This window comes from Tepidimonas ignava (assembly GCF_004342625.1).
Taxonomy (GTDB): domain Bacteria; phylum Pseudomonadota; class Gammaproteobacteria; order Burkholderiales; family Burkholderiaceae_C; genus Tepidimonas; species Tepidimonas ignava.
Genome location: NZ_SMAH01000002.1, coordinates 114,985 through 280,217 on the forward strand (window position 1 = coordinate 114,985; position 165,233 = coordinate 280,217).

The 165,233-nt window shown below is 69.9% G+C and carries 143 protein-coding genes and 2 tRNA genes (1 of these 145 running past the window's edge); 57 read left to right on the forward strand and 88 right to left on the reverse strand.

All coding sequences use genetic code 11. The annotated features are described in order from the left end of the window. From pyrH to rpsB, 3 genes are all read right to left on the reverse strand, one after another. Positions 1 to 396 carry the 5' portion of a UMP kinase gene (gene pyrH, locus EDC36_RS01900; protein ID WP_132961570.1) on the reverse strand. The gene continues 315 nt to the left of window position 1, outside the view, so the window shows 396 of its 711 coding nt (coding positions 1-396); its start codon is at positions 394 to 396; the stop codon falls past the left edge of the window. A 110-nt stretch (positions 397 to 506) separates the two neighbouring features. After that, entirely contained in the window at positions 507 to 1,403 is an 897-nt protein-coding gene (gene tsf / locus EDC36_RS01905) for a translation elongation factor Ts (RefSeq protein WP_132961571.1), read from the reverse strand. Positions 1,404 to 1,579: 176 nt separating this feature from the next. Then, complete coding sequence (gene rpsB / locus EDC36_RS01910) at positions 1,580 to 2,320, reverse strand: 30S ribosomal protein S2 (RefSeq protein ID WP_132961572.1); 741 nt, start codon at positions 2,318 to 2,320, stop codon at positions 1,580 to 1,582. A gap of 173 nt (positions 2,321 to 2,493) precedes the next feature. Between rpsB and EDC36_RS01915 the strand changes: the two genes are divergently transcribed. Then, positions 2,494 to 4,032 carry an NAD(P)H-hydrate epimerase gene (locus EDC36_RS01915; protein WP_132961573.1) on the forward strand — a complete coding sequence of 513 codons (1,539 nt, stop codon included), beginning with the start codon at positions 2,494 to 2,496 and terminating at the stop codon, positions 4,030 to 4,032. A 26-nt stretch (positions 4,033 to 4,058) separates the two neighbouring features. Then, positions 4,059 to 5,714 carry an acyl-CoA synthetase gene (locus tag EDC36_RS01920; protein WP_132961574.1) on the forward strand — a complete coding sequence of 552 codons (1,656 nt, stop codon included), beginning with the start codon at positions 4,059 to 4,061 and terminating at the stop codon, positions 5,712 to 5,714. Here EDC36_RS01920 and EDC36_RS01925 read toward each other — a convergent pair. After that, positions 5,626 to 6,240 (reverse strand): thermonuclease family protein, encoded by a 615-nt coding sequence (locus EDC36_RS01925; RefSeq protein ID WP_132961575.1) that lies wholly within the window; start codon positions 6,238 to 6,240, stop codon positions 5,626 to 5,628. The genes EDC36_RS01920 and EDC36_RS01925 overlap by 89 nt on opposite strands. A gap of 8 nt (positions 6,241 to 6,248) precedes the next feature. After that, entirely contained in the window at positions 6,249 to 7,097 is an 849-nt protein-coding gene (locus tag EDC36_RS01930; RefSeq protein ID WP_132961576.1) for an IclR family transcriptional regulator domain-containing protein, read from the reverse strand. Positions 7,098 to 7,294: 197 nt separating this feature from the next. Here EDC36_RS01930 and pobA point away from each other — a divergent pair, with 197 nt between their 5' ends. Next, positions 7,295 to 8,485 (forward strand): 4-hydroxybenzoate 3-monooxygenase, encoded by a 1,191-nt coding sequence (gene pobA / locus EDC36_RS01935; protein WP_132961577.1) that lies wholly within the window; start codon positions 7,295 to 7,297, stop codon positions 8,483 to 8,485. Here the strand turns inward: pobA and EDC36_RS01940 are convergent. The 6 genes from EDC36_RS01940 to EDC36_RS01965 form a co-directional block, all read right to left on the reverse strand. Next, positions 8,446 to 10,770 carry a YgiQ family radical SAM protein gene (locus EDC36_RS01940; protein ID WP_132961578.1) on the reverse strand — a complete coding sequence of 775 codons (2,325 nt, stop codon included), beginning with the start codon at positions 10,768 to 10,770 and terminating at the stop codon, positions 8,446 to 8,448. The genes pobA and EDC36_RS01940 overlap by 40 nt on opposite strands. A gap of 154 nt (positions 10,771 to 10,924) precedes the next feature. Beyond that, positions 10,925 to 11,413 (reverse strand): MaoC family dehydratase, encoded by a 489-nt coding sequence (locus EDC36_RS01945; RefSeq protein WP_132961579.1) that lies wholly within the window; start codon positions 11,411 to 11,413, stop codon positions 10,925 to 10,927. 48 nt (positions 11,414 to 11,461) lie between these two features. Further along, positions 11,462 to 11,674 carry a DUF2783 domain-containing protein gene (locus EDC36_RS01950; protein WP_132961580.1) on the reverse strand — a complete coding sequence of 71 codons (213 nt, stop codon included), beginning with the start codon at positions 11,672 to 11,674 and terminating at the stop codon, positions 11,462 to 11,464. Between the two features lie 38 nt (positions 11,675 to 11,712). Further along, complete coding sequence (locus EDC36_RS01955) at positions 11,713 to 13,407, reverse strand: FAD-dependent monooxygenase (protein WP_132961581.1); 1,695 nt, start codon at positions 13,405 to 13,407, stop codon at positions 11,713 to 11,715. 106 nt (positions 13,408 to 13,513) lie between these two features. Further along, on the reverse strand, positions 13,514 to 14,368 hold the full coding sequence (locus tag EDC36_RS01960; protein WP_132961582.1) for a helix-turn-helix transcriptional regulator: 855 nt from the start codon (positions 14,366 to 14,368) through the stop codon (positions 13,514 to 13,516). Further along, positions 14,365 to 15,330: an alpha/beta hydrolase gene (locus tag EDC36_RS01965; RefSeq protein WP_243646431.1), complete on the reverse strand. Its 966-nt coding sequence runs from the start codon at positions 15,328 to 15,330 to the stop codon at positions 14,365 to 14,367. The genes EDC36_RS01960 and EDC36_RS01965 overlap by 4 nt, the downstream gene beginning before the upstream one ends. 111 nt (positions 15,331 to 15,441) lie before the next feature. Between EDC36_RS01965 and EDC36_RS01970 the strand changes: the two genes are divergently transcribed. Then, positions 15,442 to 16,581: an iron-containing alcohol dehydrogenase gene (locus EDC36_RS01970; RefSeq protein ID WP_132961583.1), complete on the forward strand. Its 1,140-nt coding sequence runs from the start codon at positions 15,442 to 15,444 to the stop codon at positions 16,579 to 16,581. 30 nt (positions 16,582 to 16,611) lie between these two features. Here EDC36_RS01970 and EDC36_RS01975 read toward each other — a convergent pair whose 3' ends face one another. From EDC36_RS01975 to EDC36_RS01990, 4 genes are read right to left on the reverse strand one after another with little or no spacing between them, the layout of a single operon-like run. Then, the gene (locus tag EDC36_RS01975; RefSeq protein WP_132961584.1) at positions 16,612 to 17,697 is read right to left on the reverse strand and encodes a patatin-like phospholipase family protein; all 1,086 of its coding nucleotides are present in this window, start codon (positions 17,695 to 17,697) and stop codon (positions 16,612 to 16,614) included. Further along, a complete protein-coding gene (locus EDC36_RS01980; protein WP_132961585.1) occupies positions 17,697 to 18,503 on the reverse strand; it encodes an HDOD domain-containing protein in 807 nt (268 codons plus the stop codon). Before EDC36_RS01980 ends, EDC36_RS01975 begins: the two co-directional genes overlap by 1 nt. A 9-nt stretch (positions 18,504 to 18,512) precedes the next feature. Then, positions 18,513 to 19,340, reverse strand: coding sequence for an HDOD domain-containing protein (locus EDC36_RS01985; RefSeq protein WP_132961586.1), 828 nt, complete (start codon positions 19,338 to 19,340; stop codon positions 18,513 to 18,515). Positions 19,341 to 19,375: 35 nt separating this feature from the next. Further along, on the reverse strand, positions 19,376 to 21,730 hold the full coding sequence (locus EDC36_RS01990) for a Tex family protein (RefSeq protein ID WP_132961587.1): 2,355 nt from the start codon (positions 21,728 to 21,730) through the stop codon (positions 19,376 to 19,378). Positions 21,731 to 21,831: 101 nt separating this feature from the next. Here EDC36_RS01990 and EDC36_RS01995 point away from each other — a divergent pair, with 101 nt between their 5' ends. After that, complete coding sequence (locus EDC36_RS01995) at positions 21,832 to 24,345, forward strand: chemotaxis protein CheW (protein ID WP_132961588.1); 2,514 nt, start codon at positions 21,832 to 21,834, stop codon at positions 24,343 to 24,345. On the opposite strand, the gene EDC36_RS02000 is transcribed toward EDC36_RS01995, so the two are convergent. The 13 genes from EDC36_RS02000 to EDC36_RS02060 form a co-directional block, all read right to left on the reverse strand. After that, positions 24,326 to 25,264 carry an SDR family oxidoreductase gene (locus EDC36_RS02000; protein WP_132961589.1) on the reverse strand — a complete coding sequence of 313 codons (939 nt, stop codon included), beginning with the start codon at positions 25,262 to 25,264 and terminating at the stop codon, positions 24,326 to 24,328. The two genes, EDC36_RS01995 and EDC36_RS02000, sit on opposite strands and share 20 nt — an antisense overlap. Positions 25,265 to 25,280: 16 nt before the next feature. Then, positions 25,281 to 26,303, reverse strand: a complete 1,023-nt coding sequence (locus EDC36_RS02005) for an NADP-dependent oxidoreductase (protein WP_132961590.1) — start codon at positions 26,301 to 26,303, stop codon at positions 25,281 to 25,283. A 12-nt stretch (positions 26,304 to 26,315) separates the two neighbouring features. After that, positions 26,316 to 26,804, reverse strand: a complete 489-nt coding sequence (locus EDC36_RS02010) for a PaaI family thioesterase (RefSeq protein ID WP_243646432.1) — start codon at positions 26,802 to 26,804, stop codon at positions 26,316 to 26,318. Then, positions 26,785 to 27,576 (reverse strand): SDR family oxidoreductase, encoded by a 792-nt coding sequence (locus EDC36_RS02015; protein ID WP_132961592.1) that lies wholly within the window; start codon positions 27,574 to 27,576, stop codon positions 26,785 to 26,787. Before EDC36_RS02015 ends, EDC36_RS02010 begins: the two co-directional genes overlap by 20 nt. 26 nt (positions 27,577 to 27,602) lie before the next feature. Next, on the reverse strand, positions 27,603 to 29,447 hold the full coding sequence (locus EDC36_RS02020; protein ID WP_132961593.1) for an acyl-CoA dehydrogenase: 1,845 nt from the start codon (positions 29,445 to 29,447) through the stop codon (positions 27,603 to 27,605). A gap of 1 nt (position 29,448) precedes the next feature. Then, positions 29,449 to 30,624, reverse strand: a complete 1,176-nt coding sequence (locus EDC36_RS02025) for an acetyl-CoA C-acyltransferase (protein ID WP_132961594.1) — start codon at positions 30,622 to 30,624, stop codon at positions 29,449 to 29,451. A gap of 33 nt (positions 30,625 to 30,657) precedes the next feature. Then, complete coding sequence (locus tag EDC36_RS02030; protein WP_132961595.1) at positions 30,658 to 32,775, reverse strand: 3-hydroxyacyl-CoA dehydrogenase NAD-binding domain-containing protein; 2,118 nt, start codon at positions 32,773 to 32,775, stop codon at positions 30,658 to 30,660. Positions 32,776 to 32,896: 121 nt separating this feature from the next. Then, positions 32,897 to 33,595, reverse strand: a complete 699-nt coding sequence (locus EDC36_RS02035; protein ID WP_132961596.1) for an ABC transporter ATP-binding protein — start codon at positions 33,593 to 33,595, stop codon at positions 32,897 to 32,899. 25 nt (positions 33,596 to 33,620) lie between these two features. Continuing rightward, entirely contained in the window at positions 33,621 to 34,427 is an 807-nt protein-coding gene (locus EDC36_RS02040) for an ABC transporter ATP-binding protein (RefSeq protein WP_132961597.1), read from the reverse strand. Beyond that, positions 34,424 to 35,719 (reverse strand): branched-chain amino acid ABC transporter permease, encoded by a 1,296-nt coding sequence (locus EDC36_RS02045; protein ID WP_132961598.1) that lies wholly within the window; start codon positions 35,717 to 35,719, stop codon positions 34,424 to 34,426. The genes EDC36_RS02040 and EDC36_RS02045 overlap by 4 nt, the downstream gene beginning before the upstream one ends. Before the next feature lie 25 nt (positions 35,720 to 35,744). Continuing rightward, positions 35,745 to 36,761, reverse strand: a complete 1,017-nt coding sequence (locus tag EDC36_RS02050) for a branched-chain amino acid ABC transporter permease (protein WP_132961599.1) — start codon at positions 36,759 to 36,761, stop codon at positions 35,745 to 35,747. Positions 36,762 to 36,905: 144 nt separating this feature from the next. Beyond that, positions 36,906 to 38,207, reverse strand: coding sequence for a branched-chain amino acid ABC transporter substrate-binding protein (locus tag EDC36_RS02055; RefSeq protein WP_243646433.1), 1,302 nt, complete (start codon positions 38,205 to 38,207; stop codon positions 36,906 to 36,908). A gap of 139 nt (positions 38,208 to 38,346) precedes the next feature. Further along, the gene (locus EDC36_RS02060) at positions 38,347 to 39,984 is read right to left on the reverse strand and encodes a 3-(methylthio)propionyl-CoA ligase (RefSeq protein WP_132961600.1); all 1,638 of its coding nucleotides are present in this window, start codon (positions 39,982 to 39,984) and stop codon (positions 38,347 to 38,349) included. 170 nt (positions 39,985 to 40,154) lie between these two features. On the opposite strand from EDC36_RS02060, the gene EDC36_RS02065 reads away from it, so the two are divergent. Genes EDC36_RS02065 through EDC36_RS02085 form a run of 5 tightly spaced genes read left to right on the forward strand, consistent with a single transcriptional unit; the run spans position 40,155 to position 42,989 of the window. Next, a complete protein-coding gene (locus EDC36_RS02065; RefSeq protein ID WP_132961601.1) occupies positions 40,155 to 40,877 on the forward strand; it encodes a Crp/Fnr family transcriptional regulator in 723 nt (240 codons plus the stop codon). Then, a complete protein-coding gene (gene msrB / locus EDC36_RS02070; protein ID WP_132961602.1) occupies positions 40,874 to 41,344 on the forward strand; it encodes a peptide-methionine (R)-S-oxide reductase MsrB in 471 nt (156 codons plus the stop codon). The genes EDC36_RS02065 and msrB overlap by 4 nt, the downstream gene beginning before the upstream one ends. 8 nt (positions 41,345 to 41,352) lie before the next feature. After that, positions 41,353 to 41,886, forward strand: a complete 534-nt coding sequence (locus EDC36_RS02075) for a septation protein A (RefSeq protein ID WP_132961603.1) — start codon at positions 41,353 to 41,355, stop codon at positions 41,884 to 41,886. Next, the gene (locus EDC36_RS02080; protein ID WP_132961604.1) at positions 41,883 to 42,185 is read left to right on the forward strand and encodes a BolA family protein; all 303 of its coding nucleotides are present in this window, start codon (positions 41,883 to 41,885) and stop codon (positions 42,183 to 42,185) included. The genes EDC36_RS02075 and EDC36_RS02080 overlap by 4 nt, the downstream gene beginning before the upstream one ends. A gap of 27 nt (positions 42,186 to 42,212) precedes the next feature. Then, positions 42,213 to 42,989 carry a peptidylprolyl isomerase gene (locus tag EDC36_RS02085; RefSeq protein ID WP_132961605.1) on the forward strand — a complete coding sequence of 259 codons (777 nt, stop codon included), beginning with the start codon at positions 42,213 to 42,215 and terminating at the stop codon, positions 42,987 to 42,989. A gap of 6 nt (positions 42,990 to 42,995) precedes the next feature. Here the strand turns inward: EDC36_RS02085 and EDC36_RS02090 are convergent, their stop codons facing one another. Next, positions 42,996 to 43,955 carry a lysylphosphatidylglycerol synthase transmembrane domain-containing protein gene (locus EDC36_RS02090; protein WP_132961606.1) on the reverse strand — a complete coding sequence of 320 codons (960 nt, stop codon included), beginning with the start codon at positions 43,953 to 43,955 and terminating at the stop codon, positions 42,996 to 42,998. Next, positions 43,922 to 44,965, reverse strand: a complete 1,044-nt coding sequence (locus EDC36_RS02095) for a glycosyltransferase family 2 protein (RefSeq protein WP_243646434.1) — start codon at positions 44,963 to 44,965, stop codon at positions 43,922 to 43,924. The genes EDC36_RS02090 and EDC36_RS02095 overlap by 34 nt, the downstream gene beginning before the upstream one ends. 125 nt (positions 44,966 to 45,090) lie before the next feature. On the opposite strand from EDC36_RS02095, the gene EDC36_RS02100 reads away from it, so the two are divergent. Continuing rightward, a complete protein-coding gene (locus EDC36_RS02100) occupies positions 45,091 to 46,317 on the forward strand; it encodes a nucleotide sugar dehydrogenase (RefSeq protein WP_132961607.1) in 1,227 nt (408 codons plus the stop codon). Then, complete coding sequence (locus EDC36_RS02105) at positions 46,317 to 47,342, forward strand: NAD-dependent epimerase/dehydratase family protein (RefSeq protein ID WP_132961608.1); 1,026 nt, start codon at positions 46,317 to 46,319, stop codon at positions 47,340 to 47,342. Before EDC36_RS02100 ends, EDC36_RS02105 begins: the two co-directional genes overlap by 1 nt. A 52-nt stretch (positions 47,343 to 47,394) precedes the next feature. Here the strand turns inward: EDC36_RS02105 and clpB are convergent, their stop codons facing one another. The 7 genes from clpB to EDC36_RS02140 form a co-directional block, all read right to left on the reverse strand. Then, entirely contained in the window at positions 47,395 to 49,998 is a 2,604-nt protein-coding gene (gene clpB / locus EDC36_RS02110; protein ID WP_132961609.1) for an ATP-dependent chaperone ClpB, read from the reverse strand. Positions 49,999 to 50,125: 127 nt separating this feature from the next. Further along, positions 50,126 to 50,623 (reverse strand): molybdenum cofactor biosynthesis protein MoaE, encoded by a 498-nt coding sequence (locus EDC36_RS02115; RefSeq protein WP_132961610.1) that lies wholly within the window; start codon positions 50,621 to 50,623, stop codon positions 50,126 to 50,128. A gap of 5 nt (positions 50,624 to 50,628) precedes the next feature. Beyond that, positions 50,629 to 50,886, reverse strand: coding sequence for a MoaD/ThiS family protein (locus EDC36_RS02120; RefSeq protein ID WP_132961611.1), 258 nt, complete (start codon positions 50,884 to 50,886; stop codon positions 50,629 to 50,631). Between the two features lie 24 nt (positions 50,887 to 50,910). Further along, positions 50,911 to 52,227: a molybdopterin molybdotransferase MoeA gene (locus EDC36_RS02125; protein ID WP_132961612.1), complete on the reverse strand. Its 1,317-nt coding sequence runs from the start codon at positions 52,225 to 52,227 to the stop codon at positions 50,911 to 50,913. A 7-nt stretch (positions 52,228 to 52,234) separates the two neighbouring features. After that, a complete protein-coding gene (gene thrC, locus EDC36_RS02130) occupies positions 52,235 to 53,668 on the reverse strand; it encodes a threonine synthase (protein ID WP_132961613.1) in 1,434 nt (477 codons plus the stop codon). Next, a complete protein-coding gene (locus EDC36_RS02135) occupies positions 53,668 to 54,999 on the reverse strand; it encodes a homoserine dehydrogenase (RefSeq protein ID WP_132961614.1) in 1,332 nt (443 codons plus the stop codon). Before EDC36_RS02135 ends, thrC begins: the two co-directional genes overlap by 1 nt. Before the next feature lie 58 nt (positions 55,000 to 55,057). Next, positions 55,058 to 56,290 carry a pyridoxal phosphate-dependent aminotransferase gene (locus tag EDC36_RS02140; RefSeq protein ID WP_390616908.1) on the reverse strand — a complete coding sequence of 411 codons (1,233 nt, stop codon included), beginning with the start codon at positions 56,288 to 56,290 and terminating at the stop codon, positions 55,058 to 55,060. Between the two features lie 49 nt (positions 56,291 to 56,339). On the opposite strand from EDC36_RS02140, the gene EDC36_RS02145 reads away from it, so the two are divergent. The 3 genes from EDC36_RS02145 (at position 56,340) to EDC36_RS02155 (ending at position 59,107) form a co-directional block, all read left to right on the forward strand. Further along, positions 56,340 to 56,720 carry an Mth938-like domain-containing protein gene (locus EDC36_RS02145; RefSeq protein WP_132961615.1) on the forward strand — a complete coding sequence of 127 codons (381 nt, stop codon included), beginning with the start codon at positions 56,340 to 56,342 and terminating at the stop codon, positions 56,718 to 56,720. A gap of 85 nt (positions 56,721 to 56,805) precedes the next feature. Then, positions 56,806 to 57,285, forward strand: coding sequence for a peroxiredoxin (locus tag EDC36_RS02150; RefSeq protein WP_132961616.1), 480 nt, complete (start codon positions 56,806 to 56,808; stop codon positions 57,283 to 57,285). Between the two features lie 100 nt (positions 57,286 to 57,385). Beyond that, the gene (locus EDC36_RS02155; protein WP_132961617.1) at positions 57,386 to 59,107 is read left to right on the forward strand and encodes a PhoH family protein; all 1,722 of its coding nucleotides are present in this window, start codon (positions 57,386 to 57,388) and stop codon (positions 59,105 to 59,107) included. 84 nt (positions 59,108 to 59,191) lie between these two features. Here EDC36_RS02155 and EDC36_RS02160 read toward each other — a convergent pair whose 3' ends face one another. The 11 genes from EDC36_RS02160 to queG form a co-directional block, all read right to left on the reverse strand. Then, positions 59,192 to 59,464: a Txe/YoeB family addiction module toxin gene (locus EDC36_RS02160; RefSeq protein WP_132961618.1), complete on the reverse strand. Its 273-nt coding sequence runs from the start codon at positions 59,462 to 59,464 to the stop codon at positions 59,192 to 59,194. Continuing rightward, a complete protein-coding gene (locus EDC36_RS02165) occupies positions 59,454 to 59,735 on the reverse strand; it encodes a type II toxin-antitoxin system Phd/YefM family antitoxin (protein WP_132961619.1) in 282 nt (93 codons plus the stop codon). The genes EDC36_RS02160 and EDC36_RS02165 overlap by 11 nt, the downstream gene beginning before the upstream one ends. 137 nt (positions 59,736 to 59,872) lie before the next feature. After that, positions 59,873 to 62,953, reverse strand: coding sequence for an efflux RND transporter permease subunit (locus tag EDC36_RS02170; RefSeq protein WP_132961620.1), 3,081 nt, complete (start codon positions 62,951 to 62,953; stop codon positions 59,873 to 59,875). A 27-nt stretch (positions 62,954 to 62,980) separates the two neighbouring features. Beyond that, positions 62,981 to 64,234, reverse strand: a complete 1,254-nt coding sequence (locus EDC36_RS02175) for an efflux RND transporter periplasmic adaptor subunit (RefSeq protein WP_132961621.1) — start codon at positions 64,232 to 64,234, stop codon at positions 62,981 to 62,983. 115 nt (positions 64,235 to 64,349) lie between these two features. After that, positions 64,350 to 64,787: a ribonuclease HI gene (gene rnhA, locus EDC36_RS02180; RefSeq protein WP_132961622.1), complete on the reverse strand. Its 438-nt coding sequence runs from the start codon at positions 64,785 to 64,787 to the stop codon at positions 64,350 to 64,352. After that, positions 64,784 to 65,566, reverse strand: coding sequence for a class I SAM-dependent methyltransferase (locus EDC36_RS02185; protein ID WP_132961709.1), 783 nt, complete (start codon positions 65,564 to 65,566; stop codon positions 64,784 to 64,786). Before EDC36_RS02185 ends, rnhA begins: the two co-directional genes overlap by 4 nt. A 72-nt stretch (positions 65,567 to 65,638) precedes the next feature. Then, positions 65,639 to 66,550, reverse strand: a complete 912-nt coding sequence (locus EDC36_RS02190; protein ID WP_132961623.1) for an alpha-amylase family protein — start codon at positions 66,548 to 66,550, stop codon at positions 65,639 to 65,641. A 118-nt stretch (positions 66,551 to 66,668) separates the two neighbouring features. After that, positions 66,669 to 67,430 carry a hypothetical protein gene (locus tag EDC36_RS02195; RefSeq protein ID WP_165902790.1) on the reverse strand — a complete coding sequence of 254 codons (762 nt, stop codon included), beginning with the start codon at positions 67,428 to 67,430 and terminating at the stop codon, positions 66,669 to 66,671. Further along, positions 67,427 to 68,428, reverse strand: coding sequence for an MlaD family protein (locus EDC36_RS02200; RefSeq protein WP_132961625.1), 1,002 nt, complete (start codon positions 68,426 to 68,428; stop codon positions 67,427 to 67,429). Before EDC36_RS02200 ends, EDC36_RS02195 begins: the two co-directional genes overlap by 4 nt. Positions 68,429 to 68,449: 21 nt before the next feature. After that, complete coding sequence (locus tag EDC36_RS02205; protein WP_132961626.1) at positions 68,450 to 69,217, reverse strand: ABC transporter permease; 768 nt, start codon at positions 69,215 to 69,217, stop codon at positions 68,450 to 68,452. A 9-nt stretch (positions 69,218 to 69,226) separates the two neighbouring features. Then, entirely contained in the window at positions 69,227 to 70,363 is a 1,137-nt protein-coding gene (gene queG / locus EDC36_RS02210) for a tRNA epoxyqueuosine(34) reductase QueG (protein ID WP_132961627.1), read from the reverse strand. Between the two features lie 23 nt (positions 70,364 to 70,386). Between queG and tsaE the strand changes: the two genes are divergently transcribed. The 5 genes from tsaE to miaA are packed head-to-tail and all read left to right on the forward strand — an operon-like array spanning position 70,387 to position 76,559. Then, positions 70,387 to 70,908, forward strand: coding sequence for a tRNA (adenosine(37)-N6)-threonylcarbamoyltransferase complex ATPase subunit type 1 TsaE (tsaE, locus tag EDC36_RS02215; RefSeq protein WP_132961628.1), 522 nt, complete (start codon positions 70,387 to 70,389; stop codon positions 70,906 to 70,908). A 2-nt stretch (positions 70,909 to 70,910) separates the two neighbouring features. Then, positions 70,911 to 72,311 (forward strand): N-acetylmuramoyl-L-alanine amidase, encoded by a 1,401-nt coding sequence (locus EDC36_RS02220; RefSeq protein ID WP_132961710.1) that lies wholly within the window; start codon positions 70,911 to 70,913, stop codon positions 72,309 to 72,311. 13 nt (positions 72,312 to 72,324) lie between these two features. Next, entirely contained in the window at positions 72,325 to 74,223 is a 1,899-nt protein-coding gene (mutL, locus tag EDC36_RS02225; RefSeq protein ID WP_132961629.1) for a DNA mismatch repair endonuclease MutL, read from the forward strand. A gap of 49 nt (positions 74,224 to 74,272) precedes the next feature. Then, positions 74,273 to 75,520 (forward strand): Bcr/CflA family efflux MFS transporter, encoded by a 1,248-nt coding sequence (locus EDC36_RS02230; RefSeq protein WP_207895021.1) that lies wholly within the window; start codon positions 74,273 to 74,275, stop codon positions 75,518 to 75,520. A gap of 10 nt (positions 75,521 to 75,530) precedes the next feature. After that, positions 75,531 to 76,559, forward strand: a complete 1,029-nt coding sequence (gene miaA, locus EDC36_RS02235; protein WP_132961630.1) for a tRNA (adenosine(37)-N6)-dimethylallyltransferase MiaA — start codon at positions 75,531 to 75,533, stop codon at positions 76,557 to 76,559. 48 nt (positions 76,560 to 76,607) lie between these two features. Here the strand turns inward: miaA and EDC36_RS02240 are convergent, their stop codons facing one another. From EDC36_RS02240 to EDC36_RS02270, 7 genes are all read right to left on the reverse strand, one after another. Further along, positions 76,608 to 77,564 (reverse strand): NAD(P)H-dependent flavin oxidoreductase, encoded by a 957-nt coding sequence (locus EDC36_RS02240; protein WP_132961631.1) that lies wholly within the window; start codon positions 77,562 to 77,564, stop codon positions 76,608 to 76,610. Between the two features lie 31 nt (positions 77,565 to 77,595). Continuing rightward, positions 77,596 to 79,386 carry an acyl-CoA dehydrogenase gene (locus tag EDC36_RS02245; protein WP_132961632.1) on the reverse strand — a complete coding sequence of 597 codons (1,791 nt, stop codon included), beginning with the start codon at positions 79,384 to 79,386 and terminating at the stop codon, positions 77,596 to 77,598. Positions 79,387 to 79,459: 73 nt separating this feature from the next. Continuing rightward, on the reverse strand, positions 79,460 to 80,404 hold the full coding sequence (locus EDC36_RS02250; RefSeq protein ID WP_132961633.1) for an electron transfer flavoprotein subunit alpha/FixB family protein: 945 nt from the start codon (positions 80,402 to 80,404) through the stop codon (positions 79,460 to 79,462). A gap of 17 nt (positions 80,405 to 80,421) precedes the next feature. Beyond that, the gene (locus tag EDC36_RS02255; RefSeq protein ID WP_132961634.1) at positions 80,422 to 81,171 is read right to left on the reverse strand and encodes an electron transfer flavoprotein subunit beta/FixA family protein; all 750 of its coding nucleotides are present in this window, start codon (positions 81,169 to 81,171) and stop codon (positions 80,422 to 80,424) included. A gap of 164 nt (positions 81,172 to 81,335) precedes the next feature. After that, the gene (locus EDC36_RS02260; RefSeq protein WP_132961635.1) at positions 81,336 to 82,649 is read right to left on the reverse strand and encodes a mechanosensitive ion channel family protein; all 1,314 of its coding nucleotides are present in this window, start codon (positions 82,647 to 82,649) and stop codon (positions 81,336 to 81,338) included. Beyond that, a complete protein-coding gene (locus EDC36_RS02265; protein ID WP_132961636.1) occupies positions 82,649 to 83,449 on the reverse strand; it encodes an enoyl-CoA hydratase in 801 nt (266 codons plus the stop codon). The genes EDC36_RS02260 and EDC36_RS02265 overlap by 1 nt, the downstream gene beginning before the upstream one ends. A gap of 33 nt (positions 83,450 to 83,482) precedes the next feature. Further along, the gene (locus EDC36_RS02270) at positions 83,483 to 84,433 is read right to left on the reverse strand and encodes a histone deacetylase family protein (RefSeq protein WP_132961637.1); all 951 of its coding nucleotides are present in this window, start codon (positions 84,431 to 84,433) and stop codon (positions 83,483 to 83,485) included. Between the two features lie 60 nt (positions 84,434 to 84,493). Between EDC36_RS02270 and EDC36_RS02275 the strand changes: the two genes are divergently transcribed. From EDC36_RS02275 to EDC36_RS02305, 7 genes are all read left to right on the forward strand, one after another. Beyond that, entirely contained in the window at positions 84,494 to 85,411 is a 918-nt protein-coding gene (locus tag EDC36_RS02275; protein WP_132961638.1) for an AAA family ATPase, read from the forward strand. After that, positions 85,408 to 86,370, forward strand: coding sequence for a DUF58 domain-containing protein (locus tag EDC36_RS02280; RefSeq protein ID WP_132961639.1), 963 nt, complete (start codon positions 85,408 to 85,410; stop codon positions 86,368 to 86,370). The genes EDC36_RS02275 and EDC36_RS02280 overlap by 4 nt, the downstream gene beginning before the upstream one ends. Further along, positions 86,361 to 89,501 carry a transglutaminaseTgpA domain-containing protein gene (locus EDC36_RS02285; RefSeq protein ID WP_185971214.1) on the forward strand — a complete coding sequence of 1,047 codons (3,141 nt, stop codon included), beginning with the start codon at positions 86,361 to 86,363 and terminating at the stop codon, positions 89,499 to 89,501. The genes EDC36_RS02280 and EDC36_RS02285 overlap by 10 nt, the downstream gene beginning before the upstream one ends. Positions 89,502 to 89,622: 121 nt before the next feature. Further along, positions 89,623 to 90,582, forward strand: a complete 960-nt coding sequence (locus tag EDC36_RS02290; protein WP_132961640.1) for a TAXI family TRAP transporter solute-binding subunit — start codon at positions 89,623 to 89,625, stop codon at positions 90,580 to 90,582. A 10-nt stretch (positions 90,583 to 90,592) separates the two neighbouring features. Continuing rightward, positions 90,593 to 92,653, forward strand: coding sequence for a TRAP transporter permease (locus EDC36_RS02295; RefSeq protein WP_132961641.1), 2,061 nt, complete (start codon positions 90,593 to 90,595; stop codon positions 92,651 to 92,653). Positions 92,654 to 92,661: 8 nt separating this feature from the next. After that, positions 92,662 to 93,111, forward strand: coding sequence for a DUF1850 domain-containing protein (locus EDC36_RS02300; RefSeq protein ID WP_132961642.1), 450 nt, complete (start codon positions 92,662 to 92,664; stop codon positions 93,109 to 93,111). A gap of 129 nt (positions 93,112 to 93,240) precedes the next feature. Beyond that, positions 93,241 to 95,031 (forward strand): phosphodiesterase, encoded by a 1,791-nt coding sequence (locus EDC36_RS02305; protein ID WP_260680232.1) that lies wholly within the window; start codon positions 93,241 to 93,243, stop codon positions 95,029 to 95,031. Here EDC36_RS02305 and EDC36_RS02310 read toward each other — a convergent pair. Then, positions 94,971 to 97,391: a DNA internalization-related competence protein ComEC/Rec2 gene (locus EDC36_RS02310; RefSeq protein WP_165902791.1), complete on the reverse strand. Its 2,421-nt coding sequence runs from the start codon at positions 97,389 to 97,391 to the stop codon at positions 94,971 to 94,973. The genes EDC36_RS02305 and EDC36_RS02310 overlap by 61 nt on opposite strands. Positions 97,392 to 97,525: 134 nt before the next feature. Here EDC36_RS02310 and EDC36_RS02315 point away from each other — a divergent pair, with 134 nt between their 5' ends. Next, on the forward strand, positions 97,526 to 97,996 hold the full coding sequence (locus EDC36_RS02315) for a RidA family protein (protein ID WP_132961645.1): 471 nt from the start codon (positions 97,526 to 97,528) through the stop codon (positions 97,994 to 97,996). 28 nt (positions 97,997 to 98,024) lie between these two features. On the opposite strand, the gene parC is transcribed toward EDC36_RS02315, so the two are convergent. Then, on the reverse strand, positions 98,025 to 100,430 hold the full coding sequence (gene parC / locus EDC36_RS02320; protein ID WP_132961646.1) for a DNA topoisomerase IV subunit A: 2,406 nt from the start codon (positions 100,428 to 100,430) through the stop codon (positions 98,025 to 98,027). A gap of 94 nt (positions 100,431 to 100,524) precedes the next feature. Between parC and EDC36_RS02325 the strand changes: the two genes are divergently transcribed. Next, positions 100,525 to 100,911, forward strand: a complete 387-nt coding sequence (locus EDC36_RS02325) for a diacylglycerol kinase (RefSeq protein WP_132961647.1) — start codon at positions 100,525 to 100,527, stop codon at positions 100,909 to 100,911. Between the two features lie 46 nt (positions 100,912 to 100,957). Here the strand turns inward: EDC36_RS02325 and EDC36_RS02330 are convergent, their stop codons facing one another. The 3 genes from EDC36_RS02330 to EDC36_RS02340 are packed head-to-tail and all read right to left on the reverse strand — an operon-like array spanning position 100,958 to position 104,660. Then, positions 100,958 to 102,625, reverse strand: a complete 1,668-nt coding sequence (locus EDC36_RS02330; RefSeq protein ID WP_132961648.1) for a phosphoethanolamine transferase — start codon at positions 102,623 to 102,625, stop codon at positions 100,958 to 100,960. A gap of 35 nt (positions 102,626 to 102,660) precedes the next feature. After that, positions 102,661 to 103,995 (reverse strand): sensor histidine kinase, encoded by a 1,335-nt coding sequence (locus EDC36_RS02335; protein ID WP_132961649.1) that lies wholly within the window; start codon positions 103,993 to 103,995, stop codon positions 102,661 to 102,663. Further along, positions 103,992 to 104,660, reverse strand: coding sequence for a winged helix-turn-helix domain-containing protein (locus EDC36_RS02340; protein ID WP_132961650.1), 669 nt, complete (start codon positions 104,658 to 104,660; stop codon positions 103,992 to 103,994). Before EDC36_RS02340 ends, EDC36_RS02335 begins: the two co-directional genes overlap by 4 nt. A 54-nt stretch (positions 104,661 to 104,714) precedes the next feature. Here EDC36_RS02340 and EDC36_RS02345 point away from each other — a divergent pair, with 54 nt between their 5' ends. Further along, positions 104,715 to 105,440 carry a phosphatase PAP2 family protein gene (locus EDC36_RS02345; RefSeq protein ID WP_132961651.1) on the forward strand — a complete coding sequence of 242 codons (726 nt, stop codon included), beginning with the start codon at positions 104,715 to 104,717 and terminating at the stop codon, positions 105,438 to 105,440. Here the strand turns inward: EDC36_RS02345 and EDC36_RS02350 are convergent. After that, positions 105,410 to 107,386, reverse strand: coding sequence for a DNA topoisomerase IV subunit B (locus tag EDC36_RS02350; protein WP_132961652.1), 1,977 nt, complete (start codon positions 107,384 to 107,386; stop codon positions 105,410 to 105,412). The two genes, EDC36_RS02345 and EDC36_RS02350, sit on opposite strands and share 31 nt — an antisense overlap. A 435-nt stretch (positions 107,387 to 107,821) precedes the next feature. On the opposite strand from EDC36_RS02350, the gene EDC36_RS02355 reads away from it, so the two are divergent. The 5 genes from EDC36_RS02355 to bamC are packed head-to-tail and all read left to right on the forward strand — an operon-like array spanning position 107,822 to position 111,901. Further along, positions 107,822 to 109,045: an MFS transporter gene (locus EDC36_RS02355; RefSeq protein WP_132961653.1), complete on the forward strand. Its 1,224-nt coding sequence runs from the start codon at positions 107,822 to 107,824 to the stop codon at positions 109,043 to 109,045. Positions 109,046 to 109,057: 12 nt separating this feature from the next. Further along, on the forward strand, positions 109,058 to 109,222 hold the full coding sequence (locus EDC36_RS13140; RefSeq protein WP_165902786.1) for a hypothetical protein: 165 nt from the start codon (positions 109,058 to 109,060) through the stop codon (positions 109,220 to 109,222). Next, on the forward strand, positions 109,207 to 109,827 hold the full coding sequence (locus EDC36_RS02360; RefSeq protein ID WP_243646436.1) for a class I SAM-dependent methyltransferase: 621 nt from the start codon (positions 109,207 to 109,209) through the stop codon (positions 109,825 to 109,827). Before EDC36_RS13140 ends, EDC36_RS02360 begins: the two co-directional genes overlap by 16 nt. A 33-nt stretch (positions 109,828 to 109,860) precedes the next feature. Next, entirely contained in the window at positions 109,861 to 110,745 is an 885-nt protein-coding gene (gene dapA, locus EDC36_RS02365; RefSeq protein WP_132961654.1) for a 4-hydroxy-tetrahydrodipicolinate synthase, read from the forward strand. A 31-nt stretch (positions 110,746 to 110,776) separates the two neighbouring features. Next, complete coding sequence (gene bamC / locus EDC36_RS02370; protein ID WP_132961655.1) at positions 110,777 to 111,901, forward strand: outer membrane protein assembly factor BamC; 1,125 nt, start codon at positions 110,777 to 110,779, stop codon at positions 111,899 to 111,901. 112 nt (positions 111,902 to 112,013) lie between these two features. On the opposite strand, the gene ahpF is transcribed toward bamC, so the two are convergent. Together ahpF and ahpC are read right to left on the reverse strand one after the other, a co-directional pair. Continuing rightward, positions 112,014 to 113,603 carry an alkyl hydroperoxide reductase subunit F gene (gene ahpF / locus EDC36_RS02375; protein WP_132961656.1) on the reverse strand — a complete coding sequence of 530 codons (1,590 nt, stop codon included), beginning with the start codon at positions 113,601 to 113,603 and terminating at the stop codon, positions 112,014 to 112,016. A 155-nt stretch (positions 113,604 to 113,758) separates the two neighbouring features. After that, entirely contained in the window at positions 113,759 to 114,322 is a 564-nt protein-coding gene (ahpC, locus tag EDC36_RS02380) for an alkyl hydroperoxide reductase subunit C (RefSeq protein WP_132961657.1), read from the reverse strand. 217 nt (positions 114,323 to 114,539) lie between these two features. On the opposite strand from ahpC, the gene EDC36_RS02385 reads away from it, so the two are divergent. From EDC36_RS02385 to EDC36_RS13215, 8 genes are all read left to right on the forward strand, one after another. Further along, the gene (locus tag EDC36_RS02385; RefSeq protein WP_243646437.1) at positions 114,540 to 116,795 is read left to right on the forward strand and encodes a TonB-dependent receptor; all 2,256 of its coding nucleotides are present in this window, start codon (positions 114,540 to 114,542) and stop codon (positions 116,793 to 116,795) included. Positions 116,796 to 116,823: 28 nt separating this feature from the next. Continuing rightward, on the forward strand, positions 116,824 to 117,513 hold the full coding sequence (locus EDC36_RS02390) for a Fe2+-dependent dioxygenase (RefSeq protein ID WP_132961658.1): 690 nt from the start codon (positions 116,824 to 116,826) through the stop codon (positions 117,511 to 117,513). Next, on the forward strand, positions 117,510 to 118,634 hold the full coding sequence (locus EDC36_RS02395) for an alpha-hydroxy acid oxidase (protein WP_132961659.1): 1,125 nt from the start codon (positions 117,510 to 117,512) through the stop codon (positions 118,632 to 118,634). Before EDC36_RS02390 ends, EDC36_RS02395 begins: the two co-directional genes overlap by 4 nt. A 64-nt stretch (positions 118,635 to 118,698) precedes the next feature. Then, positions 118,699 to 119,487 carry an energy transducer TonB gene (locus EDC36_RS13445; RefSeq protein WP_132961660.1) on the forward strand — a complete coding sequence of 263 codons (789 nt, stop codon included), beginning with the start codon at positions 118,699 to 118,701 and terminating at the stop codon, positions 119,485 to 119,487. Between the two features lie 52 nt (positions 119,488 to 119,539). After that, entirely contained in the window at positions 119,540 to 120,298 is a 759-nt protein-coding gene (locus EDC36_RS02405) for a MotA/TolQ/ExbB proton channel family protein (protein WP_132961661.1), read from the forward strand. A 22-nt stretch (positions 120,299 to 120,320) separates the two neighbouring features. Then, a complete protein-coding gene (locus EDC36_RS02410) occupies positions 120,321 to 120,734 on the forward strand; it encodes an ExbD/TolR family protein (protein ID WP_132961662.1) in 414 nt (137 codons plus the stop codon). Between the two features lie 214 nt (positions 120,735 to 120,948). Continuing rightward, positions 120,949 to 121,644, forward strand: coding sequence for a Bax inhibitor-1 family protein (locus EDC36_RS02415; RefSeq protein WP_132961663.1), 696 nt, complete (start codon positions 120,949 to 120,951; stop codon positions 121,642 to 121,644). Positions 121,645 to 121,776: 132 nt separating this feature from the next. After that, positions 121,777 to 122,322 (forward strand): hypothetical protein, encoded by a 546-nt coding sequence (locus EDC36_RS13215; RefSeq protein WP_207895022.1) that lies wholly within the window; start codon positions 121,777 to 121,779, stop codon positions 122,320 to 122,322. A 43-nt stretch (positions 122,323 to 122,365) separates the two neighbouring features. Here the strand turns inward: EDC36_RS13215 and rlmD are convergent, their stop codons facing one another. The 4 genes from rlmD to surE are packed head-to-tail and all read right to left on the reverse strand — an operon-like array spanning position 122,366 to position 126,438. Continuing rightward, complete coding sequence (gene rlmD / locus EDC36_RS02425) at positions 122,366 to 123,853, reverse strand: 23S rRNA (uracil(1939)-C(5))-methyltransferase RlmD (protein ID WP_409785645.1); 1,488 nt, start codon at positions 123,851 to 123,853, stop codon at positions 122,366 to 122,368. Then, positions 123,853 to 124,800: a peptidoglycan DD-metalloendopeptidase family protein gene (locus EDC36_RS02430; protein WP_132961664.1), complete on the reverse strand. Its 948-nt coding sequence runs from the start codon at positions 124,798 to 124,800 to the stop codon at positions 123,853 to 123,855. The genes rlmD and EDC36_RS02430 overlap by 1 nt, the downstream gene beginning before the upstream one ends. A 25-nt stretch (positions 124,801 to 124,825) precedes the next feature. Next, positions 124,826 to 125,629 carry a protein-L-isoaspartate(D-aspartate) O-methyltransferase gene (locus EDC36_RS02435; RefSeq protein ID WP_132961665.1) on the reverse strand — a complete coding sequence of 268 codons (804 nt, stop codon included), beginning with the start codon at positions 125,627 to 125,629 and terminating at the stop codon, positions 124,826 to 124,828. Next, positions 125,626 to 126,438, reverse strand: a complete 813-nt coding sequence (surE, locus tag EDC36_RS02440) for a 5'/3'-nucleotidase SurE (protein ID WP_132961666.1) — start codon at positions 126,436 to 126,438, stop codon at positions 125,626 to 125,628. The genes EDC36_RS02435 and surE overlap by 4 nt, the downstream gene beginning before the upstream one ends. 102 nt (positions 126,439 to 126,540) lie before the next feature. Between surE and EDC36_RS02445 the strand changes: the two genes are divergently transcribed. After that, positions 126,541 to 127,536, forward strand: a complete 996-nt coding sequence (locus EDC36_RS02445; protein ID WP_132961667.1) for an NADPH:quinone oxidoreductase family protein — start codon at positions 126,541 to 126,543, stop codon at positions 127,534 to 127,536. A gap of 156 nt (positions 127,537 to 127,692) precedes the next feature. Beyond that, positions 127,693 to 129,108: a sodium:solute symporter family transporter gene (locus EDC36_RS02450; protein ID WP_185971239.1), complete on the forward strand. Its 1,416-nt coding sequence runs from the start codon at positions 127,693 to 127,695 to the stop codon at positions 129,106 to 129,108. On the opposite strand, the gene EDC36_RS02455 is transcribed toward EDC36_RS02450, so the two are convergent. From EDC36_RS02455 to uvrC, 9 genes are all read right to left on the reverse strand, one after another. Next, positions 129,057 to 130,148, reverse strand: coding sequence for a nucleotidyltransferase family protein (locus tag EDC36_RS02455; RefSeq protein ID WP_165902792.1), 1,092 nt, complete (start codon positions 130,146 to 130,148; stop codon positions 129,057 to 129,059). The two genes, EDC36_RS02450 and EDC36_RS02455, sit on opposite strands and share 52 nt — an antisense overlap. 73 nt (positions 130,149 to 130,221) lie before the next feature. After that, positions 130,222 to 130,297: transfer RNA gene (locus tag EDC36_RS02460), tRNA-His, on the reverse strand. Between the two features lie 28 nt (positions 130,298 to 130,325). After that, positions 130,326 to 132,251: a SurA N-terminal domain-containing protein gene (locus tag EDC36_RS02465; RefSeq protein WP_132961669.1), complete on the reverse strand. Its 1,926-nt coding sequence runs from the start codon at positions 132,249 to 132,251 to the stop codon at positions 130,326 to 130,328. Positions 132,252 to 132,354: 103 nt separating this feature from the next. After that, positions 132,355 to 132,430: transfer RNA gene (locus EDC36_RS02470), tRNA-Val, on the reverse strand. Between the two features lie 14 nt (positions 132,431 to 132,444). After that, positions 132,445 to 132,720 carry an HU family DNA-binding protein gene (locus tag EDC36_RS02475; RefSeq protein WP_132961670.1) on the reverse strand — a complete coding sequence of 92 codons (276 nt, stop codon included), beginning with the start codon at positions 132,718 to 132,720 and terminating at the stop codon, positions 132,445 to 132,447. 68 nt (positions 132,721 to 132,788) lie between these two features. Then, a complete protein-coding gene (locus EDC36_RS02480; RefSeq protein WP_132961671.1) occupies positions 132,789 to 133,895 on the reverse strand; it encodes a tartrate dehydrogenase in 1,107 nt (368 codons plus the stop codon). Positions 133,896 to 133,934: 39 nt separating this feature from the next. After that, positions 133,935 to 134,825 carry a DMT family transporter gene (locus tag EDC36_RS02485; protein WP_132961672.1) on the reverse strand — a complete coding sequence of 297 codons (891 nt, stop codon included), beginning with the start codon at positions 134,823 to 134,825 and terminating at the stop codon, positions 133,935 to 133,937. A gap of 8 nt (positions 134,826 to 134,833) precedes the next feature. Then, entirely contained in the window at positions 134,834 to 135,400 is a 567-nt protein-coding gene (gene pgsA, locus EDC36_RS02490; protein WP_132961673.1) for a CDP-diacylglycerol--glycerol-3-phosphate 3-phosphatidyltransferase, read from the reverse strand. Between the two features lie 50 nt (positions 135,401 to 135,450). Next, on the reverse strand, positions 135,451 to 137,397 hold the full coding sequence (gene uvrC / locus EDC36_RS02495) for an excinuclease ABC subunit UvrC (protein ID WP_132961674.1): 1,947 nt from the start codon (positions 137,395 to 137,397) through the stop codon (positions 135,451 to 135,453). On the opposite strand from uvrC, the gene earP reads away from it, so the two are divergent. The 3 genes from earP (at position 137,396) to EDC36_RS02510 (ending at position 140,165) form a co-directional block, all read left to right on the forward strand. Further along, positions 137,396 to 138,526 carry an elongation factor P maturation arginine rhamnosyltransferase EarP gene (earP, locus tag EDC36_RS02500; RefSeq protein ID WP_132961675.1) on the forward strand — a complete coding sequence of 377 codons (1,131 nt, stop codon included), beginning with the start codon at positions 137,396 to 137,398 and terminating at the stop codon, positions 138,524 to 138,526. The two genes, uvrC and earP, sit on opposite strands and share 2 nt — an antisense overlap. Before the next feature lie 63 nt (positions 138,527 to 138,589). Then, positions 138,590 to 139,144, forward strand: a complete 555-nt coding sequence (gene efp / locus EDC36_RS02505; protein WP_132961676.1) for an elongation factor P — start codon at positions 138,590 to 138,592, stop codon at positions 139,142 to 139,144. Positions 139,145 to 139,253: 109 nt separating this feature from the next. Continuing rightward, positions 139,254 to 140,165: an LOG family protein gene (locus tag EDC36_RS02510; RefSeq protein ID WP_132961677.1), complete on the forward strand. Its 912-nt coding sequence runs from the start codon at positions 139,254 to 139,256 to the stop codon at positions 140,163 to 140,165. Here the strand turns inward: EDC36_RS02510 and EDC36_RS02515 are convergent. The 11 genes from EDC36_RS02515 to EDC36_RS02565 form a co-directional block, all read right to left on the reverse strand. Further along, on the reverse strand, positions 140,123 to 140,530 hold the full coding sequence (locus tag EDC36_RS02515; RefSeq protein WP_243646438.1) for a Na+/H+ antiporter subunit G: 408 nt from the start codon (positions 140,528 to 140,530) through the stop codon (positions 140,123 to 140,125). The two genes, EDC36_RS02510 and EDC36_RS02515, sit on opposite strands and share 43 nt — an antisense overlap. Beyond that, the gene (locus tag EDC36_RS02520) at positions 140,514 to 140,792 is read right to left on the reverse strand and encodes a K+/H+ antiporter subunit F (RefSeq protein ID WP_132961678.1); all 279 of its coding nucleotides are present in this window, start codon (positions 140,790 to 140,792) and stop codon (positions 140,514 to 140,516) included. Before EDC36_RS02520 ends, EDC36_RS02515 begins: the two co-directional genes overlap by 17 nt. Next, the gene (locus tag EDC36_RS02525) at positions 140,789 to 141,358 is read right to left on the reverse strand and encodes a Na+/H+ antiporter subunit E (RefSeq protein WP_132961679.1); all 570 of its coding nucleotides are present in this window, start codon (positions 141,356 to 141,358) and stop codon (positions 140,789 to 140,791) included. The genes EDC36_RS02520 and EDC36_RS02525 overlap by 4 nt, the downstream gene beginning before the upstream one ends. Further along, complete coding sequence (locus EDC36_RS02530) at positions 141,355 to 142,986, reverse strand: monovalent cation/H+ antiporter subunit D (RefSeq protein ID WP_132961680.1); 1,632 nt, start codon at positions 142,984 to 142,986, stop codon at positions 141,355 to 141,357. The genes EDC36_RS02525 and EDC36_RS02530 overlap by 4 nt, the downstream gene beginning before the upstream one ends. Further along, the gene (locus tag EDC36_RS02535) at positions 142,986 to 143,360 is read right to left on the reverse strand and encodes a Na+/H+ antiporter subunit C (RefSeq protein WP_207895023.1); all 375 of its coding nucleotides are present in this window, start codon (positions 143,358 to 143,360) and stop codon (positions 142,986 to 142,988) included. The genes EDC36_RS02530 and EDC36_RS02535 overlap by 1 nt, the downstream gene beginning before the upstream one ends. A gap of 5 nt (positions 143,361 to 143,365) precedes the next feature. Beyond that, on the reverse strand, positions 143,366 to 146,194 hold the full coding sequence (locus EDC36_RS02540) for a monovalent cation/H+ antiporter subunit A (RefSeq protein WP_165902793.1): 2,829 nt from the start codon (positions 146,192 to 146,194) through the stop codon (positions 143,366 to 143,368). A 126-nt stretch (positions 146,195 to 146,320) separates the two neighbouring features. After that, positions 146,321 to 147,580, reverse strand: coding sequence for a putative Na+/H+ antiporter (locus tag EDC36_RS02545; RefSeq protein ID WP_132961682.1), 1,260 nt, complete (start codon positions 147,578 to 147,580; stop codon positions 146,321 to 146,323). Positions 147,581 to 147,661: 81 nt separating this feature from the next. After that, entirely contained in the window at positions 147,662 to 148,666 is a 1,005-nt protein-coding gene (locus EDC36_RS02550; RefSeq protein WP_132961683.1) for a 2-hydroxyacid dehydrogenase, read from the reverse strand. A gap of 4 nt (positions 148,667 to 148,670) precedes the next feature. Next, on the reverse strand, positions 148,671 to 149,477 hold the full coding sequence (locus tag EDC36_RS02555) for a nitroreductase (RefSeq protein WP_132961684.1): 807 nt from the start codon (positions 149,475 to 149,477) through the stop codon (positions 148,671 to 148,673). Beyond that, a complete protein-coding gene (locus EDC36_RS02560) occupies positions 149,474 to 149,923 on the reverse strand; it encodes an acyl-CoA thioesterase (protein ID WP_132961685.1) in 450 nt (149 codons plus the stop codon). The genes EDC36_RS02555 and EDC36_RS02560 overlap by 4 nt, the downstream gene beginning before the upstream one ends. Positions 149,924 to 149,935: 12 nt before the next feature. Then, a complete protein-coding gene (locus EDC36_RS02565; protein WP_185971238.1) occupies positions 149,936 to 150,892 on the reverse strand; it encodes a histone deacetylase family protein in 957 nt (318 codons plus the stop codon). Positions 150,893 to 151,013: 121 nt separating this feature from the next. Between EDC36_RS02565 and EDC36_RS02570 the strand changes: the two genes are divergently transcribed. Further along, complete coding sequence (locus EDC36_RS02570) at positions 151,014 to 151,598, forward strand: phasin family protein (RefSeq protein ID WP_132961686.1); 585 nt, start codon at positions 151,014 to 151,016, stop codon at positions 151,596 to 151,598. Between the two features lie 108 nt (positions 151,599 to 151,706). Here EDC36_RS02570 and EDC36_RS02575 read toward each other — a convergent pair whose 3' ends face one another. Continuing rightward, on the reverse strand, positions 151,707 to 152,690 hold the full coding sequence (locus EDC36_RS02575; RefSeq protein ID WP_243646439.1) for a patatin-like phospholipase family protein: 984 nt from the start codon (positions 152,688 to 152,690) through the stop codon (positions 151,707 to 151,709). Between the two features lie 118 nt (positions 152,691 to 152,808). Between EDC36_RS02575 and EDC36_RS02580 the strand changes: the two genes are divergently transcribed. The 8 genes from EDC36_RS02580 to EDC36_RS02615 all read left to right on the forward strand — a co-directional run. Next, positions 152,809 to 153,885, forward strand: coding sequence for an extracellular solute-binding protein (locus EDC36_RS02580; protein ID WP_132961687.1), 1,077 nt, complete (start codon positions 152,809 to 152,811; stop codon positions 153,883 to 153,885). A gap of 161 nt (positions 153,886 to 154,046) precedes the next feature. After that, a complete protein-coding gene (locus EDC36_RS02585) occupies positions 154,047 to 154,805 on the forward strand; it encodes a 3-hydroxyacyl-CoA dehydrogenase (protein ID WP_132961688.1) in 759 nt (252 codons plus the stop codon). A gap of 139 nt (positions 154,806 to 154,944) precedes the next feature. After that, complete coding sequence (locus EDC36_RS02590) at positions 154,945 to 156,525, forward strand: GGDEF domain-containing protein (protein WP_132961689.1); 1,581 nt, start codon at positions 154,945 to 154,947, stop codon at positions 156,523 to 156,525. A 2-nt stretch (positions 156,526 to 156,527) separates the two neighbouring features. Continuing rightward, positions 156,528 to 157,520, forward strand: coding sequence for an ABC transporter substrate-binding protein (locus EDC36_RS02595; protein WP_132961690.1), 993 nt, complete (start codon positions 156,528 to 156,530; stop codon positions 157,518 to 157,520). Further along, positions 157,517 to 160,309 (forward strand): EAL domain-containing protein, encoded by a 2,793-nt coding sequence (locus EDC36_RS02600; RefSeq protein WP_132961691.1) that lies wholly within the window; start codon positions 157,517 to 157,519, stop codon positions 160,307 to 160,309. Before EDC36_RS02595 ends, EDC36_RS02600 begins: the two co-directional genes overlap by 4 nt. 46 nt (positions 160,310 to 160,355) lie before the next feature. Continuing rightward, positions 160,356 to 162,284, forward strand: a complete 1,929-nt coding sequence (gene dnaG, locus EDC36_RS02605; protein ID WP_132961692.1) for a DNA primase — start codon at positions 160,356 to 160,358, stop codon at positions 162,282 to 162,284. A gap of 324 nt (positions 162,285 to 162,608) precedes the next feature. After that, positions 162,609 to 164,903: an RNA polymerase sigma factor RpoD gene (gene rpoD / locus EDC36_RS02610; protein ID WP_132961693.1), complete on the forward strand. Its 2,295-nt coding sequence runs from the start codon at positions 162,609 to 162,611 to the stop codon at positions 164,901 to 164,903. A 30-nt stretch (positions 164,904 to 164,933) separates the two neighbouring features. Then, positions 164,934 to 165,233, forward strand: a 300-nt coding sequence (locus EDC36_RS02615; RefSeq protein WP_243646440.1) for an AAA family ATPase, incomplete at its 3' end; no start/stop codon positions are given.

A 165,233-nucleotide genomic window follows, 5' to 3' on the forward strand; every position in this document is an offset into this window, starting at 1 on the left:
GCCCGCCGCGAACACCACGACCTTGCCTTCTTCCAGGTACTGCAGCGCCTTGGGGCGCACGTACGGCTCAACGACCTGGTCGATGGCGATGGCCGACATCACCCGCGCGCGCACACCGGCGCGCTCCAGCGCGTCACCCAGGGCCAGCGCGTTCATCACGGTGGCCAACATGCCCATGTAGTCCGCCGTGGCGCGGTCCATCCCGACGGCACCCCCGGCCACGCCGCGAAACAGGTTGCCGCCACCGATGACGATGGCCACCTGCACACCCAGGTGGGCGACCTCGGCCACCTCGGCCACGATGCGCTCGATGGTGCCGCGGTGAATGCCAAACGCTTCGTCGCCCATCAGGGCTTCACCAGACAATTTAAGGAGGATGCGCTGCAGTGCGGGCATGGGTGCAATCCGGATGTGGGGCGATTGTACGGGGCTTGGTGCGGGTGCGGGTTGCAAAAAGGGCCGGCCTCCAACCCGAGGAGCCGGCCCTTACGGCGCTGGGGGCGCGGTCAGGCTTTTTGCGCCGCGGCCACTTGGGCAGCCACTTCAGCGGCAAAGTCGTCCTGCTTTTTCTCGATGCCTTCACCAACCACGAACAGCGTGAACGACTGCACCGCGGTGTTGGCGCCCTTCAGGTACTGACCCACGGTCTGCTTGCCGTCGGCGGCCTTGACGAACACCTGGTCCAGCAGCGAGACCTCCTTGAGGTACTTCTGCACCGCACCCTCGACCATCTTGGCCACGATGTCGGCGGGCTTGCCCGATTCGGCCGCCTTTTGTTCGGCGATCGAACGCTCCTTGGCCACGAGTTCGGCCGGCACGTCAGCGCCGGACAGCGCCACCGGCTTCATCGCTGCGATGTGCATGGCCACGTCCTTGGCCGCCGTCGCGTCGCCCTGGTACTGCACCAGCACCCCGATGCGCACGCCGTGCAGGTACACCGCCAGGTTGCCGCCGTCGCTGTAGCGCTTGAAGCGGCGAATCGTCATGTTCTCGCCGATCTTACCGATCAGCCCCTTGCGCACGTCTTCGACGGTGGGACCAAAGCCCTCCATGCTCAGCGGCAGCGCGGCCAACGCGGCCACATCGGCCGGGTTGTGCTCGGCCACCAGGCGCGCCAGCGCCTGGCCGAAGTTGCCAAACAGTTCGTTCTTCGACACGAAGTCGGTTTCGCAGTTGACTTCGACCAACGCGCCGGTGCTGCCGTCCACGTACGCCGCCACGATGCCTTCGGCGGTGACGCGGCTGGCGGCCTTGCTGGCCTTGTTGCCCAGCTTGACACGCAGGATTTCCTCGGCCTTTTCCATGTTGCCGTCGGCCTCGGTCAGGGCCTTCTTGCACTCCATCATGGGGGCGTCGGTCTTGGCGCGGAGTTCCGCGACCATGCTGGCGGTGATGGCTGCCATCGTGATGCTCCTGTTGACGGGTGGCCGCCGTGGCCACCCTCAAATCATTGACGCTGTGTTCGACAACCCGATGACACGCTGAGCGCGACCCAAGCGCGCGCCGGCGGCGTCATCGGGCCAAGATACGAAAAAGGGGCTGCTGCGCCCCCATCGAAAGCGGCCGCGTGGGCGCGCTCTCAGCCCTCCTGCACCTCGACGAACTCGTCGTCGGCGCGCACGGCTTCGACCACCGCGTTGAGCGCGGCGTTGCGGCCTTCCAGCACCGCGTCGGCGATGCCGCGGGCGTAGATGGCCACGGCCTTGGCCGAGTCGTCGTTGCCGGGGATGATGTAGTCGATGCCCTCAGGCGAGTGGTTGGTGTCGACAACACCGATGACCGGGATGCCCAGCTTGTTGGCTTCGGCCACCGCGATCTTGTGGTAGCCGACGTCGACCACGAACATCGCGTCGGGCAGCGCGTTCATGTCCTGGATGCCGCCGATGTCGCGCTCGAGCTTGGCCAGTTCACGCAGGAACAGCAGTTGCTCTTTTTTGGACATGTTGTCCAGGCCGGCGTCGCGCTGGGCCTGCATGTCCTTGAGGCGCTTGATCGACGTCTTGACCGTCTTGAAGTTGGTCAACATACCGCCCAGCCAGCGCTGCTCCACGTACGGCACGCCCGCACGCTGCGCTTCCGCGGCGATGATGTCGCGCGACTGGCGCTTGGTGCCCACCATCAGCAAGGTGCCACCGTTGGCGGTGAGCTGGCGCACGAACTTGCACGCCGCCTCGAACATCGGCACCGTTTTTTCGAGGTTGATGATGTGGATCTTGTTGCGATGGCCGAAAATGTACGGGGCCATCTTGGGGTTCCAGAAGCGCGTCTGGTGCCCGAAGTGGACACCGGCTTCCAGCATTTCGCGCATGGACACGGGCATGATATGGACTTTCCAAAGGTTGGGCCTAAAGCCGGCCAACGACCGCCACCCGCGCACGGGCGACGGCACCCGGAAGGGGCCGGCTCGCGATTGCTTTGCCACACAGGACCGCCCAACACAGGCGCTCCATCCAGCAAAACTTTGAGATTGTACCACGCAGCGCCACGCCCACCATGCAGCGCATCGTCCCCTGCCCCAAGGCCAGCACGCCACTCCGCCCGTTGCACGACCGCGACGCCAGCCGCCAACTCGAGCAGCGCCTGGCCGCCACGCTGCCACCCCACACGCTGATGCGGCGTGCGGGCCTGGCGGTGGCCCGTCTGGCGATGGCGTGGCAGCCCCACGCCCAGCGCATCGTGGTGCTGGCCGGTGGCGGCAACAACGGCGGCGACGGGCTGGTGGCGGCCGCCCGGCTGGCGCAGGACTGGCCTGAGCGCGACGTGGCGGTGTGGTGGCTGGGAGACCCTGAGCGCCTGCCCGACGACGCCCGCTGGGCCTGGCAGCACGCGCGCGCCGCCAACCTGACGTGGTTGCAAGCCGCGCCCGACTCCCCCCCCGACCTGGTGATCGACGCGCTGCTGGGCCTGGGGTTGGACCGCCCCGTGCAAGGCACGACGCTGGCTGCCCTGCGCTGGCTGCAAGCCTGCCCCGCGCCGACGCTGTGCGTCGATTTGCCCAGCGGACTGGACCCCAACACCGGCCACTGGTGGGCCGACACGCCTGCCCAACCCGTCGCCGCGCGCGCCACGCTGTCGCTGCTGACGCTCAAGCCCGGCCTGTTCACGGGACTGGGGCGGGCGGTGGCCGGCGAAACGATCTGGTTCGACGACCTTGGCGCCCAGGCCGACCCGACCACCGCGGCCGCGTGGCTCGTCACCTCGGCCGGCTGGCCCGACGCGGCCGCGCTGCGTGCGGACCACGCCAGCCACAAGGGCAGCCGCGGTGACGTGCTGGTGCTCGGGGGCGCCCTGCCCGCCGCGCACGCGGGCGTGGGCATGGGCGGCGCGGCGCTGCTGGCGGCACGGGCGGCCCTGCGTGCGGGCGCTGGCCGGGTGTATGTGGCGCTGGTGGGCGAAGCGAACCAGATTCCGCCATGGGACGCGGGCCAGCCCGCGCTGATGCTGCGCAGCGCCGCGGCGGCGTTGGACAGCGACCTGCCCGAGCGCGCCACCGTGGTGGCCGGCTGCGGCGGCGGCCCCGGGATGGCGACGCTGCTGGACACCGTGTTGGCCCGCAGTCCACGGCTGGTGCTGGACGCCGACGCGCTCAATGCCCTGGCGGGCCGAACCGACCCCGACCCGCTGGCGCAGCGCCGCGCGCGCCGCTGGTGGACCGTGCTGACACCCCATCCGCTGGAGGCCGCCCGGCTGCTGCGCACCGACACCGCCAGCGTGCAGCGCGATCGGCTGGCAGCCGCCCGCACGTTGGCCGAGCGGTGGCACGCCGTCGTGGTGCTCAAAGGCAGCGGCAGCGTCGTGGCCGCGCCCGGCCTCACGCCGCGCGTCGTGGCCAGCGGCAGCGGTTGGCTGGCCACCGCCGGCAGCGGCGACACGCTGGCCGGGTTGCTGGGCGCGCGCCTGAGCGCGCTGCCTTGGCCCGCCCCGCCCGAGGATCTGCTGGCCGCGGTGGCCGACACCGTGGCCCTGCACGGCACCTTGCCCGAACACTGGCCGCACCGCTGGCCGCCCACCGCCAGCGACCTGCTGCCCTGACCACCACCCCCTGCAGGAGACGACCGATGCCGATCGCCGACCACGATCTGCCGCGCTGCGCCGCCAACCATGCGCCGCTGACGCCCTTGGATTTTTTACGCCGCACCGCCGAGGTGCACCCGCAGCTGCCGGCCATCGTGCACGGCACCGGCGCGCACGCGGCGAGCCAGACTTGGGGCGAGACCGCCCAACGCTGCCGCCGCATGGCCAGCGCGCTGCGGCGCGCCGGGGTGCAGCGCGGGGACGTCGTGGCCACCTTGCTGCCCAACACCCCGCCGATGGTCGAGGCCCACTTTGGCGTGCCGCTGGCGGGCGCGGTGCTCAATGCCCTCAACACCCGGCTGGAGCCGGCGTCCATCGCCTACATGCTGGACCACGGCGAAGCCCGGGTTATCCTGGTCGACCCGGAGTTCAGCGCGCTGCTGGCGCAAGCCCTGCCGCTGCGCACGCGGCGCGAGCCGCTGCTGGTGGTGCAAACCCAGGATCCATGGTTCGGCGCCCCCACCGCCACGCTGGACGCGGTGGACTACGAGGACTGGCTGCGCCAAGGCGACCCAGACTTCCCCTGGGAGGGGCCACCCGACGAGTGGGACGCGATCGCCCTCAACTACACCAGCGGTACCACCGGTCATCCCAAGGGGGTGGTTTACCACCACCGTGGCGCGGCCCTCAACGCCGTGTCCAACATCCTCGAGTGGGACATGCCCAAGCACCCCGTGTACCTGTGGACGTTGCCGATGTTCCACTGCAACGGCTGGTGCTTCCCCTGGACCTTGGCGGCGCGCGCTGGGCTCAACGTCTGCTTGCGCAAGGTGGATGCGGCCACCGTGCTGGGGTTGATGCGCGCCTGGCGCGTCACCCACTACTGCGGAGCGCCGATCGTGCACGCGATGCTGGCCAACGCCCCGGATGAGCTCAAAGCCGGCCTGCACCCGGGCATACGGGGCATGGTGGCGGCCTCGGCGCCCCCGGCGGCGCTGCTGGAGGCGATGGCACGCATGGGCATCGAGCTGACGCACGTGTACGGCCTGACCGAGGTGTACGGGCCGGCCACGGTGTGCGCCCCCCAGCCTGGCTGGCGTGACCTGCCGCTGCAGGAGCAAGCCCGCTTGCACGCGCGCCAGGGCGTGCGGTACCACCTGCAACAAGACGCGCAGGTGCTGGACCCGGCCACGCTGCGGCCGGTGCCGTGGGACGGCGAAACGATCGGCGAGGTGATGTTTCGCGGCAACATCGTGATGAAGGGCTACTTGAAAAACCCCGAGGCGACCGCGCAAGCGCTGGCCGGCGGCTGGTTCCACACCGGCGACCTGGCGGTGCAACACCCGGACGGCTACATCAAGATCAAGGACCGCAGCAAGGACATCATCATCTCGGGCGGCGAGAACATCTCGTCGATCGAAATCGAAGACGTGCTGTACCGTCACCCTGCCGTGCAAGCGGCGGCGGTGGTGGCCAAACCCGACCCGCGCTGGGGCGAGACCCCGTGCGCGTTCATCGAACTCAAGCCTGGCGCGCACGCCAGCGTCGAGGACATCATCGCGCACTGCCGCGCCCATCTGGCGGGGTTCAAAATCCCGCGGGCGGTGGTGTTCACCGAATTGCCCAAGACCAGCACCGGCAAGATTCAGAAATTTGAGCTGCGGCGCCTGGCGGGGTCGGTGCAGGCGATCGACGTGTAGCGCGGCGCCACTCCCACGGGGGCAGCGCCTCGCCCTGCCCCCACAAACCACGCCCTGCCGCACGGGCAGCGAGCTCGGCAGCGCGGTAGTGCCACCGCTCCAGCCAGGGTTGCTGGTGAGCGTGACGGGCGTCGTGCCACGCCCAGCCTTGCTGCAGCAAGGCCAGGTTGACATCCTGCACGGCCCGTTCGTCCTCGGGCGATGGCCCTCGGACCACCGCCAGCCAACGTCCGTAACGGTCCACCCCACGGTCGTCCAGACGCACCGCGCGGCCCAGCACCCACGCGCGCAGCGCGTCGCGCGCCTGCGCGCCCGCGGGCTGATCCAGCTCCGGGGCATCGATGCCCGCCAGACGCACGGTGCGCAGCCGCGCGTCGGGGCCGCGCACGCGCAGCGTGTCACCGTCGTGCACCGCCACCACCACCCAGTCGGCCTGCGCCAGGGAGTGACCGCCGCCCAGGCACCCGGTCAGGCCGACCAGCAGCGCCAACAGCGCAAACCTGGCGATCCACACCGCGCGGCCCATGACGCGCCTCACAGCAGCGGCCGCAGCTCTCGCGCGGCCTCTTGCAACAGCGGCAGCAGTTCGTGCTGCACGGCCCCGGCCTGCAAGCGCTGCTGCGACAGCACGGCGTTGATCGCCGCCACCGTGCGGCCCTGCATGTCGCGCAGGGGCACCGCCACGGCGTGCACGCCCAGCTCATGCTCCTCACTGCAGATGCAGTGGTCGGCCTGGCGCACCTGCTGCAGGATGCGCCGCAGCGCCGCGGGGTCGGTGACGGTGTAGGGTGTCAGACGCGGCAAGCCAGCCCCGGAGGCGCAGCGGGCGGCCAGCCAGAGCCGCAACTGCTTGACGGGCAACGCAGCCAGCAGCACCCGGCCGGTGGAGGTGGCGTGCGCGGGCAGCCGCGCCCCCAAGTGCAAGCCATAGGCCAACCGCTGCGGCCGCGCCGGCCACGCCCCGCCCGGGGCGCCAAGCGAGCCCCCTTGCCAATCCACACTGGGCTCGTGCGCTGCGGGCGGCACGCTGCGCGCCACCACGACCACCGCCTCGTCGTCCAGCACCGCCACCGAAAACGGTTCGCGCACGCGCGCGGCCAGCCGGTCCAGCACCGGCTGCACCGTGCGCGGCAAGCGCGCCGAGGCCAGGTAGCGCCCCGCCAGACGCAGCACCTTGGGCGCCAGCCAGTAATCGTGTCCGTCGGTTTCCAGGTAGCCCAGGTGCGCCAGCGTCAACAGGTGGCGCCGCGCCGCCGCGCGCGACAGCCCTGTGCGCTGGGCCGCCAGCGTGGCGTTGAGGCGCTGGCGCTCGGTGTCGAAGCTCTCCAGCACGGCCAGCCCTTTGACCAGCCCGGCGATGGTGTCGGCGGCAGCGAGATCCATGGCGACAACGATAGCGCATCCCCGCGCCCGTGGACAACGGCCCTACGTGTTTGCGCGATATTCGCACACGCTGCGCGCTATTCGCACAACAGACCACGGCCAGGTGCGTCCTTCGACCAGCACGGCGCCTACGATCCCGCCATCGCGCCGCGCCCCGGGCGGCGGCTTCCCTACCCACCTCACGAGGAGACATAGCCATGCGCACCCAAGTCGTCATCGTTGGCGCCGGCCCGTCGGGCCTGCTGCTGGGCCAACTGCTGCACAAAGCCGGTATCGACAACATCATCCTGGAGCGGCAAAGCGCTGCCTACGTGCTGGGGCGCATCCGCGCCGGCGTGCTGGAGCAAGTCGCGGTGGACGTGCTGGACGAGGCCGGCGTGGGCCAGCGCATGCACCGCGAGGGGCTGGTGCACGAGGGCTTCGACCTGCTGTTCAAGGGTGAGCGCCACCGGGTGGACCTCAAGGGTCTGACCGGGGGCAAAACGGTCCTGGTGTACGGTCAAACCGAGATCACGCGCGACCTGATGGACGCGCGCCAGGCCAGCGGCCAGACCACGGTCTACGAGGCCGGCCACGTGGCCATCCACGGCTTCGACGGCGCGCGGCCGTGGGTGACCTACGAAAAGGATGGCGTCACCCACCGCATCGACGCCGACTTCATCGCCGGCTGCGACGGCTTCCACGGCGTGTGCCGCGCCAGCGTGCCGCGCAGCGCCATCACCGAGTACGAGAAGGTGTACCCGTTTGGCTGGCTCGGGTTGCTGTCCGACACGCCGCCGGTGCACGAGGAGCTGATCTACGTCAACAGCCCGCGCGGCTTTGCGCTGTGTTCGATGCGCAGCCGCACCCGCAGCCGCTACTACCTGCAGGTGCCGCTGTCCGACACCGTGGACAGTTGGAGCGACCAGGCGTTTTGGGACGAGCTGCGCCGCCGCCTGGACCCGGCCGCGGCCGAGGCGCTGGTCACCGGCCCCTCGATCGAAAAAAGCATCGCGCCGCTGCGCAGCTTTGTCAGCGAGCCGATGCGTTTTGGGCGGCTGTTGCTGGCGGGTGACGCCGCGCACATCGTGCCGCCCACCGGCGCCAAAGGGCTCAACCTGGCCGCCACCGACGTCAAATACCTGGCCGACGCGCTCATCGAGCACTACCACGAGCGCAGCGACGCCGGCATCGACCACTACTCGCAGCGCTGCCTGCGCCGCGTGTGGCGCGCCGAGCGCTTTTCGTGGTGGTTCACGAGCCTGATGCACCGCTTCCCCGGCGAAGGGGAGATCGCGCAGAAATTCCAGGAAGCCGAGCTCGACTACCTGATGCACAGCGAGGCGGGCGCGCGCACGATCGCCGAAAACTACGTCGGCCTGCCGCTCGATTTTGGCTTGCGGCGTTGAGGCGTGGGTGGGGCCGGCTCGGCCCCCGTGACGCGCGGCGGCAGCCCCGTGTGCTGCGTCAACACACGGCCCTTGGGCGGCTGAGCCGGCTTGGCCGGGCCGGCGCTGGCGCGCGAGCGGGCCGCCGGCGGGGTGGAGTTGGCGCGCCGCGGCGCGCGGTAGCTGCCGTCGGTCAGCGGCTGGTAGGTCGGCACCAGGTGGTGCTTGCCGTTGCCGATCAGGTCCGCGCGCCCCATGGCCTTGAGCGCCTCGCGCAGCAGCGGCCAGTTGTTGGGGTCGTGGTAGCGCAAAAACGCCTTGTGCAGGCGGCGTCGGCGCTCGCCCTTGACGACATCGACGCGCTCGGTGCGCTCGTCGCGGTGGATGCCCTTGAGCGGGTTGAGGCCCGTGTGGTACATGGCCGTGGCGGTGGCCATGGGGCTTGGGTAAAAGGTTTGCACCTGGTCGGCGCGAAAGCCGTTGCGCTTGAGCCACAACGCCAGGTTGAGCATGTCCTCGTCCGTTGTGCCCGGGTGGGCGGCGATGAAGTACGGGATCAGGTACTGCTCTTTGCCCGCCTCGCGTGAGTAGCGGTCGAACATCGCCTTGAAGCGGTCGTAGGTGCCGATGCCCGGCTTCATCATCTTGGACAATGGACCGGGCTCGGTGTGCTCAGGAGCGATCTTGAGGTAGCCGCCGACGTGGTGCTGCACCAGCTCGCGCACGTACTCAGGGTCACGCACGGCCAGGTCGTAGCGCAGTCCGGAGCCGATCAGGATTTTTTTGATGCCCCTGAGCGCGCGGGCGCGGCGGTACAGCCGCACCAGCGGCCCGTGGTCGGTGCGCAGGTTGGCGCAGATGTCCGGGTACACGCAACTGGGTTTGCGGCAGGCGGCCTCGATCGTGGGGCTTTTGCAGCCCAGCCGGTACATGTTGGCGGTGGGGCCGCCCAGGTCGGAGATGACGCCCGTGAAACCTGACACCTTGTCGCGGATGTCCTCGATCTCGCGGATGATCGAGTCCTCCGAGCGGCTTTGGATGATGCGCCCTTCGTGCTCGGTGATCGAGCAAAACGTGCAGCCGCCAAAGCACCCGCGCATGATGTTGACCGAGAAGCGGATCATCTCCCAGGCGGGGATTTTGGTCGGCCCGTCGTGGCGACCGCGTTCATCGGCGTAGGCCGGGTGCGGGCTGCGCGCGTAGGGCAAGCCAAACACCCAATCCATTTCTTCGGTGCTCAGCGGCAACGGCGGCGGGTTGACCCACACGTCCTGCGCGGCCGGCCCCTCGCCGTGGCGCTGCACCAGCGCGCGCGCGTTGTAAGGGTTGGTCTCCAGGTGCAGCACACGGTTGGCGTGCGCGTACAGCACCGGGTCGGCCTTGACCTGCTCGTAGCTGGGCAGGCGGATGACCGTGCGCTCGCGCGGCGCGCGCAGGGCCGCCGCCCGCGGCACCAGGCGCACCGGCGCAGCCCCGCCATCGCCGCTGGCGCTGGCGCAGCCGCCGTCGGCGGACTCGGCCGGCATTTGGTAGGGGTTGACGTGCGCCTCCACCCGCCCGGGCCGATCGACGTCGGTGGAGTCGATCTCAACCCAGTCGGGCGCGGGTGTGCGGCGCACGAAGGCGGCGCCGCGCACGTCGGTGATCGAATCGACCGGCTCGCCGCGCGCCAGCCGGTGCGCAACCTCCACCAGCGCGCGCTCGGCGTTGCCGTACAGCAGCAAATCGGCCTTGGCGTCCAGCAGGATCGAGCGGCGCACCGTCTCGCTCCAATAGTCGTAGTGCGCGATGCGGCGCAGGCTGGCTTCGATGCCACCCAGAATGATGGGCACGTCTTTGTACGCCTCGCGGCAACGCTGCGCGTAGACGATGCTGGCACGGTCCGGGCGCCGGCCCCCCACGCCGCCCGGGGTGTAGGCGTCGTCGGAGCGGATTTTGCGGTCCGCCGTGTAGCGGTTGATCATCGAGTCCATGTTGCCTGCGGTCACGCCCCAAAACAGGCGTGGCCGGCCCAGCGCCTTGAACGGCTCGGCGCTGTGCCAATCGGGCTGGGCGATGATGCCGACGCGAAACCCCTGAGCCTCCAACACGCGGCCGATGACCGCCATGCCAAAACTGGGGTGGTCGACGTAGGCGTCGCCGGTGACCAGGATGACGTCGCACGCATCCCACCCCAGCGCGTCCATCTCGGCGCGGCTCATCGGCAAAAACGGCGCCACACCAAAGCGCTTGGCCCAATAGGGTTTGTAGCGCATCAGCGGTTTGGGCGCCGGGGTGACGTGGGCGGGGTGCAGCGGGGCGTTCATGGCGCGTAGGAGGATTCTCGGGGCCCAACGACGACGGCCAGCCGCAGCGGGCTGGCCAGCGCAGGGCTGCGCATTGTAGGGGCGATGGCCGCAGCGCACCACCCCGACACCCACGATCCCCTACCCCCACCGTGGGCGCATGCCGCGGCAGGATTTACCCGTGACCCGGTAAGCGGCGCCGGAACATGCCCCAGCCTTCCATCTGCAGCACCTGCTCACCACGTTGGTTGAACATTTGCCACACGGTGCGCACCAGGCCCACGTCGGGGCGTTTGTTCATCGGTCGCTTGTCGACAATGCTGTGCCGCAGGGTCAGCGTGTCGCCGGGAAACACCGGCTTGAGCCACTTCAGGCTCTCCAGTCCGGGCGATCCCAGGCTGGACGATTCGTGCAAAAAGTTCGTCACCATCAGCCGCATGGCCAGCGCACAGGTGTGCCAGCCGCTGGCGCACAAGCCACCGAACACCGAGTGGCGCGCGGCTTCGTGGTCGAGGTGAAACGGCTGCGGATCGAACTGGCGCGCAAAGGCAATGATGTCGTCTTCGGTGACGGTCACGCTGCCCAAGTCGCGCGTGTCGCCCACGGCGAGGTCTTCCCACCACAGGCGGATGTGGGGGCTGGATACGGGGTCGATGGCGGTCATGGTGTGTGCTCCCGCCGCCAGCATAGCGGTTGGGCGCGGCGGCGGTCGTCACAGATCGGACAAGGCGATCTGCACCTGTTGCTCAAAAAACGCCGCATCCCCCAAGGCATGCGCGCAAAGCAGGGCGAGCTTGACCAGAAAAAGCTCCGAACGCTCGGGACCGGCGCGGTCGATGGCCGCCGCCAGGGTGTCGTACACGGATTCCAGCCCGGCGATGTCCAGGCGGGCGGCGGGCTGCGCGGTGGGGGTCGAGGGGACCATCGTGGACTCCTGCAAGGCCGGTTGGGCTGTGGACCGATTCAATAGGTCGGTAGCGCCTGCTGCAACGCGGCGTGCAGGCGGGGGGCGTCGAGCGTGATCCAGCGTGCGCAGACGTGCTGGTCGGGCCGCAGCAGGTACGCCGAGCCCGACGTGGACACGCCGTAGCGCGCCCAGGCCCGACCTTCGGGGTCAGGCACCGTCCGGTCAGCCCCGTGGACCGGGTCGGCGCAGCCCACCGCGGTCACACGCAGCGCCACGCCCCGCTGCCGCCAGGCCTGAACCACGTCGATCACGGCTTGGGGCAGGTGCGCGCCGGTGGTGAAATAAAGCAGGTCGAACCCGCCGCCCAGATCGTCCAGCAGGTACGCATCCGGCCCCAGGCGCACGTTGCGCGGTGGCGCGCCGTGCGCCGGCCCGGCCGGGAACAGCGCGTCGTCGTCGCCCGGGCTGTTGAGGGCCGAGTGCGTGTATTCGTGCGGGCGGGAGGTGCGCCAGTGGTACAGCGGGCGCACGAAATCCTGGGTCAGCGACAAGGACAGCACCGCGTCGCGCAGCAGGCGAAACCCCCGCGTGGGCGGCGTCATGAAACGGGTGCTCTTGCCGGCCTCGGCGATGATCTCGCGCGCGGCCCCCACCCGCTCGGCGCTGTAGTTGGCCATCAGGCTGGGGCCCGCCAGCCCCTTGACGGTGTAGGCCAGGTGCCAGCCCAGCGACTGCGCATCCTGGAACGCCGTGTTGGCGCCACGCACGCCAAAGATAGGCAGCAGGTGCGCCGCATCGCCGACGAACACCACACGCCCGTGCACGTAGTTCGGCAGCGTGAGCGTGCGCGCCGAGTACACCGAGCACCAGTCCAGTTGCCATGGTGTGCCACCGAAGCCGATCATCGCGAGCTGGGCGTCGATGCGCGCCTTGAGCGACTCGGGCCGCAACGCCTCCTCGGGCGACTCCCCCGCCGGCAGTTGATAGTCCACCCGCCAGATGCCCTGGGATTGGCGGTGCATCAGGACGGTGTTGCCCGGGTTCCAGTCCGGGTCGAAGTACGCGCGGCGCTCGGTGGGCAGCGGCAGGTCGATCTGGATGTCCGCGATCACGAACAGCCCCTCGTACGACGTGCCCTCCATCGGCAGGCCGAGCTGGCTGCGGATGCCCGAGCGCCCCCCATCGGCGGCCACCAGCCAGTCGGCCTCCAGCACGTACTCGCCCTCCGAGGTGTCCACGGTGGCGCGCACACCGGCGTCCTCAAGCGCCACGTGCGTGACCTTGTTGCCCCAACGAAAGTCGACCCAAGGGCTGGCGACGCAGGCCTCGTACAGAAACTGCTCCAGGTACTGCTGCTGCAGGTTGAGCAGCGGGTAAAACCGGTCGTCGGGATCGTGCGGCGCCTCCATGCGAAACACGTGCTGCCCGCGGTAAAACGAGTTGCCGAACCGCCAGGGCAGCCCATGCGCGGTCATGCGATCCGCCACCCCGACCTGCTGCAGAATTTCCAGGCTGCGGCGGGTGAACACGATCGCCCGACTGCCTTGCGACAACTGCACATCGGCCTGACACACCACGCTGGGCACACCGTGACGCGCCAGTTCCAGCGCCGTGACCATGCCCGCCGGGCCGCCCCCTGCGATGACCACGGGCGTGCGTCCGTCGCGAGGGTGCTGCGAGGGCAGCCAAGCATCGTGCACACGGTAGGGGTAGTAGAGGGACGGTCGCGGCGTCGTGTCGGGGCGGTGCATGGGGCCTCCTCGTCGGTTGGCGGCAGTGTAGGCGGACGCGAGCCGCATGATGTCCCCATAAGGGGACAACGCGGCCATGCCATGCGTGTGGCCGGATCGGATCGTTTCAGTCTGTGCGGCCACCCTGGATCAGCAGCCCCATCAGCTCGCGCTGCCCGTCCACGCCCAGTTTGCGGTACACACGCTTGACGTAGGTTTGGGCGCTGGACAAGGTCAGCCCCAAGCGCTGCGCGAGCTCGGCGTTGCCCAGGCCATGCAGCACGCCACGCAGGACGTCGAGATCGCGCTTGCTCAGCCGTGGGTGCTGCCGGTGCAGACGCGCCAGCAGCCATTCGGCCAAGTCCGTGTCGAACAGTTGGCCGGCGTAGTGCAACCGCACCGCGTGCACCACGAGCGGCGCGAGCGCCTCCAGCGCGCGCAGGTCGCCTGGCGTCAAGGGGCCGTGCTCCTCGCCACGGTAGAAGTTCACCGACAGCCAGCGCCATCCGTCGTACAGGGAAAGCATGGCGATGCGCTCCGCGATGCGGGGCAACGCGTAGCAGACACGGCGGTAGTCAGGGTGCGCCACGTCCTGTGGCCGCTGCCGGTGCAGCACGATGTGCGGTTGCGCCGCGCTGGCGCGGCGCGCCGCCTGCAACTCCGCGCGCATGGCGTCGCGGCATCCATCCAGCGGGTGGTAGCGGGTCACATAGTCCTGCGCGATGCGTCGCAGCGCCGCCGTGCGCGAACGGTCACCGATGGCCACGGTGCGCGGGGCCGACTCGCCCTCGAACGAGAAGATCGTGCACTGCGCCATGGGCACCCGTGCGCTGACGATGCGCAACAGGTCTTCCGCCACTTCGTGCCGGCCGGACACCCCGAGCTTTTGCAGCAGGGCCGTCACCTGGGCCAGCGAAACGGCGGGGTCATCGCCGGCTGCCGCCGCCGGCGTCAGTGCCCACCACGGCCGCGCGGCGGTCATGCGCCGGCTTCCCCCAGCGCCCGCCGCAGGGCGCGTGCGGCGTCTTGATGCGCCCGCAGCGCTTCGGGGATCACGCGGCCCATTTTGATGAATTCGTGCGTGACGCCGTGGTAGATCTCCAGCGCCACCGGCACACCGGCCAGCCGCAACGCGTCGGCCAGTTGCACGCCCTCGTCCAGCAGTGGGTCGCACTCGGCCAGGCCGATCCACGCTGGCGCCACGCCATCGAAGTCGGGCGCCAGCAGCGGCGCAAAACGCCAATCCTCGCGCTGCGCGTCGTCGACGTAATGACGGAAAAACCACTGGATCGTGTCGGCCTCGAGCACGAAGCCGTGCGCGAAACGGCGGTGCGAGGGCGTGTCTTGCCAGGCGCTGCAGCCGGGGTAGAACAGCAGTTGCAGCGCCAGCGGCCAGCCCGCGTCACGCGCCTGCAGCGCGGTCACCACGGCCAGCGTGCCGCCGGCGCTGTCGCCGCCCACCGCGATGCGCTGGGCGTCCAGCCCCAGGGCGGCCGCGTGCGCGCGCAGCCACGCCAGGGCGTCGAAAGCGTCGTGCACGGCGGTGGGGAAACGGTGTTCCGGCGCCAGGCGGTACTCCACCGACAGCACCGCCACGCCACTGAGGCGCGCCAAGTGTCGACACAACGCCGCGTGCGTGCGCACGCTGCCCACGACGAAGCCGCCGCCGTGGAAGTACAGCAGCACCGGCAGCGCCTGCGCCGCTTCGTGCGGAACCACGAGCTCGGCCGGCAGCGTCGCACCGTCGCGCGCGGGGATGTCCAGCGCGCGCACCCTCGCCACGCGCGGTGGCGGCAGGTCCAGCACGTTGGCGCCGGCTTCGTAAAAAGCACGCGCTTGCGCGGGCGTCATGGCATGCATGGGGGGACGCCCGGCGCGTGCCATGCGGTCGATCACCCCCCGCATCGCGGGGGTCAGCAGGTGGCGAGGGTTGGGGTGATGCATGCGACACCGATTGTCGTGCAAGCGCAGCGCGCCTGGACTGCCACTTTGGCGTCAGGCGCGCCACACGGCCCATGCTAGGCTTGAACCGTTTGGCTCGAGGAGACCACGACGATGGCCGAAATCCGCTACCTGACCACGATCCAAATCGAACCCGGGGCGTTGCGCCTGCTGCCCGCCGAGTGCGCGCGGGTGGGGATCCGGCGGCCGCTGATCGTGACCGACGCCGGGGTGCGTGGCGCCGGCCTGTTGCAGCGGGTGCTGGACACGCTGGGCGCTGGAGCGGCGCTGGCCGTGTTCGACGGCACCCCGTCCAACCCCACCGAGGCGGCGGTGCGCAGCGCGGCCGCGCTGTACCACGAGGCGGGCTGCGACGGTTTGATCGCGCTGGGGGGTGGCAGCCCGATCGACTGCGCCAAGGGCGTGGCGATCGCCGTCACCCACGACGGGCCGCTCAAGACCTACGCCACGATCGAAGGTGGCTCGCCCCGCATCACCGAGCGTGTGCCGCCGCTGATCGCGATCCCCACCACGGCCGGCACCGGCAGCGAGGTGGCGCGCGGCGCCATCCTCATCGTCGACGACGGCCGCAAACTCGGCTTTCACAGCTGGCATTTGTTGCCCAAAGCCGCGATTTTGGACCCCGAGCTGACCGTGGGCCTGCCGCCGCGGCTGACCGCGGCCACCGGCATGGACGCGATCGCGCACTGCATCGAGACGTTCTTGGCGCCGGCGTTCAACCCGCCCGCCGACGGCATCGCGCTGGATGGTCTGCAGCGTGGCTGGGCGCACATCGAGCGCGCGGTGCGCGACGGCCACGACCTGCAGGCGCGCCTGAACATGCTCAGCGCCAGCATGCAGGGGGCCATGGCGTTCCAAAAGGGGTTGGGCTGCGTGCACTCGCTCAGCCACAGCTTGGGCGGGCTCAACCCGGCCCTGCACCACGGCACGCTCAACGCCATCTTTTTGCCGGCGGTCATCGAGTTCAACGCCCAGGCCGACAGCGTGCGGCGCGAGCAGCGGTTGCAGCGGCTGGCGCAGGCGATGGGGCTGGCCGATGGGCACGAGGTGGCCCCGGCCATTCGGTCGATGACCGCGCGGCTGGGGTTGCCGACGGGTCTGGGCGAGCTCGGGGTGACGCGCGCGATGTTCCCCCGCATCATCGAAGGTGCCCTGGCCGACCACTGCCACCGAACCAACCCGCGCCTGGCCACGGCCGAGGATTACGAGGCGATGCTCGAAGCGTCGCTGTGAAGGCGGCCACGCCCCCAGCGCCACGGCTGATCACAGCGGTTCGACGACCGAAGGGTCCGGGCGTTGCAACCAGGCCTGGAACTCGTCGGCCAGGCGCTGGGCCTCGCGCACCGCGGTGGTCCACGCGCGCACACGCGCCGCCAGGTCCTTGCCGTAGTGCGGAAAATCGCTGCGGTCGGGCAGCTTGCCGTTGGGCAGCGTGCGCACCCACTGCGGGTCGGGCGCCAAGACGATGGTGTGGTCCAGGGCGTCGGTGGCGCGGTGGCGCCAGGGCAGCGCCTTGTCCAGCCAACCCGGCACGATCTGGCGCTGAAAATGCGGGTACAGCACCAGCCCGAGTTGGGGCCGCCAGCGCAGGTGCAGGTGGTAGTCGGTGATGCCGCCGTCCCAGTACGCGCCGGGCGGCGCACCAGGGATGTCATGCACCGCTTGCAGCACGAACGGGATCGAGCAACTGGCCTGCAGCGCGGGCATGAAGTTGTCGACGCTGAGCGTGACAGCGCGGGTGCGGTAGTCGCGCGTGTCGAACGGTAGCCCGGGCGGCGCTGCGTTGGGGGCCACGCTGCTGAACACCACCCGCTCCAGCCACGCTTGCAGCGCCCGCCGATGCACGGCGTTGCTCAGGTACGCCGCGGCGTAGCCCAGCGGCGTGCGCCAGCGTCCCTCGCGTGCCAGCACGTGACGTCCCCGCGCGGTGACGATGTGCACGCGCCAGTGGGGGTGCTGCAGCACCTCGTGCACACGGCCGCCAAAAAACAGCCGCAGGTTGTGCGCAAACGCCGCGCTGACGTGCTGTGGCGTGGGCCGTGTGCGGCCGGGTTCAACGACGTAGTCCTGCGCGATGTAGTCGCGCTCCAGCCGCTCGAACGCCGCGACCGCGTCGTGCAAGCAGGCCGTGGCCATGCGCCACGCCCCGATCGAGGCCCCGACCAGGTGCACCGTGCGCTGGGCCTGGGCAAGCCAGTGCCCAAACAACCACCGGTCCAGCGGACCCAGGATCAGGCCCTTGGGCCCGCCGGCCGCGCCGGGCACGACGCCGATGTCGTGCGGGCGCAGCCCGTGCTGGTGCAGGTGCGCCCGGGCCGCCGCTCCGGCGTAGATGCGCAGCGCCCGCATCACGCCCCCTGCCCCGCCGGCACGACGTCCGGGTTGACCAGCAGGTCGGGGTCGAGCTGCAGCAGTTCGCCCACCGCGTCAGGGTAGCTGTGGATCAGCGTGTCGCGCGCGTTGTCCGTCATCCACACCCGGGCGCGCCACGCCACCATGTGCACCACCGCGGCCAACGGGTCGGGGGGATCGTGGCGCAGCGGCTGCACGTGCTGCGCGATGGCGCGCACCAGCGTGTCCGGCAGCCGCCAGTGCGCCGCCAGCGCCGCCCCGACGTCGGCGTAGGTGTAGCCCAACGTTTGTTGCTCGGCCAGCGGTCGTTGCAGCGACCACCACGGCACTTGGGCCTGCAGCGCCAGCATCGGTGTGGGCATGACCTGGTGCATGACCAGCGTGCCCACCCCGTGCAGCAGCGCGGCGGTCAGCGCCACCGCATCATCGAGCTGGCGCGGCGCGCACACCGTGCGCGCCAGGGCCGCCGCGGCCAGGCTGTAGTCCCAAAACCGCTCCAGTTCGATACCGGCCGGCGCCGGGAAGCGGCTTTGCACCGCCGCAGCCAACACCAGCGCGCGCAGCCGCGTCAGGCCCAGCACCCACACGGCGTCGCGCACGCTGTGCACAGGGCGCAGCAACCGTAACAAGGCCGAATTGGCCTGACGCAGCACCCGCGCCGACAACGCGGGGTCTTGCTCCAGCGTCTGCGCAACGTCGTTGAGATCGACCTCCGTCTGGCCAAAGGTGGCGATCAAGCGCGCCGCCACGTCCGGCACCACCGGCAGGGCTTCGGGTCGTTGCAGCAGCTCGTCCAGGCGCATCGTCAACGCTCAGTGCAAAAAAGCGGCCAGCTCGCCCGCCGAGGTCCATTGTTCGGGGTCTTTGTCCAGCACGGTGTCCAGGCTCAGGCCCAGCAAGGTGGCCACGACGTCGGGGAAGGTCGCCCGCATCGCCTCGCGGTCCAGCCCCATTTCCTGCGCGCGCGCGCGCCACGCCGCCATGTGCACCACGCCCGCCAGCGGCTCGTAAATATCGCCTTCGAACGGCACCAACTGGTGCTTGAGCGCGGTCACGATCGCCTCGGGGAAGTCCCAGCGCTGGGCAAACGCCGCGCTGACGTCGGCGTAGGTGTAGCCCAGCACCGAGCGCTCGACCTCCGCGCGGGTGAGGTCAAACGGCGACACGCGCCAGTCGATTTTGGCCACGACGTCAGGCATGCCGATGTGCATGACCAGGTCACCCACCGCGTGCACCAGGCCGGCGGTGAACGCGGCGCCGTCGGGCAGCTTGAGGCTGCGCGCCAGCGGCCGGCAGATTTTGGCGGTGTTGAGGCTGTAGCGCCAGAACTGCTCCAGGTTGACGCCGGGCACGGTTTTGAAGCTGGTGCCCAGCGCCACCGCCTGCACCAGCGTGCGCAGGTGGTTGAGCCCCAGCACCTGGATGGCTTCGTCGACCGAGTCGATCTGCCGCGTCAGCCCGAAAAAGGCCGAGTTGGCCAGCTTCAACAGCCGTGCGGTCAACCCCGGGTCGGTGGCGATGAGCTCACTCAGACGGCGCGGATCGGGGTCGTCCCGGTCCAACTCGGTCAGAACTTCGGACACCACCCGCGGGATGCTGGGGATTGCCTTGGCCTGTTGCAGCAGTTCGTCCAACGTCATGGCAGTGCCGATGATAGCCCGAGGCTGGGCCGTGCTCAGCGCCGCCCGGCCTGCACGCGGGCAAACGCCGCGGCCAGCGCGGTGGGGGCGGCGGCCTGCGGCTCGCGTGTGGGGTGACGCGGCCGCTGGCCCGCGCCGCCACGTGCGCCCCCGCTGGCGCCGGCTGGGGTGGAGCCCGCCGCGTCAGCGTCCAGGCGCAGGCTCAGCGCGATGCGACGCCGGGCCACGTCCACCTCCAGCACCCTGACACGCACCACGTCGCCCACCTTGACGACGCTGCGCGCATCGGCCACGTACCGGTTGGCCAGTTGGCTGACGTGCACCAGTCCATCTTGATGCACACCGATGTCGACGAAGGCGCCAAACTGCGCCACGTTGGTGACCGTGCCCTCCAGCACCATGCCTGCTTTGAGGTCGGTGATGTCGTGCACCGCATCGTCAAACCGCGCGACGCGAAATTCCGGACGCGGGTCGCGGCCGGGCTTTTCCAGCTCGGCCAAGATGTCGCGCACCGTCGGCAGGCCAAAGCGCTCGTCGGTGAAGCGCTCGGGCGCCAACCCCCGCAGCACGTCGCGCCGGCCCAGCACGGCCTCGATGGGCTGCCCGGCCGCAGCCAGAATGCGCTGCACCACCGGGTAGGCTTCCGGGTGCACGCCGGTCATGTCCAGCGGCTCCTCACCGCCGCGGATGCGCAAAAAGCCCGCGCACTGCTCGAAGGTCTTGGGCCCGATGCCGGTGACTTGCAGCAACTGCTGCCGGCGGCGAAACGCCCCGTGCGCGTCGCGCCAGCGCACCACGGCGCGCGCGGTGGCCGGCGTCAGCCCCGACACGCGCGCCAGCAGCGCGGCGCTGGCGGTGTTGAGGTCCACCCCCACGGCGTTGACGCAATCCTCCACCACCGCGTCCAGCGTGCGGGCCAGCGCCGCCTGATCCACGTCGTGCTGGTACTGGCCGACGCCCACGCTTTTGGGGTCGATTTTGACCAACTCGGCCAGCGGGTCCTGCAGCCGGCGCGCGATGCTGACCGCACCGCGCAGGCTGACGTCCAGGTCGGGCAGCTCCTGCGCCGCCAGCTCGCTGGCGCTGTAGACCGACGCGCCGGCTTCGCTGACCATCACCTTGGTGGGCGGCGGCTGGACACCCTGCGCGCGCAGCCGTTGCAGCAGCTCGGCGGCCAGGCGGTCGGTTTCGCGGCTGGCGGTGCCGTTGCCGATGGCGATCAGCTCGACACGGTGGCGCTGCACCAGCGCCGCAAGGGTCGCCAGCGTCCCTTCGAGGTCGCGGCGTGGCTCGAACGGGTAGACGGTGGCGGTGTCCACCACCTTGCCGGTGGCGTCGACCACCGCGACCTTGACACCGGTGCGGATGCCGGGGTCCAGCCCCATCGTCGGGCGTGCGCCGGCCGGCGCCGCCAACAGCAGGTCGCGCAGGTTGGCGCCAAAGACCTGGATGGCCACCGCTTCGGCCTGCTCGCGCAGGCGGGCCAGCAAATCGCGCTCAATGGCCAGGCTCAGCTTGACCCGCCAGGTCCAGGCCACGCAGCGGCGCAACCAATCGTCGGCGGCGCGGCCCTGGTGTTGCCAGCCCAGCAAACGCGCCAAGCGCTGCTCGGCCTGCGAAGGCTGCCCTGGCAGCGGCTCGTCGGGCTGCGCCAGCCGCACGTCCAGCACCTGCTGGGCACGCCCACGCAGCATCGCCAGCGCCCGGTGCGACGGCACCCGCGCGATCGGCTCGTCGTGCTCAAAGTAGTCACGAAACTTGGCCACCTCGGGGTCCTCAGGGTTGGTCGTGTCGACGCGGCGGCTGCGCAGCAGCCCCTCATCCCACAGCCATGCCCGCAACGGTTGCACGATCGCAGCATCCTCGGCCCAGCGCTCGGCCAGAATGTCGCGCGCACCGTCGAGCACCGCCGCCACCGTGGTGAAGTCGCTGCCGTCGTCCCCCACGGCGGCCTTGACGTAGGCCTGCGCCGCCACCGCCGGGTCCAGCGTCGGGTCGGCCCACAGCGCATCGGCCAGCGGCGTCAGACCCGCCTCGCGCGCGATCTGCGCTTTGGTGCGCCGCTTGGGCTTGTACGGCAGGTACAGGTCTTCCAGCTCCTGCTTGGTGGCGGCCGCCGCCAGCGCGGCGCGCAGCGCCGGCGTGAGCTTGCCCTGCTCCTCGATGCTGCGCAGCACCGCGGCACGGCGCTCCTCGAGCTCGCGCAGGTAGTCCAGCCGCTGCTGCAACAGCCGTAGCTGGGTGTCGTCCAACCCGCCTGTGGCTTCCTTGCGGTAGCGGGCGATGAAGGGTACGGTGGCACCACCGTCCAGCAGGTCCACGGCGGCCTGCACCTGCACAGGGCGCACGCCCAGCTCGGCGGCGATGCGCTCGACGATCGTTGCTTGCATGGGATTCGCGGTCACTCGAAGAGCGCGGAAGTGTGCCACAGACGCTTCGGCACGCCGTTTGCTATCCAGCGGGCAATTGCTGTTTCCTTCGTGCTGCTTCCATGGCCCATCCCGCCCTTGCCGTTGACAACTACCTACCCTACATGCCCGATGTGGTGCGCTGCGAGACGTCGCTGCGCGAGCTCAACGTGATGTGGCGACTGATCGAGTCGACCGCCCGCATGGTTTGCCCGACCGAGGCGCAGGCGATCCTGCCGACCATCGCCGCCACCCGCTCCGGCTTCGACCGGCTGGAAAGCGAGCTGGTGCGCAGCCTGGTGTCGGAAAAGATCGACAACGTCATGTCGGCCATCGCGACACGGGCGGGCTACATCATCGACATCGTGGTGCGCAACCTGTACGAGCGCACGGCCGACGTGGGCTTCTTGGCCATCGACCGGGTGCTGTGCGAGTTCGTCGCCGGCCAGGTGCGCGACGTCGACGCGGTACGTGCACGGCTGCGGTCGTACCGGCGCAAGTACACCGTGTACGACGAGATTTTTCTGCTGGACACCGAGGGCAACGTGCTCGTGCAGACCGACCCGGCGTACGCGGTCGAGGGCACCCAAGACCCGCTGCTGGCCCAGGCCTTGCAGACCGACGGGTACGTGCAGGTGTTTCGCCCCACGGACCTGCGGCCCGGGTTGGGTCCCAGCCTGATGTACGCCCAGCGGATGTTGCACCCGTCGACCCATGAGCCGGTGGGTGTGCTGTGCTTGGTGTTTGGCTTCGAGACCGAAATGGCGGGCATTTTTCGGTCGCATCGCGATCCGCGCGGCCGCTCCATCATGTTGCTGCTCGATGGCGACGGCACGGTGCTGGCCAGCGCCGACGAGCATTGGATCCCTCGCGGCGTGCGCGTGCCCACCAACCCCGACGACAACCCGCGTTTGCTGCTGTTCGCCGGCCGCGAGTACCTGGTGGCCACCCGCTACGCCGAGGGCTACCAGGGCTACCGCGGCCCCGAGGGGTGGCAGGGCCAGGTAATGATCCCGATCGATTTGGCGTTCCAACGCGACGACAGCAGCGTGCTCGACGCGCTTGACCCGATGATTGCGGCGGGGTTGCTGTCGCATGCGCGCAATTTCAGCCCGCCCTTGTACGAGGTCATCCGGGCCACCGAGTCGATTCGGCGCGTGGTGTGGAATGGGCAGGTGGTGACCGCGGGCCGCAACATGGATCGGCAACGGCTCAAGACCATCCTGGATCAAATCAGCGAAACCGGCGCGCGCAGCAACACGTTGTTTTCGCACTCGGTGCGCGACTTGTACGAGACCGTGTTGTCGTCCAGCCTGCAGCAGATCGGGCTGGTGGCCCATTTGGCGGTGGACCTGCTGGACCGCAACCTGTACGAGCGGGCCGATGACTGCCGTTGGTGGGCGCTGACACCGGAGTTTCGCACCATATTGGCGCAAGACTCGCCCGATCCTGGTGCATTCGAGACGATCCGTGGCATCCTGCGCTACATCCATTCGCTGTACACGGTGTACTCCCGACTGTTTGTGTACGACCGGCAAGGCCGCATCGTGGCCCAGTCGCACGCTGGGGGCGACGACAGCGCCTCGGCGTCCTCGGTGGACGCCGAGACCCTGCAGGCGGTGCTGGCACTTGACGATGAGCAACGCTACCACGTCAGCCCGTTCCGCGTGGACCCGTTGTCGGACGGTCAGGCCACCTACACCTACCACGCAGCCATCCGCCACCCCGATGACGAGCGCCGCGTGGTGGGCGGCATCGGCATCGTGTTCAATGCACGGCGCGAATTTCTGGCCATGTTGCAGGGCGCCATCGGCGGACGTCGCAACGCCCAAGCCCATTTGACCGACCGTCAAGGCCGGTTGATCGCCACCACCCATCCCGAGCTGCCCATCGGCGAGCCCCTGCCGGCCGCCATGCCGTGGCTGGGTCTGCCCAACGGTGAAACGGTCAGCCGCATCGTCGAGCATGAGGGCCGCTACGCCGTTTTGGGTGCGTCCGCGTCGGCCGGCTACCGCGAGTTCAAAACCACCGATGGCTACCGTGACGACGTGATCGCCATCGTCATCGAACCGCTGGGTGACGTCCGGGAGGGGTTGGCCGGCGCCACACGTGAACACGACGATTGGTGGACGCAGGCCAGCGCACGCGGCGGTCACGAATACGCGACGTTCTACCTGGGTGGCGACTTGTTGGCCATCGACGCGGCCTGCGTGCGCGAAGCGGTGCCGGCCGACCAGATGACGTCCGCGCCGGCCACCGGACACCCGGCGTTGGTGGGCCTGATCCCCCCCACCGCCAACACCGCCATCAACCACTTCATCTGGGTGTACGACCTGGCTCGGCTGTTGAACCCCGCGGCACCCGCGCGCTCCACCGAAGGGCGCCAAATCATCGTGCTCGAGCGCGGGGCGCAGGTCTGCGGCATCTTGGTCGACGAGCTGCACGCCGTGCCCGAGTTCGAGGCCAGCGAAATCATCGACGCGCCTTTCGGCGGCAGCGGCCGGCGTCTGATCGACCGCCTGATACGTGCCCGCGGGGGACAGGTGCTGATCGCCGTGTTGGACAACGACCGCTTGTTCACCGCGATGCGCGGTTGAGGGCGTCGACGCCGTCCATGCCGCGCAGCGCCGCGCGCAGCTGCGCCCCCACCTCGGGCCGCTCGGCGAACGGGTCGGGCGGGTTGGTGCCGGCGACGATGGCCTGCAGACGCTCGCGCACCCCGCCCAGCGCGTGGGGGTGGCTGTAAATGTAAAAGCGGTCGTGCTCCACGGCGTCGAGCACGGCACGCGCGACATCCGCCGCACTGACCTTGCCGCTGGCCACCGCCTTTTGGCTCATCGCCTGACCGATGAGCTGGCTGCGCGTCGGCACGCCGCCCGCCAGCGCGGCAGGGCGGTTGCGCTCGCTGTGCGCGATGCCCGTGGGCACAAAATAGGGGCACAGCACGCTGGCGCTCACCTGGTCGGTCACCAGCCTGAGGTCCTGGTACAGCGTTTCGGTCAACGCCACCACCGCGTGCTTGCTGACGTTGTACACCCCCATGTTGGGCGGCGTCAGCAAGCCGGCCATGCTGGCGGTGTTGACGATATGCCCGCGCCACGTGGGATCGGCGCGGGCGGCTTGCAGCATCATCGGCGTGAACAGGCGCACCCCGTGGATGACCCCCCACAGGTTGACGCCCAGCACCCACTGCCAATCGGCGACGGTGTTTTCCCACACCAGACCGCCCGCGGCCACACCGGCGTTGTTGAACACCAGATGCGGCGCGCCGAGGTGCGCGCGCACCTCCGCCGCCAGCGCTTCCATCTGGGCGGCGTCGGCCACGTCGACGCGGCGCGCCAGCAACGCCGGCACCTGGGGCTGCAGTTCCTGCGCCGCGCGCTGCAAAGCGTCGTCCTGCACGTCCACCAGCACCAGGCGCATGCCACGCGCCGCGCACAACCGCGCCAACGCCAGCCCGAACCCTGATCCCGCACCGGTGATGACCGCGGTGCGCCCGCTCCATGGGTCCAACATGGCGCTGCCCTCCGCCTCAATCGTCCACCAGCTTGACCAGTTGCTTGCCGAAGTTGCGCCCTTTGAGCATGCCCAAAAACGCCTCCGGCGCCGCCGCAAGCCCCTGCGCCACGCTCTCACGCGGGCGAAAACGCCCACTGCCGACGAGCTCACCCAGCTCGGCCAGCGCCTCGGGCCAGACCTCCATGTGCTCGCTGACGATGAAGCCCTCGATGCGCATGCGGTTGATGAGGATCAGCGCCGGGTTGAGCATCGGCAACGGCTGCCCGTCGTAGCCGGCGATCATGCCGCACAGCGCCACGCGCGCGAAGGCGTTGGCGCGCAGCATCACGGCGTCCAGCACCGTGCCGCCGACGTTTTCGAAGTGCCCGTCGATGCCATCCGGGCAGGTGGCCTTGAGCGCGCCCGCCAGCGCGCGCAGGTCGGGGTGCTGCTTGTAGTCGATGCAGTCGTCAAAGCCCAGCTCGTCGCGCACGTAGGCGCACTTGTCCGGCCCACCGGCAATGCCAACGACGCGGCAGCCGCGCTGCTTGGCCAGCACCCCGACGGCGCTGCCCACCGCGCCCGCGGCGGCGCTGACCGTGATGGTCTGTCCGGGCTTGGGCTCGATGATCTTGACCAGGCCGTACCAGGCGGTCACGCCCGGCATGCCCACCGCCCCCAGGTAGTGGCTCGGCGGAATGCGCGACACATCGACCTTGCGCAGCACGCCTGGCTGGTTGGCATCGACCACGCTGTACAACTGCCAGCCCCCCATGCCGACGACCCAGTCGCCCGGCGCGTAGCGTGGGTGGCGGCTTTCGACCACCCGGCCCACCGTGCCGCCGATCATCACCTCGCCCAGCGGTTGGGGCGCCGCGTAGCTCTTGCCCTCGTTCATGCGCCCGCGCATGTACGGGTCCAGGCTCAGGTAGTGGTGGCGCACCAGCACGTGGCCGTCGGCCAGCGGCGGCGTGTCGCACTCCACCAGGCGAAAGTTGTCCACCGAGGCTTGGCCCTGCGGGCGGCTGACGAGCAGGATTTGTTGGTTACGGGGCATCGTGCGATCCTTTCATGAACATGGCGCAGCGGGGGCGTCGGACACGGCGTCGGGCGCCACCGCCTTGGTTTGCAGGGGGTGCACCGTGCGGTCGGCGGCGGGCAGCCGACGCACGTAGCGAAACGTGCCACTGGCGTGCGCGCACAGCCGTCCCTGGGCGTCACGCACCTCGCCCTCGGTGAACGCCAGCGTCGCGGTGCGGTGCAGCAGCCGCCCATGGGCGCGCAGCGGGCCCTTGGCCGCTTGCATGAAGGTGGTTTTCATCTCGATCGTGACCACGCCCACGTCGCGCTGCACACTGCGCGCGGCGTGCGCCATGGCCACGTCCAACAGCGTCATGCTCACCCCGCCGTGCACCACGCCAAAGGAGTTGAGGTGCTGCCCGGTGGGGTCCAGCGCGATCTCCGCCACCCCCTCGTCCCAACGGCACAGGCGCAAGCCCAGCAGCTCGACGAACGGGATGTGCACGCTGAACGGCAGGTCAGCCTCCGGTGACGGCACTGACGCCTCCGTCCACCGCCAGCCACTGCCCGGTGATGTGCTTGCCCGCGTCGGACGCGAACAGCACCGCGGTGCCCTTAAGGTCCTCGTCATCGCCCAGGCGGTTCAGCGGCGCGTGCGCCGCCAGCCGCTCCTGCCCCAGGGCTTCGAGCGTGCCGCGCGTCATCTTGCTGGGGAAAAAGCCCGGGCAGATGGCGTTGACGCGAATGCCGTAACGCCCCCACTCCGCCGCCAGCGCACGGGTGAAGTTGATCACCGCGCCCTTGGAGGTGTTGTACGCGATGGTTTTGAGGTCGGGCGGGTTGCCCCCCAAGCCGGCGATGGAGGCCACGTTGATGATGCTGCCGCGGCGACGCGGGATCATGCTGTGCTTGCCGACGTACTGACTGAGGATGAAGTAGCCCCGGATGTTGAGGTTCATCACCTTGTCCCACGCGGCCAACGGGTGCTCTTCGGCCGGCGCGCCCCAGGCGGCGCCCGCGTTGTTGACCAGGATGTCGATGTCGCCCAGCCGTTGCAGGGTTTCGCTGCCCAACCGGTGCAGGTCGTCGGGGTCGGCGCAGTCGGCCGCGATCCAACGCGCGTCGATGCCACGCGCCTGCAGCTCGGCGGTGGCCTGCTCCAGCTCGTCGGCTTTGCGCGCCGCCAGCATCACTTTGGCGCCGGCTTCGCCCAAGGCTTGGGCGATCTGCAAGCCCAGCCCGCGCGAGCCGCCGGTGACCAGCGCCACGCGGCCGCGCAGGTCAAAAAGTTCGTGGATGGTTCGGGTCATGGTGTCTCCTTGCGGGGGTGGTCGTGTCAAAACGCGGCTTCCGGCATCTCGGCGCAGGTCAGGTCGCGCGTGCGCACCACCTGCAGCCAGGCCGCGATCTTGGGCAGCTCGTAGTGGAAAAAATACCGGCAAGCTTGGCGTCGCCCGCGCTGGGCGGCGTCGCCCGCGTCTGCGGCGGCCAGCGCCACGTCGAGCCAGATCCAGGCCAGCACCGTGTGGCCAAAGGCCTGCAGGTACGGCACCGCGTTGGCCAGCGCCGCCGCGGCGTCGTCGTCCACCCACGCGGCGCGGGTGGCGTCCAGCACCTCCTGCCATGCACGTTGCAGCGCGTGCGCGTGCGCCTGCAACGCAGCGTCGCCCTGCGCACGCGCCACCGTGGCGGCGATGCGCTGGCCCAGCAGTTGCAGGCCACGACCGGCCTCCATGCGCACCTTGCGCCCCAGCAGGTCCAGCGCCTGGATGCCGTGCGTGCCCTCGTGGATCATGTTGAGGCGGTTGTCGCGCCAGTACTGCTCGACCGGGAAGTCGCGCGTGTAGCCGTAGCCACCGTGCACCTGGATGGCCAGGCTGTTGGCCTCCAGGCACCACTCGCTCGGCCAGCTCTTGGCGATGGGTGTCAGCACCTCCAGCAGCAGGCGGGCCTCGTCCGCGGCGGCAGGGTCACCGGTGCGCTGCTCGTCCACCAGCCGCGCGCAGTACAGCTCCAGCGCCAGCGCCCCTTCGCAATAGGCTTTTTGCGCCAGCAGCATGCGCTTGACGTCGGCGTGCTGGATGATCGGCACCGGCGGTTGCGTGGGGTCTTTGCCGGCCGGGCCCAGCGGCCGCCCCTGCAGCCGGGTGCGCGCGTAATCCAGGCTGGCCAGGTAGCCCGCCATGCCCAGCATCGTCGCGGCCATGCCCACGCCGATGCGCGCCTCGTTCATCATGTGGAACATGCAGCGCAGGCCCTGCCCCGCCGCCCCCACCCGGTAACCGATGGCCCCGGCACCCTGCCCGTCCAGCCCCGGCGGGCGCACCGGGTAGCGGCCCTCGCCAAAGTTGAGCAGCGTGTTGGTGGTGCCACGCCAGCCGCACTTGTGGTTGAGGCCGGCCAACGCCACGTCGTTGCGCTCGCCGGTCAACTGGCCGTCCGCATCCACCAGTTTTTTCGGCACGATGAACAGCGAAATCCCCTGCACGCCGGGCACCAAGCGCCCATCCGGCCCGGGAATCTTGGCCAGCACCAGGTGCACGATGTTGTCGGTGAGTTCGTGCTCGCCGGCGCTGATCCACATTTTGTTGCCGCGCAAGCGGTAGCGTGGCCCGAGCGCATCGGACTCGAAGTCAGGCCCATCCGGCACGGCGCGCGTGGTGATATCGCTCAGGCTGGAGCCGGCCTGCGGCTCGCTCAGGCACATCGTGCCGGAAAAGCGCCCGGCCAACTGCGGCAGCGCAAAGGCGCGCTGCTGCGCGGGGGTGCCGTGCGCCAGCAGCAGGTTGGCGTTGCCCACGGTCAGCATGCCGGCCCCGATGCTTACCGAGGCCGCCGCGAAAAACGCGTTGCCCGCCGCTTCCACGGTGTACGGCAGTTGCATGCCGCCCAGCTCGTAGTCCTGGGCCGCCGCCAGCATGCCGCTGGCGGCGTAGGCTTGCCAGGCGTCGTGCGTGGCGCGCGGCAGGATCACGCGCTCGCCGTCGAAGCGCGGCTCCTCGGTGTCGACCAGCCGGTTGTACGGCGCGTAGCGCTCGCGCGCGATGCGCTCGCAGGTGTCCAGCACGGCATCGAACGTCTCGCGCGAGTGCTCGGCGTAGCGTGGCCGGGCGGTCAGGGTTTGCACCTGCAACCACCCGTACAACAAGAAGTCGATGGCTGCGCGCAAACCCTGGGCCATGTCACAACACCTCGAACACGCCGGCCGCGCCCATGCCGCCACCGATGCACATCGTCACGCACACCCGTTTGGCGCCACGGCGCTTGCCCTCGATCAGGGCGTGGCCGGTCAGGCGTTGCCCGGACATGCCGTAAGGGTGGCCGATGGCGATGGCGCCCCCGTTGACGTTGAGCCGCTCGGCGGGAATGCCCAGGCGGTCGCGGCAGTACAGCACCTGGACGGCAAACGCCTCGTTGAGCTCCCACAGGTCGATGTCGTCCACCGTCAGGCCCAGGCGCTGCAGCACCTTGGGCACGGCAAACACCGGGCCAATGCCCATTTCATCGGGCTCGCAGCCGGCCACCGCGAACCCCAGGAAGCGCCCCAGCGGCTGCAGGCCCTTGCGCTCGGCCACCTTCTCGTCCATCACCACGCACGCGCCGGCGCCGTCGGAAAACTGGCTGGCGTTGCCCGCCGCGATCGTGCCACCGGGCAGCGCCGGTTTGATGCCCGCGATGGCTTCTTTGGTGGTGCCCTCCCGCAGGCCTTCGTCGCGCGTCACGGTCACCTCTTTCGTGATGAGGCCGCGCACCTTGTCGTACACGCCGGCCGTCACCGTGATGGGCACGATCTCATCGTCAAACTTGCCAGCCGCGGCCGCGGCACAGGCTTTTTGCTGGCTGGCCGCGCCGTACTCGTCCATGGCGTCGCGGCTGATGCCGTAGCGCTTGGCCACCTGCTCGGCGGTTTGCAGCATGCTCCAGTAAATCTCGGGCTTGCGCGCCAGCAGCGCGGGGTCGGCCATCATGTGCTTGTTCATCTCGTTTTGCACGCACGAGATGCTCTCCACCCCGCCCGCCACGTAGATCTCGCCCTCGCCGCTGATGATGCGCTGCGCCGCCAACGCGATCGTTTGCAGGCCCGACGAACAAAAGCGGTTGACCGTCATGCCACTGACGGTGACGGGACAGCCCGCGGCCAGCGCGATCTGGCGCGCGATGTTCCAACCGGTGGCGCCCTCGGGGTTGGCGCAACCCATGATGACGTCCTCGACCTCGGCCGGGTCCAGGCGCGCGCGCTCGATGGCCGCGCGCACCACGTGACCACCCAAGGTGGCGCCGTGCGTCATGTTGAACGAACCCTTCCAGCTCTTGCCCAGCGGGGTGCGGGCGGTGGAAACGATGACAGCGTTGCTCATGTCGGTATTCCTTGTCTGCTTCGGGGGACGCCTTTAGACGGCGGCAAAGCCCTTGCCCTCGGCCACCAGGCGCTGGATCAGCGGCGCGGGCTGCCAGAACTGGGCGTCGTCGTGCGGGTTGCGCGCAAAGCGCTTCATCGCCTGCATCACGTTGAACAGCCCGTACTGCTCGGCGTAGTGCATGGGGCCACCGCGCCACACCGGAAAGCCGTAGCCCGTCAGGTACACCATGTCGATGTCGCTGGCCCGCGCCGCGATTTTTTCTTCCAGGATGTGCGCCCCTTCGTTGACCAGCGCAAACACCAGCCGCTGCACGATCTCCTCGTCGCTGATCTTGCGCGGGGTGATGCCCAGCTCGTTGCGGTACTCCTCAATCATCTGGTTGACCACCGGGCTGGGGATGGCGTCGCGCTTACCCGGCGCGTAGTCGTACCAGCCGGCGCCGGTCTTTTGCCCGAAGCGCCCCATTTCGCACAGCCGGTCGGCCACCTTGCTGTAGCGCATGTGGGGCTTTTCGACGTAGCGGCGCTTGCGGATGTACCAACCCACGTCGTTGCCGGCCAGGTCCCCCATGCGGAACGGCCCCATCGCGAAGCCGAACTTTTCGATCGCCTTGTCCACCTGCTCGGGCGTGCACCCCTCTTCCAGCAAGAACCCGGCTTGACGGCTGTACTGTTCGATCATGCGGTTGCCGATGAAGCCGTCGCACACGCCGCTGACCACGCAGGTCTTCTTGATTTTTTTGCCCAGCGCCATCACGGTGGCCAGCACGTCCTTGGCGGTGGCCGCGCCGCGCACCACCTCCAGCAGCTTCATCACGTTGGCGGGGCTGAAAAAGTGCGTGCCCACCACGTCCTGCGGCCGTTGGGTGAACGACGCGATCTTGTTGACGTCCAGCGTCGAGGTGTTGGTGGCCAAAATGGCGCCGGGCTTCATCACGGCGTCAAGCCGCTCGAACACCTGGCGCTTGACCTCGATGTCTTCGAACACCGCTTCGATGACCATGTCGGCGTCGCGGATGTCGTCGTAGGTCAGCGTCGTGCGCAGCAGCGCCAGGCGCTGCTCGGCCTGCTCGGGCTTGAGCTTGCCCTTCTTGACCTGCCCCTCGTACACCGAGCGGATGTGCGCCACGCCGCGGTCCAGCGCCTCTTGCTTGGTCTCCAACAGCGTCACCGGCAGCCCGATGTTGAGGAAGTTGATCGCGATGCCGCTGCCCATCGTGCCCGCGCCGATGATGGCCAGGCTGCGCACCTCGCGCAGCGGGGTGTCTTCGGGCACGTCGGCGATCTTGCCAGCCGCGCGTTCGGCCATGAACACATGACGCAGCGCGATGCTGACGGGATCGGTCATCAGGTTGAGGAAGGTCTGCCGCTCCTGCGCCAGCCCCTCGTCAAACGGCTTGGTGGTGGCGGCCTGCACCGCGTCGATGCATTTCAACGGCGCCGGGTAGTGCTTGGCCTGGGCACCCACCATGTTGCGCGCGAACTGGAAGTACGCCTCGGCCTGCGGGTGCTTGCACGGCAGGTCGCGCACGCGCGGCAGCGGCGTCCCCTGGGCGTGGCGGTCGGCCGCTTCGCGCGCCAACGCCAACGCCTCGTCCAGCAACGTGTCGGCGCTGGCGGCGATTTTGTCGAACAGCTTTTGGCCGGGCAACTGCGCCAACAGCTCCGCGTTGACGGGCTCGCCGCTGACGATCATGTTGAGCGCGGGCTCCACGCCCAACACACGCGGCAGCCGCTGCGTGCCACCGGCGCCGGGGATCAAGCCCAGCTTGACCTCCGGCAGCGCCACCTTGGTGCCCGGCGCGGCGATGCGGTAGTGGGCGCCCAGCGCCAGCTCCAAACCACCGCCCATGCACACGCTGTGCACGGCGGCCACCACGGGCTTGCGGGCATGGTCCAGCGTCAGGATCAGGCTGAGCAAGTTCGGATCTTGGTACGCCTTGGGCGAGCCAAACTCCTTGATGTCGGCGCCGCCTGAAAAGGCCTTGCCCGCCCCGGTGATGACGATGGCGCGCACCGCCGTGTCGTCATGGGCGCGGTCCAGCCCCTGGGCGATGGCCTGCCGGGTGGACAGCCCCAACCCGTTGACGGGCGGGTTGTCCAGCGTGATCACGGCCACGTCGCCGCGGACCTCGTAATGAGCGGTCATGATGCCTCCTGCACAAGCGATGACAAGCAAAACTGAACGATCGTTCGGTTTTGGATGGATTCTAGGGGGCGCCCCGGCGCTCGGCCAGCGCCGACTGTCGCGCAGTTGTCTGCCGGGGGCGTCAGCCCACCTCCAGCCACTCCCGGCGCACGTACGGGTTGGCGCGCAGCTCGTCGGGCGTGCCCTCGAACACGATGCTGCCGTGCCCCATCACCAGCACCCGGTCGGAAATCTCCAGCGCGATGGTGAGCTTTTGCTCGATCAGCAGCACCGAAATGCCGCGCGCCTTGAGCGCGCGCAGGTACTGCGCCACCTGCTCGACGATCTTGGGCGCCAACCCCTCGGTGGGCTCATCGATGATGATCAGGTCAGGGTCGCCCATCAGCGAGCGGCACAGCGTGAGCATCTGCTGCTCACCGCCGGACAACACGCCGGCTTCGGTGTGTTGGCGCTCTTTGAGGCGCGGAAAGAGCGCGTACATGTCCTCGTAGCTCCAGCGCGAGCCCTTGCCGCTGCCCTTGATGCCCAGCGTCAGGTTCTGGTGCACCGTCAGCTTGGGGAAAATGTCGCGGCTTTCGGGCACGTAGCCAATGCCTCGGTACGCCACCTCGAACGGCTTGAGCCCGGTGATGCGCTCGCCCTTGAAGCGCACGTCGCCCTCGGCATCGACCAGGCCCATGATGGCTTTGGCGGTGGTCGAGCGCCCCGAGCCGTTGCGCCCCAGCAGCGCCACGATCTCACCCTCGCCGACGCGGAAGTGCACCCCGTGCAGCACGTGGCTTTTGCCGTAAAAGGCGTGCAAATTGTCGATCTGCAGCATCGTTGAACCTTTGCGTTGGCGCGCCTCAGTGCACCGCTTCGGCGGCCTGTTGCTCGGCCAGCACGGAGCCCAGGTAGGCCTCCTGCACGCGCGCGTTGGCCTTGACCGCTTCGGGCGTGTCAAACGCGATCACCTCGCCGTACACCACCACCGCGATGCGGTCGGCCAGCCCGAACACCACCCCCATGTCGTGCTCCACCGTCAGCAGCGTTTTGCCCTCGGTGACTTCGCGGATGAAGTCGATGAAGCGGCGCGTCTCGCTCTTGCTCATGCCGGCGGTGGGCTCGTCCAGCAAAATCACCTCGGCGCCGCCGGCGATCGTGATGCCGATCTCCAGCGCACGCTGCTCGGCGTAGGTGAGGTTCATGGCCAGCGTGTCGCGTTTTTTATGCAGCCCGATGCGATCCAGCAACTGCTCGGCACGCTCGTTGGCGTCGTCCAGGTCGGCCAAAAATTTGAAAAACGTGTAGCGATACCCCAGGCTCCACAGCACCGCGCAGCGCAGGTTTTCAAACACGCTCAGCTTGGGAAAGATGTTGGTGATCTGAAAGCTGCGGCTCAGGCCCATGCGGTTGATCTCGAACGGCTTTTTGCCATCGATGCGGCGTCCGTTGAGCAGAATTTCGCCGCTGGTGGGGGCAAAGCGGCCGCTGATCAAGTTGAACAGTGTGGACTTGCCCGCGCCGTTGGGCCCGATGACCGCCACGCGCTCGCCTTGGCGCACCTGCAAATCGACACCGCGGATGATTTCGGTCTTGCCAAAGCGCTTGGTCACGCCGCGCAGCTCCAGCACGGGCGGCTGCGCGCCCGCTGGGGTGTGAAGGGTGCTCATGCCGCCAACTCCCGCCGCTTGATCTCTTTTTCGATGTCGACCTGGATCTCGTTCCAGTGCGCGCGGAAGTGCCGCCGCGCCACCTCGAACAACCCTGCCCCGGTCAGCATCACAAACACCGAACCGAACCAGCTCTGCGCCGAGGTCACGTTGAGCACCACACCCAGGTAGCGCAACTCGGCCCCCAGCGTCGCCCCCAGTTGCAGGTGGTACACCATCTCGACGATCGCCCCGGCCCCGGCCAGCGCCACGAGCCCCGTGCCGGCCAGCGCCAGGTAGCTGACCCACAGCTCACGCAGCCGGCCAAACGAGGCCACCCGCAGGTTCATCATGATCAAGCTGGCGATGCCGCCCGGCGCGTACATGACCATGAACAGGAACACCAGCCCCAGGTACAGCAGCCATGCCTTGGTCAGCTCCGACAGCAGCACCAGCGCCAGCACCATCAACACGCCACCGATGATGGGGCCGAAGAAAAAGGTCGCCCCACCCAGAAACGTGAACAGCAGGTAAGCCCCCGAGCGCAGCGGCCCCACCACCTCGGCGGTGACGATTTCGAACTGCAGCGCCGCCAGGCCACCCGAGATGCCAGCAAAAAAGCCCGACACCAAGAACGCGAGGTAGCGCACCACCTGCGTGTCGTAGCCGATGAACTCGACGCGCTCCGGGTTGTCGCGCACCGCGTTGAGGATACGGCCCAGCGGCGTGCGGGTGAACGCAAACATCGCCGCCACGCACACGAAGGTGTACACCGCGATCAGGTAGTACACCTGCACCGCCGGCCCGAACGTGATGCCCAGCACCGGCTCACCCACCACGCGGTTGGCGCTGATGCCGGCCTCGCCGCCGAAGAAGTCCGAAAACATCAGCGACAGCGCAAACACCAGCTCGCCCACGCCCAGCGTGATCATGGCAAACGCCGTGCCGGACTTGCGCGTGGTCACCCAGCCAAACAGCGCCGCGAACAACAGCCCCGCCAGCCCCCCGACCAACGGGATCAGCGACACGGGCAGCCACAGCGTGCCTGCGGCCACCTTCAGCAACGTGTGGATCGCCACGTACGACCCCAGCCCCGAGTACACCGCGTGCCCGAAGCTGAGCATGCCCCCCTGCCCCAGCAGCATGTTGTACGACAGGCAGGCGATGATGGCGATGCCCATCTGCGCCAGCATGCTGATCGACAGGTTGCTGGTGAACACCAGCGGCGCCAGCGCCAGCAGCAGCGCGAACAGCGACCAGACGACCCAGCGCCCGACGTTGTACGGTTGAAAAGCGTAGTAAGCCTTGCTCATCTCGATGCGGCCCCGTGCGCGGTGGTCAGTGGTCGCGCGTGCCCAGCAGCCCCTTGGGCCGGAAAATCAGAATCAGCACCAGCAGCAGGTACGGCAGCACCGGCGCCACCTGCGACAGCGTCAAGCGCAAAAAGTCCTTGCTGCGCAACGCCTCGCTCAGCGGCAGCCCCAGGCTGGCCAACAGCGAGCCGATCGAGTGGTCGATGGCCACGGCAAACGTCTGGATGATGCCGATCAGCAGCGACGCCACGAAGGCGCCGGGCAGCGAACCCAGGCCACCGATCACCACCACCGCGAACACCAGCGAGCCCAGGGTCGCGGCCATGGCCGGCTCGGTCACAAAGGTGCTGCCGCCGATCACCCCCGCCAGGCCCGCCAGCGCGCAGCCAGCGCCGAACACGAGCATGAACACCCGGGGCACGTTGTGCCCCAGCGCCTCGACCATCTGCGGGTGTGTGAGCGCCGCCTGGATCACCAACCCCACCCGGGTGCGGGTGATCAAAAGCCACAACGCCACCAACATACCCACCGCCACCAGCATCATGAACGCACGCGTGGCCGGAAACGGCGTGCACGCGGCTCGGGCGCACAGCTCGGTCGCGGCCTGCCCCCACACGAAGCCCATCGCGTCGTCCGCGTGGTGAATCAGCGTGAACGCCGGCCCCTGCAACAGCTCGGGCGGCCGAAACGGCACCGCCGTGCGCCCCCACACCAGTTGCACCAGCTCCAGGATCACGTACGACAGGCCGAACGTGATCAGCAGCTCGGGCACGTGGCCGTAGGCGTGCACCTTGCGCAGGCTGTAACGCTCGAACAGCGCGCCGGCCAGCCCCACCAGCAGCGGCGCCACCAGCAACGCCACCCAAAAGCCCACCACGCCACTGAGCGCGTAGGCGAAATACGCCCCCAGCATGTAAAAGCTCGCGTGCGCAAAGTTGAGCACGCCCATCATCGAAAAGATCAGCGTCAAGCCGGAGCTGAGCATGAACAGCAGCAGCCCGTAACTCACACCGTTGAGCAGCGAGACGAGGACGAATTCCATGGCTTGGGATGGCAAAACGTGGTGCCCTGGGGGCTGAGCCGGCGCAACCCCGCCCGCCCACCCGCAACAGGCGGGTGGGGCGGCGGCCAACGTCGCACGGTCACGCGTGCGCGCGGGCCACGGCGGCGAGGCAGCCCCCAGCGATCAGTTGGGACGCTGCATGTTGCAGCTGGTGGGCGTGCTCGACACGTAAGCTGGAAACTCCTTGACCAGCGCAAACGTCATGCCGGTGTTTTCCACGCTGTAGGGGAACTTGGCGTCGGTCTTTTGCCAGCGTGTCAGGTACAGCGGCTGCTGCATCTGGTGGTCGGTCTTGCGCATTTCCACCTCGCCGTTGAAGCTGGTGAATTTGAGCCCTTCGAGCTCCTTGGCCACTTTGACCGGGTCGGTCGATTTGGCGCGCGCCATCGCTTCGGACAGGCTGCGGTAAATGTGGATCACGGAGCCGGTGTAGAAGTCGGCGTTGAACTTCTTCTTGAACTCATCTTGCCACTGCGACATGTCGCCGCCCATGTGGTAGTGGTTGTACGACACCTGGTACACCTTGCCCTCGGACGTTTGCCCCAGCGCCGTGGGCGTGCCCGTCACACCCGCGTAGTAGGTGAAGAATTTGCCGTTGTAGCCACCCTCGACCGCCGCCTTGACCAACAGCGCCAGGTCCGAGCCCCAGTTGCCGGTGATCACCGCGTCGGCGCCCGAAGCCTTGATCTTGGCGATGTAGGGCGCAAAGTCGCGCACCTGCGCCAGCGGGTGCAGGTCTTCGCCCACGATCTGGATGTCCGGACGCTTGCGCGCCAACAGCTCTTTGGCGTACTTGGCCACCTGGTGGCCGTGCGAGTAGTTCTGGTTGAGCAGGTAGATCTTTTTGACGTCGGGCTGGTCCTTGATGAAGGTGGTCAGCGCCTCCATCTTCATCGAGGTGTCGGCATCGAAACGGAAGTGCCAGTAGTTGCACTTGCTGTTGGTGAAGTCCGGGTCCACCGCCGAGTGGTTGAGGAAGATGACCTCCTTGCCCGGGTTGCGCGCGTTGTGGCGCGCCACCGCCTCGATCAGCGCCCCCGCCACCGACGAGCCGTTGCCCTGGGTGATGTAGCGGATCCCTTGGTCGATGGCCGACTGCAGCGCCGTGAGGCTCTCCGCGGGGCTCAGTTTGTTGTCAAACGGCACCACCTCCCACTTGACGCCAGCGGGGTTGTACTTGTTGGGGCCGCTGAACTTCTCCGCAAAGAACTGAAAGCTGCGCACCTGATTTTGCCCCACCGGCGCCATCAGGCCCGACAGCGGGTCGATCCAGGCGATTTTGACGGTTTGCCCGGCCAACGGCGCGGCGCTGGCCGCCTGGGCCTGCTCGCGTTTGGCCTGACGCGCGCTTTGCGCCTGCGCGGTGGCGCTCAGCGCCAGCCCCAGCATGGCCGCCACAACGATCGGTCGAATGGTCAGTTGCATGGTTGTCTCCTTGGTGGGTGGGGTTGCAGGTTCGCAGCTTACGCCGCATGTTGCGCCGCAACGATCAGGGAAAGCCCGCAGGCCTATCACCTTGGCGACTGTCGCGCCAACGACAGTCGCCAGTCGTCGCCGCAGGCCGTCAGGTGCCCGGCAGCCGGTAGTCGGCCAACATTTCGCGCAGCTTCATCTTTTGCATCTTGCCCGTCGCCCCGAGCGGGATGCTGTCGACAAACACCACGTCGTCCGGAATCTGCCACTTGGCCAGCTTGCCTTCGTAAAACGCCAACAGCGCTTCCCGGGTGACCTCGGCGCCGGGCTTTTTGACCACCACGACGATCGGCCGTTCGTCCCACTTGGGGTGCTTGACGCCGATGCACGCCGCCATCAGCACCGCGGGGTGGGCCATCGCGATGTTTTCGACGTCGATCGAACTGATCCACTCGCCGCCGGACTTGATGACGTCCTTGCTTCGGTCGGTGATCTGCATGTAGCCATCGGGGTCGATGGTGGCGACATCGCCGGTGGGGAACCACCCATCCACCAACGGGCTGGGCTGACCGCTGCGGTAGTAATCCCGAATGACCCACGGGCCACGCACCAGCAGGTCGCCCTGGGTTTTGCCGTCCCAGGGCAGCTCCTGCCCTTGGGCGTCGACGATTTTCATGTCGATGCCAAAGATGGCGCGCCCCTGCTTGAGGCGGATTTTCATCTGCTCCTCTTCGGGCAGCTGCAGGTGCTTGTTTTTCAGCGTGCACAGCGTGCCCAGCGGACTGAGCTCGGTCATACCCCAGGCGTGCAGCACCTCCACGCCGTACTGTTCGCGAAACGCCTGGATCATCGCCGGCGGGCAGGCCGAGCCACCGATCACGGTGCGCTGCAGGTGCGGCAGCTTGAGGCCGTTGGCGCCCATGTGCGCCAGCAGCATCTGCCACACCGTTGGCACCCCCGCGGCCATCGTCACGCGCTCGGCGTCCAGCAGCTCGTACACCGACTTGCCGTCCAGTTGCGCCCCCGGCAACACCAGCTTGCAGCCCACCGCCGCCGCCGAGTACGGAATGCCCCAGGCGTTGACGTGAAACATCGGCACCACAGGCAACACACAGTCGCGCGCGCTCAGGCCCATCACGTCCGGCAGCGCAGCCGCGTAGGCGTGCAGGATCGTGCTTTTGTGGCTGTACAGCGCCGCCTTCGGGTGGCCGGTGGTGCCGCTGGTGTAGCACATGCTGCTGGCGGTGTCGTCGGGGAACACCGGCCACGTGTACTGCGCCGGATGCGGTTCGATCCACGCTTCGTACGACACCAGGTTGGGGATGCTGCCATCGGCGGTCAGGCGCGCCAGGTGTTCATCGTCGCACAGCGCCACCCAACGCTGCACGGTGGGGCATTTGCCGTGGATGGCCTTGACGATGGGCCAAAACGTCATGTCAAACGCCAGCACCCGATCTTCGGCGTGGTTGACGATCCAGGCGATTTGCTCGGGCAACAAGCGCGGGTTGATGGTGTGCAACACGCGCCCGGAGCCGCTGACGCCGTAGTACATCTCGAAGTGGCGGTAGCCGTTCCAGGCCAGCGTGGCCACCCGCTCCCCTTGCGGCAGCCCCATGGCGTCGAGCGCATGGGCCAGCCGCCGGGCACGCTGCGCCACTTCGGCGTAGGTGGTGCGGTGGATGTCCCCCTCCACCCGGCGCGACACGATCTCCACGTCGCCATGGTGGCGCGCGGCGTGCTCGATCAAATCGGCAATCAACAGGGGGCGGTCTTGCATCAATCCCAGCATGGTCTCCGACTCCTCATCAGGTGGATGGCGGGGCGCTTGGGCAGGCGCCCCTGGTTTTGATCTTCCGCTAAGCTTACGACGATGGCCAACCGCCCTGAAGCGGGCAAGCCACCGAACCCGTCCGTGCAACCCCCTCAGTTGTCGCGTACCCGACATTCCCGCACCACGCCATGACGCTCGACCCCCGCCACCCCGTGCGCATCTTTTTGTCGCAGCAGCCGTGGTTTCACGACTTGGAGGCAACAACGCAGCACGAGCTGGTGCACGCCATGCTGCTGCAGCGCGCGGCGCGCGGCGAGCTGCTGGTGCGCCGCGGCACCGAGGTCGTGGCCTGGTGGGCCGTGCTGGCCGGCATGGCCAAGCTGCAGACCGAGGGGCCGCACGGCCGCGTGTCAGCGTTTTTGGGCGTGCCGGCAGGCGAATGGTTTGGCGAAGGCACCGTGCTCAAGGGTGGCCCGTGGCGCTACGACGTCGTGGCCGTGCGCGACACCACGCTGGTGGGCATGCCGCTGGCCTGGTTTCGGCGCCTGCACGCCACCCATTTGCCGTTCAATCACTTTTTGATCGACCGGCTCAACGAGCGCCTGGGGCAGGCCATGACGGCCATCGAAGCGGGCCGGCTGCGCACGCCGCAGGAGCGGGTGGCGCAAATCCTGCTGATGTTTTGCAGCGCCGGCGTGCCGCGCATCACCCTGTCGCAGGAGGATCTGGGCCACCTGGCAGGGCTGTCGCGCCAGACGATCAACCGGGTGCTCAAGCAGTTCGAAGCGCGCGGCTGGGTGACGCTCGATTTCAGCCGGGTGGAGGTGTGTTGCAGCGCCTCGCTGCACGCGCTGCTGCGTCACCCAGGTACGCTGACGCCCCCCACCCCCGCCCCGACCACCGCGCCATGACCGACCCCGACACCACCGCTTTTCCCCACCGTCCCAGCGACGACGCCTGGCAGGCGCGGCTGCGCGAGCGCGTACAGCGCGGCGAAGCCGAACCGCTGGCGTGGGCCGTGACACGCCACGCCGCCACCGAGCCTCCGTTCAGCGGCCGCTACGAAGCGTGGTGGCGCCCCGGGCGCTACCACTGCATCGTGTGCGACCGGCACCTGTTCAACAGCGACCACAAATTCGACGCCGGCTGCGGCTGGCCCAGCTTTTGGGCCGCGCAGCCAGGGGCCATCGCCGAGCGGCTCGACCGCAGCCACGGCATGGTGCGCACCGAAATCCTGTGCGCCGGCTGTGGCGCGCACCTGGGGCATGTGTTCGACGATGGCCCGCCGCCCACCGGCTTGCGCTACTGCCTCAATTCGGCCGCGCTGCGCTGGACCGATGGCCACAACACCCCCACGGGTGGTGGCCCCCGCGCATAATCGCGCCCATGCGTTGGTTGCTCGATTTCGCGCCGCTGGTGGCGTTCTTTGTCGCGTACCGCTGGGACGGCATTTACACCGCCACGGCGGTGCTGATGGCGGCCACCACCGTGCAAATGGCCATCATCTACGCGCTGGACCGGCGGCTGCAGGCGCTGCACAAAATCACCTGGGCGCTGATCTGCGTGTTCGGCGCGCTGACGTTGGCGCTGCACGACGAACGCTTCATCAAATGGAAGCCCACCGTGCTGTACGGCGCGTTGGCGCTGACGCTGGCCGCGGCCCTGTGGGGCTGGCGGCGCAACGTGCTGCAACTGTTGCTGGGCAGCCAGCTGCCCTTGCCCGCCACCGTGTGGCATCGCTTGACGCTGGCCTGGATCGTCTACTGCGTCCTCATGGCCGTGCTCAACGGTGTCGTCGCGACGTGGTGGTCCACCGACGCCTGGGTCGATTTCAAGCTCTGGGGCTACGTCTTCCCCTTGGCCTTCATCGTCGGCCAGGGGTTGTACGTCGCCCGTCACCTCAAGGACGACACCGCATGACCCCCAGCACCCCCCGCAGCCAGCCCAGCGCCGAATTGCTGGCCGCGTTGTTGCGGCAACGCTTGCAGCCACGGCAGCTGGAAGTGATCGACGAAAGCGCGGCCCACGCCGGCCACATGGAGGCCAGCGCCAGCGGTCGCGGCACCCACTTTCGGGTGCGTATCGCCGCCGACGTGCTCGACGGCCTCAGCCGCGTGGCGGCCCATCGCCTTGTGTATGATGCGTTGCGCCCGGCGTTCGACGCCGGCGTGCACGCGCTGGCGTTGGAAATCGAACGTTCACCCGCGCCCGCCGTGTGATCCACCCCTTTGCATCCTGACGTCCTGATGAAACACACCCTCACCCGCGCCGTGCTGGCCATGGCGTTGGCCAGCGCTGGCGCTGCCCATGCGCAAAACCTGGCCATCGTCAACGGCAAGCCCGTGCCCAGCGCACGCCTCAAGGCCTTGGAGCAGCAAGTCGCCCGCTCGGGCCGCCCGGTCGACGACCAGGTGCGCGCCCAACTGAAAGAAGAAGCCATCCTGCGCGAAATCTTCATGCAGGAAGCCGAGCGCCGCGGCCTGCGCGCGTCGCCGGAGGTCAAAGCGCAACTGGAGCTGGCCACGCAGACCGTGCTGATCCGCGAGCTGTTCGCCGACGAGCAGCGCCGCCACCCGGTCACCGACGCCGAGCTGCGCGCCGAGTACGACCGCATCGCCCAGGCCATGGGGCAGGAATACCGTGCGCGCCACATCCTGGTCGACAGCGAAGACGAGGCCAAAGCGGTGCTGGCCGAGCTGGCCAAAGGCGCCAAGTTCGAGGACCTCGCTCGACAACGATCCAAAGACAAAGGCTCGGGCGCCAACGGTGGCGACCTGGATTGGGCCACCCCCGACGTGTTCGTGCCGGAGTTCGGTCAAGCCATGGCCCAACTGGGCAAGGGCCAAACCACGGCCGCCCCGGTCAAGACCCAGTTCGGCTGGCACATCATCCGCGTCGACGACGTGCGCAAGGCCCAACTGCCTGACTTCGAAACCGTCAAGCCGCAGCTGCAGCAACAGTTGCAGCAGCAAAAGCTGGCCAAGTTCCAAGACGAACTGCGCGCCAAAGCCAAGGTGCAGTGAGCGGCCTCACGCGCTGCCGGGCTGGCGCGGCAGCGGCAGCAGCCCCAGCGGCGCCTGCAGCAGCGCGTAGGCGCCAAACAACAACGACATCCCCACCGCTTGGGCCGGCGGCACGTCCAGCAGGGCCAGCACCGCGGCGCTGGCGGCTTCGCGCGTGCCCCAGCCGCCCATGCCGACGGGCAGCGCCGCCGCCACGAAGATGGGAACGGCGGCCGGGGCCAGCCACCACCACGCCAGCGACAAGCCCACCGCCTGCCCGGCGGCCCACAGCGCGGCCACGGTCACGGCCTGCGCCCCGACCGACGCCAGCAACTGCTGCCGCCAGTGGCGCGCGGGTTCGTGCTGGGCCAGCGTGGCCCACCAGCCCCACCACCGATGGCGCCCCCCCGTCGGCGCTACCCCGCCGCGCAGCAGTGCGCGCGGCAACCACGCCAGCGCCACCACGGCCACGCCCAGCGCGGCGGCCCACGGGCCCGGCGTCCCGCCGGGTTGCACCCCACGCAGCGCCGCAGCGTCGGCCAGCAGCGCCGCCACGGCACACCCACCGCCCAGCAGCGCCAGTCCCCACAAGCCGCTGAGGCGGTCCAGTACCACGCTGGCGCTGGCGTGCGGCCAGTCCAGCCCAGTGCGTTGCAAGGCCCAGGCGCGCCATACATCGCCGCCCACCGTGGCCCCCGGCAGCACGGCGTTGAGCGCCACGCCGCGCAGGTAGGCCACCCACGCCCATGGCCAAGGAACCTCGTGCCGCAGCCAACGCACCAGCGCACGCCACCGCCACGCGCATGCGGTGTTGGCCAACAAGGCCAACGCGCCCCCCAGCGCCGCCCAAGCCGGGTCGGCCCCGGTGAGCGTGCGCCCCACGTTCGACCACCCAACGGCGTGCATCAGCGCCGCCAGCAGCGCCAGCGACACCACCGACCGCAGCAGCAGCTTCACTCCACGCGTGCGCGGTGTTGTCCAGCGCATGCGCCGTCCCCCGGGCCGGGCAGCGGCCGGGTGTGGTACTGCGGTCGGGCCGCCCCCTCGTGGTAGATGCGGATCAGCAACTCTCCCGTCAACCCCGCCACGACGAGCTGCGCCCCCATCAGCACCATCATCACGCCCGCCATCAACAGCGGCCTGCTGCCGATGTCTTCACCCATCAACTTGACACCGAGCAGGTACGCCAGAATCAACAACCCCGGGGTGAGCAGCCACAGCCCCAGGCCACCGAAGGCGTGCAACGGACGCTGGCGGTAGCGCAAAAAAAAGACGATCAGCACCAAGTCCAGAATCACGCGGAACGTGCGGTCGATGCCGTACTTCGACCGACCGCGCGTGCGCGGATGATGTCGCACCGGCACTTCAACGATGCGCGCACCGGCCTCGCGCGCCAACGAGGGAATGAACCGGTGCAGCTCACCATACAGCCGGATGCGCTCGATGATCTCGCGCCGGTACGCCTTCAGCGCGCAGCCGTAGTCGTGCAGCGGCACCCGCGTGGCCCACGAGATCAGCCGGTTGGCCAACACCGAGGGCAGTTTGCGTGACAGCGCTTTGTCCTGCCGCTGGTGCCGCCAGCCGGAGATCACGTCCACCTCGGGGTCACGCTCCAGGCGTTCGATCAGCGCCGGGATATCGTCCGGATCGTTTTGCAAATCCCCGTCCAGCGTGACGATGTAGCGCCCACGTGCGCGCTCGAATCCCGCTTGCAGCGCCGTGGACTGCCCGTAGTTGCGCGCCAACACCACCGGGTGCAGCCACGCGTGCCGCTGGGCCAGTTGCGCCAACAGGGCGGCGCTGTCGTCGGTGGAACCGTCGTCCACGCAAATCAATTCGAACGACCACGGCGTCGGTCCCAGCGCCTGCTGCACACGCTCAACCAACTCGCGCAAGTTGTCGCGTTCGTGGTAAACCGGCACCACGATCGACACGTCGGGGACGCCCTGAGCAGTGCTCGGGGGCGGGTTGGCGTTGGGCATCACTTCAGAAGGCATGGTGTGCAAACCTCGTGCAAACGAAGGTCAGGCGCGAGGCCGGGGTGCGGCGGCATTGTAGTGGGCCGCTGCCGTATACTGCGCCGCGCCTGACCCCGGCGCATCGGCCGTCGCCCAGCCACCCCATGACCGCACCCAGCCTGCTTCCGACCTCACCCCGCATCACCGTCGCCGGCGCCGGCTACGTCGGCCTGGCCAATGCCTTGCTGCTGGCGCAGCACCACGATGTGACGGTGCTGGACATCAACCCCGAGCGGGTGGCCGCGCTGCGCCAGCGTCGCCCCCCGGTGCATGACGCGCTGGCGGCCCAGTGGCTGGCCGAGCGCGCCGAGCTGCGCCTGCACGCCACCACCGACGCCGCGCAGGCGCTGGCGCAGGCCGACCTCGTCATCGTCGCCACCCCGACCGACTACGACCCCAACACCAATGCCTTCGACACCAGCAGCGTCGATGCCGTCGTCGCGCAGGCGCTGCAGGTGCACCCCAGCAGCACCATCGTCATCAAGTCCACCGTACCGGTGGGCTACACCGCCGCGGCGCGCCAGCGCCACGGCACCGAGCGCATCGTCTTTTCGCCGGAGTTCTTGCGCGAAGGCCTGGCGCTGCACGACAACCTGCACCCCAGCCGCATCGTCGTGGGGGACCGCGGCGCGCGTGGCCAGTGGGTGGCCGAGCTGCTGCGCCGCGGAGCCCTCCGCCGCGATGCCCCGGTGCTGCTGACCGACCCCACCGAAGCCGAGGCCATCAAGCTCTTTGCCAACACCTACCTGGCCATGCGCGTGGCGTTTTTCAACGAGCTCGACACCTACGCCGCCACCCACGGCCTGGACACGCGCCAAATCATCGACGGCGTGTGCCTGGACCCACGCATCGGCCCCGGCTACAACAACCCAAGCTTTGGCTACGGTGACTACTGTCTGCCCAAAGACACCAAGCAGCTGTTGGCCAACTACCAGCAGGTGCCGCAAAACCTCATCGGCGCCATCGTGGCGGCCAACGCCACGCGTAAAGACTTCATCGCCGAGGACGTGCTGCGCCGCCTGGCCACGCTGCCGCGTGGGGCGCAGCCGCCGGTGGTGGGCGTGTACCGCCTGGTCATGAAGGCCGGCAGCGACAACTTTCGCGCCTCGGCCATCCAGGGCGTCATGAAGCGGCTCAAGGCCAAAGGTGTCTCGATCATCGTCTACGAGCCCGCGCTGCACGCGCCGCACTTTTTCCACTCGCTGGTGCTGCACGACCTGGACACCTTCAAACGCCAAGCCGACCTGATCCTCGCCAACCGCCACCACCCCGATTTGGCCGACGTCGAGCACAAGGTCTACACGCGCGACTTGTTCGGGGGGGATGCGTGATGCGTGTCTTCATCACCGGCAGCGCCGGCTTCATCGGGTTTCATCTGGCGCGGCTGTTGCTGCAACAAGGCCACAGCGTGCACGGCTTCGATGGCCTGACCGACTACTACGACGTGCGCTTGAAGCAACGGCGCCACGCGCTGCTGCGCGAGCACCCCAACTTCACCGCCACCGAAGCCATGCTGGAAGACGCCCCCGCCCTGCAAAAGGCGGCGCAGGCGGCGCAGCCCGACGTCATCGTGCACCTGGCTGCACAGGCCGGCGTGCGCTACAGCCTGGAAAACCCCCGCGCCTACATCGACGCCAACCTGGTGGGCACGTTCAACGTGCTGGAGGTGGCCCGAGCGCTCAAGCCGCGCCACCTGCTGATGGCCTCCACCAGCAGCGTCTACGGCGCCAACTCGGAGATGCCCTTTGGCGAGCAGCAAAAGACCGACTGGCCGCTGACGCTGTACGCCGCCACCAAGAAAGCCAACGAGGCAATGAGCCACGCCTGGGCGCACATCCACGGCGTGCCCACCACGATGTTTCGCTTCTTCACCGTCTATGGCCCGTGGGGGCGGCCGGACATGGCGCTGTTCAAATTCACCCGCGGCATCCTGGAGGGCACGCCGATCGACATCTACAACCACGGCGACATGTGGCGTGACTTCACCTACGTGGACGACCTGGTGCGCGCGATCGGGTTGCTCATCGATGCGGTGCCGCCCGCGCCCGGCGAGCGCACGCCCGAGCACGGCTGGCAGCCCATCGAGGGCGACACACTGAGCCCCGCAGCGCCGTGGCGGGTGGTCAACATCGGCAACTCCGACAAGGTGCGGCTGCTGGACTTTGTCGAGGCCATTGAAGCCGAAGTGGGCCAGCGCGCCGTGCGCAAGTTGCTGCCGCTGCAAACGGGCGACGTGCCGGCCACGTGGGCCGACTGCTCGCTGCTGCAGCGCCTGACCGGCTACCGGCCGCACACACCGTTTCGGCAAGGCGTGGCGGCGTTCGTGCGCTGGTATCGCGACTACCACGGCGTGTAGGCCGCCGCTGCCCGAATGGCGGGAAGCGGGCCGAGCCGAGGCCCGCGCCGCCTCAATGCACCGTGCGGCCAAAGATGAACTGCCCAGGGGCGCGGACCGGGTCGACATCGACCGGGATCTCGCTCTTGGGCGGGAAGCGCCCTTCCAAGATCAGCTTGGACAGCGGGTTTTCGATGCGCTGCTGGATCGCCCGCTTCAGCGGCCGCGCCCCGAACACCGGGTCGTAGCCCACCTTGGCAAGCTCCTCCAGCGCCGCGTCGGTGAACGTCAGCGTCAGGTCCAGCTTGGCCAGCCGCTCTTGCAGCGTGCGCAGCTGGATGCGCGCGATGTTCTTGATGTGCTCGTTGGACAGCGGGTGGAACACCACGGTCTCGTCGATGCGGTTGAGGAACTCCGGCCGGAAGTGGGCTTTGAGCTCCTCCCACACCGCTTCCTTGATGTCCTCCATGTCGTGCCCCTGCGCGGCCAACTGCTGGATGCGCTGCGAGCCGATGTTGGAGGTCATCACGATGACGGTGTTTTTGAAGTCCACCGTGCGGCCCTGCCCGTCGGTCAGGCGGCCATCGTCGAGCACCTGCAGCAGCACGTTGAACACGTCCGGGTGGGCTTTTTCCACCTCGTCCAGCAGCACCACGCTGTAGGGCTTGCGCCGCACCGCCTCGGTCAGGTAGCCGCCCTCCTCGTACCCCACGTAGCCCGGCGGCGCGCCAATGAGGCGACTGACCGAGTGCTTCTCCATGAACTCACTCATGTCGATGCGGATCATGTGCTGCTCGCTGTCGAACAAAAAGCTCGCCAGCGCCTTGCACAGCTCGGTTTTGCCCACCCCGGTGGGCCCAAGGAACAGGAACGACCCAAGCGGCCGGTTCGGATCCGACAGCCCTGCGCGTGCACGCCGGATGGCGTTGGACACCGCGGCGATCGCCTCGTCCTGACCGACGACGCGCTCGTGCAGCTTATCTTCCATCTGTAGCAGCTTTTCACGCTCGCCCTGCATCAGCTTGGACACCGGGATACCGGTGGCGCGCGACACCACCTCGGCGATCTCTTCGGCCCCTACCTGCGTGCGCAGCAGCTTGAAGCCCTTGGCGCCGTCCTCGCCGGCTTCACGCGCCTGCGCTTCCTGCAAGCGGCGCTCCAGCTCCGGCAGCCGGCCGTACTGCAGCTCGGCCACCTTGTTGAAGTCGCCCTTGCGCTTGAGCTCTTCGATCTGAAAGCGGATGCGGTCGATCTCCTCCTTGATCTGCGCCGAACCCTGCACCTGGGCTTTTTCGGCTTTCCAGATCTCTTCGAGATCGGCGTACTCCCGCTCCAGCTTGGCGATTTCTTCCTCGATCAGCTCCAGGCGCTTGCGCGAGGCCTCGTCGGTCTCTTTGCGCACCGCCTCGCGCTCGATCTTGAGCTGGATCAGCCGGCGCTCGAGCTTGTCCATCGCCTCCGGCTTGGAGTCGATCTCCATCTTGATGCGCGCCGCTGCCTCGTCGATGAGGTCGATGGCCTTGTCCGGCAAGAAGCGGTCGGTGATGTAGCGGTGGCTGAGCTCCGCCGCGGCGACGATGGCCGGGTCGGTGATCTCGACGCCGTGGTGCAACTCGTACTTCTCCTGCAGTCCGCGCAGGATGGCGATGGTGGCCTCAACGCTGGGTTCGTCGACCAACACCTTCTGGAAGCGCCGCTCCAGCGCCGCGTCCTTTTCGATGTACTTGCGGTATTCGTCCAGCGTGGTGGCACCAATGCAGTGCAGCTCGCCGCGGGCCAGGGCGGGCTTGAGCATGTTGCCGGCGTCCATCGCGCCTTCGGCCTTGCCGGCGCCCACCATCGTGTGGATTTCGTCGATGAACAGGATGATGCGCCCTTCCTCGGCGGCGATTTCCTTCAGCACCGCCTTGAGGCGCTCCTCGAACTCGCCGCGGTACTTGGCGCCGGCCAGCAGCCCCGCCATGTCCAGCGCCAGCACGCGCTTGTCCTTGAGCGTCTCGGGCACTTCGCCGTTGACGATGCGCTGCGCCAGACCCTCGACGATCGCCGTCTTGCCCACGCCCGGCTCGCCAATGAGCACCGGGTTGTTTTTGCTGCGCCGCTGCAAAATCTGGATCGTGCGGCGGATTTCGTCGTCACGGCCGATGACCGGGTCGAGCTTGCCCTGCCGGGCCCGCTCGGTCAGGTCCAACGTGTATTTTTTCAGCGCCTCGCGCTGGTTTTCGGCTTCGGGGTTGGTCACAGCTTGCCCTCCTCGCACGGCGTCGATGGCCGCTTCCAGTGCTTTGCGGTTCAGCCCCGCGGCACGGGCCGCGTCGGCCAGCATGATCTTGCTGTCGGCCAGCGCCAGCAAAAACAGCTCGCTGGCGATGTATTGGTCACCGCGCTTGAGCGCCTCTTTTTCGGCCGCCTGCAACAGCGTCACGGTGTCGCGCCCCACCTGCACCTGCTCCTGCCCTTGAACCTGAGGCAGGCGCTGCACCGCGTCCTCAGCCGCTTTTTTGAGCTGCGCCACGTTGACCCCGGCGCGCTGCAGCAACGCCCGCGGCCCGTCCTGCGCCAACATGGCCGCCAGCACGTGCGCCGGCTCGATGTACGCGTGGTCCTTGGCCAACGCCATCGATTGGGCCTCGGCCAGTGCTTCTTGGAATTGGGTGGTGAGTTTGTCGATGCGCATGGAAACAGCTCCAATGATGAACTGATTCCCACATGGGGCGCAGCGTCCCCCGTTTCAAGGGCACGCGCGTTGCGCTGGATCAAACGTCGTGCGCCCTCGGTGGCCCCACGCGCGGGCGGCGCCCACCTCAGCCGGCCACGGAACCCGCGTTGCGCGCCTCAATGCCCCAGCGCGCCAGCGCCGCATCGTCGCTGACGCGCGCATCAACCCAACGCGCCCCGCTGGGGGTGTGCTCTTTTTTCCAAAACGGCGCCTGGGTTTTGAGGTAATCCATCAAAAATTCGCACGCGGCAAACGCCTGCCCACGGTGCGCCGACGTGACCGCCACCAGCACGATCTGGTCTTGCGGTTGCAGCGGGCCCACGCGGTGGATGACGCGCACACCGCGGATGTCGAAGCGGCGCGCAGCCTCGTCGATCATGGCGTCGATGGCGCGTTCGGTCATGCCGGGGTAGTGCTCGAGTTCCATTGTCGCCACCGCCACGCCTTCGCTGACATCGCGCACCGTGCCCACGAACGCGCACACCGCCCCCACCCCCGGATCGCCCGAACGCAGCGCGGCCACCTCGGCGCCAAGGTCGAAGTCGGCGGTTTGGATCGTGACGCTGCGCCGCTGCAACGCCATGGCCTTCAGCCTCCGGTGACGGGGGGAAAAAACGCCACCTCGGCCCCGTCGGGCAGCGCCGTTTCCTCGGCCGCCATGGCCTGGTTGAGCGCGACACGCACCGGACGGTGGCGACCCAGCGCCTCGGCCCACGCACCCCCACGGGCGATCAGCTCGTCGCGCAGCGCCCCCAGTGTGGCGGCCGCGGTGGTGTGCGCCAGCTCGGCGGTGCCCAAAGCCTCGCGCAGGCTGGCAAACAGGCGAATGCGGATGCGTTTGTCCATGACGTCAAGGCCCGATCGTACGCGCTAATCCCACCAACCGTCCAGCGCACGGTAGGCCACCCATTGGCCACGCGCCACGGTGGTGCCGGCGGGAATGTCGACCAGCCCGTCGGCCCACGCCACCGAGGTCAACACCGACGAGTTTTGGTTTGGAAACAAGTCGACCCCACCGTCCGCGTTGCGGCGCACGCGCACAAACTCGCGCCGTCGGTCGGGGCGCGGCCAATCGAAGTCGGCCCGCACCCACAGCGCCGGCGGCAGCTGCGCCGCCACCGTGGCCCCGGCCAGCCGCAGCAGCGCGGCACGCGCCAGCAACGCCAACGTGACCACGCTGGACACGGGGTTGCCCGGCAACCCCAGCACGTGGCAACGCCCCTGCCCACCCAGGCGAGCGCGGTCGATCCAGCCGTGCATGAAGGGCTTGCCCGGCTTCATCGACACCTGCCACAAATCCAGCGCGCCCAGCGCCTGCACCGCGGGCTTGACGTGGTCGGCCTCCCCCACCGACACGCCGCCGGTGGTGACGATGGCATCGTGCCGCAGCGCCGCGGCGGCCAACGCTTGCTCGGTGGCCTCGCGGTCGTCAGGCAGCACCGGCAACACGGTCACTTCGAAGCCCAGCCGTTGCAGCAGCGGCACCAGCACGTAGCGGCTGGAGTTGTACAGCGCCCCCGGCGGCAAGTCCGCCGGCGCCACGGTACCGGGCTGCACGAGTTCGTCGCCGGTGGGCGCCAGCGCCACGCGCAGGCGCGTCCACACCGGCACGCTGGCCATGCCCAACGACGCCGCCACCCCCAGATCCGCCGCGCGCAGCCGCTGCCCGGCCCGCAGCACGACCTGGCCGCGCGCCACGTCCTCGCCGCGGCGGCGCACCCACTGGCCGGGCTGCGGCGCGCGCTCCACGCGAATCCAGCCCAACGGCGCCTGGGGCGCGTCCGCCGGCGCCTCGGCGGGCTGGGCGTCCTCCTGCATGACCACCGCGTCGGCGCCGGCGGGCAGCGGCGCGCCGGTGAAGATGCGCGCCACGGTGCCCGGCGCCAACTCGACGCCGAAGTGCCCGGCCGCGATGCGCTGCGCCACCGGCAGCGGCCGACCTTGTTCGAGGGCGCGCGCCACGTCGGCGCAGCGCACGGCGTAGCCGTCCATCTGGCTGTTGTCGAACCCCGGCACATCGAGCCCAGCCACCACGTCCTGCGCCAAAACGCGCCCGTCGGCCTGTTCCAGTGGCACCTGCTGCACCGTCTGCACCGCGGGCGCCAGACCCTCCAACAAACGCTGCAGCGCTTCTTCGACGCTGAGCAGCGCAGCACGCGGGCTTGCGGGATGGGGGCGGTCGGTCATGGCACGGTCAACCTGCTTGGCACACCGCGGCGATGTGGTCTTTGACACGCTGGGCGTCGGCCGGCATGACCAGCACGCGCTTGGGCAACTGCTCAATCCCCTGCAGATGCGCCGGGCGCGGCGGCTCTTGCCCAATGGCCTCGACGATGGTGGCGGCGAACTTGATGGGCAGCGCGGTTTCCAGCACGATCATCGGCACGCCGGGCTGCAGGTGCTCGCGCGCCACCTTGACGCCGTCGGCCGTGTGAGGGTCGATCAGCACGCCATGGCGCTGCCACGTGGTGCGGATGGTCTCGATACGGTTGGCGTGGGTGCTGCGGCCGCTGACAAAGCCATAGCGCTGCCGCACCTGGGCAAACGCCGGGTGCTGCGACAGGTCGAAGCGGCCGTGGCGCGCCAGCGCCTCGGCAAACAACGCACGCGTGGCCGCCGCGTCGCGCCCGAGCAGGTCGAACACGAAGCGCTCGAAGTTGCTCGCCTTGCTGATGTCCATCGACGGGCTGGACGTTTCGTAGGTGTCGGCGCTGCCGCGCACGCGGTACACCCCGGTGCGGAAAAACTCGTCCAGCACATCGTTTTCGTTGGTGGCCACGACCAGCCGCTCGATCGGCAGCCCCATCATGCGCGCGATGTGGCCGGCGCAGACGTTGCCAAAGTTGCCGCTGGGCACGGCGAAGCTGACGCGCTGGTCGTCGCGCTCGGTGGCCTGGATCCAGCCCGCGACGTAGTACACCACCTGCGCCAGCAGCCGCGCCCAGTTGATCGAGTTGACCGTGCCGATGCGGTACTGCCGCTTGAAGGCGAGGTCGGCGCTGACCGCCTTGACGATGTCCTGGCAGTCGTCGAACACGCCCTCGATGGCGATGTTGTGGATGTTGGGGTCTTGCAGGCTGTACATCTGCGCCTGCTGAAACGGGCTCATGCGCCCGTGCGGGCTGAGCATGAAGACCCGGATGCCGCGCTTGCCGCGCATCGCGTACTCGGCGGCGCTGCCGGTGTCGCCGCTGGTGGCCCCCAGAATGTTGAGGGTTTCGCCGCGGCGCGCCAGCTCGTACTCGAACAGGTGGCCCAGCAACTGCATCGCCATGTCCTTGAAGGCCAGCGTCGGGCCGTTGGACAGGGCCTCCAGCCACAGGCCGTCTTCCAGGTGGCGCAGCGGCACGATCTCGCCGGTGCCAAACACCTCGGCCGTGTAGGTGCGGCGCAGCAGCGCGCGCAGGTCGTCGGGCGGGATGTCGTCGATGTACAGCGACAGGATCTCGAAGGCCAGCTCGGCGTAGCCCTGCTCGTGGTAGATGCGCCGCCAACGCGCCAGCGTCGCGGCGTCCACCTGCGGGTAGTGTTCGGGCAGGTACAGGCCGCCGTCGGGCGCGAGACCCTCCAGCAAGATGTCGCTGAAGCGGCGCCGCGCGGGGTCGCCGCGGGTCGAGAGGTAGCGCATCAGGCCAGTTCCTCCTTACGGATGCGCACGATCGGCGCCAGCACCGTCGGCAGCGCCTGCATGGCCGCCAGCGCCGCGTCCATCGTGCCCTCGGCGGTGTCGTGCGTCAGGATGATCAGGTCGGTTTGCGTGCTGCCTTCGCCGCCGACCTCGTCGGCCTCGCGCTGCAGCACGGCGTCGATGCTGATGCCGGCGCGCGCCAGGATGCCGGTGACCTCGGCCAGCACGCCGGCCTGATCGGCCACGCGCAGCCGCAGGTAGTAGCCGGTGACCACCTGCGCCATCGGGACGATGGCCAGGTCGCTCATGGCGTGCGGCTGGAACGCCAGGTGGGGCACGCGGTGCTGCGGGTCGGCGGTGTGCAGGCGCGTCACGTCCACGAGGTCGGCAATCACCGCGCTGGCGGTCGGCTCGCTGCCTGCGCCCTTGCCGTAGTACAGCGTCGTGCCCACGGCGTCGCCTTGCACCACCACCGCGTTCATCGCCCCCTCGACGTTGGCGATCAAGCGCTTGGCCGGCACCAGCGTCGGGTGCACGCGCAGCTCCACCCCGCCGGCCACGCGCTTGGTGATGCCCAGCAGCTTGATGCGGTAGCCCAGTTGCTCGGCGTAGCGGATGTCGGCCGCCTGCAGCTTCGTGATGCCTTCGACATAGGCCTTGTCGAACTGCACCGGGATGCCAAACGCCAGCGCGCTCATCAGCGTGGCCTTGTGGGCGGCGTCGATGCCCTCGATGTCGAACGTGGGGTCGGCCTCGGCGTAGCCCAGGCGCTGCGCCTCCTTGAGCACGACGTCGAAGTCCAGCCCCTTGTCGCGCATTTCGGACAGGATGAAGTTGGTGGTGCCGTTGATGATGCCGGCCACCCACTGGATACGGTTGGCGGTCAACCCTTCGCGCAGGGCCTTGATGATGGGGATGCCACCGGCCACGGCCGCCTCGAACGCCACCATCACCCCCTTGGCCTGTGCGGCGGCAAAAATCTCGGTGCCGTGCACCGCCAGCAGCGCCTTGTTGGCGGTGACGACGTGCTTGCCCGCGGCGATGGCTTCCAGCACCAGTTGACGGGCGATCCCGTAGCCGCCGATGAGCTCGACGACGATGTCGATGTCGGGGTTGGCGATCACCGCGCGGGCGTCGGCCACCACCTGCGCCGCATCCCCCACGATACCGCGTGCGCGCTCGGTGTCGAGGTCGGCCACCATCGTGATGGCGATGCCACGACCGGCGCGGCGACGGATCTCCTCCTGGTTGCGTTGCAGCACGCGAAACACGCCGCTGCCCACGGTACCGATGCCCAGCAGGCCCACTTGGATGGGGGGAAGTTGACTCATGTTCGTTCGGGTTGTTCGTCGTAACGCGGTGGATAAAACACAACGATCGCGACGGGCGTCAGTCGGTGCCGTAGCGGCGCCGCAGGTGGCCCAGGAAGCGCGCGATGCGTCCGATCGCCTCGGCCAGGTCGTCCTCGTGCGGCAAAAACACCAGGCGGAAGTGGTCCGGCGTCGGGTAGTTGAAGCCCGTGCCCTGCACGATCAGCACCTTTTCCTCGGCCAGCAGGTCGTAGGCGAACTGCTGGTCGTCCTCGATCGGGTAAACCTTGGGGTCCAGGCGCGGGAACATGTACAGCGCCGCCTTAGGCTTGACGCAGGTCACGCCGGGGATGTCGGTCAGCAGCCGGTGCGCCAAATCGCGCTGGCGGCACAACCGCCCGCCGGGCGCTACCAGGTCGTTGATGCTTTGGTAGCCGCCCAGCGCGGTCTGGATGGCCAACTGGCCCGGCGTGTTGGCGCACAGCCGCATCGACGCCAGCATGTTGAGGCCCTCGATGTAGTCGCGCGCGCGCCGCTTGTCGCCCGAGACGATCATCCAGCCCGCGCGGTAGCCGCACGAGCGGTAGTTTTTGCTCAGGCCATTGAAGGTGACAAACAGCAGGTCATCGGCCAGCGACGCGATCGAGGTGTGTACGTGGCCGTCGTAGAGCACCTTGTCGTAAATCTCGTCAGCGAAGATGATCAGGCCGTGCTTGCGCGCCAGCGCCACGATCGCCTGCAGCACCTCCACCGGGTACAGCGCGCCGGTGGGGTTGTTGGGGTTGATGACGACGATGCCTTTGGTGGCCGGCGTGATCTTGCGCGCCATGTCGTCCAGGTCGGGGATCCAGCCGTTGGACTCGTCGCACAGGTAGTGCACCGGCGTGCCGCCCGACAGCGAAACGGAGGCCGTCCACAGCGGGTAGTCCGGCGCCGGCACCAGGATCTCGTCGCCCGCGTTGAGCAACGCGTTCATGCTCATCGTGATGAGCTCGCTGGCGCCATTGCCCAGGTACACGTCGTCCACCGTGACGCCGGCGATGCCCTTTTGCTGCGTGTAGTGCACGATCGCCTTGCGCGGCGCGAACAGGCCCTTGCTGTCGGTGTAGCCGGCCGCCTGCGGCAGGTTGCGGATCATGTCCTGCACGATCTCGTCGGGCGGCTCCAGCCCGAACACCGCCAGGTTGCCGATGTTGAGCTTGATGATCTTGTGCCCGTCTTCCTCCATCTGACGGGCCTTTTCGAGCACGGGGCCGCGGATGTCGTAGCAGACGTTGGCGAGTTTGGCGGATTTGTGGATGGTGGGCAGCATGGCGGGCATAATTTCACCACAGAATACCCGCTGCACCACGGCGCCGCCCATGAAGATCCAGCCCGACCGCATCGACACCCTGGCCATCCAGGCCCACGGTCCGGGCTGGCTGCACGCGGGCGGCCAGCGCTACGAGCACAGCGTCGTGATCGCCGCCAGCGGCGTGCTGCGGGCATGGGACTGCGCGCGCTTCGAGGCGTTGACGGTCGAGCACTTCGCGCAGCTGGCCGAGCTGGCGCCCGAAGTGGTGCTGTTTGGCAGCGGTCCGCGGCTGCGCTTTGTGCCGCCGGCGCTGCTGCGTCCGTTGATCGAACGCGGCATCGGCGTCGAGACGATGGACACGATGGCTGCGGCGCGCACCTACAACATCTTGGCCGGCGAAGGCCGCCGCGTCGTGGCGGCGTTGCTGATCGAATCGGGCCCCGGCTGACCCCGCCAGGCGGCGGCGCGACCGCGGGTTGCCGCGCGGCGATGTGTTACAATTGGCAAGTTGCTGTTATAAGGGGACTTGCTGCATGGCCGTCGTCGTCAACAAACCCATACCCGAATTCGAAGCCCAAGCGACCGGCGGCATCAAAGTCACCCACCAGTCCCACCTCGGCCAGATCCTGGTGCTGTATTTTTACCCCAAGGATCACACACCGGGCTGCACCACCGAGGCCATGCAGTTCCGCGACCACTACGCGGAGTTCGTCAAGGCAGGGGCGCAGGTGTTCGGGGTGTCGCGCGACAACCTCAAGTCGCACGAAGATTTCAAAGCCAAGCTGGAACTGCCGTTCGAGCTGATCGCCGACACCGAAGAAAAAATGTGCCACATGTTCGGGGTGGTCAAAAACAAAATCATGTACGGCAAAAAGGTCAAAGGCATCGAGCGCAGCACGTTTCTGATCAGCCCTGAGGGCATCCTGCTGCAAGAGTGGCGCGGCATCAAGGTACCGGGTCATGTGGACGAGGTGCTGAAGGCCGTCAAAATGCTGAGCAAAAAGGCCGCGTGACCCCGTGCCGCCCCGCATGACGCGCGCGCTCATGCTCGGTTGAACCCCTGTACGCGCCGCCCCGTGTGGGCGGCGTTGTCTTTTCTGGCATCATCCCGCCATGCCGTTACCGCCCCCTCCACGCCGCAAAGGCGATCGCGTCCAAGCCGACGCCACCGTCCGCCGCAGCGCCACCCCCGCCGCTGCCGCCCCCGAGCCCACGACGCCGCCGACCACGCCGGCGTCCACGCTGGCCACGTCAGCCCCGGGGCCCTCGGCCAGCCCCGCGCCGGCGCCACGCCGCGCGCGGCGCGCTGCCGTTGCCCCCACTGACACGGTCAGCGCCGCCGCCCCGGCGGGCGCTGCCGAAGGACAGCCGTCGGCCCCGACGGCCGCGCCCCGCGACGAGCAGCCCCTTGCGGCCACGGGCCGCACGCCCCGGCCCAACGGCGGGCCGCGCAAGCTGTTCGTGCTGGACACCAACGTGCTGATGCACGACCCCATTTGCCTGTTCCGCTTCGAGGAGCACGACATCTACCTGCCGATGGTCGTGCTGGAGGAGCTGGACAACAACAAAAAAGGCATGAGCGAGGTGGCGCGCAACGCGCGCCAGGCCAGCCGCACGCTCGACGCGCTGGCCGCCACGGTGCGCGGCGACATCCGCAACGGCGTGCCGCTGACGGCGCTGGGCCACCGCGAAGCCACCGGCACCTTGCTGTTTCAGACCGAGGTGTTCCACCACCCGCTGCCGGACGGCATCGCGCAAGGCAAGGCCGACAACCAGATCCTGGTCGTGGTGCAAGCGCTCAAGCAGCGTCACCCCGAGCGCGACGTGGTGCTGGTGTCCAAAGACATCAACATGCGCATCAAAGCGCGGGCGCTGGGCCTGGCGGCGGAGGATTACGAAAACGACAAAACCATCGACGACGTCGAGCTGCTGTACACCGGCATGTTGGCGTTGCCGACGGACTTTTGGGCGCGCCAAGGCAAAAAAGTGGAGAGCTGGCAGCAAGGCGGCCACACTTTTTACCGGATCAGCGGCCCGGTGGTGCAGCAGATGCTGCTCAACCAGTTCGTTTACCACGAAGCCCCGGGCGAGCCGCCGCTGTACGCGCGCGTGGTGGAACTGCGCGGCAAGACCGCGGTGCTGCGCACGCTCAAAGACTACACGCACCTGAAAAACGCCGTCTGGGGCGTGACCGCGCGCAACCGGGAACAAAACTTCGCGCTCAACCTGCTGATGGACCCGGACATCGACTTCGTCACCTTGGCGGGCACCGCCGGCACCGGCAAAACGCTGATGGCGCTGGCCGCGGGGTTGACGCAGGTGCTGGACGAGCGCCGCTACACCGAGATCATCATGACCCGCGCCACCGTCAGCGTGGGCGAGGACATTGGCTTTTTGCCCGGCACCGAGGAAGAAAAAATGGGGCCGTGGATGGGCGCGCTGGACGACAACCTGGAGTTTTTGGCCAAGGGCGGACAAAACCCGGCCGGCGAGTGGGGGCGCGCCGCGACGCAGGATCTCATCCGCAGCCGCGTCAAGATCAAGAGCATGAACTTCATGCGCGGGCGCACCTTCCTCAACAAATACGTCATCATCGACGAGGCGCAAAACCTCACGCCCAAGCAGATGAAGACGCTCATCACCCGCGCGGGGCCGGGCACCAAACTCGTGTGCATGGGCAACCTGGCGCAAATCGACACCCCCTACCTGACGGAGGGGTCGTCGGGGCTGACCTACGTCGTGGACCGCTTCAAAGGCTGGCCGCACGGCGGCCACGTCACGCTGGCGCGTGGCGAACGCTCGCGTCTGGCGGACTTTGCCAGCGAGGTTCTGTGAAGTCGCGCTTGGGGACCGAAGGGCACCCTCAGGCCGATTGCACCCCTCTTCACCGCACAACGCAGCCGCTTGTCGTGCCTACGGTCAATAGTGGTAGCGCCCCTGCAGGAATTCGACCCGGTCGGCTTTGACGAGGTAGACGCAGCGGTGTTCCTGCGTGATGCGGCGCGACCAGACGTCCGCCCCAAGGTATTTCAGGGGCTCGGGCTTACCAATGCCGTCGAAGGGATCACGCAGCACCGCTTCGACGATGTCGAGCAAACGCTGGGCGGTGCGCCGGTCGGTCTCGACCCAGTGGCGCAGGTCCTCCAGGAACTCAGGATGGCACACCGCAAGCCGGATGGACTCACGGCTCAAGGCCCACGTCCTTCCTGAGTTGGTTCAGCGTCGTGGGCTTCAGATGACCCAGGCGCGCCCGGTTGAGTGCCGTCAACAGGCGCTCGGCGTTTTTGGATGACCGCAGCAGGTGGGCTGTCTCCAACAGACCCTCGAGCTCATCGGCGGCAATCATCGCCACAGCGCCGCCCGAGCGGCGGCGGACCACGATGACCTCGCGATCGTCCACCGCGCGATCCATCAGCACCTTGAGCTGTTCGCGCGCCTGACTGTAGGTGGTCTCGATGGTCATAGCGGCATCCTCGTTGTTGTACAAGCACATTGTACAAGTGATGAGAAACCACCGCTCAGCAAGACCGGCCCACCGCTTCAGCCTCCGCGCATCGATCCGTTGGCTGCCACCGTGCTGCGAGCCGTGGGGTGTTGCACTCAGCCGTGCGCGCGCTCGGCCTGCGCCGGCACCGGCGTGCGGTCGGCGCCGGGCACCCGCTGACGCGCCAGCAGCAGGTACACCGTGGGCACGACGAAAATGGTCAGCAACGTGCCCACGCTCATGCCGCCAACGATGACCCAGCCGATCTGCTGACGGCTCTCGGCGCCGGCCCCTGTGGCCAACGCCAGCGGGATCGCCCCCAGCACCATCGCGCCGGTGGTCATCAAAATCGGGCGCAGGCGCAGCTCCGCGGCGCGGCGCACCGCGTCCAGCAGGCCCAGCCCCTGCTGGCGCAGCTGGTTGGCAAACTCGACGATCAGGATGCCGTGCTTGGTGATCAAGCCCACCAGCGTCACCAGCCCGATCTGGCTGAACACATTGAGCGTGCCACCGCTCCACTTCAGCGCCGCCAGCGCCCCCAGCATCGACAGCGGCACCGACAGCATGATGACGAAGGGGTCGACGAAGCTTTCGAACTGCGCGGCCAGCACCAGGTAGATGAACAGCAGCGCCAGCACGAACACCACCGCCAACGACCCGGCCGCGGCGCGAAACTCGCGGCTGGAGCCGTTGAGGTCGGTGGCGTAGCCCTCGGGCAGCACCTCGCGCGCGATCGTGTCCATGACCTGCAGCGCCTCGCCCAACGCGAAATCCGGGCTGAGGTTGGCGGTGATCGAGGCGCTGCGCCGCTGGGCAAAGTGGTTGAGCTCGCGCGGGGCGACAACCTCTTGCACCTTGACCAGCGCGGCCAACGGCACCATCGCACCGTTGCGGCCACGCACGTACAGACGCTCGATGTCCTGCGGCGCGCTGCGTTGCACCGCTTCGGTCTGCACGATGACGTCGTACTGCTCACCCTCCCGCTTGTAGCGGCCCACGGTGCGCCCGCCAAGCATGGTCTCCACGGCGCGCGCCACGGCATCGACACTCACACCCAACGCCGCCGCACGCTCGCGGTCCACCTCCAGGCGCAGCTCGGGTTTGTTCATGCGCAGGTCGGTGTCCACCTGCAAAAAACCCGGGTACTGCGCCATGCGGCGCTGAAACTCCGCCACCACGCGCGCCAGGTTGGCGTAGCTGTCGTTGGTGGTGATGACAAAGTTGACCGGACGCTCGCGAAACCCTTGCCCGAGCGAAGGTGGCGTGATCGGAAACGCCGTCACGCCAGGCAGACTGGCGATTTTGGGCGCCATTTCGCGCGCCAGCTCCAGCGTGGAGCGTTGGCGCTCCTCCCACGGCTTGGCGCGGAAAAACACCGTCGCCTGCGACACCGTCGGGTTGCCGACGAGGGCAAAGATGCGATCGAACTCGGGGTACTGCTGACCGATGCGCTCGATGGCCGCGGCGTAGCGCGACGTGTACGCGGCGGTGGCCCCATCGGGGGCGTTGACGATGTTGAGGATGACGCCGCGGTCTTCCAGCGGGGCCAGTTCCTGCTTGGTGGTCTTGAACAACCAGGCGCTGGCCGCCGCGCACGCCACCATCAGCAGCACCACGGCCCAGCGTGCGCGCAGCGCCCATCCCAGGGCCCACCCGTAGCCGCGCGTGACCGCGGCCAAGCCCCGCTCCATCGCGCGGTCGAACCACGAGGGCTTGGCCTGATGCCGCAGCAGCCGCGCGCACATCATCGGCGACAGCGTCAACGCCACAAAGCCCGACACCAGCACCGCCCCGGCCAGCGCCAGCGCAAATTCGGCAAACAACCGCCCGGTGCGCCCGGGCGTGAACGCCAGCGGCGCGTACACCGCCGCCAGCGTCAGCGTCATGGCCACCACCGCGAAGGCGATTTCACGCGAACCCTTGATCGCGGCGGCCAGCGGCGTCATGCCCTCCTCGATGTGGCGGTGGATGTTTTCCAACACCACGATGGCGTCGTCGACCACGAGGCCGATGGCCAGCACCAACGCCAGCAGCGTCAGGGTGTTGATCGTGAACCCGAACAACGCCATCAGCGCAAAAGCGCCCACGAGGCTGACGGGGATGGTCACCAGCGGGATGATGGAGGCGCGGGCGGTGCGCAAAAACAGCACGATGACCAGCGTGACCAGCACCACCGCTTCGAGGATGGTCTGGTACACCGCCTTGATCGAGCGGTCGATGAACACCGAGTTGTCGTTGGCCACCTGCACGTCGATGCCGGGGGGCAGGTCGGCCTGCACCTTGGCCAGCAGCGCGCGCACGCTGGCCGACAGCTCCAGCGGGTTGGCCGTGGCCTGCCGGATCACGCCCAGCGACACGGTGTCGCGGCCGTTGAGGCGCACCGAGGTGCGCTCGTCCGCCGCGCCCTGCTCGACACGGGCCACGTCGCGCAGCCGCACCGGCAGGCCACTGGCCGCGGTGCGGATGACCACCTCCTCAAACTGCTGCGGGGTTCGAAGGTCGGTGGCCGCGGTGACGTTGAACTCACGCTGCAGGCTCTCGACCCGGCCGGCCGGCACCTCCAGGTTGGCGCGGCGCAGCGCGTCTTCAACGTCCTGCACGGTCAGGCCGTAGGCGGCCAGCCGGTCGGGGTCCAGCCACACCCGCATGGCAAAACGGCGCTCGCCATAGATGCGCACCTCGGCCACACCGGTGGCCGTTTGCAGCACCGGCTTGGCGATGCGGTTGGCCAGGTCGGTCAGTTGCAGCGGCGAGTAGCGCTCGGAGCTCAGCGCGATCCAGATGACGGGGAAGGCGTCGGCTTCGACCTTGGCCACCACCGGCTCGTCGACCGTCTGCGGCAGGCGTCCGCGCACGCGCGCGACCTTGTCGCGCACCTCGGCTGCGGCGGCGTCGGGGTCGCGCTCGAGCCGGAAACGCACCGAGATCTGGCTTTGCTCGGGCCGGCTGATCGAGGTGATGACGTCCACCCCTTCGATGCCGGCCAGCGAATCCTCCAGCACTTTGGTGACGGTCGATTCGATGACCTCGCTGGACGCGCCAGCCAGCCGGGTGGTGACGGTGACCACCGGCTCGTCGATCTTGGGGTACTCGCGCACCGAGAGATTCTCGAACGACACCCAGCCCACCAACACGATGAGCAGCGACAGCACGGTGGCAAACACCGGGCGTCGGATGGCGATTTCGGGCAGTTGCATGGCCGACCTCTGCGCGCTTGTCGGAACTCAGCCGCCTTGGCCGGCCTGTGGCGCACGGTCCGCACCGGCGGGCGGGCGCTGCCCCGGAGCGGCGGGGCCTGCGGGGCCGCTGGCCGGGCCGCCCTGCCCGGCTTGCACGATGCGCACCGGCGTGCCGTCGCGCTGCAGGCGCTGTTGCCCCGCCACGACCACGGTGTCGCCTTCACGCAAGCCCTGCACGATGTGCACTTGGCCACCGCGGCGTGCGCCGGGCTGCACCGCCACGCGCTCGACCTCGGGCGGCTGCTCGCCCTGCGCCTGCCGCACACGCCAGACCCAAAACTGCTGCCCCTGCGGCTGGATGGATTCCTCGGGCACCCACAGCGCAGCCGGTTCACGGCCCAGCACCAGCGCCACGCGCACGAACATGCCAGGCTGCAACCCGTGGCGAGCGCCTTGCAGCGCGGCGCGCACGATGAGGGCGCGGCCGTCGGCGTCCAGCGCTGGGTCGATGGCCTGCACCTTGGCCTCCCACACCGCTTGCGGGCGCGCGTCCGCCGTCAGGCGCAACGTCTGCCCCACCGCCACGCGCGGCTGCAGCCGCTCCGGCAAGCGGAAATCCACCACCAACTGCGACGTGTCTTCCACGTGCACGAGCTCGGTGCCATCCTTGACGTACTCGCCGACGTGCACCTGGCGGATGCCTGCCACGCCGTCGAACGGCGCCACGATGCGCATGCGCGTCAGCCGTGCCTGCGCCAGCTCGACTTGCGCCTGGGCCACCTGCACGGCGGCACGGCTCTCATCCAGCACGCGCTGCGCCACAAAGCCTTGCGCCACCAGCTCCTCGTTGCGACGCAGGTTGGCTTGCTGCACCGCCAACTGGGCCTGGGCTTGGGCCAGCTCGGCTTTTTGCAGGGTGTCGTCGAGTTGGAACAACAACTGCCCTTTGCGCACCGGGGCACCATCGGCAAACCCGATGGCGACGATGCGGCCCGCCACCTCGGGCCGCACCACGACGCGCTGGCGCGCCACCAACGTGCCAACGGCCTGCGCTTCGTCCACCAGCGGCGCAAGCTGCACCGACGCCACTTCCACCGCGGGCGGCCCGCCGCGCCCCGGCCCCGCGGGGCCGCCCGCGCCGGGTCCGGGCGCGCGCGCCGTGGGGGCCGGCGCGGGCGCCGCGGCCGCCGGCGGTTGCGCGGGCGTGGCGGGGCGGCGCTGCCACCACCAAGCGGCGGCGGCCAGCGCGATCAAGGCCAACACGGCCAACGGCATCACGGCGCGACGGGGCATCGGCATGGGCACTCCTGCGAATGGTGGGCCACGTGGTCATTGCGTGGCCACTGTAACCGAGACGCGTTGCTGTTGTGTAAACGAGGGTGACGTACCCCCACGGCGCGCCGGCGGCACGCCCTCAAGCGCCGGGCACGCCGCGGTTGGCCAGGGCGTCAGCACGTTCGTTGCCGGGGTCGCCGCTGTGGCCGCGCACCCAGTGCCAGTGGATCTCGTGCCCGCGGCCGTGCACCAGCTCGTCCAGGCGCTGCCACAGGTCGGCGTTTTTGACCGGCTGACGGTCGGCGGTGCGCCAGCCACGCGCTTTCCAGCCGGGCAGCCACTCGGTGATGCCCTTGCGCACGTACTCGCTGTCCAGGTACAGGTGCACGCGGCACGGGCGCTTGAGCGCCGCCAGCGCCTCGATGACCGCGGTCAGCTCCATGCGGTTGTTGGTCGTGCGGGCTTCGCCGCCCCACAGCTCTTTTTCGGCGTGGCCGGCGCGCAGCAGCGCACCCCAGCCGCCCGGGCCGGGGTTGCCTTTGCAGGCCCCGTCGGTGTAGATGATGACGTCGGTCATGGGGGGGTGGGTTGTCCGTCGCGTCGTGCCACCACGGCCGGCGCGGCCGCGGCCCGCGTGGGTCGCCAAGCCGGCCCCAGCAGGCGCATGCCACGCACGCGCTTGACGGCCACGATGAAATACACCGCGCCCAGCGGCGGCCACAACAGCGCGCCCCAGCGGTCCATCCAAGCCCAGCGCCGCAGCCAGCGCTCGCTGCGCACGGCGGGTCGGTAGCAGCCGCGCTCGATGCGCTCGGCCTCCAGGCTGAGCAAGCGCAACCAGTCAAGCAAGCGGCCCAGGCCGATGAACGCCCCCGCCTCGGGCAGGTAGGGGCGTGCCCAGCGGCTGCTGGCCCAGCCCGCCCGGGCCCACAGGTGGGCGCGCGCCTGCCGCAACCCCCACAGGCTCAGCGGGTTGAGGCCGCTGATGACCACGCGGCCGTTGGGCACCAGCACGCGCTCAACCTCACGCAGCACCGCATGGGGGTCGGCACTGAGCTCCAACGTGTGCGGCAACACCACCAGGTCCAGACTGTCGGCCGGGAACGGCAACGCCGCCGCGTGCGCGACCAGATCGACCGGGCGCTGCGGCGGCTGGGCCGCAACCAGGTCGGGTTGTACCTCTTCGGGCGCCGCCAGCCAACGGTGGGGCATCCGGTTGGCGGCCAGCGCGTCGAGCTGCGGCATGCCCAGCTGCAGCGCATGGTAGCCAAACGCATCGGCCACCGCATCGGCGAAGTGACGCGCTTCCCATGCCAGCAGGTAGCGCCCCGGCGGGGTGCAAAACCAAGCCGCCAAGGCCTGCCCCGCACCGTGCTCGGGGGCCGCTGGGGCACGGGGGCGATCCGCGCTCACGGCAGGGTACGCGGCTCAGTCTTGCGCCACGGGCAGCGCTTCGGGCGCGGGCGCTTCGGGGGCGGCGGCCTCGCCCAGCACGATGTGGCGCACCATGTCGCGCATCAGGCGCTTTTCGGCAAAGCTGAGGTTGCGGCCCAGCTCGCGGCGCACCTGCATCAGGATGCTGCGGTCCGCTTCCGCCGGCACACCTTGCTGCACCCGCATCGCCGCGGCCAGGTCCAGGCGTTCGTCTTCGGTCTGCGCCGACCACCACTGGTCGAGGATGCGCGCCACTTCGGCACGCCAGTGTTCGTCGGGCTGGTCGGCGTCGCGCCCCGCGTCGCTGCTTTCGCCCCCCGCCGGTTGGGTCAGGGCCTCCCACGCCGCCGGCGACAACGCCACGCGGCGATCGGCCTGCAGCAGCAGGCGCGCCCAGCTCGGGTCGTCGGCGCTGAGGCGGGCGAAATCGTGCACGCCGTCGTCGGCCACCAGCACCACACGCGCGCCGCGCCACTGCGCCTCGTCGATGTAGGGGATGAGGCGCTCGTCGTCGCTGGCCACGATCAGCGTCACGCCCGGCTGGTGGCGGGACAACTGGGCCAGCTCGCCGCCCAGCGCACGCACCAGGCTCAGGCCGCCGTCGCTGGCGTGCGCGGGGACGGTGCGGATGACGACGTCGTCGTACAGTTCGGTGCAGGTCTGGTCGGTGAACAGCACGGTGCGCAGCAACCCACCCTCCGCGCCGCCGGCGCGTGCGAGCTGGGCCATGACGCCGTGCAGCGCGCCACGCTGCAAGGTTCGCACGGGCGTGCTGACCGTTTGCCCGGCCAGCCAGATCAAGTAGCGCTCATCAACCAGGGCGACGGCGGGGCCGGTCGAGGCGGAGGGGGCGGTGGCGCGGCGGTGCGGGGCACGCACGCTGCCGGGGTAGCGAGGCTTGATCATCGAATAAAACAAAGGCGAAGGCAGGGCACTGCGACTAAGCATGCGCCCCGCCCGGCCCTGCGGTTAGACGGCTGGGGCGCCCAGCCCGGATTGTGCCCCAAGCGGCGCGAGGCCGCCGTCACCGCGGGGCGGAGTCCACCGGTTGCGGGGCCGCGCCCGCGGACGACGGGCCCGATGCGGGCGCCACCGCCGGGTGCAGCAGCCAATCCAAGCGGCGCTGCGCCAGCGCCGCGGTGGCGGTGTCGCCGGCGCGCTCGGCCAAGCGCTGCTGCACCGCCAGCCACGCCGCCAGCGGCCGGCGCCAACCTTGGCCGCTGGCGGTGTCGACCAGCACCGCCACGGCCGCCCCATCCAGCCCCACGGCATGCCACAGCCACCCTCCCACCACAAGACGGGTCAGCGGGTCGTCCAGCGCGCCCAGCCAACGGGCCAGGTCGGCCGCCGGCGGCGCGGGCCACGCTTGCGCCAGCGCGCGCGCGGCGCTCGGGAGGGTTGCGGCGTCTGGGCGGCCGGGCCCCTCCCAGGGCCGCGCGGGCCAGCCGGCCAGCCAAGCAGCGTAGGTTTGCTCGGCCGCGGTGGCATCAGCCAGGTACGGTGCGGCCGCGGCACACCCCTGGCCCTGCAGCGCCGCCAGTTGCGCGGCACAGTGCGCCAGCGCCTGGCGCGCCAACGCCGTGGCCTGGGCGCTTTGGGCGGCCGCCTGCTGCGCGCGCTGGGCGTGCACGCTGGCCACGCGGTCATGGCCTTGCAGGTACGCCAGCGTGCCCTGCTCGACCGCCTGCCGCAGGTCCAGCCGCCACCCCGGCACCGGTGGCTGCGCGGCGCATCCAACCAGCAGCGCCGCGGCCAGCGCCGCCCCACCCCAGCGCACCACGTTCATGGCAGCCGCACCTCCGTCTCACGCGCAAACGGCCAACGCCGCTGCAAGTCCAGCATCAGCGCGTCGACGCGACGCAGCGTCACTTCGACCTCGGCGCGCAAAGCGTCCAGGTCGACGCTGGCCGCGCGCGCGTTGCGCGCCACGCCCTGCACGTCCTCCAAAATGGCATCGACGCGTTGCAGCGTGGCCTTGGCCTCGGCCAAACGGGCGGCGGCCTCGCGCAGCGCGGATTGCACATCGTCCACCACACCCCCCGGCCCCAGCACGCGCGCGTCGGCACGCTGCACCAGCGTGTCGCTGCGCTGCAGCAACTGGCGCGCTGCCGTCACGGTGGCCTCGACCTCGCGCAACGTGGCGCTCAGGCGGGCCCGGTCGGCTTGGCCCAACGCGGCGTGCAAGGCACCGTCGGGCCCGGTAGCGCGCTGCAACAGCGCGTACAGCTCGCGCAGCGCGAGGTTGACAGGGGCGTCGGCCGCCGTCATCGCGCGCAGGTGCTCCACCACCTCGCGCGCGGTGTTGAGCACGCGCGGCAGGTCGGCCAGCGCATCGCCACGCAGCACGGGCCGCACGGCGCCGTCGGGCAGCGGCGGGCTGTCGATCACGCCGGTGTAGGCGCGCAGCCGGGTCCCGCCCACCAGGCCCCGCTCCAGCGTGAAGACGCTGGACTCGCGCAGCCAGCGCGCGTCGCGCTTGGGCACATCCACTTGCAGGTGCACGCTGCCGTCGTCGGCCAGGTCGATGCGGCGTACGCGCCCGATGGCGAAGCCGGAAAACGTCAGGTCCATGCCCACGGTCACGCCCTCGGCGTCATCGGTAACCAGCGTTAAGTGCTGGGTTGGCTCGAACACACCCCGCGCCACCATCAGGTACAGCGCCACGCCCAGCAGCAGCGCGGCCAACAACGCCAGCAGGGCACGCGCGCGCCGCTCCAGCGCCCGGGTCGCTGCGGCAGCGGACCTGTCGGTGGACGGGGCAGCGGAAGGTTGGTCGGTTGCCATGTTCTCGTGCGTCGCCAGGGTTCACCAATAGTTGCCGACCAGCGCCAACAGTTCCACCGCCAACAGCACGCTGGCGGTGCGCACCAGCGCGCGCACGTCGCTCGGGCGGCGCTCGTCGAACATGGCGCTCAGCGGCACCAAGGCCACGGCCAGCGCAAAGCCCAGGGTTTTGAGGGCGAAGATCAACGACACCACCGGATCGAAGATGTGCCCGACGGCCCGCGTGTACACCGCCAGCGCCCACGGCGAAAAACCGTACAAATTGAGGTACGCCAACACACACGCCACCACGCTGCTGACCACGGTCAACAACACGGTGGCGAACGCCCCGCCCAGCGCCACCGGCAGCACACGGTCACGCCACGGGTTGCCGCCCGCGGCCACCAGCGCGGCCCAGCGATCCTGGCGCCAGGCGCGGCGCAGCTCGGCGGCGTGCGCCATCATCACCCGCAACAGCACGAACAGCGCCGCGGCCAGCGGCAGCAGCTCCAGCACCAGCACGCGCACCACCATCTCGACGGCGTACTGGCTCAGCCCATAGCCTTGGGCGGTGACGACGACGATGCGGATCAGCACCTGCCCCGCCAGCGCCGACAGCACCGTGTACCACCACAGCGCCGGCAGCGCCGCGTGCACCAGGTGGCGCGCCACCACCGGCCAGCGCGGGCCGCGGTAACTGTCCGGCTGCAACGCCAACGCCAGCACCCGCCCGGTCAGGCGCAGCAGCTCGCGCCACACGGCCCAAGCGGAGCGCAGCGGTGCGTCGGGGTGGGAGGGGGATGCCGCCATACGCGCATGTTAGCCCAGCGCCCAAGCGATGTGCTCGCGCACCAGCGGATCGTCATCGCCTTGCGCCAGCGCTTGCTGCAGCGCCTGCTGCACGGCCTGGGCGTGCCCGGTGTCGCCGCGGGCCAACGCGGCGCGACGCGCGTTGCCCAGCGCCACCGCCAGGTTGCGCCGCCAGCGTGCGTAGCCGATGCGCCGTATCGGCGAACCTTCGGTGTGGCGCTCGAAGGCGGCGGCGTCCCACGCCCACAGCTGCAGCAGCGTGGCGTCGGCCAGCGCCGGGCGCGGCTCGAAGTCCGGCAGCGGGCTGCGGCGGGCGTATTTGTTCCATGGGCACACAAGCTGGCAGTCGTCGCAGCCGTAGATGCGGTTGCCCAGCGCTGGGCGCAGTTCGACGGGAATGGCGCCCGCGTGTTCGATCGTCAGGTACGACAGGCAGCGCCGTGCATCCAGGCGGTACGGCGCCACGATGGCCCCGGTGGGACACACGTCCAAGCAGGCACGGCAGCGTCCACAATGGCCGTCGGTGGGCGCGGTGCGCGGCAACCAGCGGTCGATGAAGATTTCCCCGAGGAAAAACATCGACCCCGCCTGCCGCGACAGCAGCAGCGTGTGCTTGCCGCGCCAGCCCAGCCCGCTGCGGCGGGCCAGCTCCACCTCCAGCACCGGCGCCGAGTCGGTGAAGACCCGGTACGCCAGCGCCGCTTGGTCGGGGTACGCCGCGGCCCACGCCTGCTGCAACCGCTGCGCCAGCCGCTGCAGGCGCTGGCGCAGCACCTTGTGGTAGTCACGCCCACGGGCGTACAGCGAGACGCACGCTTGACGCGCGTCGTGCAAGCGCGCCCATTCGGCCGCGCGCCAGTCGTCGCGGCCGCCGGGCGGCAGGTAGTCCATGCAGGCGGTGATGACGCTGACCGTGCCGGGCACCAGCTCGGCGGGGCGGGCACGCTTGAGCCCGTGGCGCGCCATGTAGGCCATCGTGCCGTGGTGGCCGGCCGCCAGCCACGCCAGCAACCCCGGCTCGGCGCTGGACAGGTCGACGTCGGCCACACCGATCTGGGAAAATCCCAGCTCGCGCGCCCAAGCCCCGAGACGGGCCAGCCAGTCGGGCGCCGCGTCGGCGGGCGGCGTCGGTGCGGCGCGGTCCATGGCATGCCATTGTAAAGAACGCGATGCACGACGACGATCAACCCCCACGGGCCCAACACACCTGGCACCACCTGGATGAGGAGGCCCTGGCGACGCTGGCGCAGCGCCTGGCCGCCTGGCTGCGCGCCGACCCTGGCCGCGCCAACCTGCGGCTGACGTTGCATGGCGAGCTCGGCGCCGGCAAGACCACGTGGACACGTCACCTGCTACGAGCGCTGGGTGTGCAGGGGCGCATCCAGAGCCCCACGTACGCGCTGGTGGAACCTTACGAGGTGACGCTGGGCACCACCGCGGTGACGGTGATGCACGCCGACCTGTACCGGCTGAGCGACCCCCGTGAATGGCTGGACGCGGGGTTGGCGGAACTGATGGACGCGCCTGGACTCAAGCTGGTCGAATGGCCCGAACGCGCGGGGCGCCTGCTGGGCACGGTGGACGTGGCGCTGCACCTGCAGCACGACGACGACCACCACCGCCACCTGACGTGGCAGGCGCGCACCGCGGCCGGCGAGGCCGCGCTGCTGGCGCTGCGGTCAACCCCATGACGATGCACCACCCCACCGTTGCCAACCGCCGTCGGCTGCTGACCCGTGCGTTGGGCGCGTGGCTGGCGGCCCTGACCGGCGCGCTGCCCACCGTCGGCTGGGCGGCGCGCATCGTCGGCATCCGCGTCTGGCCGGCGCGGGATTACACGCGCGTCACCATCGAAGCCGACCAGGCGTTGCAGGCCACGCCGCAGTACGTGGCCGACCCACCCCGGCTGGCGGTGGACATCCGCGGCGCGGATTTGCTGCCGCAACTGCAGGCCCTGGTGCAGCGCATCACGCCGGACGATCCGTACGTGGCGCGGGTGCGGGTGGGGCTGTTCGACCCCGACACGGTGCGGCTGGTGCTGGACCTCAAGGCGCCCGTGGCACCGCAAGTGTTTCAGCTGGAGCCGGTGGCGGCGTACCAGCACCGCCTGGTGCTGGACCTGCACCCGCAGCAACCGATCGACCCGCTGGAGGCGCTGATCGCGCGCCACAGCGCCGCATCCGCGCCGCCAGCGCCCTCCTCCGCCCCTGCCGCGGCCCCGGCCGCAAGCGCGCACGATCCGCTGGGCGAATGGCTGGCCCGGCACCACGCCCAAGCCGACGCCCCTGCCCCTGTGGCGTCGGGGCGCACCGGGGCGGCCGCGCCGGCGGCGCGCGCCCCGCAACCCGCCGCCCGTAGCGTACCGGCCACCCAACGCCTCATCATCGTCGCGCTCGACCCCGGGCACGGAGGTGAAGACCCGGGCGCCATCGGCCCCAACGGCACACGCGAAAAAGACGTCGTGCTGGCCATTGCACGGCTGCTGCGCGACGAGCTCGACGGCACCGAGGTGCGCGGCAACCCCGTGCGCGTGTTCATGACGCGCGACGACGACTATTTCGTGCCGCTGCACACGCGCGTGGCCAAAGCGCGGCAGGTGCAGGCCGACTTGCTGGTCAGCCTGCACGCCGATGCGTTTTTTTCGCCGCGGCCGCGCGGCGCCAGCGTCTACGCCCTCAGCGAGCGGGGGGCTTCCAGCGCCGCCGCGCGTTGGATGGCCAACAAGGAAAACGCCGCCGACCGCGTCGGCGGCCTGCCGGTCCAGGTGGGTGATGCGCACGTGCAACGCGCGCTGCTGGACATGAGCATGACGGCGCAGATCAACGACAGCCTCAAGCTCGGCGACACGTTGCTGGGCCTGTTGCGCAGCGTCGGGCCGCTGCACAAACCGCGCGTCGAGCAAGCGGGCTTTGCCGTGCTGCGCGCGCCCGACATCCCCAGCGTGCTGGTCGAAACCGCCTTCATCAGCAACCCCGACGAGGAACAACGGCTGCGCGACCCGGCGTTCCAACGCCGCCTGGCGCGCGCGCTGGCGCAGGGCATCCGGCGTTATTTCGAACGCAACCCACCCCTGGCGCGCAGCCGCCGCACCTGAGGTGCGGCCTACAATGGCGGCCGTGACCGACGCCTTTTACGCCGCCGCGCCCGTGGCGCGCCGCCCGATCCAGCCGCTGCCCGACGAATTGATCAGCCAGATTGCCGCTGGCGAGGTGGTGGAACGTCCGGCCTCGGTGGTGCGCGAGCTGGTCGACAACGCGCTGGACGCCGGCGCGCGCAGCATCACCGTGCGGTTGGTGGCCGGGGGCATCCGCGCCATCGTGGTCGAAGACGACGGCTGCGGCATCCCGCGCGCCGAGCTGCCGCTGGCGCTGCAGCGCCACGCCACCAGCAAAATCCGCGACCTGCAGGAGCTGGAAGCGGTCACGACGATGGGCTTTCGGGGCGAAGCGTTGGCCGCCATCGCCTCGGTGGCGGACGTGACGCTGACGTCGCGCAGCGCCGACGATGCGCAGGGCTGCGCTTGGACCCTGCACGCCCGCAGCGGCGAGCTGCAACCCGCCGCGCGCCCCGTAGGCACCACCGTCGAGGTGCGCGAGCTGTTTTTCGCCACCCCGGCGCGGCGCAAATTCCTCAAAAGCCCCGCCACCGAGCTGGCGCACTGCATCGAAGCGGTGCGCCGCCACGCGCTGGCGCGCCCCGACGTGGGTTTTGCCATCTGGCACGAGGGGCGGCTCGTGCAGCAGTGGCGTGCCGTGGCCGCGCTGACGCCCCAGCTCGCCTGGCAGCAGCGGGTGGCCAGCGCCATCGGCGACGACTTTTTGGCCGAGGCGTTGCCGGTGCAGGCGCAGGCCGGCCCGCTGCGCCTGCATGGCTGGGTGGTGCGCCCGGACGCCGCACGGGCGCGCAGCGACCGCCAGTTTGCCTACGTCAACGGGCGCTACGTGCGTGACAAGGTGCTCACCCACGCCGTGCGCAGCGCCTACGACGACGTGCTGCACGGCCAGCGCCAGCCAGCCTGGATCCTGTGGCTGGACATCGACCCGCGTGCGGTGGACGTCAACGTCCACCCCACCAAAATCGAGGTGCGCTTTCGCGACAGTGGCGCGGTGCATCAGGCGGTGCAGCGCGCCGTCGAGGCGGCGCTGGCCACCCCGCGAGCAGCGGGCCCCGCCGAAGTGGCACCGTCACCACCCGACAGCGCGGCGGCCGCCCCCGCCGCGCCACCGGCCAGTCCCAACGACGCGCCCAGGCCGGACTGGGACACCACGCGCTACCGCAGCGCCCCAGCGCTGGCCCTGGGCGCGCGCGAACCCGCCCCGCGCTGGGCGGGTTGGCCCAACGCACCCGCGCCCTCGCCGGACACCGACACCGCCACCCAAGCCCCGGTGGCGCACGCCGACGAGCCGCACGAGGTGGTCTGGCCGCTGGGGCGGGCACTGGCGCAGCTGCACGGCGTGTACATCCTGGCTGAAAACGCCCACGGGCTGGTGCTGGTGGACATGCACGCCGCGCACGAGCGCATCGTGTACGAACGGCTCAAGGCCCAACTGACGGGGCCCCAGGCCCAACTGCCCAGCCAGCCCCTGCTGGTGCCGGTGACGTTCCAGGCCACCCCGCTGGACATGGCGGCGGCCGACGATCACGCGTCGACGCTGCAGCAGCTGGGGTTGGACGTGGCGCCGCTGTCCGCCCAGACGCTGGCCGTGCGCAGTGTGCCCACCCTGCTGGCGCAAGCCGACCCCGTGGCGCTGGCGCGCGCGGTGCTGGCCGAGTTGCAGCAACACGGCGGCGCCCACGTGCTGCAACGCGCCCAACACGAACTGCTGGCCACGATGGCCTGCCACGGCGCGGTGCGCGCCAACCGCCGCCTGACGCTGGAGGAGATGAACGCGCTGCTGCGCCAGATGGAAGCCACCGCGCGCAGCGACCAGTGCAACCACGGGCGTCCGACGTGGCGCCAACTGACGCTGCGTGAGCTGGACGCGTTGTTTTTGCGCGGACGCTGAGTCGCCTGCAGGCGGCCCGTGATCACGTTTGTTGTTACCATCCATAACCATGTCAACCGCCACCGTCCACCCACGCATGAGCGCTGGCTGGGTCGTCGTGCTGCTGTCGCTGCTGCTGGGGGTGCAGCCGCTGGCCACCGACCTGTACCTGCCCGCGCTGCCGTCGATCGCCACCGCGTTTCAGGCGCCGATGGCCCAGGTGCAGGCCACGCTGTCGGCCCTGCTGCTGGCGTTTGGCACCGCCCAACTGCTTTGGGGGCCGCTGTCCGACCGCTGGGGACGCCGTCCGGTGCTGCTGGCTGGGCTGGCCGCTTACGCGCTGGCGGCGGTGGCGTGCGCGCTGGCCACCAGCATCGAGCAGTTGATCCTGGGGCGCATCGTGCAAGGGGCGGCGATGGGCGCGGCGGTGATGGGCGCGCGCGCCATCGTGCGTGACCTGTACGCCCCCACCGAGGGCGCGCGCGTGATGTCCAAGGGCTTGAGCGGCCTGGGGTTGTTTGCCGTCATCAGCGGCCCGCTTGGGGGCTGGCTGACCGAATGGCTGGGCTGGCGTGCGACGATGGCGGCGCTGGCTGTCTTCGGCGCCGCGGGGCTGGCGCTGGTGGCCTGGCGCTTCGAGGAAACGCTGCCCCAGCGCAACCCCCATGCGCTGCGTCCACGCGAAATGCTGCGCATCTGGGCGCGCATCGCGCAGCACCCGACGTTTTGGGCCTGGGCGCTGCTGGCGGCAACGTCGTACGGCGGCCTGTTCACGTTTTTGGCCACGTCGTCGTTCGTCTTCATCAACGTGCTGGGACACAGCAAAACCGGCTATGGCTTGCTGATGCTGTCGATGTCGGTGGTGTACATCAGCGGCACCTTCATGTGCCGTCGGCTGATCCCGCGTCTGGGTGTGCGCCGCACGGTGGCCGTGGCCGCGGCGCTCACGCTGACCGGCGGCACGTTGTGCGGTGTGCTGGCGCTGGCCGGCTTGCACACCACCTGGGCCATCATGGGGCCGTACTACCTGTTCATTCTGGCGCACGGCGTGCACCAGCCGTGCGGCCAAAGCGGCGCGGTGGCGCCGTTCCCGCAAGCGGCGGGGGCGGCCTCGGCGTTGGCAGGATTCATCATGATGGTGACCGCCTTCGCGATGGGCACCTGGCTGGGCCACCGCATGGCCGACGGCGCGGCCGCCGGAGTGTACCCGCTGACCAACGGCTTGTGGTTCTGGGCCGCGGCGATCGCCACCGTCGCGTGGACGCTGGTGCAGCGCCACGGCGAGGCGCGCCCGGCGCCGGTGGCCACCGCCCGTTGACGGAGGCGCGATGACCCCGACGCCGACGTCGGCCAACCGCGTCGCCTGGTTGGCGCTGGCCGGCCCCACCGCCAGCGGTAAAACGGCGCTCGCGCTGGCCCTGGCGCAGGATTGGCCGCTGGAGATCATCAGCGTGGACTCGGCGCTGGTGTACCGCGGCATGGACATCGGCACCGCCAAGCCCAGCGCCACCGAACGCGCGCAAGTGCCGCACCATCTGATCGACATCCGCGACCCCAGCGAACCCTACAGCGCCGCCGAGTTCGTGCGCGACGCCACGGCGCTGCTGCACGCCATCCGCGCGCGTGGCCGTTGGCCGCTGCTGGTGGGCGGCACGATGCTGTATTTCAAAGCCCTGCTGGAGGGGTTGGATGAGCTGCCGCCAGCGCAGCCCGAGCTGCGTGCGGCCATCGAGGCCGAAGCGCGCGCGCGCGGCTGGCCCGCGCTGCATGCGGACCTGGCGCGGGTCGATCCGGTCACGGCCGCGCGCCTGCCCCCGCACGACGCCCAGCGCATCGGCCGGGCGTTGGAGGTGTGGCGCGCCACCGGGCAGCCCCTGTCGGCGTTGCAGCGCCGCTGGCGCGGTGCGCCCGCCATACCCGCGGCCCCCACCGTCGACGGGCTGAGCGGGTGTCTGTTGAGCCTGGAGCCGAGCCAGCGCGACTGGCTGCGCGCGCGCATCGACGCGCGGCTGCGGGCGATGTGGGACGGCGGCCTGGTGGACGAGGTGCGGCGCTTGCGCGCGCGCGCTGAGCTGCACCTGGGCCTGCCGGCCCTGCGCTGCGTGGGCTACCGCCAGGTGTGGGAAGCGCTGGACGCCGCCGGCGACGCTGCGTTGGACGCCGCCGCGCACGCCCTGTTGCACGAGCGCACCGCCGCCGCGACACGCCAGTTGGCCAAACGCCAGCTCACCTGGCTGCGCTCGATGCCGCAACGGGTGGTGCTGCCTGCCGATGCCCCCGAGGCCGAGCTGCGCCGCGCGCTGTGGCGGCAGGTCAGCGCGGCCTGGGGCCCGCCGGGCGGCGCGCCCGCCGCCTGACCCCCGCTTGGCCCGCCGCGCCGGCGCGGGCGCGGGGGAACGCCACGGTCAGGCCGCGCACAGGCGCTGGCGGGCCTGGGCGTACTCGCGCTTGAGCCGCTCGATCACCTCGGCCGCCGGGCGCACCGCATCGACCACGCCGATGCCCTGCCCGCAACCCCAGATGTCCTTCCAGGCTTTGGCCGCGCCGCCACCAAAATTCATCTTGCTCGGGTCGCTCTCGGGCAGGTGATCCGGGTCCAGCCCGGCGGCGCGGATCGACGGCTTGAGGTAGTTGCCGTGCACGCCGGTGAACAGGTTGGTGTAGACGATGTCGTCCGACGTGCACTCGACGATGCACTGCTTGTAGGCGTCGCTGGCGCGCGCCTCGTGCGTCGCGATGAACAACGAGCCGATGTACGCAAAGTCCGCCCCCATGGCCTGCGCCGCCAGCACCGCGCCACCGGTGGCGATGGAGCCCGACAACGCCAGCGGGCCGTCGAACCACTGGCGGATTTCCTGGATCAGCGCAAAGGGGCTTTTGGTGCCCGCGTGCCCCCCGGCGCCGGCCGCCACCGCGATCAGGCCGTCGGCGCCCTTGTCGATGGCCTTGTGCGCAAAGGTGTTGTTGATGATGTCGTGCAGCACCACCCCGCCCCAGCCATGCACGGCCTGGTTGACGTCTTCGCGCGCCCCGAGGCTCGTGATGATGATGGGCACCTTGTACTTTTCGCACAGCGCCATGTCGTGCTCCAGGCGGTCGTTGCTCTTGTGCACGATCTGGTTGATGGCAAACGGCGCCGCCGGCCGGTCCGGGTGCGCGGTGTTGTGCGCCGCCAGGGCTTCGGTGATTTCGGCCAGCCACTCGTCGAGCTGCGACGCCGGGCGGGCGTTGAGCGCCGGCATCGAGCCGACGATACCGGCCTTGCACTGCTCGATGACGAGTTTGGGGTTGCTGATGATGAACAGCGGCGAGCCGATCACCGGCAGCGCCAGCCCTTGCAGCGCGGGGGGAATGCGTGACATGCGGAGCCCTTGTGGTCGAGAAGGTGTTGTTTTAGAACGCGTCCAGCGGCATCGCCTTGAGGCTGTCGGCGCCGTGCACGATGGCGTCGCGCGCCGCCAGCGCGCGCGGCAGGATGTGCTCGGCGTAAAAGCGCGCGGTGGCGATCTTGGCGCGCATGAACGCCTCGTCGCGCCCAGCCGCCAGCTCCTGTTGCGCGGCCAGCAGCGCGCGCGCCATTTGCCAGCCGGCCATCACGTTGCCCGCCAGCATCAGGTACGGCACGCTGCCGGCGTAGGCGGCCACCGGGTCGCCCTTGGCCTGCGCGGCGATGTACGCCACCACCTGCTCGTAGGCCTCGCGCGCGGCCTGCAGGCGCACCTGCACGGCGCGCGCCGCTTCCGTGCCGCTGGCCGCCAGCGCCGCTTCGGTGGCCTGCACCTGGCGCGCCACCGCCAGCGCCGTGGCGCCACCGTCGCGCGCCGTCTTGCGACCGACCAAATCGTTGGCCTGGATCGCGGTGGTGCCCTCGTAGATGGTCAGGATCTTGGCGTCGCGGTAGTGCTGCGCGGCCCCCGTTTCCTCGATGAAGCCCATGCCGCCGTGCACCTGCACGCCCAGGCTGGTGACTTCGTGGCTGATCTCGGTGCTGTAGCCCTTGACCAGCGGCACCATGAATTCGTAAAAGGCCTGGTTGTGCTTGCGCGCTTCGGGGTCCGGGTGGTGGTGCGCGGCGTCGTACGCGGCCGCCGCCACGCTGGCCATCGCGCGGCAGCCTTCGGTCAGCGCCCGCATCGTCATCAACATGCGCCGCACGTCGGGGTGGTGGATGATGGGCGCGGCCCCGGCCACGCTGCCGTCCACGGGGCGGCTCTGGATGCGCTCGCGCGCGTATTGCACCGCCTTTTGGTAGGCGCGCTCGCTCAGCCCGATGCCCTGCAGGCCCACGGCGTAACGCGCCGCGTTCATCATGATGAACATGTACTCCAGGCCACGGTTTTCCTCGCCAACCAGGTAGCCCACCGCCCCGCCGTGGTCGCCAAACTGCAGCACGCACGTGGGGCTGGCCTTGATGCCGAGCTTGTGCTCGATGCTGACGCAGTGCACATCGTTGCGCGCGCCCAGGCTGCCGTCGGGGTTAACCAGGAACTTGGGCACGATGAACAGGCTGATGCCCTTGACCCCTTCGGGGGCGCCGGGGACGCGCGCCAGCACCAGGTGGACGATGTTGTCCGCCATGTCGTGCTCGCCGTAGGTGATGAAAATCTTGGTGCCGAACAGCTTGTAGGTGCCGTCACCCTGCGGCTCGGCGCGCGTGCGCACCAGCGACAGGTCGCTGCCCGCCTGCGGCTCGGTCAGGTTCATCGTGCCGGTCCAGCGGCCCTCGATCATCGGCGGGATGTAGAGCTGCTTTTGCGCCTCACTGCCGGCGGTCAGCAGCGCCTCGATGGCGCCGTCGGTCAGCAACGGGCATAACGCGAAGCTGAGGTTGGCGGCGTTGAGGATTTCGGTGCACGCGGCCCCGATCGTCTTGGGCAAGCCCTGGCCGCCGAACGCCACCGGGTGCTGCAAGCCCTGCCAGCCGCCTTCGGCGTACTGGCGAAACGCCTCTTTGAACCCCGGCGTGGTCAGCACCTGCCCGTCGCGCCACGACGAAGGGTTGCGGTCGCCTTCCCAGTTCAGCGGCGCCACCACCTCCTCGTTGAGGCGGGCGCATTCCTCCAGCACCGCCTGCGCGGTCTCAAGGTTGGCCTCCTCGAAGCCGGGGAGGCGGGCGATCTCGTCCAGACGCGCCAGGTGGCGCATCGTGAACAGCATATCCTGCACGGGGGCCTTGAAGGTCATGGGGTGTCTCCGGTCGGCAAAAAAAGGGGCATGCAGCGACGCGCTGAATGCCCTGGGTGGTTGGTGGCGGCCGTTACAGCGCCTTGACCAGCTCCGGCACGGCTTGGAACAGGTCGGCTTCCAGGCCGTAGTCGGCAACGCTGAAGATGGGCGCCTCGGGGTCTTTGTTGATGGCCACGATGACCTTTGAATCCTTCATGCCCGCCAGGTGTTGGATGGCGCCGCTGATGCCCACCGCGATGTACAGCTGCGGCGCGACGATCTTGCCGGTCTGTCCGACCTGCCAGTCGTTGGGCGCGTAGCCGGCATCGACCGCGGCGCGGCTGGCGCCGATGGCCGCGCCCAGCTTGTCCGCCAGCGGGGTGATGACCTCGTTGAACTTTTCGGCGCTGCCCAACGCCCGCCCGCCGGAGACGATGATCTTGGCCGCGGTCAGCTCGGGGCGGTCGCTCTTGGCCAGCTCGCTGCCGACGAAGCGGCTCTTGCCGCTGTCGCCCACCGCGGGCACGGATTCGACCGTGGCGCCGCCACCGCTGGCGGACGCCGCGTCGAACGCCGTGGTGCGCACGGTGATGACGTGCTGCGCGTCGCTGCTGCGCACGGTGGCAATGGCGTTGCCGGCGTAGATCGGGCGCTCGAACGTGTGCAGGTCCACCACCGCGGTGATGTCGCTCAGCTGCGCCACGTCCAGCTTGGCGGCGATGCGCGGCGCGACGTTGCGTCCGGCGGCGGTGGCCGGCAGCAGGATGTGGCTGTAGCCCGCGGCCAGCGTCAGCACCTGGGCCGCGAGGTTTTCGGCCAGACCGTGCGCCAGCGCCGCGCCGTCGGCGTGCAGCACCTTGGCCACACCGGCGATCTGCGCCGCCGCCTGCGCCGCCGGCGCGGCGCCTTGGCCTGCGACCAGCACGTGGATGTCACCGCCCCCGGCGGCTTGCAGCTTGAGCGCCGCCCCGACGGTGTTGAGCGTGGCGCCCTTGAGGGTGGCGTTGTCGTGTTCGGCAATGACGAGGATGGTCATGGTGGCGTGTCCTTTCCTCAGATGACCTTGGCTTCGTTTTTGAGCTTGTCCACGAGCGTGGCCACGTCAGGCACCTTGATGCCGGCGCTGCGCTTGGGCGGCTCGGCCACTTTGAGCGTTTGCAGCCGCGGCGCCACGTCCACCCCCAGGTCGGCGGGCTTGACGGTGTCCAGCGGCTTTTTCTTGGCTTTCATGATGTTGGGCAACGTCACGTAGCGCGGCTCGTTGAGGCGCAAGTCGGTCGTGACGATGGCCGGCAGCTTGAGCGCCAGCGTTTCCAGACCGCCGTCGACTTCGCGCGTGACCTCGACCTCGTCGCCCTTGACTTCGACCTTGGACGCGAAGGTGGCCTGCGGCCAATCGAGCAACGCGGCCAGCATTTGGCCGGTTTGGTTGGCGTCGTCGTCGATGGCTTGCTTGCCCAGGATGACCAACTGCGGCGCCTCGCGCTCCACCAGCGCTTTGAGCAGCTTGGCCACCGCCAACGGCTGCAGCTCGACGTCGGTTTCGACCAGGATGGCGCGGTCGGCGCCGATGGCCATCGCGGTGCGCAGCGTTTCCTGGCACTGCGCCACGCCGCACGATACGGCCACGATCTCGGCGGCCACGCCTTTTTCCTTCAGGCGCACGGCCTCTTCCACCGCGATCTCGTCGAACGGGTTCATGCTCATCTTGACGTTGGCGATGTCCACGCCGCTGCCGTCGGCCTTGACCCGCACCTTGACGTTGTAGTCCACCACGCGCTTGACGGGGACGAGGATCTTCATGCGTTGCTCCTGAAGGTGACCAAAGCGTGTTTGCCACGGTTGACGTTTACGTCAACGTCAACCAGGCCCCCATTGTACGGGCCCCGGCGCCGCCAGGGCCACAAAAAACGAACGGTCGTTCGATTTTTGACGATTATAGGCACAGGCCGTACGCCCCACAAGCCCTAGCCGGCGCCGCCATTCGTCGCCTGCGCGACGCCCGCACCCGCGGCGCCGCGCAGGTGCAGCACGCGTTGCGGGTACGGGATCTCGACCCCGTGCTCGCGCAGCAGCGCCAAGATGCGCAGGTTGATGGCCGAGCGCAGGCCAAGCTGGCCGTTTTCCGGGTCGGCGATCCAATAGCCCAGCGTGAACTCCAGCCCGTCGGCCCCAAACGCCGACAGCGCCGCCAGCGGCGCGGGGTCGCGCAGCACACGCGGCTGCTCCAGCGCGGCCTGCTCCAGCAGCCGCTGCACCAGGTCAACGTCGCTGTCGTAGGCGACGCTGACCACGGTGGACTGCCACACGCGCGGGTCGGACAGCGACAGGTTTTCCACCCGCTGCGTGATCAGCATCTCATTGGGCACGATCGACTCGCGTCCGCTGACCGAGCGGATGACCGTGTAGCGCGCCTTGATGTCGGCCACCACGCCTTCGAAGGTGTCCAGCCGCACCATGTCGCCGATGCGCATGCTGCGCTCGGTCAGGATGACAAAGCCGCTGACGTAGTTCGCGGCCAGTTTTTGCAGGCCAAAGCCGATGCCCACGCCGATGGCGCCACCCAACACCGACAGCGCGGTCAGGTCGATGCCCACCGCCGACAGCGCCAGCATCAACCCGACGAACAGCAACAACGCACGCGTGGCGTTGCTGGCCGCCTTGCGCAGCGACAGCGACTCGCCGCTGGCGTCGCGCAGCAGCCGCGCCTCGATGGCCGACGACACCCACAGCGCCACGATCAGCACCACTGCGGCCGACAGCGCGCCCTCCAGCAGCGTGCGCACCGACACCGTGCTGCCGCCCAACTTCCAGTGGATCTGGTCCAGCTCGGCCAACACCACCGGCAGCAGCCCGGTGATCCACGCCACCGCCGCCAGCCACGCCAGCCACGACAACGAGCGCTCCACCGGGCGCAGCCAGGCCGCGCCGCGAAACGCCACCTCCAGCACCTTGACACCAACCCGGATGACCACCAACGCGATCAGCGCGGGGATGGCCACGCTCCACACCGCGCGCGGCACCCACATCGCCGTCAACGCCCGCCCGGCGTAGGCCAGCACCAGCCACAGCAGCGGAAACAGCACGCCGTCGATGCCGCGGCGGCCAAACCAGATTGAGCGCTCGGCGTCGGGGTTGAAGGCACGCTGCAACCCGCGCACCGCAAGCCATGCCAGCGCCCACGCCAGGGCCAGCACGCCCAGCTCCAGCAGCGCGCCGGGCTGGGCAAAGGCGCGCAGCCACGCCTCCATGTCGTCCAGCGGCAGCGGCGAGCGCGCCATCACGCCCCCCCTTGGCGCCACGCCGGGGCGCGTTTTTCGATGAACGCCTGCACGCCTTCCTGCGCCACCTCGTGCATCATGTTGCACGCCATCGTCTGCCCGGCCAACTGGTAGGCGGCTTCGATGCCGGTCTCACGGTGCTGGTAAAACACCGCTTTGCCCATCGCGATGGCCGCACGCGGCTTGGCCAGGATCGACGTCACCAGCCGCTCGACCTCGGCGTCCAGTGCATCCAGCGGCACCACGCGGTTGACCAGACCGCGCGCGTGCGCCTCGCGCGCGCTGATGAACTCGCCCGTCAGCAGCATTTCCATCGCCACCTTGGTGGGGACGTTGCGCACCAGTGGCACGCTGGGCGTGGCGCAGAACAGGCCAACGTCGATGCCGTTGACGCCAAAGCGCGCTTCCTCGGCCGCCACCGCCAGGTCGCACTGCGCCACCAACTGGCACCCTGCCGCCGTGGCCAGGCCCTGCACGCGCGCGATCACCGGCACCGGCAGGCGCTGGATCTGCAGCATCATGCGCGAGCACTGCGCAAACAACTGCTGGTAGTACGCCAAGCTGGGGTTGGCGCGCATTTCCTTGAGGTTGTGCCCGGCGCAAAACGCTTTGCCCGCCGCCGCAATGACCAGCACGCGCCCGGCTTCGTCGGCCGCCACCTCGTCCAGCTTGGCCGACAGCGCCGCCAGCATCGCTTCGCTGAGCGCGTTGAAGGTCTTGGGGGTGTTGAGCGTGAGGGTGTGCACGCCGCGCGCATCACGCTGGTGCAACAAGATGGGCTCTTGCTCGCTCATCGACATGGGTCGGTCTCCTCGTTACGGGGGCGTTCGCCGTCACAGGTCGGCCAGCGTGCGCACATGCGCCTCGACGCTGCGCGCCAGCGCGCTGAGGTTGTAGCCGCCTTCCAGCACGCTGACGATGCGGCCCTGGGCATGGCGCCGCGCCACCTCCATCAACTGGCGGGTGATCCAAACGTAGTCTTGCTCGACCAGCCCGAGCTGGCCAAGGTCGTCTTCGCGGTGGGCGTCAAAGCCCGCGCTGATGAGGATCAGCTGCGGGCGGTGCGCCTGCAGGCGTGGCAGCCACATCATCTCGATGAGCTCGCGCACCTCCATGCCACGGGTGTAGGCCGGCACCGGCACGTTGACGAGGTTGGCGTCGCTGCGGTGGTCCCACTCCGGGTAGTACGGGTGTTGGTAAAAGCTGCACATCAGGATGCGCTCGTCGCCCGCGACGATATCCTCGGTGCCGTTGCCGTGGTGCACGTCGAAGTCCACGATCGCCACGCGCTGCAACCCCAGCCGCTGCAACGCGTATTTGGCCGCCACCGCCACGTTGTTGAAAAAACAAAACCCCATGGCCCGGCTGCGGCAGGCATGGTGGCCCGGCGGGCGCACGGCGCAAAAGGCGTTGGCCAGCTCGCCGCTGACCACGGCCTCGGTGGCGTCGATGGCCGCGCCGGCCGCGGCCAGCGCCGCCTCCCACGTGTGCAGGCCCAGCGCCGTGTCGGGGTCCAGCGCCAGATGCGTCGGGCCGCCGGCCTGCACGTTGTCGCGCAGCTCGTCGGCCAAACCGCGCAAGGCCGCCACGTGCAGCCGGTCGTGCGCCAGTTCCAGCTCCGCCACCGACGCCAGTGTCGCGGTGCGCTGCGCCAGCGCGTCCAGCACCCCGGTGATCAACAACCGGTCTTCGATCGCGCCCAGCCGCTGGGGGCACTCCGGGTGCCCCGGCCCCATGTCGTGGCGGGCGCAAGCGGGATGGGTGAAGTAGCCGGTCGGTTTCATCGTGGGGTCTGCCTCGGGTGGTGATGCCGGCGCGCCGCCCTTGCGGTATCGTCACCCACCATGACGTCACCACAACCGCTGATCGACGCGCTGCTGCAGCAGCTTACCACGGTCGTTTTGGGCAAGGACGAGGCGGTGCGCCAGGCGCTGACCTGCCTGTTGGCCGATGGCCATCTGCTGATCGAAGACGTGCCCGGGGTGGGCAAGACCACGCTGGCCCAGGCGCTGGCACGCACGCTGGGCCTGCGCCTGGCGCGGGTGCAGTTTACCGCCGACCTGCTGCCCAGCGACGTCGTGGGCGCCTCGGTGTGGGACCGCGAGCGGCGCAGCTTTGTCTTCCACCCCGGGCCGGTGTTTGCCGACGTGCTGCTGGCCGACGAAATCAACCGCGCCAGCCCGCGCACGCAAAGCGCGCTGCTGGAGGCCATGGAAGAGCGCCAGGTCACGGTCGACGGCGTCACGCACCCACTGCCGCAGCCGTTTTTCGTCATCGCGACCCAAAACCCGCTGGAGCAGGTGGGCACGCAACCGCTGCCCGAATCGCAGTTGGACCGCTTTTTGATGCGGCTGTCGCTTGGCTACCCCGACGCTGCGGCCGAACGCGCGTTGCTGCGCGGGCAAGACCGGCGCGAGCTGCTCAGCACCCTGCCGGCGTTGACCGACGCGGCGGGCCTGCGCGCGCTGCAGCACGCGGCGGCCGCCGTCGGCGTGGCCGACGCGCTGCTCGACACCCTGCAGGCGCTGCTGCACGCCACCCGCAGCGGGGGCCGCTTTGCGCAGGGGCTCAGCCCGCGCGCGGGCTTGGCGCTGCTGCGCGCGGCGCGTGCGTACGCGCTGCTGCAGGGGCGCGCTTACGTGGCCCCGGACGACCTGTACGCCGTGGTCGTGCCGGTGGCGGCCCACCGGCTGCGCCCGGCCCCGGGCGTGGCGCACGACAGCGCCGCGCTGCTGCGCGCGCTGCTGCAGGAGCTGGGATGACCGCCATCGATGGCGTGCGCGGCTGGCGCGGGTGGTGGCTGCGGCGGCTGCCGCGCACGCCGGCGCACCGCCTCACCCACCGCACGCTGTACGTGCTGCCGACGCGGCCAGGGTGGATGCTGACGCTGACCCTGACGCTGCTGCTGGTGGGCAGCATCAATTTTCAGCTCAACCTAGGCTACGCGCTGACCTTCATGCTGGCCGGCAGCGCCGCCGCGGCGGTGTGGAGCGCTCACGCCAACCTGCGCGGCCTGACGCTGACGCTGGGCGACGCGCGCGACGCCTGGGCCGGCCAGCCCGCGACGCTGGCGGTGCGCGTGACGGGCGCCCAACGGCCGCGCTGGGCGGTGGAGGTCGACGCCCTGGGCGGCCCGCCCGCCGTGCCGCAGGACCTCGTCGACCCCGAGGTGGTCATCGAGGTGCCGTGGGTGCCACCGCGCCGCGGCTGGCAGCCCGCGCCCCTGGTGCGCGTCGCCACCCGCTACCCGCTCGGGGTGTGCCGCGTGTGGAGCTGGTGGCGCCCCGCCACCGACATCCTGGTCTACCCCGCGCCGGAGCCCGACGCCCCGCCACCCCCGCTGACACCGAGCGGCACCGGGTCCGCCACCGCCCACGGCGGCGCCAGCGCCACCGGCTGGCCCGACGACGTGCGCCCGTGGCACGCGGGCGACTCGGCGCGCCAGGTGCTGTGGAAAAAAGCCGCCCAGGTGGACGATGACCCCACCCAGTGGTGGGTGCGCACGCCCCGGCCCGACGCCGATGGCCCCGAGCGCTGGTTGGACGAGGCGGATTGCGCGGCGCTTGACCTGGAGCGGCGCCGCTCGCGCCTGTGCGCTTGGGTGTTGCACGCCGAGCGCGCGGGCTGGCGCTACGGCTTGCGGGCGGGCGGCGTCACGGTGCCGCCCGGACGCGGCCCCGAGCATCGGCGCCGCTGCCTGGAGGTGCTGGCATGCCACTGACGCTTCGGCCCGACGTGCTGGCCACCCGCCCGCGCGAAGTGCGCGACACCCTGCTGCTGTTGGCCGTGCTGGCCTGGATCCAGGCGCTGTTGCTGGGTCACGTGCCGCTGTGGGCCAGCGCGCTGGGCGCCGCGCTGCTGCTGTGGCGCGGCTGGCTGGCCTGGCGCCAGCGTCCCCTGCCCGGTTGGCCGTGGCGCGTGGGCCTGAGCGTGGCGGCGCTGGCCGCCACCGTCGCGCAGCACCGCACGCTGCTGGGCCCGGACGCCGGCGTCACCCTGGTGGTGGTGTTGCTGGCGCTCAAAACGCTCGAGCTGCGCGCGCGGCGCGACGCCTGGGTGCTGTTCTTTCTGGCCTTTTTCGCGCTGCTGACGCCGCTGCTGCGCTCGCAGGCGTTGCCGATGGCGCTGGGCGTGGCGCTGGCGGTGTGGGGGCTGCTGACGGCGCTGGTGCTGGCGCACCGGCCGGCGGGCATGGTGCCGGTGCGTGACGCTGCCCGCACCGCGGCGCGCCTGTTGCTGTTGGGCACGCCGCTGATGGTGGTGCTGTTCACGCTCTTTCCCCGCCTGCCACCGCTGTGGGGCTTGCCGCTGGACAGCACGCTGGGCCGCAGCGGCCTGTCCGGCCAGATGCGCGTGGGCGACGTGGCGCGCCTGGCGCTGGATGACCGCGTCGCGCTGCGCGTGGCGTTCCCCGACGGGGCGCCGCCCGCGCAGGCGCTGTACTTCCGTGGGCCGGTGCTGCGCGTGTTCGACGGCCAGCAGTGGCGACCGCTGCACGGACCGCAGGCCGCGCCGGTGGTGGACGCCGCGTGGGTGCACGCCGACGCCGCGGTGACGCGCACGGCCGCCGGGCCGCCACTGCGCTACCGTGTCACGCTGGAGCCCACGCAGCGCCCATGGCTGCCGGCGCTGGAGCACACGTTGCGCGTCCCCCAGGTGCAGGGTGGCGCCCCCCACGCAGCGCCGGTGACCGCCCCCGATGGCGCCTGGTGGCTGCCCGCGCCGATCACCGACGTGCTGCGCTACGACGCCCAGGCCCACATCGACGTCGCGTGGGGCCCTCGGGCCGACCGGCTGGCGCTTCAGGTGGACCGCGAGCTGCCGCCCGGCTACAACCCGCGCACGCTGGCGTGGGCGCAAGCCCTGCGCCGCGAGCTGGGCGACCCTCCGCCCGCAGCGCTGGTGCAGGCCCTGCTGCAGCGCTTGCGCGACGGCGGCTACCGCTACACGCTGGAGCCGGGCGTCTACGGGCCGCACAGCGCCGACGAGTTCTGGTTCGACCGCAAGGCCGGGTTTTGCGAGCACATCGCCTCGGCGTTCGTCGTTGCGCTGCGCGCGCTGGACATCCCGGCGCGCATCGTCACCGGCTACCAGGGCGGTGAGTTCAACCCCGTCGATGGTCTGTGGACCGTGCGCCACAGCGACGCCCACGCCTGGGCCGAGGTGTGGTTGCCGGGTCAGGGGTGGACGCGCATCGACCCCACCGCCTGGGTGGCGCCGTCGCGCACCACCGAGGGGGCTCGGCTGCAGCCCCCGCCGGGGCCGCTGGCGCGCGCGGTGGTGCAGGTCGATCCGCGCTTGCTGCGGCTGGCGCGCGCCTGGTGGGATGCCACCAACCAGCGCTGGAACGAATGGGTGCTCGACTACGGCCCCACGCGCCAGCTGCAATTGCTGCGACGCCTGGGCTGGTCGGCGCAGGACTGGCGCGACGCGCTGCGGGCGCTGGGTGCGGTGCTGGGGCTGGCGGCCGTGGTGGGGGTGGCTTGGCTGCTGTGGCCGCTGCGCCCGCGCCGCGCCGACCCCTGGCAACGGTGGCTGCGGCTGGCCGCCCAGCGCGCCGCCGCGGCAGGTGTGGCGCTCCCGCAGCCACTCACCCCGCGGGCGCTGGCGACGGCGGTGCGTCGTCACCCGGGGGTGCCCGACGCCACCGCCCGAGCATGGGAAGCCGCGCTGCTGCAACTGGAGGCCTTGCGCTACGATCCGGCCATGGCCGCATCCCTTCCTGCTGGCGAACAGCGTGCGCTGCGCCAACGTCTGCGCGATCTGCCCACTTTGACCGCGCGCGCGCCCACGCGGCGTGCGGCCGGGCGCTGGCTGCTGGGTGCGGCGCTGGCGGCGACGCTGCCGCTGGGCGAGCCGCGCGCCCAGCCCGCCCGCACGGGCACGGGCTGGGATGAGGCGACGCTGCGTGCCCTGGCGACCTCCATCGACCGCGCCGAGGGGTGGGACGACGGCTGGGCCCAGCAATGGCTGCCCCGTGCCCGGCGCGACGCCCGGGCGCGCGCGCTCAACACTCCACCCCCTGCCACCGCCTACCCCAACTGGGCCGCGTACCGGGCGCGGTTTGTCGAACCCAGACGCATCGCCGCCGGCGTGGCGTTTTGGGCGGCGCACGCCGAGGCGCTGCAACGCGCCGAGGCACGCTGGGGCGTGCCCGCGCACGTGGTGGTGGGCATCATCGGGGTCGAGACGCTGTACGGCCGCCACCTGGGCCAGCACCGCGTGCTGGACGTGTTGACCACCCTGGCGCTGGACTTTCCACCCGAACATCCACGTGCGGCCCAGCGGCAGGCCATGTTCCAAGACGAGCTGCGCGCGCTGCTGCGGCTGGCACGCCACAGTGGCATTGCCCCGGACGCCTGGCAGGGCAGCTTCGCCGGCGCCATGGGCTGGCCCCAGTTCATGCCCAGCAGTTGGCTGGCCCACGCGGTGGATTTCGACGGCGACGGCCGCGTCGACCTGATCGGCAGCCCCGTGGACGCGATCGGCTCGGTGGCGGCGTTTTTGGCCGCGCACGGCTGGCAGCCGGACATGCCGGTGCGCTACGCCGTCACGCCGCCCACCCACCCGCAAGCGTTGGGCACGCTGCTGGCGCCGGACATCCGCCCGACGTTCACCGCGGCGCAACTGCGTGAGCTGGGCGCCGAGCTGCCCCCCGAGGCGCAGCGCCACCCGGGCCCGTTGGCGCTGGTGCTGCTGCACAACGGCGACCCCGCCGCCGGGGGCGGCGCGCCCACCTACGTGCTGGGCACGCAAAACTTTTGGGCGCTGACGCGCTACAACCGCTCCAGCTACTACGCGCTGGCGGTGCTGGAGCTGGGCGAGGCCGTGGCACGGCAGCGGCGTGCCTGAGGGGGCGGCGCGCACTGCCACCCGCGTGACACGCGAGGGGGTTTTTCCCAAGCTTTGCGGACCCGCGGTCGCGGTACGATGGGCGTCTCAAGAACCATCCGTGCCAAAGGAGACACCCACCATGCGATCCCTGCGTCGTCTGTCCCGCGCCCTCGTGTGGGGCGCCGCGTTCGTGGCCGCCAGCGTCCACGCGCAATCGACCCAGTTCATCAACGTGCTCACCGGTGGCCAAAGCGGCGTGTACTACCCGGTGGGTGTGGCGCTGTCGCAAATCTACGCCAAGGACATCCCCAACGTGCGCGCCACCGCCCAGGTCACGCGCGCCTCGGCTGAAAACCTCAACCTGCTGCAGGCCGGCCGCGGCGAGGCGGCCTTCACGCTGGCCGACGCGCTGTCCGACGCCTGGAAGGGCAACGAGGAAGCCGGCTTCAAGCAAAAACTCGACAAACTGCGCGGCATCTCGGCGCTGTACAACAACTACATCCAGATCGTGGCCAACGCCGACAGTGGCATCCGCACGCTGGCCGACCTCAAGGGCAAGCGCGTCTCGGTGGGCGCGGCGCGATCGGGCACCGAGCTCAACGCGCGCGAAATCTTCAAAGCCGCCGGTCTGTCGTACAACGACCTGGCCAAGGTGGAGTACCTGCCCTTTGGCGAGTCGGTGGAGCTGATGAAAAACCGCCAGCTCGACGCCACGCTGCAGTCCGCCGGGCTGGGCGTGGCCTCGATCCGCGACCTGGCCACCGCGATCAAGATCGTCGTCATCCCCGTGCCGCCGGAGGTCGTGGCCAAGGTGGGTGACCCGGCGTACCAGCCCGCGGTCATTCCGGCCAACACCTACAACGGCCAGACCACCGACGTGCCCACCGCGGCCATCCCCAACTTTTTGGTCACCCACGCCGGCGTGCCTGACGAGACCGTGTACCGCATGACCAAGGCGATGTTCGACAACCTCGACACGCTGTACGCCGCGCACAACGCCGCGCGCGCCATCAAGCGCGAGCATGCGCTGACCGGCATGCCCGTGCCGCTGCACCCGGGTGCGGCGCGCTACTACCGCGAAGTCGGCCTGCTGAAGTGAACGCACCGTGATGGACCACGCCGCGCCGCTGGCGACGGCGCCCGCCCCGACACGGGTGAGCTTGCGCTCGCCCGTGGTGTGGGTGGCGCTGGCGTTCAGCGCCTTCCAGTTGACCATGGCGGCGTTTCACCCGCTGTCCAGCCAGGTCATCCGCGCCCTGCACGTGGGGTTCGTGCTGTGGCTCGTGTTCGTTGTTTACCCTCCGTTCAAAGGCCGCGGGGGCGCGCTTGAGCGCGCTGGCCTGGCGCTGGGCTGGGCCTTGGGCTTGGCCGGCATGGCCACCGGGCTGTACCAGTGGGTGTTCGAAGCCGACCTCACCCAGCGCGCGGGCGAGCTCGCCGGCGCCGACGCGCTCGTCGGCACGACGGCCATCGCGCTGGTGTTCGAGGCCGCCCGGCGCGTCATGGGCTGGGGGTTGCCCATCATCTGCGCGCTGTTTCTGGCCTACGCGGCGTTCGGCCAGCACCTGCCCGGGCCGCTGGCGCACCGCGGCTACGGCTGGGATCAACTGATCGCCACGCTGGGCTTTGGCACCGAGGGTATCTACGGCACGCCCACGTACGTGTCGTCCACCTACATTTTTTTGTTCATTTTGTTCGGCGCGTTTTTGGAGCAGGCGGGCATGGTGCGCCTGTTCACCGACTTTGCCATGGGCACGGTCGGGCACACACGCGGCGGGCCGGCCAAGGTGGCGGTGATCTCGTCGGGCCTGATGGGCACGATCAACGGCTCAGGCGTGGCCAACGTCGTCACCACCGGCCAGTTCACGATCCCGCTGATGAAGCGCTTCGGCTACAGCCCCGCCTTCGCGGGCGGCGTTGAAGCCACCTCCAGCATGGGCGGCCAGATCATGCCGCCGGTGATGGGGGCGGTGGCCTTCATCATGGCCGAAACAATCAATGTCCCTTACATCGCCATCGTGCAGGCGGCGCTGATCCCGGCCATCCTGTACTTCGTGACCGTGTTTTGGATGGTGCACCTGGAAGCCGGTCGCCGCGGCCTGCACGGGCTGCCCAAGGACCAGTGCCCCAACCCGTGGACAGCGGTGCGCGAACGCTGGTTTTTGCTGCTGCCGCTGGCGGCGCTGGTGGCGCTGCTGTTTGGCGGTTACACACCGATGTTTTCCGGCACCGTCGGGCTGGCGTTGACGGTCATTCTGATTTTTGGCGCCGCCGTCATGCAGGGCCTGCGCGGCACCGGGCTGCGGGTGTTGTTCTGGGTGCTGCTGGCGTTGGCGTGCGGCGGCTTTTTCCGCTTCGGTGCGGGCACGTTTCTCGCCATCACGGCGGTGCTGGTAGCGCTGACCTACGTGCTGCGCAGCGGCGCGCAGGCGCGCGCCCAGGCGCTGGCGGCGCTGGTCGAAGGCGCCCAGCATGCGTTGCCGGTGGCCTCGGCGTGCGCGCTGGTCGGGGTTCTGATCGGCGTCATCAACCTGACCGGCGTGGCGGCCGAACTGGGCGGCTATGTGATCGGCCTGGGGCGTGACAACCTGTTGCTGGCGCTGTTGCTGACGATGCTGACCTGCCTGGTGCTGGGCATGGGCATCCCCACCATTCCCAACTACATCATCACCAGCTCGCTGGCCGCGCCGGTGTTGCTGGAGCTGGGGGTGCCGCTGATCGTGAGCCACATGTTCGTGTTTTACTTTGGCATCATGGCCGACCTCACCCCCCCGGTGGCGTTGGCGGCGTTCGCCGCAGCGCCGATCGCGCGCGAGCGCGGGCTGCTGATCAGCGTGCAGGCGGTGCGGGTGGCCATCGCCGGCTTTATCGTGCCCTACATGGCCGTGTACAGCCCGGCGTTGATGCTGCAAGGCGAAGGCGGCGCTGTGGCCGTGGCGTGGGTCACGTTCAAGGCGCTGGTGGCCGTCGGGCTCTGGGGCATGGCCGCCATTGGCCACCTGTGGGGGCCGCTGCGGGCGTGGGAGCGCCTGTGGGCGCTGCTGGCCGCGGCGTTGCTGGTGGTGGCGCTGCCCATCACCGACGAGCTGGGCCTGGGTGCCGCGGCGGCGTTGCTGCTGTGGCACTGGCACCGGCAGCGTCGCCCCGCGCCGCGCCCCGCGGCGCGCTGAGGGCGACCATGGCGTGGGCGCTGTGCGTGGCCTGGGCCGCCAGCGCGGCGCTGCTGGCGCCACCGCCCCCGGCCGAGTCCCTGGCCACCGAGGCCGTTTGGCCGGCCCGGCGGCTGACGCTGGCGTGGCAGCACACCATCGAGCGCGTGCGCTGGGAGGAGGACTACGCCCTGCCCCGCACGCCCGACGAACCGGCCCTGCTGCACGCCACCGCCGCCCGCGTGCGCGGCAGCGGTGCCGGCATGGAACCCGCACCCGACGCCCGCTGGCAGGACGGCTGGTACGCGTGGTCACCCCAGCATCGATGGCCCGCGCTGGTCCTGGCGCACAGCGCCTACGCCGCCGACCACACCCTGTGCCTGGACGGCCGCTGCGCGCCCTTGAGCACCTGGCTGCCCGGCGATGCCCCGCCGACCGGTGGGGTGGTGCGGCTGCGCGCGTGCCGAGCCTCCCGTTGAGCTGTCACACGGCTGTCACCGCGGGGTGCCACATTGGGAACCTCGCAACCACGCCTGACGCATGCGATGACGGTGCTGCCTGTTCCCGCCCCCACGCCCGTGCGTGATCCGCATTCGGTTTGGACCTTGATGCGCGAACAGCGGTTGCAGATGCACTGGCAACCGCTGGTTGATCTGACCACACGCAACGTCATAGGCCACGAGGCCCTGGTTCGCACGCCCGAGGGCTGCGCATGGCGCAACCCCGACCACTTGTTTGCGGCCGCGCGCCGGGAAGGATGCGCGATGGCGCTCGAGCGCGCCTGCGTGCAACGGGCCACGGCCGAGGCGGGACGCGCGGGGCTGGGGCTGCTGTTTGTCAACCTGAGCGCCAACGCCGTGGCGGCTTGGACCGAGGATCCACCGCGCCCCCCGCACGGCCAGCACGAACTGCCGTTGGCGGGTGTGGTGGTGGAGCTGACCGAGCACGAACGTGTCCGCGACCTGGACGCGCTGCGCGAAGTGTTGACGCGCTGGCGCGCGGCTGGCGCCGCTGTGGCCTTGGACGACTTCGGGGATGGCCACTCCAGCCTGCGCCTATGGGCCGAGTTGCGACCCGAATACGTCAAGATCGACAAGTATTTCGTGCGCGATGTGCACCGCAGCGGCGACAAAACCAAAACCATCCGCGCCCTGCAACAACTGGCCGACACCTTCGGCACGCAGCTGATCGCGGAGGGCATTGAGACGGTGGACGAGCTGATGGTGTTGCGTGACCTTGGCCTCACCCTGGGACAGGGCTACCTCCTGGGTCGCCCCCAGGCAACCCCTTGTACAGCGTTGCCCGACCCCGTTCAGCAAGCCCTGCAGTCGCGCCAGATCTGGGTGCTGCCGCAGGAGCAGCACGTGATCCACCGCGGGCTGACCGCGGCCGCGCTGTTGCGCACGGCCCCGGCGCTGCCCGACCACGCCAGCCACCAGGACGTGCTGGAGCTGTTCCAGCGCCATCACGATCTGGAATCGGTGGCGCTGCTGGACGCGCAGCAGCGGCCGGTGGGCCTGATCGCACGGCACACGTTTCAGGAAGAAACGTTGCACAACCCCTACTTTCGCGAGCTGTACGGGCGTCGCCCGGCCATCATGCACGCCAACACCCAGCCCCTGTGTGTGGAGGTCCACACCCCGCTGGAGCGCCTGACCGAAGTGTTGACCTCACCGGACCAGCGCTACCTGCGCGAGGGCTTCATCCTCACTGAAAACGGTCGCTACCGGGGCCTGGGCACCAGCGAGCAACTGGTGCGTCGTGTCACCGAGGCCCGCATCGAGGCCGCGCGCCACGCCAACCCCCTGACCGCCCTGCCCGGCAACGTGCCCATCACGCAACACATCGAGCGACTGCTGCACAACGGCCAGCCGTTCGTGGCGTGCTACGCCGACCTCAACCATTTCAAGGTGTACAACGACCAGTACGGCTACTGGCGCGGCGATGGCATGATCCGTCTGCTGGCACGCTGTTTGACCAGTGTGTGCGACCCGCGCCTGGACTTCGTCGGGCACGTGGGGGGCGATGACTTCGTGCTGCTGATGCAAAGCCACGACTGGCTGGCCCGCGTCGAGCGCGCGGTGCACACGTTCAACACCGAAGCGGCGCTGCTGTACGAGGCAAGCGCCCGTCAGGCTGGGGGTATTTGGGCCGAAGACCGCCACGGCGTGCGCCGCTTCCACCCGCTGACCACCCTCAGCGTCGGCGTGGTGCAGGTCGACCCCGCCCACTACGTCAGCGCGGAGTCGGTGGCCAACGCCGCCGCGCTGGCCAAGCACCATGCCAAGCAAGGTCATGTCGGCATCCAGGTGTTGTCGCCCACGGCGGAGGCGCCACCTCACTGCGGTGCTGGGGCCGGTGCGGCGGCCGCGGTGGCCGCGGCGCCCGTTTGCCAATAAAAACGGCGTTGGTCGCGCGCGCAGTCCCATCGCTGCGGCGCCGCGCTGCGCCACGTGATGGCGCCACACCGCTGCGTGCTGACCACGTCGATGCCGCGCGCCTGCAAGCGCTGCAGCACCTGCGGGTGGGGGTGACCGTAGCGGTTGCCCACCCCGGCCTGGATGGCCACCACGCGCGGCCGTAGGGTGTCCAGCCAGACGTCGGACGTGGAGGTGCGGCTGCCGTGGTGCGCCGCCACCAACAGCCCGGCGCGCAGCCCCGGGTACGCCGCCGCGATGGCTTGTTCGACCGTGGCGGGGATGTCGCCCGGCAAGACCGCTGCGGCCTCGCCCTGCCCCACCACCAGCACGCACGAGCGCTCGTTGTCCCCTGCCCACGCGCCGTCGGGCGGCGGGTGGATGAAGGTGAACGGCACCCCGTCCCACGTCCACGCCGCCCCGGCCCGGCACGGCAGCGCCGCGGAGGCGTCGCCCCACGCGCTCGGGGTTGCGTGCCAACGCGCGGCGCGCGGCCACGCCTGGAACACCAACGACGCGCCGCTGGCGTGGTCGCTGTCGTCGTGGCTGATGACCACGGCATCAACCCGCGCCCCCAGCGCGCGCAACTGTGGCAGCAGCACCCGCTCGGCGGCGGTGCGCTGGCCCATCGGTGGGCCCGTGTCGAACACCAGCGTGTGGCGCGCCGTGCGCACGATCGCGGCGCTGCCCTGGCCGACGTCGGGCAGCAGCACCTCGAACGTACCCGGCGCCGGGGCTGGGGGCCGCCACGCCAACGCCGGCCACAGCAGCAGCGCGCCCCAGGCGCGCCACAGCCACGGCCCGCGCTGCACCAGCGCGTAAGCCCCCACGGTCGCCAGCGCCACCAGCGGCCACGGCACCGCCGGCCGGTGCCACACCGCCCCGGGCCATGCGGCCAACCGCTCCAACAGCCACCACAAGGCCTGCGCCAGCCACGCTGCAGCGTCCAACACCGGCGGCACCGCCACCCCCAGCAACGCCAGCGGGGTGATGCCCCACGTCACCCACGGCACCGCGGCCAGGTTGGCCAGCCACCCGACCACCGACACCTGACCGAACCACGCCAGCAGCAGCGGCGCCAGCGCCAGCGTCACCACCCACTGGCTGCGCCACAGCTGCAACGCCGCCGCGCGCACGCGTGTGCCCCCGTCCGTGCCGAACACCACGTCCCGGCCCTGTCCGAACAGCACCGCCACCGCGACGAAGCTGAGCCAAAACCCTGCTTGCAACCACGCCCAGGGGTCGATCAGCAACACGGCCGCCAACGCGGTCAACCACGTCACGGGCCAGGGCCAGCCTCGCCCAGCCAAACGCAGCGCCAACACGATGGCCAGCATCAGCAACGTGCGCTGCGCCGGAATGCCCCAGCCCGCGAACACCGCGTACGCCGTGGCCAACGCCAGGCCGGCCCACGCCGCCACCACCGGGGCTGGCCAACGCAACAGCAGCGTCGGCCGGCGCCGCCCCCAAGCGCGCCACAACCGCCCCAGGCCCAGCACGGCGGCGGCCGCGAACATCGTCACGTGCAGGCCCGAGATCGCCACCAGGTGCGCCACGCCGGTGGCGCGGATCACGTCCCACCCCGGCGCCGGGATGGAGGCCTGATCGCCCGTGACCAGCGCCACCAGCAGCCCCACGGTGGCGTCGTCAAAGCGCTGCGCCAACCGCTGCTGGATCGCTGCGCGCACCACGGCGCGGGCGTGCGCCACCGGGTAGGCCCATGGGTCGTGGCGCACCCACTGCGGCGACCCCACGGTCGCCGCCTGAGCGGCCAGACCCTGACGCCAGCCCCAGGCCGCCGCGTCGAAGCCCTGGGGATTGGCGCTGCCCTGCACCTGCCGCAACCGCAGCTGACCTTGCCAGACCTGCCCGGGCCACGGGGCAGGGGTTTGGGCGCGATCGTCGCGCTGGTGCAGCCAAACGTCGATGGGCAACGGGGGTGGTGCCGCGGGCGTGGACCCCACGGCCTGCAGCGCCAGCACCTGCACCCGCACGGCGTGGCCATGGGGGTGCTGACGCGGCAGATCCACCACCTGCCAGCGGGCCTGCCATACGCTGCCGTCCAGCGCAACGGGCCACAGGCGCGCCGCCAGATCGGCCGCGCGCCAGCCCACCTGCCCCCAGCCCAGCACCGCCGCCGCCACGGCGGCCAGCCACCAGCCGCCCGGGCGCGCACGCCAGCCGGCCACCAGCAGCCCCACGCCCCCCGCGGTCGCGGCCAGCGCGTAGCGCTCGGCGGGCCACAGCGCCGGTTGCAGCAACTGCGCCCCGCAACCCAGCACCCAGCCCAGCAGCACCGGCACCCAAGCCATGCGCACCCAGGCGGCGCGCGGCGCCGTCAACGTGGCATTCCGGTTGTGGTGTTCCATCCTCCCTGTGGCAACGCCCGGCGGTGTCCGCGATGGCCGCAGTGTAGCCACCTTCGGCGGCTGCCTACAATGCAGCGCTCGACCCCCCAATGGACAAGGAGCCTGCGATGAGCGTTTACACCCGTTTGCAAACCCTGGGCATCACCTTGCCGCCGGTGGCCGTGCCGGCCGCGGCGTACGTGCCGTTCGTGCACAGCGGCAAGTTGGTGTTTTTGAGTGGCCACATCGCCAAGCGCGACGGTGCGCCGTGGGTGGGGCAGTTGGGTGTGACGATGACCACCGACGAAGGCAAGGCCGCGGCGCGCGCGGTGGCGGTGGATTTGCTCGGCACGCTGCACGCCGCGTGCCAAGCTGCGGGCACCGACCTCGACGGCGTGGCGCGCATCGTCAAGGTGCTCAGCCTCGTGAACTCCGGCCCGCTGTACACCGAGCAGCACCTGGTGACCAACGGTTGCTCGGAGCTGCTGCAGCAGGTGTTCGGCCCCGAGGTCGGCGCCCACGCCCGCAGCGCCTTCGGCGTGGCCCAACTGCCACTGGGCGCCTGCGTGGAAATCGAACTGATTGCCGAGTTGCGCTGAGTCGCCCCACGGTGACGGCGCAACGCCGTCAAGCCACGCGCAGCACCTGCGCGGGCTTGAAGCCAAAGCGCCCGTCGCGCCCCTTGCGGGCGCGGGCCGCGGCGGCGTTGTCCAGCATGCGCTGCGTCAGCACCTCGCTGCGCGCACGCCCGCCGCGGGCGGTGCCGACCACCACAACCGATTGGTGGTAGGCCGCTGCGCCGGCCAGACGGTCGTCGTCCTCCAGGCTGATCAGCATCAGACCGCGCCCACCGGCCGGTTGGTGGCGCAGCTCGCCCAGCGCAAAGGTTAGGATGCGCCCCTGCTGCGACACGCAGCACACGTGGCTGGCCTCGGGCCAGGGCTGCTCGGGCGCGGGCCGCTGCAACGCCACCACACCGTCGGCGCTGCGCCACTGGCAGCGCCCGTGCCCGCGCACGGGGCTTGGCACGCACGGCTGCTCGCCCGCGCCCAGCGTCAAAAAGGCCTTGCCCGCTTTGAAGCGCGAGCCCATGTCCTCCACCGTGGCCAGCAGGCCGTAGCCGCCGCTGCCGGCCAGCAGCCACAGGGACGTGGGCGCGCCCGCCAAAAAATGCAACGCCTGCGTGCCCGGCTCCAGTTCGATCATCGTGCTGATGGGCTGGCCGTCGCCGCGCGCGCTGGGCAGGTTGGCCACCGGCACGCTGTAGACGCGGCCGTTGCTGCCCAACACGATGAGCGTGTCCACCGTGCGGCACTCAAACGTGGCGTAGAGCTGGTCACCGGCCTTGAAGGCAAAGCCGGCGGCGTCGTGCCCGTGGCCGGTGCGCGCGCGCACCCAACCCTTGGCCGACACGACCACGGTGACCGGCTCGTCCACCACCTTGACCTCGGCCACGGCGCGCCGCTCGGGCTGGATCAGCGTGCGGCGCGCGTCGCCAAAGGCTTCGGCGTCGGCGCGGATTTCGCGCACCAGCAAGCGCCGCAAGCTGGCCGGGTCGTCCAGGATCTCCTGCAGCGTGCGCTGCTCGTCACGCAGCGCTTGCAGCTCCTGCTCGATGCGGATCGCCTCCAGCCGCGCCAGTTGCCGCAGGCGGATCTCCAAGATGTCGTCGGCCTGGCGTTCGCTGAGACGAAAACGCTCCATCAGCGCCGGCTTGGGCTCGTCGCTGGCGCGGATGATGGCGATGACCTCGTCGATGTTGAGCAGCACCGCCTGGCGGCCTTCGAGGATGTGGATGCGCTCGCGCACCTGCTGCAGCCGGTGCTGGGTGCGGCGCGTCACCGTGTGCTGCCGAAACGCGATCCACTCCTGCAGGATCGCGCGCAGCGGCTTGCACACCGGCCGCCCGTCGCGGCCCACCACGGTCAGGTTGACCGGAACCGACGTCTCCAAGCTGGTGTGCGCCAGCAGCGTGCCGATCAGCTCAGCCTGCTCGACGCGGCTGCTGCGCGGCTCCAGCACCAGCCGCACCGGCGCGCTCTGGCTCGATTCGTCGCGCACGCCGTCAAGCACGGCCAGCACGCTGGCCTTGAGCTGTTGTTGTTCGGGCGTGAGGGTCTTCTTGCCGGGCTTGACCTTGGGGTTGGTGAGCTCCTCGATCTCCTCCAGCACCTTTTGCGTGCTGACCCCCGGCGGCAACTCGGTCACCACCAACTGCCACTGTCCACGCGCCAGCTCCTCCACCACCCAGCGCGCCCGCACCTTGAGGCTGCCGCGCCCCGTGGCGTAGGCGGCGCGCAGCTCGGCCAGCGGGCTGATGATCTGCGCCCCACCCGGAAAATCCGGCCCGGGCAGGCACTCGGCCAGCGCGTCATCGGACAGGTCCGGATGCTCGATCAGGGCGATGCAGGCGTCGGCCACCTCGCGCAGGTTGTGGCTGGGGATTTCGGTGGCCAAACCCACGGCGATCCCACTGGCGCCGTTGAGCAGCACGAACGGCAAGCGCGCCGGCAACTGGCGCGGTTCCTCGGTGGAGCCGTCGTAGTTGGGCACGTAGTCCACCGTGCCCTGGTCCAGCTCATCCAACAGCAGCGTGCTGATGCGGCTCAGGCGCGCTTCGGTGTAGCGCATCGCCGCCGCGCCGTCGCCGTCGCGGCTGCCGAAGTTGCCCTGTCCGTCGATCAACGGGTAGCGCTGGGCAAAGTCCTGGGCCATGCGCACCAGCGCGTCGTAGGCGGCCTGGTCACCGTGGGGATGAAAGCGCCCCAGCACGTCGCCCACCACGCGCGCGCTCTTGACCGGCTTGGCCGGCACGCTGCGGTTGGGACCGCCCCATCCGAGCCCCATGCGCTGCATCGCGTACAGGATGCGGCGTTGCACCGGCTTGAGGCCGTCGCAGACGTCGGGCAACGCCCGCCCCTTGACGACGCTGAGCGCGTACTCCAAGTAGGCCCGCTCGGCGTAGGCGCCAAGGTCGGGGGTGGCATCGTCATCGCCGAGTCCACGCTCGGCCACAGAGATCAGGTCGTTCATCGCGGGCCGTAGCATAACGGCTGACGCGGTGGGATCGGCGGGGCGCACGCGCGTGCCACAATGCCGGGTGTTGCACCGCCACCCCCACCTTGTGATGACCCGACCACCCGAGCCCCCCCCAAAGCGGCACGGCGTGCTGCGCCTGTGGCACGCGCTGCGCTACTCGTGGGACGGCCTGCGCGCCGGCTGGCGCGAGCCCGCCCTGCGCCAGGAGTTGGTGCTGGGCGCCGTGCTGCTGCCGGCGGCGTGGTGGGTGGGGCGCGACGCCGTGCACGTGGCGCTGCTGGCGCTCAGCGTCGTCGCGGTGTGGGTGGTGGAGCTGCTCAACACCGCGGTGGAGTCGGTGGTGGATCGCATCGGCCCCGAGTGGCACCCACTGGCCAAGCGCGCCAAGGACATGGGCAGCGCCGCGGTGCTGCTGACGCTGCTGGCCAGCGGCGGCCTGTGGGCCTGGAGCCTGTGGGCCTGGTGGCGCGGCTGACGCGACCGCGCCTGCACGTCGTGCACCGCGGCGACGCGTCGTCGGTTCAGCCGCGGCGGCACGTGCGCAACAGGTCGCGCTCGGCGTCGTAAACGCGCGTGCGCACCCCGAGCAACCCGGCCACCGTGTGGAACAGATGGTCGTGCGACGCCGGTTCGGCCGCGCGCCGCTGCAAGCACGCCATGTCGAGCTGCAGGCGCTGGCGCATCGTGCCATTGAGCCACAGCGCCATGGGCACGTGCGTTTGCTCGCGCGGCGCCAGCGCGTACGGCATGCCATGCAGGTACAGGCCGCCCTCGCCCAGCGATTCGCCGTGGTCCGACACGTACAGCAGCGCCGCCGGACCGCGCCGTTGCGCCAGCCACGCCACCAGTTCCCCCAACACATGGTCGGTGTAGGCGATCGTGTTGTCGTACGCGTTGACGATGTGCTCGCGCGGGCACGTCTGCAACTGGGCGCTGGTGCACTCGGGCTCGAAGCGCTTGAACGCCGCCGGCGTGCGCTTGTGGTACGCGGGGCCGTGGCTGCCCATCATGTGCAGCACCGCCAGCGTGCCAACACGCCGGCGCTGCGCGTCGAGCGTCTGCAGCGTACCCGGCAACTCGCGCAGCAGCACCTCGTCATGGCACTCGTCCCCGCTGCACAGGCCCGGCACCTGCAACCGGTCGGTGGCCAGCGTCGGCACACGCGCGCACACACCCTTGCAGCCGGACTGGTTGTCCAACCAGGTCACCGCCAGCCCGGCGCGTTGCACCACGTCCAGCAGGTTCTCTTGGGCGCGCGCGGGGTCGTAGCGCTGGCGCCCGTCGGGCGCGAACATGCACGGCACCGACGTCTGGGTGTTGGTGCCGCACGAGGTCGTGTCGGCAAAATACACCAGCTCGCCTGCGCGCTGCAACGCCGCCAGCCGCGGCGTGGTGTCGCGCGTGTACCCACCCAGGCTGACGTTGGCCGCGCGCGCCGTCTCGCCCACCACCAGCACCAACAGCGGGGCGTCGTCCTCCCTCGCGTGGGCCGGCAGCACCGGCACCTGATCGTCCAGCGGCTGCACGGGACCCGCCGCCAGCGCGTGTCGACCCAGGCCGTGGCGCAGCGTGGCGTATATGCTGTTGTAGGGGTTGATCATGTAGCGCAGCGTGCGCTCGGTGCGCATCAGCGCCGCCAGATCCTGAAACGTCAGCCACAGCAGCAGCGCTGCCAGCGCCAACGCCCCCATGGCCAGCCCGCCGCGCTGCCCCAGCGCGCGCCGCCACGGGGCAGGCGCCACGGGCAGACGCCACCACAGCCAGCCGGGCAACGCCACCCCCAGCACCGCCACCACCAACAGCGCCGGCGTCACCAGATCGGCGGCTTCGCGCGCGTCGGTGTTGAAGACATTGGCCACCATCGAGCTGTCGATGACGATGCCGTAGGCCAACATGAAGTAGCTCGGCACCGCCACCAGCGCCAGCAGCACCAACCCCAGCGGCCGCCGCAGCGGCCCCACGGCCAGCAGCGCCAGCACGGCAAGGTTGACCGCCGCCAGCGCCCCCATCCACGCCGCGGTGACCAGCCACGGCCGCCACCCGCCACCCTCCATCCTTTGCAGCACCGCCGCCCACAGCGGCACGTTGCCCACCAGGGCCATCCACAGGGCCAGCGCCACCAGCGGTTCCCAGCGCTGTCCCCCGGGCCACTTGGCGTTGCGTTCGTTGTCGTCGGTCACACGTGTCATGGCCCTGATCGTGCCAGGCCGCCCTTAGCACAACCTTAAGCCGCCGGCCAGCGCAGTTGGTACGCGGTACGCCAGGGCGGGGGCGGACCCAGCCGCTCCAGGCGCGCGCCCTCGTGTTCGGCGATGCGTTGCACCAGCGTCAGCCCCACCCCGAGCCCGCCGCGGTCCGCTGCGCGGGTCTCGGCAGCGGTGGTTGCGCCGCCGTCGTCCAACACTTGGCACACCACGTCGCCATCGGGCTGACGCTGCACCCGTACGGCCACGCGGGTGCCGGGCGGGTTGTGGCGCAGCGCGTTGTCGAGCAGGTTGCGCAACGCCAGCCGCAGCAGGGTCGGCCGCGCCGTCACAAGCAGCGCGTCGCCCTGCACCTCGGGCACCGGTCGCGGCGGGTCGAACACTGCGGCGCACGCCTGGGCCACCTCCCGCGCCAGGGCCAGCAGCTCCACCGGCTCGGGCGGCTGCGCGCCGGGCGCGTCGGCGCGCGCCAGCGCCAGCAACTGGGTCAGGGTGTCGCCGGCGCGCAACGCCTCGTGCTCCAACGCCAGCAGCGCCTGCTGCGCCGTTGCGCTGCCGGGCTGCGTACGCACCAACCGTGCCTGCCAAACGATGGCGGTCAGCGGCGAGCGCAGCTCGTGCGCCACGTCGGCGGTGAAACGCCGCTCACGTTGCCACAGGGCGTGCAGCCGCTGCACCAACGCGTGCAACGCGGCGCGCACCCGCTCCAGCTCCGAATAGCGTTGCTGGGGCGGCAGCCCTTGGCCCGTGTCGGGGTCAAAGCGCTGCAGCGCACGCGCCAGCTCGCCCAGCGGCGCCAGCCCGCGGCGCAGCGCCCAGGCCAGCAGCAGCGCCAGCAGCGGCAGCAACACCAGCGCCGGGCGCACGATGTGCTCGGCGATGTCGCGCCCCAAGGCGGCGTGGCGGCGCGTGTCCACCCCCACGGCCACCCGACGCCCACCGGTGTCCAGCACGTACCAACGCCAGGTGGCCAGCGTGCCCTGGTGCGCTACCACCACCGTGTGCCAGCCCACGGCGTCATGCAGGGGCAGCCGGTCGGCCCAACCGCCGGGATCCCAACGCACCTGGCCGTGCTCCCACACCACGGCGTGCAGCGTGGGCGCGTAGCGCGCGGCGCCCTGGTGCGGCGGCGGCAGGGACGCGGGCGCCTGCGCCGGCGTTGGCAGCGGGAGGGTCGCCAGCAAGCGTGCCACCGATTGCAGCTGGCCGTCGGTGATCTCCTCGACCTCGTGCACCCCGGTGTAGTAGGCGCTGGCCATCAGCGCGAGCCACACCGCCACCAGCGCCGCCAGTGTGAACGCCCACAGGCGCCGCCACAGGCGCGCTGCCGGGGGACGCGGCTGCCCTGCCCTCATGGCGACGGCGGCGCCGGGATGGTGTAGCCAACGCCGCGCACGGTCTGGATCAGCGTGCTGCCCAGTTTGCGGCGCAGGTGGTGGATGTGAACTTCAAGCGCGTTGCTCTCCACCACCTCGTCAAAGCCGTACAGGGTGCTTTCGAGCTGCGCGCGCGTCAGCACCCGACCGCGCGCGCGCAGCAGCGCCCACAGCAACGCGAACTCCTTGGTGCCCAGGGTGACCGGCTGACCGTCCAACGTCACGGTGCGCCGCGCCGGATCGACCCGCAGCGCACCGTGTTCGAGCAGACCTCCCGCCTCGCCCCCACTGCGCCGCAGCGCCACCCGCAGACGCGCCAGCAGCTCCTCGGGCGCAAACGGCTTGACCAAGTAATCGTCAGCGCCGCTGTCAAGCCCAGCCACGCGTTCGGGCACGGCGTCACGGGCGGTCACGATCAGCACCGGCGTGCGCCACCCCGCGGCCCGCCGTGCTCGCAACCACGCCACACCGTCCCCGTCGGGCAACCCCAGATCCAGCAGCACGGCGTCAAACGGTTCGGCGTCGACGGCGGCCGAGGCGCAGGCCAGCGTCGCGCAGACATCGCAAGCGTGGCCTTGGGCGCGCAGCAGCGCCGCCACCGCCCCGGCGATGGCGGCATCGTCCTCGATCAGCAACAAGCGCATCGGCCTGCCCCACGGTTAAGGCTGTCTTAAGGCCACCGCAGTGTACTGCGCGCCATGCCCGACACTCGCCTTCCTTCGGTCCGAACGCTGCTGTGGCTGACAGCGCTGCTGTGGGCCGTGGCGTTGGCCTGGGACGCCACCGGCAGGGACCTGGCGGTGATGCAGCGCCTGGGCGACGCCCAGGGTTTTGCCCTGCGTGACGCGCCGCTGTGGCGACACTGGGGTCACGACGTGGCACAGCAACTGGCCCGGGTGATGCTGGCGCTGCTGTGGCTGGCCGCCTTGCTGCCATGGACGGTGCCGCGCACGCGCGCCCGGGTGTGGGGCCGCCAGGCGCTGCAAGCGGCGCTGGGCGCCACCCTGGCGCTGCTGTTGATCGGTTGGCTCAAGCACCGCAGCCTGACCAGTTGCCCGTGGGATCTGGAGCTGTTCGGTGGCACGGCGCGTTACGTTTCGCATTGGCAATGGGGCATGCCCGACGGCGGCGGTGCGCGCTGCTTTCCGGGCGGGCACGTGGCGTCGGCGGCGATTTTTTGGTCGTTGGCGCTGGTGCCGCGCTCGCCGCGCGCCCGTCGCGCGCTGTGGCTGCTGGTGGCGTTGCTGGCCTTGGCCTTCGGCGCCGTGCAAACGCTGCGCGGCGCGCACTACCCCAGCCACACCTTGTGGACGATGGCGCTGGCGTGGACCGTGGTCGTGGCGCACCACGCCGCCTGGCGTCGTTGGGTGCGCGCCCACGCGCTCGGCGTGGCTCAGATATCCACCTCCACCGCGTCGCCGTAGCGCTCCAGCAGCTCGCGCCGCGCGGCGGCCTCGCCTTTGCCCATCAACTGGTGCAACCGGGCCTCGGTGGCGGCGCGGTCGCGCAACGTCACCGGCAGCAAACGGCGCGTGTCGGGGTTGAGCGTGGTTTCCCACAGTTGCTCGGCGCTCATCTCACCCAGCCCCTTGAAGCGGCTGATCGTGCAGCGCTCGCGCGCCACACCGTCTTGCGCGCATTTGTCCAAGATGGCCTGCAGCTCGCCCTCGTCCAGCGCGTACAGCTTGGCCGGCGGGCGCTTGCCACGCGCTGGCACGTCCACCCGGTACAGCGGCGGGCGGGCCACGTACAGGTGCCCGCGCTCGATCAGGCGTGGAAAGTGGCGGAAAAACAGCGTCAGCAGCAACACCTGGATGTGCGCCCCGTCGACGTCGGCGTCGCTCAGGATGCACACCTTGCCATAGCGCAGCCCGCTCAAGTCCACCGCATCGTCGGGGCCGTGCGGGTCGATCCCGATGGCCACCGCGATGTCGTGCACCTCCTGGTTGGCGTAGAGCCGCTCGCGCTCCACTTCCCAGGTGTTGAGCACCTTGCCGCGCAGCGGCAGCACCGCCTGAAAGGTCTTGTCGCGCCCCATTTTGGCGCTGCCGCCGGCGCTGTCGCCCTCCACCAAAAAAAGCTCGTTGCGCGTGGTGTCGCGGCTTTCGCAGTCGGTCAGTTTGCCTGGCAGCACCGCCACGCCGCTGCCTTTGCGCTTTTCCAGCTTGACGCTGGCGCGCTGGCGGCTTTGCGCGCTGCGGATGACCAGCTCGGCCAGCCGCTTGCCGTGCTCCACGTGCTGGTGCAACCACAGCTCCAACGCGGGGCGCACGTAGCTGGCCACCAACCGCACGGCGTCGCGCGAGTTCAGGCGTTCTTTGGTCTGCCCCTGGAACTGCGGATCGAGCACCTTGGCGCTGAGCACGAAGCTGGCGCGCGCAAACACGTCTTCCGGCAGCACCTTGACGCCTTTGGGCAGCAGCGCGTGCAGCTCGATGAACCCCCGCACGGCCTGAAACAGCCCCTCGCGCAGGCCGCTTTCGTGGGTGCCGCCGGCGGTGGTGGGGATCAGGTTGACGTAGCTCTCGCGCACCAGCGGGCCCTCTTCGGTGAACGCCACGGCCCACTGCGCGCCTTCGCCTTCGGCAAAGGCATCGTGCCCCGCCTCGGCCCAGCCTTCACCGGTGAAGATGGGCAGCAGTGGCTCGCAAGGCAAGCGTTGCGCCAGGTAGTCGGCCAGGCCGCCCTTGTACTGCCAGGTCTGGCGCTGACCGCTGGTTTCATCGATCAGCGTCACGCTCACCCCCGGCAGCAGCACCGCCTTGCTGCGCAGCAGGTGCGCCAGCTCCGCCCGCGGGATCTCGGCGCTGTCAAAGTAACGCGCGTCGGGCCACACCCGCACCGTGGTGCCCTGGCGCCGCTCGCCCGCGGCCAGCGGCCGGCGCTGCAACGGCTGCACCACGTCGCCCCCGGCAAAGGCCATCGTCGCCACATGGCCGTCGCGGTGGCTGGCCACCTCCAGCCGCCGCGACAGGGCGTTGGTCACGCTCACCCCCACGCCATGCAACCCGCCGGCAAAGTTGTAGGCGCCCCCGTGCCCCTTGTCGAACTTGCCGCCGGCGTGCAAGCGGGTGAAGACCAGCTCCAGCACCGGCGCGCCCTCCTCGGGGTGCACGCCGTGCGGTATCCCGCGCCCGTCGTCTTCAACGCTGATCGAGCCGTCGCTGTGCAACGTGACGACGATGCGCCGTCCGTGGCCGGCCAGGGCCTCGTCGGCGGCGTTGTCGATCACCTCCTGCACGATGTGCAGCGGATGGTCGGTGCGCGTGTACATGCCGGGCCGCTGCTTGACGGGCTCCAGCCCCTTGAGCACCCGAATGGCGGCCTCGGCATAGCCCGTGGAGGCAACGGTGGGGGTGGTGTCGACCATGGCGCGCGATTGTATTGTGCACACCCGACGGGGAGGCGGGATGCGCCGCTGGCACCCGGGTCATCCCCCTTGGTTGCAGCGCAACGCACTGCGAAAACACCACAACATATTGTTTTTACACACCATTTTTACTGCTCAAAAAATAGGCAATCTGTTGCAAGGCTTGTGCGGCGCGGCTTGGCCCGCGATGACCACGGGTTGCCCACAATGTTATCCACAGGCGCGCGGGATAACGGCCACAGCCCCTTGTGGTTCAATGGGTTGCCACACAACGTGCACGCCCCATGTCAACGGGTGCCGGCAACATCAACCGTCCGCCGCCATGGCTGGCCCAGCCGCGTTGGCGGCCGACGCCAACACCCGCCGCCAAGGCGCCGCACCCCGCAAGCCCCCCTCGCCCACCATCACGGCCCCGCTTGGGCTACCATCACGGGCATGACCCCCAACCGCTTGTCCGCCACCCAGGTGCTGCTGTGTGGCGCGTTGATCGTGACCCTGTCGATGGGCATTCGCCACGGCTTCGGGTTGTGGCTGCAGCCGCTGACCGCCGCCCATGGCTGGCCGCGTGAGAGCTTTGCGTTGGCCATGGCGGTGCAAAACCTGGCTTGGGGGGCGCTGGGCATCGGTGCGGGGATGGTGGCCGACCGCTGGGGGCCGTACCGGGTGTTGTGGGCCGGGGCGTTGCTGTACGCGCTGGGCCTGGCGGGCATGGCGCTGGCGACCGACCCGGTGGTGTTTGCCTGGACCGCGGGGGTGCTTATCGGCGCCGCGCAGGCGGGCACCACCTACGCCATCGTGTACGGCGTGATCGGCCGGCAAATCGAGGCCGAACGCCGTTCGTGGGCCATGGGCGTGGCCGCCGCGGCGGGCTCGTTCGGTCAGTTTTTGATGGTGCCGCTGGAAGGGTGGCTGATCGAGCACCTGGGCTGGCAGCACGCGCTGCTGGCGTTGGCGGTGGCGGTGCTGGCCATCGGGCCGCTGGCGCTGGGCCTGCGCGAGCCCCACTTCCACGCCACGCGCGCGGCCGCACCGACGCAGGGGGTGATGCACGCGCTGCGCGAGGCGCTGGGCACGCGCAGCTTCGTGCTGTTGATGGCCGGCTACTTCGTGTGCGGCTTTCAGGTCGTTTTCATCGGCGTGCACATGCCCAGCTACCTCAAAGACCAGGGGCTGGCGCCGCAGGTGGCCAGCACCGCGCTGGCGCTGATCGGGCTGTTCAACGTGGCCGGCACTTACGCCGCCGGTGCCTTGGGCCAGCGCCTGGCCAAGCGAAAAATCCTGGCGGCCATCTACGCGCTGCGCTCGGTGGCGATCGTGGTCTTTTTGAGCGTGCCGCTGTCGCCCGCCAGCGTCTATGTGTTTGCCGCCGTGATGGGGCTCCTGTGGCTGTCCACCGTGCCACCCACCAACGCGCTGGTGGCGCAGATCTTTGGTGTGGCGCACCTGTCGATGCTGGGCGGGTTTGTCTTTTTCAGCCACCAGGTCGGCAGTTTTGCCGGGGTCTGGCTGGGTGGCCTGCTGTACGACCGCACCGGCAGCTACGACGTCGTGTGGTGGCTGGCCATCGCGCTGGGCGTGCTGGCCGCCGCGGTCAACCTGCCGATCCGTGAAGCGCCGCTGGCGCGGGGGCCGGCGCGTGTCGCCCCGGGCGCCGCCTGAGCGTGCATCGCCATGTCCAGCGTCCCCCCTTGCCCTGCCCCGCGCCGGCCGTCCGCGCGACGGCTGCGACTGCTGCTGTGGACGGCGGCGGTGGCCGCGTGCGCCGCGGTGTTCGCGTGGTACCTTTCGCCCACCTTTGTGCTGACCTTGGCCGATCGCCTGTGGAGCTGCTTTTGACCCCAGCGCACGCGCAACTGCCCCCATCGCCCTGGATCACGCGCTTCGGCGCGCTGCTGCAGGCGTTGCACGCGCAGCGGCCGCAGCGCCGCGCGCTGGACGTGGCCTGCGGCTGGGGGCGGCACACCCGTTGGCTGGCGCAGCAGGGCTACCGTGTCACGGCGGTCGACCGCGATGCCGAAGCGCTGGCGGCGTTGACCGCGCTCGGGCCTGCGGTGACACCGCTGCACGCCGACCTGGAAGGCGCGCCGTGGCCCCTGCCCGGGCAGTCCTTTGACGTCGTGCTGGTGACCAACTACCTGTGGCGCCCGCTGTTGCCGCACGTGCTGGCCAGCCTGGCCCCCGGCGGGGTGCTGCTGTACGAAACGTTCGCCTGGGGCCAGCACACCATCGGTCGGCCGGCGCGCGCCGATTTTTTGCTCGCCCCCGGCGAGCTGCTGCAGGTGTGTGAAGGTCTGCGCATCGTCGCCTACGAGGACGGCTACGAGAGCGACCCTGCGCGCTACGTGCAACGCGTGGCGGCGCTGCGCCCACCCCAACCCGCCCCGAGCGAGCCGCTGCGTCTGCCGCTCACCACCCCGTCCACCTTCGGCGCGGCTGGTTAGAATGGGCGCTTCGATCCAGCTCACCGTACACCCATGAAGCCCATCACCGGCAGCATCGTTGCCCTCGTGACGCCGATGCACGAGGACGGCAGCGTCGACTACGCCACGCTGCGCAAGCTCATCGACTGGCACATCGAACAGGGCACCGACTGCATCGGTGTCGTCGGCACCACGGGCGAATCGCCCACGGTGACCGTCGAAGAACACTGCGAAATCATCCGCGTCGCGGTCGAGCACGCCGCCGGCCGCGTGCCCATCATGGCCGGCTGCGGCGGCAACTCCACGCGCGAAGCCATCGCGCTGGCCCAATACGCACGCCAGGTCGGCGCCGACTGCCAACTGCAGGTCGTGCCGTACTACAACAAGCCCACCCAAGAAGGCCTGTACCAGCACTTCAAGGCCATTGCCGAGGCCACCGGCGACCTGCCCATCGTCCTGTACAACGTGCCGGGGCGCACCGTGGCCGACCTGCTGCCCGAAACCGCGCTGCGCCTGGCCCAGGTGCCCGGCATCGTCGGCATCAAGGAAGCCACCGGCAACATCGAACGTGCCCAGTGGCTGATCCGCGAAAAGCCCGCGCACTTTGCGGTCTACTCCGGCGACGACGCCACCGCCGTGGCGCTGATGCTGCTGGGTGGCCAAGGCAACGTCAGCGTCACCGCCAACGTGGCCCCACGCCTGATGCACGAACTGTGCGCGGCGGCCATCGCCGGCGACGCGCGCACCGCCACCCGCATCCAAATGCAGTTGCTGCCGCTGCACAAGCAGCTGTTCGTCGAGGCCAACCCGATCCCGGTCAAGTGGGCCATGGCGCGCCTGGGCCTGTGCGGCCCGACGCTGCGCCTGCCGCTGACGCCGCTGTCGGCCAACGGGCAGGCCGTGGTCGAAGCGGCGCTGCGCGCCAGCGGCCTGCTGTGAACCGATCCGCCCAGCCCTGACGGGAGACGACATGCCCATCACCCCCCGCCCCACCACGGCCCTGCGGCTGAGCGCCGTCGCGCTGGCCGCCCTGCTGGCCACCGGCTGCTCGGTGCTCGAAGAAACCCGCATCGACTACAAAAGCGCCAAGCAAATCAACACGCTCGAGGTGCCGCCGGACCTGACGCAGCTGGCGCGCGACAGCCGCTACGCGCTGCCCGGCGGGCCCGTGACCGCCACCGGAATGGAAGCCGCCGCCGCGGCGCGCCCCAGCACCCAGGTGGCCGCCCCGGCGCAGATCGGGGATGTGCGCATCGAGCGCGCCGGCAACCAACGCTGGCTGGTGGTGGACCGCCCGCCCGAGCAGCTGTGGCCCGCGCTGCGCGACTTCTGGCAGGAAAACGGCTTTTTGCTGACGCTGGACCAGCCGCAGCTGGGCCTGCTGGAAACCGACTGGGCCGAAAACCGCGCCAAAATCCCGCAAGACATCATCCGCGCCACCATCGGCAAGCTGTTCGACAACCTGTACTCCACCGGCGAGCGCGACAAGTTCCGCACCCGGGTCGAGCGCAACGAGCGCGGCGGCAGTGACATCTTCATCAGCCACCGCGGCATGGTGGAGGTCTACAGCAACGAGCGCAAAGACAACACCGTCTGGCAGCCACGCCCGGCCGACCCCGAGCTGGAAGCCGAATTCTTGCGTCGCTTGATGGTCAAGCTCGGCGTCAGCCAAGAGCAGGCCAAGGCCGCGGTGGCCGCCGGCGCGGTGCCAACGCTGGCGCGCCTGGACACCGTCGATGGGCGGCCGGTCGTCGTCATCCAGGAAAACTTCGACCGCGCCTGGCGCCGCGTCGGCCTGAGCTTGGACCGCAGCGGCTTCACCGTCGAAGACCGCAACCGTGCCGAGGGCGTGTACTTCGTGCGCTACGTGGCGCCGGACGCCAACACCGCCAAACAAGAGCCCGGCTTTTTCGGGCGCATCGCTGGCTGGTTCAGCAGCAGCAACAAGACCGACAACGCCCCGCTGCGCCTGCGCATCACGGTGCGCGGCGAAGGCGAGCGCACCGTCGTGCAGGTGCTCGACGCGCAAGGCCAGCCCGACCGCAGCCCCAACGCCGAGCGCATCGCCAAGCTGCTGGTCGACGACCTGAAGTGACCCCTCGGCAGCGCCGATCCCCGCCTGCCGCAGGGTTGCCTGGGCGCAGGGCGGGGGCGGGGCGGGTCGGATCTGGACCGGGGCTCGGCGCGGCCCCGGTCCCAGACCGGGGTTAGGCCACCGCGGCTTCGGTGGCTTGCGGGGCCGGCATCCGAATCAACTCATCGAACGCCGCCAGCGCCGCCTTGGCGCCTTCACCGGCAGCCACGACGATTTGCTTGTACGGCACCGTCGTGCAGTCGCCCGCCGCCAGCACGCCGGGCACGCCGGTGCGGCATGCGGCGTCGATCTCGATTTCGCCGAAGCGGTTGCGCGGCACCACGTCGCCCAACCACTCGGTGTTAGGCACCAGGCCAATCTGCACAAACACCCCTTCCAGCGCCAGGGTGTGCTCGGCGCCGCTGGCGCGGTCGCGCCAGCGCAGGCCGGTGACCTTGTGGCCGTCGCCCAGCACCTCCAAGGTCTGCGCCTGCGTCAAGACGGTGACGTTGGGCAAGCTCTTGAGCTTGCTGACCAGCACCGCGTCGGCTTTGAGCTGTTCGGCAAACTCCAGCAGCGTCACGTGCTGCACGATGCCGGCCAGGTCGATCGCAGCCTCCACCCCCGAGTTGCCCCCGCCGATGACCGCGACCCGCTTGCCCTTGAACAGCGGACCGTCGCAGTGCGGGCAGTAGGCCACACCGCGGTTTTTGTACTCGGCTTCCCCGGGCACATTGAGGTTGCGCCAGCGTGCCCCCGTGGCCAGCACGACGCTGCGCGCACGCAGCGTCGCCCCCCCTTCCACCGTGACGCCGATCCAGCCACCGGGCTGCGCCGCGGGGTGCAAGGCTTGCGCGCGCACCCCCGTCATCACGTCCACCTCGTAGCGCTGGACGTGCGCCTGCAGCGCGGCAGCCAACTGCGGCCCGGTGGTTTCCAACATACCCAGGTAGTTTTCGATGGCCAACGTGTCGTTGACCTGCCCGCCCACGCGCTCGGCCAACAGGCCCACCCGGATGCCCTTGCGCGCGGCGTAGACCGCCGCCGCCGCACCGGCCGGGCCGCCGCCCACCACCAGCACGTCAAACGGCTCTTTCGCCGCCAACGCCGCCGCCTGGCGCTGCTGGGCCCCTTGGTCCAGCTTGGCCAACAGTTCGGCCAACGTGGCCCGGCCGGAGTGGAACACTTCACCGTTGCGCAGCACCAGCGGCACCGCCATCACGTTGCGCTCGCGCACCTCGTCGGCAAACAGCGCGCCGTCGATGATGGTGGTGCGCACGCGTGGGTTGACGATCGCCAGCAGGCTGAGCGCCTGCACCACGTCCGGGCAGTTGTGGCACGACAGCGACATGTACACCTCGAAGTCGTGCTCGCCGGGCAACTCGCGCGCCTGCTGCAACACCTCGGGGGCTTCTTTGGGCGGGTGGCCGCCGGCCCACAGCAACGCCAACACCAGCGACGTGAACTCATGCCCCAGCGGCACCGCCGCAAAGGTCAACTGGGGTGTGCCGTCGGCACGACGAAGGGCAAACGAAGGCCGCCGCGCGGCGTTGCCGTCGGTGCGCACGGTGATCTTGCCGTCGGACAAGCGGGCGATGGTGTGCAGCAATTCGCGCAGCTCGTGCGCGCTGGCCGAGTCATCCAGCGTCGCCACCAGCTCAAACGGCTGCTTGACGTAGGCCAGGTAGGCCTGCAATTGGGATTGGAGTTGGGCGTCCAGCATACGCAGCGCTCCTGGGGTTGGGTGACTGGGACAGCGCACCCCCGACCGGCCCACCCGCGCGGGCCGGTCAAGGTTGCTCAACGATGGGGTTGATCGGGCCATCGGCGCAGGCAGCACCGCACGGTGCCGCCCGGGTGCGCCGACGGCCGGCGGCGTCAGATCTTGCCGACCAGGTCCAGCGACGGGGCGATCGTCTTGGCGCCTTCGTTCCACTTGGCCGGGCAGACTTCGCCCGGGTGCTCGGCCACGTACTTGGCGGCCTTGAGCTTGCGCAGCGTCTCCTTGACGTCACGCGCGATGGCGTTGTCGTGGATTTCAGCGGTCTTGATCACACCCTCGGGGTTGATGATGAAGGTGCCGCGCAGCGCCAGGCCCTCTTCGTCGATGTGCACGTCGAACTGGCGGGTCAGCTGGTGCGTGGGGTCGCCCACCAGCGGGAACTTGGCCTTGCCCACCGCGGGCGAGACCTCGTGCCACACCTTGTGCGAGAAGTGGGTGTCGGTCGTGACGACGTACACCTCGGCGCCCAGCTTCTGGAACTCTTCGTAGTGGTCGGCGGCGTCTTCGACCTCGGTCGGGCAGTTGAAGGTGAACGCCGCCGGCATGAAGATCAGCACCGACCACTTGCCCTTGAGCGACTGCTCGGTGATCTCGACGAACTTACCGTTGTGGAACGCTTGCGCCTTGAACGGCTGCACTTGCTTGTTGATCAGCGACATAGCTCGACTTCCTTTCGTGGTTGAGGGAATGATGGACGCGCCAAGCTGCGCGTCGACCCTGAAATCATAGTACAAAACAATCACGACATCTCATTGATAGTTTCAATCTTGATCATCAGATACCTCGATTCTTTACACAAACGCAAATCGTTCTCATTTGTAGTCTATAATGGCACTGCTCAACGACCCTGTTTACCCATCCAGACCCGCCTTGGCCATGACCATGCCTATACCGACGCCCACCACCCCCACCCTCCCCCTCGGGGCCATGCTGCTGGCGGCCAGCCTGCACGCCGCGGCACAGACCAACCCACCCGCGGCGCAAGCCGCGGCCACGCTGGACACGGTCACCGTCACCGGCCAGTCAGAACCTGCCGAGATCCGCGCCAAGAGCACGCTCAAACCCTCCACCACCCGACTGGGCAAGGGCGAGCAGCAGGTGCGCGACATTCCGCAAAGCGTCACCGTGATGACCGAGCAGCTGTTGGACGACCGCCAACTGGACGACTTGCGCGACGTGCTGCGCACCACCGCCGGCGTGACCTTCCAAGCCGGCGAAACCGGCGAAGAGGATGTGCGTCTGCGCGGCTTCTCGCTCGGGCAAGCGGGCGACATCTACCGTGACGGCATGCGCGAAGGTCAGCTCATCACCCGCGACACCTTTGCCACCGAGCGTGTCGAGGTTCTCAAGGGCTCGGCGTCGATGCTGTTTGGCAAAGGCTCCACCGGCGGCGTGGTCAACCAAGTCACCAAGCAGCCGTTCCTGATGGACCGCTACGAGGTGGAGGCCACGGTGGGCAACGGCAACCACAAGCGCGTGCAAGCCGACCTCAACAAGCAACTCAGCAGCAGCAGCAGCGCCGTGCGCCTCAACGTCATGAAACAAGACGCCGACCTGTGGGGCGCCCAAGACAACCGCGAAGGCTTGGCCGTGGGTGTGCGCACCGGCATTGGCGAGCGGCACGAGTTGGCTGTGGACCTGTACCACCTGCGCACCGACCAGCGCCCCAACTACAACCACCCTTGGCTGTTGACCGGCAACACCGGGGAAACAGGCCGACGCATCGTGCCCGTGCTGGCAGCCAAAAACTACTATGGGCTGGCCAGCGACTACATGGACAGCGATCAGGACGTGCTGACGCTGTCGCACACCTGGCGCCTCAGCCCGCAGGAAGAGCTCAAAACCACCCTGCGCCACGGCCGCTACGAGCGTGATCTGTGGGTCTCGGCGATCGGCTTTTGCCAAAACAACGCCACCCTGTGCCCAGGCCAGACCGTCAGCCTGACCAACCCACCCACCGCCAACACCGTCCTGACCCGCAACGCCAAAGGGCGCCGCGGCATCAGCGACATCACCCAGCTGCAAAGTGACTACAGCCACACGTTTGAGCTGGGCGGGCTGCGCCACCACCTGACCGCGGGCGTCGACATCACCCAGGAAGACGCCAAGCGCAACAACAACAACAGCGGCGGCAACTCGGGGCTGACCACCACCGTAGGCACCCCCAACGACGGCGACAGCCGCGCCGACACCCGCACCTGGGTGTACAACACCTTCACGGCCAAAAGCCTTGGCGTGTACGCGCAAGACGTGGTGCACCTCACCCCGCAATGGAAGGTGGTGGGTGGCCTGCGCTTCGACCGTTTCGAAGCCGACTACACCGATGGCACCACAGGCGCCAGCGGCGGCCGCCGCGACAGCCTCTGGAGCCCACGCGTCGGTGTGATGTACGAACCCGATGCGACCTCGTCGTACTACGCGTCGTTCGGGGAGTCGTACAACACCTCGGGCGACACCTACCAGTTTGCGTTGGGCAACTTCGCCTCCGGCAGCAACAACGCCAAGACTGCCAACACGCCGCCCGAAAAGAGCCGCAACGTCGAAATCGGTGCCAAGTGGGAGCTGTTCGAGCAGCGGGCGCTGGTGGGTGTGGCGCTGTTTCGCAGCGAGAAGTACAACGAGCGCAACACCGACCCCGACAGTGCGGCCACCCAGCAACTGCTGTCAGGCAAGCGCCACGCCACGGGCCTGGAGTTCAACGCCGCGGGCCGCATCACCCCGAACTGGGAAATCTTCTACAACCACACCTGGATCCCCAGCGCCCGCATCGACCGCTGCGCGGAAAGCTCTTGCCCTTCCACCGGCAACAGCCAACGCGTCGGCGACCGCCCGGGCTTGACCCCGAAGCACAGCCTGAGCCTGTGGACCACCTACCGCTTCGCGCCGCAGTGGCGCGCCGGCCTGGGCATCAACCACCGCAGCGAGCAAAGCCCCGAGGGCAACCGCACCGTGGTGGCGCCGGCCTTCACCACCCTGGACGCGATGCTGGAGTACACGCTGGACGAGCGCACCACCCTCAAGCTCAATGTCACCAACCTCACCGACAAGCTCTACGCCGACGCGCTGTACCGTGGCTTTTATACCCCCGGCGCACCGCGGCGCGTGTACCTGAGCCTCAAGACGGTGTTCTAAACTGACCGCCCGGCCCAACCTGCGCACCATGTTGCTGCACCTCAAAGCCATCCTCACCCCGCAGGAACTGCGCGACATCCGCGCCGTGCTGGACGCTGCCGACGCCCCCTGGATCGACGGACGCGCCAGCGCCGGTGCGCAGGCCGCCCAGGTCAAACGCAACGAGCAACTGGCGCAAGACAGCCCGCAGGCCGCAAGGCTGCGCGGCATCGTGCTGCAAGCGTTGCAGCGTGATCCGCTGTTTTTCTCGGCGGCCCTACCACGGCGCATTTACAACCCGCTGTTCAACCGGTATCGACCCGAGGCCCCCGCCTACGGGCCGCACATCGACGGCGCCGTGCTGCACTCCCACGCCGATGGCCAGTGGGTACGCACCGACGTGTCGTGCACGGTCTTTCTGGCCGACCCCGACGAGTACGACGGCGGTGAGCTGACCATCCACGACACCTTTGGCGTGCAGCGCGTCAAGCTGCCCGCGGGCGACGCTGTGCTGTACCCGGGCACCAGCTTGCATGAGGTCGCGCCGGTGACGCGGGGGGCGCGGCTGGCCAGTTTCTTGTGGATCGAGAGCATGGTGCGCAGCGACGAGCAGCGCCGCATCCTGTTCGAGCTGGACATGAACGTGCTCAAGTTGCGCCAGCAACTGGGCGAAACCCCAGCCACCACCGGGCTGACCGGGGTGTACCACAACCTGCTGCGCCTGTGGGCCACGCCATGACGCCAGCCACCGCCCCCCATGCTGCCGCCGCCCCAGCCCCATCGGGGCTGAGCGCCGCCGCCCGCGCGTACCTGCTGGGCGGCGCGGGCGAGCAGCGCACGCTGCAGGCCAACGTCGCCGCGTGGCGCGCCTTCACGTGGTGGCCCCGCGTGCTGGCCACGCCGCCGCATGTCTCCGCCACGGTGGAGCTGCTGGGTCGGCGCTGGCCAGCGCCGTGGCTGGCGGCGCCCATGGCCCACCTGTTGCTGGCCCACCCGCAGGCCGAGCTGGGGTTGGCCCTGGCCTGCGCCGCCCAGGGCGCCGGCCTGGTGTTGTCAACCCAGGCCACGGTGCCCCTGGAGAGGGTGGCGCGCGCCGTGCTGCCTGAGCCCACGCGGGGCCCCCTGTGGTTCCAACTGTACCCGTACGGCGAGCCGACGGCGTGGCTGCACGTGGCGGACCGAGCCGCCCAAGCCGGCTACGAGGCCATTGTGCTCACCGTCGACGCGCCGGTCCAGTGGACGTCCCCGCAGGCGCGCGCGGCCGGCTTTGCCCTGCCTGCCGACTGGCCGCAACCCAACCTGCCCGCCGGCGCCCCCCACGGCACGCTGGATGCGCTGCTGCGCTGCGCCCTGCGCTGGGACGACGTTGCCTGGCTGCACCAGCGCTGCCCGCTGCCGCTGGTGCTCAAAGGCATCCTGCACCCCGCCGACGCCCGGCACGCTTGCGACGCAGGGCTGTGCGACGCCATCATCGTGTCCAACCACGGCGGTCGGGTGCTGGATGGTCTGCCCGCCACGGCGCTGGCGCTGCCGGGCATCGTGCAGTCGGTGGGGGGGCGTGTCCCGGTGCTGGTGGACGGTGGATTGCGCAGCGCCGCCGACGTGGCGGTGGCCTTGGCCCTGGGGGCGCGCGCCGTGCTGGTCGGACGTCCGCTGATCGAGGCTCTGGCCAGCGCAGGGCCAGCGGGCGTGGCGGCGTTGTGGCGTCAGTGGCACGACGAGCTGCGTGGCACGATGGCGCTGCTGGGCTGCGCCGAGCCCGCCGCATTGCACCCCAACCTGCTGCGCAGCCCTGCCCCCACCGACCCCAACAACGCTGCACCAAGCCAACCCGAACGGAGCCCGACGCCATGCACTTGACTTGGATACTTGGGTTGAGTCTGCTGATCGTGCTGACCGCCGCAGTCTGGGTGCTGAAGCGATGATGAGCGCGTTCGTTGCCCCCGACCTTGGCGCGCCAGCCTTGGCGCCCGGTGCACGCAGCCGGCGTGCGCAGCACCGCCCCGGCCGCCGCGTGGCCACCGTGACGGCCATCGTCACCGCAGCCCACGTCGCCGGCTTGTGGGCGCTGTCACGCGCGTGGAGCCAGCCTGCCAGCCCCACGGCACCGCGCATCGTGCAGGTGCAACTGCTGACACCCGAACCCGCGCCGCCGCAACCTGCTGCACAACCCGCCCCGCCACCCGAGCCACCCCGGCCCAAAGCCGTGCCCAAGACCGCCCCGGTGCGTGCAGACACCCCACCGCCGCCCACCGCCCCACCCCAGCCCGAGGCCACGCCAACGCCAGCACCCGAGGCGGTGGCCGTGACCTCGGCACCCCCAGTGGCGGCGCCGGCCACACCCGCACCGGGCGCCGCCGTGGCCGCCTCGGCGGTCGAAGCAGCCAGCCCCGCCGCGTCCGCCGCGGCGGCGCCAGCCGCTGCACCGCGCATCGAGCTGCCATCGGCCTCGGCAGCCTACCTCAACAACCCCCCGCCGCCGTACCCGGCGCTGTCGCGCCGCCTGGGCGAACAGGGGCGGGTCGTGCTGCGCGTGCGCATCGAGCCCGACGGCACCGCCTCGGCCGCGGAAATCCGCACCTCCAGCGGCTACGAGCGGCTGGACCAGGCCGCGCTGCAGGCCGTGCTGCGCTGGCGCTACGTACCGGGCAAACGCAACGGCGTGCCTGAAGCCATGTGGTTTTTGGTGCCGGTGCAGTTCGTGCTGCAGTGACCCACCGCCTCGATACAAGCCTCCTGGACAACCGTCATACGAGATCAAAACCATGGACACCACCACCCCTTCGTTCGGTCTGGCCCACCTGTGGGCGCAAGGCGACGGCGTCATCCGCGGCATCGCCGTGCTGCTGCTACTGATGTCGGTCGTCTCGTGGGTCATCATCATCGTCAAGGCGCTGGAGCTGCGCCACCAGCGCGCGCTGGCGCGCCGCGTCGAGGCGTTTTGGCACGCCAGCGACTTTGCCGAGGGGCTCGATCGCCTCGGGCGCGAACCGGACAACCCCTTCCGGCTGCTGGCTTCGCACGGGCGCGACGCCGCCGCCCACGTGCAGGGCCAGGATGGCACGCCGCGCGCGCCGCAGTTGCACGATCAGCTCGACCTGAGCGAATGGGTGCAGCGCGCGCTGCGCCACGCGGTGGACGACATCGTGGCGCGTCTGCAAAGCGGCCTGTGGGTGTTGGCCTCGGTCGGCTCCACCGCACCGTTCGTGGGGCTGTTTGGCACCGTGTGGAGCATCTACCATGCGTTGGTCAGCATCGGCGCCAGCGGCAGCGCGGGGCTGGACCAAGTCGCCGGTCCCATCGGCGAGGCGCTGATCATGACGGCGCTGGGCCTGGCCGTGGCCATCCCCGCCGTGTTGGGCTACAACGCGCTGGTGCGCGGCCACAAGGCGTTGGTGCACCGCATCAACCGTTTTGCGCACGAACTTCACGCCTACTTCGTCACCGGCGCGCGCGTGGCGGCCACGGCCCCAGCCCCCGCGTCGGCCAAGGTGCAGCCCCTGCGGGCCGAAGGCCGCGCGTGAACCACGCCACGAGGAGCCAGCCATGGCCATGACGGTCACCGACCACGACAACGATGAGCTGATGAGCGAGATCAACATGATTCCGCTCATCGATGTGATGCTGGTGCTGTTGATCGTGTTCATCATCACGATCCCGGTCATCAAGCACGCCGTGCAGGTCAACCTGCCGCAGGCCAGCGCCGAGCGCAGCACCCCACCGCCGCAAGCGGTGCGCCTGAGCGTGCAGGCCGACGGCCGCTACCTGTGGAACGACGAGCCCATCGACGACGCCCAGCTGGATGAGCGGCTGCAAACGATCGCCGCGCAGGACGTGCAGCCCCCGCTGCACCTGCTGGGCGACCGCGACGTGCGCTACGAGCGGGTCGCGCAGGTGCTGGCCAAGGCCCAGCAGGCCGGCGTCAAGGGCATCGGTTTTGTCACCGAGCCGGCGCGCTGACGACGTCAGGCCGTCGGTCGCCCGCTCGGCCAGGGGCCTGGTGCGGCGGCCGACCCGCCGCGCCGTGCGCGCCCATGTCCGCCATGCAGGGCGGTCGAGGAACTCCGGTGCGCCCTCATCCTCTAACGTCAGGCGCAGCCGGTGTGGTACGCTGCGCGCGGCGTTGTCATCGGCAACGCGCCACGTTACCCCGCAACCCTAGGAGACCCGATCGATGCGTCTGGACACCCAAGTCTTGCATCCCACCGACACCCTGGCCAGCGCCGCCGGCCAGCGCCAGCGTGTGCTGCGCAACACCTACGCCCTGCTGGCGCTGAGCATGCTGCCCACCGTGTTGGGGGCGTGGATCGGCATGCGCACCGGCGTAGGCGCCGTGCTGTCGGGCGGCGTGGGCCTGGTGGTGTTCCTGGTGGGCGCCTTTGGCTTCATGTTGGCCATCGAGCGCACCAAGCACTCCGGCACCGGCGTGGCGGTGCTGCTGGCCTTCACGTTCTTCATGGGACTGATGCTGTCGCGCCTGCTGGGCGCGGTGCTGGGCCTGGCCAACGGGGCGCAGTTGGTGATGACCGCGTTTGCCGGCACGGCCGGGGTGTTTTTGGTCATGGCCAACCTGGCCAGCGTCGTCAAACGCGATCTGGAAGGCCTGGCCAAGTGGTTGTTCTTCGGCGCCATCGTGCTGCTGATCGGCGGCATCATCAACGTTTTTGTGGGCAGCACGGCCCTGATGGCGGCGTTGTCGGTGATGGCCATCGGCATCTTCAGCGCGTTTTTGCTGGTGGACCTCAAGCGCATCGTGGACGGGGGCGAAACCAACTACATCACCGCCACGCTGGCGCTGTACCTGAGCCTGTTCAACATCTTCCAAAGCCTGCTGGCGCTGCTGGGCGTCTTCGGCGGCGAGCGTGAATGATCCAGCCGGAGGCCGCACCCACCGGTGCGGCCACGCCGCCCACCGCAAACGCCGCAATTGCGCGGCGTTTGTGCTTTTGATGCGGGGATGGCACCCACCCCGCCCGCGCTGCCGATCGGTGACAATCGAGCCATGCTGGCACCGACACCGCCCCAAGCCGACACGCCGCGCGGCCGACGCGCGGCGTGGCTGCTTGCCGTTGCGCTGACGGCCACCACGCTGCCCGGCTGCGACATGTTGGGCATCGACACGCCGGCCAAACAAGCCGAGCGGCGGGAGGCCGAGGGCAAGGCCATCGGCGCAGCGTGCCGGCACACCCAGCGCAGCCTGGAGGATTGCTACGCCAGCAACCCCAAGGCTTCCAAAGCCGCCATCTTTGCCGGCTGGCGCGAGATGGACGAGTACATGCGGGAAAACGATATCCCGCCCGCCACCCCGACGGCCCGCCCCGCCCCACCCGCCGAGCCCAAAGAGGAGGTCGTCGACGCGGGGGACGGCGCCCAAGGCCCGCAGGCCGAAGGCAAAGCGGCGCCCGTGGGCGGGACCGCCGCCCCTGCGGCCGCCAACGCCAACGGCACCACTGCGGCGACGGCGGCCCCCGCCGGCGCCAAGCCCCCCACCGGCAGCATCGTACCGAACCTTGCCCCCGCGGCGCAGAAAACACCCCCGCGCCAGTGAGGCGGCGCAGCGAGCGCGGCGGCCGCGTGCGGGAGGCCGGGCCTCAGGCCCCGACGCGGTCGAACACGGCGATGCTTTCCACGTGCGCCGTGTGCGGAAACATGTTGACCACCCCGGCCGCGCTGCAGCGGTAGCCCGCCTGATGCACCAGCAGCCCGGCGTCGCGCGCCAGCGTGGCGGGGTTGCAACTGACGTACACAATGCGCGTTGGCGGCTGCCACGCCGCCCCCGAGCCCGCTGCGGGCCACGAGCCGCCCGCGCGCGCCGCTTGCACGGTGTCGGCCAGGGCCTTGACCAGCGCCAACGCGCCTTCGCGCGGTGGGTCGATCAACCAGCGCTGCGCCACGCCGTCGGCCACCAGTTGCTCAGGCGTCATCGCGAACAGGTTGCGCGCCACAAACGCGGTCGGAGCCAGCCCACCGCGGCGCTGCTGGTTGTGCGCCCAGTTGTCACGCGCGCGCTGCACCAGCGCCTCGCTGCCCTCCACCCCCAGCACCGCACCGGCCTGCGTGGCCAGCGGCAGCGTGAAGTTGCCCAGGCCACAAAACCAGTCGATCACGCGCTCGTCGCGGCGCACCTCCAACAACCGCAGCGCGCGCGCCACCAGCACGCGGTTGATGTGCGGGTTGACCTGGGTGAAATCGGTGGGCCGGTAGGGCATGTGGATGCCGAACTCCGGCAGCGCGTAGGCCAGCGGTGGCGTGCCGTCGTGCGCATCGAGCCGGTGCACGCTGTCGGGTCCGGCGGGCTGCAACCACCATTGGATGGCCGCCTGGGGATGGGCGGCGGCAAAGGCGCGCAGCAGGTCCCGGTCGTGCTCGTCCAGCGGCTCCAGGTGGCGCAACACCAGCGCGGTGACACCTTCGCCGCAGGCCAGCTCGATTTGCGGACAGCGCTCACGGGCGTGCAGCCCCATGATCAGCGTGCGCAAGGGTTGCAGCAGCGCGCTGACCGGCGGCGGCAGCACGGCGCAGGTGTCCATGTCGGCCACGTAGCGGCTTTTGCGCTCGTGGAAACCCACGAGCACCGTGCCTTTGCGTGGCACGTGGCGCACCGCCAGCCGGGCACGCCAGCGGTAGCCCCACGCCGGCCCGGCGATGGCAGGCAGCATCCGCTGCGGTCGCACCTTGCCCAGGCGCTGCAGGTTGTCTTCCAGCGCACGCTGCTTGATCGCCACCTGCGCGCCGGGGTCGATGTGCTGCATTTTGCAGCCGCCGCACGCGCCCGCATGCAGGCCGAAGTGGGGGCAGCGCGGCGTCACCCGCAACGGCGAGGGGCGGTGGATCGCGACGGCCTCGGCGGCTTCCCACTGTGGTTTGCGCCGCGTCACACGCACCTCGGCCCACTCGCCGGGCAAGGCGCCTTCGACAAACACCACCTTGCCCTCGGGACGGCGCCCCACGCCGTGCGCTTCCAGGTCGATGGCGTGGATCGGCACCGCCTCGGGCGGCACACCCGCGGGGCGCACCGGCGGCACGGCCTCGCTGAGGGCGGCCGATGCCACCCGCTCCATGTCGTCGTCGTGCTCCATCAACGGCTCGGCAGCAGGCTCAGGGGATCGACCGGCTTGCCCTGACGCCGCACCTCGAAGTGCAGCTTGACCCGGTCGGCGTCGGTGTTGCCCATCTCGGCGATCTTTTGCCCTTGGCGCACGGTTTGGTCCTCGCGCACCAACAGCGTCTGGTTGTGGGCGTAGGCGGTCAGGTAGGTGTTGTTGTGCTTGATGATGACGAGGTTGCCGTAACCGCGCAGGTCGGAGCCCGCGTACACGACACGCCCATCGGCCGCGGCCAGCACCGGGTCACCCGCCTTGCCGCCGATGCCGATGCCTTTGTTGCGCACTTCATCAAAGTGGTACAGCACCGGACCACGCGCCGGCCACGCCAGCGCGATGGCGTCGGCGGGGGCGGCTTTGGCCGGTGTGGGTTCGGGCGTGGCGCTGGCCGCCGGCGCTGGCTTGCCGGTGCCGTTGGCCGCCGCGGGCGCGCCGCCACCGGTCGTCGACGGCGAGCGGGCGCCGCTGGGCGGGGTTTCAAGCGGACGCGCCTGCACCGGGGCAACCGCGGCCACCGGTTGCGTTTGCACCCCGTCGCCGGCGGTCACCGGCTCCGCCGTCGGCGGCACCACCCGCAGCACCTGCCCAACCTCGATACGGTTGGGGTCGCTCAGGTTGTTCCAGGCCGCCAGGTCGCGCCAACTGTGGCCGTGTTCCAAGCCAATGCGGTACAACGTGTCGCCCGGCCGCACCGTGTAGTAGCCGGGCTTGCCGGCGTTTTCGCTGCCGGGCGGGGGCGGCGTGGCGGGAGTGGCGGGCGCCGGTGCGGGCAACGGCGCCGCCGCGGCCGCGCCGGCCACCCGCCGATCTTCCACAGGCGCGGTGCGTGCGGGTTTGCTGGGGGCTGCGCAGCCGGCCAGCAGGGCCAGCAGCCCCCCGGCCAACAGCCAGGCACCGCAGCGGTGCGGTTGTTTGAGCGTCATCGCAGCGTCGTTTTCGTAGCAGGGTTCACAGCACGCCCGATTGTAGGGGGACGAACCGCACGCCCTCGAGCACCTCGCGCTGCCACCCGGTGGCGGTGCGCTGCACGACCACGAGCCGCTGCTGCCCCGGTTGCACCTCGGCCGGGGCCACCAACCGCCCCCCGACCGCGAGTTGATCCAGCCACGCTTGGGGGATGGCCTCCCCGCCCGCCGCGGCGATGATGCCGGCGTACGGCGCCCCCGCAGGGTAGCCGGCGGTGCCGTCGCCCAAAATCAGGTGCAGGTTGGGGATGCGCAGCGGCCGCAGATTGTCGCGCGCCTTGTCGTGCAGGGCGCGCAAGCGCTCCATGCTGTACACCTCGCGCGCCAGCCGGGCCAGCAGCGCCGCCTGGTAGCCACAGCCGGTGCCAATCTCCAGCACCCGCCCCAGCGGCAACGTCTGGCCGGCGCACAACAGCTCCAGCATGCGCGCCACCACGCTGGGTTTGGAAATCGTCTGCCCCCAGCCGATGGGCAATGCGGTGTCCTCGTAGGCCTGGGGCACCAGCGCGCTGTCCACAAAGCGATGCCGCTCCACCGCAGCCAGCGCCTGCAACACCGCCGGATGGGTCACCCCCTGCTGCGCCAGGCGCTGCACCATGGCCTGGCGCACCGCCGCCGAGTCCAGCCCCACCCCCTGCGCGCTGGGCACCGCCCCCGCGGGGCGCGCGCCCGGGGTTGCCGCCCCCGCACGGCGTGCGGGTACCGCAGGGGCCGGACGCAGCCCTTCCAGGGTGGCCGGAAACCGCGCCCCGCGCCCCCGCGCACCACCCGCGCCGGGTTGGCTCATGCCTGCGCCTCGCTGCCCGCGCGCAGCGCAGCCGCCGTCTGCGCCCAGTACGCCAGCCGGGCATGGTCGGTCAGGTCGATCTGCAGCGGCGTGATCGCCACGTACCCTTGGCGTGTGGCGTGAAAGTCCGTGCCCTCGGCATCGTCCTTGGCCGGCCCGGCGGCGCCGATCCAGTACATCGTCTCGCCGCGCGGGTTGACCTGGGTGATGACCGGCTCGGCGGCGTGCCGTCGCCCCAGCCGCGCCACCTTGAAGCCACGGATCTGCGCGCGCGGCAACGCGGGGATGTTGACGTTGAGCAGCCACGGCTCGGCATGCGCGCCTTCGGCCCCCTGCGCCACCGCTTGGGCATGGGCCTGCACCGCCGGCTGCAGACTGCGCACCAACTGCGCCGCCAGCGCCACGGCGTCATCCAGGTGCGCCCAGCCCTTCTCTGTCAGCGAAAACGCAATCCCCGGGATGCCAAACAGGTACCCCTCCATCGCCGCGCCCACGGTGCCAGAGTAAATCGTGTCGTCACCCATGTTGGCGCCGTTGTTGATGCCAGACACGACCAGGTCCGGCCGGTACGGCAGCAGCCCGGTCAGCGCGATGTGCACGCAATCCGCCGGGGTGCCGTTGACGTAGCGCACGTGCTCATCCGCGCGGTGCACGTACAGCGGCGCGTTGAGCGTCAGCGCGTTGGATTTAGCGCTGTTGTTGTGTTCGGGCGCGACGATTTCGACGTCGGCAAACGCCCGCAGCGCGGCCGCCAGGGCCTGAATGCCAGGGGCTTGGTAGCCGTCGTCGTTGCTGAGCAGGATACGCATGCGGCGCATTGTAGGCGCGCCGCTGGCCCGCCGCCCAGGTGACACCCATGCCGGACCTGCCCCGCTAGCATCGGGGCCCGGACCACCGAAGGAGACATGCCGATGCAAGCCTGGCAGTGCGACCAACCCCTGGGCGTCGAAGCCCTGCGCTGGACCACCCTACCCACGCCCGAGCCGGGCGCGGGCGAGGTGCTGGTGGACATCGAGGCCGCCAGCCTCAACTACCCGGACCTGCTGATGATCCAGGGCCGCTACCAGCACAAGCCCACGCCGCCGTTCGTGCCCGGGGCGGAGTTTGCCGGGGTGGTGCGCGCGGTGGGCCCTGGTGTGACCACCCTGCAACCCGGTCAGGCGGTGGCGTGCCTCAGCGGCACCGGTGCGTTCGCCACCCAGGCGGTGGTGCCGGCGGCGCTGTGCGTGCCCCTCCCTCCCGGGATGGCGCTGACCGACGCCGCCGCGTTCATCATGACCTACGCCACCTCGTACCACGCGCTGCTGGACCGCGGCGCGCTGCGCGCCGGCGAAACCGTGCTGGTGCTGGGCGCCGCGGGCGGCGTGGGCACGGCGGCGATCCAGATCGCCCAAGCGGCCGGCGCCCACGTCATCGCCGCGGCCGGCGGGGCCGACAAATGCGCGCTGGCCCAGCGCCTGGGGGCCGACGCCGTGCTGGACTACCAGCAACACGCCCCAGACGGCAGCCTGCGCGAGGAACTGAAGCGCTTGACACACGGCCGCGGCCCGGACGTCGTGTACGACCCGGTCGGCGGCGCGCTGGCCGAGCCCGTGTTTCGCTCCATCGCCTGGCGCGGCCGCTACCTGGTGATCGGCTTTGCCGGCGGCCCCATCCCCAGCCTGCCGTTGAACCTGCCGCTGCTCAAAGGCGCCTCCATCGTGGGGGTGTTTTGGGGTGAGTTCGCCCGCCGCGAACCGCAGGCCAACGCCACCATGCTGCGCACGCTGCTGCAGGGCTACCAGCAGGGCCTGTACCGCCCGGTCATCGACAGCGTGCTGCCGATGACCGAACTGCCCCAGGCGCTGGCCCGCATCGCCGCGCGCCAGGTGCGCGGCAAGCTGGTGCTGCGCAACGCCAGCGCCTAAAATGCCCAGCCTCTGAGTCGCCAGGGGAGCCGGCGCACGTGCCTGCCGCCAAGCGCGGTGGATGTGCCCCGGCTGAGAGTGGACGCCAGGCCATGGGGGCCGAGGTCCAGACCCTTGGAACCTGATCCGGTTCGTACCGGCGCGAGGAAGTGCGACATGACAAGCGGATGGGCGATGGCCGCGGTGGCCGCGGCGTTGGTGGGGTTTTTGTTCATCGGTTTGCGCGCGCGGCGCACCGACGAAGGGCTGGACGACTACCTGACCGCGCGCCACAGCCAAGGGGCGGGTACGTTGGCGCTGTCGTTTGTGGCGTCGGGCCTGGGGGCGTGGATCTTGCTCGTACCGCCCGAAGTGGCCGCCTTCGTGGGGCCGCTGGCGTTGGCCGGCTACGCGCTGGGGGCGGCGCTGCCGTTTGTGCTGCTGGCCTGGGCCGCCCCCGCGCTGCGGCGGCGTTTGCCCGCGGGCCGCAGCCTCACCGATTACGCCGGTGAGCGCTTCGGCACCCCGGTGCGCCTGTGGGTGCTCGGGCTGGCGCTGCTGTACATGCTTTGTTTTCTGACCGCCGAGTTGACCGCGTTGAGCAGCATCGTGGCGCTGCTGACCGGCGCCGATGGCCGCTGGGCCATGCTGGCGGTGGCCGGCGTCACGCTGGCCTACACCACCTGGGGCGGCCTGCGCGCCAGTCTGGCCACCGACCGCTGGCAAGCATGGTTGCTGCTGGTGCTGCTGGTGGGCGTCGCGACGCTGGCGCTGACCCAACCCGGCCCGTCGGTGACCGTCACGCCCAGCGCCCCGGCCGATGCCCCGCTGGCCGTGGGGCTGTCGGTGGCCGCCACCCTGGTGATTGCCGTCACGGCGGCCAACCTGTTCCACCAGGGCTACTGGCAGCGTCTGTGGGCCGCCACCGACACGCAGGCGCTGCACCGCGCCGCGTGGGCCGGGGCACTGGTCAGCGCGGGGGCCATCGCCGTGGTCGGCGCCTTGGGCATCGTGGCCGCGTTGCGCGGGCTGCCGTTGGGCCAGCCGCCGGTGCCGCTGTTTGCGTTGGTGCAGCAAGGTCCGGCCTGGGGGCTGTGGGCGGTGCTGCTGCTGGCGGTGGCGCTGGTGGCCTCGTCGGTCGATACGCTGCAAAGCGGCATCGCCTCGCTGCTGGTCACCCAGCACCGCGGCACCACGCTGCGCGGCGCGCGCTGGGCCACGGTGCTGCTGATGGTGCCGGTGCTGCTGGTGGCGTGGCAGGGTCTGTCGGTGCTGCGGTTGTTCTTGGTGGCCGACTTGCTGTGCGCCACCGCCGCGGTGCCGTTGCTGCTGGGCCTGCACCCGCGCGTGCCGCGCCACGCCGCGCTGGCCGGCATGGTCGCCGGCGTGGTCGGCGCGGTGCTGCCCGACGCGCTGGCCAGCGGCAGCCTTGGGCAAGGCATTGTGGCGGCCACCTTCCCGGCCAACGTGCCCACGCTGGCCCCGTTTGTTGGGGCGTTGCTGGCCTCCAGCGCGGTGACGCTGCTGCTGACCTGGCTTGATCAGGCGCGCGCGTCGCCCCAGCGCAGCGGGCAGCGGTCGTCGCCCACGTAAGTGGCGCGGCCCCAGCGGTCCACGCAGTAGCTGGGTGACACGATCATGTCCTGAAACAGCATGCCCGCGCCGATGCGGGTGTACTCGAACAACACGCTGCGCTCGATGCGCGAGCCGGCGCGCAGATGCGAGCCATGGCCGATCCAGGCCGGACCGACGATCGAGCAATCCGGCTCCAGCCGCACGCTGGAGCCTATGTACACCGGCCCGGTGATGTGCACGCGCTCGAAGTCGATGCGGGTGTTGAGCCCCACCCACACGCCCGGGCGGATTTCGGTGCCCGGCATGCGCATGTCGGCGATCTCGCCGCTGAGCACGCGCTGCAGCACCGACCAGTAGTCGCTCACACGGCCGATGTCGATCCAGTGAAACGGCCGGCTCTGCGCGTAAAACGGCAGCCCGCGCTGCACCAGCAGCGGAAAGAGCTGGCTGCCGATGTCAAACACCTGCCCCGACGGCACGAGGTCCAGCACCGCTGGCTCGAAGATGTAAATACCCGTGCTGGCCAGGTTGGAGCGCGCTTCGTCCGGTTGGGGCTTTTCCTGGAACGAGCGCACACGCCCATCGTCATCGGCCACGACGATGCCATAGTTGCTGACCTGCTCACGCGGCACCGGCAGCGTCACCACCGACGCCAGCGCCCCCTTGGCGCGGTGCTCCTGCAACGCGGCCGTGATGTCCAGGTCCACCAAGGCATCGCCGCACAGCACGATGGTAGTGTCGTCAAAGAAGCCGCTTTGGTCCTGGATGCGCTTCATGCCCCCAGCCGAGCCCAGCGGCCGCGGCAGGATGTCGCCGTGCTCGTACACGCCTTCGTAGGAATAGCCAATTTCGACGCCCCAGCGCCGACCGTCACGGAAGTATTGTTCGATCTTGTGGTGGTTCCACGCCACGTTGACCATGATCTGCCGCACCCCGTGCGCGGCGAGGCGCTCGATCAGGTACTCCATCACGGGCTTATCCAGGATCGGCACCATGGGCTTGGGCCAGTCCTTGGTCAGGGGACGTACGCGGGTGCCCTGTCCCGCCGCCAATATCATGCCTTTGGCCATTGTTGTTGGTGGTGCAACAAAAAAGCCCAGGCCTGGGTGGCGCTGGGCTTGAAGAACATACTGGGGTGGCTGATGGGACTCGAACCCACGACAACCAGAATCACAATCTGGGACTCTACCAACTGAGCTACAGCCACCGTGTAAAGCCCGCATTATAGCGGTGAATCACCCCGCTGACCGAGGCTGCGCCCCCGCCGGCACGAGGATTTCGACCTTGTAGCGCTGGCGCAGCGCTTGCAGCAGCGCACGCGCTTCGCCGTCACCCCACAGTCGCGTGAGTTCGTGCGTCAAAGCCTCCTGCTGCGCAGCCGGCACCTCGGCGCGGGCCGCGCGCCGCACCCGCAGCACCATCGCACCTTCGTCGCCCAGGTCAACGAGCGTCCAGGCTGGAGCGTCGCCCTGCAGGCGCACGCTCAGCGCAGCCCGCAAGGCCTTCGGGGGCAAGCCCTGCGCGTCCTGACGCGACACCACCACCGGCACACGCAGCGCCGTGTCGGCGGGGGGCTGTGCTTGCCACTGGGCCAAACGGGCCTGGGCGTCGTCCAGCGCGGCCTGGCGTGCGCGCTCGGCCACCAGGCGCTGACGCACCTGCGGCGCCACCGCCTCCAGCGGCTGGCGCTCGGCCTTGCGGTGCTCGACCACGCGCACCGCCAGCACGCGGCCGCCGCGCAACTCGATGGGGCGGCTGTTGAGTTTGCGCGTCAGCGCCTCGTCGTCGAAGATCGCACGCAACGCCGCCGGATCCGCCAGCACGGGGTCGACGTCGCCCTCCACCGGCCCTTGCCGCTGCACCGTGGCGCGCCGCACGCGCAGCCCCAGCGCCTGCGCCGCCGGCTGCAAGCTGTCGGCTTGCTCGTAGACCAGGTTGCCAAAGCGCTCGGACGCCTCGGCGAATTGCCGCGCAGCCTGCTGCTGGCGCCATTGGTCGGCCAATGCGGCACGCATTTTTTCAAAAGGCTCCACCGGCTGCTGCCGCACGTCCAGCACACGGATGATGTGCAGGCCAAAGTCGGTTTCGACGATGTCCGACACCTGCCCCTTGGCCAGCGCGAACACGGCGTCCTCAAAGGGCTTGACCATCGCGCCACGGCCAAACCAGCCCAGGTCGCCACCTTGGGCCGCCGACCCCGGGTCCTGCGAGTGTTGTCGCGCCAGCTCCGCGAACCGCTCGGGGTTGGCGCGCACTTCGGCCAGCAGCCGCTCGGCCTCGGCACGCACACGCGCCTTGTCCTCGGGCTTGGCGTCGGGCGCCAGCGTCAACAGGATGTGCGCGGCACGCCGTTGTTCGCGCTGCGCGGCCGCGGCCACGTTGGTGTCGTAATACTGCCGCAGCTCATCCTCGCTGGGCTGCAGGGTGCGCGCCAAGGCGTCGCGGTCCAACACCAGGTATTCCACCACCGCCTGCTCGGGCGAGCGGAACGCGTCGGCATGCTGCTCGAAGTACGCGCGCAGGTCGTCATCCGACACCCGCACCGCGGCCATGTGGTCCGCCGCACGGAACGCGGCCACGGCCACCTCGCGGCGCTCGAACCACGCCGCCGTGGCCAGTTCGACACTGGCCTTGGGCAGCCACGCGCTGGCGGCGACCATCTCACCCAAGCGCTGGCGCTGCAGCGCGGCCCGCACCAGCGCCTCGTACTGCTCGGCCGTCATGCCCTGGCTGCGCAGCAGGTCTTGGTAGCGCTGCGTGTCCAGCGTGCCGTCGGGCTTGCGCAGGCTGGCGATCGTTGGATCCCGCAGCAACTCGGCCGCCAAGCGGCGATCGCTGACCAGCAACCGCATGTCAGCGGCCGCTCGGGTCAGCACGCGCTCGGTCACCATACGCTCCAGCGTCGCGCGACGGCTGTCATCGCTTTCCAGCAGCGCGCGGTCCACCCCCGGCATCGCGGCCGCCAGCCGCTCCACTTCACGCCGGTGGACGGCCTCCCACTCGGTGCGGGTGATGCGCTCGCCCGCGACCCGGGCCACCGGCTCGGCGCGCTCGCGAAAGCTGGTGTAGCCCTGCACGCCGAAGAAGATGAACGAAGGGATGATCAACAACATGAGCAGCGCCATCAGCAGCTTCATGTTGTTGCGAAAAACGTCGAACATGGGTCGTGCGCGGTATCAAAAACAAAAGGGCGCGACATCTTAGCATCGCGCCCTTGTTGAGTCGGGGCGCCGTTGCCCCGATGGCATGGATGGAACCGGTGGGTGGTGGGTGCTGACGGGATCGAACCGCCGACCTACGCCTTGTAAGGGCGCCGCTCTACCAGCTGAGCTAAGCACCCGGTCCGCTACCGGGTCAGCCGTTGACGCTGTCTTTGAGCATCTTGCCCGGACGAAACTTCGGTATTTTAGCCGCTGGGATCTCCACTTCCTCGCCGGTGCGGGGGTTGCGGCCTTTGCGCGCGGCGCGCTCCTCAACGCCGAAGGTGCCAAACCCCACCAGGGTCACCTCACCGCCGCGTGCCAGGGTCGTGGTCACACCCTGCAGCAGCGCGTCCAGCGCGCGCGCCGCCTGTTGCTTGGTCAGCTCGGCGTGCTCGGCGATGTGTTCGATCAGTTGTGCTTTGTTCATCGTAGGCTCTCCGCGTGTCCGGCTGCGGGCGCCGCAACCGGCGAAAAAGCGCCGTATTCTAGTCGTGCTCAGGCGCCATGCCGCAGTGCGTCGGCGACAGCGCGTCCCACGTCGGTGGTGCGGTCGTGCCCCCCCAGGTCTGGGGTGCGCGGGCCGCCACCGGCCGGGTCCAACACCGCCTCGATGGCGCGCAAGATGGCGTCGTGCGCCTGACGGTACCCCAAAAAGTCCAGCATCAGCGCGCCCGACCAAATTTGCCCGATCGGGTTGGCGATGCCGCGCCCGGCGATGTCCGGGGCGGAGCCGTGCACCGGCTCGAACAGCGAAGGGTGGCGCCGCTCGGGGTTGAGGTTGGCCGACGGCGCAATGCCGATGGTGCCGGTGCACGCGGGCGCCAGGTCGCTCAAGATGTCGCCAAAGAGGTTGCTGGCCACGACGACGTCGAAAGCCTCGGGCCGCTGCACAAAGTGCGCGGTCAGGATGTCGATGTGGTATTGGTCCACCTGCACGTCCGGGTAGGCCGCCGCCATGGCGCGCACCCGCTCGTCCCAGTACGGCATCGTGATGGCGATGCCATTGGACTTGGTGGCGCTGGTCAGGTGTTTGCGCGGGCGCGAGCGCGCCAGCTCGAACGCGTAGCGCAGCACGCGGTCCACCCCGTGGCGCGTCATCACGGTTTCCTGCACCACCAGCTCGCGCTCGGTGCCTTCGAACATGCGCCCGCCGATGCTGGAGTACTCCCCTTCGGTGTTTTCGCGCACGATCAGCATGTCGATGTCGCCCGGCGCGCGCGGCGTGCCGTCGCGTCGCACCAACGGCGAGCGCACCCCGGGCATCAAGCGCGCGGGGCGCAGGTTCACGTACTGGTCGAACGCGCGCCGAAACTGCAGCAGCGAGCCCCACAGCGAGACGTGGTCGGGAATCTTGGCCGGCCAGCCCACGGCGCCAAAAAAGATCGCGTCGTGCCCGCCGATGCGCTCGCGCCAATCGTCCGGCAGCATCTGGCCGTGGCGCTCGTAGTACGGCCAGCAGGCAAAGTCGAAGTGATCGAACGCCAGGCCGATACCGAAGCGCTCGGCCGCCGCCTGCAGCACGCGCAAGCCCTCGGGCATCACCTCGGTGCCGATGCCATCGCCAGGGATCACCGCGATGCGGTGCACACGTTGGGTCGTCATCTCACACTCACCTCCTCCAAGGGCATCGGACGCCGGCCCTCAACGCCCGCCGCGCACCACCAGCGCCACGCCCAGCGCGGTCAGCGCCGTGCCGGCCAGCGTGGTGGGCGTGATCGGCTCGCCAAACAGCACCCAGGCCAGCACCGCCGTGCAGGGCGGCACCAGGTACATCAGGCTGGTCACGCTGGCCGCCGCACCGCGCTGGATCAGCAGGTACAGCAGGGAGCTGCCGCCCAGCGTCAGCCCCAGCACCGACCACGCCATGGCACCGGCGGACTGCGCGTTCCAGTGCATCGGTTCGGCCTCCAGCAGCGCCAGCGGCAGCGTCACCAGCAGCGCCGCGCCCAGCTGCACGGTGTTGGCGGTGCGCACGTCGCACGGCCGCACGTGGCGCTTTTGGTACAGCGTGCCCACGGTGATGGCCAACAGCGCCCCCACCGCGTAGGCCAGGTTCAACGGCGTGGCGCTGTCGCCGGGGCCGCCGTGGCCGAACTTGTGCCACACCACCAGCACCAGGCCCACCAAGCCCAACAGCAGCCCCAACCACTGGCGCGGCGTGACGCGCCCGCCCGTGGCCGACAACCACACGGCGGTGAGCACCGGCTGCAGCCCGACGATCAGCGCCGACAGGCCCGCCCCCATGCCCGCTTTGACCGCCGCCCACACCCCGCCCAGGTAGCCGGCGTGCATCAGCACCCCTGTCAAGGCCAAATGCCCCCACTGCGCGCGCTCTCGGGGCCACGGCACGCGCGCCAGCGCGATCCACGCCCCGAACGCCGCGATCGACAGCGCGTAGCGCCAAGCCAAAAACGTCATCGGCGGCGCGTGGGGCATGCCGTAGCGCGCCACGATGAAGCCGGTGCTCCAGATCAGCACAAACACCGCCGGCATGGCGCGGATCCACAGCGAATCGGTCTCGGAGGTGGTCATCGCGGTCTTCAGCGCGCGCGGGCGCGGATTTCGGGCAGGGCTTTTTGCAGGTAGTACACCATCGACCACACCGTCAACACCACCGCGGCCCACAACAACAGCGTGCCCCACCAGCGCGTATCCACGCCCCACAGCACGCCGTCGTACAGCAAAAAGGGAATGGCCACCATCTGCGTGGCGGTTTTGAGCTTGCCCACCATGTGCACGGCCACGCTGCGCACGGCGCCGATCTGCGCCATCCACTCGCGCAACGCCGAAATCGCGATTTCGCGCCCGATGATGATCAGCCCGGCAAACACATCGGCACGCCCCAGGTGCACCAGCACCAGGATGCAGGCGCTGACCAGAAATTTGTCCGCCACCGGGTCCAAAAACGCACCGAAGGCCGAGGTCTGGTTGAGCCGACGCGCCAAGTAGCCATCGGCCCAGTCGGTCAACGCGAACACAATGAACAGCGCCGTGGCCACGGTGTTGCGCCAGCCCTCGGCGGTGCCGGGCAGGTAAAACACCGCCACGATCAGGGGGATGGCGGCGATGCGCGTCCAGGTCAGCAGCGTGGGCACGGTGAAAAACATGGCCCCGCCATTATCGGGGCTGCCGGGGCGCCCAGCACGTCACCGCTGCATCAGCGCAACGCCTGGTGGATGGTCTCGGCCAGCTCGCGCGAGATGCCCTCGACGCTGGCCAGCTCGTCGACGCTGGCCGCCGCCACCCCGCGCACGCCGCCAAACCGCGCCAGCAGCCGCGCGCGCCGCTTGGGGCCCACGCCCGGGATATCCTCCAGCCGGCTGGCGCCGGTGCGCGCCTTGGCGCGGCGCGCCCGCATCCCCGTGATGGCAAAGCGGTGCGCCTCATCGCGGATCTGCGCCACCAGCAACAGCGCGCTGGACTGCGCGCCCAGCGCCACCTTGGGGCGGCCATCGGCGAACACCAGCTCCTCCAAGCCCACTTTGCGTCCTTCGCCTTTTTCGACGCCCACCAAGCGCCCAGGATCCAGGCCCAGCGCCTCGAACACCTCGCGCGCCACGCCCACCTGGCCCACGCCGCCGTCGATCAGCACCACGTCGGGCAGCCGCGCCTGCGCGTCGTCGCCCTCGTCGCCCCCGCGCTCGGCCAACGCCGCGGCCACGCGCGCGTAGCGGCGCTGCAGCACCTGGCGCATCGCCGCGTAGTCGTCGCCGGGCGTCACGCCCTCAACGGTGTAGCGGCGGTATTGGCGCGGCTGCAGCTGGTGCTGCTCGTACACCACGCACGCCGCCATCGTGGCCTCGCCCGCGGTGTGCGAAACGTCGAAGCACTCGATGCGCAGCGCCGCCAGCGCCTCGGGCGTGTTGGCATCCAGCCCCAGCGCCTGGGCCAAGGCGCGCGTGCGCGCCTGCTGCGAGCCTTCCTCGGCCAGCAGGCGCGCCAGTTGCAGCTCGGCGTTGCGCTGCGCCAGCTCCAGCCACACGCGGCGCTGCTCACGCGGCTGCCACACCGCGCGCACGCGGGTGTGCCAGCGCTCGCCGAGCGCCTGCAGCAGCCCTTCGTCCACCGGCGCGCCCAGCACCAGCACGGGCGGCGGCGCCACCTCGCTGTAATGTTGGGCAATGAACGCCTCCAGCACGCGTTGCGCCGGCTCGGCGCCCTCCTCCACATCGGCCAGCGCCGCGCCGTCTTCCACGTGCGCGGGGAAGCTGGGCCGGTCACCCAGGTGGCGACCACCGCGCACCATGGCCAGGTTGACGCAGGCGCGCCCGCCCTGCAGCTGCACCGCGATGATGTCCACGTCCTGGTCGTCGTAGGCCTGCATCGCCTGCTGCTGCAACATCGTCGACAGCGCCGCGATCTGATCGCGCACCTGCGCCGCCTGCTCAAACGCCCATTGCTCGGCCAGCGCCTGCATGCGCGCCTGCAGCGCGTCCAGCACCTGTTGGCTGCGCCCTTCCAAAAAATCGCACGCCGCGCGCACGTCGGCGGCGTACTCAGCCGGGCTGATCGCCCCCACACACGGCGCGCTGCAGCGCTTGATCTGGTGCAGCAGGCACGGCCGCGTGCGGTGCGCGAACACGGTGTCTTCGCAGGTGCGCAGCCGAAACACCTTTTGCAGCCACTGGATCGTTTCCTTGACGGCCCAGCCGTTGGGGTACGGCCCAAAATACCGGTGCGGCCGCTGCGCCGGGCCGCGGTAGTACGACACGCGCGGGTAGTGCCCGGGGTCGGGCGGCTGCGCCGCCGTAGCCCCCGCCGCCCAGGTGCTGCCGCTGATGCGCAGGTAGGGGTAGCTTTTGTCGTCGCGAAACAGGATGTTGTAGCGCGGCTGCTGCGTCTTGATGAGGTTGTTTTCCAGCAACAGCGCCTCGGCCTCCGAACGCACCACGGTGGTTTCCAGCCGCGCGATCTTGGCCACCATGTGACCGATGCGCGTGCCGTCGTGGGTTTTCTGGAAATAGCTGCTGACGCGGCGCTTGAGGTCGCGCGCCTTGCCCACGTACAGCAGCTGCCCGGCGGCGTCGAAAAAACGGTACACCCCGGGCAGCGCCGGCAACGCCGCCACGGTGCGCAACAATTCGTCGCTGTGGACCGATGACATGGATGCGCATTTTCCCTCACCCACGCCGCTGCGCTGGGACGTGTACTGCCACGTGATCGACAACTGGGGTGACGTCGGCGTGACCTGGCGCCTGTGCCGTCAACTGGCCGTCGCCGGGCACCCGGTGCGGCTGTGGATCGACGACGCCAGCGCGCTGGACTGGATGGCCCCCGGCGCACGGCAGGGCCACTGGCCCGGCGTCACCGTGCACCCCTGGCCGCGCACCGATCCGATGGCACGTCCCCCGGCGGGCCTGCCCAGCGCCGACGTGCTTCTGGAAACGTTCGGCTGCCAGATCGACGACGCCTGGGTGGCGGCGCGCCTGCCCCCCCAGGCCGACGATGGGCGCCCCACGCTGTGGTTGAACCTGGAGTACCTGAGCGCCGAGCCGTGGGTCGAGCGCAGCCACGGCCTGCCCTCGCCGGTGCTGCACGGTCCGCTGGCCGGGCGCACCAAATGGTTTTTCTTCCCCGGCTTCACGCCGGCCACCGGCGGGCTGCTGCGCGAGGACGACCTGCTGGCGCGCCAGACGGCGTTCGATCCGTCGGCCTGGCGTCGCGCGCACGGCCCCCACGATGGCCCTTGGGTCAGCGTGTTTTGCTACGAACCTGCGGCGCTGCCGACGCTGGTGCGGCAGCCCGCCTTGCATGGTGCACGTTGGCTCGTGGCCCAGGGGCGCAGCGCCGACGCCTGGCGCTCGCTGGTGCCCGCCGTGCCCGCGGGCGCGCGCGTGGACGTGGCGCCGCTGGTGCCGCAGGACGCTTTCGACGAGCGCCTGTGGGCCTGTGATCTCAACCTGGTGCGGGGCGAGGACTCCCTGGTGCGCGCGCTGTGGGCGGGGCGCGCCTGGCTGTGGCAACTGTACCCGCAGGACGACGATGCCCACCACGCCAAGCTGGAAGCGCTGCTGGCGTGGGCCGACGCTCCCGCGTCGTGGGCGGCGTGGATGCGCACCCTCAACGGTGTGCCCAGCGCGCCGCCGCCTGCGCTGACCAGCGCGGTGCTGGCCGAGTGGAGCGCGCTGGCCCAACACCTGCGCCAGCGCCTGCTGGCCCAAACGGACCTGCTGACGCGGCTGCTGGCGTTTGTGCAGCGCCAGCGCCACGCGGGCGCTTTCGCCTCACCTTGAATGGCGCCGCCAAGGTACAATATAAAGTTTGCTTAACCCCTAGGCTTACGAAACCCGCTTGCCATGAAACTCGCTCAAGAAATCCGCGCCGGCAACGTCATCATGCACGGCAAGGACCCGATGATCGTCCTCAAAACCGAATACCAGCGCGGCGGTCGCGGCGCGGCCACCGTGCGCATGAAGCTCAAGGCCCTGCTGAACAACAGCGCCACCGAAGTCGTCTTCAAGGCCGACGACAAGCTCGACAACATCATCCTCGACAAAAAGGAGTGCACCTACTCGTACTTCGCCGACCCGATGTACGTGTGGATGGACGCCGAGTACAACCAGTACGAGGTCGAAGCCGAGAACATGGGCGACGCGCTCAACTACCTCGAAGACGGCATGACCGCCGAGGTGGTGTTCTACGAGGGCAAGGCGATTTCGATCGAGTTGCCCACCACCGTGGTGCGCGAAGTCACCTGGACCGAGCCCGCGGTCAAGGGCGACACGTCGGGCAAGGTGCTCAAGCCCGCCAAGATCGCCACCGGCTTCGAGGTGCAGGTGCCGATCTTCGTCGAGCAGGGCGACAAAATCGAAATCGACACCCGCACGGGCGAATACCGCAAGCGCGTCTGACGCGCTGCGCCGTCGCCCCCGGCCCCTCGGCGGGGCCCGTGCGCGGCCTGCGTGCCGCCGCTGCAGGCCCCCACGCGGGGCCTTTTGCATCATCGCCAAGGCTGCCACGATGACGCCACCGAACTCCCACGATCCCACCCACGACCTGCAAACGCGCCGTTTGGCCGACGCCAGCGTGGAGCTGCACCTGTTGTCGGAGGACGGCTCGCGCCCACCGCCCGACGCGTACCGGCTGGCGTTTGCCGACCCGGAGTTTTTGCTGCGGCGCGAAACGCGCGGCATCCGCTTCCAGCTCGAGCTGCTCAAGCCCGACCTGGCGATGACCGAACTCGGCATCGAAAACACCATCGTGGTCTTTGGCAGCGCCCGCTTTCGTGAACCGGCCGAGGCCGAAGCTATGTGGCAAGCCGCCCAGGCCAGCGGCGACCCCGCGGCGCTGCGCCGTGCCGAGGCGCTGCGGCGCAACGCCCACTACTACGATGCGGCGCGGCGCTTTGCCCAGTTGGTGGCGACCTACAGCCAGTCCTGCCCGAAGGAACACCAGCTCTACATCGTCACCGGCGGCGGCCCCGGCATCATGGAAGCGGCCAACCGCGGCGCGCACGACATGGGCGCGCCCAGCGTCGGCCTCAACATCCTGCTGCCGCACGAGCAAGAGCCCAACCCCTACATCAGCCCGCAGCTGCGCTTCAAATTCCACTACTTCGCGCTGCGCAAAATGCACTTCATGATGCGCGCCAAGGCACTGGTGGCCTTCCCCGGCGGCTTCGGCACGCTGGACGAGCTGTTTGAGGTGCTGACGCTGGTGCAGACGCGCAAATCGCGCCCGGTGCCGGTGTTTTTGTACGGCAGCGACTATTGGAAGCGGCTGATCAACTTCGACGCCATGGTGGACGAGGGGGTCATTTCGCCGGAAGACCTGGCGCTCTTCAGCTACGTCGACAGCCCCGAGGACGCCTGGAACGGCATCCGCGCGTTTTACGACTTGCCCGAGGCCTGCCCGGTTGACCCGGGGGTGTGAGCGCGGCGCTCGGGCACCGCGTCGCGCGGCACCGGCGCGCCCGAGGGCAGGCGCATGTGCAGCGCCGCCTGCGCCATCAGGCTGGCCGACACCGGTGCCGTGACAAACACAAACAGCGTGATCAGCAGCTCGGCCAGACTGGGCCGGCCGTGCGCCAGCGACACCAGGATCGAGGCCAGCAGCACCCCGCCCACCCCCAGCGTGGACGCCTTGGTTGGCGCGTGCAGCCGCATGTACACGTCGGGAAAGCGCACCAGCCCCACGGCCCCCACCAGCAAAAAGAACGCCGCCAGCAGCACCAGCGCCGCCGCCAGGTATTCCAGCACCACCATCATCGCCGCGCCCTCCTCATTCCACCACGTCACCGCGCGCCACGTAGCGCGCCAGCGCCACGGTGGACACAAAACCCAGCATCGCCACGATCAACGCCGCCTCGAACACCAAGGGGCTGTCGTGGCGGATGCCCAACAGCACCACCAGCGCCACCAGCCCCATGTACAGCGTGTCCAGCGCCAGGATGCGGTCCGGCAGCGACGGCCCACGCAACAGCCGCCAGCCGCACAGCAGCACCGCCATCCCCACCGCCAACGCGCCGATGTCCAGCGCCCACACCAACACCTCGCTCATGGCTTGCTCCCGCTGTCGTCGTCGGTTCCGTCCCGGCCCGTCGGGTCAACCCGAAACACGCGCAGCAACGGCGCCTCGTAACGCGCTTTGATCTCGGCCACCAACGCCGCCGGGTCGTCGGTGTTGAGGGCGTGCACCAGCAAGCGGCGGTGCGCTTCGTCCACCACCGCCGACACCGTGCCCGGCGTCATCGTGATGATGCTGGCCAGCAGCGCGTTGACGCGTGCGTGGTCGCTGGCCAGCGGCACATGCACCCAGGCCGGCCGCACGCGCTTCAGGGGTCCCAGCGTCAGGCGCGCCACCGTCACGTTGGCCACCACGATGTCCCACAGCACCACCAGGGTCAGGCGCAGCGCGGCGTTCCAGTCCACGCGCCCCGCGGCGTCGAGCCAAGGCCGCAACAGGTGGGGCACGCCCCAGCCCAGCAGCAGCGCCCACAGCAGGTGCGCGGGCGCCACGCTGCGGTTCAGCAACACCCAGCTCGCCGCCAGCAGCAGCGACAGCACGGGGTGAGGCCACGCACGGCGGCGCGCACGTGGCGCAGGTGCGACGGTGGTGGGGTTCATCGTGGTTCCTCCAACGGCGGCGCAGGCGGCGTCAGGCGGCCATCGTAGGGGCGCGTGGTCTCGCCCCCACCGTCAGCGGCGACGCCCAAAACCGCCTGCAGGTAGCCCGCGCGGTCGGCCAGTTGCCGCGCCGTGGCGTCGGTGTAGGCTTTGATCGGCCCAGCCGCCACCGCCACCAGCACCGTCAAGCCGATCAAGCCCCACGGCGCCGCCAGCAGCCAGCCGCTGCCCCCCGCGGATGGCGCGGGCTCGGCTGGCTGCACATGCCAAAACATCACCACGCCGGCGCGCACCAGCGCCAGCAGCGTCAGCAGCCCCGCACCCAGCACCACCGCCCACACCCCTACCTGGGCCGGCTGGCCCAGTGCGCTTTGCAGCAGCATCACCTTGCCCACGAAACCGGGCAGCGGCGGCAGGCCGGCCGCCGACGCCGCCGCCAGCAGCATCAGCATCCCCAGCGCCACCGGCTCGCGCACCGCCGCTGCGGGCTGCAGGCGGTCGGCCATCGCGCCGCGCTGCGCCGCCACCAGCTCGACGAACAAAAACAGCGCCGCCACCACCAGCGTGCTGGCCACCATGTAGTACAGCGCAGCCGACAGCGCCTGGGGCGTGCCCAGCGCCACGCCGGTGACGATCGTGCCCACCGAGGCCACCGTCAGGTACCCCACCATCCGTCCCAACCCGTGCGCCGCCAGCGCCCCCAACACCCCCACGACGCTGGTCAACAACGCCGCCGCCAGCAGCCACGGCCACACGGCGGTCATGACGTCGGCCAACACCCCACCGTGCACGCGCACCACGGCGTACACGCCCACCTTGGTCATGATGGCAAACAGCGCCGCCACCGGTGCGCTGGCCGCCGCGTAAACCCCTGGCAGCCAGGCGTACAGCGGCACCAGCGCGGCCTTGAGGCCGAACACCACCAACAGCAGCCACGCCGCCGCCAGCGCCAGCCGCGCCTCGCCGCTGGGCAGCGCGGCCAGCCGGCGCGCCACATCGGCCATGTTGAGCGTGCCGGTCACCCCGTACACGATGGCCAGCCCGATCAGGAACAGCGCCGAGGCCGTGAGGTTCAGCACCACGTAGTGCACGCCCATGCGCAGCCGCTCGCGGCCCTGCCCATGCAGCAGCAGCACGTACGATGCGATCAGCAGCACCTCGAAAAACACAAACAGGTTGAACAGGTCGCCGGTGACGAACGCCCCGCCCAAGCCCATGAGCTGAAAGTGAAAGATCGCGTGGAAGTGCCGGCCACGTGTGTCCCAGCCTCCGCACGCGTACCACAGCACCGGCAGCGCCACCCAATGGGTCAGCAGCACCATCAGCGCGGCGAGGCGGTCCAGCACCAGCACGATGCCGAACGGCGCCGGCCATTCGCCCAACGCGTACACCGCCCACCCACCGGTGTCGGCGCGCGCCACCAACGCCGCCGCGTGCAGCAGCCCCAACGCCACCGACCCCACGCTGAGCGCGCGCCGCCAGGTGCGCCGACCACTGGCGTGCCCGCCGCCTTGGCTCGAGTCACCGTGGTCGCCCCACAGCAACAGCAGCACCGCGGTGCCCAGCGGCCACAGCACCACCAGCACCGGGGCGTGCGTCCACCACCATGCCTGCAACGCGTCCAGCATCAGCGCTCCTCCGTTGCACCGTGGGCGGCCCGGCCAGCGCCGGGCAGACCGGGCTCGCGCCCATCGACGTGGTCGCTGCCGTTGTCATGCGCGCTGCGCAGCGCCAGCTCGACGATGAACCCGGTGGTGGCAAAGCCGATCACGATCGCGGTGAGCACCAGCGCCTGCGGCAACGGGTCGGCCGCGCGGGTGGCCCCCTCGTGCAGGATGGGCGGCGCGGCGCTCCACAGCCGCCCCATCACGAAAATGAAGACGTTGACCGCATAGCCCAGCAGCGACAAGCCCAGCACCACCGGGAACGTGCGCCCGCGCAGCAGCAGGTACACGCCGCACGCCGTCACCAGCCCCACGCCACTGGCCACCAGAGCTTCCATGCTCATCATGATGCGCGTCCCTCCTGCGCCGTGCCCACGGGCGCCGCGCCAGCGCGGCTGGCGTTGCCCAAGGCCGAAATCGTCAACAGCGTCGCCCCCACGACGGTGCCGTACACCCCAAGGTCGAACAGCGCCGCCGTGGCCAGCGGCACATCACCCAGCAGCGGCAGGTGCAGGTGGCCGTGCGCGCTGGTCAGGAACGGCCGCCCCCACACGAACGCGCCCACTCCGGTCAACCCCGCCACGCCCAGGCCGGCCCCCAGCCAGCGCACGAAGCGCCGTCCGCCGTGCGCGCGCAGCAAGGCCTCGGTGGGGTGCAGGCCGCGTGCCATCGCTTGCAGCACCAGCGCCACCGCCGTGATCAAGCCGGCGATGAAGCCACCCCCGGGCGCGTTGTGGCCGCGCACAAAGATGTACACAGCCACCACCAGCGCCGCGGGCAGCACCACCGCCGCTGCCACGCGCAGCAGCAGCGGCGGCTCGGCAAACGTCCAGCGCCGCCCCTCGGCGTCCACCGGCGGGCGCGCCATGCGCAGCCCTTCCATCAACGCCAGCACCCCCACCGCGGCGATGCCGAGCACGGTGATTTCGCCCAGCGTGTCGTAGCCGCGGAAGTCCACCAGGATCACGTTGACGACGTTGGCACCCCCGCCCTTGGGCAGCGATTGCTGCAGGAAGTACCACGCGATCGAATCGTGGTCGCGCGTCAGCAGCACCCAGGTGATCCAGCCCAACCCGGCGCCCGCCGCCAGCGCCAGCGCGCCATCCCGCAGCCGCCGCTGCGGCGACGACTCGCGCGGCGAATGCTGCGGCAGCAGCGCCAGCCCCATCAGCAGCAGCACGGTGGACACGAGCTCCACCGACAACTGGGTCAACGCCAAATCCGGCGCGGAAAAGGCCACGAAGGTCAGCGACGTCACCAACCCCACCACGCCCACCAGCACCACCGCCAGCAGCCGTTGGTGGTGCATCCGCACCAGCGCCGCGCACGTGGCCAACAGCAGCAGCCACACCGCCCACGCCAGGGGGTTGGCCGGCCACAGGGCGCGCCCCCCGGCCCCAAGGCCCTGGCCCAGCAGCGCGGCGCCACCCGCCACCACCGCCGTGCCCACCAGCCACGCCACCATGCGCTGCAGCGAGCCGTTGTCCAGCGCGGCCGTGGCACGCCCTGCCCACCCCATCAGGCCATCGACGCCGCGCTCGAACAGCCGCCGCCCTTGCCAGGGGCCCATGCGTTCCTCCAGCACGACGCGGTGCAGCCAGCGCCCCCGCTGCAGCCGGGCGTACAGCCACACCCCGCCCGCCAACGCCAGGCCGCTGAGCAGCAACGGCAGGTTGAAACCGTGCCACGGCGTCAGCGTGTACGGCGGCAGCGGCTGGCCGACCATCACGGTGGCGGCGGCGTGCACCCACGGGCCAAACACCGGCCCCGGGGCCAGCCCGGCGGCCAGCGCCAGCCCCACCAGCAAAGTCGGCGGCACCCGCATGCCCCACGGCGGTTCGTGCGGGTGCGGGTTGGGCACATCGCCCAGCGGCCCATGGAAAAACGCATCGTGCACCAGACGCAGCGCGTACGCCACGCTGCACGCGCCGGCCAACGTGGCCACCAAAGGCACCAGCCAGCCGCCCGTGCCCACCGCCTCGGCCAGGAACATCTCCTTGGACACGAACCCGTTGGTCAGCGGCACCCCGGCCATCGACGCGGCCGCCAGCAGCGCCAACGTCCCCGTCCACGGCATCAGCGCGAACAACCCGCCCAAACGGCGCAGGTCGCGCGAGCCGGTCTCGTGGTCCACGATGCCGGCCACCATGAACAGCGGCGCCTTGAACGTGGCGTGGTTGAGCACGTGCAGCACCGCCGCCACGGCCGCCAGCGGCGAGCCCACGCCCACCAAAAACATGATCAACCCCAGATGGCTGACCGTGGAGTACGCCAGCAACCCCTTGAGGTCGTGCTTGAAGATCGCCACCCACGCCCCCCAGGCGACGGTCAGCAGCCCCACCCCGCTCACCAGCGTTTCGAACAGACCGCTGCCCGCCAGCACCGGGTGCAGCCGCATCAACAGAAAAATCCCGGCTTTGACCATCGTGGCCGAGTGCAAGTACGCCGACACCGGCGTGGGCGCGGCCATCGCGTCGGGCAGCCAGAAGTGAAATGGCACCTGCGCGCTCTTGGTGAACGCGCCCAGCAGGATCAACAACAGCGCTGGGGTGAACAGCGGGTCAGCCTGAATCTCGGCGCGGCGACCGACCATTTCGCTGATGTCGTACGTGCCCGCGATCCAGCCCAACAGCACCACCCCCCCGAGCAGGGCCAGCCCACCGCCTCCGGTGACCGCCAGCGCTTGCCGCGCCCCGGCGCGCGCCTGCGGGTCGTGGCTCCAGTAGCCCACCAGCAGGAACGACGCCAGGCTGGTCAGCTCCCAAAACACCGCCAGCAGCAGCAGGTTGTCGGCCAGCACCACGCCCAGCATCGCCGCCATGAACAGCATCAGCGTGGCGTAAAACTTGCCGGGCAGGTCGTGCGGCCCCAGGTAATACGCGGCGTACAGGACGATCAACGCCCCCATGCCGGCGATCAGGCCTGCCAGCAGCAGCGACAGGCCATCCAGCCTCAGGCTGACGCTCAGGCCGACGTCCGGCACCCACGGCCACGACGCCTGCACCACCCCACCCTGCAACACGCCGGGCGCCAGGCCCACGACCACCGCCAGCGCGCTCAGCGTCACCGCCAACGCCGCCAGCGCCGACGCACGTCGGCCCCCGTGCGCCGCAACCACGGGCAGCACGGCCGCGGCCAGCAGCGGCACTCCAACGATCCACAACAACGGCACGGTGGCAAGCCCTCCTCAAGCGCGGCGCACCGGCCGCGATCGCGTGGTGTCTGTGCCAGGGCTAGAGTGGTTCGGGCAACAAAAGTTCACCGCCATCGCCGGGCCGTGCCCGCCGCGGCCGCTGCCTCAGTGCGGCAGCAGGCGGAAGCACAGCACCGCCACCACCGTGGGCCCCAACGCCCCCAAAAACAGCCCCTTGGGCGAAATCGCGCCCTCGCGGAACGTGCTTTTCAGGATCGCCGCCCCGGCGGGGTTGGGGGCGTTGGCGATCACCGTCAGGCCACCGCCGGTGACGGCGCCCGTCACCAGCGAGTATTTGAAGTCGTCCGACAGCCCCTCGACCAGCGACCCCAGGTAGGTCAGCGCCGCGTTGTCGGTGATGGCCGTCAGCGCTGTGGCGCCGAAGTACACCTGCGTGTCGCTCATCGCCTGCAGCAGCGGCTGCAACCACCACTGCTGCATGCCGCCCAGCACCACCAGACCGCCGAGGAAAAACGCCACCAGCAGCCCCTCGCGCAGAATCAGCCTGCTTTGGTGCTGCGGGTACGCGGTGGCCACCCCCATGAACAGCAGAAACACCGACAAAAACGCCGCCGGGTGGTGCGACAGCAGCACGATCAGGGTCAGGAACACCACGTGCACGGCCACCATGCCGGCCGGCACGCCACGGTACGGCGACTCCACCGCAACGGTCAGCCCGCGCAGGGTGCGGGCGTTGAGCGCCGTCAGCACCGCGGCGTTGATGACCACGGCCAGCGCCGCCTTCCAGCCGATGTTGAACAGCATGTACGGCAGGTCAAAGCCCCACTTGGCCGCCACCATCAGCACCGGCGGCGCCGCAAACGGCGTCAGCGTGCCGCCGATGGAGACGTTGACGAACAGCGCCCCCAGCGTCGCGTACTTCAAGCGCGACGGCACTTGCGCGAAGATCGGCTCGCGCATCAGCAGCGCGGCCAGCGTCATCGCGGCCGGCTCGGTGATGAACGAGCCCAGCAGCGGCACCACCGAAAGCGTGGTGAAATAAAACGCCAGCGGCCGCGGCAACGGCAACAGCCGCACCAGCGCGTCGACGGCGGCGGCAGCGGCCTGCAGGATGGGCCGGCTGCCGGCCACCACCATGATGGCAAACACAAACAGCGGCTCGGTGAAGTTGCGGCTGTCCAGGTACTGCAGCGCCGGTGCGGCCCCCACCATCATGGCGGCCAGCACCATGAACAGCATGGCCCACACCCCAAAGACGATTTCCACCTCGCCCAGCAGGTGCCAAACCCCCGCGTGCGCCGGGTGGGTGTGCGCCAGATGTTCGAAAAATTTGGTCGAAAACGTGTGCAGCAGCGCCAGCGCAAACAGCGCCGCCGCCAGCCATTGGATCGCGCCGGTGGACATCCCTCACTCCGTCACGGGCCGCCCTGGCCCGCGTTGGGGCCGCATTGTAGGGGGCCGCAGAGCCTGCCCGCCGCAGCGGCGTCACGCGCGCGGCTGCGGCGGCCGGTTGACCGGGGTGAGCACTCGGCCTTCGGTCAGGTAGGCGATCAGGTTGTCCGCCGCCAAGTCGGCCATCGCGCGGCGCGTGCGCAACGTGGCGCTGGCGATGTGCGGCGTCAACACGACGTTGGGCACTTGCAGCAGGCCCGGGTGCACGTGCGGCTCGCCCTCAAACACGTCCAGCCCCGCCGCGGCGATGCGGCGCTGGCGCAACGCCTCGGCCAGCGCCGCGTCATCCACGATGCCGCCGCGCGCCAGGTTGACCAGCACCGCCGTGGGCTTCATCAGCGCCAGTTCCGCCGCGCCGATCGTGTGGTGGTTTTCAGGTGTGTAGGGCAGCACCAACATCAGGTGGTCGGCCTCGCGCAGCAGCGTGGCCTTGTCCACGTAGGTGGCGCGGCACGCCTGCTCGGTGGCCGCGTCGAGGCGGCGCCGGTTGTGGTACAGCACCCGCATGCCAAAGCCGTGCGCGCCGCGGCGCGCGATCGCCTGGCCGATGCGGCCCATGCCCAGGATGCCCAGCGTCGTGCCGTGCACCTCGGCGCCGGCCATCAGGTCCACCGTCCAGCGCGTCCACTGCCCGGCGCGCAGGTAGCGCTCGGCTTCGGTGACGCGCCGTGCCGCCGCCAACAGCAGCGCCATGCCAAAGTCCGCCGTTGTTTCGGTCAGCACGTCCGGGGTGTTGGTGCCGACGACGCCGGCGGCGTCCATCGCCGCGACATCGAAATTGTTGTAGCCCACCGTCATGTTGGCGGCGATGCGCAGCCGTGGGCACGCGGTCAGCAGCGCCGCATCGACGCGCTGGGTGCCGGTCAGCAGCACGCCCGCTTTGCCCTGCAAGCGGCGAATCAGCTCCTCCTGGCTCCAGTCCTCGTCGGCGTCGTTGCTGTCGACGTCGAAATGCTGCCGCAGCCGCGCCAGCGTTTCGGGGAAGATGCGGCGCGCCACCAGCACCGCCGCACGCGCCGTGGGGGTCGGGGTGTCCATCGCCTCACCCTCCTGCGTTGGCCGGCTCGTCCACCCAGCGCACGAAGCGCTGCAGCGGCTCGCGCGGCGTCACGAAGCGGTTGACCAGCGCCTGCGGATCGGCCCAGCCCAGCGCCATGCCGCACACCAGCATCTCGTTCGGCCCGGCCCCGATCAGCGGCAGGATGATGCGGGCGTAGTGGTTCCACGCCGCCTGCGGGCAGGTGTCGAGCCCGTGCGCGCGCGCGGCCACCATCAGGTTTTGCAAAAACATCCCGGTGTCCAGCAGCGAGCCGCGCCCCATCACGGTGTCGATCGTGATCATCAGCCCCACCGGCGCGTCGAAGAAGCGGAAGTTGCGCTGGTGCTGCGCGTGCATCTTGTCTTTGTCGCCCTTGCCGATGCCCAACAGCCCATACAGGCCCCAGCCGTTTTCGCGCCGGCGGTCGAGGTACGGGCTGACCCACTCGCGCGGGTAGTAGTCGTAGGCTTCCTGGTACTCGGCCGCCAGCGCCGGGTTGGCGCGGATGGCGTCGTGCGCCGCGCACACCTGTTCGCACAGCGCGTCGCGAGCACGCCCTTGCAGCACGTAGACCTTCCATGGCTGCGTGTTGGTGCCGGACGGCGCGCGCGCGGCCAGCGCCAGCAGCCGCTCGATCAGGTGGCGCGGCACCGGCGTGGGCAAAAACGCCCGCACCGAGCGGCGCGACACGATCGCCGCTTCCACCGCGGCGGGATCAAGCGCGCGCTGCGCCGCCCGCAGCGGATCCAGCTCCAGCGGCGGCAGCTCGTCGGCCAAGGGCACAGGGGACACAGGGTCAGGTGCGTTCATCGCCAGGACTCCAACAGGGTGTGCAGGGCAGCGGGCAGGGCCGTCACCGGCCGGCGCGTGGTGCGGTCCACGTACACATGCACGAAGTGCCCGTGCGCGGCGGTGCGCTCGGCCCCGTCGGCAAAGATGCCCACCTCGTAGCGCACGCTGGAGCGCCCGAGGTGCGCCACGCGCACGCCCGCCTGCACCGTTTGCGGAAACGCCAGCGGGGCAAAGTAGTGGCACTGGGTGTGCACCACCAGCCCGATGACCTCGCTGCGCTCGGGGTCCAGCACGCCGTGTTCGATCAACGTCGCGTTGACCGCGGTGTCGAACCAACTGTAATAGACAACGTTGTTGACGTGCCCATAGACGTCGTTGTCCATCCAGCGCGTCGTGATCGAGCGAAAAACACGGTAGTGCGCACGCGGCAACGGTTGGGCACGCTCAGCGGCAAGGTGGCTCAAGGGGCTGTCTCCTCAGGCGGCGTGCGGCGATTGTGCCATCGCCTGCCAGCGTCGCCAGTACGCCAGCGCGACAGCCATCGTGCGCTGTTGCACGCGCACCGTGGTGTGGATGTCGTGCCCGTAGCCGCCCGCCATCGTCAGCGCCACCGGGATGCGCCGCTGCCACAGCCACTCGAACACCACGCGGTCGCGCGCCTCGACGCCGTCGTCGCTCAGGCGCAACCGCCCCAGCCGATCGCCCTCGTGCACGTCGGCGCCGGCCAGGTAAATCGCCAAGTCCGGCTCGAAGCGCGCCTGCAGCGCCTCCAGCGCGCCGTGCAACGCCTCCAGGTAGGCGTCGTCGCCACAACCGTCCGGCAGCGCCACGTCGAGGTCGCTCGGCTCCTTGCGCGCCGGGTAGTTGTGGGCGCCGTGCAACGACAGCGTGAACACCGTCGGGTCGTCACGGAAGATCGCCGCCGTGCCGTTGCCCTGGTGCACATCAAGGTCGATGATGGCCACGCGCAACGGGCGCGCGCGCGCCGCCGGGCCGCGCCGGCCCCATTCCGCCTGCATCAGCCGCGCCGCGACCGCCGCGTCGTTGAAGACGCAAAAGCCGCCGCCACGGTCGGCGTAGGCGTGGTGGGTGCCGCCCGCCACGTTGGCCGCCACACCCTGGCCCGCCAGCGCCGCGCGCGCGGCCTGGATCGTCGCCCCCACCGAGCGTCGCGCCCGCTCGGCCAGGTGGGGGCTCCAAGGAAAACCGATCTCGCGTTGCTGGGCGGCGCTGAGCGTGCCGCACTCGACCGCGTCGATGTAGGCGGCCGTGTGCACCAGCGCCAGCTCCCCCGCGGTGGCCGGCAACGCCTGCTGCAAACGGTACGCCGGATCACGCGCCAGGGCGTCGCGCAGCAGACGGTATTTGTCCATCGGAAAACGGTGCCCGGCCGGCAGTGGCAAGACAAACTCGGTGGCGTAAAAAACGTCCATAGCCACCAGTGTGCCGCGCCGCCGCCCGGTCCGTGACGCGCAGGGGCTTGCCAAAATTCGGCACAGGCCTATAATTCGGCCCAATGTTGCAGCGCACAAAAGCGCCCTTGGAGAGGAAACCATGCTAACCCCCGAACAACTGGCCGCGGCCCACAAGGCCAACCTCGAAATGCTCGTCGGCCTGACGCGCCAGGCGTTCGAGGGGGTGGAAAAGCTCGTCGAGCTCAACCTGGAGGCCACCCGCGCCGCGTTGCGCGACGTCGCCGGCACCACCCAGGCCATGCTCGACGCCAAAGACGCGCAAGAGCTGCTGCAGCGTCAGGCGGCCCTGCTGCAACCGCTGGCCGAGCGCACGCTGGCGTACAGCCGGCAACTGGCCGACATCGCCGCCCACACCGGTGGCGTGTTCGCCCAAGCCGCGCAAGCCCAGGCGGCCGAAGCCCAACACAAAGCCCAGGCGGTGGTGGACAACGTGGCCCGCAACGCGCCCGCCGGCACCGAACCGGCCGTGCAAGCGCTGCGCGCGATGGTCAACGCGGCCGCCACGGCGATGGAAACCGTGCAGCAAGCCGTCAAGCAGGCCACCGAACTGACCCAACAAAACTGGCAGCGCGCCGCCGAGCAGACCCAGCAGGCTGTGCAGCAAGCCTCCACCGCCGTCGGTGGCGGCACGGCCGGCGGCCGCGGTGGGCGGCGCAGCGCCTGACGAGTACCGATCGCTTCGAGTTGTCTCCTCGGGTCTCTTCGAGTCCTGAACTTCAGGGACCCTTCACCCCCGGCGCCGCAAGGCTTCGGGGGTGTTTTTTATCCATGCTCAGCGGCTGGCCGGCAGCGGCCGGCGCAACGCCTGCAGCCGTTCACGCAGCCGTGGCAGGGCTGCCTGCATCGCGGCCCGCCCGGCGGCGATGCTGCGCTCGCGCGCGGCAAAGTCGGCGCTGCCCACGCCGTCCAGCGCCGGGCGCACCACCACGTCGGCCTGGGCCAGCACGTGGCGGTTGATCGACTGCCCCATGATCGTGAACGTCTGCAGCAGCACGCGCACCGGGTCGGTCTGCGGCAGGGCCTGCGGCGGGCTCGAAATATCCACCGCGATGACCAGCTCCGCGCCCATCTCGCGCGCTTGCTGCACCGGCACCGGCGCCACCAGCCCGCCGTCGACGTAGGTGCGGCCGTTGATCGGCACCGGCGAAAACACCCCCGGCACGGCGCTGGAGGCGCGCACCGCGGTGCCGGTGTCGCCGCGGCGAAACACCACCCCCTGCCCGCTGACCAGGTCGGTGGCCACGATGCCCAGCGGCAGCGCGGCGTGCTCGATCAAGCGCCCCTGCACCATCTGGTTGACGTAGCGCGCCAGCGCCTCGCCGCGCAGCAGCCCGCGGTTGAACAGCGGCACCGTCCAATCGGCGATCATCGCTTCTTCCATGTTCAGCGCCGCTTGCTGCAGCGCGGCGCCGTCCATCCCGTGCGCGTACAGCGCCGCCACCAAGCTGCCGGCGGACGTCCCCACGACCACGTCGGGGCGGATGCCCTCGCGCTGCAACACCTGGATCACGCCCACGTGGGCAAAGCCACGTGCAGCACCGCCCCCCAACGCCAACCCGACGCGCGGCGGGCGGGTCGGCGGCGGGGCCGGTGGTTCCGTCGGCGACGCGGGGGGCTCGGGCGGTGCGGGGGGCTCAGGCGGCGCGGGGGGCGGTGGCGTGGCACAGCCGAGCAACCCCAGCGCCGCCGCCGCGCCCGCCGTCAGCCAGCGACGGCGCCCTTGATCGACGGCACCCATCCGATCGACAACTTTCATAATAGGAACGATTCTCATTTGTGATATGATGCCTTCCAACGATCACTGCACCGCCGGACACACGCCACCGGCGCGCAGGGTCGGCCCCGACGTTTCACCCCATCCAGGAGACCGCTGCATGTTGACCTTGAACACCCGCCGCCGCTTCGTCACCCGTGCCTGCGCCGCGCTGGCCGCCACGGCCGCGCTGACGGCGCTGGCCCCCGTCGCACACGCCCAAGACAAGGTGCTCAACCTGTACTCGGCGCGCCATTATCCGAGCGACGACCAGCTCTACGCGCTGTTCACCCAAACCACCGGCATCAAGATCAACCGCGTCGACAGCGACGACGCCGGCATCGTGGCGCGGCTGCGCGCCGAAGGGGCCGCCTCCCCCGCCGACGTGGTGCTGCTGGTGGACGCCGCACGCATGGCGGTGGCCGACGCGCAGGGCTTGTTCCGTCCGATCAAGTCGGCCAAGCTCGACGCCGCCATTCCTGCGCACCTGCGCGCCGCGCCCACCCCCGACGGCGTGACCTGGACCGGCTTTTCCACCCGCGCGCGCGTCATCGTCTACGACCCGCTGCGCGTCAAGGCCGAGGACGTCGCCACTTACGAGCAACTGGCCGACCCCAAGCTCAAAGGCTTGCTGTGCACGCGCAGCGGCTCGCACCCGTACAACCTGTCGCTGTTCGCCACCGTCATCGAGCGCCTGGGCGACGACAAGGGCCAGCAGTGGCTCAACGGCCTGGTGGCCAACATGGCCCGTCCGCCGCAGGGCGGCGACACCGACCAGATCCGCGCCGTGGCCAGCGGTGAGTGCGGCGTGGCCATCAGCAACAGCTACTACATGGCGCGCTTGATCGCCTCGGACAAGCCCGAAGACCGCCGCGTCGTGGAGCGCGTGCGCGTGGTGTTCCCCAACCAGGCCACCACCGGCACGCACGTCAACATCGCCGGCGCGGCCGTGGCGCGGCATGCCAAAAACCTCGACGCGGCGGTGGCCTTCATGGAGTTTTTGGCCAGCCCGCAGGCGCAAGCCTACTTTGCCAACGGCAACCATGAGTTCCCGGCCGCCAAGGGCGTCAAGCTGGACAACCCCGCCCTCAAGGCCATGGGTGCTGAACATTTCAAAGCCGACACCATCCCGCTGGCGGTGGTGGCCAAGAACCTGACCAAAGTGCAGCGCATGCTGGACCGCGCCGGCTACAAGTGACGCTCACGCCGCGGCGCCAGGGCTTCGGCGCCGGGCCATCCTTCTCCTGGTAGTGTGCACCCCCATGGTGCTTGACACGCCCACCGCCCGGTGGGCGTTTTTTTGCGACTATGATTGACGTTTACGTCAACGTCAATCACCCCCACGCGAGGAGCAGCACCATGGACATCCAAGGCAAGGTTTTTATCGTCACCGGCGGCGCGTCCGGCCTGGGCGAGGGCACGGCGCGCATGCTGGCGGCCGAAGGCGGCCGTGTCGTCATCGCCGACATGCAAACCGAGCGTGGCGAGGCCGTCGCGCGCGACATCGGCGCCACCTTCGTGCGCTGCGACGTCAGCCAGGAAGCCGACGCCCAAGCCGTCGTGGCGCAGGCGCAGGCGCTGGGCAAACTTGTGGGGCTGGTCAACTGCGCGGGCATTGCGCCCGCCGAAAAAACCGTCGGCAAAAACGGCCCCCACAGCTTGGCGCTGTTCAACAAGGTGATCCAGGTCAACCTGGTGGGCACGTTCAACATGATCCGCTTGTGCGCCGCGGCGATGAGCGCCAACGAGCCCGAGCCCACCGGGGAGCGCGGCGTCATGGTCTCCACCGCCTCGGTGGCGGCGTTCGAAGGCCAAATCGGCCAAGCCGCCTACGCCGCTTCCAAGGGTGGCGTGGTGGGCATGACGCTGCCGATCGCGCGCGACCTAGCCAAGCTTGGCATCCGCAACATGACCATCGCCCCCGGCATTTTCGGCACGCCCATGCTGTTTGGCATGCCCAAGGAGGTGCAGGACGCGCTGGCCGCGATGGTGCCGTTCCCGTCGCGGCTGGGCCGGCCCGAGGACTACGCCAAACTTGTCAAGCACATCATCGAAAACGACATGCTCAACGGCGAAGTCATCCGGCTGGACGGCGCGATCCGCATGCAGCCGCGCTGACCGCCGCACGCGGCACACCATGACGCGCAGGGCGTGGGCGCGCGGTCCCACGCAGTCGCCCCGCGCGCGGCCTCGATGGGCCAGCAGGCGCTGCTTATACTAGCGCCCATCACCCCGCCGACCCACGCTGCCCACGCGCATGAACCCCACCACCCCGCAGGAAATCGCGCGCGAAGCCGTCAAGCTTTTGGCGGCGCGGCGGCTGCCGCCCACCCCCGACCATTTCCAAGCCGCGTACCACGAGGTGGCCGGCACCCGCCCACTGCAGCCGTTCCCGCTGGCGCAACTGCGCCAAATCGCCCAGGGCTTGCCGGAGCGCACCCCCGCGCAAGCGCGCTTCAAGGCGCTGTTCAACCGGGCGGTGGCCCGCCATAGCTGGGAAGATTTGGAAAAGGTGCTGGTGCAGCACCTCGGCAGCGCCGCCGCGCCGCTGACCGATCCGCCGTCGGCGACCGCGGTGCCACGCGCCGCTCCCCCCAGCGGCGAAGCCCCGGCTGGCCCGGCCACCTCGGCCGGCGGGGAGGCGCCGATCCAGCCGGAGATCGCCGAGCAGACCGCGCGCGTGATCGACATCGCCGCGCCGCTGGTGGCCGCCGACGACACGCGCCTGCGCGAACAGGGCGAAGAGCTCGTGCGCTACCTGCGGCTGCCGCAGCACCACGCCGCCACGCTGCGGCGCATGCTGGCCGATTACGCGTACCGGCTGTCCTTCGGCGTCGAAGAGCAACTTGGGGTGCGCGAAGCGTTGCTGGCGCTGCTGCGCCAGGTGTTCGAGCACATCGACGCCATCAGCCCCGACAACCCCTGGCTGCGCCAGCAGATGCAGGCGCTGGTGCAAGCGGCCTCGCCGCCGTTGTCGCAGCGCCGTTTGGAAGACCTGCAAGCGCGCCTCAAGGACGTCATCGTCAAGCAGGCCGAAGCGCGCGAACAAACCGTGCGCGCGCAGGAGGTGATGCGTCAGACGCTGGCCACCTTCCTGGAGCGGCTGGCGCAAACCGCGGCGAGCACCGGGCAGTACCACGCCAAATTCGAAGCCTGCGCGCAACAGCTCGAACGCGCCACCAGCCTGGCCGACATGGCCCCGGTGGTGCAAGAGGCCATCCAGACCGCGCGCGCTTTCGCCGCCGACACCCAGCGCGTGGCCGACGAGCTGACCGACCTGCGCGACCGCGCCCAGCGCGCCGAAGCGGAGGTGCAGCGGCTGCGGCAGGAGCTGGACCAGATGGCCGAGCTGGTCACGCACGACCTGCTCACCGGCGTGCTCAACCGCAAGGGGTTGGCCGCGGCCATCGACCGCGAAAGCCGCCGCGCCGAGCGCACCGGCACGCGGGTGTGCATCGCGCTGTTGGACGTGGACGACTTCAAGCGCCTCAACGACACGTTGGGCCACCTGGCGGGCGACGCCGCCCTCAAGCACCTGGCCGACGTGGCGCGCCGCAGCCTGCGTCCACAAGACACCATCGGACGCTACGGTGGCGAAGAATTCATCATCGTGCTGCCCGACACCACCCCGGAGGACGCGGCCGACGTGGTGCGCCGCCTGCAGCGCGACCTCAGCGCCCACCTGTTCCTGCAAGGGGAACAGCGTGTGTTGATCACGTTCAGCGCCGGCGTGACCGAGCTGCTGCGCGACGAGCCGGTGGAAGCCGCCATCGCACGCGCCGACGCGGCCATGTACCGCGCCAAGCGCGCCGGCAAAAACCGCGTCATGGTGGGCTGACCATGGACGGGGCACGCCGACAATGGCTGCGCCAAAGTGCGGCCGCAGCAGCGGGGGCGCTGCTGGGCGCGTCCGGGCTGACGGGCTGCGCCAGCAACGCACCGCTCACCGTGGCCTGCCACCCGTGGCCGGGCTATGCGCCCATCCGCCTGGCGCACAGCCTGGGCTGGTGGGACGACGGCGCCGTGCGGCCGCTGGCCACGGGCTCAGCCAGCGAATCGCGTCAGGCGCTGCAAGCGGGCCGTGCGCAAGCCGCGGCGCTGACCCTGGATGAGGTGCTGACCGCATCCGCCGAAGGCTTGGCGCTGCATGTGGTGGGGTTGTTCAACCTCTCGCACGGCGCCGACGTCGTGCTGGCGCGCCCGGGGTACACCGCCGCCAGCCGCTGGCCCGGGGCACGTGTGGGGTACGAAGCCGGTGCGGTGGGCACGCTGATGGCGCAAAGCTGGCTCGAGCAAGCCGGTTTGCGCTGGCGCGACGTGGTGGCGGTGACCGTCCCCTTTGACCTGCACGAGACCGTGTGGCGCAACGGCGCGGTGGACCTGCTGGTGACCTTCGAGCCACTGGCCACCCGGCTGCGCCGCTTGGGAGCCGTGACACTGTACGACAGCAGCCAACTGCCGCCGGAGCGCCCCATCGTGGACGTGTTAGCGGTGCGCGACGACGCGCTGCCTCGCCACCGAGCCGCGTTGCGACGGCTGTTGGCCGACGTGCTGGCCGCGCAACGACACCTGCTGGCGCTACCAGTGGACAGTACCTACCGCCTAGCCCCGTGGCTGGACTTGCCGCGGCACGAGGTGCCCAACGCATTCGCCGGCCTGCGGCTGACGCGCTGGGAGGACCAGCGCGCCTGGCTCGTCGGCACCCCTCCAAAGCTGATGGTGGCCGCGCGGGCGCTGGCCCGTTTTTTACACGGTGCGGGTTTGCGGGCGCATGGCCACGTCCCCGACGATTTGGTGGACGCGGGCCTGTTGCCGCTGGAGGCGCCCACATGACCCGGGCTGGTCGACCCCACGCGCTGCGCTGGCTGGCGCGGCTGGCGTTGCTGCTGACGCTGCTGGGTGGCGGTTGGGCCCACGCGCACCACCCGCAAATCCGGCTGGGTATCTTGGCGTACCGACCGCTGGACGTGGAACAAGCCGACTGGCGGCCGGTGCTGCAAGCACTGCAGCGGCACCTGGACGGCATTGAGCTGCAGACCCGGTTGCTGAGCTACGACGCGCTGGACAGCGCGGTGCGCGCACGCGAACTCGACGCCGTGGTCACCAACCCGGCCCATTACGTGACGCTGCAGCACACCGACGGCCTCTCGACCCCGCTGGCCACGCTGGTGCGGCGCCGCCACGGCGTGGAAACAACGGCGTTCGGTGGCGTGGTGGTGGTCCCAGCCGACAGCCCCCTGCAACGCTGGCAAGACCTGCGCGGGCGGCGCATCGCGGTCCCCCATGGCGAGTCGCTGGGTGGACTGCAACTGCAACGCTACGAGCTGCGCCGCCGGGGCATTGATGACCGGGCCTGGGCGCGGGTGGAAGTGGGGATGCCACACGACAACATCCTGCGGGCGGTGCTGGAGGGGCAGGCCGACGCCGGCTTTGTGCGCGACGGCGTGCTGGAAGCTGCGCAGGCTGCGGGCGCGGTGCCCGCAAGGCGGTTGCGCGTGTTGCAGCGGCAAGACCTGCCCGGCTACCCTGTGGCGGTCAGCACCCCCCTGGTGCCGGAGTGGCCCGTGGCCGTGCTGCCCAGCGTGGACGACGACACCCGGCGCGCGCTGACGCTGGCGTTGTTGCACACCGTCCCCGGCGCGGGACAACCCTCGGGCGAAATCGCCGGCTTTGTACCCCCGCACAGTTACGGCGCCATTGAGGATGTGCTGCGCACGCTGCGCGCCCCGCCTTACGGTATGCCGCAACTGACCTGGCGCGAAAACCTTGCCCTCAACGCCTGGCCACTGGCCGGCTCGGTGGCTGTGTTGCTCGGGTTGGGCACCGTGTTGCTCGTCATCGTGCATCAGCGCCAGCGCCTGCAGGCCGTGCTGCAAGAAAAGTCCGCGTTGCTGAACGAGCTGGCCATCACCGCCAAAACGTTCGACAGCGCGCAGGGCGTCGTCATCACCGACGCGCAAGGGCGCATCGTGCGCGTCAACCGCGCCTTCTCCGCCATCACCGGCTACGACGAGGCCGAAGCCCGAGGCCGCACGCCCGGCGAGCTGCTGCGTTCCGGCCGCCACGACGCGGCGTTTTACCAAGCGATGTGGCAAGCGTTGACCCAGCACGGCCACTGGGAAGGCGAGATCTGGAACCGCCGCAAAGATGGCAGCGTTTACCCCGAGTGGCTGGCCATCAGCGCCATCACCAACGCCGTCGGCAAGGTGCAACATTACATTGCCATCTTCAGCGACATCACTTGGCGCAAACAGGCCGAAGCGCAGATCGAGGCGCTGGCGTACTACGACACCCTGACAGGCCTGGCCAACCGCCGTCTGCTGCTGGACCGCATCGACCAAGCCCTGCGGCTGGCGCGCCGCCACCGCCGTTGGGGCGCGGTGCTGTTCATCGATTTGGACTTGTTCAAGGGCATCAACGACACCTACGGCCACGACGCTGGCGACGCCGTGCTGCGCGCCATGGGCGAACGGTTGCGCGCGACGCTGCGCGAACAGGACACCCCCGGCCGTCTGGGTGGCGATGAGTTTTTGGTGCTGCTGCCCGCGGAGCACGCCCAGCGCGACGCCGCCGCGGTGGCCGCCCGGCGCGTGGCCGACAAGCTGATGGCGGTGCTGCCGCAGCCGATCGACTGGCAGGGCCACACGTTGGCGCTGACGCTCAGCATCGGCATCGCGCTGTACGGTGGCGCCGAAGACCCTGATGGCGACCAAGACGGCACCCAGGTTGACTCCGCGCAAGCGCTGCTCAAAGCGGCTGACCTGGCCATGTACAGCGTCAAGCAGGCTGGCCGCAACGGTGTGGCGTTCTTCGACCTCACGATGGAGGCGGCAATCCGCCAGCGCCACCAGATGCAGCTTGACCTGGCCGCCGCCATCGACGCCGGCGAGCTGCGCCTGTACTTGCAGCCCCAGGTGGACACGCGCAACCGCATCGTTGGCGCGGAAGCGCTGCTGCGCTGGCAGCGCGCCGACGGCACGCTGGTGCCACCGGGCGCTTTCATCCCGCTGGCCGAGGAAACCGGCCTGATCCTGCCGCTGGGCCGCTGGGTGCTGCACGAAGCCGCGCGCCTGTTGCAGCAATGGCAGTCGGACGCGCGCCTGCGGCCACTGCGGCTGGCCATCAACGTCAGCCCACGCCAGTTCCGCGAGCCCGACTTTGCCCAGCAAGTGCTGGCGGCCGTGCGCGACCGCGCGGTGTCGCCCGATCGGCTGGAGCTGGAAATCACCGAATCGGTCTTTTTGGACGACATCGACACCGCGCGCGGCGTGCTGCGCACGCTGGACGACGCCGGCGTGGCGCTGGCGCTGGACGACTTTGGCACCGGTTACTCGTCGCTGGCGTATTTGGCCGAGCTGCCCTTCGACGTCATCAAGATCGACCAGCGCTTCGTGGCGCGGCTGCAAAACCCCACGCGGCAAGACGAGGCGATCGTCGCCACCATCCTGGCGCTGGGCCGACGGCTGCGCATGCAGGTGCTGGCCGAAGGGGTGGAAACCGCCGCGCAGGAAGCCTACCTGCTCACCCACGGCTGCCACCTGCTGCAGGGCTACCGCTTCGGCCGCCCGATGCCGCGCGAGCAGTTCGAAGCCCTGGTGCTCGGCCAGCCTGACGAGGGCTGACGCCACCCGCCGCCCGAGCCCGTGCGCGATGCCGCACAATGGCGGGGTGAGCATCCCGACCGCCTTTTTGCAGGACCTGCTGGCGCGCGCCGACATCGTCGAGGTCGTCGGCCGCCACGTGGCGCTGCGCAAAAGCGGGGCCAACTTCGTCGGCCTGTGCCCGTTCCACGCCGAAAAATCGCCGTCGTTCACGGTCAGCCCGGCCAAGCAGTTCTACCACTGCTTCGGTTGCGGCGCGCACGGCAACGCGATCGACTTTTTGATGGCGCACACGGGCGCCGGCTTTCGGGACGCCGTGCACGATTTGGCTGCGCAACTGGGGCTGAGCGTGCCCGACGAGGCGCACGACCCGGCCACGCGCGCACGCGCCGCCGCCGAGCGTCGGCAGCAACAAACCCTGACCGAACGGCTGGCGCAAGCCGCGCGCGCGTACCAGGCCCAGCTCAAGGCCAGCCCGCGCGCCATCGAGTACCTGAAAGGCCGTGGCCTCACCGGCGTCATCGCCAAAACCTATGGCCTGGGCTACGCCCCGGCGCAGCGGCGCTTTTTGTCCACCGTCTTTGCCGACTACCAGGACGAAGGGCTGGTGCAGTGCGGGTTGGTGGTGGCCGCCGACGACGGCGACAGTGGCACGCGCCGCCACGACCGCTTCCGCGACCGCATCATGTTCCCGATCCGCAACGTCAAGGGCGAGGTGATCGGCTTTGGCGGGCGCGTGCTGGACGGCGGTGAGCCCAAATACCTCAACTCCCCCGAAACCCCGCTGTTCCACAAGGGCGAAGAGCTGTACGGCCTGTTCGAAGCGCGCCAGGCCATCCGCCAAGCCGGCTGCGCGTTGGTGGTGGAAGGCTACATGGACGTCGTGGCGCTGGCCCAGCACGGTGTGGGCAACGTGGTGGCGACGCTGGGCACGGCCTGCACGCCCCAGCACGTGCGCAAGCTGCTGCGCTTCACCGACCACGTGGTGTTCGCCTTCGACGGCGACGCGGCCGGGCGGCGCGCCGCCGTGCGCGCGCTGCAGGCCGCGCTGCCCTGGGCAAGCGACACGCGCACCTTTCGTTTTTTATTTCTGCCGCCCGAGCACGACCCCGACAGCTACGTGCGCACACTGGGCGCCAACGCGCTGCACGCCGCGCTGCGCGACGCGGTGCCGCTGAGCCGCTTCGTGCTGCAGGCCGCGGCCGACGGCTGCGACCTCGACAGCGCCGAAGGGCGTGCCCGCGCCACCGCCCAAGCCCGCCCGCTGTGGGAGGCCCTGCCGGATGGGGCACTGAAGCGCCAACTGCTGCACGAGCTGGCCCAGCTCGCCGCGCTGGACGTGCGCGACCTGCAGCAACTGTGGGCCCCCGCACCGGGCACGGCCGCGCGCACGCGCGCCCGCCACCCTGCCCCCCAGGCCGCCCCACCCCGCCCTCTCGTTGCCCCCAGCGCGCCCAAGGCGCCCGCGACGCCGGCCGCTGCGGCGCCGTGGCTTCGCACGCGCCCGGCGCCAGCCGACGCCGTGGCGCGGCGGGCCGCCCGCGGCTTGCTGGACCGTTACGACCGTGTGGCGCGCCTCGTGCTGACGACGCCGGCGGCGTGGGACTGGCTCAGTGCCGACGACCACGCCCTGCTGGCCAGCGCTCCACCCCCGCACGGCCCTCTGTTTGCCTGGCTGGAACAGCAATGGTTGGACCACGGCGCCCAACCATGGGCGGCGCTGCGCGAGGCGCTGCGTGGCCAGCCTTTCGAAGCCCTGGCCACGGCGCTGCACGACAGCACGTTGGTGCTGGGCGAGGCCACCGACGGCGCCAGCAGCGCCGAGGAATTGCGCCAGGAGCTGCATGAACTGATGCGGCGGCTGCGTATCGAACACCTGAAGGCGCGCGAGACCGAACTGCTGGCGCGTGCCGCGCACGACCCCGCCGCGTTGGCGGACTACCGGCGTGTGCAGGCCGAGCGGCGCGCTTTGCTCGATGGTGAGGATGTGGTATGATGGGAAGCTTCGCAAGTGCGACAGCAGCACCTCCGGACAGAGCCCGCCGGGCCCGCTTGAACCTTCAAGCCCCCACGCCCCGGCGCCGCGGCAGCACGACCGCAGGCTGATGGCGCCCCGCGCCGATTCCGCAAGGGCTGCACACCAAATGTTCGCCCACTGGCTTGCGAAACACCGACCATGCCCCCACCTTGCCCGGGCGCGTGGAAAGGTGATCGCCCCCAACGCGGCCAGCGCTGCTGGTCGGCCTTGGACTGCACCACGCTTGGACCACCGTCTTGAACTGACCCCTGCCGGCCACGGGCCGGATGGAGAGCGTTTGCCGTGAGCACCCGCAAAAAGACCACCGCTGCCGAACCCGTCGAGTCGCCTGAAACCACCGCCGCGCCGGCGCCGGCTGCCCGCAAGCGCAGCAGCAAAAAAGCCGCTGAAGCCGAGGCCGCGGCCGCCAACGTCCCCGCCGAGGCTGCGAGTCAGGCCGAGGCGGACGCGGCGCCCAAGCCCAAAGCCCGCAAGGCCAAGACCAGCGGCGCCGGCACCGGCGGCGCCAAGCGTGGCCGCAAGCCCAAAGCCAAGGCCTCCGGCGACGACGACGTGTTTGCCGACGCCGAGCTGGATGTGCTGGACGACGAGCTGGCCGACGTCGACGCCGAGGTCGTGCCCGACGAGGTGGAAGCCGCGCCGGACGAGCCGGCCGAAAAGGCCAAGCCGCTGCGCATGAAACTGTCCAAGGCCAAGGAACGCGCCTTGATGAAGGAGTTCGGCCTGGACGACACGGTGCTGACCGAGGAAGAAGCCAAGCTGCGGCGTGAAAAGCTCAAGCAACTGATCAAGCTCGGCAAAACCCGCGGCTACCTGACGCACGCCGAAATCAACGACCACCTGCCCGACAAGCTGGTTGAACAAGAGACGCTCGAAGTCGTCGTCTCGCTGCTCAACGACATGGGCGTGGCGGTCTACGAGCAGACCCCCGACGCCGAAACGCTGCTGCTGACCGGCGCGCCCACGGCCGTCACCACCGAAGAAGAAGCCGAGGAAGAAGCCGAAGCGGCGCTGTCCACGGTGGACAGCGAGTTCGGCCGCACCACCGACCCGGTGCGCATGTACATGCGCGAGATGGGTACGGTGGAGCTGCTGACGCGCGAGGGCGAGATCGAAATCGCCAAGCGCATTGAGCGCGGCCTGCACGACATGATGGCGGCCATCTCCGAGTCGCCCGCCACCATCGCCGACATCCTCAAGATGGCCGACGACATCCGCGCCGGCACGGTGATCATCTCCACCGTCGTCGACGGTTTCCGCGACCGTGACGAGGCGGACGACTACGTCGCCGAAGAAGACTTCGACGACTACGAAGATGATGACGACGGCAAGGGCGGCTCCAAGGCGTTGACGCGCAAGATGGAGGAACTCAAGCAGGAGGCGTTGCGGCGCTTCGACCTCATCCGCGCCGATTACGATGTGCTGCGTGACGTGGTGGCCGCCGAAGGCTGGGGCACGCCACGCTACCGCGAGGTGCAAGCGCGCATCACCGAAACGCTGATGACGATCCGCTTCACCGCCAAGGCCATCGAAACCCTGTGCGACACGGTGCGCCAGCAGGTCGAGACGGTGCGCAAAATCGAGCGCGAGCTGCGCCGCATCATCGTCGACAAGTGCGGCATGCCGCAGGACAAATTCGCCGCCGAGTTCCCACCCAACCTGCTCAACCTGCAGTGGGTCGAGCGCCAAGCCGCCGCGGGCAAACCGTGGAGCGCGGTGCTGGGGCGCAACATCCCCGCCATCCACGAGCTGCAGCAAAAGCTCATCGACCTGCAAACGCAGGTGGTCGTGCCGCTGGAAGAGCTCAAGGCGATCCACAAGCGCATGAACGACGGCGAGGCCATGTCGCGCGACGCCAAGCGCGAAATGATCGAAGCCAACCTGCGCCTGGTGATCTCGATCGCCAAAAAGTACACCAACCGCGGCCTGCAATTCCTGGACCTGATCCAGGAAGGCAACATCGGCCTGATGAAGGCGGTGGACAAGTTCGAATACCGCCGTGGCTACAAATTTTCCACCTACGCCACGTGGTGGATCCGGCAGGCCATCACGCGCTCGATCGCCGACCAGGCGCGCACCATCCGCATCCCGGTGCACATGATCGAGACGATCAACAAAATGAACCGCATCAGCCGCCAGCACCTGCAGGAGTTTGGCGTCGAGCCAGACGCCTCGATCCTGGCGGAAAAGATGGACATGCCGGAGGACAAGATCCGCAAGATCATGAAGATCGCCAAGGAGCCGATCTCGATGGAAACCCCCATCGGGGACGACGACGACTCGCACCTGGGCGACTTCATCGAGGACACCACCAACGTCGCGCCGGTGGACGCCGCGATGCAGGCCGGGCTGCGTGAGGTGGTCAAAGAAATTCTCGACACCCTCACGCCGCGCGAAGCCAAGGTGCTGCGCATGCGCTACGGCATCGAAATGTCCACCGACCACACGCTGGAGGAGGTGGGCAAGCAGTTCGACGTCACGCGCGAGCGCATCCGCCAGATCGAAGCCAAGGCGATCCGCAAGCTCAAGCACCCGAGCCGCTCGGAAAAGCTGCGCAGTTTTTTGGACAACATGTGAGCGGTGGTCTGTCCCGGGTGAGCGGTCCGCATGGCCGCGCACCGCGGGGTGGGCCGCTACGCTAAGATCGTCGGCATGACCGACCGCCGCAAGCTGCCCATCGGCATCCAGACCTTCGCCAAGATCCGCGGCGAGGGCTGCTACTACGTCGACAAAACCCCGCTGATCGCGCGGTTGGCGGAGCAAGGCAGCTTTTACTTCCTCTCCCGTCCGCGCCGCTTTGGCAAGTCCTTGTTGATCGACACCATCGCCGAGGCCTTTGCCGGCCAGCGCGCGCTCTTTGAAGGCGGTGAGGCCGCCGTGGCGCTGGGGGTGGACCCAGCGGTGGCC

Excerpts from the sequence above, each read along its gene's own strand:
- tsf (WP_132961571.1), bottom strand. The coding sequence starts at position 1,403 with ATGGCAGCCATCACCGCCAGCATGGTCGCGGAACTCCGCGCCAAGACC.
- rpsB (WP_132961572.1), bottom strand. The coding sequence starts at position 2,320 with ATGCCCGTGTCCATGCGCGAAATGCTGGAAGCCGGTGTCCACTTCGGG.
- EDC36_RS01915 (WP_132961573.1), top strand. The coding sequence starts at position 2,494 with ATGCAGCGCATCGTCCCCTGCCCCAAGGCCAGCACGCCACTCCGCCCG.
- EDC36_RS01920 (WP_132961574.1), top strand. The coding sequence starts at position 4,059 with ATGCCGATCGCCGACCACGATCTGCCGCGCTGCGCCGCCAACCATGCG.
- EDC36_RS01925 (WP_132961575.1), bottom strand. The coding sequence starts at position 6,240 with ATGGGCCGCGCGGTGTGGATCGCCAGGTTTGCGCTGTTGGCGCTGCTG.
- EDC36_RS01930 (WP_132961576.1), bottom strand. The coding sequence starts at position 7,097 with ATGGATCTCGCTGCCGCCGACACCATCGCCGGGCTGGTCAAAGGGCTG.
- pobA (WP_132961577.1), top strand. The coding sequence starts at position 7,295 with ATGCGCACCCAAGTCGTCATCGTTGGCGCCGGCCCGTCGGGCCTGCTG.
- EDC36_RS01940 (WP_132961578.1), bottom strand. The coding sequence starts at position 10,770 with ATGAACGCCCCGCTGCACCCCGCCCACGTCACCCCGGCGCCCAAACCG.
- EDC36_RS01945 (WP_132961579.1), bottom strand. The coding sequence starts at position 11,413 with ATGACCGCCATCGACCCCGTATCCAGCCCCCACATCCGCCTGTGGTGG.
- EDC36_RS01950 (WP_132961580.1), bottom strand. The coding sequence starts at position 11,674 with ATGGTCCCCTCGACCCCCACCGCGCAGCCCGCCGCCCGCCTGGACATC.
- EDC36_RS01955 (WP_132961581.1), bottom strand. The coding sequence starts at position 13,407 with ATGCACCGCCCCGACACGACGCCGCGACCGTCCCTCTACTACCCCTAC.
- EDC36_RS01960 (WP_132961582.1), bottom strand. The coding sequence starts at position 14,368 with ATGACCGCCGCGCGGCCGTGGTGGGCACTGACGCCGGCGGCGGCAGCC.
- EDC36_RS01965 (WP_243646431.1), bottom strand. The coding sequence starts at position 15,330 with ATGCATCACCCCAACCCTCGCCACCTGCTGACCCCCGCGATGCGGGGG.
- EDC36_RS01970 (WP_132961583.1), top strand. The coding sequence starts at position 15,442 with ATGGCCGAAATCCGCTACCTGACCACGATCCAAATCGAACCCGGGGCG.
- EDC36_RS01975 (WP_132961584.1), bottom strand. The coding sequence starts at position 17,697 with ATGCGGGCGCTGCGCATCTACGCCGGAGCGGCGGCCCGGGCGCACCTG.
- EDC36_RS01980 (WP_132961585.1), bottom strand. The coding sequence starts at position 18,503 with ATGCGCCTGGACGAGCTGCTGCAACGACCCGAAGCCCTGCCGGTGGTG.
- EDC36_RS01985 (WP_132961586.1), bottom strand. The coding sequence starts at position 19,340 with ATGACGTTGGACGAACTGCTGCAACAGGCCAAGGCAATCCCCAGCATC.
- EDC36_RS01990 (WP_132961587.1), bottom strand. The coding sequence starts at position 21,730 with ATGCAAGCAACGATCGTCGAGCGCATCGCCGCCGAGCTGGGCGTGCGC.
- EDC36_RS01995 (WP_132961588.1), top strand. The coding sequence starts at position 21,832 with ATGGCCCATCCCGCCCTTGCCGTTGACAACTACCTACCCTACATGCCC.
- EDC36_RS02000 (WP_132961589.1), bottom strand. The coding sequence starts at position 25,264 with ATGTTGGACCCATGGAGCGGGCGCACCGCGGTCATCACCGGTGCGGGA.
- EDC36_RS02005 (WP_132961590.1), bottom strand. The coding sequence starts at position 26,303 with ATGCCCCGTAACCAACAAATCCTGCTCGTCAGCCGCCCGCAGGGCCAA.
- EDC36_RS02015 (WP_132961592.1), bottom strand. The coding sequence starts at position 27,576 with ATGACCCGAACCATCCACGAACTTTTTGACCTGCGCGGCCGCGTGGCG.
- EDC36_RS02020 (WP_132961593.1), bottom strand. The coding sequence starts at position 29,447 with ATGGCCCAGGGTTTGCGCGCAGCCATCGACTTCTTGTTGTACGGGTGG.
- EDC36_RS02025 (WP_132961594.1), bottom strand. The coding sequence starts at position 30,624 with ATGAGCAACGCTGTCATCGTTTCCACCGCCCGCACCCCGCTGGGCAAG.
- EDC36_RS02030 (WP_132961595.1), bottom strand. The coding sequence starts at position 32,775 with ATGACCGCTCATTACGAGGTCCGCGGCGACGTGGCCGTGATCACGCTG.
- EDC36_RS02035 (WP_132961596.1), bottom strand. The coding sequence starts at position 33,595 with ATGCTGCAGATCGACAATTTGCACGCCTTTTACGGCAAAAGCCACGTG.
- EDC36_RS02040 (WP_132961597.1), bottom strand. The coding sequence starts at position 34,427 with ATGAGCACCCTTCACACCCCAGCGGGCGCGCAGCCGCCCGTGCTGGAG.
- EDC36_RS02045 (WP_132961598.1), bottom strand. The coding sequence starts at position 35,719 with ATGAGCAAGGCTTACTACGCTTTTCAACCGTACAACGTCGGGCGCTGG.
- EDC36_RS02050 (WP_132961599.1), bottom strand. The coding sequence starts at position 36,761 with ATGGAATTCGTCCTCGTCTCGCTGCTCAACGGTGTGAGTTACGGGCTG.
- EDC36_RS02055 (WP_243646433.1), bottom strand. The coding sequence starts at position 38,207 with ATGCAACTGACCATTCGACCGATCGTTGTGGCGGCCATGCTGGGGCTG.
- EDC36_RS02060 (WP_132961600.1), bottom strand. The coding sequence starts at position 39,984 with ATGCTGGGATTGATGCAAGACCGCCCCCTGTTGATTGCCGATTTGATC.
- EDC36_RS02065 (WP_132961601.1), top strand. The coding sequence starts at position 40,155 with ATGACGCTCGACCCCCGCCACCCCGTGCGCATCTTTTTGTCGCAGCAG.
- msrB (WP_132961602.1), top strand. The coding sequence starts at position 40,874 with ATGACCGACCCCGACACCACCGCTTTTCCCCACCGTCCCAGCGACGAC.
- EDC36_RS02075 (WP_132961603.1), top strand. The coding sequence starts at position 41,353 with ATGCGTTGGTTGCTCGATTTCGCGCCGCTGGTGGCGTTCTTTGTCGCG.
- EDC36_RS02080 (WP_132961604.1), top strand. The coding sequence starts at position 41,883 with ATGACCCCCAGCACCCCCCGCAGCCAGCCCAGCGCCGAATTGCTGGCC.
- EDC36_RS02085 (WP_132961605.1), top strand. The coding sequence starts at position 42,213 with ATGAAACACACCCTCACCCGCGCCGTGCTGGCCATGGCGTTGGCCAGC.
- EDC36_RS02090 (WP_132961606.1), bottom strand. The coding sequence starts at position 43,955 with ATGCGCTGGACAACACCGCGCACGCGTGGAGTGAAGCTGCTGCTGCGG.
- EDC36_RS02095 (WP_243646434.1), bottom strand. The coding sequence starts at position 44,965 with ATGCCTTCTGAAGTGATGCCCAACGCCAACCCGCCCCCGAGCACTGCT.
- EDC36_RS02100 (WP_132961607.1), top strand. The coding sequence starts at position 45,091 with ATGACCGCACCCAGCCTGCTTCCGACCTCACCCCGCATCACCGTCGCC.
- EDC36_RS02105 (WP_132961608.1), top strand. The coding sequence starts at position 46,317 with ATGCGTGTCTTCATCACCGGCAGCGCCGGCTTCATCGGGTTTCATCTG.
- clpB (WP_132961609.1), bottom strand. The coding sequence starts at position 49,998 with ATGCGCATCGACAAACTCACCACCCAATTCCAAGAAGCACTGGCCGAG.
- EDC36_RS02115 (WP_132961610.1), bottom strand. The coding sequence starts at position 50,623 with ATGGCGTTGCAGCGGCGCAGCGTCACGATCCAAACCGCCGACTTCGAC.
- EDC36_RS02120 (WP_132961611.1), bottom strand. The coding sequence starts at position 50,886 with ATGGACAAACGCATCCGCATTCGCCTGTTTGCCAGCCTGCGCGAGGCT.
- EDC36_RS02125 (WP_132961612.1), bottom strand. The coding sequence starts at position 52,227 with ATGACCGACCGCCCCCATCCCGCAAGCCCGCGTGCTGCGCTGCTCAGC.
- thrC (WP_132961613.1), bottom strand. The coding sequence starts at position 53,668 with ATGCGCTACCTCTCGACCCGCGGCGACCCCGCGCGGCGCCGCTTCAGC.
- EDC36_RS02135 (WP_132961614.1), bottom strand. The coding sequence starts at position 54,999 with ATGAGTCAACTTCCCCCCATCCAAGTGGGCCTGCTGGGCATCGGTACC.
- EDC36_RS02140 (WP_390616908.1), bottom strand. The coding sequence starts at position 56,290 with ATGCTGCCCACCATCCACAAATCCGCCAAACTCGCCAACGTCTGCTAC.
- EDC36_RS02145 (WP_132961615.1), top strand. The coding sequence starts at position 56,340 with ATGAAGATCCAGCCCGACCGCATCGACACCCTGGCCATCCAGGCCCAC.
- EDC36_RS02150 (WP_132961616.1), top strand. The coding sequence starts at position 56,806 with ATGGCCGTCGTCGTCAACAAACCCATACCCGAATTCGAAGCCCAAGCG.
- EDC36_RS02155 (WP_132961617.1), top strand. The coding sequence starts at position 57,386 with ATGCCGTTACCGCCCCCTCCACGCCGCAAAGGCGATCGCGTCCAAGCC.
- EDC36_RS02165 (WP_132961619.1), bottom strand. The coding sequence starts at position 59,735 with ATGACCATCGAGACCACCTACAGTCAGGCGCGCGAACAGCTCAAGGTG.
- EDC36_RS02170 (WP_132961620.1), bottom strand. The coding sequence starts at position 62,953 with ATGCAACTGCCCGAAATCGCCATCCGACGCCCGGTGTTTGCCACCGTG.
- EDC36_RS02175 (WP_132961621.1), bottom strand. The coding sequence starts at position 64,234 with ATGCCGATGCCCCGTCGCGCCGTGATGCCGTTGGCCGTGTTGGCCTTG.
- rnhA (WP_132961622.1), bottom strand. The coding sequence starts at position 64,787 with ATGACCGACGTCATCATCTACACCGACGGGGCCTGCAAAGGCAACCCC.
- EDC36_RS02190 (WP_132961623.1), bottom strand. The coding sequence starts at position 66,550 with ATGATCAAGCCTCGCTACCCCGGCAGCGTGCGTGCCCCGCACCGCCGC.
- EDC36_RS02195 (WP_165902790.1), bottom strand. The coding sequence starts at position 67,430 with ATGAACGTGGTGCGCTGGGGTGGGGCGGCGCTGGCCGCGGCGCTGCTG.
- EDC36_RS02200 (WP_132961625.1), bottom strand. The coding sequence starts at position 68,428 with ATGGCAACCGACCAACCTTCCGCTGCCCCGTCCACCGACAGGTCCGCT.
- EDC36_RS02205 (WP_132961626.1), bottom strand. The coding sequence starts at position 69,217 with ATGGCGGCATCCCCCTCCCACCCCGACGCACCGCTGCGCTCCGCTTGG.
- queG (WP_132961627.1), bottom strand. The coding sequence starts at position 70,363 with ATGGACCGCGCCGCACCGACGCCGCCCGCCGACGCGGCGCCCGACTGG.
- tsaE (WP_132961628.1), top strand. The coding sequence starts at position 70,387 with ATGCACGACGACGATCAACCCCCACGGGCCCAACACACCTGGCACCAC.
- EDC36_RS02220 (WP_132961710.1), top strand. The coding sequence starts at position 70,911 with ATGCACCACCCCACCGTTGCCAACCGCCGTCGGCTGCTGACCCGTGCG.
- mutL (WP_132961629.1), top strand. The coding sequence starts at position 72,325 with ATGGCGGCCGTGACCGACGCCTTTTACGCCGCCGCGCCCGTGGCGCGC.
- EDC36_RS02230 (WP_207895021.1), top strand. The coding sequence starts at position 74,273 with ATGTCAACCGCCACCGTCCACCCACGCATGAGCGCTGGCTGGGTCGTC.
- miaA (WP_132961630.1), top strand. The coding sequence starts at position 75,531 with ATGACCCCGACGCCGACGTCGGCCAACCGCGTCGCCTGGTTGGCGCTG.
- EDC36_RS02240 (WP_132961631.1), bottom strand. The coding sequence starts at position 77,564 with ATGTCACGCATTCCCCCCGCGCTGCAAGGGCTGGCGCTGCCGGTGATC.
- EDC36_RS02245 (WP_132961632.1), bottom strand. The coding sequence starts at position 79,386 with ATGACCTTCAAGGCCCCCGTGCAGGATATGCTGTTCACGATGCGCCAC.
- EDC36_RS02250 (WP_132961633.1), bottom strand. The coding sequence starts at position 80,404 with ATGACCATCCTCGTCATTGCCGAACACGACAACGCCACCCTCAAGGGC.
- EDC36_RS02255 (WP_132961634.1), bottom strand. The coding sequence starts at position 81,171 with ATGAAGATCCTCGTCCCCGTCAAGCGCGTGGTGGACTACAACGTCAAG.
- EDC36_RS02260 (WP_132961635.1), bottom strand. The coding sequence starts at position 82,649 with ATGGCGCGCTCGCCGCTGCCGCTGGACGACATGGAGGCGTGGCTGCGC.
- EDC36_RS02265 (WP_132961636.1), bottom strand. The coding sequence starts at position 83,449 with ATGTCGATGAGCGAGCAAGAGCCCATCTTGTTGCACCAGCGTGATGCG.
- EDC36_RS02270 (WP_132961637.1), bottom strand. The coding sequence starts at position 84,433 with ATGAAACCGACCGGCTACTTCACCCATCCCGCTTGCGCCCGCCACGAC.
- EDC36_RS02275 (WP_132961638.1), top strand. The coding sequence starts at position 84,494 with ATGACGTCACCACAACCGCTGATCGACGCGCTGCTGCAGCAGCTTACC.
- EDC36_RS02280 (WP_132961639.1), top strand. The coding sequence starts at position 85,408 with ATGACCGCCATCGATGGCGTGCGCGGCTGGCGCGGGTGGTGGCTGCGG.
- EDC36_RS02285 (WP_185971214.1), top strand. The coding sequence starts at position 86,361 with ATGCCACTGACGCTTCGGCCCGACGTGCTGGCCACCCGCCCGCGCGAA.
- EDC36_RS02290 (WP_132961640.1), top strand. The coding sequence starts at position 89,623 with ATGCGATCCCTGCGTCGTCTGTCCCGCGCCCTCGTGTGGGGCGCCGCG.
- EDC36_RS02295 (WP_132961641.1), top strand. The coding sequence starts at position 90,593 with ATGGACCACGCCGCGCCGCTGGCGACGGCGCCCGCCCCGACACGGGTG.
- EDC36_RS02300 (WP_132961642.1), top strand. The coding sequence starts at position 92,662 with ATGGCGTGGGCGCTGTGCGTGGCCTGGGCCGCCAGCGCGGCGCTGCTG.
- EDC36_RS02305 (WP_260680232.1), top strand. The coding sequence starts at position 93,241 with ATGCGCGAACAGCGGTTGCAGATGCACTGGCAACCGCTGGTTGATCTG.
- EDC36_RS02315 (WP_132961645.1), top strand. The coding sequence starts at position 97,526 with ATGAGCGTTTACACCCGTTTGCAAACCCTGGGCATCACCTTGCCGCCG.
- parC (WP_132961646.1), bottom strand. The coding sequence starts at position 100,430 with ATGAACGACCTGATCTCTGTGGCCGAGCGTGGACTCGGCGATGACGAT.
- EDC36_RS02325 (WP_132961647.1), top strand. The coding sequence starts at position 100,525 with ATGACCCGACCACCCGAGCCCCCCCCAAAGCGGCACGGCGTGCTGCGC.
- EDC36_RS02330 (WP_132961648.1), bottom strand. The coding sequence starts at position 102,625 with ATGACACGTGTGACCGACGACAACGAACGCAACGCCAAGTGGCCCGGG.
- EDC36_RS02335 (WP_132961649.1), bottom strand. The coding sequence starts at position 103,995 with ATGAGGGCAGGGCAGCCGCGTCCCCCGGCAGCGCGCCTGTGGCGGCGC.
- EDC36_RS02340 (WP_132961650.1), bottom strand. The coding sequence starts at position 104,660 with ATGCGCTTGTTGCTGATCGAGGACGATGCCGCCATCGCCGGGGCGGTG.
- EDC36_RS02345 (WP_132961651.1), top strand. The coding sequence starts at position 104,715 with ATGCCCGACACTCGCCTTCCTTCGGTCCGAACGCTGCTGTGGCTGACA.
- EDC36_RS02350 (WP_132961652.1), bottom strand. The coding sequence starts at position 107,386 with ATGGTCGACACCACCCCCACCGTTGCCTCCACGGGCTATGCCGAGGCC.
- EDC36_RS02355 (WP_132961653.1), top strand. The coding sequence starts at position 107,822 with ATGACCCCCAACCGCTTGTCCGCCACCCAGGTGCTGCTGTGTGGCGCG.
- EDC36_RS13140 (WP_165902786.1), top strand. The coding sequence starts at position 109,058 with ATGTCCAGCGTCCCCCCTTGCCCTGCCCCGCGCCGGCCGTCCGCGCGA.
- dapA (WP_132961654.1), top strand. The coding sequence starts at position 109,861 with ATGAAGCCCATCACCGGCAGCATCGTTGCCCTCGTGACGCCGATGCAC.
- bamC (WP_132961655.1), top strand. The coding sequence starts at position 110,777 with ATGCCCATCACCCCCCGCCCCACCACGGCCCTGCGGCTGAGCGCCGTC.
- ahpF (WP_132961656.1), bottom strand. The coding sequence starts at position 113,603 with ATGCTGGACGCCCAACTCCAATCCCAATTGCAGGCCTACCTGGCCTAC.
- ahpC (WP_132961657.1), bottom strand. The coding sequence starts at position 114,322 with ATGTCGCTGATCAACAAGCAAGTGCAGCCGTTCAAGGCGCAAGCGTTC.
- EDC36_RS02385 (WP_243646437.1), top strand. The coding sequence starts at position 114,540 with ATGACCATGCCTATACCGACGCCCACCACCCCCACCCTCCCCCTCGGG.
- EDC36_RS02390 (WP_132961658.1), top strand. The coding sequence starts at position 116,824 with ATGTTGCTGCACCTCAAAGCCATCCTCACCCCGCAGGAACTGCGCGAC.
- EDC36_RS02395 (WP_132961659.1), top strand. The coding sequence starts at position 117,510 with ATGACGCCAGCCACCGCCCCCCATGCTGCCGCCGCCCCAGCCCCATCG.
- EDC36_RS13445 (WP_132961660.1), top strand. The coding sequence starts at position 118,699 with ATGAGCGCGTTCGTTGCCCCCGACCTTGGCGCGCCAGCCTTGGCGCCC.
- EDC36_RS02405 (WP_132961661.1), top strand. The coding sequence starts at position 119,540 with ATGGACACCACCACCCCTTCGTTCGGTCTGGCCCACCTGTGGGCGCAA.
- EDC36_RS02410 (WP_132961662.1), top strand. The coding sequence starts at position 120,321 with ATGGCCATGACGGTCACCGACCACGACAACGATGAGCTGATGAGCGAG.
- EDC36_RS02415 (WP_132961663.1), top strand. The coding sequence starts at position 120,949 with ATGCGTCTGGACACCCAAGTCTTGCATCCCACCGACACCCTGGCCAGC.
- EDC36_RS13215 (WP_207895022.1), top strand. The coding sequence starts at position 121,777 with ATGCTGGCACCGACACCGCCCCAAGCCGACACGCCGCGCGGCCGACGC.
- rlmD (WP_409785645.1), bottom strand. The coding sequence starts at position 123,853 with ATGGAGCACGACGACGACATGGAGCGGGTGGCATCGGCCGCCCTCAGC.
- EDC36_RS02430 (WP_132961664.1), bottom strand. The coding sequence starts at position 124,800 with ATGACGCTCAAACAACCGCACCGCTGCGGTGCCTGGCTGTTGGCCGGG.
- EDC36_RS02435 (WP_132961665.1), bottom strand. The coding sequence starts at position 125,629 with ATGAGCCAACCCGGCGCGGGTGGTGCGCGGGGGCGCGGGGCGCGGTTT.
- surE (WP_132961666.1), bottom strand. The coding sequence starts at position 126,438 with ATGCGTATCCTGCTCAGCAACGACGACGGCTACCAAGCCCCTGGCATT.
- EDC36_RS02445 (WP_132961667.1), top strand. The coding sequence starts at position 126,541 with ATGCAAGCCTGGCAGTGCGACCAACCCCTGGGCGTCGAAGCCCTGCGC.
- EDC36_RS02450 (WP_185971239.1), top strand. The coding sequence starts at position 127,693 with ATGACAAGCGGATGGGCGATGGCCGCGGTGGCCGCGGCGTTGGTGGGG.
- EDC36_RS02455 (WP_165902792.1), bottom strand. The coding sequence starts at position 130,148 with ATGATATTGGCGGCGGGACAGGGCACCCGCGTACGTCCCCTGACCAAG.
- EDC36_RS02465 (WP_132961669.1), bottom strand. The coding sequence starts at position 132,251 with ATGTTCGACGTTTTTCGCAACAACATGAAGCTGCTGATGGCGCTGCTC.
- EDC36_RS02475 (WP_132961670.1), bottom strand. The coding sequence starts at position 132,720 with ATGAACAAAGCACAACTGATCGAACACATCGCCGAGCACGCCGAGCTG.
- EDC36_RS02480 (WP_132961671.1), bottom strand. The coding sequence starts at position 133,895 with ATGACGACCCAACGTGTGCACCGCATCGCGGTGATCCCTGGCGATGGC.
- EDC36_RS02485 (WP_132961672.1), bottom strand. The coding sequence starts at position 134,825 with ATGACCACCTCCGAGACCGATTCGCTGTGGATCCGCGCCATGCCGGCG.
- pgsA (WP_132961673.1), bottom strand. The coding sequence starts at position 135,400 with ATGTTTTTCACCGTGCCCACGCTGCTGACCTGGACGCGCATCGCCGCC.
- earP (WP_132961675.1), top strand. The coding sequence starts at position 137,396 with ATGGATGCGCATTTTCCCTCACCCACGCCGCTGCGCTGGGACGTGTAC.
- uvrC (WP_132961674.1), bottom strand. The coding sequence starts at position 137,397 with ATGTCATCGGTCCACAGCGACGAATTGTTGCGCACCGTGGCGGCGTTG.
- efp (WP_132961676.1), top strand. The coding sequence starts at position 138,590 with ATGAAACTCGCTCAAGAAATCCGCGCCGGCAACGTCATCATGCACGGC.
- EDC36_RS02510 (WP_132961677.1), top strand. The coding sequence starts at position 139,254 with ATGACGCCACCGAACTCCCACGATCCCACCCACGACCTGCAAACGCGC.
- EDC36_RS02520 (WP_132961678.1), bottom strand. The coding sequence starts at position 140,792 with ATGAGCGAGGTGTTGGTGTGGGCGCTGGACATCGGCGCGTTGGCGGTG.
- EDC36_RS02525 (WP_132961679.1), bottom strand. The coding sequence starts at position 141,358 with ATGAACCCCACCACCGTCGCACCTGCGCCACGTGCGCGCCGCCGTGCG.
- EDC36_RS02530 (WP_132961680.1), bottom strand. The coding sequence starts at position 142,986 with ATGCTGGACGCGTTGCAGGCATGGTGGTGGACGCACGCCCCGGTGCTG.
- EDC36_RS02535 (WP_207895023.1), bottom strand. The coding sequence starts at position 143,360 with ATGGAAGCTCTGGTGGCCAGTGGCGTGGGGCTGGTGACGGCGTGCGGC.
- EDC36_RS02545 (WP_132961682.1), bottom strand. The coding sequence starts at position 147,580 with ATGTCCACCGGCGCGATCCAATGGCTGGCGGCGGCGCTGTTTGCGCTG.
- EDC36_RS02550 (WP_132961683.1), bottom strand. The coding sequence starts at position 148,666 with ATGGACACCCCGACCCCCACGGCGCGTGCGGCGGTGCTGGTGGCGCGC.
- EDC36_RS02555 (WP_132961684.1), bottom strand. The coding sequence starts at position 149,477 with ATGAACGCACCTGACCCTGTGTCCCCTGTGCCCTTGGCCGACGAGCTG.
- EDC36_RS02565 (WP_185971238.1), bottom strand. The coding sequence starts at position 150,892 with ATGGACGTTTTTTACGCCACCGAGTTTGTCTTGCCACTGCCGGCCGGG.
- EDC36_RS02570 (WP_132961686.1), top strand. The coding sequence starts at position 151,014 with ATGCTAACCCCCGAACAACTGGCCGCGGCCCACAAGGCCAACCTCGAA.
- EDC36_RS02575 (WP_243646439.1), bottom strand. The coding sequence starts at position 152,690 with ATGAAAGTTGTCGATCGGATGGGTGCCGTCGATCAAGGGCGCCGTCGC.
- EDC36_RS02580 (WP_132961687.1), top strand. The coding sequence starts at position 152,809 with ATGTTGACCTTGAACACCCGCCGCCGCTTCGTCACCCGTGCCTGCGCC.
- EDC36_RS02585 (WP_132961688.1), top strand. The coding sequence starts at position 154,047 with ATGGACATCCAAGGCAAGGTTTTTATCGTCACCGGCGGCGCGTCCGGC.
- EDC36_RS02590 (WP_132961689.1), top strand. The coding sequence starts at position 154,945 with ATGAACCCCACCACCCCGCAGGAAATCGCGCGCGAAGCCGTCAAGCTT.
- EDC36_RS02595 (WP_132961690.1), top strand. The coding sequence starts at position 156,528 with ATGGACGGGGCACGCCGACAATGGCTGCGCCAAAGTGCGGCCGCAGCA.
- EDC36_RS02600 (WP_132961691.1), top strand. The coding sequence starts at position 157,517 with ATGACCCGGGCTGGTCGACCCCACGCGCTGCGCTGGCTGGCGCGGCTG.